Source organism: Paenibacillus sp. DMB20, from assembly GCF_000987955.1.
Taxonomy (GTDB): Bacteria; Bacillota; Bacilli; order Paenibacillales; family Paenibacillaceae; genus Paenibacillus_AQ.
Map to the genome: position 1 here is coordinate 1 of NZ_LAZU01000031.1, position 178,377 is coordinate 178,377.

Genomic DNA, 178,377 nt, shown 5'->3' on the forward strand with positions numbered 1-178,377 from the left:
CCTGCGGAGCGCGGCAGGCAGGGCGAACAGCCGCTCCAGCAGGAAGGCGGCCATGACCGCGCCGAAGGCGTTCGGATATTGGAGAAGGCCGCCGAGCCTCGCGCCTGTCGCGCTGACGGCGAGATCCGCCGTGCGGAGCACCGCATGCGGCAGATCCCACAGCCCGTACACGGCAAGGAACGCGCTGGCGCATAACAACCCTCCGGTCAGATGCCATATGAGTTGGAGCCTTTGACGCCCTTCCCGATCCCTGCCCAATACCCATGCGGCAAATCCGACGGTGCCGTAAAAGCCCCAGCGAATCCATTCATTAAGCGTACCCGCCGTCGAAAGGGGCCCCCGGATGGCGTGCAGGGAGTAGATCAGAAGCATCCAGCCGATACAGGCGAACAGCGGATATGCGGCGCTTCCGCGAAGCTCCGGAGCATGGCGGACAGCGATTCGAAGGAGCCCGGACAGCTGCAGAATGCAGGCTGCCCCCCAGACGGCACATACTATATACAAGTCCTCGTCAAAAAAAGAACCCCGTTTGCAGACAGGCGGTCCCCATCACAAGCAGCAGCATAAAAAAAAACGAAACCCTTTACGGGCGCGGGCGGCATCCGGGGTCCCTCCTTTCCGTAGTTTTTCCGTTTTCCGCCTGCCTGCCGGGAGACAGGGCTTCCTCGGCCTTGAGTCGTTTTTTAACGGAAACATCCACGAATCACGAATATTATTCAGTGTAGACGGTGGGACCCGTTTGTAATCCCTGCCGAACTGTAACACTCAGGTGATTCTGTGCAAAAAATCAGCTATTTGAACGGTATCCTTGAAACATAAAAAAAGCCGGCACCCGAAACCTGTTCCGGGGGCTGGCTCTATAGGACGTTCAAACCGGTTTGACCTTTAATCGTCACACCGGCGGCGCCGCAACTATTTTATTGGATGGACGGAAGCAGGTCGCGGCAGGCATTCTCCAAATACGGCGACGCGCTCAAAAAATCGCGGAAGGCCGAATATTCCTGCCACAGCTTGTCCCTGTCGCCGGCGCTTCCCTTTACCGCCCGGATCAAAATATTTTTCGGGGTGTGCTCCATATCGATAAACTCGAGCAGCTGCGTCCGGTAGCCCATCACATCCAGCAGCTTGGCCCGGATGCCGTCCGTTGCCAGCGCGGAGAAGCGTTCCTTCAGGATGCCATGGGACAGGAGCGGCTCCATCACCGGATTTTTCACCTGGGAGAAGAGCTCATGCTGGCAGCATGGGACCGATAAAATAACCGAGGCTCCCCAGCGAACGGCTTTTTCCAGCGCGGCGTCCGTAGCCGTGTCGCAGGCATGGAGCGTGACGACCATATCCACCTGCTCCAATTCGTCATAATCCGCGATGTCTCCGACAAGAAACCGCAATTGCGAGTAATTCAGCTTTTTCGCCAGCATACTGCAGTGTTCGATCACATCGGCCTTTAGATCCAATCCGACGATATTCAGCTTTCTTCGCGTTTTAACCGCCAAATAGTGATAAAGCGCGAAGGTGAGGTACGATTTGCCGCAGCCGAAATCAACGATCGTCAAGGGACGGCCTTCGGGCAGATGAGGGAGGACGTCTTCGACCATTTCAAGGAAACGGTTAATCTGTTTGAATTTATCGTACTTCCGGGCGTATACCTTGCCCTCGTCATTCATGATGCCGAGCTCCACCAGAAATGGAACCGGCGTCCCTTCTTCAAGGATATACGTTTTTTTGCGGTTATGGGCGAGCATGATGTCGCTCCTGGTTTTCGTCGGGGATTTCGTCAAAATGGAAACCTTATATTTTTTGGAGATCAGCACCTGATAATCCGCTTCGGGAGTGCAGAAAAGCGCCTGCCGGAATGTCTCTTCCAGAAGGGCGGTCAGGAGCGCTCCGGCCTCCTCTGCCGGCACATTCTCATGCGTAACCTTGGTTCCGGAATAATAAGCGAACTGGTAAAACAGCTTGTTTTTGAGCTCCACGGGTTTTATGGTCACTTTGGTGTAAGATGCTCCTTCACGCTTGCGAAGCTGGCTGAGGGAGGCGGTGATCAGGGACGTGTCCTGAATGATCTGGGTAATCAGTTTACGCAGTGCTTCCAAAAGGTACATCTCGCTTTCTTGTTGAATTTTGCAGCGCGGGTAACCACATTCTTTATGATAACACCATGGGTCAATGCTTCCAAAAAAGAGTCCCTGAAGCATGCGGGCCGACATATCGTTCGTGCTTAAAAAACCGGGTCGATTTTGAGCAAAAAAAAACGACTTTGGGGGTCCTCCCTTATCGTATGTCCGCTTGCCCCGGGGTATCCGCGAACCTCCGTTCCAGCTCGGCGATCCCTTCGTGAACCTCGGCAAGAGGAAGCCCGCCGCGTTCCAACTCATCGGGAGGAACATTCAAAAGCCTCTCGTAAAAAAGAGAGCCTTCCCGTAAGTCAAGGACATCCTGTTCCAGGAGACGGAAGAGGCTGTTCTCCGCCTCTGCATATCGGCCGGCCCGCTCGAAGTAAACCAGTAAAAGCCGCTCCGTCTCTTCGGGGAGCCGAAAGGATCGCAAATCCCCCGCCGTGTCGTCAATTCTTCGAGGAAGATCCCATAAATTCGGATTGGCATCGTTCAGGGATGCCGTCAAGTACAGATGGAGCGCCTTGGCCATCAAGATCAGCCCCTCGTCCCTCCGCTCCGAATCGAGGTGGATCCTGGCTTCCTCCTCCATCAGCCTGGCTGCATTTTGAAGTTTGTCGGCCTCCAGCACGCCCGCGGTTCGAAAAAGCCGGACGATATCCGGCGCGGACAAGGAACGGAGCAGCTTGGAATTCAAACCAAATTGCCGGGTCAACAGTTCGTCGATTTCCCATAACGCCTCCGTCACCTTGCGCTGCTGCTTCAATCCGTATACTTTGGCAATGAGCTGCGTCATTTCCTCCACAAGCCGGAGGAGATAATCCTTCCGAAACATTGGCATCCCCCTCTTCAACATTCATCCTGTTCATTCATCTTTTTATAGTAGGTGATCCGGCGATCTTTTTCCAGCAAACGGGGGGGGATGGGCAGTAAGGGCACACGAAAAAAAAACCGGAGGGTACCTCCTCCGGCCGATTTCTAAGCTTCTTTCAAATTAAAGGGGACGCTACGCTTTAAACACGCCCTCCAGGAACGAACGGATCACGCTGCTCAATTCCTCCGGCTCCTCCATCATGCTCATATGGCCTGCGCCTTTAATAACGGACTGCGTGACGTTGGGGTTATCGATTGTAAAAACACGTTCCGGCGGAATGAGACCGTCCTTCTCCCCGGCCACAAGCAGAACAGGCAAAGTCGTGGAGGACAGCACGTCTCGCCGGTCAGGGCGCTCGCGCATGGCCAGCGCCGCTCCGATGGCTCCCTGCGGCGGAGTCAGGTAGCCGATTTCCTTCGCTTTTTGAATGCACTCCGGTTTCCGGTTCTGCGTCTCCGGTGCAAACAATCCCGGAACGAGGCCGTCCACAAAGTCGGTAATCCCCTCTCCCTGAATGGTGCTTACCGCCTTGACTCTTTTCTCCTTCGCTTCCTCCGAATCCGGAAAGCCCGTGGAATGGATCAACCCGAATGCATTCAATCGGGAAGCGTGGCGCTGTACGAAAGACAGCGTAATATATCCGCCGAGGGAATGGCCAAACAGGGATGCTTTCGGTATATTCAGCTCGTCCATAAGAAGAAGCACGTCATCCGCCATTTGCTCAATGGTATAGGGTCCTACAGGCGCATCGGAACGGCCGTGGCCCCGAAGGTCCGGTACAATGACCCGGTAACCGCCCAAATACGGAAGTACCTGCTCCCAATAAGAGGAACTCCCGCAATATCCGTGAAGCAGAAAGACCGGCTCGCCCTGTCCCTGGTCCAGATAACATATCGTATTGCCGTTGCATTGTACTTTTTCCATGACTACCCTTCTTTCTTGAATCAGTGCCGATACCTGCAGGCACATGAGTTTTAGATAACTACTATTAAACCATAAACGGCTGTCGCTGAAACGCCTGTCTCAAGGACTAAGGCCAAAGCCCGATGCGGCCGCTTGCGCGATCCGGGAAGCCATGGTCATGACCAAGTGGAGGGACGTTACCTGCAGCGTCCAATAAGGCTTCGGTCCCAGCACATTGACAACGGCCGCAATGCTGTAATGCCCGACCGCAGGCAACGGTCTGCCCACCGACTGGGCGGGATTCAAGGGACCTTTGGCCGCAAAAAAGGAACCGACGGAGGACGGTTGGCCCAAGCAGGCGTCAATCGCGATAATGAGATGGTCCTCCGGAATCCCTTTCAGCTTGTCTTCCAGACTGATCGCATCGCACGGGTCCGGCAAGGTGCCGATCACATGCGGGAAACCGGCTTCCAGCAACCCCGTTCCGGTCAGAGGACCCAAGGCGTCGCCGGTTGAGCGATCCGTTCCGATACATACAAAGGTAATCTGATCCATCGAATGCAATCGGGAAATATCTGCAAAAAAGATTTTCAACTGCTCTCCGGATAATTTGTTCTTTGCGGCAGGCATTCCCTGCATGCAATCCGTCTCCCGTTTCACGGCCTCCCCCCTTTCAAGCCATGTTTTCGCGGCTGCCCCGTATTCAAACAAGGAACCGGCTGTTCTCCTGATTTTACCCTATCCGGCGCCGTCGTAGCAAAAAGATTGGTCGAGCCGGCGGCAGCATGTTACAATACAGGGACGAGAAAACGCAAACCGAGAAAAGGAGGGTGTCAAACATGGACCTGAATGATAAAACCCAGGAGAATCTGGAGTATATGATCGAGCAGATCAAATTAAAGCTCCGCATGGCTTCCGCAGCCGCGATGCAGGCTTCCGCTTTTTCCAAAGAGCAGTATGACGATATCCGCGACCTGTATGAGATGGTCATGAGCAAAAACACGATGAGCATTTCCGAGGTTGAGGCCATTGCCTCCGAGCTCGGACGACTTCGCGGCAACTAGACGGCTGCCTTAAGTTTTTGGTATACAAACATCTGTGACGTGCTTTTTGCGAAGGCAGACATCTTAAAAAGGCCTCATGCTTCTCTCTTAAGAGAACGCATGGGGCCTTTGTATATATACTCCTGCCGGTAAACCGTATATTAAATTTCAGGGATTGACGGCTTTCCCCAGTCACCATACCAAACTGCCGATCGGGATCACTTCGGCGATGATGCCCATTTCAAGGCAAAAGCCGGCTCGGCATACCCGACTTTTTTGTCCGCCGTCATTATATAGGTCTTTGGTATAGGCTTCCCGCAGCCGTTCGACAAGGGTCCGGTTTTCATAGCCAAGCTGGTCAAGCAGGGACTCCGCGATATACCCCCACTCTTCTTCCGAACCGTCCAAAACTTTAAACGCTATACCGAGGCGTTCCTTTTTCAATCCGAGGCAAAAGACCCCTTTGAAACCTCCCTTGGCGACAATGTTATCGTCCTGGAGCAATAGCGTATCCACTCTGCCGTCACCCCCGACCATGTAAGGATAACGGTTCATCGCCTGCGTAATTTTTGAAACGGCCTGTCTTGTCCGCTCATCGTCAATCCGGTCCGGACACGCCAGCTTCATATACGCCGTCGCCAATGCCCGCAGGGGCAGCGCGAATACCGGAAGCCCGCATCCGTCCGTGCCCAGGCGGATGTCCTCCTTCTTCATGCCGGACATATAGGCTACGGTATCCAGTACCTCCTGCTGCACAGGATGATCCGGATGGTCATAGCCTTCCAATGGGGCCTTCAGCATTTTGCTGTAAGCCAGCAAGCCGATGTGTTTGCCCGAACAATTGTGGAACATTTTTCTTCGTTCTCCTCCGTTGCGGAGCAGGGATTCCTTCGTAGGTTCGTCAAGCGGGTAGCTGGATGCGCACACGAGGCTGCCTTCCCCGATTCCCGTTTTATCCATGAAGCCGTCTAGCGTTTTTTGATGTTCCGCCTCTCCGCGATGGGACGAAGCCATGATCGCGATTTCCTGATCCGTAAGCCGGTAATGGTCCGCCATGTTTGCGCGTAAGGCAGGTATGGCCTGCAGCGGCTTCGCGGAGGAGCGGGTAAAAGCAACATATTCCGGGTCGTCGGCATAAGCTTTTACCTTTCCTAGTTCGTCCACAATGGCGATGTGCCCGCTATGGACACATTCCGTTACGCCTGCGCGGTACTCCTTAATCAGCACGCTGTCCATCAACTTTCTCTCCTTTAAGCAATAGGTTCTATATGATTTCATAGCCCGCTACCGGCAGGCCCGTGGTTTATGCCATGATGCGGCTTACTAAGTATAGTACAAAAACGAATAATCTTCAGCAGGTAAATCCATCATCGGCTAGCCGTCCGGGGCAGTTCGGGAAGCTAAAGAGCATACCGAACTGGCTGTTTCAGGCTAACTTCTGGGGTTTAAATACGAGATAAGCAAGCCCACTCGAAAGTCAAAACTCTGAATAAAGGAGGCGATTTTATGTGGGGAGTCATCATCAGCATCGTAATGGCAATTATTATCGGCATCATCGGTGATGCTTTAGTCGGCCATGACATGCCGGGAGGCATTATCGGCTCCATGATCGCCGGTTTCATCGGCGCTTGGCTCGGACCCTTGATCATGGGATCTTGGGGACCGGAAATCGGCGGTTTTGCCATCGTTCCTGCTATTATCGGTACGGCCGTCTTTGTATTTTTGCTGGGACTTGTATCTAAAATGTTTAGACGCGCGGCTTAATCTGCCAGCTAAATTATTCTATTTAAACTAATCAAAGGAGTGAATGTCATGAATCAATCAGAACAAGAATATCCGGTACAAAGCAGTTCGACGTTTTTTTAAAGGCGTATTTATCGGCGCCCTTGCCGGTGCAGCGGCAGCTCTGCTGTTTGCGCCGAAGCCGGGACGCGAGCTTCGCGGGGACCTGTCGGACAAGCTCACGCTGGTCACGGACAAAACCAAAGAGGTTGCGGGCGTCGTCGGCGAGAAAGCGGCCGAGCTTGCCAAGACGGTAGGCAGCAAAGCCTCGGATGTCATGACGACCGTCAATGAAAGCCGCAGCAATGTGATGTCCAGCGTAAGGCAGGCTTCCATGGACGTGTCCGATGAAGTAGCGAGTGCTTCCGAAGACGTCAAAGACGGGACGAAAAAACGCTTCCGAAGGCGTCAGCAAAGAGATGAAGTCGGCGCAATACTAGGCCGTTAAAGACGGAAATAGCCAGCTGACAGCTGGCTATTTTAATGTCCGTGAGGCTGATTATTATCCGATTGTTAAGCTCAAGCGCTTTATTTCAAGGGGGCCTCACCATGACTTCTGCCAAGAAAGCGGGGATACGAGATGAGCAAAGCCAGTCCTTATGACAGCCGGTCCGAAGGCTTTGACCGTACGAACCGGCATGAGCGTTTTCGGGAACTTGACCGGGAACGCAATCGTTTACGCGATCGTGACCGGGAGCGCGAACGGCACGGCGGCCGCTCCGGGGAAAACATGCCTAAGCAGACCGCGTACGATGTGAATGAGCATCCTTTCGAGCTGAGGCATGAGGTCAAAAGACTGAACGGCCGATTGGATAAAATCGCGGATTCGCTCGAAAGGGCGAATTTCAAAGATATCGTCGAGAATTACATGAGCCCGAAAAAACGGATCATTACGAACTTTACCGCAGGCCTCGCCCGCGGCCTCGGCATGACCGTCGGTACCGTCGTTGTTCTGAGTTTGCTCGGTTATATCCTGAGCCTGTTCGTGGATATGCCGCTTATCGGCGATTACATCGCCGAACTTCAGGGCTATATCGACAAGGCGAGGTAAACGGTGCTACTTCGTTCATCGTTTACCTAAGGCATCAATAAAGACCACTCCGTCCATGCCGGATGTTGTTCTACTCCGTTGTCCCGATAACCGAATGAAACCTCCCGGCAGGGCAGTGCCTGCGGGAGGTTTCTCGGTTCATATATTCTTGTTCTTTGATTTCACCCTCAGCAGGTCGCCCGTCCAGCCCTTCGTGTACATCCAAACGTACATCCCTATCGTCAGAGCGAACGTAAACAGCATGGCTGCGAAAAATCCCCAAGACACCTTGGTGATCGGAAGATTTTCAAAGTTCATGCCCCAAATCGCGCCGACAACCGTTGCCGGCGTAAAAATAACGGTCATGATGGTAAGGGTCTTCATGATTTCGTTGCCCCGGAATCCGGCGATGGCATCATCAATGGTGACAAGCGTATCAATCTCGCGTTCATAGTGCCGGAATAGTTTGTCCATCCGTTCCACGCGGTGCAAAAGCTGCTGATAGAATCTGCTGTTCTCCAGGCTGTCCAAGTAACCTTCTTTGGATGCGGCAATCAACTCCTGAAAAGGGATAAACAGATTGCTCCAATATAGCAGCTCGAAACGCGAAGACAGGATGCGGTCCATCAGGTTCCGCTGATTATGCCTCCTCATGACCGCTTCGACTTCCCGGAGGTTGGCTTCAAATTTATCCATGCCGGCGTGAAAATAGTGAAGAATCGCCCTTGCCAGCACAAACATGCCGTCAATCGGCCTTAAGCATTGGTGCAGCATGGATACCCGGTCCGGCTTTCCCATAATCTTTCGGGTATGGCCGTCCAGATTGAACGTAATCAAGACTTCCCGGTCAATATAAAAATAAAACTGCTCGTTCTCTCGGTCCTCGTCAAGTTCGGAAGCGATCGTGTAAAGGAAAGTGCCTACCAGAACAGGATTCGTCCCGTCGGGAAACCGGACCGACAAATAATTTTTGCCTTTCAATGAAGGAGTCAGCTTAAACCACTCCGATATGTAAGGGTACTGGTTCCGAAGCTTGCCGAATTCAGGATTTTCCCAGTCATCCGTCTCAACATCATGCCACTTCCACCCGCCGGCTAAAGCGTATACGTGCTTGCCCTCTTTTGTTTTTAAGGCGTTCACTTACGGTTCCCTCCTTCTGACATCATTTCTTCTACCAGAAAAGGACACGCACATCCCGGTTCAGGAATAGCGTGCCCTTATGTCGTCCAATCCTTGCACCCGCCGCAGACAAGCTTGTCCATGTCAATAGGAAGAGTTGGACATGATTTGTTTGAGCTTCTCGGTTGCCCGTTTTTGAATGCGTGAGACACTCATCTGGGAAACGCCAAGCTTTTGGGCGATAGCCCTCTGCGACTGCCCCTCCTGGAAAGCAAGAAGAAGAACCTTTTGCTCCTGTTCCTTCAGCTGGCTCAGTGCCTGCTGGAGATCCATCCGTTTTTCCACCGAATCATAGTCATTGACGTCGGAGCTGATCAGCTCGCCCAGGGTGGCGCCGGTTTCCTCTTGCGACAGGGGAGAATCCAATGATACGTAATGATAGCACTCTCTTCCGGCGAGAACCTCCACCGTTTCCTCAACCGTTAAGTCCAGGAACTCCGCAATTTCCTTCACGTCCGGGGAGCGTTCCAGTTTAACCATCAATTCATCGATAGCCTGCTGCACAAGCGCGCCTTTCTCTTTAATCCGACGCGGAACCTGGATATACCACGACTTGTCCCTCAGAAAATTTTTCATGTGCCCGATCATGCTCTTCATGGCATAGGGCTCGAAAGGTATGCCCAGACTGATATCATACTGCTGAAGCAGCCGAATCAAAGCCATTTGGCCGACCTGATACAAATCCTCGTAAAGATCGGGCCGGTTTCGGGCGATTTTACCCGCGGCCATTTTGACCATCGGCTCGTATTTTTGAATCAAGACGGTCGCAATCTCATTATCCTTGGTCTGTTGGTATTCCCGAATCAGACTGATCGCTTCGTCTCTGGACTCAGGGGGAGTCACTTTATCATTCATACCCGCTCCTCGCTTTTCACAAGCCGCTTGGTAAGAATAACCTCGGTTCCCTTTCCCGTCTGGTTGTTCACGCTCACTTCATCCATAAGCGCCTCCATCAAGTAAAAACCTAGACCTCCGATCTGAACATCGTCGAGTTCTTTGTCATGGAGGGTTCCAGGGTTCTCCGTTTTTCCATTACTTTCGAAACTCTCCCCTTCGTCTCGGACCATAATGGATAACGATTCGCTCGTCACCTCAAAAATGACTTCCACCATTCCGCCCTCTTGTCCGTATGCATACAACACGGAGTTATTGCAGGCTTCCGAAACGGCTACCTTCATATCTTCAATCTCTTCGTATGAAAAACCCATCTTGGAGGCAATTCCATACAAATTCAATCTGACAATATCTACATACTCAGCATTGGCAGGCAAGTTAAGCGTAACTCTTTGAACATCAGCATTCATTCTTTTCGATCCTTTCCTAATGGGAATTCTCCTGAGGGGCAAAAAAACTTCGCGATACCCGTCATTTCAAACAGCTTTTGAATTTGCGGAGGTACCTCCTCCACCGCGAATCGGGCCTCCATGCCGTGTCTTGCTTTCAAAATGGACAATAGAATGCCAATGCCTGTGCTATCGATATACGTCATATCCTTCATGTTGACGATCAGGTCCGTTTCCGCATTGCTTACAAGGGGCTCCATCACCAAGCGAAAATCCGGTGCGACGGAAAGGTCCAGCTCACCGCTCAGATAAACCTTGCAAACACCCTCGCTCATATCCGTCGTGGCATTGAACTTATCATTCGTATTTGTATTCATAGACACTCTCTCCCGAAATTTGTTTTCCTTACAAATAACCCGTTATTTCGTATCTTGAAACAACCCAGCAACCAATTCTGCAGTGGTAATATTTCACGATTCACGCATGATGAATTCTCATCGGCTTCGCCTCCCCGGCAACCAAGGCGTGTTCGCCCCATGCAGGAAATGCATATTGCGACAAAACATGTTTGATGCTGCCGACCTTCACCGGTTTACTGATATATTCATTCATCCCCGCTTCAAGGCAGCGGTTTTGGATACCATCCATGACATTCGCTGTCATCGCAATAATAATGGGCTCGGGGCCGGACCGCTTTTTCTCCCGGATGAGACGGGTTGCCTCCAGGCCATCCATGACCGGCATCTGCAAATCCATGAATATCAAGTCATAGCTTTTGTTTTCGGCCATATTTACCGCCTGCCGGCCATCCTCTGCCAAATCCGCGGCAAGCCCTATTTTCTCAAGCATGCTTACCATCAGCTTACGGTTAATCGGATGGTCATCCACGACAAGAATGCCGGGCATCCGGTTTTCTTCCACGTCGTAATCCTCATGCGGTTCATCCAATCCCGCTATCCGGTCGTTTTCCTTATGCTTTTGAACCTGAATGGTAAACACGAAGACCGCGCCTTTCTCTTCGGCCGATTCAACCCGGATTTCTCCGCCCATCAGCTGGACGAGCGATTTGCAGATGGCAAGACCGAGCCCCGTCCCGCCGTATTTGCGGGTCATGGAGGAATCCAGCTGCGAGAAAGGTTGAACAGCCTGTCGATTTTATCCGCCGAAATGCCGATGCCCGTATCCCTGACGGTGAACTCAAGGGTAAGGGTATCTTCCTGATTTGCGGCAAGGGTAACGACGAGGTATACCCCGCCCTGATTCGTGAATTTAACGGCATTGGATACGAGATTCATCAGAACCTGGCGCAAACGCCCCATGTCGCCGTACACCATTTTGGGGATTTTATCCTCGATGAAATAGATCAGTTCAAGGTTTTTCTTGGAGGCTTCGGCCGAAAATAAACCGACAACCTCCTGAACGCAGGATTTGAGCTCAAACGGATGCTCCTCCAGCTCCATTTTTCCGGACTCCATCTTCGTGAAATCCAAAATGTCGTTAATGATCGAAACCAGCGCATCGGCACTGTTCCTTATAATGTCCGCATATTCCCTCTGCTCGTCCTTGAGATCGCTGTCCATTAAAAGATCGATCATCCCGATAACCCCGTTCATCGGCGTCCGGATTTCATGACTCATCATGGCCAGGAACTCGGTCTTTGCTTTGGCTGCAAGTTCAGCCGCCTCTTTGGCCTGCACAAGCTCATGGTTGATCTTCTCGAGCTCCTGGGTTTTCTGATGCAGAAGCATGGATTGGGTCTTCAATCTCTTGTTTGTCAAATACATATCGACAAAGCCCTCGATTTTGGACTTCAAAATCTGCGGAATGAACGGCTTTACCATATAATCGATGGCGCCGGCCGAATATCCGGCAAACAAATGCTCCGCTTCCTTGCTGTTGGCCGAAATAAAAATGATCGGAATATCCTTCGTCTTGTCTCTCGCCTTGATCAGGCGAGCCGTTTCGATTCCGTCCATTCCGGGCATCTGCACATCCAGAACAATCACGGCGAAATCATATTTCAAGAGACATCTTAACGCTTCTTCCCCGGAAGTTGCTTTGACCAGTATATACTGCTCACTGTCGAGAACGGCTTCCAGTGCCAGCAAGTTCTCAGGGCGGTCATCTACCAGCAATATATGAATCGGTTCGTGAAACCCCATGGAATCCTCCTAAAACACTCTATTTGATCTTCCGGTATATCTTCTCCACCCGGTCCAGCGCTTCGTACGAATCACTGAAATTCGTAAAATGAATCGACTCCTTCGCTCCCAGTACAAGTATACCGAAATGGCTTAAGCTCTCATGAAATAATCCGTGCACGTGATTACGAAGATCATCGTTAAAATAGATCATTACATTTCTGCAGAAGATGACATTGAACTCATTAAAAGATCGGTCCGTGGCCAAATTATGCTCAGCAAAAATCATATTTTTTTTTTAAAAACGGATGAAAAATAACCGAATTGTACTTCGCCGTGTAATACTCGGAGAACGAGCCGTTTCCTCCCGCCTCCAGATAATTCTTCGTGTACTGCTTCATCCGTTTGATGTCATAGACGCCTTCCTTGGCCTGCTGAAGCGAACGGGAATTCATGTCGGTCGCATAAATTCGGGCCTTGTCGTAAAGCCCCTCCTCATGCAGCAGAATAGCCATGGAATAGACCTCTTCCCCTGTAGAACAGCCTGCGTGCCAAATCCGGATGTACGGATAAGTTCTCAAGAGAGGAATGACCTTCTGCCTGAAGGTCAGAAATAAATCCGGATCCCTGAACATTTCGGTTACCGGGATCGACAAATTGTATATAAGACGCTCAAAGCACTCCCTGTCGTGAAGAACCTTTTCCTGCAGGGCCGAAATCGTGGACAACCCCTCCGCATGAACATGGTGCCATATTCTTCGCCTTAAGGAAGGGAGGGCATAGTTGCGAAAATCATAACCATAAAACCGGTGGATTCCCGTAAGCAAAAGCTCAATCTCGATCAGCTCCAGTTCCCGGTCGCCGCCAGCTTCCGTCTTCATTTCATTGTCGGTATGGTCGTTAGATGTCATTCTTCGCACCGGCTTTCTCCCATTACGTTGTTCTGTCATTTATTTACCCAATAATGTTATTTACGAATACAACCATACGCGCATGAGAGAGAGCAGCTGTTCCGTCTGAATCGGCTTCTTCATATAATCGGAAGCACCGGCTTCAATGCATTTCGCGCGGTCCTCTTTCATGGCTTTGGCCGTAAGGGCAATGATCGGCACCTTTTCGAACCGAGGCATCTGCCGCAGTCTCCGCATGGCCTCGTATCCGTCCATTTCAGGCATCATCATATCCATCAGGATCAAATCGTAGTTCGGATCGGATTCGAGCAGTTCCAAAGCTTCCCGGCCGTTTTCGGCGAAGGTAACCTCCATGCTGTAGCCTTCCAGCACGCTCGACAGGGCGAACACATTCCGGATATCGTCATCGACAAGCATGATTCTCTTGCCTTCGAAGAGCTGTTCCTTATTGTGCAGCTTCTGCAGGATTTTACGCTTATCCTCAGGCAGGTCCGCTTCCACCCGATGCAGGAACAAGGTGGTTTCATCCAGCAGTCGCTCCGGCGATTTGACGTCTTTAATAATAATCGATTCGGCATATTTGCGCAGGCGTGTCTCTTCCTTCGTATCCAGTTCCTTGCCCGTATAAATAATGATCGGCAGATCGACCAGATTCTCATCCTCGCGGATCCGGTCCAGCAGATCAAAACCGGTCATGTCGGTTAACATCAAATCCAGCACCATGCAGTCATAATGCTGCTTTTTAAGCTCTTCAATGGCTTCCGAACCGGTTGATACCGCTGTAATGGACACGTCATCATGCCCGATCAGCTCAATGATCGAATGCCGCTGAATGTCGTCGTCCTCCACGATCAGCAGGTGCTTCACGGATTTTTCCGCATAGGATTCAATATAGGAGAAAGCATCCTCCAGCGCTTCGCGTGAAGAAGGCTTCTTCAAGTAGGCGATCGCGCCCATCATCAATCCTTGTTTAACCTCATCGACAACCGAGATCACGTGCACGGGGATGTGACGGGTCACGGCCGAACCTTTCAGTTCGCCCAGGACGGACCATCCATCCATCACGGGAAGTTGGATATCCAGGATGATGGCATCCGGCTGATAAGACTGGGCCATTTTCAGGCCGATATCCCCCTGCAGGGCGACCAAACCTTTAAACCCGCGGCCTCTGGCCATATCCAAAAGGATTTTGGCAAACTTGGCGTCGTCCTCTACAATAAGCAGCACCTTGTCCCCTGGACCGATCCGGTCGCGGTCGTCCTCGATCCGGATGGCCGGTTCCGGTTCCTTCGTCCGCTGCCGGCTTGGTGCGGTGTAACCGTTCTTGAGGATCAAGCCGGCTTCGGAAGCCTCCATCGATGCCGCTGCCTCTTGTCCGGAGGAGAAAGATTCTTCCCGGCGCGGGAGATACAGGGTAAAGGTGCTTCCCTCTCCTTCTTCCGTTTCCAAATGGATGCCGCCGCCCAGAAGTCTCGAAAGCTCACGGCTGATAGACAGACCAAGCCCCGTCCCCCCGTACTTCCGGCTTGTCGTTCCGTCCACCTGCTGGAACGCCTCGAAGATCAGATCCGTTTTGTCGGCCGGAATGCCAATCCCCGTATCCTTTACGGAGAAACCGATATAGTTTCCTTTGCGGTCCAGGAACGCCGGAAGTTTGTCAGGTTCCGCCGGGGCAATGCTGACCTCCACCGAGCCCCTGCTCGTAAATTTAAACGCATTCGACAACAGGTTCCGCAGGATCTGCTTCACCCTATGTCCGTCCGTAATCAGGCTCGGCGGCACATGTTCGTCAATCCGTACCTTCAGGTCGATATGCTTTTTGGAAGCTACCGCATCGAAGTTCTGATGAACGAATGCCTCAATGTCTTTCATCGGGACAGATTCCCGGTTGATTTCCATTTTGCCCGCATCCACTTTGGACAGGTCCAGAATTTCATCGATCATTTTGAGCAGATCGGCTCCAGACATATAAATCGTCTGCGCATATTCGATTTGTTTGGGCGTCAAATTCCCGTCCTTATTCTCAAACAAAAGCTGGGATAAAATCAGCAGGCTGTTTAGCGGGGTACGCAGCTCATGCGACATGTTGGCCATAAACTCCGACTTGTATTTGGTCGTTACCGACAGCTGCATAGCCTGCTTTTCGAGCTGTATCCTTGCTTTTTCGATCTCGTCGTTCTTTTCTTCGACTTGCTGCACCTGTTCTTCCAGGGCTCGGGTTTTGGCGACCAGTTCCGTATTGTAATGCTCCAGTTCTTCCTGTTGGCGCTGGAGCAGCTCTTCGGAACGTTTCAGCGCTTCGGTCTGCTCCTCCAGATTTTCATTGGATCGCCGCAGCTCTTCCTGTTGGGTCTGAAGCTCTTCCGACTGGCACTGAAGCTCTTCCGTCAACGCCTGGGATTCCCGCAGCAGTTCCTCTACCCGCAGCCGTCCGGTAATATTGTTGAGTATGATGCCCAGAGATTGCGACAATTGGGATAACAGCTGTTTCTGAAGCGAAGTGAATGGTTCAAATGAAGCCATTTCGACTACGCCCAGAACGGTATTTTCAAACAAAACCGGGTAAATCATAACGGCAGCCGGTTTGGAAGAGCCCCATGCCGATTTTACGTTAAGATAGTCATCTGGCGGACTGTTTAAAATAATGGGCTTCTTGTCTAGCGCTGCCTGTCCGACAAGCCCCTCGCCGACCTGGAAAATCATCTTCGGCTGCTCGCCGCCCTCAAATGCGTAAGTACCCTTCATTTCCAGCTTGTTCGGGCTCTTGTCTTCCTCCCGTGTATACAAGGCACCGTACTGAGCCCCGAGAACCGGCGTAAACTCGCTGACAAACCGCTGGCCGATCTCCGTAAGGGAGCTGACTCCCTGCAGCAATTCCGTCATTCTGGCCATGTTTTGGTTGATCCAGGATTGATCGCGCTGGGCCTCCATATAATTCTGCTCCAGCCGCCGTTTCTCCTCGATGTCCCCGGCCATTTCCTTGAACACCTGGGCAACCTGCCCGATTTCATCCTTCGAGGCGACCCTGATCCGCCTTAACGCTTTAAGCCGGCCCTCCCCGAAGCTCTTGATCATCAAAGATACGATGTTAATGCCGCGCGTAATGCTTGGAACTATCCATAATATGACAATCAGGCCTAAGATCAGGCCTGCCGCCATGAAAATGGTAGTCGTCATGAGTGAACGCTCGTACGCTGATTTGGCATCCGCGATATCCTCGGAAATTTTGTGGTCCTCGTAACTGGACAATGCATTAAGGCTGTCCAGCATCTCCTCCTGAACCGCTTGTCCTGTTGTAATCCGAAAAGAATTGGCGCTGCTTAAATTGCCCTCCCCAAGAAGTTCGAGCGCTCTGTTTTGATAATCGAGATACTGGATGGTCGCCTTTTCGATCCGCTCGAGCAGCTGCAGCTCCTCGGCGGAATTTTGCTGTTTCTTCAATGAACTATAGTAATCAGCCGCAACTTCGGTCATTTGCTCGATCTGTTGCTTCATTTTTGCGGAAGTGGCTGTTTCCTTGCTCAGCATCATGTTGGTAAGCGTGCGCGCCATATCATTGACCTGGCCCCTCATGGCGCTGGAATCCCGAACCTTCTGGTAACGATCGCTATATATAGAATCGAGCTGGCCATTCATAAAGCTGAGACGGTCATAGCCGACAAGTGTCAGAACAAGCATGATCGCAAGCAGCGTAGCAAATCCGATGACCAGCTTGCTTTTTATTTTCACTTTCGTTTCCCCTCTCCCGATTTTAGAGATATCCAGACAAGACATTTATCATCTTCCCGCTCTTTTGCCTGGTCCTCCACAAAAAAACTGCTGTTTCATTTCCTCTTCCCGCCACAGATTGGATCCCCCTAAACGGGATTTCAGAAAATCAAGTTTATCGTCATGGCTGCCCGGAACGATTTCAAGCAGCCCATCGGTGTACATGGCCAAATGGGCTTCTCCTTCATAGGTGAAGCTTCGCGGCTCCATCTCATGAATGCGGTCGAACAGCCCTACCGGACAGCAGCCCTGATCAAGCGTCATCACCGTACCGTCCTGGCTGAAAAACAACGCCGGGGGATGGCCCGCATTAACGTAATCCACGCGTTTCATGCGAGTATCCACCACGACATATATAGCCGTAAAATAATACTGAATAAGCTGGTCTTCAATATGAAGCTGGTTGAACCTCCGGTTCAGTTCCTGTATAACCTTCTCCGGTTCCACATATGTGGTTACGGTATCTTTCAGCACGGAGGCAATGAACATGCAGAATAAGGACGAGGAAATTCCGTGGCCCATCATATCCAGCAAAATAATGCCGTATCGTCCGTCGCCAAGGTCGTACCAGGCATACAGATCGCCGGCCAGCTCGGCGGAAGGCTGATACAGCGCGTGAACCTCAAACCGTTCTTCTTCGATCGGAGAGCTGAGCACCGCATTTTGAACCTTGGCGGCGAGCTTTAGCTCATCATGAATCCGCTGCTCTCTCTCCTTATGCCAGTCTTTCTCGTGCTTCAGCCGGAGGGCAAGCCGAATCCGTGCCATCAGCTCCACTTTATTGATCGGCTTGGTCACATAGTCCACGGCTCCGACATCCAGGGCTTCCGCGAGCTTCTTGGAATCCCCCACGGCAGTTACCATAATGATCGGTATATCTTTTAAATGGTCATACTGCTGCACGATGCGGCAGGCCTCAATGCCATCCATTTCGGGCATCATCATGTCCAGCAGTATCAGGTCAATGTCGATTCGCTTGGGGCGGAGATCCGCCGTTGCGCCCCCGATACCGAGATGCTCCAGCATCTCCAACGCCGAGGGAGCGGTAACGATATCCCTGTATTGCTCTTTCTTTAAGATTTCTCGGATAATTATGACGTTAGTCGGATTGTCATCAACAATTAGTATTCTCATAACCCTCTCCTTAACGTGATTCTTAATGCTCGGAAATCTTTATTCCAAACTATTATACTATAGCAGCAGCTTGCAGACGGCTTTCCGGCAGAAACGGCTGACTCTTCCTGCGGACGTTTGAAGCATCCCCTTTTAAAAACATAGATAAGGAATGAGACAGCCTTTGTCCCATTCCTTATCCATGTTTTAAGCCTTATGATTTCGGCTGTAACGGTTCTTAGCCCAAGATCTTAAGGCTGATCTTTTTTGGCAATCACAAGGACCTTGCCCAAGTCGAGCTGTTTTTCATAAAAATCGGCCTCCGCTTCCGTAAACCCCAGTGAAACGATTTTTGCCCGAAGTTCATCCCCGCGGGACCGAAAAAGATTCGCGATCGAATCAAATATGCCTTCTTCCTTTATGCCGACCTCTTTGGCATCCGAAGCCTGGACAACGCGCTCCGTCTTGTCGGAGTCATGCGCCAGCACAAAAATGTGGTCGGACATATAACCCGCGGTTTTCAAATTTTGGACTTCCTGAACGGCTTGCGTGCCGTTTTCGACGATTTTGGCATAAGCTTTTGCATTCGTAGATTCCATATCGAAAACCTCCTTTGGGATTCCAAGGGTAGAGCCCTAGGTTAATTAACCGGAATTCAAACCTTTGAAACACCTTTTTCAAGATTTTTTATTCTTCGAAAAACAAATCCACGCCGGATATATCGCCCGTGGTCCGGTCCTTAAACACTTTAATGGCCTGGTGGTTCCGCAAGTAAACATCCCCGTCCTCACCTTCATGATAAGGCTCCCCCAGGGCTGAAGACAGTTCCCCGGTTGTCAGCAAGACGGATTGACCGTTCACCCGTATCGATTTTGCCGAAGGCTCGACATGAACATACTCCGTTAACCCGTCACAGAGGCCGACCGTCATATCTGCATAGTGATATTCCGTCGTTCCCAACAATGGTTCATGGGTAACCTTCAGCGGTTCGCCTTTCTTACGGAGCACATCCTCCGTCCGGTCCGTAAGAGCGATGCCGTTCAGCGTCTCAAAGTCTTCGAAAACATTCCCCTGTCCAGCAGGCGAATGCACGGACCATGAGGCATGAACTGCAGGTGCGGTCATACCGGCGGCAGATGCAGGCTCCAGTCCTGCTCCGCCGCTATAGGGCGAAAGCATACCCATCAACAGCAGCACGACATTCCACATGTTTTTCACCCCTTCTATTTCCTTACCGACAAATCCGGAAGCCATTCCCTTTAGTAGCGGGCTTTCTGACGACGAAACTTGCTCCAGAGGCCTACCGCCATATCCACATAACTTAGCCATTTTCCCGGATTGGACGCCTTGGACTCGTTATATACCGAATCATAGGATTGGAACGTCCTTTCCTGTGGAGTCATCGGTTGAGCGGCCTGTTGAATGGGCTGCGGTTTCTTTCTCTCCATCCTCGACTGCTTAAATTTGCTGACAACGCCCGAAGAAACCTCTTTTACCGCATACGTCACTTCGCTTAATGCCTCTCCCAGATTTCTCACGGTATCCATGACCGGATCGATCTGTTTCATCTTGTGCTGAACGTCCACGGTAATGTCATTGGTATGGCGGATCGTTTGTTTCACCTCGTAACTCAGCTCATCGATGGTCTCCTGAACATCCTGCAGGGTCTGTGTAACCTTATCCAAAGAAACGGTCGCCGCTTTCAGGGTTTTGATCAAAAAAAAGGCAAGAACCGCAAAAGCAACGGCGATAATCGCTACACTGATCTGTGTTAGCATGGGCACGACCTCACTTTCCAGTTGGTTTGTCTCGATAGTCATTGTTACCCTCTCCCTTCCGGCACGAAACAAAGCGATATGACCGTTTCCTTCCAGTACGGAAGCCTTGTTTCAAGCAAAAAGGTCCAGGTTAAAGAGAACTACAAGGGGCCGGAAATAACGGGCTTGCCCGTAGAGCCGCGGGAATGACAACTTTATGGAAAGCAGGGTGATGATGATGTTGAGATGGTCGGTCATTTTGCTGGTTATCGCGCTGATCGCCGGGATATTCGGATTCTTCGGAATTGTGGAGGCTGCCGCAAGCATCGCGAAGGTTCTCTTCTTTATCTTCCTCGTTTTGTTCGTGATTTCGCTCTTTACGGGTCGAAGAAGATCATTGTAATGGCCGCACGCAACCATAACCCGAACACATAGACGCAAAAAAGCCATCCGCTTCGGCGGATGGCTTTTTGGTTACCGGTCTAAACGGCTCCATTGCCCATTTTTCTGAATAGAAGAACAGCGTAAAGCCGCTCATTGACCTTTTCTTTTCACCACAATGACGGAAGAGACAGCCAGTCGATCTTGAAGGTCAGCCTCATGCCTTCCCCCAAAAAGTCCACTTTCCTCACCGTTATCATATCCGGGAGGTAATCCTTCATGGAGATTTCAATCGGCTCCAGCTTAAAGATGGAGAGCGGAACGCCAACTCCCCGAATGTGAGTGGAGGTATGTTCCAGATTCAGCAAGCTTCCACTGGCGGTCAACCGGAATTCGAGCTCCGCGCCAAAAGGAATGACCCCCCATTTTCCATTGACATCAGCGGTCATCCTGTCCCCGTTCATACGGAAGTCCGCGCCGGTTATATCCACGCCCAGGTCGTGGGTGCTCATGTATTTGATGAGATTTTTTTTGCTCATTTGCGCGACTTCCTCTTGAGTCAGTGTCATCCGAGGCTCCCGCGTTTCGATCATTTTAAGTATTTTCTCTTTAACATCGATGGAATGATACCTTAAATCGAGGTCCTTCGTCGGCAGAATAAACCAAATCCCCGCTCCGGCAACCAGTAAAATAAAAATAAGCAGGCCGAGCAGTATCCGTCCGCCTTTTCTCTTGGGGCGACTCATTGGGCATTCCCTCCTTTAAAACATATATTCTCAAGCAAATCGCAACGCCCGTCCATCCGGGTGCCCTTTCTACCTTGGGATATCCCGACCGTTACTATCCTTGGACGGGACGGATTTAAGGCCTAGCGTGCTACGTTTCAGTCCGGGCAGCAGCGCAAAGGCGAAGGTCACGAGCGGCGAAAGCCAGAGGAAAAACGCATAGGGCGCATATTCGAGTACCGGCAGGCCGATGGCCCCCGTCATCATCGCGCCGCTGACTCCCCACGGAATTAGCGGATTAACCAGCGTTCCGCAGTCCTCAAGCGTCCGTGACAGCGTCAATCGCGGGATGCTTCGCTTGTCATACTCGTCGGCAAACAGCTGTCCCGGAAGCAATATGGACATGTACTGTTCGCCGGTAATGGCATTCACGCCGATCGAGCTCAAGCCGCTGGCGACCACAAGAGACTCTTTGCTTCGGATCGGGGCGACAAGACGCTCGAACAGCGCCGGAATGACTCCGCCATACTGAAGAAGTCCTCCCATGCCGAAAGCGATAGCGATAAGCGCAATCGTTCCGGCCATCGACTGCAGACCGCCGCGATTCATGATGCGGGCCGTATCCTCTAGGGCAAAACTGCCCGAGAAGCCGTACTGCATAACGCCGATCCATTGGCGGATATCGGACGCATGCTGAAACAACGCCGCTATGGCCAGTCCCGAACCGATGCCGAGCAGCATCGACAGGGCGACAGGAACCCGCTTGAACGCGGCAATGAGCACGACCGCCAGCGGGAGCAGCGCCCACGGCGTAACATGGAAGCTCTGCCCGATATCGCGCTGAAGTGCTTCCAGCGCCTCCATGTCAGGCACGGAAGAAGAGCCGATCAGGGTGAAAGCGGCGCAGGTAAGAAGAAATGCCGGCACCGTCGTCTTCGTCATGTTTCGGATATGGTCCGGAATCGTCACCCGGGTAACGGCGGAGGCGAAGTTGGTCGTATCGGATAACGGGGACATTTTGTCCCCGAAACAGGCACCCGACACGACCGCCCCTGCCGCGATCGCGGGAGACACACCCATGGAAGCTGCCATGCCGACGAGCGCTACCCCGAACGTGCCGACCGTCGTAATAGAGCTGCCGACAAACATCGAGACGATGACCGTAAGCAGTAGCGCGCTCAAGGTAAACCATTGCGGCTGGAACAGGGACGTGCCGTAGTAGAGCAGGGTTGCTACCGTTCCGCTCATCATCCAGACCGCGATGAGAATGCCGATTAGCGTCAGCAGGAGGGCGGGCTGCACCGAAGCCTGCAATCCGCGTACGAAAGCGTGCTCCACCTCATCCCAGGACAAGCCGAACAACAGCAGGAAACCGGCAGCCGCAACGGAAGCGGCGATCAGTGGGATATGCGGCTCTGCGTGCCATCCCAGAATCGGGATAATGAGAATAAGCAAAATGGCAAAGAAAATCGTAACGCTCTGACCGAACCCGAGCCTCTTATGGCCGTCGGCGCTGGTGGATAAACTCATAGTTGACAACTCCTTGAATATAAAAAGAAACCGTAAACGCTCGTCCCAAAGTATATATGAAACCGATCGCCTTGTCACGAAGGCAGGCTGCTTTTGAACTTCAACGCCGCGCCTATTCGTAGTCTCGTAGCAATAGGGCTTGCCTAACGCAAGCAGAAACGGCTAATATAAAATTTAGAAAAAATAACCGGTAAATTGGTTCATTTTACCTTTCCGGTGGTTATATCCATATAGCTAAGTCATTTATCCACTTCAAGGAGGAGTCTATTCATGAAAAAAAACGCTCAGCGTGACAGCCGCACTCGGAATCGCATTATCATTCACTGCGGCAGCATCGGCCGACCCGGTTCAAACCGATGCTGCAACTACTACCACCACCACAACCACCACTCCAGCGGTGGAAGCAACGACGACAACCACTACCACTCCGGCAGTGGAAACAACCTCGACCACAACGCCTATACCGGTAATTGACGGGCCAATCATAAAAGCGGACGAGGTGGTTCTCAACCCGACGAGATTGATTGAGCTTGCGAAAAGCACCTACTTCTACGACATGCCGAACGGAAAACCTCTGGGTACCCTTGGTTCGCAAAAGGTGGATACAACAGGCAATGAGGCCCCGGGGGTTATTGGCGGTCAATGGATCGAAGTTTATACATGGCTTGGAAAGGCATGGATTTACCTCGAAACCGAGTAGAATGGAATTATCGTCCTATCCATGGACAATTTCGCTTTCAATTACGCAGCAAAAAAGGACCGCAGTTATGCGATCCTTTTTTTGTGCATGTATTGACGTCAAGGCTCTTCCTTGGGCTCGACATGGACATGGACATTCATGATATTGTGCTTTTTCACCATCCGCTCCTCGATCGAATCGCTGATCCGGTGCCCTTCGATGATACTCAGCCTCGGATCGACCTCAATCACGACATCCACGAGCACATGATTGCCATGAATGCGAGCTTTCATGTCCTTGATCCCTTCCACGCCCGGCGTACGGGCGATCGTGCTGCGGAAATCGAGTAGGCGTTCCTCATCAAAGCCATCCGTCAGGCTGTGCGTGCTCTCCCTGAATATTTCCCAGGCTGTTCTGCATATAAGCAGGCCGACCGCAAGCGCTGCGACCGTATCCATCCAGGGCAGCCCAAACTGTGAACCAACGATGCCTACGACTGCCCCGACGCTGACGAACGCATCCGACAAATTGTCCTTCGCTGCGGCCATGAGCGCCTGATTGTTGATTCGACGGGCTAATCCCGAGTTATATTTATAAACGCCAAGCATCGCCAAGGCACATACGCCTGCCACACCGGCCGACCATAAATCAGGCGTTTCCTTGCTTCCTTCAAAAAATGAACCGACCGCCTCCACCAGCACCTGAATGCCGACAACCGCCATAATGAATGAGGCGATAAGAGCCGCTACCGTTTCAGCCCGGAAATGCCCGTATGCATGATCCGAATCCGGCGGTTTCCGGGATATTTTAAGCCCGATCAAAACGGCAACCGAAGCCACGATATCGGTCAGGTTGTTGAAACCGTCGGCAAGCAGCGCGCTGGAAGCGAATATGTAGCCGCTGACTAATTTGAACGCAGACAGAACCAGATAAGCCGCAATGCTGATCCAGGCCCCGCGTTCTCCCTTTTTAATATCATCGTATACGTTCACCGAGTACGTCTCTCCTTTGCTGCTGTGCCTCTCTTTCAAGGCCCCATCCAAACTTCTTTTCCTATCCTAGCAAAGGCATACCTTGTGGGTCTAGAGAAACCTTGTGGGTCTAGAGAAACCTTGTGGGTCCTGCGAAATGTTGTGAGTTTGGCGAAAATAAGTTGCTCCGGGTCAAGATGTGGGGCCGGATCGAATATATTTATTGTTACCCTTGCCGCGTGATTTAAAAACGAATAAAATGAGGACAACTGATACTCCGAGGGGGAAGCCGTCATGTCGGAAAATAATGAGCCGCGCAAGGTCAATCTGGCCGATGCCATTCGTCAAAAGCTCGAGCAGAAAAAACAGCAAAACGCATCCGGAAAACCGGGCGCTTTTCAGCCGGGCACCACGCAAAAAATGAAAAGCCAAAACACCAAAAAGCCGAATAACCAGCGCCGCCGTACCGGTGGTTCATAGTACTTCATCACTAAAAATCCGCAACGGGGCGATCAAGAGTTTATCCTTGATCGCCCCGTTTTGGGTTTTAAAGCTTTTATAAATTTATCGTTTCATCATACTTTATCCATAGGTTCTCCAGCTCTGTCAGTTTTCCGCGCGGGACAGCCGCATCTGCTTGTGATAAACGGCTTTGGAAATCGTTACGCTGATCTCATACAGCAGAAACAGCGGCACAATGACGATCAGATCCGACATGATGTCCGGCGGCGTTACGGTGACGGCAATAATGCAGAGCAGGAAATAAGCCATCTTGCGGGCTTTCGCCAGCCGGTTCGGATTGACGATCCCAAGCTTGGTAAGAAATACGATGATCGCCGGCATCTCGAATAAAAATCCGAACGGTACGGTCATGTGAATCATGAACGTGAAATACTTTTGGGCCGTATACATGGTAAGGAATTCGCCTTCGGCCATTTGCTCCATGAACTGCAGAACCATGGGAAACAGCACGAAATAACCGAAGCATATGCCGATGACGAACAGCAGACTGATTACAGGAATGAGCAGCAGCGCGGAGCGGTGTACTCCGCCCGGCAAAGCCGGCTGCACGAACTTCCATGCCTGATAGGCAGCCACGGGAAGCGTTACGGTTACCGCCACGACCCCTGCCAGAATCATGTACACCCACACGACTTCGGAAGGGCCGAGCAGGACAAGCTTTTTGTCCATATCTCGGACAACCCAATGATAAATATCCTCGACATAGATCAATGCAGCCGTCATCGCCACGACGAACGCAATGAGCGTGCGGATGAGGCGCCTCCGCATTTCTTCCAGATGCTCAATCGCGCTCTGATCGTTCGGATCAGCCGTGCTGCTTATTTGCCGAAACAGCAGTTTGCGGAACATCTTCCTTGTTTTCTTTCTCGTCGTCACCGTTCACCAAGCCCCGCGTTGCGCCTTTAAATTCGCTTAACGTCCGACCGAAAGCCCGTCCAAGCTCCGGAAGTTTGGACGGCCCGAAAATAATCAATGCGATAATCAGGATGAGGATTAATCCTCCGATTCCGATGTTGCCAAATGGCATGACCATCGCTCCTTTCCATTTGAGTGTGTTGACCCTATTGACGCTGCTTTGGTTTAGTCCAGCTTGAATCCGCTAATGGCCACGACGGCGCAGCGTGCCATCTTCTCCCCTTTGCGGTGAGGCCAAGTGCTGGTCGGCCGGCTCAAATCTTCGGTATTCTCGCCGGGATGCTGGACCGACAGGAAGAGGGTCTGCTCGTCCGGGGTGAAGAACGGGCCGGTAAGCTCGCTTTCCACCGGACCGGAGGCAAACTGCAGGGCTACTCCCTTCTCAGGCCCGCTCGTCGGGATGACAAACAGTCCGTTATTCATGAACGATTTGTGGACGCCTTTGTTCTGGCTGCTGCTTGAGATGTCGGTTACGACCCAAAGATCGCCGTTTGAATCAAAGGCCAGGTTATCAGGCGAACTGAATCCCGACTGACGGCCGCCTGCAGCGAAAATCTCAAAATCAAACTCCATTGCCCCAAGATCGTTCCCGGCTTCAAAAATACGCGTAATATGCCCGTGAATGTTACCGTGCTTGTCGTTATTGGTATGGCAGACAAATACCGTGTTGTCAAAAGGCGAAATTTCGATATCCTCCGGACGGTCCGTCGGTGTGCCGCCAACCAGCTGAGCGGCTTCTTGGCAGTAGGTTACCACGTCTCCCTGAGACTTGAACTTCGCTTTGAGCTTGGCATCATCCGTTTCCGCCTTGGCAACCTCCTCCAACGTGACCGGCTGCCATTTTCCCGCTTTCAGGTTGGCAACGTACAGGGTCCCCTCTTCAAGCAGGGCCGAGTTGCCGCGGCCTTTCGTTTTGTCGTACTTATTCTTGCTGATGAATTTGTAGACGCATGCGTCCTTCTTGTCATCGCCCATGTATACAACGACGCGTCCGTCCGACGCCAGACCCATCGCCGTATTCTCATGATTGAATCTTCCGAGCGCAGTATGCTTTTTCAGGAAGGATTTATCGAACGGATCGATCTCGACGACCCAGCCGTAATGCGTCTCCGGCAAGCCTGATGCGGCGGCGGTATCTTCAAAGTTCTCTTCGCAGGAGAGAACCGTATCCCATAAGGTAACGCCTCCGGAACAGTTCGCAAACGTGCCCGTGGCCGTGGTTGCTCCTTTCAGGGCAGGGATGCCTTTGGCCGGTCCCGTGATATCGAATTTCGTAAAGCCGTTAATGCGGCGGGCGTAAGATGACCGTGTATCCATTTTCCAAACGCCGTTTTCGTCGCGATAAACTTCGATGACGGACATGCCTTGGTAATACAGGTTTTTTTCAATTTGCTCCGCAGTCATTTTGCCGTCCTTGACGGGACCGATCGAAAATATCGTGGAATATTCGTGATTGTTAACGAGAAGCCCCCGGACATTCGAGCCTTTAAGCGGGAAAAATGCATTGTAATCGGAGCCGGAGCCGAATTTCTCGCCAGCGGAGTTGATCACGTCGTCAAATGCCGCTATGACATCGTATTTAAAATTTTTAGGCAGAATGAGTTGGTCTGCGCTGGAAGGTTCAATCGGGTCAAAATGGCCGCTGACACGGTTCGTTTTGAACCCGAATAAATGATTTGCCGTTCCGGACATCGCCGAAGCTTTGCCGTCCAGAACGCCCAGGCCGGCGGAAGCCGCTGCCAGAGCCGTTGCTCCTGTTCCCAGATAAGAAAGAAACGTCTTGCGATCCATCGTTTTACTCAAACTAACCCACCCCTAATTCAATATTGTCATCAAGGACAGCATAATATTGAATTGTTAAGCAGGTATCATCACCACCGGGCGATTTGTAAAATTAAAGTAATAATGGATCGGAATGTTGTGGAAATTAAAAACTGCCCTTTGGAATATTACATTCCTCATGGGCAGTTTTTCGGTATATCTCTTTTATTTGGCCTCTACCGGATACATGCTTTCCCGGAGGGCTTTGATTTCCTCGCTCTCCAGATACTCATCGTAGCTCATCACGCGGTCGATGATGCCTTTCGGCGTAATTTCGATGATCCGGTTCGCAATCGTCTGGATGAACTGATGGTCATGGGATGTGAACAGAATGGTTCCGTCAAAGTCGATCAGTCCGTTGTTCAGCGCCGTAATGGATTCGAGATCCAAGTGGTTGGTCGGCTCGTCGAAAATGAGCACGTTCGCGCCGTTCAGCATCATTTTGGCCAGCATGCAGCGGACCTTCTCGCCTCCGGACAGCACGCTGGCTTTTTTCAGCGCTTCTTCGCCGGAGAACAGCATGCGTCCCAGGAAGCCGCGCAGGAACGTTTCGTCCTGGTCGTTGGAGTACTGGCGGAGCCAATCCACCAGATTCAGATCCACCCCGTCAAAGTATGCGGAGTTGTCTTTCGGGAAGTAAGCTTGGGTAGTCGTTACGCCCCAGCTGTACTCGCCCGCTTCCGCTTCGGTTTCGCCGGTGATGACCTGGAACAGCGTTGTCTTCGGCAGGCCGTTCGGTCCCACAAACGCAATTTTGTCGCCTTTGTTGACAACGAAGCTCACGTTGTCCAGTACCTTCTCGCCCTCAGTGCTCTTCGTGATGCCGTCAACCGTCAGCAGCTGTTTACCCGCTTCGCGCTCAGGCTTAAAGTTAAGGAACGGATATTTCCGGTTGGAAGGACGAATGTCGTCCAGCGTAATTTTATCGAGCTGCTTCTTACGCGAGGTCGCTTGCTTCGATTTCGAGGCGTTCGCCGAGAAACGCTGGATAAAGGCCTGAAGTTCCTTGATCTTCTCTTCTTTCTTCTTGTTGGACTCCCGCTGCAGCTGGAGTGCCAGCTGGCTGGATTCATACCAGAAATCGTAGTTTCCGACGTACAGCTGGATTTTGCCGAAGTCGATATCCGCGATATGGGTACATACCTTGTTCAGGAAGTGACGGTCATGGGATACGACGATGACGGTGCCTTCGTAATCCATCAGGAAGTTCTCCAGCCATTGAATCGACTCAAGGTCCAAGTGGTTGGTAGGCTCGTCGAGCAGCAGGTTGTGCGGACGGCCGAACAAAGCCTGGGCCAAGAGTACGCGGACTTTTTCGTTGCCGCTCAGTTCCGACATTTTCTTATCGTGAAGTTCGCGCGGAATGCCGAGGCCGATCAGGAGTGCAGCGGCATCCGGTTCGGCATCCCAGCCGTTCAGCTCCGCAAATTCGCCCTCCAGTTCGCCGGCGCGCATGCCGTCTTCCTCGGAAAAATCGCCTTTGGCGTACAAGGCGTCTTTTTCCTTCATAATCTGGTAAAGTCGCGCATGGCCCATAATGACCGTCTCCAGCACGGGATACTGGTCATATTCATAATGGTTCTGCTTCAGCACCGCCATCCGCTCGTTCGGTGTCATGTGAACTTCGCCTTGGTTCGGCTCGATTTCACCGGACAGGATCTTGAGGAATGTCGATTTGCCGGCACCGTTGGCACCGATCAGACCGTAACAGTTACCCGGGGTGAATTTTATATTTACATCTTCAAATAGTGCTCGTTTGCCATAGCGGAGCGTTACGCCGCTTGTACTGATCATTAAGCATTACCATCCTTTTTTAATACTATTAGTTTCAGCACATTATAGCACAATACGCCCTTTTATCGTAGCTTTGAGACCAAAAACGTCAGAACTGCGCATTGGGAGCCCGAAAAGACCGAACATGCGGTTTTCGAATGTTGGGTTTCGTTTTATCGGAAACGCTTCGTACTCGCCGCTGCCGAAAAAATACGCAAAGAAATAACCGGACCAGCAAGAATAGATTCCTTACCGAGTCCGGTTACTGTTTTTACGGGTGATTCGTGTTTACCGGCATAAAAACCGGCGGCGTTCATCTTGGTCAGGACGTCACGCTTCTCCGCTCAGGCTGGACTTTAAAGGTCTCGCCGTACTTGAGAACCCTAATCTGCTCCTCCCCGATCCCGAGCCGTCTGCGCTCGGCCTCCATCCGTTCCAGCGCCTCCTGCGCCGTATCGTCGGCAAGCTTGAACGTTCCGTAATGCATCGGGATCATCGTTTCGGCCTGAACATCGAGGAACGCCTGCAAGGCCTCTTCCGGATTCACGTGCTGCGATGTCATGAACCATTCCGGTTCATAGGCCCCGATCGGCATGAGCGCGACGTGAATATTAAACCGCTTGCCGATATCCTTGAAGCCCGGGAAATAACCGCTGTCTCCCGCAAAATAAAGGTTAGGGGGAAGCAGACGGTCAGAATCGCTCTTCTTCCCGGCTTCATCTCCCTCCTCCCGCTTGATTTCCGGTTCAAGCACAAATCCGCCCCAATGCGAGGTGTTCGTATCAAACGGAGTGCGCCGCGTCCAGTGTTGTGTCGGCACAAACGATATTCTAACGCCTCCGACCGTCGTCGATTCCCACCACTGCAGCTCCGTAACGCGCCGGAAACCCTTCCTGATCATTTTTTTGCGGAGTCCAGCCGGAACGATAATCGTGGTTTCGGTCCGGTAGAGCTTGCGGATCGAAGCGATATGCAGATGGTCGTAGTGGGAGTGGGAGATCAGGATGATATCCAGCGGCGGAATGTCCGTGATCGGAATTCCGGGCTCCCCGAAACGTTTGGAAAACGCCATCCGCTTGGCCCAAACGGGATCCGTTACGATGTTCAAACCTTCGTACTGGATGAAAAACGTGGCATGACCGACCCAGGTAACGGAGGTTTCGTGCCGGTTAGCGTGCAAATAGTCGAGATCAGGGTCCAGATTCGGAATGACGTAGGAGTAGTCCTTTTTCTTTTGCCGCCGTTCCTCACGCCACTGCCTGAACTGTTTCAGCGTTTTATCCGTATTGACATTATCAATGTTGTGATAGCGGACTCTTGGCATTCCCGCGCTCCTCCTTCCATTACCATATACTTTACCCTATTTTTCAATAACCTCTCAAACGGGACAAGGCATTCTCCGTTTTTGGATGAACAATTCATCTTATTCGGAGGGGTCTTTATATTTCATCGTATAAACAACCAAAAAAACAATGGAGGCCGCTACGGCCAGCATCGGCGCAACGAAAATATCGAAATCCTCCAAGCCGTTCACCCCTTTTTGGCAGATTCGCCGCGAACATAACGCGCGTCAAACAGAAAGAGCTTCAAAAGCAGGACAAGCGACGGAACAAGCACAAGCAGGCCGAGAACGAATGCACTGATCATGGCAACCGCCATCGTGTCATTGGTAATGCTTTCGTGGATGCTGATTTGCTTATACAGTACATAGGGCAGATGGGAGCGGCCGTAACCATACCAGGCAAACGCAAATTGCAGGATGACCATGATGAACGACAGCCCAAGCCGCTTTCTTTTCCAGACCAGATATACCGCCGCGAGATAGCATAAGAACGAAGCGATAAACATCCAGGCCATATCCAGCATCGCTTGAAAATGCTCGGGATTCTGCCGGTTGATCTGGAAAAAAGCGAGCAGCGATGCCAGAATCGTCGGACCGCTCCATATAAGCGCATATCCCCGCACAACGCCGAAAGCCGCCTCATCCCCGGCCCGGTTCGCATAATAGGACAGAAACATGGACGAGATATACAGCACGCTGACGAGGGCCAGCAAAATAACGGACCACGTATACGGATTCATGAAGAAACTGCGCCAGTCCAGACCCACTTTCCCGCCGGACACGTATATGATGCCGCCTTCGGAAATCGCCAGGATGGTTGACAGCGCCGCTGGAATTAGAAGCCCCGTCGCGCCGTACAGCGCCATATAGATTTTGTTGTGCTCCTTTTGGCTGCCGTATGTATTATAAGCGTAATAGGCGCCGCGCAGCGCAAGCAGCACGGTTGCAAGACTCCCCGGCACGAGCAGGGCGGTACCGTAATAGAAAGCCGCATCCGGAAAAAAGCCGACCAGCCCCACCACGAAGAAGATAAGAAACACGTTGGTTACTTCCCATACGGGCGATAAATAACGCTGAATGATATTGTGTATCTTGTTCTCATGTCCGGTCAACACGCTGTAAAAGCTGAAAAAGCCGGCACCGAAATCAATGGACGCAACGATTAAATACCCGAACAGGAACGTCCAAAGGACGGATATCGCCACCACCCCGTAACTCATTGACCGCTCCCTCCCTTCCCTTGTAATCCGAGCAGCTTCATCTCTTCCTCGGCGCTTTTGTTGCGGAACAGCCGGCTGAGCACTTTGATCGCCGATACCGACAGCACCAGATATAAAATGATGAACAGCAGCAGCATCCATCCCACGTTCGGAGAGGTTGTCGCCGCTTCGGACACCTTCATGTATCCGCGCACGATCCAGGGCTGGCGGCCGATCTCGGCCAAAAACCATCCCAGCCATATCGCAACCATGGCCGTCGGGCCGAGCGCCAGGATGCAGACGAGCAGCCATTTGGGATAAGGCTTTTTGCCCGGGAGCTTTTTACGGAACATGTACAAAAGCGGAATCAACACCAGCAGAACGCCGTTCGTCACCTTTAAATCGAAAAAATAATGAATCATCAGCGGGGGCCGCTCCTCCTCGGGAAACTCATTCAGTCCGATGACTTCCGTATTGGGACGGTTTCCCGCCAAAATGCTGAGGGCGTAAGGAATTTTAAGCGCATATTTAATGTCGTGGTTCTCATCGATCAATCCGCCGTAAATGAGCGGGGCCTCTCTCATCGTATCGAAATGCCACTCCATGGCAGCCAGCTTTTCCGGCTGGTATTTAGCCAGGAATTTTCCTGAAAAATCCCCAATGGCCACCGTGGTCACGGCGAATACGAATGTGGAGATGACCGTAAGCTTCAACGCCTTTTTGAAATAAACGCTCTTGCTCCCGCGCAGCAAGCTGTAAGCGGCAATGCTGGCCAGAGCCGCCGCGCTCGTGGTATAAGCCGAGGCCAACACATGGCTCACCTTGGTCGGCGTGGCCGGGTTAAACATGGCAACGAACGGGTTGACGTTCGTAAACATCCCGTTAACCAGCTCAAACCCCTGCGGCTGATTCATGAACGCATTCATGCTCGTAATAAAAAAAGCGGAAGCGGAGGCGCCGATCGCCACGGGAATCAAAAGCAGCAAATGGGTGAATTTGTTTTTGAAGCGATCCCAGGTATATAGATATATTCCCAAAAATATGGCCTCCACGAAAAAACGCGAAGGTTTCCATAAACAGCGGGAGTGCGATCGCCTTGCCCGCCACGCGCATGAAGGTCGGCCACAGCAGACTGAGCTGGAGGCCGATCGCCGTTCCCGTCACGACGCCGACCGCTACGGTAATGACGTAACCCCGTGCCCACCTCCGGGCCAACAGGGTATAATGCCCGTCACCCGTATGGACTCCCCGCCATTCGGCCAAAGCCAGCATGACCGGGATGCCGACTCCGATCGTAGCCAGCACAATATGAACGAACAGCGTAACGCCGGTCAATATCCGGCTCATCATTACAGGATCCAGGGAAGACATCCGGTTCACTCCTATCTATCCAAAGTAACGCATGTAACGGATACAAGCCTTAACCGCCGCGTAGAGCATAATCGCCGCCGTAACAAAACAGACAACGGCCAGTTTTTTTTTCCTGTTTTATATACATGCCGTATGGTCTCCTTTGACGTTAACCGATGCAACTTGGAAAAAGGCTTCCGATATCTCATCTACAGTTTGACAATCCCTTCCTCTTTTTATCCGGGATATTGAAAAAAAAACGATCCTTGCTCGATTTCGTGCAGGGGTGGAATTGGATTGGGTTTTTTCCGTCCTGGAAAAGAGGTACAATAGGAAGGAATGACAAGGAGGTTGAGGATGATATATGAAAATAACGTTTATCGAGCCTACCCCGAGTCCTAACACCATGAAGCTTCATCTGGATGAGTCGCTGGAACCCGGGATTCGAAAAACATATACGTTGGATAATGAACGCTCCGCACCGGGATGGATCCGTGAGCTGCTTCATATTCCGGGCGTGAAGAGTTTATTCCATACCCTAGACTTTATCGCACTCGACCGAAAAGGAAACGCCGACTGGCCTTCCATTCTTGGGGAGGTGCAGGAAAAATTCGGACAGGAAGGCCTGAAGACAGGCTTTGACGATAGCGAAAATGACGGAGCCGGATTTGGCGAAGCCCAGGTCTTTGTTCAGCTGTTCCGAGGCATACCGATGCAAATACGCGTAAAAGGCGAAGGCCGCGAGGAACGGATTGCCCTTTCGTCCCGTTTTACCCAGGCGGTAACGGAGGTCGCTTCCACCACCCTGATCAAGGAACGGAAGCTGAAGGATTATGGCGTTCGCTACGGCGAGCTGGAGGAGATCGCCCGCGAGGTCGAGCAGGAGCTGGAAGCGGCGTATCCGCAGGAACGTTTGGATAAGGTCGTGGCCCAGGCGATTGCCCATGGGCAGGACGAGGAAGAATTCGTGGAGCAGCGCCGCAAGCTGACCGACGCGGAAATGCAGGCTGCCATGGAGGATCCGGACTGGCGGGTGCGCTATGCCGCTCTGGACGTGCTGGAGCCATCCGAAGCCCACATTCCTCTTCTGAGGGCTGCGCTGAAGGATCCGAAGATGCAGATCCGCCGCCTGGCGGTGGTGTATCTTGGCGATCTGCGTACGCCGGAAGCCATGGAGCTTCTGTACGAAGCGATGTCCGACGATACGCCGGCCGTACGGCGTACAGCCGGGGATACGCTGTCCGATATCGGCGACGCTGCGGCAACGCCAGTGATGATGGCGTCCCTTAAAGACAGCAGCAAGCTTGTTCGATGGCGCGCTGCCCGCTTCCTCTACGAGGTTGGGACCGAGGAAGCCCGTCCTGCGCTGGAAGAGGCCGCGCAGGATCCGGAGTTCGAAGTGAGCCTTCAGGCCCGGATGGCCCTGGAACGGATTGAATCCGGCGAGCAGGCTGCCGGTACCGTATGGCAGCAGATGGCCAAACGTTCACGAAATTAACATTCAATGTCATAAATAACCATTGATTGTGCCGCGAAAAATGCTATATACTTAGACTCGCTTACAAACCGAATAGTAGTAGCCTCATCATTCCGATGAGGTAGAGGTTGCGAATGTGATCAGTAAACGTGCCGAGGTGAAGAGACACCGATGACGCACGCTGAAAGGCACCTTCGCCGAAGTGGACGGCTGCGCTCTAGCTCCGTCTGCTGGGCCCGTTTTCGAAAGGAACGGGACTGTCACGGGGACGAATCCTTGCGCTTCCCGTGTTGCGCTATCTTCATGAAGGTATGATGCGGTATTTTCAGGGCCGCAGTGTATACTATACTGCGGTCCTTTTGCGTTTACCCCATGAAACGGTTTTATATATTACTTTTCCAGAAAGAAGGAGTGAAAACTTCATGAGCCGCAAAAAAGCACCTGCGACCTCACTCAAACCAAGTTTTAAAGCCCGCCATATGACCATGATCGCCTTGGGAGGCTCCATCGGAACCGGGCTTTTCCTCGCCAGCGGCGGGGCGATTGCCTCGGCCGGACCGGGAGGGGCATTGATCGCATATGCAGCTGTCGGGCTTATGGTATATTTTCTAATGACCAGCTTGGGAGAGCTGGCTACCTATCTTCCCGATTCAGGGTCCTTCAGCACGTATGCAACCCGCTTCGTCAGCCCGGCCTTCGGTTTTGCGGTCGGCTGGAATTTCTGGTACAACTGGGCCGTTACCATTGCCGCCGAGCTAGCCGCAGCGACGGTCATTATTAAATTCTGGTTCCCGGACAGCCCGTCCTTCCTCTGGAGCCTGTTGTTCCTGGGCATCATGTTCGGTCTGAACGTATTGTCGGCCAAAGGTTACGGCGAATCGGAGTACTGGTTTGCCATCATCAAAGTCGTTACCGTCATCATCTTCCTCATTATCGGCGTCCTGATGATTTTCGGCATTCTCGGCGGCGAAGCTGTCGGCTTCTCCAACTTCCACCTGGGCGGCGGATCAATGCACGGCGGATTCTTTGCCCTGGTTGGCGTCTTTATGGCTGCTGGTTTCTCTTTCCAGGGAACCGAGCTGATCGGCGTCGCCGCCGGTGAAAGCGAGAACCCGCGCCAAAACGTGCCTCGTGCCATCCGCCAGGTATTCTGGCGTATCTTGATCTTTTACATTTTTGCGATTCTCGTTATCGGCCTGCTTATCCCGTACACCCACCCAAGCCTGCTGCAATCGGGTGTCGACAATATCGGCGTCAGCCCGTTTACGCTTGTCTTCGAGAAAGCCGGACTTGCCTTCGCCGCTTCCGTGATGAACGCCGTCATCCTAAGTTCGGTACTGTCCGCCGGAAACTCGGGCATGTATGCCTCGACCCGCGTGCTGTATGCCATGGCAAAACAGGGCATGGCCCCAAAATGGCTGAGCCGCTTGAACAGCCGCGGCGTTCCTGTGCCGGCCCTCATCGTAACGGCATCCGTCGGCATGCTTGCTTTCCTGGCTTCCTTCTTTGGGGACGGCGTCGTGTACGTCTGGCTCCTGAACGCCTCCGGCATGTGCGGCTTCATTAACTGGCTCGCCATTGCGGTCAGCCATTACCGTTTCCGCAAAGCGTATGTGGCACAAGGCCGGGATCCGAAGGATCTGCCGTTCCGGGCACGCTGGTTCCCGTTCGGACCGATTTTCGCTTTCCTGCTCTGCATGATAGCCATTATCGGCCAGGGCAATTTCGGCGGGGAAACGGACTGGTATACGATATTTGCAACCTATATCAGCATTCCGCTCTTCCTTGCCATCTGGATCGGGTACCGTTTGGTGAAGAAAAGCCGCATCGTTCCCCTTCTGGAATGCGACCTGAGCACGAATGAAAAGTAGGCGCGGGAAATGATCGTTGCCATGCCGAAAAGCCGGCAGCTCCCCTCATCTATCGGGAGCTGCCGGCTTTTTTTTAGATATAAAGTATAAGCTTCAAAGACGCGGCTTCCGTATATCGCAAGAAAAACTTCCGCTATACGCGGTCTGGCTTCCGAGAAAGTACGTCGATAGACGTTTTTCTTTACATATATGGACGCTCCCACCTGGGTGACACATCTTTTCACGTCCAATGACCCTCGCTAAAGCCTCTTGGTCGCGAAATAACCAAGACATAATTATGATTGCGGAATTTATTGAAATGAATCATTTCTAAAATTAGGGGCATATCATTCGTTCGTCTTTTCCAAATCATGTGATCTGCCCCTTTCCCCCAGTAATCCTTCAGACAGTAATCGGGATCCCCCAATTTCTTCCTCCATATCTTCTGTGCATGCGCATATCCGCTATCCAAGCAAAATTCTTGAATCCCCTTATTTCGCAACGTTAGAAGCATGACATTTAACAGTAAAGTCCCTATACCCTGACCTTGGTAATCCGGATGCACAAATACGGTTCCTATCTCAAACCAACCATCCAATGCCCCGGGAACGCATTTTTTTAATGAGGTCGCTGACAGGGCCATATTCGATCGTTCCGACAATCTTTTGATTGCTTTGATCTTCGGCGATCCAAAAATATCGGTTCTCCCCATGGCTGCCAAAATCAGCTTCCAAATAACGTTTTTTTGCTTTCCGTCTCGCTGTTAATATCATCATGCAGCTCCGCCAAACCTTCGCTGGCAAAAGTATCATGAACGACTTTATAAAAAAAATTGATTCAGCTCCTCCTTGTCCTTTATTTTCGGCCTTTTGATTTCAACATGGTACATCCATCACCACTCCTTAAATAAGGCGATTATAAAAGGGATGCCCCTCGGGTCCATCGACCGCATAGAGGCATCCCTGTACATTTACCATGAAATATGAACCTTGAGATCATCCGTCTCCTCAAAAAGATGGAGATAGTACCGGATGGAACCGATACCCGCTCTGCGCTGCAAATCCTGAAGAACCTTCAACAGGTCGGTTTCCTTCCCGTCAAACCGGAATACCAGTTCCTTCTCCCCTGTCCGGTCGGCTGTCTTTACTTTGGGTTTCAAATCGTCGTAAGTACGGACAACCGCATTGTTTTCGTACAGGTGGTATTCCAGCTCTTTCATCAAAGCCCGGTATACCGCAGTTTTCGACGACTTTTGGGCTGCCAGCGCCTTTAGCGTGGTCCGGTAGGTCGTGTCCGCGGCCGGATAGGATTTGATCCACGTATGATCTTTGCTCATCTGGTCATCGCTTCGGAGGTAGTAAGTATAAGACACCGACCCGTCACGGTTAGGCACCGGATCATTCCATGTGGTATCGAGATGGTACCACTTCCCGTCCAGATGAACCAGATTCCAGGCATGAAGCTGGCCCTGGGGATTGCTCTCGGAGTAGGCGGTTCCTTCCACGATTTTGTTTTGGATTCCGGCCTCTTTCAGCAGCTTGTGCGTCAAAAGCGAATATCCCTGGCAGACCGTGCTTCCCGTACTCAATCCGTCATATGCCGTGTATTTTTGAAGAGACGTATCGTATTTCAGGTTCAGCACGACCCAATCGTTAATGGCCTTAACCCTTTCATGATCATTCATGCCCGGCTTGATTACGGTGCTTAAAATCTCCTTGACCCGATGGTTCACGTAGTCGGTCTGGCTTCCCGTTTCCCGGTATGTCAACCGTACCGTCACATCCGCGTAACTTGTCGTTCCCCGATAATCGTAGCTGTAGCTGGCTATCGTATAGTGAATATAAGGATCGCTGTCCATCGCCTGGTCCAGCGCCTCCTTGAGTTGCGTCTTAAGCGACTTGGTCTGGCCCTGGTATACAAAACGAACGGTCGACTCTCTTTTGTTCATGGCTGCAAGCAGCTTTTGCTGAATCGCCCCGACGGACTTGACGACCGCTTTATCGGTGGTGGCGTAAACATCGCCGGTTTCGACTGATTCGGGAACAGCGGCAATGGTTATGGCCAATGTTCCGAACAGAAGCAGCTTTACAATTACCGCCCGGTTTCGTTTCATGGTACACCCGCCCTTTCTCTTCCTCGTCGTTGCACGTTGCACATTATATTGTATCACATTAGCCCTGTGCCGAAAGCTTCTAGTTTTGTCGACGGGCACGGACAGCGTTAGCGGAAAACAGCCTAAGCTGCGCCGCGGATAAAGGGGGAATCACCAGGAATAGAATTCGTTCATAAACGAGTCGCTTTTTCCGGCCATGGCGGCCAGACGAACCAGAACCTCGGCCCCTTCGGCCCTTGTGACGATATGATCAGGCATGAACTTCCCGTCCACGACCGGCAGCAGGCCCAGCTTTACGGCGATGATGGCGGCGCCTCGGTTGATGACAGCGGACGAGTCGGATGCTCCCGGAACCGAATCAGCCGTTGTGAATGAACGGGCCAGCTTTTCATACTTCAGTATTTTCGTCAGCAGCTGGGACAATTCATCCCGTGTCAGCTTGCGTTCCGTGCTGAAGGAAGCATCGGGTTCATAAGGCAGCCAGTTTTGGGAGATCAGCATTTGAACGGCTTTATAGTATGGATTTTCCGGCTGCAGACTGCCGTACGGTTCCGTATTGTTTGCGGTGTCTTGGTCAAAGTACGGATTGAGCGCGCGGGCCACGAGCATATACCACTCGCCTGCCGCAAGCTCCAGATCCGGATATACCTTGCCGTCCTTATCCGGTACGAGCACGCCGTACTTCACCAGTTTATCCAGCGCTGCCTGCGACTTGTGTCCCTTGGTGTCGCTCGCTGCGGGATTCTCCTTCGCGTAGATTCCGGGGAGCGTTTCCCGCCACTCTCCGGTAACGGCATCCAGCGGCATGGAAACGCCGTAGTGCTCATCCTTGTTTTTACGGACAGGAGAATAGACAAGCTTGGTATAAAACGGCGTTGGTTCATGCTCGGCGGAATAAAAGCCGCCGAATTGCGCGAATTTGAGCTGCAGCTCCGTCTCTTTCAGATAGGCTGCCTTTGCCTCTTCGGCCGAAAGCTTCGGCTTGCTCGTAAGCGGCAGCTTGTTCAGGTCCGCACCGGAGGAATTGTAAAACTCCCGGATCTTGCCGTCCGCGCTAACCGTAACGGATACGGATTCTCCCTGGATCTTGACCCCGCCTGCATACCTCGTGAATCCAAAACCGTAACCCGGACTCGGCGATTTCTTACCCGGCTTGGAAATGCGGGTCAGCTTCCATTCCGCGGATGCGTTCGGTACGAGCCTGGATACGATATCCATCGCGGTTTGCTCCGCTTCCTTCGGCGTTACGGCTTTGACCGGCGGCTTGCTTTCCTTTGGCCCTCCCGGTCCAGGGTACGAATACGTATTATACGAATAAATTTGTCCGGTTTTTGCATTCACTTCAGCTGAGATCTGGTCGCCGGATCCGAATTCCGATTGAGCCGTGCTCCAGGCTATGTTCCATGACTTGGTTTCCTTGTCATTCCACCGCTGGCCCAGGGTTTTGGAATCGGCCTTATATTCCTTCGGAATGGCAAAATAGGATTCGACCCATTTTACCGCCTCATTGCCGCTTGTCAAAGGCTTGGAAGACGGCCGGAACGCTTTATTCGACTCCGGTACCGGAACCGGAGCAATACTCTCTTCTTGGTCGGGCTCACCCGCATAATTGATCTTTTTACCTGTTTCGGCATCCAGGGCAAGCAGGGAATGATCGCTTGGAAGATAAGCAAGGAAGTACGGTCCTTTCGATGTGCCGACTTGGGAGGTCGGCACATAAGCCAGCTCCACCGAAAAGTCTGCTTCATACTTTTCCCTTATCTGTTCAGCCGTGATTTCGGGCTTCGAGGATGCCGGTTTTACACTCATCTGCGTCCGGTTGAACGTGGTCAGATTCCCATAATGATCCAGTGCGACGTTGACCGTGTCCGCATCAGAAGGTACGCCGTCTACCGAAACATTGTAATAAAAATCATAGGAGACCGGACTGAACAACGACTTGATGGCACCCGTATAAAGCGTATTTTCGGTCAGTTCCTCCACCTTGATGCTTTTGACGTTCTGCCTGATCCACTCAAGCCCTTTCTTCCGGGCTTCTTCACGGCTTAATTCGGCTTCTTCCTCGCCCCCGGAGAGGGACAGCAAATGGCGCGGAAGATAAACGGATACGATCTCTCCCGTGACGGCATCGACTTTAGCGTTGAAGCTCGTTCCCATGCTCCCTTTCTGAATACTGAATTGAAGGTCCCAGGCCTTGAAGCCGGACTGCAAATGATCGGCTTCACGGTATTCGGCGCTTACGACCTTTGCCTTATTCAGCGCGGGAAACAGCTTTTTCACGACCTGTTCCGCCTGCTCGGAGGAAATTTTGGCCCCGTTCGGAATCTCCTGGCTTATCGCGGTCCCCATATTCTGAAGATCTCCCGCGGCTTCTGCTGCCTTGGCACCCGAGCGAGATTCTTCCCCCCATACCGGCTGTGCCAGGCAGAGTACCGCCGTAACGGCGCATACCGTAGATTTGACCAACTTTCTGCTCGCTTTGTTCTTCAATCCTTTCTCTCCCTTCACATGGCAGGACCATACCATGCTCTTACCCGCAGGCTGCTGTCGGGTTTGTTGGATATGACTCTGCAGCAAGGACATAACATGTCTCCCGTAAAAGACGCGAACGGCTATTTACCGAACTATCCGCGCCATTTCCATTTCGAATATATCATAAGATGCCTATTTATTCCTTATGCCCCCGGCCATGGAAAGATGCCTCGTCCTTTGCCCGAACGTCTCATAACAAGAAACAAAGCACATTCCCGTCGGCGGCAGGAATGTGCTCCGTGATGCGTACTGCTGTATTGTATTCCCTTATTGTCGAAAATCGGCCAATCGGGCGCTCAGGTCCCTTGTCGCCCCATACACCTCCTGGTATAAGGAAAACAGCCTATCGTACCGCTTTGCGGTTTCCTCATGGGGCGCATAGCGCTGCGCCGGCCGCAGGAACGAGGAAGCGCACGCCTGTAGGCTCGGAAACCAGCCGCAACCGCAGGCGGCCAGCATGGCGGCTCCCATCGCCGGTCCCTGCTCGCTTTCCAGTTTTACGATTTCGGCATTGAAAATATCCGCCTGCATTTGAAGCCAGCTGCCGTTCTTGGCTCCTCCGCCGATGGAGATGACGGTATCGATCGTTTTGCCCGATGCACGAAGAATGTCGATCGACTCCCGCAAGGAGAACGTGATCCCCTCTAGCACGGCCCGCGTAAAATGCGGAAGCCTGTGCCCCGCATCCATGCCGATAAAGCTGCCGCGGATATCCGCGTCCGGGTGGGGCGTGCGCTCGCCCGCAATATACGGCGTAAACAGCAAACCGCCGCTGCCCGCCGGGATATCGTCAATCCCTTCCAGCAGCTCGTCAAAGGTTAAGCCGGGTGCGAACGTCTTCTTGAACCAGTCCAAGCTGTACCCGGCCGCGAGCGTGACGCCCATAATGTAGTACGCGCCTTTCTGACCGTGATTGAAGAAGTGGACCTTCCCTTCAAAATCCGCCTCTTTGCGTTCCTCATAGGAGAGCACCACGCCGGAAGTCCCGATGCTGCACATCGTCCGGCCTTCGTCGAGAATGCCTGCCCCTATGGCTCCGCAGGCATTGTCCGCTCCGCCCGCAAATACCTTCGTTTCCGGCAGCAGGCCGGACAACTCCGCGATTTCGGGTAGCAGCGTACCGCACAGCTCATATGATTCCACCAGCGGAGGGCATAACGAGCAAGAGAGATTGAATGCAGCCAATATGTCCTTGCTCCACGTCTTCCCGGCCACATCCAGCAAAAGCGTGCCCGCCGCATCCGAATAGTCCGTAGCATACTCGCCGGTTAACCGGAAGCGGACGTAATCCTTGGGAAGCAGGAACTTGGCGGCCTGTTCCATGATCTCCGGCTCATTCTCCTGTACCCACAGTATTTTCGGCAGGGTAAAGCCTTCCAGGGCACGATTGCGGGCAATTTTAAGCAATTTGTCCCCCATCGCCTCCTCAATCCGTCGGCACTGATCGGTCGTCCGGGTATCGTTCCACAGCATGGCCGGACGCAGGGCGGCCCCTTCCGGATCGACGAGAACCAGACCGTGCATCTGTCCGGAGAAGCTTAAGCCCTCGATCTTTTCCGGCTCGACTCCCGACTTCTCCACAAGAAGTTTAAGGGCTTTTACGGTTTTGTCTACCCAATCCTCGGGACGCTGTTCGCTGAAGCCCGGCTTCGGCTGGCTCAATGGGTAGCCTTCCGAATGCTCTGCAACGACGTTACCGCCCCGGTCGACCAAGACTGTCTTCACGGCGCTGGTTCCCAGATCGACGCCGATTACATAGCTCATCTTTTGTTCCTCCAATTCGGATTTACCTTGCAGGGCAACGAATTTAATTAGCTGTGAACGATTGTTGCAACTGATCGTAATCGAGCGGCTTACGTCTTAGTCTGCAAGGATGTACTGGTTCAGGACCGCCTTCAGCATTTCCTGGCGTCCCGATTCGTTTTTGCGAGGATTTTCGTTGTTTAGGGCATATTCCGCAAGGGAAGACAGCGTCGCCCTGCCAGCTACGACATCCGCGCCGATTCCTTCGGTAAAGCTGCTGTAACGTTTTGCGATGAAGTCTTCGAAGACGCGGTCTTCGATCAGCTTCGCGGCGACTTTCAGCCCTTTAGCGTAGGTGTCCATCCCTGCAATATGGGCCAGGAACAGATCCTCAGGCTCGAAGGACGGACGGCGAACCTTGGCGTCAAAGTTTACGCCCCCGCGGCCGAGGCCGCCGTTCATGAGCACTTCATACAGTGTCAGCGTCGCATCGTAAATGTTCACCGGAAACTCGTCGGTATCCCAGCCGATCAGCATGTCGCCCTGGTTCGCATCGAGCGATCCGAGCATGCCGTTCAGGCGGGCTACGCGAAGCTCATGCTCAAAGGTGTGTCCTGCCAGGGTGGCATGGTTTGCTTCCAGGTTCAACTTGAAGTGCTTGTCGAGGCCGTATTTTTGAAGGAAGGCGATGGTTGTTGCCGCATCAAAGTCATATTGGTGCTTCGTAGGCTCTTTCGGCTTCGGCTCGATCAGGAATTGGGCGTCAAAGCCGATTTCCTTCGCATAGTCGACAGCCATTTGGAAGAAGCGGGCCAGGTTGTCGAGCTCCAGACCCATGTCCGTGTTCAGCAGGGTTTCGTAGCCTTCGCGTCCGCCCCAGAACACATAGTTCTCCGCGCCGAGGCGTTTGCCGACCTCAAGGCCCTTCTTCACTTGGGCCGCAGCATGCGCATATACATCCGCATTGCAGGTTGTGGCCGCTCCATGCATGTAACGCCGATTCGTGAACATGTTCGCCGTGTTCCAGAGCAGCTTTTTGTCAGTGGATTTCATGTACTGTTCAATCATGTCGACAATCGTGTCAATGTTTCCGTAGAACTCGCGCAGGCTATTGCCTTCGGGAGCGATGTCTACATCGTGGAAGCAGAAATACGGAAGGTTCATTTTTTCCATAAACTCAAAACCGGCCTCCACGCGGGCTTTCGCAAGGTCCATGCCGGAATATCCGGCCCAAGGACGAACCGCCGTTTCTGCCCCAAACGGGTCGGAGCCCCCGGCGGTCAACGTATGCCAATAGGCCATGGCAAAACGAAGATGCTCCTCCATTGTCTTGCCGGCCACCATTTCAGCAGGGTTATAAAATTTAAACGCATAAGGATTCGTGGATTGGCTGCCTTCGAATTCGATGTTGCCAATGTTGTTAAAGTAGGCCATGAGAACATCCTCCCTGTTCCTGATTTAAAAATGCGGTTATCGCTTACAAAGCTATCCTAGCACACCCCCCTAACTTTGTCTATTGGTTAAACAAAGTGTGCGGGACTGGCTTTCGTCACGTTTGTTTTCACGGTAAGTCGCCTGAAACGAGAAAGGTCCTCTTTGTTGCATTTTCCGTTTTTTACGCCTAGACTATGGGAGATATCTCCCAATTGAATCCCACTTTTGAAGGATGATTAATATGACTGCGATTACCGGTGATCAAGCGCTGGTTAAAAAAATAAATACGTCGATTATCTTGAACACGATTATCCGCTATGGGCCTCTTTCCCGTGCGAGGGTATCCGAACTGACCGGACTCAACAAAGCAACGGTCTCCAATCTGGTGCAGGAGCTGTGCGACCATCATCTGCTAGAGGAAATCGGCCCCGGCGAATCGAGCGGCGGCCGCAAGCCGCGGCTTCTGCTGTTTAACGGCAAAGCCGGTTGTGCCGTAGGCGTCGAGCTTCGAATCACGCAACTGGTGGCGGTGCTCACGGATCTGGAAGGAAAGATTATGGCCGAAGAGGAGCTTCAGCTGGACAAGCATGACGTGCCTTATGTGCTCGAGGCCTTGGTGCGAGCCGTGAACAGCTTGATGAGGCTTGCCCCTCCATCGCCATACGGCGTCGTGGGCGTCGGCGTCGGGGTTCCCGGCATGGTCGACGAGAACGGGACCGTCTTGTTCGCTCCGAACCTGGGCTGGGACATGGTCCCGCTGCGCCAGCTTCTTCAAGATGAGGTCGGCGTGCCCGTAACGGTCGACAATGAGGCAAATGCGGGTGCGCAGGGCGAGCTGCGCTTCGGGGCAGGGCGCGACGCGCGGCACCTGCTGTACATCAGCGCCGGAAGCGGCATCGGCTCCGGCATCATTATAAACGGCGAGCTGTATAAAGGCGCACGCGGATACGCAGGAGAAACCGGCCATATGACGATCGAGGCGGACGGCAAGGAGTGCTCCTGCGGCAACCGCGGATGCTGGGAGCTTTACGCCTCCGAAAAGATGCATGACCTTGCCGGGGATAGCCTTCCTTCCCGCCGTACGTCCGAGCTTATACGGCATGCGGAGCAAGGCGATGCCTCCGTGATCGGGCATTTTTCGGAGATGGGCCGTTACCTTGGCATCGGCATCACGAATTTGGTCAATGGCTTTAACCCCCAGCTTGTCGTCATCGGGGGGCCGCTTTCGGATGCCCGGGAGTGGATCGGGGGCACGATGGGGCAGGTCGTTTCCAAGCGGACGCTGCCTTATCACCGGGAGCGGATGGAGATCCGGTTTGCCGGGCTTGGCAGCCGCTCAACCGTGATTGGCGCGGCCTATTCCGCCGTATCCCAGTTCCTTGGGCCGGTTCGTGTCTCCGCCTTGTAAACTGACGTAATTTCGCCTTATTTTTTTGGGACAGATTAAGGAAAATCCGGAGGGGTTCCGCTATAATAAATGTCATAATGTGATCTATATCACTGTGGAATGCATGCAAATTCCTGAGACAGGGAGAGAAACGTTTCATGACTTATGTCGATACCTCGGATATTTCGGCACAGATGTTTGTCACCGTGCTGCTGTTCCTCTTGGTCATTGCGCCGTTGTTCAGCCTCGCGATTCTTCGTCTTTTTCAAGGAAAGAAAAAAGCCGGTTTTCTGCTTATCCTTGCAGGAATTCTCGTCTATGCGATATTCCAGCTTATAATGTTTATCTTCTTTTGACGACAATCCTACGCAGAACCCTTGCGGCTGATCTGCCTAATCCAAACAAGAAAGCACAAAAAAAAGCTCCTCCCCGAAAGGGAAGAGCTTTTTCTATTTGGAGTGCTATAAGCGTTTCACAACCGGGAAATTAACCTTCGGCTGGAGCCAGAGCTTTGTTAAACTGGGTTTTGTTCATGCCCAAAATACGATGCTCCCCGATGATGGTCAGCGGAACGGCACGGACGCCCATGTCCCAAACCTGCTGCGCATACTCGTCGTTGGTTTCGATGTTGCGCTCTTCATAGGCAATGCCCTGCTCGGACAGAAAGCTTTTGACCTGTTTGCAGTGAGGGCAATTGTTGGATGTGTAAACGATAACGTTTTCCATGTTGAATTCACCTCTACTTAAAAATTTGTACCATCTATCTTTTTAACCCGTCTCACCCAGTTTACAGCACTACCTTGCTGTGTTCCAGGCTTTCGATATATTTTTCGCAGTCCATGGCCGCCATGCAGCCGCTTCCGGCTGCCGTAATGGCCTGTCTGTAACGCGTGTCCTGCACGTCGCCGCAAGCGAATACGCCCGGTACGTTGGTCTCCGAGGTTCCCGGATTCGTTACGATATAACCGTTCGGATCGGTCGTGATCTGTCCGCCGAGGAAACCGGTGTTCGGATGATGGCCGATCGCCACAAAAACGCCGCTGGCCTCAATCGTTTCTTCTTCGCCGGTCACATTGTTCGTAACCTTGATGCCTTTTACGCCGCGTTCGTCAGCAACGATTTCAACCGGAGTGCGGTTCAACGCCCATTGAATTTTTTCGTTCGCGCGGGCACGGTCCTGCATGATTTTCGATGCACGAAGTTCATCGCGGCGGTGAACCAGCGTCACTTTGGACGCGAAGCGGGTCAGGAAGTTTGCTTCCTCCAACGCGGAATCTCCGCCCCCCACGACAACAATTTCTTTGTTGCGGAAGAAAAAGCCGTCGCAGGTCGCGCACGTGCTAACGCCACGGCCGACATTGTCCTGTTCTCCCGGTATTCCGAGATATTTGGCCGTTGCCCCTGTCGAAATGATCAGCGTTTCGGCAACGATCTCGCCCAGCCCTTCCACGTTCAGCTTGAACGGGCGCTCGCTCATATCCACGCCGTTCACCCAGCCGGTGTGGAATTCCGCGCCGAAACGCTCCGCCTGCTTGCGCATGTTATCCATCAGCTCGGGGCCTTGAATGCCGTCCACAAAGCCCGGGAAGTTCTCTACCTCGGTGGTTGTCGTGAGTTGCCCTCCCGGCTGAGGGCCTTCGATGATAAGCGGGTTCATATTGGCTCGGGCGAGGTAAATCGCAGCGGTCAGGCCGGCCGGTCCGGTGCCGATAATAACGGATTTATACATATATGATCTCCTCCTCTATGTAATGGTTTCTCTTAATTATAATAATTATAAATTAATATTTATTATGATTATTTTGGGCCCTTCTGTCAATACGTCCATGAATGCCTTCGTGAATATCCTGTGAAAATCAGATGAAAGATTGAAATTATCTCGCTGTTTCCCTGCATCTTCGGCAGCCCCTTCTATTCACGCTCCATAAACGGATTTTTGCCAAAATCAATCTGCTCCAATCGGGGCATCCGATGAAGGAATGCCGGTTCTTTAACCAGCCAATTGTTGTTGAAAACCAATGAACGCAGGTTCTGCAACGAAACCATTTCTTCCGGAAGTTCGGTAATCGTGGTGTAACTAATATGCAAATGCTCCAGTTTCTTGAGTTGGCTGATTTCAGGCGGCAGTTGGTTCAGCATGATCTCTTCCTTCGCCAGCACCCGCATTCCATCTTTCATATCGTGGTAACATCCGCATAGGATCGTTAAACTTCTCAGGTTGACGAGTTTTCCGATTTCAGCAGGAATTTCCTCCAACTCAGCGGTATAGACCGTTAGGAATTCAAGCTCCGTCAAATCAAACAGGGCCGGCGGCAACCGGCGGATTTCCTGTTCAAAAATGAACAGCTCTTTTAAGCCCCGAAGCTCTGAAATACGATCAGGGATTTCCGTGATTCCGTACATTTCGATTTTAAGCTTGGATGCCTGGTGATAAATGGCATCGTCCAATAATCGGTTAAACTCTCGGTCTATTTTCGCGAAATGAAAAAATAATCCGGGGTAGGATTCCGCTAAAGCAGCCGCTTCCGTTTCTTCCACGTTCATTCCAGCCATTTCTTCATGCGCGACATTGTACAGAAAGTCGTTTTCCTGCTCATCCCAAAAGCACAAATCCTCCGGAAGAAGGGGATGCTGCCAAGCAAACAGGCTATCGGCCGCTTCCTTCAAAATTTCTGATGCTTCTTTGCTGTTTCTGTATATATAGTAGGTACCTTTGCTGTATGTAATAGCGTTTCGGGGCAAATAGTCGGCCATATTCTCAACTTCATCCATACGGCGCGTTTCTATTAAAAAGGGCTTAAGGGCATCCAGCACTTGCTGTCCCTCTGAGATAAGCATCAAGCTGTGCCGTTTCGCCAGCACGAATGCGGCCGACCGTTCCATGCAATAATCGATCAAACCGCGATAAGCGTCTCCCCGAACATCCCCGTAAAAAGGTATCATGGTTATCGTTCCCCTCGTTTTGATCACTGCTGCCAAGATTATACGGTACACCCAAATCAAAGTAAAATAAAGCCAAGTTGAATTTCTAACCCAAAGGGGCGCCTTACCTTTTTCGGTAAAGCGCCCCCTTTTTTTATTTGGCGCGCAGCAGCCGAAGTCCGTTCAGGATGACCAGGATCGTGCTTCCCTCGTGCCCGACGACGCCCAGAGGAAGCGCAACGCCCTCAATGAAGTTGGCGGCGATCAGCGTTAAAATGACAGTGACCGCAAACGTCATATTCTGCTTGACGATCCGCTGCGCCCGGCGGGCCACCCGGACGGTCGCTGCAATCTCTTCGATGTTATCGTTCATCAGCACGGCATCCGCCACTTCCAGCGCCGTACCGCTGCCCGTCACCCCCATGCCGATGCCGACCGTGGCCGTTGCCAATGCCGGCGCGTCATTGACGCCGTCGCCGACCATCACGACATGGCCATGCCGCTCCCGAAGCTCCTTCACATGTTTCACTTTGTCCTCCGGCAGCAGGTCGGAGAACACCATGTCCACGCCTGCTTCTCTAGCTATGACCTCCGCGGTCGCCTTTCGGTCCCCCGTCAGCATGGCAACCTTGATTCCCAACTCCTGAAGCCGCTTCACGGCGGCTGCCGCCTGCGGGCGAACCGCATCCTGAAGAGCAATCATGCCGGTTATCCGTTCCCCCTCCAGCACCACCGATACGGTTTTGCCTTCGGACTCCAGCTTCGAACGGAGAGCATGCCAATCGGGATCATCCGCATTTTTTACGGAATCCGCTGCCTGATCTCCTTGTTCCTTCCGGTCCAGCACATCGCTCTTTCCGATTTTCCACAGCTTTCCTTGAACCTCGGCCTGCATTCCCCAGCCGGTAATCGATTGCGCATTCTCAGCCGGCAAAACCTCAATCCGCTCCTCCTTCGCCTTGCGTACAACCGCTTGAGCCAACGGATGCTTGGACATGCTTTCCACCGAGGCGCAAATGCCGAGCAGTTCCACATACGTCATTCCGCCGCCTGCGATGAAATCAGTCACTTGCGGCGATCCCAGCGTCAGCGTGCCCGTTTTGTCAAAAGCTACGACGGCCGTCCGGGCCATGTTTTCGACATGGGCCCCTCCTTTGAACAGAACGCCCTTGCGGGCACGGTTCGAAATGGCGGACAGCATCGCGGGCATAATGGATGACACAAGCGCACAGGGAGAAGCGACGACCAAAAACACCATTGCTTTATAAAAAGATGTATCCCAATCCCAGCCGAGCAGCGGCGCCGCCGCAATCAACCCGACCGTAACTCCGACCACGATGCGTGCATAGATGGCTTCAAAACGTTTGATAAACCGTTCGGACTCCGGCACCTCGTTCTCGGCTTCCGCCACCAGCTTCACGATTTTTGCAAACAGAGTCGATTCGGCAGATTTCGTTACTTCTATATATAGAACGCCTTCCCCGTTTAATGTACCTGCAAATACCTCATCGCCGACTTCCTTGTCTACAGGCACCGATTCACCGGTGATAGAGGATTGATTGACCGACGATCCGCCCCGATAGACCTTGCCGTCGGCCGGGATCAATTCGCCGGGCTTCACGAGAATCAGATCGCCGATCTCCAGCTTGCCGATGGATACCGATACCATCTCCCCTCCTTCAAGGCGCAGAGCCGTTTCCGGCTGCAGTTCCATCAGGGAGGAAATGTCCTTGCGGCTTCGTTCCATTGTGTAGCTCTCCAGTGCGCCGCTCATCGCAAAGATAAAGATCAGCATGGCTCCTTCATTCCAATAGCCGATCGAAGCGGCACCCATGGCAGCAGCGATCATCAGCAAATTGACATCCAGGTCCCGCTCCTTGATCAGCGTTTCTACGCCCTCTTTAGCCTTAATCCACCCTCCGACCGTATACGAGACGACATACAGGATAACGGAGACCAGCTCCGACCAGGAGCTCGCGGCCCAAGCGGCGAGCATCAATACGCCGCTGCCCAGCGCAGCCAGTACTTCCGGGTTGCTGAGCAGGCTCCGGAGATCCCATTTGCCGGGATGACGCGGCTGTTTCGGATCCAGTCCATTCTCAATCGACGAGATTTTGCCCAACGCTCTATTGTGTGTCCATTCCATCATAATCCACCCTCCTGTTTGATAATGAGACCCATTCTTACTACCCCTAAAATGGCACATGCTGCCCCGGCTAAGCCGGAGCAGCATGCTAAATGAGAATGAGAATCGTTTTTGACTTACTACAATTTATTTTCCTATGGGAAACTTTATATTTTTATCATACCCACAATAATCGGGTTTGTAAACAGACTTTCACCCATAAATAATAATTATTTTAATTTAGAACCGGCAGCAGGCTCGTCCGAAGGCATCTCGTATCATGCGCATAAAATGCTTGAAAAAAAGCCCGAGCGGTTGTATTACCGTCCGAGCCCGATCCTATAGTCTCCCCTTTGCTTTTTCGACCATTCTTCTTGGCCCCCGGATATGCTCAGGCCTCCTCCGCTGACGAATACCGGCCCTCGACCATCTCCAAACGAAGTCCGGTCAAGCGAACGGCCGCTAAATCTTCGGGCGCACAGCAGACTTCCGTCATTCCAAGGCGGTATACCGTTCTCAAATCTCCTGCCTTAATCTGCCCTCCGGCCCGAATCCTGATTTCCGGCTTCACCCGCCGAATTTTCAGGATGGTTTCTTCCAATCGCGGGTATAACAGAGCCGGGCTGGCCCATTCCTGAACAGGCTCGCTCATATTCATTCTTGCGGGGCCTTCCAAAGGATTCCGCTCGTCCACCAGATGAAATTTCGAAGCGCATTCCGTATCGATCACAATGACATCCGCCAATCGGGTGACATCCCCAGCGTCCGACGGAAGCACATCGGGATGAAGCAATGCGCCGATCTTTAAATTCGTCCCGTGCCTTAAAGCTCCCATCATTTGCTGCCCTACCTCTTCAACGAAATCGTGAGCGGCCGTGAAATCGGCTGCGTCCATCGGCCAAAGGGCCAGCACCTCGAGCCTGCACTCCGTCCCTTCCTCCTGACACCTGGCTGCGGCTCTAAACAGCGACTCCAGTTGAATATCCTGCAGTTCGAGCCTTTCCTCAGGACCGCCGTCCTCCAATACGTCCCAAGCAAGACTTACGGCGCAGGGCGCGCCTTTGGCTGCTTGTAATATCTTTGTCCACTCTTCCGTCCATAAGGAGACGAGACGGAAGCGCATATGCTGCCGCTTTTCTTCGTCCCTGTTTTTTATCCAATCGGCATATACCTCAAGCAAGCGGTCCCCTGACCGCAATAATGCCTCGCCCCTGATCAGCCCGATCCCTTGAGCCCCTTCCCTCATGCCCGCCGCAGCCTTTACGGGATCATCCGCGCGGGCCAATACTTTAAGCTTCCTTTTTTCATCGCTCCAGGACAGCAGACGCTGCAATGAAGCAGACTCTTTGCCGGACGAATCTTTTTTCCGCATCACTTCCTCTATGTCATCGGGCGTTGCCAACAGCAGCAATGCTTCCTCATGGGTCATTCCGCCTTTCGCAGCCAGATCGTTCAACACTTGAATATCGCCCCATTTCTCCGCCGGACGGTCACGATCCGTTCTGTTAAAAATGTCGTAAAAGCGCTTCCCGATCTCTGCGCCGTTTGCCCGTTTCCCTTCCGTCATGAGTTTGCTCCACCTCTTTTTCGCTTGATAGGGTCTTTCTTGCCTTCCCTAAAGATTATTATCGAGGAACTTGAAATATACGATGACAAACGGTTTTCTCCGGCAATCAAAAAGAACACTTTCCGGAGGGGAAAGTGCCCTTTTCGTAAAACTTAAAGGATGGATGCAATGATTACTTCTGGCTGGCAGCCAGTGCCTGTTCCAAATCGTAAAGAATATCGTCTATCGATTCCGTACCGACCGAAATGCGAAGCAGCTCCGGATTGACCCCGGCAGCCACCTGTTCCTCTGCCGTCAGCTGCTGATGCGTCGTGCTCGCTGGATGAATGATGAGCGACTTGGAATCTCCGACATTGGCAAGATGGGAGAACAGCTTCACATTCTCGATTACCTTGCGCCCGGCTTCTGCTCCTCCTTTAATGCCAAAGGTAAGAATGGCTCCCTGACCCTTCGGCAAATACTTCCGTGCAAGTTCATATGAAGAATGGCTAGGCAGACCCGCGTAACTGACCCACTCGACCGAGTCGTGGCTTTCCAGGTACTCCGCTACCTTCAAAGCGTTTTGGCTGTGACGCTCCATCCGCAGATGCAGGGTTTCAAGACCTTGAAGCAGCATCCAGGAGTTGAACGGGGAAATCGAAGCACCGATATCGCGCAGCAGCTGAACTCTGGCTTTGATGATGTATGCCAAAGGTCCGACGGCATCCGTGTAAACAACCCCGTGGTAGCTAGGATCCGGCTCGGTCAGTCCCGGGAATTTGCCGCTTTCCGCCCAGTTGAAATTCCCCCCGTCCACGATGACGCCGCCGATGGATGTGCCGTGTCCGCCGATGAATTTCGTCGCCGAATGAACGACGATGTTCGCGCCATGCTCGATCGGGCGAAGCAAATACGGGCTTGGGAACGTATTGTCCACGATGAGCGGAATGCCGTTCTCATGGGCGATTGCCGCCACGGCTTCCACATCCAGCACATTCCCCTGCGGGTTGCCGATGGTTTCGGCGAATAAGGCTTTGGTCTTGTCATTAATGTATTTGCGGAAGTTGTCCGGATCAGTCGAATCCACGAAATGCACCTTGATGCCCAGCTTCGCCAGCGTCGTGGAGAACAGATTATATGTACCGCCGTACAGGCTGGAGGAGGAAACAATCTCGTCGCCCGCACCGGCAATGTTCAGAATGGCGAACGTAATGGCAGCCTGCCCTGAAGCGGTAGCCAATGCGCCTGCTCCGCCTTCCAATGCGGCGATGCGCTGTTCAAACACGTCCGTTGTCGGATTCATGATCCGTGTGTAGATATTGCCGAATTCTTTCAAAGAAAACAGGTTTGCAGCATGCTCGCTGTCGCGGAATCCGTAAGATGTTGTTTGGTAAAGCGGAACCGCCCGGGACAGCGTTGTCGGATCGATCTCCTGACCTGCGTGTACGGCCAACGTTTCGATAGCCAATTTGCGTTGCTCTGACATAGATAGTTCCTCCCTTTTCTCCAACTGGAAAGTTTTATTATACGAAAGATTTCTCCCATTCTCTCACACTTTCCAACGTTTGAAAAGAGGTAAAACCCATTAAATTTATCGGAATTGAATTAAAGGGCCGACCGGATCAGGCGAACCCCTTAAATCATGAGTCCGATCCCCAAGAAAGATGGAGTTTATCCGAGAAACAAGGTTAAGCCTTACGCAAAAAAGCAGCAGGCCTCCCGGGATTCCCCCCTCAGCCTGCTGCTTTTATTATGCAGTGCATGATTTTATCTGTCCTTCTACAGTTTTCGTTCCAAAGCATCCATGTGAAGAAAAAAAGTATCCTCCAGCGTAGGCTCCCGTTCAGCATACTGCAGGCCGGGGGGAATGCTGCCCATCCGGCGAACGAGCACACCCTGGTCGGTCATTTGGAAGTGAATTAATTCGCGCTCCGGAATTTGCTCGAACTCTTCCAGCGTCACGTCTCCCTCCCATACCCTCGAAGGAACGGCAAGCTTCCACGTACGGGGAGGCCCGTTATAACGGATTCGCCCGCGGTGGATCCAGATCACGCAATCCGCCGCATCTTCCCATTCGTTCAGTTCATGGGCGGCTACCGCCACCATCCTGCCTTTGGCATACCGGGTCAGATAAGCGATCAAGAATTTCCGTTCTTCGGCGTCCATCCCGTTTAAAGGCTCATCCAGAAACAGAAAGGACGGAGAAGCCAGCAGCGCCTGCACGACCGCAATCCGCCGCTGCACTCCTTGGGACAGGCGTTTCACCTTGCTGCGCTGGTGTTCCTTCAGCCGGAAGTCAGCCATGAGCCGGTCGACCGCTTCCGGCGAATAAATTCCCTTTAGCTCGGCCAGGTATGTGAGCAGCTTCCCTACCTTCATATCTCCGTACAGTTCGATATCGGAAGGAACGTAGCCGATCTGGCTCCGGACGAGCGGAAGATGATTCGAAGCCTTCCGCCCTTTGTACAATATGGTTCCCGCATCAGGGGCTTGGAGCGTGGTCAGCATTTCCATCAATGTGGTTTTGCCCGCTCCGTTCGCACCGACGATCAAATTCAGTCCCTGCTGAAGCGTTGCCTGCTCAATCTCAAGCCGGTACGTCCCCGCCTGACGCTCCAATCCCTCAATGCTAATCATGGGCGGTTTCCCCCGGAAGCAAACGGTTCCGTCGGCTGTATCCGTAAGATGATACCAACAGCGCCGCCCCGAAAAGAAGGATGATGGCATCTATGGGCATTTTCATGCCGCTCGTCACGCCGGAACCGCTCATCTGTCCCTGTAGAACGATCCAGATGCCATAGGCCAATATGGCCGAGAGCATGGAGGCTGCCATGCCTTTTCGGAACATCATATACATGGCGGCGCCTCCCGTCAGCAGCAAAACGCCCATCCATTCAAGTACAAAGGGCCCGAACAAAAAAATGCGAAGATTCCGCGTACATGGCCCGGATTCCAAGAACCGCCGTACTGATCAACGCCATCCCCACAACGATGCCGGTCACCATCAAGAGACGGCTGTACAGGACCAGGGCCGGCGGATAAGGCATTATCGTCTCGACCGCCCGCATGCCTCGATCCCAGGTTCGGCTGCTGAACAGCATGGACGCAATCAGAAGCAGCGGCGTGATGAGCGGAAAGATGCCTCCGGGAATCCCGCCGATCTGCTCAAGCGGATATTCAGGATCGATCAAAAGGACAAGCATGAAGAACACCGCGGCGCTGGCCAGCAAAATCGCTTTCTGGTTGAGACGGAGTTGACTTCGCAAAAGCTGTCCCAAGGAAGGGGGATCTACCTGCGGGTTAAAATCCAGCTTGGGAGGTGCAGCCTCCTGCTTAAGCAGATCGAATTCCCCTTGAAGCATTGAAATCAACCGGGCGGTTTCGTTTGGAGAGGGCGGCGGAAGAACCGCATGGGTCAGCGGCCCCCTAAGCTCCTCCTCAAGCCCCCTTAATTCGTTATCGGTAGGATGATCCATGGGAAAACACCTCACTTTCTTTGGATTTGACCGGCCTGTCGGCCGTATCGCCGGAGCGGCTGCGGACTCCGCCAGGCGGTCCCTGCGAACGGGCCGAAACAGCCGGAGCGTAGGAATCCTGGGCAGTCATCACTTTTTTTCAGCTTCCTAAGCCCATTGTAAAGGTGAGTCTTGACCGTGCTCAGGGGGAGATCCAGCAGCTCCGATATCTCCTGCAGCTTCAGGTCGTGAAAAAAAACGCAAGGATACGATATTCCGCTGAACTTCGGGCAGGGTTCCCAAAGACACGGCGATTTCCATCGACGTTTCTTGCTGTTCGAACAGTTCTTCGGCACCGGCCGACGGATCGGACCGTTCCGGAAATTCTTCCCCGGCGAGACCTTCCGACTTGTAAGCCGAGCTTTTCCAATAGTCCTTGCATAAATTCAGCGCCACACGGTATAGCCAGGACCTAACATGCTCCAGTGCGCCGTGCTGCCTGAGATGGCGGATCAGCCGGAGGAACGTTTCCTGGACGATATCCTGCGCCTTCTGGCGGTCCTGCAGCTGATTGGATGTATAGCTGAGCAGCGGCCCGTGGTACCGCGTCACCAGCATTTCAAAGGCGTCCTGGTCTCCCGCCGCCATTCGTTCGGACAGCACCTGATCGGATATCAAGCTTCACTCCCCCCCCTCTCCGCGTTATCTATATATCATTAACCCCGAGGATCGCTTTCCATGACCTCTTTCCATTTCTCAAGCCATTCTTTATATGGAATAGGCCGCTCCTTGACATAAACATTTTCTTCTTCCCGCGGCTGTTTCAGTCCGATGTTATAAAAAATGGAGCAGCACCTCCTGAACCTGGCGTTCCTTTCCCTTCCTCAAAGCCCTGGAAACCTGTTTGGCCATCTTTCGGCCAATTCCGTTCGGATCATAATCGTTGTCCTTGAAGAGAAGCAGTTGAACCGATCTTGTCCAATAGTACCCATTCACTAACTCCTTATCGCTTAACCCGGACTCCTGGCGGTAATACACATACCAGAACAGGCTGCTGATCCGGCTGCGTACGTCCGTTTCGGGGTGCTGATCGCTTGAATACATATAGAGCCCGTTTTGGCTTCCGAACAGCATGAAATTCATCCATTCGCCGGGCAAAGAGTCAACCACATTGTTGTAATAAGAGTTGTCACTGGATATGATCATCGCATTCTCCATGCCGCCATTGATGCGATCGTAGCTGTACCGGCCCCCACCCCAGTACAAAATATGGAAGTCCCGCTTCGCCAATTCAGGGATCCAGGATGAAAAATAATCGTACTTCTTTTTCAAATCCTTCATCTGGTTCTCGACATACTCTTGGTCATAAGGTGCGGCAACCATGGTCACCGGCAAACCTTCATGCCAGATTTCGGTCCAGTCCCTGCTGCCAAAAAGGGAGAGACCCGTGACGCCGTCTCCTTCAAACCGCTGATATCCGGTTTTCCTTTCCTTTTCCGGTATGCCCGCATAAAGAGGGACCTTGTAACCCTCCACCGTCAGCTTCATCTTTGCGGGAGGATAATGCAGAGGTCTGAATGAGATCCCGGTGGACAGTTCATTCGGAGGCTCATCCTTAAAGTAGATGTCCTGATGCCCGATTAAGGGATACCAGGCCATATACCTGGGCAGATTGACCTCCGAGCCAACGCTGAAGGCGGCGTATCTCTCGCTGCCATAGCGGGGTGAAAAATCCATGATTTTCCCGCCGTACACGATTTCGATCTGCAGATCATCCTGCATACCTTGCGGCAGTTCGGCATCAATGAAGTCGCCCTGCCGCCGGTACTGAGCATCCGCTCCCTGAACCAGCACCTTGTTTACCTGAAAAGACCGGTGCAGCGTAAGCGGTAGCGCCGTTCTTCCCTTCCTGCTTTCGACAGGCACCGTAAGCTTTGCCGTCATAAGAAGGGTATCGTCCTTCTGTCTCTGTAACGAAATGTCGTATTGGGATACCTTAAGCCTGCCATCCCAAGGACGGGGATCGCTGTTAACCCAACTCACGGAAGGATCACCGATTCTCTCCGCTACGCTGGCGTAGCGGGTCTGCCACAATGATGCATACGGGGCAAATGCGGCCGCGGCCAGGATCAGGGCGCCTACCGCCAGCAGCCACCACCGTTTCATGGACATCGTCGGCCGGGAACGGTTCAGAAGCAGCAGAATGACGATCAGCATCAGCAGCGTAAAGGCCAGGACAAACCGGCGGGACATTCCGATTTCGTGCTTGAACAGCTCATATCCCCAACTCTCGCCGGCCAGCACGGTATTGCCCACAAAGAACTGACTTAAATGAAAGGTTTTGAGGTATGACAGCCCCATCTGCTGGATGAGAAAAAATGTCCATGAAAAAGGTGCCGAACATCCAAGCGCAAAACCCGATCAAATATACCATCCTGTTCTGCAAACAGACGCCTAGCAGCATGGCCAGCGCAAAAGTAACCAGATAAGAAATCTCGTACTGGAGCGCCAGGTTCAAGGCATGCCGCAAAGCTACGCTTTGATCGATGCTCTGCGCGACCGAAACCGCGTAAAAGGTGACCGCCGCAGGTATGGTAAACAAGATCATATAAACCTGGCCGACGGCATATTTTGCCGACAGCAGCATGTGGAAGGAAACCGGAAGGCTCCGGTTCCATTCAAAGGAGGGCCTACGGATGTCGCGCCGGACCGTCAGGATGCCCAGCCACATGGCCGGACCCAGCGTCAATGTATGGGCAAACGCGTTGAACTCGTACATTTGCGAATACACATCGGGCTCCGGGGAGCCGGCGATATTCAGCATGACCCCCAGATAGATGCCGGCATAAAGAACCGGAAGCGCCGCAAGGAAAACATTGCCGAGCACGAGACGCAGCTCCAGCAAACAATGTTTCTGCCATCTGCTCATGATCGATCCCTCCGCAGCAGCGCAATATAGCCATCCTCAATCGTCGGCTCGACCTGAACGGCTTCCGGCAGCGGCTGCTTCTCCCCGATCATCCGACATAGAGTCCCATCCGGTAAAGTACGGACCGACACAATGGATGACGGATCGGCCGCCGCAAACTGCGAAGGACTTAAGAGCGCTTCCCAGGCATATCCCCGACCGCAAGCCTGAAGTTCCTTCAGATCCCCGTCCATGACAAGACATCCCTTGTTCATGACGGCCACTCTCCGGCAATTGCTCTCGATATCGGCTACGATATGCGTCGACAACAGTACGGTCCGATTTAAGCTGAACCGGGTCAGCAGGTTGCGGAAGCGGACCCGCTCCTGCGGGTCGAGTCCCGCCGTCGGCTCATCCACAATAAGCACTTCGGGCGAGCCCATAAGCGCCTGGGCAATGCCGATTCGCTGCTTCATTCCCCCGGAGTACGTCCGGACTTTCTTGTCCGCCTTCTCCTGCATGTTGACCATCTCCAAAAGCCTCGAAATTTCCTTGCGGCGGGCCGCTTTGTCGCCGATTCCTTTCATGACACCTACATAATCCAGATAATCGCGTCCGGTCATCTGCGGATAAATATGAAAATGCTGGGGGAGATAGCCGATTTTCTTCCGGATCTCTTCCGACCGGGACAGCGGTATGCCGTTAATGGTCACCTGTCCCGAGGTCGGCGAAAGCAGGGCAGCCAAAATGCGCATCAGTGTCGTTTTGCCAGCCCCGTTCGGTCCCAGCAATCCCGTCATTCCCTTATCGAAAGTAAGTGAAACGTCCAGAAGCGCCCAAGCGCCTTTCCGGTAGGTTTTGGATAAATGCTCAATCGTAATCATGAAAGATTCCCTTCTGTTCCTTCTTGAAAAAAGAAAAAATAAGTCCGCGCGGATCTTACTCTGAGAACGAAGGGGACGGTCAAAAAGTTTGCCTTTTCGATAAACCAGTAGTCATGTATTTTTCCCTTCGCCCAAAACAAGCCCGAAATGCCGTTTACCGGCACCGGGCGAAATGGCTTCAGCCTATAATTCATCAATGTTCGACCTGATATAGGTCTTGCAGTCGTCAGTATATCCCGGGGCCGGAGGAATATCAATGAATTTTTCGGAATTCACGCCGACTTCATTCGTGCATCAGGGAAAAACGCCAAACAAAAAACAAGGAAGCGGATCCTAGGAACCCGCTTCCCAATCTTTTATTTATGGCGGACAGAGAGAACGCATTTCTTCATTCTTCGGGCTTTTTCCCTTTATCACTCACGATCCCCGTCCCGTTTTTTTCGGCTGCCGGAACGCCGACCATACCGTTTTGACGATACTCGCTGGGCGTCACGCCGTACTTTTTGCGAAACAACTGGGAGAAATGCCGCATGTCCTGGTAGCCGATCCGTTCCGCGATTTCCGCCAGTTTCAGCTTTGGATTTTGCAGCAGCTGCTTGGCCTGTTCCAGCCTTAACTGAATTACGTACTCCTTAAAGCCGCAGCCTGTTTTTTTGTTTAAACAGCTGGCTGAAGTAAACCGGATTCAAATAAACGACGGACGCGACCTTATCCAGCGATAAATCCGCATGATAATGCGTTCTGATATATTGCATGGCCACTTCCACCGCCTGATCCCCTCCGCTGGCATAATGCTCGTAAACCTGTGTCGAGGACGCCTTCCACATGCGCTGGACTTCTCCGGGCACCTGGTTGAAATCGCTTATCCGCTCCGTACTCATGATTTGGAAGGGCACCTTCAAATACTTGATCAAATGTCCCCTCAGCTGTTCGATCAGGCCTGGAAGGCCGGCGCTTTCGTTCAAGGTAACGAGCCCCACGAGGCTTTTGCTGTCCAAAATGCTGACAAAACCGCTCCCACTCTGATGGATCAGTTCCTCCAGCACGTTTTCGATAATGAAATGCTCCAGCCGCACGACTTTATCCGTCTCCATCCTGACCATCAAAAGGTGGAAATCCGGATGGCTCTCCATAAAAGGGCGTATGTCGATGCGTCCGATATCCAATCCAGATGCCCAGCGCTTAAAGACGGCCTCCCGCAAATATTTGCGGTTCGCTTCGAGCAGCTGCGTCTCCTTCGTCAACCGGTTTTCCCGCTCGATCTCCTCGCTCAGCTTATCGATCATCTGGATCAGCACATCCTTGCCGATCGGCTTGAGGAGATAATCCTTGGCCCCTAAACGGACGGCTTCCTGGGCATAGGCAAACTCGGAATAAGCGGAAATGACCACCCATTTCATGTACGGATATCTTTTGCCCGCGATATTCATCAGCTCAAGACCCGTCATGCCGGGCATGAGGATATCCGTCAGCACAACCTGGATCCTGTGGTTGCGCAGGACAATCAACGCCTCTTCCGGGTTGGACGCCAAATAGGCGCGAAATTCAGGAAAGCGCTGCCGCAAAGTCCGCTGAATGCCCTCCCGAATGACCGTTTCGTCATCGACTATGAGAATGTCCATTCCTCTCCACCTTTCCCGGACAGGGGCATAACGATCGTAACCGTTGTCCCTATTCCTATTCGGCTCTCCATTCTTAACCCGTAATTATCGCCAAACATGAGTTTTATCCGCCGGTGCACATTCGGCAGACCGATGCCGCGTCTTGCGGGTCGTGCCGAGAGTTCGGCATTCTTTACGCCAGAATCGGGACCGTTTCCTCCCTCGTCCTTGCTCCGGTTCGTCCCGCTGTCCGCAAGCGACTCCCTGATATGCTGCAGCATCCGTTCGTCCATGCCTACGCCGTTATCGGCAATAACGATATGCAGCTCCCGTCCATCAACTTCCGCATACACGCGTAGCATACCCGGACGGTCCAGAGGTTCCAGGCCGCTTTTGACCGCATTCTCGATAATCGGCTGAATGGTCATTTTCGGCAGCGTAACATTCAGCCAGCGGCTATCGACTTGAATGTCGGCGTGGACCCTGCCTTCCAAACGGCTCTCAATAATCGTCATATAATGCCGCATCTGATCGAGCTCCTGCGCAAGCGTCGTCCGGGAGGCTTCCTGCCAGTCACTGCTGTATCGGAACATATGCGACAATGCCAAGACGACGCGTCCCAGCCTGTCATTCTCCCGCTCGTCCAGCATCCAATAGATCATATCGAGCGTGTTGTACAAAAAATGGGGATTCACCTGGGATTGCAGCGCCTGCAGCTGTGCATTCTTCTCGCTGATGGATGCGCTCGTAATCCCTTCTATCAAGTCATCCATCCGGTTTACCATCCGGTTGAAGGACGACACCAGGCTGTTAATCTCCTCAAAGGACTTTACGTTCACGGAGCCTCTGAAATTCCCCATCTCCACCTGTTTCATCTCCCGGATCAACAGTTTTAGCGGCGAAGCGATATTACGGGATATCAAGGTGGCCAGGGCAGTGGAAATCAGGACCAGGATCAGGATGACATAGAAAAGATACTGCCTTGTCTTATCCACTTCGGCGCTGATGTCTCCCTTGGGCGTCAATCCGTACACGGTCCATTCGGCCATCGCCGCGTTGGCCGCCACGATCAGTTGATCGCTACGGTTGTCGACAAGGACTTGACCGTTCCGGGGACGGGGCAGCTGGCCGAAATGGAGGGTCTGTACCTTGTTATCATCCGTGGATGCGATGACCCGGCTGTTTTTATCCACGATGTAAACCTGACTGTTCGGGCTGATGGTCACATTGGATAGGGCGGACAGGATGGGCCCGGGCTTGGTTTCGATCAGAACGACTCCCTGTTCTTTTTGACTCGTTAAATCAAACAGCTTGCGGCCAAACACAAAGACAGGCTCCTTCTGAAAGCTGTTGATGACGGAATTTCGGAACAGGCCCATCCAAACCATCTCTCCATCCGAGGCCTGAAGCTTCCGGTACCATTCGGACGAAGAATAATCGACATCCACCACGCCCGCATACCTGGGTTCATAATGATAGCTCTTTCCCGCCCTGCTGATGACGTGAATCCCGATGATATCATCCCGCGAAAAATAAATGGCGCCAATGATATTGGTGATCGTCCGTTCGTCGATGACGCTATGCGAAGGATTATGGTTCCTGTCCCTTTCCTGGAGCAGCCTTAACAACTCATAGTTGCTGTTCAGCGATTTGGTAACGCTGTTATATCCCTCAAGGAGCAGATTGAACAGCCCGGCCGTCTGGGAGATGTTCTTCTCCGCCATGTCGCTGATTTTTCCGTGGATAATATCCGTTATCCTCTGATAATACAGAAAGCTTCCGATCAATAAGAGAGCCGTCATACTTGAAAGAAAAAGCAGAAACAAACGATTGTGAATGGTATGCTTGCTGCGGCCCACGATAGTTCTTCTCCTTTCAAATATGCGCTCTAAAATCCTTACTTTACCATAAGAGTCGCAGGTATATATCCATATACGGAAAAAGGAGGATGAAAGTTAACCTTTCACCGCTCCTGCAACCATACCTTTTGTAATTTTATCCGCAAGCAAGAAGTAAATCAGGATGACGGGCACGGCCCCAAGCACGAGGAAAGCGCCGATGGCCCCGTAATTTACCGAGTATTGGCTGACAAAGCTGTTTACTCCGAACGGAAGCGTCTTTAGCTTTTCGGCGGAGATAAACGTTGCCGCCAAAATGTACTCGTTCCAGATATTAATGAAGGTAAGAATGCTGACCGTCATCATCGGCGGAACCGAGATCGGCAGGATAATGCTTCGGAATATCCGGAAAATCCCCGCTCCGTCAATGACCGCGGATTCCTCAATCTCGTGCGGTATGGACTTCATAAAACCGCTAAGGATGAACACGGCAATCGGGGTCTGGAAAGCAATGTAAGGAAGTATGATCGAAAGATGCGTGTTCAGAATGCCAAGATTCTTGAAAATAATCATAAGCGGCAGCAGGGTAGCTTGAAGCGGAATCATCATCCCGATCAGAAAAACCAGCAGCACCATCTGACCGTATTTCCAACGAAACCTGCTGATGGCAAAGGATGCAAGCGAACTCAGCAGCAGCACGCCCGCCATGGTGATCGAAGTCACGAAAAAACTGTTCCACAGGTACCTGAAGTAGTTGCCGGAATTCACGGCATCGGTAAAGTTATTCCACTGCGGCACGGCCGGCAGCGAGAAAAAGCTTCCCGACAGGATTTCCTCATTCGTCTTCAACGAGTAGATCAGAAGCCAAAGCAGCGGATACAGCTGCGTTACAAGCAGAACGGAAAGGAATAGCAGAACAAACCCCTTGGCAACGGATATCTTTTTCTTTTTTTTCTGCAGTCAGCGGTTTGCTTGAAAACGCTGGAACGGTCTGACTCATGGCAGCATTCCCTCCTTCACGTATATTTGCGCTCCAGCCGGGAGAACAGGAAGTTAATGATGACGGTTGCCGCCAGGCAAAGCACGACAAGGAATGCCGCGATGGAGCTTCCGTACCCGTACTTCATCGATAAGAAGGACATGTTGTACATATGGGTGGAAATCACGTCCGTCGCGTGTGCCGGTCCGCCGCCCGTCATGACCATGATCATGTCAAACGCCTGCAGGGACCCGATAAAAGCAAGCACGATCGATATTTTAAAGATCGGAATATTCATCGGAAACGTAATGTACCAATCGGCCTTCAAGCCATCGGCCCCATCGATTTTTGCCGCTTCAATAACATCAGAAGGGATATTTTGGATCCCGGTAAACTGAATGAGCGTATGGTACCCCAGATACTGCCATAAGGCGACGAAATACAGCGAATACATCGCTACATCCGGGTCTGTCAGCCAAGCTCTCGTCCAATCGTTTAGTTGAAGGGTTTCGAGCACCTGGTTCAGCATGCCGCCCATGGAAGCGGGATTATAGATCGTTTTCCACAGCTGGCCGATAATGACGACGGACAAAATCACCGGAAGAAAGTAACTGGATACGAGAAAATTCGGTTTTTTGATAAAGCGGTTCAGCAATATGGCGACAAACAATGCCACCGGGATTTCCAGCATGGAAAACACGGCAAACATCAGGGTACGTTTAACGGAAGGCCAGAAAACCGGATCGTCAAACAAAAGCTTTTTAAAATTGTCCAGACCGATAAAACGGGATTCGCCAATGCCGTTCCAGTCGAGCAATCCGCTGTACATCGATACGAGAATCGGGACAAATACAAGACACACATAGAGCAGCAAACACGGCAGCACGAAAACGGCTATCGTCCATTTGGAGACTCTTAATACATTCACGTTAAGGCTCGCCTCCCCATCAATCCAAATACAAGAGCCGAATGCACACATAAGATCCGGTATGGAGGGATCTTCGAAAAGACCCCTTCATGCCGACGGTTACGTTTTTGTTTAGAGATAAGAAAGTACAAACTTCAGAGGTTTGTCATCCTTATCTCGCAAGAAAAAACTTCCGCTATACGCGGTCTGTCTTCTTGAGAAAGTACGTCGATAGACGTTTTTTCTTATTTATTGCTTTCAAAAGCGGCTTGATGCTCTTTCGCCACTTCGGCGGGATCCTTTTGCTGCACGAACAAATTCTGGATGCTCGTCAAGTGTGCCTGGGAAGTGCCCGGGTTCATCGTGTTGTCAAAAGAGATATCCCCGCCTTTCACTTGTTTGAACATCTCCAGGACCTCCATCGACATATCCGAATAACCGGCAGCTTTAAAGTCGCCTTCCACTTTTTGCCCTAGGCCGATGGCCCCTTTGACCTCAAACGCTCTTTTCGGGAATTCCAGCATAAAATAGTTAAGGAATTCCTTGGTTTCCTCCAGGTGCTCGCTGTTTGCGGATATCGCAAACGCGCTTCCCGGCGCCAGCATGAACTCGTCAGGATTGCCTTTGCCGTTCACCGTCGGAAATTTGAAGACGCCGACTTTGCCGTTTACGGAGGAGGTTTCTATGCCGCCCGTCGCCCAGCTGCCCATATAATACATCGCAGCCTTGCCGGTCTTGAACAGATTCTCGCCGGCGTTGTAATCAAAGGACGTGACCCCTTCCTGGAAGGCTCCGGCCTGAATCAGGTCCTGCATGCTTTTCACCGCTTCCGTGAATGCGGGATCCTCGAACGTTTTCTTGCCGTCCGCCACATCCTTCAGAAATCCTGGTCCGTCGTTGGTGCGAAGCAGAATGTTCATGAACAGGAAGGAACCGGTCCAGGTGTCCTTTTCCCCGATCGCCATCGGCTGAATGCCCTTCGCCTTCAGCTGCTTTACGACGTCCACCATTTCTTCAAAGGTCGTCGGCACTTTCACGCCGGCTTGATCGAACAGCTCCTTGTTGTAGTAGACCAGCCCGATATTGTTGCCGTCGGGAAGCGCATACAGATTGCCGTCAAAGGTATACCAATCCAGCAGCCCCTCCTGGAACGTGTCCTTCAGCCCGTTCTTTTCGACGACATCATTGAGCGGAGCTAACAGCTTGGCGTCGACAAACGGTTTCATTTGTGCGGATGGATTGACAACCGTGATGTCCGGTACCTCTTTGGAGGCCGCTTGGGTTTTCAGCTTGAGCTTTTGCTGGTCGGTATTCAGGGAGTCGAGCTCAATCTTGATGTTCGGATTTTTAGCCTCGTAATCAGCCACGATCCGCTTCAGCATGGCGTCCTTGGGATCGGTGGGGTCCGTAAAGATATTTTGGAACGTAATCGTAACTTTCTCCCCGGTTCCCCCCGTATCGTTGGAAGCCGTGCTTGATCCGACCCCGTCTTTGGATGTGGATCCTCCACCGCCGCATGCCGTTAAGCTGACAGCCAGGATGCCCGCCATCACTAAGGAAAGAACGTTCGACTTCTTTAGCATTCGTAATCCCCCCTGTTTATTTGGATAGCTCCATTATCGCCTGCCCATGACGGCCCTTACAATGCGTGAACTTAAGATATGATGTTTGCTTTCTTTAGATTTTGAAGATTTCCGACAGGAAAAAACCGTCCGGGACAACCCCGGACGGTTCGTATAAGAGAAGCTTATGTTTTCAGTGCCATGATGCCGTTTTAGCGGTGCTGCTCATAACGGTTGGCCCGGCTGATTGCCTGAATGTCCTGAATTTCCTGAGGGGTCAGCGGGTTCGCGTCCGCGGCTGCCGCATTGCGAAGCAGCTGGTCCTTGGAGCTGGCTCCCGGAATGACGCAGGCTACGGCAGGATGGGAAAGCGCGTAGCGGATGGCCGTATGGGACAGGTCACGGCGGGAATCAAGCCTGCTTTTCAACTGCTCCGTCAGTTCCAGCAGCTCGTTTTTCGCATAATCGAGATAGCCCTTCTCCGCTTTTTCCTCTGCCCGATCGGTCAGAATGCCTTTAGCCACCGGTCCGCGCGCGATAACCGATATCCCCTTTTCCGCAAGCAAAGGAAGGACTTCTTCTTCCGGGCGGCGGTCCAGGATGCTGTATTGGGTCAATACGCTGACGATTCCGGATCGATTCGCATACTCACGGATGACGTTCGGCCGGATCGAGGAAATCCCGTAGCAGCGTATCCAGCCTTCATGCTTCAGTTCTTCAAACGCTTCGATCGTCTCGTCGATCGGGTCATCAAGCGTGCCGCCATGCAGTTGGTACAAATCGATATAGTCGGTGCCGAGGCGGCGGAGGCTGTCTTTGACGGCCGATTTGATGTACTCCTTGGACGGATCCCACACCCAGCCCTCCTGGCCGGGGATTCTCCGGTTTCCAACCTTCGTGGCGATAACGGCGTCCGCGCGGCGTCCCTTTAGGGCCTTTCCGACCAGTTCCTCGTTTACCCCCGCATCATATAGATCGGCCGTGTCCAACAGATTGATGCCCTGCTCCAGCGCCTCATGAATCAGGCTAATCGCGCCCTTCTCTTCCGTTCCGAGCGACATGCATCCCAAGCCGATTTCACCGACGATCAATTCCGACGATCCCAAACGGTTTTTTCTCAACCTGCTCTCCTCCTTATCTACAATTCTCATTTACAACCATAACGGCAGCGTTCGCTACCGTAAAATATCGATCCATATTTTCACTGCGGTTAACGCAATCAGCAGAACCAACGCATAGCGGAGAAGCCTTACATTCAGCCTGCGGCTGAGATAGGTTCCAAGCGGAGCGCCCAGAAGACTCCCGATGATCGCAAACACCGCCGGCCAGAACGGTATCCCCCCTGCGGCTATTTTTCCGATGGCACCTCCGACCGCGGACAGAAATACAATAGCCAGTGAGGATGAAATCGTGATTCTGGTCGGTATCTTCAGCACGGTCAGCATGATCGGAATCAAAATAAATGCTCCCCCCGCCCCGACGATGCCGGATACGCAGCCGACAAGAAATGCCGAGACGACGGCAAGCATGACGTTATACGCGACTTCCGTTACGGGTTTGTTCTCGGCGGTGGCTTTGGCGGGAACGATCATCATGATAACGGCAATGACCGCCAAAAAGCCGTAAACGATATTGATGGCTTCACTTTTTAAGTATAAGGAGGAAACGCTGCCGATCAAGCTGCCGATCAGGGTCGATACCCCCATCTGAAGGACCAGCCGTTTGTGAACGAGGGAAGGGCCTCCCTTGGAGCTTAGCCGATTGGAGAGCATGCCCGACAGGGATGCAAAGAATACCTGCAGCATGCTTATCGACGCTACCTCCTTCGCCGTAAAGCCTTCAAGGCCGAGCCATCCGGGCACATAGAGGAGAAGCGGAAAATTGATGATGGCGCCCCCGATGCCGAGCAATCCCGAAAAAAAAAGATCCGACCAGACCGATTAAAACCATTGCCAAATGCTGCATAAACACGATGACAGAACCCCATTCGTTGTTGTTATTGGATGTATGGGAAACAAACAGGAAACAATATGACTGTACGAACCGGAAATCATGATTTATAATAAAACCTAGTAATTACATCGGAAAACAGGAGGTGGTAATTTCATGTTCAGCAAGCTCAAATCCCTGCTTCAAGACCGCTGCCCTGATTGCGATAAAAAAACTTGTATCGCGCCATGACCACCTGTCGCTGACCAAGCACTGCCCCGATTACCATTATACCGAGGAAACTTACAGCCAGCTTGGCGTAACCATCGTATATAAATCCGGCCAGCCGGAGAGCTGGAACCAAAAACATTCTTAAACCGCCGCTTGCAAGAACGCCGCGTCTATATGCGCGGCATGCCTTCTTTGCAGTACCTCGATGTTTATATGTTATCACAAATTCAACCGTTGCAGCTTGGGAATCCTGTCCCGAAACCGCGCCGGATCCATAGAAAAACGAACCTCTGTCAACGTGCTCACCGCAGACGGAAGGCGGCAAACGGTTCCCTAGAAAATTTTGAAATAAGCCTGACCGTTTTGGGTAATGACTACAAGGACGACTATTTTGCATGGTTAGGAAGGTGTAGAAAATGAAGCATCCGCTGGAAGACGTGTCGATGTGGTTACAGTCTCACGCAAATCAAAACATCATGATTCGGAAACACGAGTTAAATGACCTTGACCAGGCTCGCATCATGCTGGAATTTGTCGGATACAGCGACGGCAATAACTGTTCCGTAGACGACTATGCCGCATGCAAAGCTCTCCTGCTCCATGGTGCCGGGGTTATCATAACCGACAGCGAGGAGGCTCCCCTTCCGGACGGCACATTTACGATTCCGGTCGACAACCTCTCCCGCACCGAGGTCAGAAACGACCGGGTTACGCTGGAAAACGGGCGAGGGGTATACACCCTGTCGGTTCAATAGAGACTGCTGCGTCTGCTGCGGGACCCGGAACATAAGAAAAACGCCTATCGTCGTACGTATCTATAAAAAATCCGACATCGCCAGGGATGTCGGATTCTTATATTTATAGAAAAAATTATAATTTCGGCAATACGGGGATGGTTTGGCTGCAGTTGCCCTTCAACGGCAGATTGCTGCACACATATTGTCCGGCACTGTTCTCGGTTGCGGCTCCGGCTGGAGCCGGCTGGTGAACGCGCTGCTTCCACAACTGCCATAACATAAACCCGTCATTTCCTCTTCCTTTGTTCTTTATATAATTGACGAGCGTTTCCACATTGTAATATTTCGTGGCCATGTTGTTCTGGCCCGTCAGCATTTCGGCATCATACACCGTTCCGGGCTCGGCCTGGAGCTTCAGCACGGCGCTGCCGGAACCCTCCGGCGCGATCTGCATGCCCATGTTGATCGGCCCGCCGTAAATGGCGCGATAGGATTCGTATCCTTCCCGAGGGTCATAATATTCCCCGCCGTCATAAGACATCAGGTTAATAAAATCGATTTTGTTCCCATGATCCTTCACTGCCCGGTACATCGTGCCGCCAAAAGGCGATCCCCACTGCACCTTGCCTTCTTCAAACGGCGTTCCCTTAACGTAGTAAGCCCCCGTTGACCATCCGGCTATCGAAATCTGCAAGTCGGCATTCCGTGCCTGAATTTCATGATGCAAACTTGTAATGATACCGGCAATTTCTCCGTCCTTGGTACAGCTGAACTGTCCCGCCGTTTGCTTGTTGCAGTTGCTGCCGCTGGATTCCCAGTCGATGTCCACGCCCGCGGCGCCGAGATCTTGGGCCAGATCGACGATGTTCTTGGCGTTGAAGTGGGACCACTGGGTTCCCTGGCTGTAAGACCAGCCGCCGACGGACAGGAACACCTTCGTTCCGCGCGCCTTTAAGGCCGCAATGCTGCTTCGCAGATCCAGAGACTGCTGAGGGGTGAATTTCCTCTGGCCGTTTGGCGTAGCCGCCCCCTCGACAAACTCAAATCCGGCGACTTCCTGATCGAATGCGTAGGAGCCTTTGACATAAGCGGTATCCGGTCTTACAAACGCTAAATTCAGGTTTGTGATGTAATCGGGAATATTGGACGTTGTCAGATCGTAAATGCTTGTGTTCCACGTGCTTGCATATGCAACGTACATACGGTCACCCGGTTCCGAAACCACCGGGGGATCTACCGGAGGCTCTACAGGCGGCTCTATCGGCGTCGTGCCCGAATCGCAGGCGCCCAAGTCCTCCCATGCCCCCCATGGTCCCGCAGAGCCGGGCGCTTCACCCTGCGTCCACCACTTGGCTTTCCACGTATGACCGTTGTAGGAAACCAGATAGCCTTCTGCATAAACGCCCGTACTGCTCCAAGCGGGCTCGGTACAGGCCGGAGACTCCGCTGACGCGGATGCCGGAAATACACTGAGCACGAGCGCAACGGCCAGTCCAAGAATAAGCGCTTTCATTTTTGTTGTCTTAAGTATCGTCATTCAAACTCTCCTTTGCACATGTAAATTTCAGCGGCGTTTGGCCGCGTTTTTTCAACTTAATAACTACCACACCCCCCTCCAAAAATGTTAAACTGGAATAAGATCAATTTCAGTGTAACCCGGAAATTTTTGGATCAACAAGGATAAGATTTGCTAAATCAGGGGCAAAATTATATATATCACTTTCTTTTTGGAACATGGTTGTTCATGATATAAACCAATTGCATGTTCGATGGACCTCTTACTTTTATGGGGTTGAGGATCCCGATCACATAACTTTCTTCCATTCTTAAAAGAAAAGCACCGTCCCTTAAGGGAACGGTGCCTTGAACTTGATACATCGTCTTTACATACTCTTGCCGGACGGATTATGTGCTTCCCTCCTTTCGGTCATTTCGCCTGAATGGACACGTTGGCAGGGAGTCCAGGCTGTCACGTATAAAATATTGTTTCCACTCGTAGTTGTCTTCCGCGCCGTACAGCTTTAAATCCGGATGAGCCGTGACCTGGTCATAGGCCTCAAGCCTTCTCCGGATCGCCTTCTTGGTTTTTTCCGCCTGGACAGGCACAGCCCCGAATTCTTGAAGAACCCAGCGGGGCGTAAAAGCCAGAAGCATGCAAGAGAAGCTGCGGCTGCGGCGCAAGCTGTGTGCGGGCGTACCGCAATAAACAAAATACGGCTCGCCGTCAAAGCAAAATTCCCAAAGGCAATCAGCCGGATTTTCCGGTAGATGAGCAGGCCAGGGCGCGCTGTCCAGCGCCGTTGTCCGGCTCAGCAGCGACCAGAACAGCCGCTCATAATATTCGACGCCACCCTGCCGGTTCGGAAGCCCCGCCTCATCCTTTATAAAAACGACAAGCGAGGTATAGGTTCCGAATTCTTTAGACTGCCGTCCATAACTTCGAAGCAGTTCAGCCAGTTCCTCTGCCGCTCCCGCTTCACGGGCCATCCGGACAAATCCGTACCGCAGATGATTCAAGGCGAATCCCTGTACAGCCGGAATGCAGGGGAATTTCGATGTGCGGTCTGTTAATTTTTCCGTCCATTTACCGACAGCATCCAGCTGCCAGGCACTGTAGCATTCAGGAGTTCGTGTAATGTCTTCAAGCTTCAATGGTCTAATCATGCGGGACGCCCCTCCTTCTTACAGACTATAAAAAAGAAGGGCATGGGTGACTGTCCCATCCATTTTTTTGACAATCAAATCCGCGGCTCCGTCCGTTCGGCCATCCTTTTCGTTTGGTGAAGTTTTCGGAAATACATTTCAATAAGTCTTAACTTTCTGATATCTTAATTAGAGATGCTTCCCGGCGACTTAGGTTTTAATTGTCTAAATCGTGAAATTCAACCGGGTATACGCCCTTAATTACCATAGAGAGGAATTCTTTCACATTATGTCTAAACCCCTTCTAACAGAAAAGATTCAAGCGGCTCCTTCCAAGAAGCCCAAGCCATCATCGCCGCCCGTACGCATTTTCGCGCTCGGCGGATTAGGCGAAATCGGAAAAAATATGTATGCCGTCGAGTTCAGAAACGAAATTATTGTCATCGATGCCGGTCTGAAGTTCCCGGACGCCGATATGAGCGGCGTGGATTATATCATTCCCGATATCCGTTATCTGATCGAGAACAAAAGCAAAATCAAAGGCCTGTTTCTTACGCACGGTCACGAGGACCATATCGGCGCCATACCTTACGTGCTGCGGCAAATACAAATGCCGATTTACGGCGGACCGCTGACCATCGGTCTGGTCCGCGCGAAGCTTGAAGAACACCGGCTGCTGGATCAAAGCGATCTGCGTGTGTTTCATGAAAGCGAAATCATCTCTTTCAAGCATCTTTCGGTTCATTTTTTCCGTACGACGCACAGCATTCCGGATGCTTTCGGCGTCGTTGTCGAGACGCCCTACGGTCCCGTCGTCCATACGGGCGATTTCAAGTTCGATTTTACCCCTGAGGATAAACCCGCGGACCTTCATAAAATTTTGAGCATTGGCCAAAGAGGCGTACTCGCTCTTCTCGCCGACAGCACCAACAGTGAACGCGAAGGCTTCACGCCATCGGAGCGGACCGTCGGCAATTCGATCCTGAAGCAGTTTCAGGAATGCCACGGACGGATCCTGTTCGCGACCTTTGCCTCCAACGTTCACCGGCTGCAGCAGGTGGTTGAGGCGGCCATCCGTACAGGCCGCAAAATCGCCATTGTCGGACGCAGCATGGAAAAGGTGTTTGTCATCGGACAGGAGCTCGGTTACATTCGCATACCCGACGGCATGATGATCGACGTGAAAGCCGTGAACCGCTACCGTGACGATCAGGTCCTCATCATCTGCACCGGCAGCCAGGGAGAACCGAATGCCGCTCTTACCCGGATTGCCTCCGGAGCGCACAGATCCATTCAAATTCATCCGGATGATACGGTGATTTTCTCGTCCTCGCCGATTCCGGGCAACACGCAGAACGTGAACCGCAGCATTGACCTTCTGATGCGTGCCGGGGCGGACGTTCGCTACGGATCCATTCTCGATATCCATACCTCCGGTCACGGCTGCCGGGAAGATTTGAAGCTTATGCTCAGCAGCCTTCGTCCCAAATATTTCGTTCCGATTCACGGCGAATACCGGATGCTGCTGAATCACCGCGCCCTGGCGGTACAGGTCGGAATACCGGAGAATCACGTTTACCTGCTGAATATCGGGAACACGCTGTCCCTGTTCAGAAACGGCGCCCGAAAGGGCCGGAACATTCCATCCGGGGATATATACATCAACAACGGCGAGCTTCGAGCCCATGAAAAGGAACTTCTTGAAGAGCGCGTCCAGCTGGCACACGACGGTGTCGTCATTGTAGCTATAACGATTAACCGCGAGACCCGCAAGCTTCTGGCGGGGCCGGAGTTGATTACCCGTGGCTTTGTGTACATGCAGGATTCCAAGCCGCTGCTGCGCCGGGCCGAAGCCATACTCCGCAAGCATCTCAACAAGACGGGGGAACAGCGGGAATACGACCGAGCCGCATGGGAGCATATCACAACCACGACGCTGACTCGGTATTTCAAAAGAGAACTCGGACGCAGTCCGTACATCATGCCTTCCATTATGGAGGTTTAGCAGAATAGAACAAGCGAAAAACGCCATCTCCCTTTCAAAGGTTGATGGCGTTTTTTTGCAAAATAGGCAGCGGTTCAGGCATTTCACCTGCGCCGCTGCCTATTTCAACCTGCTGCCCTTAATCCGCGAGCTCCCGGCCCTTGGTCTCCCGACCCAGAATCAAGACGGCAAAGGCGCCCACCAAAATGGTTACAAAGAATAAAACAAATATCGATTCGATGCCGGTGCCCCGTTCTTTCAGCACGCCGACAAGCAGCGGCGCAATGACTCCGCCGATCCGCCCGAAGGACGTAGCGAGGCCAACGCCCGTCGAACGCACCCGGGTCGGATACAGCTCGGGGCTGTAGGCGTACAGACCGCCCCATGCGCCCAGGTTAAAGAACGACAGACAGATGCCCGCCGCCAGCAGTGCGCCGACGGAATCGGCATAACCGAACCAGATCGCGCTTAATGCCGTGAACAGCAGGTACGTCACGAGCACAAATTTTCGGCCGAATTTTTCAATGAAATAAGCGGCCGTGAAATAACCCGGCAGCTGCGCAAGGGTCATGATCAGCACGTACTGAAAACTTTTCACCAGGCTGAAGCCTTTGTCCAGCATAACCGTAGGCAGCCACAGAAACATGCCGTAATAGGAAAAAACCACGGTAAACCACAACACCCACAGCATGATCGTCGTCCGGCGATGCTCCTTGGACCAGACGGATTTCACCCGTTCCGCAAAGGTCAGCCGGCGGGCTTTCTTCTGCTGGACATATCTGGGCGAATCCTCAATGGCACGCCGCAGATACAGGGCATACAGCGCCGGGAGCGCTCCGATCACGAATGCGGCACGCCAGCCGTAATCCGGTATGATGAAAAAAGCGATCAACGCCGACAGAATCCATCCTGCGGCCCAAAAGCTTTCCAGCAATACGACCGCCCTGCCCCGGTCTTCCACCGGCATGCTCTCGGATACAAGCGTCGAAGCAACCGGCAGCTCTCCCCCCCAAGCCAAACCCTCCGATGAACCTGAAAATGCAAAGCATCGCAAAGCCGGTCGCAAGGGCAGACAACCCGCTGGCCGCCGAGAATAGGAGCAGCGTCCACAGCAATATATTTTTTCGGCCGTACTTGTCCGCCATAAACCCTGCCAATGCCGCCCCGAACACCATGCCGATGGACGTGGTGCTGGTCAGAACGCCCACCTGTTGTGAGCTCAGCGACCATTCCTTGGCTAACGCAGCCACAACAAAAGAGATCATTCCGACGTCCATCGCATCAAACATCCAGCTCAGACCGGCGCTGAACAGCAATTTTCTCCGTTTCGGATCGTTCATTAAATGAGTCCGGCTCATGAACAGCCCTCCTTCCACCTATATATCTTTCTATTATTTAAGGACAAGGATGCATCCGGTCAAGCATTTTATCGATTTTCGCGGCCATCTTTTTTTTCCTGCTAAACCATAGCGCCTGTTTTCTTGATTCCCGGAAAGCGAAGCTTCATTCCCGCAACTCTAACTGAAATGAAAAATAATGGTTTTTTTTTAGCTTGAACAGCAAGCTTTTTTTCGTTTATTGTGGAAGTAGCAAGCATATATATAATTTTGTAGTACATGTATGGACCGTTAAAAGGAGTTTGCGAGTATGTATACGGAACAAGATATTTGGATCGTGCTTACAGGCACGGGCACCTGGTTCAGCAGGATGATCCAATGCTTCACGAACGCCCCGCTGAATCACGCATCTATCGCGTTTGATCCCGAACTGCGCGAGGTTTACAGCTTCGGACGTAAACAAGCGAACAATCCGTTCAACGGCGGTCTGGTCCGTGAAAATTTACGGGCACCGTTCTTCTGTTCCTCGGAATCCGCCATTTACCGCTGCCGCGTCAGCTCCGAGGATTATCAGCGAATGTACAATCTGGTTAAGGAAATGATGCGCGACCAGGATCGCTACAAGTACAATCTGCTAGGTCTGCTCGGCATTCTGTTCAGAGTCCATATCGACCGCGCCGACGCTTACTTCTGTTCCCACTTCGTAGCTACCGTGTTCGAACGCGCCGGACTGCGTCCGGTGAACAAGCCACCGCATCTGGTCACACCCGAGGACTTCTCCAATTCACCGCAGCTGCACGAAATATACCGAGGACCCCTTCACGGTTATTTGACGGATATCACAAGCTCGACATTGACCCCTTCCTCTTTTAGTCCGGTCGTAACGGACGCGAAAGACAGAGGAAAGTTTTTCAGATTCGGCAGAACGGGCTAACATGATTTGCATGCGGAGCGACCGTAAATGCCGCCCAATACGAACGTAATATGCAAAAAGGCAGCCGGATAAAAATCCGGCTGCTTTTTCATATATAAACATGTGTTTTATTCTTGCTGCTTAAGCGGACGGCGTTTGCTGATCGGGCATGCTTTCCAGGACGGGCTGTTCGGCGGCAGCCTGGACCGCTTCGCTCCGCTTGCGCTTACGTCTTCTGTTCAGATATACGCCGATCAGGAGCAAAGGCACGGCTATGATGAAAATATAAAGCGAAAACGTTTTTTCACCATGCCTTCCGCGCTTCTTCCATACAAGTAAAACAAGGCGCCTACGACATAAAATTTGGTCGCTCTCCCAACCGCCGCATAAGCCATAAGCCTCCACAGCGGAAAATTCAGGCAGCCGGACAAAATCGTAAACACCTTAAAAGGAATCGGTGTAAACGATCCTACCAGGATTGCTGCCTCGCCGTTTTTCTGAAACCTTTCGGTAGCCGCGTCGATCCACTCTTTTTTTAAAATCTTGTACAGCACCGACTTGCCCAGCAGCTTGCCGATCAAGTAGCCGACAGGCGTTCCGAGCAAACAGCCGATAAAACCGGCCGTTGCCAGCCAAAGAGCGGACGACGGATGAAGAATGCTTAAAGAAACTTGAAGGAAAAAAGCGGGAATCGGAAAGATAACGGCGTCAAAAAATGAATGAATAAACAAACCCCATGGTCCAAACTCCATTAAAAAAATCCAGTATGCCCTGAAACATATCTCAACCCCTAAACATTTTCTAATGCCTCTATAAAAGACCTTTGTGTAAAGTATATCACAATATGGTGAATGAAGGCGCCTAACATCTGGAATTCGATGAATCGTGCGCGCGGACCCTTCTACTCTATTATAAATATGCAGAAACCTCGTAAAAAATAAACGTCAACCGACGTACTTTAAACGATGGCAAGCCTTATTTAGTTTTTGTGTTTTTCTATGGATAAAAGAATATTTCAGCTTCGCTTAAAACTCATGCATTTCTTTGATTAAAAGTAAAAAAAGCCTTTCAATACAGAAAGGCTTTTGTGGAGTTTGTTTTTCATTTTCCAGAGGTTTCAGGCTACAGGTTCGCCCGATGCGCGGAATGACGCGTAGGACCGACAAAATCGTTCAGCCGGAATCCGTTTGCTATGGCCTGCGTAATGAATTGTTTAGCCTGCTGTACCGACTCGCGGACCGTGAAACCTTTCGCCAAACCGGCCGTTACGGCAGCGGAGGACGTGCAGCCGGCCCCGTGCGTGAATTGGGTCGGAACCGAATCCGCCTCAAACCATTCAAATGTTTTGCCGTCAAACAGCAAGTCCATCGCCTTTCCTTCCTGTATTCTGCCCCTGTCCTTGATCAGGACGTTTTTTCGCGCCCTTGCCGTGAATGATTGCCGCGGCCTCCTGCATCTCTTCCGGCGTCTTGATCGGGCCTGTTCTCGCAAGCTGGGAGGCTTCAAACAGGTTCGGCGTAACCAAATCGGCTCGAGGCAGCAGAAACTCGATCATCGCTTCGGTATTTTCCGGCTGCAGTACTTCATCGGTGCCTTTGCATACCATGACCGGGTCTATGACAACCCGCTTCAGGTTATAGCGGTCGATATATTGGGAAACAAGTTCAATAATTTCAACGGACCCGAGCATGCCCGTTTTCATGGCATCCATTCCGATCCCTTCGATAACGGTCTTCAGCTGGGTTTCCACAATTTCAAGCGCGACCGGAAATACCTGATGATTCCAGGTACCGGGCTCCATGCAAACAATGGTCGTCAATGCCGTCATGCCGTATACGTCAAGCTCTTGAAAAGTCTTTAGGTCCGCTTGAATGCCGGCGCCGCCGCTTGTGTCGGACCCGGCAATCGTCAATGCTTTCTTGATCGTCATGATGATCCCCTATCCCTTCCTGCCAAATGAGGTCTATACTTCTTATATATTAAAAAATTTAACCTTCGAAATCCATAGAAAAAAAATCTACCGGGGATCCTGCTCCGTAAGAATAAGCGGACCGTCCTTCGTGATGGCAATGGTATGCTCATATTGGGCCGACCATTTTCCGTCCTTGGTCCGGGCGGTCCAACCGTCATCGTCGATCTTGCAGGCGTAGGTTCCGATGTTCAGCATCGGTTCAATCGTGATAACCATCCCTTCTTTCAGGCGCGGTCCGCGATGCGGCGGTCCGTAATGCGGCACCTGCGGCTCCTCATGCATTTCCTCGCCGATGGCATGACCGACGAAATGGCGGACGACAGACAGGTTTTCGGATTCGGCGTACTTCTGGATGGCATGGGAAATATCGCCGATCCGGTTGCCGACCACCGCCTGTTCGATACCGAGATAAAGCGATTTTTTCGTTACATCCAGCAGATGACGGGCTTCGTCCGAAATATCTCCTACCGCATACGACCATGCGGAGTCCGCAAGCCAACCGTCAAGTCTGACAACCATATCAATCGTCACGATATCCCCGTTTTTCAGAGGGGTTTCGTTCGGAAACCCATGGCAGATCACATCATTGACCGAAGCGCAGGTGGCATAGGGATACCCGTTATACCCTTTTTGCTCCGGGGAAGCGCCGTGTTCCTCCAAAAATTTTTCCACGAACCGGTCAATCTCCATCGTCGTGACGCCAGGTTTAATCATTCCGGCAATTTGCCGGTGGCATTCTGCAAGAAGCTCACCCGCTTTTTTCATTTTCGCAATTTGTTCTTCCGTTTTGATGATGATCATCCAAGCACTCCCTTTGAGAAAAAATTCTTATAAACGCCCAAAAAGCCTTAACGGCCGATATCATTGGACAGGCGGCGAAAGGCCTCCCGTTCATTTCGGCCCGTAAGGCTGGTTCCTTCCTACGGCTTAACCTCGTATACACCGTCGTTGTAAGGGAAAAATAATAATGCCTCTAATAATATTATTCTACTCCTGTATGACGGCAACCACAATAAGCCGGGTATTTAAAAAAAACTTCTCAGTCGGCGCACCCTTTTTCTTAAAATAATTCCCCGCCTTGTTTATGGTTATACCCGGTACTGCGGTCGAGCTCTTCAGGGATCATTTCATAGAGTTCCTCCACCCGGCAGCCGACCGTATCCCCAATGGACAGAGCGACCTTCAGAGGCATCACTCTTTTTATTTTCGATGTAGTCGGACACACGCTCGGGCTTATACTTCAGCTTGCGGGAAAGCTCCGCAGCCGTCATTCCGGCCTCGTCCAGCCGTTCGTGAAGGAGACAGCGCCCCAAATCGAATTTCATACTGTCATTCACCGCCTCTAATGCTTAGATAAACTTATTATTAACGCTCCCTCTGTCCCTTAATCCTGAGGGTTTAGCGCATGTATGCTTAATATTTTGAATACTCCGAGAAGCACGGGACACGAATAGGCTGAATTTCTTCATCGTTTCCCAAATATCGACATAACAGATTTCGACGTGGCCAAAAATAAAACAGCCCTCCTATCCGCAAGCGTGCGGATAGAAGGGCTGTTGCTATGATGCCTTCGATATCTTATTTAAACGCCGGCAGCCAGCTGCCGTGCGCCTCAATCAGGTCGTCGCACAGCGCCGTAATGTCATCCAGGGACAGTTCGGCGGACGTATGCGGGTCCAGCATGGCCGCATGGTAGATATGCTCCTTTTTGCCGGTCAGGGCAGCTTCGATCGTAAGGAGCTGGGTATTGATGTTAGTGCGATTCAGCGCCGCCAGCTGCGGCGGCAAATCTCCCACGTAGGTCGGGGTTACGCCGGACGCATCGACAAGGCAAGGCACTTCCACGCATGCCTCTTTCGGCAGGTTGGTTATCAGACCGGTATTCATGACGTTGCCGCCGATTTTGAACGGTACGTTGGTTTCCATGGCCTCCATAATATAAGAGGCATATTCATTGGATCGGTTGTGCTCGATGCTCTGGCTTTCGAACAGCTTCTCCCGCATTTGCTTCCAACCGTTAATCTGATTGACGCACCGGCGCGGATACTCATCCAGCGGAATGTTGTACTTCTCGATCAGCTCGGGATAGCTGCGCTTGATGAAATACGGATGGTATTCGGCGTTATGCTCCGAAGACTCGGTTACATAATAACCGAATCGCAGCATGAGCTCGAAACGCACCATGTCATGATGCTTTTCCTTTTGCTTTTCCGCCGCGCGGCGCTTGATTTCCGGATATAGGTCGATCCCGTCCTTCTTGACCTCAAGCAGCCAGGCCATATGGTTGATGCCCGCAATCTTGGACTCTACGCCGGCCGTATCCATTTCAAGCGATCCGAACAGGCTGGGTACGCACACCTGGACGCTGTGGCACAGCCCTACCGTTTTGACCCCGCCTGCCGTATTCATGACATTGGTCAGCACCGCCATCGGGTTCGTGTAATTCAAGAACCAGGCATCCGGGCATACTTCCTGGATATCGCGCGCAAAATCCAGCATGACGGGAATGGTGCGCAAATTGCGGAAAATGCCGCCGATGCCGATGGTATCCGCTATCGTCTGCCGCAGGCCGTATTTTTTCGGGATTTCAAAATCCGTAATCGTACACGGATCATAGCCGCCCACTTGAATGGCATTGATGACATATTTGGCTCCTCTGAGCGCCTCTTTCCGGTCGGAATACGATTTGATCACGCATGTGCTTCCGATGGTCGCCTTAATGCTGTTCAACAGGCGCTCCGAATCCCGAAGACGCTCCGGATCAATATCGAACAATGCGAGTTCAAAGCCCTGCAGCGCAGGCGTAGACATGACGTCACCGAGGACGTTTTTGGCGAAAACGGTGCTTCCCGCGCCCATAAACGTAATTTTGGACATGAATGATTCCCTCCTATGGTTTCTCGCCTAAAGCTTGAATTAACTATAACCGCTAAACTCTGCGAAAAACATGGAGAAACCCCAGCAATACATGTCATAATCCCATTTTTGTATCCGCTTACGAAGTTTTGATTCCCCGGTTACGGTAAAGCCAGCTTTCCCATCACCGTTGAACGCCGCGCGCCTGTCGCAGCCGGAACATTATTCGGAATCCCGTGCATAAAATCGTTCCCGAGCAGGGCAAAAATGACCGCTTCCTTCGCATCGTCATGAAAACCGAGCTCACCCGACGTTATGACCTTCCGATCCGGAAGCAGCTCTGCCAGCATTCGAAGCAGCTCACGGTTATGGGCCCCTCCCCCGGAAACGATGACTTCGTCTATGCGGTAGTCCGGAAACACGAAATGACGGTAGCTGTCCGCGATCGAATGAGCCGTAAAAGCCGTAGCCGTGGCCATAATATCGGCATCGGCAAGATTTTTGGCTCTGGCCGCGTTCAGAAATTCCGCGGCATACGATTTTCCGAACAGCTCCCTGCCCGTAGATTTCGGGGGCGGCATCCGGAAATACGGGTGGGACATCATCTCGACCACCAGCGCCAGATCCGCTTTTCCCTGCGCGGCCCATTGCCCTCCATTATCATAGGTCACACGGCCGTCGGATAAGATAAGCGCCACTTCATCCATGATCATGTTCCCCGGACCGGTATCGAACGCCAAAATGTCCGAAGCTTCTCCTCCTGCGGGGATGGCCGTGCAGTTTCCGATCCCGCCGATGTTCTGAAGCAGCCTTCCCTTTTCCCCGTGGCGGAATAATATGATATCTCCGTAGGGAACAAGCGGCGCACCTTGGCCGCCGACCGCCATGTCCGCCGGTCTGAAATCACCCACCACGCATTTTCCCGCATGCTTGGCGATAACGGACAAATCCCCGATTTGCAGGGTGGATGGGACGGTATAAGAGTCTTCCGGGTCATGCTCGGGAATATGCCAAACGGTCTGGCCATGGGAGCTGATGAGATCCACCTCATGCATCTCCAGTCGGGCTCCCTCCGCAGCCCTCAATGCCGCCTCTGCAAATTTCGTTCCCAAATAAGCATTCATGGCACATACTCCTGCACTGTTTGAATGCTCCATGCTGCAAAGTTCTTTCAACTTCTCCCTCAGCGTCGAATCATAAGGCGTGCTTTCGTAATGGAGCAGCTCAACGCGCGAATTCAATCCGCTACCCGTAATTCGGACCACCGCGGCGTCAATGCCGTCCAGCGAGGTCCCCGACATCAGTCCGATCACGATGGACGCCGATTTTTTTGTCCCACCCCAGCAGCATGAATCCGTCCCCCCTAATTTTGCAATCATCGTATAAGAATAACATCTATCGACGTACTTTCTCAGTAGACAGACCGCATTTGCCTTTATAAAAAGAGCGACAACAAAATGATATCGCTTACAACTCCCGATAGAGTTTATTATAGGATTTCTGAAATATTATTTCAACAAATTATAGAATTATTAAAATTTTATTTTACAATGTTATGCAATTCCCCTATACTAAAAGGGTAAATGGAGTGATAACTATGAACATTTTTTATAGGTGTTGACGGAGGCGGCACGAAAACGGAAGCCGCCGCAATAGACAGCCAAGGCAATGTATTGTCGCGTTATACGGGCAGCTCCACCAACCCGTATGTCGTCACTTTTGACGGAGCGATGAAGGAATTGGCGCGCGTGCTTGATTCTCTGCTGGAGCCGCTCTGCCTGTCCGAGACGTCATGCAGCGGGGCATGCTTCGGCATGTCGGGAATCAGCTCGGAAGCCGAACAGGAGAACGTGATCTCTTTTCTACGTTCCTATCAGAAGGAGCGCGAGATTCCTTTTCCGCTGACGCTCACGACCGAGGCGGAAATATCGTTAATGGCCTCTTTGGAGCAGGAACACGGAATTCTGGTCATCTCCGGCACGGGATCCAACACTTACGGGATCACGAGGAGCGGCGAACGTTACCGGGCCGGCGGCTGGGGCCATATTCTCGGCGACGAAGGCAGCGGCTACCAGATCGCGCTTCTCAGCCTGAAGTCTATCATCAAGAGCCATGAAGGCATCCTGCCTCCCACAATCATGTCTGAGCGAATCATGAATGCTTACGGATTTAAAGAAATGACGGATCTGAAGGCCTACGTCTATCGTCCTGCCATCGGAAAAAGCGAAATCGCCTCCTTTGCCCGTTTCTGCATCGAGGCCGCCAAGGACGGCGATCCTGCGGCGCTCGGAATCCTGCGGGAGCAGGCTATAGAGATTGCCGAAACCGCGTCCGCGCTGATTCGGAGACATCCTGAATTGGAAGAGACCGATGTCGTATGCACCGGCTCGATCTTCAAGCATTCCGGCGTATTTCTGGAGACGTTCCGTGAAGCGTTGGCGAACCGGTTCCCCCGACTCTCTTTCCCTGAGGCAAAGCATGATTATACTCCGGCCCACGGGGCGTCGCTTCTGGCAAAGAAACGTTATTCGGATACAGCCTGTACCTGATCGGCAACCCTTGCGCAGGCTTTTCGCTCCTATTATCCATGCACAGAAGGAGACGATTGGAATGAACTTGCTCAGTCAGTTGACAACAGAACAACCGAATGAATATACCCGTAACATTGATCAATTGAATTCGGAACAGATCATGTATTTAATTAATGACGAGGATAGCTCCATTACGGATAAAATCCGTAATATTATTCCCGTTATAGCCAAGGCTGCCGATTATATCGTCGATGCCTTTCGCGCCGGCGGCAGACTCTTTTACGTCGGTGCCGGAACCAGCGGACGAATCGGCATCCTGGACGCTTCGGAATGTCCTCCAACGTACGGAACCGATCCTTCCATGGTTCAGGGGATCATCGCGGGAGGGTTCAGGGCCGTCAAAGAACCGATAGAAGGCGCGGAGGACAGCGAGGAATTGGGAGCGGAAGACATCGATAAGCACGGCATTACCGATAAGGATGTGGTGGTCGGCATCGCGGCAAGCGGACGAACTCCTTACGTGCTCGGAGCCATGAAACGGGCCCGTGAACACGGTGCCGTCGTCATTGGCCTGTGCAACAATACCGGTTCCCTGATGCATCAGCACGGAGATCTGGTCATTGAAGCGGAGGTCGGCCCGGAAGTCGTTATGGGCTCTACCCGCATGAAAGCCGGAACCGCCCAAAAACTGATTCTTAATATGCTCACCACGACCGCGATGATCAGGATCGGCAAAGTGTATCAAAATCTTATGGTGGACCTCAACCCGTCCAACCATAAACTCGTGTTTCGCGCCAAACGGATCATCTCCCTTGCAACGGGTGCTCCCGACCATGCCGTCGAAAGGGCCTATGCCGAAGCAAACGCCCATGTTAAAACGGCTATCGTCATGCTGCTGGCCGATGTCAGCGCCGAGGAAGCCGCGAGGCTGCTCGAAGGCAGCGGCGGGTTTGTCCACAAGGCCGTGACACCGGAATCCTAAACACGAAACAGGCATTAGAGGCTGCCAGTATGCTGCCGCTAATGCCTGTTTTTTTTAGTGCCATCGTGACTCGGGCTTATCAAGCATCTATATTTTTATATTTCAAGGACTAGAAAGATATCAAATTCATAGGGGTTTTGGTCGATAAGAGTTAAAATATATATATTTTGGACGAAAAATATGTATATACCAACCGATAAGGAGGGCAGCAGTTCGAAACGACCTAATTATTTCATGTTCGAGAGGTAGATCATACATATGAATGCTTTGAAGATAAGCCGAATCATTTTTAAGGAAAATGCAAGCAAGTTTTTGTTGTCGCTCCTGGTTTGTGTTGTTGTGGCAATCGGCGCGTTGGACCCTGCCGTCGAAATCATGGGTACGGAACTTGGATGGCTTGGCGTGAAGGAGCCCGTTCATACCATCGAAGATCTGGAAAAGAACCATCGGAATAAGCGAACGCGCATGGTCACGTTTACGGCAAAAGAGGTATATGATACGAAGCTCAAGCTGTTTGAACGGGGAAGCGTTGCTGCAGAGGAGCTTCAACATTCCGGTCCAGCCAAATCAGCTTATGCCTTGGCTTCCTTCGGGGATCGCCAGTATGTCGTCGTTGAGGTGCCTTTGGATTTCTTTGCCCAATATAAAGGTTCGGAACCGCATACGTTTACCGGATTTGTTACGGACCTAAGACCATCTACGCTGACGGTATCCGCACATGTAGACCGTCCGCCATTGAGCAGCCAAGAGATGTCCGGATTGATCGTTCCGTACGGCATCCAAACGAATACCTCCTCCCAACTCATTCCAGGGCTCATTGCCCAACTATTCATGGTCGTAGCCCTCTTCATCACCCTTAGCAGGTTATTCTATCTTCTCTTTCCAAGCAAAAGCAAGCTTGGACGCACGCTCGCCATGTATGGTGACTATGAAGATGTAAAAAATGCCGTAGAGGACGAACTCCGGGACGGGGTTGCATTTACCATTGGCGGATTATTCATCACCCGTTCATGGCTCGTTAACACAACCACCAAACTTCATCCGGCCATTATTCCTTTGAACGCCATCATTTGGATTTATGAAGGAACCGAGCGCGTGATCGTGAACGGCATACCGGTCGGCAAAAGAAGCTACATCAGCGTACATACTACCTTGAAAAAAACCTATCCCGTAGAATTGGCGAGCAAGCAAGAAGTTAAACAGGCTATCGAATACCTGCTTCGGCAATATCCGTATATCCTGTTTGACCACGACAAAGGGTTGGTGAAGCAGTGGAAGAAAAATCCCGGCGTGCTTATCGAACAGGCCCTTTCCCAAAAGTCGGGTACCTCTATCTAAAACAGCCATGTTATCCGAAAGAAGGACTTCCTTAAGGTCTTTGACCAGAGGCAGTCCTTCTTTGATCACTTCATTTGTTTTGAAACGCTGCATAGGATTCCCCCGCCTATACCGTTGAGGACTTAAACCTGGAGATAGCTCAATGCCTGGCGAATCAAAAAACCAGGCTGCTCTTATTTGAGCAGCCTGGTTAAAAAAGCCTTATCCGGTTAAACCCCTGAACCATTCATAGCCAAAATAATCGCAGTGAGTCCGAAACACAAATTCAGCAAACACAGAAACACAAGCGTCTGCTTCTGGTTCAACCCGGTAGCCAGCAAGCGGTAATGGGCCTGCGAAGCATCTGCCTGATAAATCGGCTTCGATTGGAGAAGCCTGCGGATGACGACAATAATATTGTCGAAAATCGGCACGCCCAGCGCAAAGATCGGCACGAACAGCGAAGCCAGAGTCGCCCCTTTAAAAGCTCCGTCGAGCGCGATAATGCCCAGAATGAAACCGAGGAACGTCGCTCCCGCATCCCCCATAAACACCCTCGCCGGGGGTTTGTTATACCGCAAATAACCGAGTGCGGCACCGACAAGGATAACGGCCAGCAAAGCCGACTCCCCCCGTCCGAGCGTCAGGGCAACGACAAACAGCGTTCCGCCGGAGATCGCCGAGAGCCCGCCGGCCAAACCGTCGATCCCGTCCGAAAAATTAATGACTGTCGTCACGCCGAAAATCCAAAAAATCGTCAGCACCAGCTGCAGCCATTCCGGCAGGTTGATATATTGACCGGTAAACGGATTGTTGAAACCTTCAAAAGCAATGCCGGAGCTGAATACGACAACGGCGGCCGACACCTGGACAATCAGTTTCGGCAAGGAGGCCAGCTCTTTGCCGCGCGTCTTATACCAATCGTCCACCAGGCCGATGGTCAAAATCAAAATGCTGCCGACGAATATTCCAACGGTCTCGCGGTTGATCGTTCCGGTAAACGCAAAATATGTAACAAAAAAAGCCGATGAATATGGCGATGCCTGCGGTAAGCGGAATCGGTTCCCTGTGAATCTTTCGCTCACTGTCGGGCCGGGGCTTATCCACGAAGTCAATGTTTATGGCAAGTTTTCGAAACGGCGGAATAAGCAAAAGAACAAGCAGCATGGATATGACAAACGCGCCTACATAAAGCATAAATTCCTCCCGGATATTGATGAAGTGTAGAGAACATTGTAATCCCAGTATATGACTTTAGAAGGAATCTAGCAACATGATAGTAGAGTTCAGGCTTTCCCTATTCCTTGCACAACGACAAAAAGAGGGGCGCTGCCGCCCCTTTCCGGACCTGCCTTTAGGATTTCCCCTTGTTCATCACAAGCCCGATGATCATAACGATAAGTGCCAGCAAAGCAATCAGCTGATCGATCGTCATGCCGCCCGCCCCCCTTTGCTTCAAGGATGGCTCTTGCCCGGCGGCCTCTCTTTCCCATGAATCAGCCTTACTTTCCCCATTAGCACTATATGACCGTAAATAAAAGGATATGACGGTAAAAAACCGTACCCATTTACGCAGGGTACGGTCCGCTGTTTGATTTCGGGTTATTCGGTTACGATATCATGGACAAGCACAGGCGCATCGGCATGATCCGAAATGCGAATGCTTGCGTACAGCTTATCCTTGACGTCATCCACATTTTCGCGGTTTGCGTGGATCGTTACGAGGGAATCGCCCTTTTTCACGGTGTCGCCGATCTTCTTGTTCAGCATCAGGCCGACCGCGAGATCAATTTCGGATTCCTTCGTCGCGCGTCCCGCGCCCAGCAACATCGCCGCCGTGCCGATTTCGTCGGCCACCAGCTCGGCAACCACGCCGTCTTCCATGGCGGGAAGCTCGATTTTTAAACTTCGCTTGAGGGAGCTTTTCGGGATGGTCCACAACGGATGGATCTCCGCCCTGGTTCGCGATGAATTCCTTGAATTTCTCGAGCGCCTTGCCGTTACGCATAACCTCTCTCAGCTTCTCTTCGGCATCCTCCAGCGAATCCGCTTTGTTTGCCAGGAACACCATTTGTCTGCCGAGGGCAAGACACAGCTCTTCCAAGTCCTTCGGTCCTTCGCCGCGAAGCGTATCGATCGCCTCCTGAACCTCCAAGGAGTTGCCGATCGCCACGCCGAGCGGCTGGCTCATGTCGGAAATCACGGCCATCGTTTTGCGGCCGACGTTGTTGCCGATGCTGACCATGGCATGGGCCAGTTCCTTTGCGTCCTCGACGGTCTTCATAAATGCGCCTGCGCCGGTTTTAACGTCGAGCACGATGGCGTCGGATCCTGCCGCAATCTTCTTGCTCATGATGGAGCTTGCAATCAGCGGGATCGAATCCACGGTTGCGGTGACGTCGCGCAAAGCGTAGAGCTTCTTGTCGGCAGGCGTAAGGTTTCCGGTCTGGCCGATGACGGCGATTTTATGCTTGTTTACGAGATTCACGAACTCGTCCTTGCTGATTTCCACATGGAAGCCTTCGATCGACTCCAGCTTATCGATGGTTCCGCCGGTATGTCCCAGACCCCGTCCGGACATTTTGGCCACCGGTATATCCAGTGCGGCTACAAGCGGAGCCAGGACAAGCGTAGTCGTATCCCCTACGCCGCCGGTGGAGTGCTTGTCGACCTTAATGCCCTCGATGGCGGACAGATCGATCGTCTCACCGGAATTCACCATGGCCATGGTCAAATCGGCCCGTTCGCGGTCGGTCATATCCTTGAAGAAAATGGCCATGGCCATCGCGCTGACCTGGTAATCCGGAATGTCGCCTTTGGTATAACCGCTGATCATGAAGTTGATCTCTTCCGTGGTCAGTTCCTTGCCGTCGCGCTTTTTCGCAATCAAGTCAACCATTCTCATCGTACATTCTCCTCACTGTTCATGCTTTATTTATGTCTGTCTCATGGGGTATCGCGCATAGTCGTCAGGTTCATTAATTTACAGGGAGGTCGCCGTATCCAAAGCCACTTCCATCATCTCGTTGAACGTCGTTTGACGCTCTTCCGCGGTCGTTTCTTCGCCCGTCAGCAAATGGTCGCTTACCGTTAAAATCGTCAAGGCGTTGACGCCTTTTCTTGCTGCGATCGTATACAGAGCCGTGGTCTCCATTTCCACGCCCAGCACGCCGTGATCCATCAGCTTTTGCACGGCGCTTTTATCTTCGCGGTAGAACACGTCGGACGTGAAAACATTGCCCACATGCAGGTTCAGGCCTTTCTCCACGCCGCGCTCGTAAGCTGCCTTCAACAGCGGGAAGCTGGCGATCGGCGAGAAGTCGTATCCTTGGAAATGGTGGCGGTTCATCCCGGAATCCGTGCAGGCCGCTTGGGCCAAAATCACGTCACGAACATGCACATGTTTCTGCATGGCACCGCAGGTACCGACCCGGAACAGGTTTTTCACGCCGTACTCGGAAATCAGCTCGTTGACGTAAATGCCGATGGACGGCACGCCCATGCCCGATCCCTGCACGGATACGCGCTTGCCTTTGTAAGTCCCGGTAAACCCGAGCATGCCGCGCACTTCGTTATAGCAGGTTACATTCTCCAAATACGTTTCGGCAATAAACTTCGCGCGAAGCGGATCGCCAGGGAGCAGGATGGATTCCGCAATATCTCCCGGTTTAGCCCCAATGTGTGTACTCATGTTCCATTCCTCCGTATGCGATTTATTTTAAATCCCCCAAAAAGCTGGTGCCGTGCTCAGGCATCGTTACCCCAAAGTTCTCGGCCACCGTAGCCCCGATATCCGCAAAAGTCTTGCGAAGCGGAAGCTCCTTGGCTTCCTTGAAGCGAGGGGAATATACAAGCAGCGGCACGAATTCACGGGTATGGTCGGTCCCTTTATACGTAGGGTCGTTGCCGTGGTCGGCCGTGATGATCAATAGATCATCGGAAGTCATCTTGCCGAACACCTCCGGCAGACGAGCATCATATTCCTCCAGCGCCTGGCCGTATCCCTTCGGATCCCGGCGGTGTCCGTACACGGCGTCAAAGTCGACAAGGTTAACGAAGCTGAGGCCTTTGAAATCCTTGTCCATCGTTGCCGACAATTTATCCATGCCGTCCATGTTGGATACCGTTCTGACCGCTTCCGTTATCCCTTCGCCATCGTAAATGTCCGAAATTTTGCCGAGTGCGATCACGTCGAATCCCGCATCCTTCAACTCATTCATCGTTGTCCGGCCAAACGGCTTGAGCGCATAATCATGACGGTTCGCCGTCCGTTTGAATTCGCCCGGGCTCCCCACGAACGGACGTGCAATGATGCGGCCCAGCATGTAAGGATCCTCAAGGGTGATTTCGCGGCAGAATTCGCAGATTTCATAAAGCTCTTTCAGCGGAATGACCTCTTCATGCGCCGCAATCTGCAGAACCGAATCTGCGGAGGTATACACGATGAGGGCTCCGGTCTTCATATGCTCTTCGCCGAGCTCCGCGATGATCTCCGTGCCGCTGGCCGGCTTGTTGCCAATCACCTTGCGGCCGGTTTTTTTCTTCAATGCGGGTGATCAGCTCATCCGGAAAACCGTCCGGAAACACGCGGAACGGAGTGTCGATATACAGCCCCATGATTTCCCAGTGGCCGGTCATCGTATCTTTGCCGTTGGAAGCCTCCTGCATCTTGGTAAAATATGCACGGGGCTTATCGGCCTTCGGCACCCCCTGAATCTCGCGGATGTTGGACAAACCGAGCGCCGCCATATTCGGCATATGCAAGCCGCCGCACTCACGGGCGATATGTCCAAGCGTATCGGATCCGACATCGTCGAAGGCTGCCGCATCGGGCGCCTCCCCAATGCCTACCGAGTCGAGCACGATCAGGTGAATACGTTTAAACTGTTCCATCCCTTGTTCCCCCGTTTCTGATTTACTATTTACGTCTATCGACGTACTCTCAAAGAAGGCAGGCCGCTTTTAACTGTTTTTCTTTCGATAGCAGGCTGCGTTTTCCTCTGAGTATATATTTTCGCACTACAGGAACAAGCCTGCAATCGTTGCGGACAGAACGCTGACCAAAGTAGCGCCGTAGAGCAGTTTCAGTCCGAAGCGCGCCACCACGTTCCCCTGCTTTTCGTTCAAGCCTTTCACCGCGCCGGCAATGATGCCGATCGAGGAGAAGTTCGCAAAAGATACAAGGAATACGGACACAATGCCGATCGTACGAGCCGAAAGATTCGTGAAATTCCCAAGGGCGAGCATGGCCACAAACTCGTTGGAGACCAGCTTCGTTGCCATGATGCTGCCGGCATCGACAGCCTCTTTCCAAGGCACGCCCATCACGAACGCAAACGGAGCGAAAATGTATCCGAGAATCTCCTGGAACGAGATGCCGAAAATGCCGTCGAAAATACCGTTGATCAAAGCAATCAATGCGACAAAACCGAGCAGCATGGCCGCTACCGTAATCGCAACCTTAAAGCCGTCCATAATGTATTCTCCGAGCATTTCGAAGAAAGACTGCTTTTCTTCCTCCTGAACTTCAAGAATGTCTTCTTCCTTCGGCACTTCATAAGGATTGACGATCGAAGAGATAATAAAACCGCCAAACAGGTTGAGCACCAGCGCGGTTACGACATATCTAGGCTCAATCATCCTCATGTAAGCCCCCACGATGGACATGGATACGGTAGACATGGCGGACGCGCACAGCGTATACATCCGGTGTCTCGGAAGCAGGGCAATCTGCTTTTTAACCGAGATGAATACCTCGGACTGGCCAAGGATCGCCGAAGCCACGGCATTGTAGGATTCCAGTTTACCCATCCCGTTGACTTTACTCAAGACGATACCGATATACTTCACAATGATCGGCAATACCTTAATGTATTGCAAAATACCGATCAGTGCCGAAATGAACACGATCGGGAGAAGCACATTCAGGAAGAACGGCCCTGCTCCTTCGTTGGCGATTCCGCCGAATACAAACTCTATGCCGGCACCGGCGTAATCAAGGAGGGATTCAAACGTTTTCGCAACCCCTTTGACCAGATATTCGCCAACATTGGTGTTCAGAAGTATAAAACCCAGAATGAGCTGCAAAACGATCATTACCGCCAGCGGGCGATAACGGATATTCTTTTTATCGTTGCTGACCAGAAAAGCCATTCCAAAAACGACAAGGACGCCCAAGATGGCAATTAAATATTTCATGATTGTCGGTCCCCCAAAGTTTAAGTATGAAATTCTATGTTGTTGGCTATTCCGGCAATTTTTCATTAAGCGCTTACAAACCGCTAAAAAAAAGAGATGGGCGCTGCAATCCGAGCCTAAAGGCCAGGAGTTGGATGCATTCGAGAAGGAATAGGATCACTTATCCAAATCCTTCGCTGAAAAGGCTCCCGGGAGCAGTTGGGCCATCGTCCATTCCTCGGTATTTCCATGGAGGTTGCTCAAGTAAATTTTGGTGTCGCTGTCGCAAAATTCGGCTAATACCTGACGGCAGGCTCCGCAAGGGGAAACCGGTCCTTCCGTATCCGCCACGACCGCGATGGCTTCGATTTTGCGGTGACCTTCCGATACCGCCTTAAACACGGCTGTCCGTTCCGCGCAGTTGGTAAGACCGTAGGATGCATTCTCGACATTGCATCCCCGGTATACCTTCCCGCCGGTTCGGATGGCTGCTCCGACCTGAAACCCGGAGTATGGAACGTAGGCCTGTTTTCGGGCCTCCAATGCTTCTCGAACCAAATCTTCTTTCATAAGTGACTCCTCCTTCACCGGCAGGGGTGATTAATATGATGACTCGGACTGGCCGCCTTCCATAATTTTAACGCCTGAGCTTGCGCCGATGCGGTTTGCCCCAGCCTCAATCATGGCATTCATGTCTTCCAGGCTGCGAACGCCTCCGGATGCTTTTACGCCGGCTTTATCGCCAACCGTTTTGCGCATCAACGCGACATCTTCGGGCGTTGCGCCGCCTGTGGAAAAGCCTGTGGAAGTTTTTACGAAATCCGCACCGGCTTGAACAGCGAGCTCGCATGCCCGTACCTTTTCTTCATCCGTCAGCAGGCAGGTTTCGATAATTACTTTAACGAGCGCTTTTTCGCCGGCAGCTTCGACAACAGCCTTAATATCGCTTAATACCAGATCATTCTGCTTGTCCTTCAGAGCGCCGATATTAATAACCATATCTACCTCGGTTGCCCCGTTTGCAATCGCATCTTTCGTTTCGAAAGCCTTAACGGCGGATGTGGAAGCCCCGAGCGGAAAACCGATTACGGTACATACTTTAACGTTTGTTCCTGCAAGCTGCCCTGCAGCGTATTTTACCCAAGTCGGGTTAACGCAAACGGAAGCAAACTCATATTTCTTCGCTTCTTCCGTCAGCTTCGTGAGTTCCTCTTTCAAAGCGTTTGCCTTCAGAAGCGTATGATCGATCATTCCGGCTATATTCATCCCAATACCACTCCTTGTTCATTGGTTGTTACAAACGTTTTCAAGCCGCTCTACCGGCTTAACGAGACCATCATACCACAGCTCTGAACATATGTAAAACATATAATGAAATTATGTTCACAGTTGTTTTTCGCAATGACATTTATCATTTTACGCCTCATGTTTAAGGCCCATTCAGGTATAAATTGGCTGAGGCAAAAGCCCGTTATATTCGTCTATACCCGATCTGCCGCACCTTAAACAGACGAAGGAAATAAACCCGCATTTTCAATCCTGATCAGGAACCTGAAATTAACCTTAATGAAAAAAAGACATCACATAAAGAGAATGCGGGATATGCTCCCCTCTTCCCATAGCGATGCCTAAAAGCAAATTGTTAAAGCGGTTTTATAATTATCAATTCAGCAAAGCTTGTGCCGTATATTGATCGGTTACCAAAATATTGGCATATCTGCCGATCAAAGCCGCCCTGATCGCATCCGTCTTCCGCTGGCCGCCGGCGACCAGAATCGATTTATCCTTGCGCCGGAGATCCTCCAATTCGATCCCGATGGTCCGGTTGTTGATTTCTTCGCTGCATATATTCCCTTGAGCGTCAAAAAAACGGGAGCAAATGTCGCCCGCCCCGGTGCTTTGCAGAAGCTTTTGTTCACTCTCGCTAAAATAGCCCAGCCTGAACAGCAGCGCATCCTCCTTGACCGTTCCCACCGTAAAAACGGCGATATTCGCCTGCTTGCCAAGCTGGATGATCCGCTGGATGTGGCGGTCCTCCTCCACCATTTTTTTTCAGCTCAATGCTGTCGAAAATAACCGGAAGGGGAAGATATCTCGCGATCGTATGGTAAGCGCCTGCAAACAGATTAACGGTTTCCGCCGCATAGGTGTTAACATGCGAGTGGCTGACGCCGCCTTTCAACTGGACGACCTCCACCCCTTTTACCGGTTTCTGCTGAAGCTGGAGCGCAACGGCATGCATCGTCGTACCCCAGGTTACGCCGATAATGTCCGCATCCTGAACGATTTGGTGCAAATATTCCGCAGCCGCCCTGCTGATATGCTTCTGGATTTCCCGATATTCATTCAAGGGACTGTAAGATACCAGAACCTGATCGAGATTGTAGCGCTGTTTGACCTGCTCGCCGAGCGCATCCAAGTCCTCTAACGGATCAACGATGCTGATCCGCACGTATCCTTGTTCCTTGGCATGATGAAGGAGCCGGGAAACGGTTGGGCGGGAGACGCCGAGTCTTGCCGCGATATCCTGCTGACTGAAATCCGACATGTAATAAAGCCTTGCCGCTTCTATGCTTAAGCGCTGTTTTTCGTTATCCATCTATAAACCCTTCTTTATCATTTAAGAATTGGGTCTATTATACAAGGTTCCCGGTTAAATATCGATAGGGATAAGAAAAACGTCTATCGATGTACTTTCTCAGAAGACAGACCGCATTTAGCGGAAGTTTTTCTTGCGATATAAGGAAGCCGCGTCTCCGAAGCTTTTCTTATATCTTAAAAAACGGGGAGCCTTGGTTATTCGGGCTCCCCGTTTTTTATTGCAAATTCACGAAGCGTTTTTTTTCTCACAGGCTATGCATAACTATGGGGATAACCCTAAATTCGAATGGTTTAAACTGAAAGTTATCCTCCGTTTTTCCACACTTGTTCACAATCTCTGTATAACTCGGGCCGTTTATGTGCAAAAACTCCTTGCCAATCCATTGTTATGTTCATAACTTGGGGAAAAGCAAGGACATGTTCCGAACTATTCACAGGCCCACCGTCCTTTTTTATTTTTCGTCCGTAATCCGCTTTGATCTCTCCCCAGCTTTTGGTCTGCCATTTCAGTACTTTATTCGGGTAGGTATTATTACGCAGCCAGCTCTCCGCGCGGTCCACAAGATCCCAGATTTCCCGGGTTGAGGCATCGCGCGGCAGCGTGGATGCCACCTTTTTTCTGCTTCACCCACTTCAGCGCGTTAGCCGAGTCACTGTATACGGTTTTGCAACTTCCTATTTTTTTCAAATAGGCCAAAGCGTGGACGATGGCCAAAAACTCTCCCAGGTTGTTTGTTCCCTTTTGAATCGGGCCGCAAGAGAAAATAACATCGCCGGTTTGCGTGTCCACTCCTTTATATTCAACGGGACCGGGGTTTCCGCGGGTGCCGACGTCAACCGATATGCTGTCATAATCGATTTCGCCCGCCTCCTCGGGAGCAGCATTTCGCTTGGCTGTCCGGGATGCTGCCGGGGTGCCGCCGCTCCGCGTTTGCTGGCCCCAGTATCCCTTCCACCCTTGGGCATAGGCCTTTTCCGCCTCCGCCTGCGACTCGAAAGCTTTGTATTTCGCGCCATGATAGTGGTTTACCTGCTGCTGGCATTCGCCCCAGCTTGCATAAATTCCGGGCTGGTTCCCGACCCACACGACATAATATTTTTGTTTCGCCATAAAGACCTCCATCATGCAACTATTCCTTTAGCGTACTATAAAAATTTCCAACAAAAAAAGCGCCATCGTCTCCGATCCGCTTTTTATGCTTAACCTTTTGCAATTGTTCCTGCTTGTTTGGTTTTACCCGTACATGCTGGGACAGCTCCCCGTAATCTTTATTCGTTTTCCGCATGCTTGCCTGACACCATATTCCTGCACGCTCCGCTTTCCGGAGGGCTTTCTGCGTCTTGGTACGCGCCATACTGCTTCACTCTCCTGTCATATTCTCTACCAATTGTACGAAATACGGACAATAAAGGAAACGAATTCGGAGAAAAATATAATTCCGTTCACTAAATTCGTCGCCCCTCGGTTAATTTGACCCAGAAACCGCCCTTAAAGTTTTTCGGTTCATGGGAAATGATAAAGGCATGCGGGGATAACCGCTTTAATGTTTCCATTAACCGCTTTTCGTTCTTCCGTTTTACAAGCACCTGAAGCACCAGACGTTTGCCGTCTTTCCCGTCAGCCTGCCACGAAGTAACCCCGTAGCCCTTTTCGCGCAGCTTGACCGGCAGCTCCGTCTCAAGAGAATCGACGATAACCTGGACAACAAGATATCCGAGAGCCAAATATTCCTCAATCCGGCTGCCCATATACACTCCGAGGCCGAATCCTAAACAGTAGGCGGCCATATTCCATGGATTATCCACATTTTGCAAAACAAGGTTCAACCCCATGAGGTAAACAAATACCTCGATCATGGCCAGAAATGATGCCAGCCCTCTTCTTCCCTTGATCATCAATATTAATCGAAGCGTAAAAATCGATACATAGACGACATTAATGCCGATTATGGAACCGATCAACGAAAGTGAAATATCCACATCTTCATCTCCTTATGTACAAAACGCCGGATTTACCGTCAGCGGCATGTTTTTTCCTTGGCCGCCGTTCTATTCCCTTCTCTATTACCCTGTGACCGTCCTTTCTTATCCTTTCCTTTAAAAGTGCCCCAATAAACCAATCATCTCCCCGCTTTATGAACACGCAAAAAAACCGTCCAGAGGCTTCTGGACGGTTTTAAATAATATGTAGATTATCGCGCAGCTCCGACAGCCTGCTGCTGATTCATCCATTTCACGAAGTTATCCACAACCGAATCGAGGAAAATTTCCGTGGCCTCATGGTTCAGATTGCCTGCTTCATCGATTTTTTCATGAACCAGGCCTACATATACCTCGTTGCCTGGAAGCAAAGGGGAAGAAACGCCAGGCGAGAACAGGATATCGCGCAAATGTTCCTGTGCACGAACGGATCCCAGATTGCCCATGGATACTCCCATAATCCAAGATGGCTTGCCTACAAGCACGCGCTCAACGCGGGAGAGCCAATCGATGACGTTTTTCAAGACGCCGGGAATGGAATAGTTATACTCCGGGGTTACCCACAATACGCCGTCCGCTTCCTTCACTTTGCTCACCAGTTCTTTTACGGAAGCGGGAGCATCCGTTTCATTATCCTGGTTATAAAAAGGAATATCCTTTATGCTCAGAATTTCCAAATCCAGTTGATCTTTATATTTTTTTTTGTATGTATTGGGCAAGTTTCATGCTGTATGAATGGTTACGGATGCTGCCGACCAAAGCAACGATTTTCATCTGTTTTTCCTCCAATTTGTAAGAGTTTCTAGGTTACTTTATTATCATCCGATATTAAGTTACTTTTGTCAAGCGAGTGTGATAAAGTAACTTTTGTTCGCAGCGGCATTATTTTTTCCGCAGAACAAACACCATATTGTGACTATCGGTTGTTAAAGGTCGCTCCTTCCAATCCCCATAGCCATTCAACACTTCAAAGCCGGTCTCCCCGAACAACCGCTCCAGCTCGCGGGGAAACGAGAAACGGAGCGATATATCCGACGTTTGCTCTTTCAATACCCGCCCGCTGCCGTCCTTCGTCCGCCGGATCGTGGTGCAGTGTTGTATTTGGGTCAACGCCTCATACCGGCAAACGGTGTACACATCCACCCGGTTACCCTCCGGAAGCGTATAGGAGCGCCAATATTCCTCCTCCGGCGGCATAAGGAGCTCCGACGCATTCGGAAAGCGCGTTCCGAAAATAAATTCCCCTCCCGGCTCCAAATGGCGGTTTACCGAAGCAAGCAGATCGGTTTGGGATTCGTTGGTCAAAAAATGCTGAAAGGAATTGCCGACCATATAGACTAGCCGGCTCCTTTCTTCAAGCACGAACCGCGAGCAGTCCTGCTTCTCCCACCGGACGGCCAATCCGAGGCCTTCCGTCTTATCCCGGGCCCGCCTCAGCATTCCTTCATGCAGGTCCACCCCGATGACGGCATGTCCTTGTTCGGCAAGCGGAATGGTTGCCCGGCCCGTGCCGCAGCATAAATCGATGATCGGTCCGGTTAGATTTTCCGCCCGCCTCCGAAGAAATTCCACGTCGTCCAGATAGGGATCGTTCTCCAGATCATAGGCTGCCGGATCCCTGTATTCATCAAAATTCGTTTCAAATAAGTTCATACGCTTAAATCCTCCCCTGCTTTAAATTCTTCCTGAACATCGTCGACGGATTGCCAAAAACAAGCCTGGACATCATCAGGGAAACCTCCTCCGGCGTCTCTTTCATCCCCGTATCCAGCCAATGCTGGATAACTCCGAGCTGGGCGGATATCGCATAAGCGGAAAGGTATCCGAGCGGCACGATTAGATCGTCCTCATTCAGGTGGCTCAAAATTCCCTGCGCCATGGAACTGCGCATCACTTCCTTCAGCTTCACTTGAAAACCCGGATCTCCTTTCGGACCCAGGATCACCGTCATGAAATCCGCGTTCTCCTTCAAATATTCAAACAACTCCGTGACGAAGGGAAGCGGTTCGTTCATGTAATCAAAATTCGGGAGGTCCTCCCTTTTTAGATGTTGCTTTTTGCTGCGGATATTTTTGATGCCTTCAATAATATCCTCCTCGCTCTGCTCCAGCAGATCGTACTTATCCTTATAATGCAAGTAAAACGTGCCTCGGTTGATATCCGCACGGACGGATAAATCGCTGACCGTGATTTCATCGAATGTTTTTTCTTTCATTAACACCGTTAATGCGTCTCTTAACGCTTTTTTGGTCCGGATGATTCTTCTGTCCAACGCAGGCCCCTTCATCTCATAACCCACCCTCATATGTAAAAATTTAAATATTAGACAACTTACCGTTTTCATGTTCATAAAATGACATTTAACGGTAAATTGTTGATTGCAATGCATTATAAGTGTATTATAATAGACTTCACGATTATTAATAAACATGATGTTTATTAAAAAGATACTTTCTTGAATCTTATATGGGTATAACATGGATAAGGCAATTGATTAAGGAGGGGGCAAGAGAGCGCCTTCCATCTTGTATGCCATTTTCTAAACATCGCAATAACAGCTACTGGAGGGAAACCTATGGAAAATACAGTCGGGCGATCCAATAACACAAAAGCGCCATATGGAATTATATTTATACTGTTAACGGGGGCGTTTGTGTCCCTGCTGAGCAACACCCTGCTAAACATAGCATTGCCATCGATCATGGAGCATTTTCATATCACCAGTCCGTCAACCGTTCAATGGCTGACGACCGGCTACATGCTTGTCAACGGAATTATGATCCCTTCCACCGCGTTTTTGATTCAGCGGTTTTCCGTTAGAAGACTGTTTCTGACGGCTATGAGCTTGTTCACCTTAGGTACCATATTGGGGGGATTCGCTCCTTCCTTTGCCGTGCTTCTTATCGGACGCATGGTACAGGCTTCCGGCTCGGCCATCATGATGCCGCTTCTGATGAACGTCATGCTCACCAGCTTTCCCGTTGAGAAACGCGGCGGCGCCATGGGGATGTTCGGCCTGGTCATGATTTTTGCGCCGGCCATCGGTCCCACGCTTTCAGGATGGATCATCGAGCATTATAAGTGGAACATGCTGTTCCATATCATCTGGCCGATTGCTCTTCTTGTGATTGTGATCGGTTTGTTCAAACTGAGAGACAAGAAAGATAAAATCGCCATCCAACTGGATGTTCTTTCGATTATCCTGTCCAGCATCGGCTTCGGCGGAATTTTATACGGCTTTAGCGCTGCGGGCAACACCGATAAAGGGGGCTGGAGCAGCCCCGAGGTTTATATTACCCTGACCGCCGGCTTGATTGCCCTGGTGTTCTTTATCCTGCGTCAGTTCAAATTGAAACAGCCCATGCTGGATTTCCGGGTTTATAAATATCCGATGTTTGCCTTGGCATCCATGATATCCGTCGTTCTGAACATGGCAATGTTCTCCGCTATGCTGCTCATGCCGATATATTTGCAATCCATTCGCCATATCTCGCCGCTGCATTCCGGTTTGCTGCTGCTGCCGGGGGCGATCGTGATGGGGATCATGTCCCCGATTACGGGGAAGCTGTTCGACAAATTCGGCGCCAAGGCACTTGCCCTGATCGGTTTGACGATAACCGCCGTGACCAGCTATACCTTCAGCCAATTGACGCTTGATACGTCGTACACCACGCTGATCCTGATGTACACGGCACGGATGTTCGGCATGTCCATGATTATGATGCCGGTCATGACTAACGGATTGAACCAGCTTCCTCTTCGGTACACCCCGCACGGTACGGCGATGAACAGCACGCTGGCTCAGGTTTCCGGAGCTATCGGTACAGCTATGCTGATCACAGTCATGACCAACCGCACCAATCTCACATTGAGACCATGATGCAAAAAGCCATGGCGGGCTTGACCTCGAAGCCGTCCGCGGATGAGCTGAATACGCTAAAACAGCAGGTTATCGCTCAGGGAACGGTTGAAGGGATCAACGATTCATTCCTCGTATCCGTCGGCATCATCATCGTGGCACTCGTGCTCGCTTTGTTTATCAAACGGGCGAAGCCGGCTGCCGATAAGGATCCGGAAACCGCCCCCCAGGCAGCTAAGGCTTAACTAGTGATATATCGCTTTTGATGCAAAAACTATATAGCTTAACCGAAAAAGACGATCCCTCCCGGTAAGAACCGGTTCGAGGGATCGTCTTTTTTAGAGATAAGAAAGCATAAATTTCATAGGTTTACCTTCTGATATCGCAAGAAAAATTTCCGCTATATGCGGTCTGTCTTCTGAGAAAGTACTTCGATAGACGTTTTTTCTTTTGGGTATTTAGGCCGCTGTTTCGGACTCCCCTTGTTTTTCTTTCCATGCAACGGAGAACACCCAGGCAACAAGAAGCATGAATGCGGAAAACGCATAAGGGTAATTGATGTTCCAATCAAACAGGAACCCGCCGAAGAGCGGCCCCATGATATTGCCAAAGCTTGTATACGTGGAGTTCATGCCGGCCACGAAGCCCTGGTCTTCGCCCGCCATTCTGGACAGGAGCGTGGTTAGTGCCGGCCGCAGCAGGTCGAAGGCGAGAAACATGACAAAGGTAACGGCAAGAATCAGCCAATAATTGCTGACGAAAATCGAAAGGAACAAGAACACAACCGAAACCACCAAAAAGATCTGAATCAGCCTTCTCTCGCCAAACTTCTCCACCAGCTTTCCAAACAGGAAAATTTGGGCGACGGTTCCCAATATCGCACTTACGATAAGGATCGTTGCTATATCCGTCGGAGTGAAACCGAATTTCGCATCGACGAACAGGCCGAACACGGTATCAAAGGCGGACAAACCGAACGACAGGGCGAAAATAATGATAAACGGTATAAAATAAAGCGAATGCGTTGATTTTTTCAGTTCCTGGAAGATGTTGATTTTCACCTTCTGCTTGGCGTTGAGCTTCAGTTGCTCCCGGGAGAGCGGCTCCTTCAGCATGAACAGCGAGAAAACGGCGGATAACAGGGCGATGCCCGCGGCCAGGAAAAAAGGCACCCGGATACCGAACCCGGCGGCATAACCGCCGATCCCCGGTCCGATGATGAAACCGATGCTGATGGAGGCCGAAACATACCCGAGCGCTTTAGGCCTCTCCTCCAGCGATGTAATGTCCGCCACGAACGCGGTAACCGCCGGCATCACAAGGGCAGCGCTGATTCCTCCCAGTATCCTGGACAGGTAAAGAATCCACACATTGCTGCCGACGGCGAAAATAAGCTCGGATACGGCTAGAACAAACATCCCGATCACAATCATTTTTTTTTCGGCCGAACCGGTCGACCCAGATGCCCGCGATCGGAGACATGAGCAGCTGGGAAATGGCAAACAGCGAAATCAAATAGCCCATGACTTCTCCGGAAAAATGCAGCTCCCGCATCAAGGTCGGCATAATCGGAATAACGAGACTCATGCCCAGAAAGGCAATAAACAAATTCGACAACAGTAAAAATAAGGGTGCATTGCGTTTTATGCTCATAAAAATAACCTCGTTCTTAAGTATAGACAGATAGACACTTCAGAAAACGTAAAGGCATGCCGGAAAGAGGCTGCTTCTATGCGAAATCTAGGTCTCGCCGGGCCTGATCATTTGAGAGGAAATCCCTCTCCAATAAATTTTCCATGAAACCTGCAGCACTCTGTCAAAAGCTTCCGGCGTATCGTAAAACAGCTGAACCACGACGCCGTCCATAAATGTAACAAAGGACAAGGCAGCGTCTTCGGGAGGCAGGACAATGTCATCTCTATGCTCGTAAAAGACCCGCTCAAGCAGCAGCTCCAGATGGGAATAATAGCTGCGGAAGCTTGGCTGGAACACCTGACATAAATGGGCTGGGGGCATAAAAGCCATCAGCAGCATGAACGACAAATTATCATGGGTCAGGTACCGCTGCTTGTAATCGTTCAAAAAGGCCAGCAGGACCTCATCCAGCGGTTTTCCCGACGTTTTCCTGAAATATATTTTCAAAAATTCAATTTCATCCTCGATGGCTTCCTCATTCATCTTCAGCACGAGCTCGTCCTTGCTCTTGAAATAGTGATACAGGGACTGCTTCTTGATCCCCGCTTCTTCCGCAATCTTCGCAAGCTTCGTTCCTTCGTACCCGTATAAAATAAAATGCTTTTTCGCTATTTCCTTGATCCGTCCTTCATTCATATGTGCCACCACCGCCATTCGGATAACAAGCGTTATATCCGGAATTTGATTCCTTACAGCTTATCAGGAGATTATCCAGAAATCAAATTTTTCTTTACCCCTAGTCAGTCTATTCGTTTATTTTCTTTTAAATTCACATAGTATATATGATTTATTTAAACTGACTACAGTCAGGTAAATCCTTGTATCCGATCGTTGTCTTCCTTTAACCGTCCCTCCTTACGGCAATGGAAAAAGACCTGCAAAGGGATGTTCCCCGCCGGCCTCTGATCGGTCGTAAGAAAAACGTCTATCGACGTACTCTCAAAGAAGACAGACCGCATATAGCGGATGTTTTTCTTGCGAGATAAGGATCGCAAACCTCTGAAGTTTATACTTTCTATCTCTTAAAAAAAGCCGGGCGAAAATCAGGATATCCTCCCGATCTCGCCCGGCTCTCGCTATTAAAGAATAACTATGATTACAGCGCTTTGTCGTCCACGCTGTTCAGCCAGTTCTCGATATCGCCGACCACGGAAGCGACGCAGCCGTCTTCAAACGGCGATTTGAGACCCGCATACTTGACCAGCTCCACAAACGACTTGCTCCCGCCGACCTGGCACAGTCTAAGGTAGTCGGCCCATGCCGCTTCATAGTTCTCATGCAGGCGCACCCAGAACTGGAAGGCGCAAATTTGGGCAAGCGTGTAGTCGATATAATAGAACGGGGATCTGAAAATATGCCCCTGCTTGTGCCAAAAGCCGCCATTCTCCAAATACTCGTTGCCCGCAAAATTACGGTGCGGCAGGTATTTGCGCTCGATTTCGCGCCATGCGGCTTTACGCTCGGCCGGGGTTGCATCCGGATTGGCGTATACGAAATGCTGGAACTCATCCACCGACACGCCGTAAGGGATAAACTCCAATCCTTGCGCCAAATGGCTGAATTTGTACTTCTCGGTGTCCTCTTTGAAGAACAGCTCCATCCAAGGCCATGTAAAAAACTCCATGCTCATGGAATGGATTTCACAGGCTTCGTAGGTCGGGAAATTGTATTCCGGCACCTCGAAACCGCGGCTTTCATATACCTGGAAGGCATGCCCCGCTTCATGGGTCAACACGTCGATATCCCCGGAGGTGCCGTTAAAGTTGGAGAAAATAAACGGTGCCTTATAGTTCGGAATAAAGGTACAGTAACCGCCGGCTTGCTTGCCTTTTTTGCTGACCAGGTCCATCAGGTCGTTCTCGACCATAAAGGTGAAGAATTCGTTCATTTCCGGGGCCAGTTCGCTGTACATCTTTTTGCCGTTTTCCACGATCCATTCCGGATCTCCCTTCGGCGTTGCGTTGCCGGATTTGAAGGTGAAGCCCTCATCGTAGAACAGCAACTCATCAACGCCGATGCGGCTGCGTTGGCGCTCCTTCAGCTTGGTAGCCATCGGCACGATGTAATCCAGTACCTGCTGTCTGAAGTTCACAACCATCTCCGCATTATAATCCGTACGCGCCATGCGGGCGTAGCCCAGTTCCACGAAGTTGTTGTAACCCAGCTTCTTGGCGATTCTCGTCCGCACCTTTACCAGGTCGTCATAGATTCGGTCAAAATCGGCCTCATGCTCAGCCATAAACTTATAACGCGCATCAAAGGCACGCTGGCGGACATCCCGGTCCGTAGACAGTTCATAAGGGGTCAATTGGGAAAGCGTAAGCTCCTCGCCGTCAAAAGGAATCTTGGCCGATGCGATGAGCTGGGCGTATTCGGTCGACAACTTGTTCTCGAGCTGAAGATCCTCAATGACTTCGGGACTGAACGTTTTCAGCGACAATTCGGCCAAAGCAAACAGTTGACGTCCCCACTTGGCTTCCAGCTCGCTGCGGAACTTGGAACCTACCAACGCTCGGTAATAATCGGTTATGTATTCCTGGAACACCGGTTCCGCTTCGTCCATAAAATCCTGCTCCGCTTTATAAAAGGAATCGGTTGTATCAATGGAATGACGGATGCTGACCAGCGTGGATTGCGTGTCCATGTTATGGCGAAGCTTGTTGATCGCCGCCATCGCCTGGTCCTGCTCTTCGAAGGTGGACGCTTCGTTGAATTGTTTCAGCAGTTCTTTAAACCGCTGTTCAATTTCTTTAATGTCGGGACGCTTATACGGATACTCCGTAAACTTCATTGTTTAACCCTTCCCTTCTGATTATAAGTACATTCATTATACTAAAATTTGAAAGAAAGAATACCATAAATTTCAATTCCATAGAACCGTAAAAAAGAAAGATGCGGCTTTCTGCCGTCCAGAAAGCACGCATCCGACTTGTTTGGTTTCGTAGTTATTCCAGCAATAAATACCAATATATAGCAATTTCATTGGTGTCACGATCAATGCCTCTATATAGATGCAGGTCGAAGCCGCCGATGGCAAAGCCATAGCTTTCATAAAATCTGCACGCTCCGACATTGTTGTTTTGCGTCTCCAGCATGATGCCGGTCAGCCCCTTCCTGCGAGCCCATTGCTGGACCTCGTCCATGAGCATGCGGCCGATGCCATGCCGTCTGTACGCGTTGTCCACCTTGATGTCATCCACGTAGGCGTATTGATTCCAGTTTCGCTTGACGACGACCAGACCTGCGATAGTCCCTTCTACATCCGCCAAGTAAATGACCTGATCCGGGTGATCCAGGTATTCTTCCAAATCCAGTTGATCGTCCGGTTCCTTCGGATACCGCTTCTCATAAGCCGGAATCGCCTTGATCGAATATCGGATCGAGTTGTCCTCCGTATACAGGGAGAGTACCGAATCCACTGTAAAGCGATCATCAATAAGGATGGGGTGGTCCAGATCCTCAGCCGTCAATTCCCTAATCGTCACTTTCTTCATGTTACCCGCTCCTTTTTCGATAAAAGTTGGATGATGATAACCTAAGCAGGAGCGGGGGACCACGGACTTAACGGTGGACCTTATCTGCTGTCATATGAATCGGCACCTTCCTTGTTATTTTTTTGTTCTATCGCAAGTGGAATTATCACGAAGCCACTCTCGCCATCCTATACCATGGCTTCCGTCCAAACCCTCTGCCAAAGCTGCTCCACCGTCGCCTCGGCAGACTGATTCGATGTGTCCATCCATAAGCCAATGTTTGGCGTTTCTTCGTGCAATCGGCGGTCCAGTTCGGCAACCGTCCACAATCCGTAACCTTTCTTCGGCCGGGCCGCTTCCCTACATGCCACCGATTCCGGACTCGGCGCCAGCACGATGACGTATAAAGGGCGGTTTCGGATAAACTCCACCGTTTCCTGAAGCATGTTTCCGATAATAACGTCCTGCATCACGACACTGAAACCGGCCTCAAAATAAGCATCTGCCGCCGCAGCGGAAATTTGATGGCGTAAACGCAGCTGTCTGACCGCTTCTCCCTCGGAGTCCGGCAGCATTTCCTCTCTCCCGCTGACGATCATTCGCCTGAAAGCATCACCGCGCAAATGAACGCCTCTATCAAATTTCTCCGCAAGAAGTTGTGCAACGGTCGATTTTCCCGAGGCCATTATTCCCGTGATCAGAAAAATCCCCCTATTTTCGTTGGTTAGCATGGATGGGCCACCTTTCTTCAACATCGAACACATAATTTTGTTTATAAAAATGGACGACGTTTCAATGGTCCGAACGCCATTTATCTCATTTGCCTTTTTAACAGATCCTCAAAGATGCCCGCAACATAGGCCGGTCCCTTCTTCAGATCATTGTGCTCCAGAATCAGCCGGCTCTGGCGTTCATCCATATCGAACGAGCGCTCCAGCCAACCGGATAATCCTTTGCCTTTGCGGTCCACCTCCACCAGAACCGTCAGACGATCGGATTCCAGGTACATAATCAGCTCCAGCTCCCTGATTCCTCCGGCAAATTCGGGTCCCGGGTAAAACTCGATTTCCTGAACAAAAGGAATTCCGCGGCCCAAGCGGGGATGATGCTCGCAGGTCGCCGTTTTGAAACGGAACCCGAGCTGCGATACCGCATCCAGCACAACCGAAGCATAAGGGTGGGGCGTAACTTCGATGAAATCCCGGTCCTTCGGATCGATCGCATATTCGATATCCAGACCCGTATGCAGCCAAACCGGCTGTCTGGACAAGGTTAGCGGCGTTTCCAGCGGCAGCGGAAATTCGAAAGGAATCTGCAGCTTATCTCCCTGCTTTACCACGAGACTGTCCGATACTTTAATTTTGGCGATCGTGTAGTCTTCCGAGAACTTCTTATCGTCATGCTCCCTGATGTACTCGGTCATCAACTTAACATAAATCCGGTCCACGTTTTGATCCGCGTTTCCGCCTTTTATGTGGATCATCCCTCTTACATCCTCACCCGGATAATACGAGGATTTCTCCAGATGCGTGTTCACCTCAACCGCTCCGATTCCTACGCTGGCCAACATTTTGTTAAAAAAAAGACATGTTTGCGCCCCCCCTATTCATTTGGATAATACGGATATACGCGTTAGAAAAAGGAAGGTTTCTTTTTAACGGATCCGCCATTCGTCATCGTAAGTCCTTTTTGATTTCCCGAATAGGTTCCATCCGGCTTTACGACTTTTTTTCAGCGGAGGCAGGATTCCACATATCTTCTCGTCAAAAATTTAGGTATGCTTAATATGATGTGGGCATTGATTTATTCCGTCCACGATATCGTTTTATAGTTCGCCCATCATGCCAACTCTTTTCAGACGGTTGCTCTTGTCAAAGGGGGCATGATCGGTCGATTAAGGGGTGATCAAACATGAGCCGGGATATTCGGCTTAAAGTAATGTCTTACAATATCCGCCATGGTCGGGGAATGGACGAACGGTATGATCTGCAGCGGATTGCCGGGGTGCTGCGGGATTCGTCAGCGGATATTATCGGTTTGCAAGAGGTGGACCGGCACTACGCGGACCGAAGCAGGTATGAGGATACCATATCGGAGTTAGCTCAGAATCTGGGCATGTTTTACCGATACGGAGCCAACGTCGTGTTGCCTCCCGAGGAAGGAAGAACAAAACAGCGGGAATACGGGATAGCTGTCCTCAGCAAATATCCTATCGTCTCTTCCGGTTATCATCCGCTGAACAGCTTTGATGACGAGCAGCGCGGTTTGCTCTCGGCGGAGATCGTCGTAAACGGCGCCAGCCTCCATTTTCACTGTGTTCACCTGGCGCTGGAGGAGCATCACCGGATCGCTCAGGTGGAGGAAATGGCAGGGATAGCCGACGCGAAGGACGGCCCCTGCGTCATCGTCGGAGATTTCAATGCCCACCCGGAAGGGCCGGAAATTGAAAGGATGGAGCAGAGATGCACGAATGTTTTTAGCGGCGCACATGCGGCCTATACTTTTCCTTCCGATGATCCGGCAGAAACGCTTGACTATATCTTCATCCATCATGGGCTGGAATACCGCGGCGAACGTGAAATTATTCAGTCTGCCGCTTCCGATCATTGCCCGATTGCTGCTTACGTGTACCTAAACGGAAGATAACTGTTTTTATCCGAAACAAAATGCTCTTATCCCCTTTCATCGCAGAGGCGAAGGGGATGAATCAGGATTAAAGGAGGCTTTTCCATGAATCCCGATGTTCGCAATATTCCATACGGCAGCCATGAAAGACAAGTGCTTGACATTTATTCGGCTTCAGCGAATGAGCCCGGTCCCGTTCTGATCTTCTTGCACGGAGGAGGTTACATAGGCGGAGACAAATCCGACATTCAAAGTTTCCCTCTTCTATCCATATGTTTAGACGCCGGGATCACGGTCATTTCGGCGAATTACCGTTTTATTACGTCTCACCCGTTTCCTGCTCCCATGGAAGACGGAACGCGGGTGATTCAATGGGTGCGTCACCATGCGGGAGATTATGGCTGGGACCCTGCGAAAATCGCTCTCTCCGGTTCCTCCGCCGGCGCCCACATTTCGCTATGGAACGCCATGAAAGGAGATCTGTCCAAACCGGATTCGGAGGACCCTGTGGAAAGATGCCCAAGCACGGTGTCTGCCGTCATTTCTTACGACGGTCAAGTCACAAAAGACCAGCATTTTTATAAAAAATACGACCTGGGAAACCGCCTGCAGCCCAATCTGCTGCTGTTCTACGGCATCGTGAGCGAGGAAGAGCTGGAGCATCCCGACATTCGGAAGCTTTCTTACGAAGCTTCGGCCATCAACTTTGTCAGTGCCGAGGCTCCGCCTGTTCTGACGATTTACGGTCTTGATTTCGGGCCCGTTCCCTTTCTGGAAGATACGCCGGTGTCCGAGATCATCCATCATCCGCTCCATGGCTCTTTCCTTAAAGAAGAGATGGCCAAATACGGCCGGACCTGCCTGCTCCGCCATGCAGGCGATCCTGTGTGCGAAGGGGAGCTGCTTCAGTTCCTACGGGAGGCGTTTCAACGGGTTTAGGAGTACCGGAGAATATCCGTCACTTTACCTGACAGCCGCGCACAGACTGAATAAAACCAATCATATGTCCATAAGGACCTTTGCGCCAAAGAGCCCAGGCATTGCTGCCTGGGCTTTTGGGCCGGATCGCTTTAGCGGAAAAACGGCACTTCTTTGACGCCAACCATACGCGCATAGATGAAAAGCTGGCCTTTATGATGAATCTCGTGATCATGCATCGCGGAAAGATAGTTTCTCTTGGGTCCCTGAAGCTTCGGATGCGACGAACTGTTCTGAGCCTCCAATTCCGCGTCCGTAATCGACTCATACGCGGCCTTTGTTTTTGCGGTAAAGTTCTTTACGGCTTGGCGCACGTCTGCCATCGTCACGCATTCGGGGAAGTCCGGCTTTGCCAATGTCTCCGTCTTGACCATGGAAACAAATGCGTCGTTCCACCCTGCAACATGCAGCGCGAGTTCGCTAAGCGACATGGCATCGTCGTGCGGCTTGAAATCCATATGCTCGTCCCCAATCGACTCCAGCAATTCCTCCAGTATATGGCGATGCTGCAGCCATTCGTTCATCATCTGCCCGGCTTGACTCAAATGAATTCCTCCCTCTTAAAATTGAAAATCATGATTGCGTCTCTGTTATATTTTATGATAATGATTCCATTTCATCCACTTCGCATAAATACTTCAAGGGAGCCAATGATGGGCATGGTCGGCTAATTCCTGCAGATTCTCCATAAACCTGCCGGCATGATATCCGTCGCAAACCGCATGATGCACCTGCAAGGAAACGGGAAGCAGCGTTTTTCCATCCTGATTGAAAAACTTCCCGCCTGTAATAATGGGCAGCAAAAAGTCGTACCCATTGTTTATGTTCAAATTAAACCCGGTAAAACCGACCCAAGGAATACTCGATATAGGAAAGGTATTTAGGGGGATGTCGTCTTTGGTAAACAGCCCCTTAACGTCGGCGTATTGCTTTAGGTCCTTCTGATAATTTTCATGAAAAACATGAAAATTATCGGAATACGCGGTCCAGATGCTTGAGAACGATTGGTCATCACGGTGAAAAATCGTATAGCTTGGCGTCATCTGTTCCCAATACCCCAGCCTCCCCTCATCGTTAAAGCAGGTTCGGAACTCCGGATGGGCGTTTACGGCTCTGCTGACCATATAAATAAAAGCGGGGTATAGCTTGATCCCTTTGCTCCGGAGCTGTTCCATAAGTGTCGTGACGTCTATGTTTGCCGTTATGCTGAATGTACACTTTTGGTTCAAGTAATGCTCGAAATACGGGCGTCTGGCCCACTTTTCCCGATCCATGAAATGAAACTTCATTTTTTGCGCCTCCTAAAATTTTATTTGAATTTATAGGAGGCCCGAATCCACTGATTTCACCAAGTTCCTCACTCCTTGCTGCTTAGACATGTCCGCCAGAGTTGCCGGTCTTCATTGAGAAGGGCACATCCCCACCGATCCCGAGCGTTTTTTTCAAATTCTAGGGAAACTTAAAGTTCAATTCCTACCTCACCGTTCCCGCCTTCTTCATTCGTTCTTGGAGAATGGCTGGAATGATCAAATACAAAGCGTAGGCAAACGACATCCAACAAGCAAACGCAATGATTTGCGATTCGCTGAGCCGGGGGAAAACATGGTGGTGATTGGCTAAAGAAAACGCGTCCAATATAAGCCCCACCATGGTACCCACGATTCCGAATTTCAATGCTGCGTTCCCCGATTTGTCGAATCGGAGATACAGCCGTGTAACCGCCAGCAATACAATGGCTGTTGCAGCTACGAGCACGAATATGCTCATGATAAAGGATGGCGTACCGGGATTAAATAAAAACCTGTTTTCCGAAAAGGACAAAAAACAAGGTAGCGCCAAACCATACAAGCAGCCCCCATAAAACCGTCACCCCATATCCCTTCATGTGACTTCCTCCTGATCGGTCATATGGCTTAATGATCCAAACAACAGCTCAAGCGCCTCATACATCCGATCCACAGGGAAATCCTTGATCATAAGAGCCTGCAGGGCCAAACCGTCCACAATGGCATTCAGCAGTACTCCCCAAGTCTCCAAGGGAATCCCCTTTACGGGCGGACGGGACCAGATTCGGGTCAGGTTATCGGCCAGCGCCTTGTTTTCCTTCTGCAATAAATCACCGATCTGCTCCCGAACCTTTTCATGATTTAATCCGGCAACCATTAACGTAAAAAAGAGCGTGTGATAAAACGATTCCCCGCTGCAGCGGCTTTTTGCCGTATCCAAAGCATGCTTCACCACGTTATCGCGGCTCCCTGACAATTCGTCCCAAGAACGTTCGCATATATCCTTTACCATGTCCAGCAATAATTGTTCCTTCGTTCTGAAATGGTAATAAACGGTTCCTTGCGTTACACCCGCCCTGTCCGCAACGGCCCTCAGCGTAAACCTCTCAATCCCTTGATCAGCCAAACACGCTTTGGCAAATGCGATGAGATCTCCTTTCGTGATCATGTTTGGTTTTGCCATTTCCCCACCTCGACTTAGTTATTCAACCGACTAACTTTGTTGATGTAAATATTACCATTAGGACTTGATGAAATCAACGTTTATATTTCAAATCCCGAAACAAACCTACTCTCATACTCAGCCAGGCTTGCTTCGGGACCTATACATTATTTTCCAGACACCTTTAAGAGCTTACATAATATTCGTACAGGCTGGGGTACTAGGGATTCACCTGCTCATAAAGCTCTTCCCACCGTTTTTCAAGCTCCTCCTTTTCCGCATATAATTGCTGCAAACGCTCCAGTTCCTGAATCTCTTCCAGCTTTTTCTCCAGCTCCGAAATCCTCTGCTCGATGACATCCAACTCCTGCTCCAGCCTGTCTTGGCTGAACCGCTTAGGCTTCTCTTTTTCCATTTCCCTTGACGGTGGCGCCATTTTGGTTTGACTAGTTGTTCCCGGCTGCCGCTCCGTTCTGCCCTGCTTTAGCTCAGCCATTTTTTCCTTGGCCCAATTGTAGTTGCCGTCAAAACGATGAATTTCCCGCGATTCAATCCAATAAATCTTTTCAAACAGCTTGTTGAGAAAATAACGGTCGTGCGAAACGGCCACAATCGTTCCGTTATAATCTTCAAGCGTATCTTCCAGAACCTCCCGGGATTCGATGTCCAGATGGTTCGTCGGCTCATCCAGTATGAGCAGGTTGATGTCTTGGTACATCAGCTGGGCCAAACGAAGCCGCATTTTTTCGCCCCCGCTGAGCTGGGAAACTTTTCGGAAGACCATGGGACCGTAAAATAAGAATTTCGCAAGAATTTGTCTCGCTTCGCCCTCCGCTGCCGGTACCTCGTTGCGAAATGCCTCAAGCACGGTCTCATTGTCCGTTTCGGAAAAAATATGCTGGGACAAATATCCGATTTTCACGCCGCTCCCCAGTTTTATCCCGCCTTCATCCGGATTCATCTGCTGAATGATTAATTGGATTAACGTGGACTTCCCGGTTCCATTCTCGCCCACGATAGCTACCCGCTGTTGATAGGTCACATGCATGTTGACGTTTTTGAATAACAGCTGCTCTCCAAAGCGCTTGGATACCCCCTGAAGCTGAACCACGTCCTTCCCGCTGCGGTGGGAAGCTTCCATCTCAAGATTCATTTTCCTGCGGTTCAGAACGGGGCGATCCAGCTTTTCCATTCTCTCCAAGGCTCTTTCCATATTTCTTGCTCTTTTGTGGAGGCCTTCATTAGGCGGATTGGCCCGGTTGGCCCATTCCCGAAGCCGCTTAATGGCCTCCTTCATTTTTTTTGATCTTCTTTTGCTGCTCTTCATAAGCCTGGAACTCCCTCAGCAGCCGCTCTTCTTTTTCCTTCGCGTAACCTGAAAAGTTCGTGTGGTAACACTCGATCTCCCCGTCCTCCAGGTCCAAAATCTTATTTGCGACCTCATCGAGAAAATAACGGTCATGGGAAACGACAACGACCGTTCCGTTATAATCCCGCAAAAATCCGCCCAACCATTCCACCGCCATTAAATCCAGATGATTCGTCGGTTCGTCAAGCAGCAGAAAATCCGGATGCTTCAGGAGGATGAGCGCCAGCCCGACCTTTGTTTTTTCGCCGCCGCTCAAAGCGGAAAACGGCTTATCCTGAAGATCGTTCATGTTCAGGCCGTGAACGACTTTTTTCGATATTGGCCTCGATTTCATATCCGCCTTTTACCGTGAACAAATCCAGAGTATCCCCGTATTCGTTCATTAAGGCCTCCAGCTTTCCCTGGTCCGTTTCCCTGCTCATTTCCGCCTCAAGCCGCTTCATCTTATCCTCCATCTGCAGAAGCTCCGAGAACGCCGTTCTCAATACATCCCTGACGGTTGAGCGGTTCTGCAGGTCCGGAATTTGGGCAAGATAACCGATCTGCGATCCCTTTTTCCAATGGATTTGCCCGGCATCGGGCGGCTCCTCGCCTGCCAGAAGCCGAAACAGCGTGGTCTTTCCGCTTCCGTTCCGGCCCACCAGACCAACCCGGTCCCTTTCCTTGATTTCAAACGAAATATTCTCAAAAATGGAGCTGCCCCCATACATCTTGGTTACTTGATGAACACTGCAAGCGATCATGTGTTTATTCCTCCTTTTGATTTAAACGCAAAAAAGCCATGGAGAATACAGCACTCCCCATGGCTGGCGGACACAAGCAGAATCGTTTCCTTCGTCCTTCTCAAAGGGCGATGGAATTTCTGCGAGAAGCATAAGCGAAGCATGATGGAACTTTATGCTTAGCCTATACAAAAAAAGGAGAGCATGAAAAGCTCCCCTTCAACCGTCCGTATTTAATGTGGGTTTAGAGATGTTTTCACCGTTTTAGACTTGCTATGAGGTTGTTAAAAAAGGACATACGTATCCCGTTAACAACCGCAACGGCAAATTTCGCACGGCAAAAGTATAAAAAATTCAGTCCAATAACCGCGCGCTAAAACAGAATGATTAAACATCTCTCCCCACCTCCGTTTCTTAACATAGTTGATACCATTTTATTCGTTATCGCATGATTTTTCAAGTTTTTGGATGGATTCGATGCCCAAATATCGCTATCATTAGAGAATAAAGGTTCATGGAATCGTCAAATCTTGAGTTTCTGTCTTGTTTACCTTGACGGGTTGGGGGCTGACGGGAGGCGCGAAAGGCGAAAGACTATCGGCAAGACTTCAAATGAAAAGAACGGAGCTGAGTCATGATGAACTTAACGACAAAGTTATGCGAAACGCTGAGCATCGCGTATCCGATCGTGCAAGCCGGCATGGCCGGAGGAGCGACCACCGTGGATTTGGTGGCGGGCGTATCCGGGGCCGGGGCCCTGGGAACGCTGGGTGCCGCTTATATGGTGCCGGACGATATCCGGACCGCGATTCGGCATATTCGCAAGCAAACCGATAAGCCGTTTGCGGTGAATCTGTTCGCGGCCGACATGACGGACGACGCGACACGCATCGGCGAAGTGAATGAAGTGCTGCGCGGCATGCGTTCCCGGTTCGGACTTGGTGAGCCTGCCTCCGAGGTTCATACTCCGGACCGGTTCGAGCAGCAGATTCAGGTGCTGTTTGACGAGGAGGTTCCCGTCATCAGCACCGCATTCGGCATTCTCCCCGCCCCGTTTATGGAAAAAGCGAAACGCCGGGGCATCCGGGTCACGACGATGGTGACGACCGTCCGCGAAGCGATCGAGGCAGAGCAGGCAGGCAGCGACGTTATTGTGGCCCAGGGCAGCGACGCCGGGGGACACCGCGGCACGTTTGACGTCGGGCTACACCCGAACGGCGCCAATATCGGAACGTTCTCCCTCGTTCCGCAAATCACGGACCAGGTTCGGGTCCCGGTTGTGGCGGCCGGCGGGGTGATGGACGGACGCGGCCTGGTCGCGGCCTTGGCCCTTGGGGCAAGCGGCGTTCAGCTCGGGACAAGGTTCCTGACCGCCGCCGAGTCGGGAGCACATCCTGCTTACAAGCGGGCCCTGTTGGACAGTACCGAAGAGAGCACCGTCATTACACGTGCATTCTCGGGCCGTCCGGCGCGGGGAATCCGTAACGCGTTTATCCGGACATTCGAAGAAAGCGGAGTTGAACCGCTGCCGTTTCCGACGCAAAATTCGGCAACGAATGAGATCCGCAAGGCTGCGGCGGCCATGAATAAGGTGGACTATATGTCCTTATGGGCCGGTCAGGCCACTCGCCTGTTGACCGATGGGGACACCGCCTCCGCCATCGTGCAAGGGCTGATGGATGAGGCAAGCCGGCTGCTGGGCCGCCTTCAAGGATTGAGCCGGGAATAATCTTAATAGGGGCGGAATCAACGGTGTATTCGAATATGCCGAAGTCTTGGCCTTTAGGCATAATCAAATTCATCCGGAGGAAATGGAAGCGACGAGTCAAAAAAAAAGAAAAAGCAGGAGCGCGGTTCCTGCTTTTTCTCGGCTTGAGACAAACTTTTTGAGTGCTATCCAAAAAATCACCTTAAGGGGTGGTTTTATCCACTGTTTTTCGCCCCACCAGCAGGAGCATGAAGAAGGAGATGATAATCATCATACATGTCCAAGCCCATGCCATCGGAGCGTTGCCCGCATCCACCGCAATATAAATCGCAGTCGGTATGGTTTGCGTTTTCCCCGGGATATTTCCGGCAATCATCAAGGTTGCCCCGAATTCGCCAAGGCTGCGGGCGAAGCCGAGTACATAGGCAGTTATGAACGATGGAAAAGTTAGAGGAAATGTGATATACCGAAACACTTGCCATTCGCTTGCTCCGATTGAACGGCCCGCATCCTCCAATTCCCGGTCAACGGATCCAAATCCCGCCTTCATCGTCTGATAGACGAGAGGAAAGGCTACGACGACCGATGCGATAACGGCAGCCGACCACGAAAACACGATCGGCGCGTTGAATAAAGACTCGATAAATCGTCCAAACGAACTTTTTCGGCCAAGCAGTACCAAGAGCAAAAAACCAACGACCGTCGGAGGAAGTACAAGAGGCAGCATAAACACCGTTTCAACGAACGTTTTCCCTCTAAACGACCCCAGACGCGACATCCACCAAGCGGCAATCAGACCCAAGATAACAACCAATACGCTCGATAATAACGCGACTTGCAAAGATAGCTTGACAGGGGGCCAAAACTCATCCCAATGGATATTTGTCATCATCACTTCGGTATCGAAAATCCGTATTTCGCAAATACATCCAAGGATTCCTGGGATTGAAGGTATGCATAAAAGTCCTCGGCCTCTTTGCTATGCTTCGTAGCTTTAACAATTCCGATGGGATACTCAACAGGCGCATAGGATTGGGGATCGATCGCAAAGGCGATTTTTACCGCCTGCGAAGTCAAAGCATCCGTCTTGTACACGAACCCGGCATCGGCATTTCCGGTTTCCACGTATTGAAGGACTTGTCTGACGTCTTTCCCTTGCACGATTTTGGCTTGCAGGTCATCCCATAGTTCGGCGTTCGTGAGTGCTTCTTTGGCATAACTGCCGGCAGGCACGCTTTCAGGGATGCCGATGGCTATGTTCTTGATCCCCGCTTTAGTCAATTCGTTCATGCTGCCAATCGTCGTTTCAGCATCCTTAGGAATAACTACGACCAGTTCGTTGGTCAACAGTGTTTTTTGTTTGTCTTTATCGATCAATTCTTGATCCACGAGCGCCTTCATATTCTTGGTTGCCGCAGAAAGGAATAAATCCGCCGGTGCTCCTTGTTCAATCTGCTGCTGCAAAGCGCCGGATGCGCCGAAGCTAAAATTCAGTTTTACGGTTTCCGCCTTGGATTCATATGCCTTCTGGATTTCTTTAAGGGCATCGGTTAGGCTTGCGGCTGCTGAAATGGTTAATTCTACGGTTTCATTTGAGGATGGAGCAGTACTGCCGTTATGTAATGCCGATTCTTGTTTCGCGCCACATCCGGAAACCAACAAAACCATGGCGAAGGCTAAAATCAAAGCTGTACTACTTTTAAAGAATTTATTCATCGTCCGCCTCCAAATTATATTTAGATATAATTAAATATGTTTAGTTATAATTATATATATATCATGATCATATTGTAAACCTGATTCGCCATGCTCTTATGTCTAATTGTGATAAAATAAAGATTATTCACAACTGCGGCCAATTGCTTAGAACGGGGGAAGTTAACCAATGTCTAGTGATATATCCTATACGACTGAAGAAATCGCTAAACTTTTAAAAAATATCCAAGCTCACGGTTTACGATTTGATTAAAAAGGGAGAACTGCTATCCTATCGGGTCGGTAAACAAATGCGCATAGACGCAGCCGACCTTGAAGCATATAAACAACGAGCCAAGGGGATTGCAAATGGCCAAAGGTTAGCAGAAGCGGAGCCTCCATTGACATCCCCCGCTCCAATCCAATCGTATGGTATCCGCCCTCTGGTCATTACCGGCCAGGACGTCAGCCTGGATATTCTGGCGAAGCATATCGAGAAAAACATATCAGGGGTAAGACCGCTCCGTTCTTATGTCGGCAGCCTGGATAGTCTCATTTCCATGTACAAAGGTGAATCCGATATCGTCAGCACTCATCTTTTAGATGGCGATACCGGAGAGTACAATCTCCCCTATATTCAAAGAATTCTCGTCGGTTCATCTTATCTTGTTGTGAATTTGCTCTCAAGGCGGGCCGGTCTTTATGTTCAGCAAGGCAATCCATACCAGCTTTGCAATTGGAACGATTTGAAAAAAAACGGATTACGGCTTGTTAACCGCGAAAAAGGTTCAGGAGCCCGGGTTCTGCTCGATGAGCAGCTGCGTCTGCACGGCATTCATCCGGGCCAAATCGAAGGCTATGATTCGGAAGAATCCAATCATCTAGGGGTAGCCGGGAAAGTAGCGTCCGGCGATGCGGATGTGGGGATCGGAATCGAGAAAGCGGCTTCGATTGTTGGCAACATCGAATTCATCCCATTAATTCAAGAACGTTACGACCTTGTATTCATTAAAAAAGCGGAAAACCTTTCTTGGATTGATTCCATCATTCGCATTTTAAAATCTGAAGTTTTCCAAAATGAACTTCGCGCGATTCCCGGTTACGATTTGTCATTGACGGGTCAAGTCCTGTACGAGACCTGACCATGCAATCTAGGTCGTCTGACGCTCTCCCCTCTTCCAATAATCCCTTTTCCTCCCAAGAAAAAAAGCCGATGAAAACCAGGCGGGATTCCTGAGTTTCGTTCGGCTTTTAAATTAACGGGGGGGGGGGGTTGCTCTACGGCTGCGTGTTCAACCGGCTGAATCCGCCAAACAAATGGGTGCCCCCTGATGGGACACCCTATGGTTGTCATATCCTCGTCAATTGACGGCCGCCCTCGGCTGCAGTTGGTGCTTTTTGGGGCGTGATCATCAGTAACGATCGGTTTTAACGGACCTTGCGGTATTTTCTCGTACGTTCATCGTCAATGATCCCGTTCCAGTTCAATCCAAAAGCAAAATCATACGCATGATTCTCCGAATCCACATGGCATTCCATGTCAAACGCAACGTCCTCAAACTGCTCTTCAACCGTTCTCATATGGGCCGGCATTTGCATCGGCAGGAGACCGGACGGTTCCGCCTCGCCCGTCAGCATTTCCATGATTGCCTGATCCTGAACGCCAAAGTGCGCCATAATCGCATCCACTTCCGCTTCAAACTCCCCGACAACGGTCGGATTTGTCAGCAGCATGGAGACGATAACCGGTTTTCCCTTCATCATTTCCTTCGTCTCAAGCACCATGTTCAAATCGGTTGTATTCTGGGGCGTAACGGTCTTCCCTTTGTATGAACGGTTCAGTGGGCCGTTTTCGCACGGTTCCCCGGCAAGGCTGACTTCACGCGCATGCTCCGCCGTATACGGCTTATATTGAAGGCTGAGCGGCACATAGCCGTTTCCGCCCCGTTCCTCGTCCTGTTGGCTGTAGCCGGTTCCCGACTTCGGCGTGGAGATAAACGCCAGCCCGAAATCCGCTTCATCCGGATTGTCGACGACTTCAAAATATTTTGAAACGACGGCCAAATTCACCGGATGCTCCAAACGTTCCGGCGTCGGATTGCCGAACCAATCCTTGCCGGCAGCCATAAACCGTTTCGGAATGTAGACTTTGCTCATCCGCTCCCGCGGAAGCACCCCGTTTTTATTTTTCAGCATAACGATCGATTTAAGCTGCGCTTCATAGCCTTCCTGCATGAATTCCGGATTCCCCACGATTTGCGCGCTTTTCTCCGGATCGAGATACGGATTTTCAAACAGGCCGAGGCGGAACATGTTTTTCAGCAATCGAACGGCGGATTGTTCAAAACGCTCACGCATAAAAGCTTCCCCATGTTCCCGAACACCCATCCGATACGCTTCCAGTACGGGCTCGATCTCGTTATTGCCGCCGAATTGGTCTACACCGGCCATCAGCAGTTTGTAATGCCGCTCCGCAATCGTCAAGCTCTCAACGCCCCACGGCTTTCCGCTAAGGAACGAATCCCGGGCGCCGGAAACGTCCGCCGTAATCCCCCCAATCCGTGCAGACCACGCCGTCGTAACCGTATTTTCCCCGAAGCAAATCCTTAATCAAATAGGAGCTGTACGAGTTGCCGACATTCTCGCCGTTCATAGTGTCCTGATCCAGGGAAATCGTGTAATAAGGCATGACCGCGGAAGCCCTTCCCGTTTTTCCGTCCAGCTTGAAAGCACCGTCCACAAACGGGATTAAATGCTCGTCAAAATTGTTGCCCGGATATACCGCATACTTCCCGCAGCTATAGTGGGCATCCCTTCCGCCTTCGCCTGATCCACCTCCCGGCCAGTGCTTTACCATCGCATTGACGCTGTCATATCCCCAGCCTTCGGCTATCTCCTCGTCTCCGTCCGACGTTTGGAGCCCATCGACATAGGCACGCGCCATATCCGCTGCAAGCTTGGAATCCTCGCCAAAAGTACCGTTAAACCGGAACCAGCGCGGATCCGTGGCGATATCGATTTGCGGAGAGAGCGCCGTCGCCAGGCCGAGCGCACGGTATTCCCTGGAAGCAATCTCGGCGAATTTTTTCGTGATCGCGGGATCGAAGGTAGCGGCTAAACCCAGCGTCTCCGGCCACATCGAAATATGTCCGCCTGACCCTGCATTGAACTCCGAGCTGGCATCCGTGGCATGACGGGGATCGGAACTGTTGTTGGCCGGAATGCCAAGCCCGGAGCCTTCGGCAAACGCCTGTACTTTATTGTTCCAACGTGCCGCCGTTTCCGGACTTTCCACGGTGGTTACGAGTACGTGCCTCAGGTCATTGGCCAGAAAAGCGATCTGCTCATCCGTCAGCTCCCACGGCTTCGCTCCGCTCTCCTCATACGGTTTGCCTTCATAAGTACCCGGAAACCAGCCGCTGCTTGCAGCCGGGATCGATTGGTGCCGGCTGTAAAGCATGAGTCCCGCGATTTGCTTGATCGTCATTTTCGTAGCCAAGTCTTTGGCCCGTTCTTCAGAAGACAGCCGCCAGTCCTCATATTTATCCAGCTTGCCGTCACGGTTCAAATCCTTGAAAAACAATCCGTCTTTCTCTATGATTCCGACGCCTGAACCGGGGAAAATCCCCAGTGCTGGGCCACCCGGATTTTTTACGTACCGTATGGTGCCTTCTGTCTCTTTGATGTTATGACTGCTCATTCCGGTTTCCCTCCACCTCTATTTCTTTCGAATATCACGCCGCAATCAACGCGTGTGCATTCGCTCGGCCAACAAATTCCATCGGAATCACTGAAGTCCAAGCTTTTCGTTAAGGTCATCGATCAGTGCCGCCAGCTGATCTTCCGACATTCCGCCAATCATGCCTCCGAGGGAACGAAGGCCATCGTACTTCTTCCACTGCACGACGGCATCAAACAGCTCCGACAATCCGCTGTCCATGCTTTCGGCAAACATGGCTCCCATCTGCTTGATTCGTTCCATGCTCAGCTCCATGATCTCCGCCGCCATCGGGGCGGTTTCAGGAATCGCAAGCAGTTCGAAAAACTTGGTGTTCCGGGTCACCTTCTTGAACGGAACGCCTGTCGAGATCAGTTGGATCGAAGCGGCGAGCGGCGTTTCCGCGGAAGACGGACCGACCAATATCTCATAGGCTCCGGTTTCGGCGAACCAGTCCTGAATTTCCGTGTTGTAGTAAGCAAACGAACGTTTATCAAGCTTGAAGCTTACCGTTTTGGCTTCCCCCGGTTCCAAATGAATCTTTTCGAAGCCTTTCAGCTCCTTCACGGGTCTGACCACGGAACTGTCGATTGGCTTTACATACAGCTGCACAACTTCCTTGCCGGCCACTTGCCCCGTATTCCGAACCGTAACCGTAACGACCGCCGTATCCGTATCCGTATCCCTCATCCGTTCCCTGTCCACCGAGATCTTTTCATAATGGAACGTCGTATAGCTTAGGCCATAGCCGAAAGGAAACAACGGCTCTTCCTTTTTGGCCTCGTAATAACGGTACCCTACAAACAGCCCCTCGCCATAGAATACCTCGCTCTTGCCTCCCGGGAAGTTCAAGTAGGCCGGCGTTTGCTCCAGCGCTGCCGGAAACGTCTCAGCGAGTTTTCCGCTCGGATTCACTTTGCCGTAGAGAATATCGGCCGCTGCGGTACCTGTTGCCTGACCGGCAAGATACCCTTCCAGAACGGCCTTAACATCGGACAGCCATGGCATGGCGACAGGCGATCCGTTAGAGAGTACGACTACGGTGTTCGGCTGTGCAGCCGCTACCTGCCGAATAAGCTCGATCTGGGACGACGGCATATTCAGATGCGTACGGTCGATCCCTTCCGATTCAAAAGAGTCCGGCAGCCCTGCAAAAATGACGGCCACCTCTTTGCTTGACGCCAGTTTCACGGCTTCGGCAATCAAGTCTTGGTTCACCGTATCGCCTTTCAGGCTGTAACCTGCCGCATAGGCAACCTCGCCGTCCGCGGCCTCAACGATAGCATCGTAAGCGGCATCAAGACGCGTAGGGGCAATGTGGGAACTGCCGCCCCCCTGATAGCGCGGATGCTTGGCGAATGCGCCAATCACGGCCACCGATTGCTCGGGCTTTAGCGGAAGAATGCTGCTTTCATTCTTCAGCAGCACCATGCACTCCGCCGCGGTACGGCGAGCGAGCCCGTGATGCTCTTCTTTGTCATAGGCAAAACCCGGTTTCTTATGGTCATAAGCTTTGAAAATAACCGTTAACAGTCGCTCTACAGCAGTGTCTAACACATGTTCATCCAATTCACCGGACTTCACGGCATCTATAATCATCTGATCGTGCTCCGGCCCAACGTACGGCATTTCCAGTTCGAGACCAGCCCTCAATCCCTTAACGCGCTCATTGATGGCTCCCCAATCCGTCATGACCAGGCCGTTATGGCCCCATTTCTTTTTGAGCACCTCCGTGAGCAGGTATTCATTCTCGGAACAAAACTCCCCGTTCACCAGATTGTACGCGCACATCACGGTCCATGCGTCGCCGGCCGTGACCGGTCCTTCAAAGCTGCGGAGGTAAATTTCGTGCAGCGTCCGTTCATCGACCACCGCATTGATGGAGTTGCGAAGGGTTTCCTGGTTATTGGCGGCAAAATGCTTCACCGAAGTCCCTACGCCTTCCCGCTGCACACCGTATACGTGAAACGTTCCCATCTCCGAGGAGAGGTACGGATCCTCGGAGAAGTATTCGAAGTTCCGTCCGCAAAGGGGAGAACGTTTAATATTAACGGCCGGGCCGAGTATGATCTGCACATCCTCAGCTTGGCATTCCTCGCCGATCGCCTTGCCGACTTCCCGGATCAATTGCCGATCCCATGAAGAAGCGAGTCCGGCACCGCTTGGGAAACATGTGGACGGAACCGTTTTGCTGGACATGTCTCCGAGGTTGCCCTGCTTCCGCAGTCCATGCGGGCCGTCCGTCATCGAAATCGACGGGATTCCTAGCCGCTCTACCGGCTTCGTCTGCCACATGTTCAGTCCGGAACACAAGCTTGCCTTCTCTTCGATGGTCATTGATTTAATGATCTCTTTTATATTTCTGCTCATGGGTAAGCTCCCTTCTTACGTATGATGCATGCCTGGTGTCGTAATGTCTGGAATGCCGGTTTCCGCACCGCCTTCGGTGGCTACAGGCTCTCCTATTTCCGGCAATGGCTTGATGCTGATCATGCCAAGGACCATAAATGCCGCAAGGGCCAGGTAGAAGAACGTCCAACTGCCGATCCCCGTCATCGTTCCTGAGCTAAGGAGAAACGGCGCAATGGCCGGCACAATCGATTGAGGCAGCGCGTTAGCCACGTTCATGATGCCGAAGTCCTTGGCCGAATCCTCTTTTCGGGGAAGAATCCGGGCTACCAGTGCCATATCGACGGCAGAGAAGCAGCCGAATCCGAGCCCCAGAACGGCGGAAGCGATGACAAAGGCGTAGTAATTCGGAATAAACGCGAATACCAGCGTAGCCAGAACCATAATCAATGCAGACATATACAAAAACGGTTTTTGCTTGCGGAACTTATCGGACAGCATGCCGCCAAAGATACTTGTAACCGCCATCGCAATCATGGAAATGATATTGACGGTAGCCACGCTTGCCGTAGCCTGCGCTTCCGTGTATCCCATCCGGTTCACGAGCATGACGGTAAGATACAAGCTGCTGCAGTATCCCATCATCAGCAGAAACTTGGATACGACCGCCCAAGTGAATGCCGGGAAGCGGCGCGGGCTGGGGTATATTTTGCTGAGCTTTTCGCTAAACGGAATCGCTTCTTTTTTCTTCCGGACGATTTCCACTTTGCCGTCCTGGATCAGAAACAAGCTGAGAATCGGACCCACGATCCCAATCGCCGAAATCAAGGCCCATTTCGTTAACGATGAAGCGTCCGTCATAAAAGTCATGATGACCATGCCGACCGCAATCGCAACGGGCATTACCAATCCCAGCATGCCGGATACGGTACCTTGTCTTTCTTCCTTAACCTGGTCGGGTATAAGCGCGGTATATGCGGCCATTCCGAAGTTGAAGAACAGCTGCGCGACGGCCCAGCCGATCATGATCAGCCAGATCGAAGACGTCATGCCGATCAATAAAAGAGCAGCACACCCGATGAAAGGCCCGATCAGTATCCACGTCCGCCGGCGGCCGAATGATATATTGGTCCGGTCGCTGATGGCGCCACCCAAAGGATTGCCGATCAATGCGAAGAACGCCCCGACGCCGGCAACCAAACCGTAAGAGGATGTATAACCGTTCGGATCAATCTCGATCATCTTGAATGTCAGCAACAGCGTTGCCGGTGTCATCAGTGCCAGCATCATGCAGCCGTAGCCTACCATGATGCCGAAAGTCAGCCGGCCCAAAGGCGTGCGAACCGGATCTTTCCCCTTAACTCCAGCCATTTTCATGCCCCCCCTCGTCTTTTGAAAACGATTACAGCCAAATTATAAACAAAACCGCCTTCTTCAAGACAGGCGGCTTGTTATAGTCTTATGGGGCTATTTTTAATCTGTTTTTTGTAAACGCTTTATCAATTTTGACCGGGGGGCATAAAAATGAACATAATTTCTTAATGCACCGGCGAAAGCTCGATCAACTGCACCTCGTGCGGTCCCAATTGGGAACCGATGGATGTCCCGTTCTCGATGTCCAGCACCTGCACATGCCTTCTAGGTTCAGAGCTTCCTTTAAGGTAAGCGATGTCCTCGCCGGTCAAGGATGCCGGGGCCCCCATCTCCACCCATGCATCATAGCTGCTGCCATGCTTGCGGCTAATGGTGCGGGTGACCATTTTATACGATCCTTTCGGCAGGCCGGCAAGTATGATGTCCATTTTTAAGGTCTTCTCATTTTTGAACCCGTTGTACCTGTGCGTCTCATCAATAAATGAAATGTCCCCCTGTGCATATAGATCATCATAATGACAGTAATTGTAGGTCAAGATCTGATACCCGCTGTTATTGGCCGTTACGACATAACCGTCCCCTTTGGCGATCAGACGGTCACCCAGCTTGGAGAGCAGCCGGTATGCATTCATTGCCGCTTTAGGAATGCCGTATTGTGCGATGAGGCCGAGGCCGCCGTGAAATAATTGAGGGGACGGAAACGTCTCCTCGATGTTGTCGCTCAGCACCCAGTAACCGAAACCGTGGATGGCATCCAGGTTATCCAGGATATTTTTGGCGATATAGGCCGCTTTATACAAGGTGTCATTGGTTAATTCGCGGTGATAAGCGGTCGAGTTCCATTCCGTCAGATAAATCTCGCGTCCCGAAAGACCCTGCTCGGCAAGCATTTCCAGCTCTTCCCCAAGCTTGTCTTTCAGAAAATCTGGATTTGACGATATTCCTCCAAACTCCTCCTGCAGCTTTCGATAAACACCGGGATCCAAAGTGAGATCCATATGCTCCGTATTCACTACGTTCCCGATCTCATCATGCGGATAAAAATGAAGAGGGATAAAGTCGGGAAGGCAGTGATTCTCCCGGCAGAAATCAAAAAAACGGAGGGTAACGGACCGCGAATTTGCAGTGATGATCCGTCCGGGGGCGCCGATTTGCAGGGCTTCGGAAATTCCTTTTACCGTCCGGTAGGTTCTTAAATACAGCTCATGATATTCCTCTTCCGCGGCAGGCCAGAACACTTTGAACTCGGGCTCGTTCCAAAACTCGAACTTCCAGCCGGCGACCTCGGCCGCACCGTAACGGTTCATGCAGTGGCGGACAAACTCACCGACCAGAGCGCACCACTTATCCAGGGATTTGGGCGGACTGGTGTAACTGGCCCTGTAGAACACCCTCTTATCCGGATCGGCTGCCAGGGCGGAGGGCATAAAACCAAGCTCCACGAACGGCTTCAGCCTAATGGACAGCAAAAAATCGAACAACTGGTCCACCAACCTGAAGTTATGGCGGGGCTCTCCCGTTTCATCCTCGTCGTATACCATCATCCCGTCGTCAAAAATCCCGTGAAAGCGCAAGTACCGGAACGAACAGTTTTGCTGGACATATTTCAGCTGCTGCTGCACGTCCGCATGGAGTCCTTCTTTCGCCTTCCCGATCGTGATCAGGTTCCTCCATGTATGTTTGAGCGCTTTCCCTGCAGCCGCCGCGTCGATCTCATAAACCCTGGTCTCGATGGCTTGAATCGGTACGTCCTGGGCCGATTGGCTACGCTGCAAATACTGACGGATGATGCCGAGCGCGCTGGATTGATTGAAATGAAGGTAATTCGAAGAGATGTCTTTCTGTCTGCGCTCCATTCCCTTATCCGGACGGTACTGCTTTCGGTATTCATGAGGGGTCATATGGTAGCGGTTCTTGAAGGCGGCGTAAAAGGATTTGGCATTCGGGAATCCATGGCTTAAAGCTAAATCGGTAATGGGCAGATCTTCATAATGGAGCAGATCCTCCACCGCATTTTTCAGGCGTATGCTTGTCAAATAGGATTGAAAGTTCAACCCTATGTTTTCGCTGAAAAACTTGGACAGGTACGGCATGGATAAAAATTCGCGTTCGGCAATGGTTTGAAGGGAAAGCGGTTCTTTGTAATGCTCGTCAATATAGTTGATGATGCGCAGCATCCGTTCCATATATTTCTCGTTGATGGCGCCGCCGGAATCGGAGGTTTTGAACCGCTTCATCAGAATGGAGAACACGGCCAGCATGCGTATGCCCATATCAAGCTCGTAGGCCTCCCCCATCTTATGCTTGAGATGCACCATTTCCGCCAGCAGCTGGCGAATCTGATCCAACGCTCCTTTCTGCCCAGGTTCGGCTGTATGGGATTCGCAGATGAAGTTGATATCCTCGATTCCTTTGATATTTTCTTTCAGATAGGACATGGGAATCAAAAACGTAGCGATAATATTCATGTCCAACCCAATAACCTCATGAACGTGGCTTGAATTGATCAAGAACACGTCTCCCTCGGTCAGCGTGTGCCGCTCATTGCCCACGGTCGCTTCCAAAGTGCCGCGCAGCACAAAAATAATCTCCACGCTGTTATGCCAATGGCTCGGCACATAATTCACGCGATGCAGAGATACATCAAACGGCAAGTGGTCCCCGGTCTCCACCAATTCGAATATGGAAGATTTCAAGCCGATCCCCCCCCTATCTCTATTGTTCTAAAAGCTCGTGCCATACGGGACAATACGTCTAATCCTCAATAATGTATTGTGTTTATCGAGACATTATCCCCCTCTTTTTGGCAGGCATGCTCCTTATTCCTATATCATAAGGTTTGGGTTCCTCCACTTTCAAATGGAAGAAAACCGAGCAAAGGCAAGGGTGAGTTCCTGCTTATCGCTCGGCTTGAGACAAATTCATTGATAGGTATGTAATATATTTTGGCACCAGTTAATCAAAATAGAGTAACATTGATCAATTTCTATGTTACTTTTACAGGCCAGCATTTTGCGGTTGTTTGAAAGATCAATGATCTCCTTATCCAGTCCACTGAGCTTGGTTGATAACTCAGTTCTGCTTTTTACATAGTTGCCTGTTTCTAATCGATGCTTCGCTTGCAGGATATAAAAAGTTCCTTTTAGTAATTTCATTAAAGATAAAGCATTGTTATTACCATAAATATAACTATGGGATATGGCATGGTATAAATTTGCAGCACCGATTGTCACGCTCTGTTTTATATATTCATTGTTGATTTCGGGTATGAAATGACTCATTTCTTTATATAACGGTTTTGTATCATGGTAAAGTTGGAAAAGATCGTGTTTCGGCCAATTCATTAATTCGTTTTTCCCGCATATGAAACCGCAAGCTTTATCATGAAACGGCATGGCTGCAATCAATTTCTTGTATAACAGCATATCGGCCAAATCAATTGTATCCAGAATTAAAACAATATCAATATCGCTTTCGGCCGTGGCCTCTCCACGTTGATAGCTGCCCTGCAGGCCAATAAACTGTACCCTGTCCGAAAACGTATCGAATATTTTTTTCGGTCAGTCCGTCCGTCCAGTTTTCTATATCGAAATTCTTGTTCACTTTATACGCCTCTTTTATAAATTTTATTTAATTACGAAATTCTCAGTTAGTAGAGTATACTATCATTTCACGTTGAATCATATAAAAAAAGCCGAGGATACACAGAAGTCATTTTCTGCGTTTTCGCTCGGCTGGCAGTCTAACATTTTAAACATAACTCGCAGTCTTGAATCGGGAAGGACACAAATGGATTCCTCCATATCCCTAATTTGGCTAAGTAAAATCGGAATAGGGAATCACGGGCATTCCCCTGCCCAAAATCCATCGGCTGTACTTACTCGCTCAGCATCGAAAGGATTACGCTTATCGATTCTGCACGGGTAGCATGGTCATTTGGCGCAAACGCGCCTCCGCCTCTTCCTTGAACAAGTTTGGCTTCCAATGCCGCAGCCAAATACGGTTTGGCCCAGGCAGGAATTTGTTCAGCATCCTTAAAGGAAACCTTGGCTTGCGAATCCAGAGGAAGATCCTTCGCCCTGGCGATCATCACAGCCATTTCAAGCCGGGTGACTTTTTGTGCCGGACGGAAGCTGTGATCGGAATACCCCGTAATGATTCCGGCTTCTATGGCCCCAGCAATAAATGGTCTGGCCCACGAAGGAATCCGGTCGTTATCTTTTAAATTTTACGTTCTCCTGCCGTTCCAATTTTAAAGCCCGCCCTAATAAAACCGCGAACTCGGCACGGGAAATTTTCGCATCGGGACGGAAGGTCCCGTCTTTGTAGCCTTGTACCCATCCAAGTTCAACCGCTTCCCGGATCGCCTTTTCGGCCCAGTGTCCTTTAACATCCGTGAGCTCTGCGTTTGGCTTCGTCGGTTTTGGCTGTCCAGCGTCTGCCTGGCCGCCTTCTTCCGCTGGCTTCGTTGGCTTGGTTTTCTCCGGATCCTCTGTCTTAGGAACGGATGGAGCCGGAACATAGGTCGATGACCCGCCGCCGGAACCACCCGAGCCGGATGTAACCCCATCGGTTTTAACCCTTGCACTTGGCCCATCGCTGCTCCAGTGATCGTGCTCATTACCGGCTTCAACCTTGAACGTGTACGATGTATCAGGATTCAATCCGGTCACATCATATCGGTAAACAGATCCGGTGACGGTTGCGATCTCCATGCCGTCACGATAGATTTTGTAATCCTTCACTTGGTTCGCGATGACCTCGCCGGACCAGGTTAAAGTGATGCTCGATGTAGATGCTTGATCTGCCTTAAGTTTGCCATGCTTCCAGGTAGGTGCCGTACGATCCGGATTCATGCTGGATTTGAATTCGGCTACGGCTGCATTCAAAGCGAGGACAGCAGCATGAATGTCATTTTGCGCAACGTCCTCACCGTTCCAAACGTCCTCTGCCTTCTCTATGGCCACAAACAGCCTCAGCATTGCTTCGGACGGATATTGGCCGGGCTCCGTTCCTTCAACGGCTTCGGCGTAAACCGCTTTTGCTGCGGTGATCGCTTCATTCAATTTGCTTTTATCCACAGGCGCCCCCGGATTAACGATCACCGAGGCTTGAAATAGGGACACCGCTTCCTGAAGCGCAGCCACAGCCGCATCGACTTCCGCCTGAGATGCCTTTTCCTTGCCCAAAACCTCCCTGGCCCTTTCAATTGCATCAAACAGGAGAGCTTTTGATCCCGCGGGATATTGCCCCGGTTCATTGCCTTCCACGGCCGGTTCATATACGCTTTGCGCCGCGGTTATCGTCTGCTCCAACACCGTCTTATCGATTTTATGCCGAACGGGAAGGGTAAGCTTTGCCGCCTGCTTCGTTACCTTCTCATCCGTTGACGCATATTTGACGTTGTCAAAAGCAAAGGTGCGCCCATTCGCGGCATCCCACAGAAACCCAAGGACAATCCGGTCAAAGTCTTTGATCGCGGTCGTCGTTTTGACCAACTGACCGTCGATATACATTTTCAAATCGACTCCGGAAGTGTAATCCCACTTCAGTTCATGCCAGCCTTTGCTCCGCTTGACCGGCGTTTCTTCCCATGCGCTGGATACATTGCTTGCCCGGACCGAATAATAATCCAAGGAGCCGTAGCTGCTCCCATCGTATAGCAAGCCCATTCCCGCCAGCAGCGTGCTTCTTGCATTCCCGACATGGGCAACGACCCTCGTTTTCGCCGATTTGGACCCGTCGTCGTACATCATCATGGTTACGATTCCCTGCTGTTTCGATCCGAACAGTTTCTGAATCGCGTTGCTCCCGTTTCCGGTAACGAATAAGGCGCTTTTGTTGCCTTGGTAAGCAACGGCATCGGAGATGGCCCCGGTCTGGATCTCGGTCCCGGTCTCCGGCATAAAGTCTCCCCATCCCGCTTCAAAGCTTTGAGTGTATAGCAGGTCCTTGTATTCTTCCACATCCGCCGATACTTCGATTTCATCTGTGCCGGAGAGATCTCCGACTGCCTTCAGTACTCCCGTCTCCTGATCGATCGTCACCTGATCATGGTTCGCCTTATATCGAACGTGAGTGTAAGGCGCATGCTCCATGACCAAGCCGTCCTCCGTGACTCCGTCTATCCGCAGCCGAACCTGGGGTCCAGCCTCGGATAACTCATTATGGTCCGACGCTACCTGATAGGATACGACCTCGGATGCTTCATGAACCGTAACGTGCGCCTCGGCATAAACCGAAGGATTCACGGTGCTTTCAGCCCGGATGGTCGCCTCCCCCGGTTTCATCGGCATCACGAATCCGCTCGAATTCACGGCGGCCACCTGCGCATCGCTGCTCGACCATTTGACTCCTTTAAACCAGGCATCCTGCGGTTCAAATGCTGCAGCTAACGTTTTCCCCGCTTGCTGAGCGTACAAGTCCAGCTTGTCATGGCTTAGTTTTATCGACGATGGAAGCACTTCAGGTGACTGATTCCCCGGTTCATCGTTCGAATATTCATGAGCGCCGATATCGATTTTTTCATCTATTATTGGATTGTTGAAAAAATCCTTATCCGCTGCGCCCCACACCGAAGGCGTTTTCGCCCGGATATCGAGCCCTGCATTAATCGCCGGCGAACCCGGCAGGAGTTTGTATCCGTTCAATTGTTCGACATCGAAGAAGCCGGAATCAGCATGAACGATATCTTTAGGCTCTTCCCCGGGTCTTGCGAATTTGGGGCTTTGGAAAATATTGTTCTCTACCGCAGCGCCCGGAAAGACGGTATCCTTGATGCCGGTGCCGGGGTAAAAAAATATTGTTTTGAATCTCCCCGCCGGAAAACGAGCTTGCTCCCATGGGCGTATCCGCTTTGGAGTAGAAGATGTTGTTATACAATTTGGCGTATTTGCCTGAGGCGTTAAAGATTTTGGTGGAAATATTCGAATCCGTAAAGAACGTATTATTATGAATGATCGGCGCATATCTCTCTTGCGTCGGCAAATAATGCAGCAGGTATCTGCCGTCCCCGTCATTCACGCTCACGTTATACCGGGCCACGGAATTGGTGGAGCCGTCCATGAAGAGCATAAAGCCCCCGCGATTGCTGTGGCTATAGTTGTATTGATACAGCGTGCCCTCGCAGAACATGTCCACGTCAAAAGCTTGTCCGTCGTTATATCCGTAGATCCCCCCATATACCTCGTTGAACTGCATGGTCATATCCTTCACGCCGATAACCCATAAACCGGCGTAATTGACGTTTCCGACATCCTTGGCGGAATGCTTGACGACCGTGTTGTATTCCATCCTGCCGTTCGTGCCCACATTGCTCATCACAAAGCCGTCGCCTTGAACCTCTTCCACGTAGTTGTTGTTGAATATAATATTCTTTAGCACTCTCGGGAAGTTGGCATTGATATCTCCCTCTTTATAGAGCCCTGCATTGCGGATTCCTTCGATATCCACCCGCTTCACGATATTGCCCTCAACCAAAACATCCGAAATGTTGCCGAGGATCAGGATCCCCCCGCTTCCTATTTTCCAACCTTTCGGATTTCCGTTCACATCGTGTATATAGTTATTCTTGATCACAATGCCCATGTGGGGATTGGCTTCCCATTCCGTGACGGTGGTTGAAGCCGTGCGGATATTGATTCCTGCCCGTTGGGAAATCACGTCCGGGTTATAGTTTGTCAGCTCAAAATTGGAGAACTCCAGATAGCTTCCTTCCACCACGTCGATGGTTGCCGACATCGTCTTATCAACCACGCCTTTATAATTCTCAACGATGGCAGACCTCTCGGTCGTCGTTGTCCCGTTTCCGTTGATGACAGGGCGGCCATTCTTCTCGATGTCGTCGTAGCTGCTAAATACGATGGGAGCTTCTTTCGTCCCGGAAACACCTCTAAGCTTGAGCGAGCCGTTCCATACATCCCCTGCTTTAAATAAAATGCGATCGCTCGGCCCAAACTTGGTGCCGTTCACTTTATCCAGAGTTGCCCAGGCCTGATCCACGGACCTCCCGTCGTTCGAATCATCTCCGTCATTGCTTACGTAATAAATATTTCCCGTTTCCGTCCCGGCCGGTACCGCGTTCTCATTGAAACCCGTCCCTGCAGCAGCGGCGATCTCCTGGTTGCCGGGCAGCATAGGAATGGCCAGCGTTACTCCTAAGGCAACGCAAAGGCATGCAGATAAAAACTTTTGAATAGATCGGTTCCTGCGATGGTTCATTTCACTAACCTCCTACATTGTCGTGTAATGACTGTTACGAGAACGAAATTTGCTCCAGCACCTCCTGATTCATACGAATTTGTGTTTCACGCAGACGCTCATCCATCTGCTGCTCTAGCTGCTGCTCCATATAGATTTGGACCAAGGCGGATTTAACCTGATCATAGGGTGCATAGCCTTTGCTCTTGGCCTCAAGAAGCCTGTACATGATTACTCCATCATCATCCTGCGCCATATCCGTAAAATCGCCGGGCCGCATGGACATCAACATCTTCTGCAAGTTATATGCTGCGGCGTCATCCTTGGATTTAACGTCTAGATCCAACGTTTCCCGTTGATATTCAATGCCTTGAGCATGCTTTAAACGTCCGATGGCTTCCTGAACGCCCATATTTTCCGTAAGCACATACTTCTGAAGGCTCTTTAACCGGTTAGAAGCATCGATACCTTTGGTAATGCGGATTTTCTCATATTCAAACACATAGCCCTGGTGAAAATAATCGCTTTTGACTCTTTCATAGAACGGCTTAAGCTCGGCATCGGTAAGGAGCTTCCCCTTCTCCTTGGCCAAGGTATCGATGAAGTGCTGCAAATTCATGCTGTGCGTGTATGAGTAAAATTCTTCGGCTTCATATTCCCGAGGACCGTAAATGGGCTGATCATTACGGAGTTTCCGCTGCCGATCGTTGTTTTCCGAAGCCAGCTTTTTCAAAAAGGTTTTGTAGGAAATGTCTTGCAGGATGCCATGCTCTTTCATCAGGATTTGTTCGACTTTGATTTTTTTCAAATCCTCAATCGTTTTTTTGTTTCGCGTATTCCAGTGGGCGTTCTCCCTGATAGGTAGTGGTCCAGAAGTTGTTGCTGGGATCGGCATTGTATTTGCGCTTGAAGTAACTCGCCGTCAAGGCCTTGTTCTGTCGCAAAAAAACACGGAATTCCTGAACGGTGACAGGATAATCATCAATGGTAAGCACAACCGCGTCCTCCGAGATGAAGGCTGTACTTCTCCACACCGCAGCGGCTGCAAGAATGATCGCCACCGTCACGATGAGACTGAATAGCAGGAGCCTGATTGTCCGGACAGAATATTTTCCCCTTAACATGATCCTCTCCCCTCTCGTTTAAAAGCGCTTTCATTACGTCCTATTATAGGCAAGCTTGAAATCCGGGCAGAATGAATAAATTAGACGGATGCCAGACGATTTTTACCTCTTATACTATGCCTGATTGTTCGAAGAGCAAAAAAGCTGAAGCTGTCAGAGAGCAAAAGATCCATGGCATTATTCTAAACGGGAGCGTGAGCTTCCTGATCACCGGATACCAAAAAAAGCCGAGCACATCTCGGGAAAGTCGTCCCGGGAGTGCTCGGCTTCGATCGCTGGTAGGTTAAATCACCGTGAAATTAACTCCATAAAATGATAATGCTAATTTTCTCGCCACATTTTGAGATGCAAGGTTGTCCCATAAAGTACTGTATAACGGAATGCTTCCCAACTTACGCACCGAAATTGCCCATCCAGCAACAACTGCTGCGGCATATCCCCTACCACGAAACGCTGTTAAGGTCTCTAGTCCTGCTTCGTGTGCCTTGGATGTGATGCGAACGCTGCGGCAGATCGAGATGACCCGGTTTTCGAGCACTAACGCTATGCAGGGTTGCGCGTATTCTATTTCTGAAGTTATCCATTCGAAACCGTCAAGCAAGTATCCCCCGATATTTTCCCTTGTGATGCTTACCACCTGCATTTTCGGCGCGGCTTCGCTGGGAATTAGAAAACAAGGCCCCATCGTAAACCGTTCCCCCTGAAGGAGGTTCATATATGTCTCGAAATGTTTTGGTTTTGCCTGGAAATCCCTAACGAATGGTTCATCGGCACACAACTCTTCCAACTGTTCGATAAGCATTGCCGAGACATCATACCGAAACCGACAAAGGGCTGTTCCCTCTATAGTCCGTCCTAAGAAAAACCGAGGTGCAGGTGCCACTCCTGGCCAAGGTTCGTTTATCGTACGAAGCCGCATGTTCTGGTCATGCGAAAACAGTGCCTCGACATGAAACCCCATCAGAGTGGTTGGTTTCATTTCTTCCTGATCACTCATGCTTCCGTCCCTCCAATCCATTAAAATGAGTTACCCAATTCCTTAATATTATTCCAAGTATGGCAAAGGAAAGGGAGAGTAAACGAAGGTATCGCCATCTTCATCCAGCTTTAGGATCATGACAAAGTCGGCCCCGTGACTGCTGTCTCCTCGAGGCATGGGAAAGATCATGGGAGGACAACGCAATTCCGTATACGGTGAATACTTTTTGAAATCATTCATCGCAAAATTCAGAATACCGTCGATTTTATCGTATAAAATATGTAGGCCTCCTATAACAGCGTCGCAATAGGGTTTGGACTGCTCGTACTTTTTGGCTAAGATTTGTTTGTATTCTTCAACCGTCAAAAAACAAACTTCCCAATCTAACGGAAATCCCCCCAAATGATAAGTATGTATATTCAAGTTTCCGCTCCTCTTCTCTCTAAAAAAATTGATCATGCTGTCTTGCTTTCCATTCGAAATGATTTTGACGTACATTCCTTCTTCGGATTTTCTTTTGGCCGTTTCGTTCATCCTCTTAATGTCTTCTAATAATTCAGAAGATCGTACGAGTTCGTTTTCATAAAACACGGATGGATCAATGAGTCTCACTTTATTCTTGCGATGCAAATCATATTCGTTTTTGTCTTCCTTTACCTTTACATGGGGATGGATTTGATCCAACAGATTCCTTACATCGCTGTCATCGGATGAACGCAACAAATCCAGTACTTCTTGATCCGTGCCGAGCAGCGTATCCAGGCTGATTATCTTTTTGTCCAAGGCTAATTTCAACGTCTTGGCCAGGAAGTCATTGCCGTAAATATTCAGAGGCTCCATAAAGAAATCGATAACCTCTTTGTAATAGGTTTTTGCAAACCATTCGGCCGTTGCGACATTTTTTAAGATATATTTTCCCATCGATGATGATTAAATGGTCCAAAAAATGGCGAACTTCTTCTAAGGAGATGACTCCATATTGGTGCATATCCCGCAACGTGTAATCGATTCTGTCAGCGCAGAGCTCAGGGGCTGGTTGTTCAAGCAACTTCCATTGGGAGTGATCTAACAGTATGTTTTCATAATCATACCCATACTTTTCAAGGATCGAGGGGATTTCGGAATCGGTAATGATTTGGCGATAGATTTTTTTCGTGGTAATCTTCGTCTTTATTTTCAAGCACGAAATCAATAACGTGTGAAAATGCCGTATGGGATATATCATGGAGCAGCCCTGCTATTTGTTCTTCCAAGGAACCATTCAGTTTTTTTGATCAACAGCATGACGCCTAGGGAGTGTTCATATCTGGTTACATTCCATTTCTCATTCACTAAATGACTGGCCCCGCCTTGGTAAACGCCTTTTAACCGTTGCACCGGACAGCTGAGAACGAGTTCCTCGAGAATTCCATCGACGGTAAACTCCCCATACATTTTATCTGTTATTTTCAATTCCAATCCCCCTTTTGCAACGATATATTCATTCGACCAAGATCCGATCGCCCTTGCTTGTCGGTTGGGAAATGACCAAAAATTCGATTTCATGATCTGACTTGTTGAACATTTGATGAGGAACCAAGGGAGAAACCTCGATCCCCTCCTGCGGATTTAGGACAATCTCTTTACCATCGATCTCCAAGGTCGCAATCCCTGATAAGACAAAGAAAAATTGACGTGATTGTTGATGATAATGCTTGACTTCCGAAGTGTTTGCCGGCATTCTTTCATGAATGATGCTTAAATCCTGATTTTTTACCAAATGCCAACCATCGCAATTTTCACCCCAAATATAATGCTCTGCACTGTGTTTGCTTATTTTCATTCAGCAACTCCCCTTAAGTATCAAAGCTTACAGAACGGCCATACTCTCTTATATACGTCAAAATCATCGATAATACAAACAATAAAGTGACATATTAAATCCCTACAATCCATTTCTTTCGAAGTTTAAAACCTAATCGATTAATATGTTCCTCATTTTTCACCAGGAAGTTACATGTTTCCAGTATCTAATGTGTTATATAGTGATAGGCAAGCTGATTCGAAACAAGGTAGAATACCGCTGATCCTGTTCCAGTTCAATTGTGCCTTCATGCAGTGTAATAATTTTTTTGCAAATCGCAAGACCTAAGCCCGTGCTGTCTTTGATTGGACCATCCCCGCGTATGAATTCTTCAAAAACATGTTCCCTGATCGGCTCCTGAACGCCAATTCCGTTATCTCCGATCCACAGAATGACGTTTTCTTCTTCTCGTTCGCATGACACATAGAGAACGGTTCCAGCTGGATTATATCGCAGTGCATTGCTAATCAAGTTGGTAATGACGCGGCTCATATGGATCTTGTCCATCTTTGCAAAGAGTGGTTCTTCCGGAATATGTGCTTCAAGTTCGAATCCCTTCTCTTCTATTTCCGGGTAAAATTCCACTACAAGTTGCTGAAACCACTTCGTAATGTTCTCTTTTTCTCTATTCAATGCCGTATGCTTGTCATCCAGCTTCGCCAGTTCGAATAAGTCTTTAATCAAGTTGGACATATAAGAAGACTTATCGTAAATGTATTGAATATATTTGCGGGTATCCTTATCTGTTAATGTCTGATTATCCAACAGAAGCTGCGAATATCCATATATCGACGTAATGGGCGTTTTCAAGTCATGCGACAGATGCAGCAGCATGTTCCTCTTATTATTCTCGGCCATTTCCTTCTCGGCGGATGTATGCTGCAAACGTTCGGCCATGTCGTTAAACGCCTCCTGTATTTCCGCGAATTCCTGTTCGGCTGAGTAATGAAGCCGCTTCGTATAATTGAAACGTTCCATCTCTTTGATGCCCTCAACGATTTGCTCTAGTGGTTTTTTAACTTGTTTGACGGAATAGCGGGCATAAAAATAAAGCGCGATGAACAAAAAAACAGCAAACAATGCAGCAAAGATAGATGTTACAGTTGATAACTTCAAATATCGCTCAGGGATTTTCCACAGTAATACATAGGACTCCCTGTGTGGACCCTCTACATGATAGGCATGATAGGAGATCGAATCATCGTTTCGTTCCACATCCATTTTGGCATACATCTGACCATCTTCGTAACGGACGATATCGTCTTCTTTGTTTCCTTTGACATAAATGATCTCGCCCGACTCATTTACAATCTCGAACCAACCGCCGTACTTGTCCAGCAAATGTCTGCTGATGTTATCAAAAGGGTAGCGGTATATATCTGAGCCATGAATTTGAGTGACATCCAGCTTATAGATAAACCTGCTCATAAACAGGTCTGTACCAAAGAGCGCTACGACGATGGCCACGATCATCAGAGCGCTAATAACTGCATAATTTCGGATGAATACCTTTTTCAATGGACGTTTGCCGGAGTGGTTATTTGCTTTTTTCAAAGCGGTAGCCCAACCCCCTAATCGTAATAAGATGAACCGGCTTTCTCGGGTTGTCCTCAATCTTCTCACGGATTTTGCTTATGTACACCATAATTAAGTTTTCATCTCCGATGTATTCCTCGCCCCATACCTGCTCGTAAATATGCGCTTTCGTCAACACTCTGCCTGCCTGTCCCATGAGCAGCTCCAAAATCCTGAATTCGTACGATGTCAATTCTTTTTCTATTCCGGACTTGTATAGTTGGCAGCTCTTTAAATCCAGCTTCACATCTCCAATTTCGATAAACTCCTGCTCCTGCTTATCTGGTTTCGCAAAAGAGTCGATTCGTCTGAACAACGCTTGAACACGGCTAACGACTTCAAGCGGGTTGAAGGGCTTGCCCACGTAATCATCTGCTCCAAGCTGCAAGCCATAAATTTTGTCCATGTCGTCTGACTTCGCGGAAATAAAGAGGAACGGAATCTGAGAGCTTTGTCGCGTCTTCTTAAGTAATTCCAATCCATCCATCTGAGGCATCATAATATCGGCTATAACCATATCGATGGGCTTCTTCTGCAGTACAGCTAATGCTTCCATACCATTCTCAGCTGTAGCTGTAGCGTAACCTTGGTTGGTCAAATAGATGGTCAGCAATTCCCGAATTTCGGCTTCATCATCGATGATAAGTATGGTTTTCATTTATTGTTTCACCTCTATGCATGCAACAATAACTCCCGTTCACTTGCGGCTTAGCGCAGGTTGATCGGGAGTTGTGCTGTATTAGAATAAATTGTCGGCGAACTTAGACAGCATTGCTGCAGCTTCTTGCTTCAGCATCGGCTGCTTGGATCCATAATTGAACGTGCCGTCTTTCCCTTTGACAATTTCAGGCCCATATAATTGCTTGGCGATGACGAACTGAACGCCATCCAGCGCCCAGGAAGCGGTGTGATCCCGAAGTGAAACTTTTTTCGGCGTTGCTCCTAAATGTTCGACTGCCATACGCCATATAATAGTTGCTGCTTCCTGGCGGGTCAACAATTCCTGCGGATGAAATTTGCCGTTCTCTGGCTTCTGAATGACGCCAAACTCATACGCAGCTTGTATTTCTTTAGCAAACGCACTGTCGGATATATCTATGAAAGCAGGCTTGCTCTTGGATGGAGACACTCCAAGCCATCGGATAAACCAACCGATAAACTGTTCCCGGGTAATTGCTTGTTCAGGCTGAAAGCGGTTGTCGCCGCTTCTGTCATCGATGACTTTCAATTGGCGCAAGTGATGGATAAACGAAGCATACGGATGATCGTCACTAACATCCTGATAATGCTGCGGCTCTGCCAGTTTTTCAGCCCAGCTATCTATTTTCTGATCGTAATACAATGCTTGCACATCGCCGCTGTCATTTAACTTGAATGCAGCTTTTACGCCTTGTTCATCTTGGAAGAGCAGGGGCTCGATTTCGCGGAGCACATGCTTTCCTAGCGGATCTTTCACGATAAGCTTGCCGTCCTCAGCACGAACGCGGGAGGTCCACATTCGATTACGTAAGTCGCTGTACACACCTTCAAATTTTTCCAACGATTGTTTCGCTTGCTCATGAGGAGCCTGGTCGCCATCTTTCTCCGGGTAGTAATGATCCATGAATGCTTCCAATAATTCCTTGCGGAACTCAACATCTTTATTTACAGTAACGAAAAAGCCGACCTTTTCATCGGGAATCAACCACATATTGCTGTGATACCCAGCCATGTCCCCGGATTTTTCAATCAAATAACGTCCGTTGGAAAGCTGCCGATTGGCGTATTCGAAGCCGTATGCCATGTTCGGCAGCTTCTCATGCACGGCAAGCTGAGGCTTATGCATTTCCGCCGCCGATTCTTTTTTCAAGATCGTTGCATCTCCCAGCTTGCCGCTGTTCAGATGGGCTAGCATGAATTTGGACATATCAGCGCCAGTAGAAAGCATGCCGCCCCCTGGATACTCTGTCGGAACCGTTGCGTAGGCGGGAATTGTTTCTCCCATCACGTTATATGGAACGGCCAGGTGTTTCGTGATATCCGAGGTTAAGCGGAAATCGCTGTTTGTCATGCCTAGCGGTTTAAAAATATGCTCCTGCACGTATGCACCAAATGGCTGTTTGCTCACTTGCTCTACGATGTAACCTTGCATTGTAAAGCCTAGATTGTCATAGCGGTAGTACTCGCCTGGCTTGCGGATCACCGCAGGCGTATTGTCCGACACATATTGCTTGATAGATATTTCTCGAGTTAAGTCGTACGTAGATGATTCTGAGCCGTCCCCGAATTCGAATCCGGTAGAATTCGTCATTAAATGCTTGGCGGTTATGGGAGAGCCGGTCTTATTAGGAATTTTAATATCTCCCAGATATGCTGACAAATCTTTGTCCAAATCGATTTTCCCTTGCTCGGCTAATTGCATCACGGCCGTAGCGGTGATCACTTTGGAAATCGAAGCGACACGGAATACGGTTCGATCCGGGTCGACGGGCAGCTTCTTATCCACATCTGCATAGCCGTATCCTTTCTTCAACAGCACCTTATCGTCTTTAACAACGACAAAAGCAGCCCCAGCCATACCTTCCTTAATCTCCGGACGGCTAAAAAATTCATCGGCAAATTGCTCGACCTCCTTTGGATCTTGCGGACCTATGTTCACGGGCGTTGCCGATACTTTCGATAATGTACCCGCACCGCTTAGCAAGGTGGTTGCTACCGTGAAGGTCAGTGCAGTGGCCGCGACGCGCTTTAAAAAACATGTTCATTCTTTGCCCTCTCCTCTGTTTTCATTTCTTGTGTCACCAGAATACATGAGCAATCTTAACCACAATTCTATGTAATCTTAATCTAATGTGAAATTTTCGAGAAAGGAAAAGAAGGCAACAAAAAAAACGGCATTTCTGCCGTTTCCGTTTCATCCCGAGAAGTTTAGGAAGAAATGCACATGCACATAATAATATCCATTCTTGGATATAACACTAATTATTAAAGGAGGTTTCCCATGGATAATAACCATCCGAAAGCAACTTCTCCGCAATTTGCCGATGTAGCTGTTCAATTTCACTATCTAGCCGACAAAATCAGGAATGTATTGTCTTCCATGGACCAAGAGGAGATAGATGTCTTAAGAAACCTAAAGTTGCTATCGAAAGTATGTACCGATACAGAAAAATTGGTTTCAGCTTACCATTTAAACCGGCTTCTTACTCCTTATACCAGTCAATGTAATGAGATCTTTAAGGCAATCAAGTTATTAAGCGATCAACGTAAAGGGGCTCTTATTGTCGTTGAGAGAGAGGATAATGTAAACGATAGGATCACTACGGGCACTCCTTTATACGCGAAGATTTCAAGCACGCTGTTGGATTCCATTTTTCATGTTGGAAGCCCGTTGCACGACGGCGCCGTATTAATTCAAAAGGACACCATCGTTTCTGCTGCAAACGTTCTTCCGTTAACCCGAAAATCGTTTAAAACCAAGTTAGGCACCCGCCATCGTGCAGGCATTGGTTTATCAGAGAGTACGGATGCGTTGACCTTCATCGTATCAGAGGAAACAGGCAAAAAATCTTTCGCATTTAACGGCTCACTTTATGGTTTTGAGATCCCAAATTGATAAAACAATGATTTGGAGTGAACATTATGAATAACAACGACTGCAATAGCGATCTTTCCGAACTCCGAAATGAAACCATAAAAAAAATTAACGAACATTGAAAAAAAAAGTTAACGACAATATTAGCAAACTGGATCAACATGATATCCACATCATAGATAGAGTACAAAAGATATCCAGAGAACTGCTCGAAATAGAAATGACAGCGTCTACTTACTTACTCAATCGTCTCTTATCTAAGTATACGAAATCTAACAATGAGTTATCTCTTGCCATTCATAAGCTCAGCTCGCACCGTCATGGAGCACTTATGGTTATTGAGGCAAATGACCCTGTTTCCCCTTTAATTAAAGAAGGAATTCCTATAAATGCGGTTATAACCAGCCAATTATTAGAGTCCATTTTCCATCCTGGCAGCACATTGCGTAACGGAGCCGTATTGATTGTAGACGACTTCATTGCATCCGCATCCAATGTTCTCCCTCTGACAGAAAAAATATTTTGGGATAGAACAGCTGATATTCGGGAATTATCAGCCATAGGTTTGTCAGAACTAAGCGATGCATTAATCATATTAATCACTGACAATGGATCAACATACTTCTCATTAGCAGGAAATCTTTTTCCATTCCGCAACAGTAACCGTGCGCTTCGCTTGATGATGGGGATTTGGGGCTGATGTCATGGCACTTACCACTTTATTGATCAGTTTTCCATGAAACCAGAGCTTTCCTTCTTCCGAAGCCAACTCCGGGATTCTCAAAACCTTCACTTCCGCCCCTTGTTCTCTTCCCCCTTCAGAAGCCCACTCCGCTAAACGGTAATTTGTTCCCGTCATACTGGAGAATAACAGCCAGTTTAACTTTGACCATTCTTTTACTCCTATACTTGTTGGTTAGATGATTAAGTGACTCAGATCGGCAAGCCATACTAAACTAAACTTCACCTATTTTTTTCATGGTGCATACTGTTATTGTTTTTTTGAAAAAATCCATCAGCGCACCTGGATTAACCGACCATCCCGAAAGCCAGGATGATGAGTTTCGGCCTTGAAGTTATACTTTCTGATACTTAAAAAAGCACACCGGGACAGAGCCTCGGTGTGCTTATAAATACGTATGGACATTTCTCATGCGGACGGCAGCAACGCTCGAGGCGGCGCCTTCCAACAACAAAGCAGCCGCCTTATGCCACTTTCACTATTTTTGCAGATTGCCGCCGAATCGCAATGTCTTCGCAATGTTGCGGGCCGTGCGCTCCATGTTGGCAGCGGCTAGTCGCATCGCTTCCTCCAGGCTGCATACGCCAGGCACGATCGTGAACACCATATCGATGCCGTGCTCATGCACCACTTCATGCCCGTCCGCCAATGAGCCCGCGATGCCGATGACCGGCACGCCATAACGCTTGGCCGTTTTGGCTACGCCTATTGGCGTCTTGCCGTAAATCGTCTGGCTATCGATGCGGCCTTCTCCCGTAATGACGAGATCCGCATCCTCGACATGCGAAGCGAGCCCGGTCGCTTCAATGACGATATCGACGCCCCGCTTCAGCTCGGCGTCCAAAAAAGCCAGCACGCCCGCGCCGAGCCCACCGGCTGCGCCCGCGCCGGGAATCCCGGCCACATCCCGGCCCAAGCAGGCCTTAATCATCGACGCAAAATGGGCGAGATTGCCGTCGAGCAGCCGCACCATGTCCGGCCCGGCGCCTTTCTGAGGGCCGAATACGGCCGAGGCCCCCCCGCTCGCCGGTCAGCGGATTATCCACATCGCAGGCGGCCACGAAGGCCACCTCCTTCAACCGCGGATCGGCTCCGCTCACGTCGATGCGGGCTAAGCGGTGAAGTTCACCGCCGCCATGGCCGATTTCCGCGCCGTCGTCGTCAAGCAGCCGCACGCCCAGCGCCTGCGCCATGCCTGCGCCGCCGTCGTTCGTGGCGCTGCCGCCCAGGCCGAGAATAATCGTGCCGACGCCTTCATCCAGCGCAGACTGAATCAACTCGCCGGTGCCTCGCGTCGTCGTCGCGAGCGGGTTGCGCTGCGTAGGCGGCACGAGCGCAAGACCCGAGGCGGCCGCCATCTCGATGACCGCCGTCTTCCCGTCGCCAAGCAAGCCGTAGAACGCGGCCACGGGCGTCCCGAGCGGTCCCGTCACTTCGCGGTGGATCAATCGTCCGCCCGTGGCATCGACCAAGGACCGGACCGTGCCTTCTCCGCCGTCAGCCATCGGCACGTGAACGATCTCCGCTTCAGGGTAAACCTGGCGCCATCCTTTCTCTATCGCATGGCATGCCTCCATGGCGGACAAGCTCTCTTTAAATGAGTCCGGAGCAATGACAACCTTCATTTCTCTCCACTCCCTCTCCATCAAACCTTAGACTATGACTAACTGCTGTCCCCGTTGCAATCCCGGGTTACAGGAACCAACCGAATACGCCGAACACCAATGTCGAAACGATCGCCAGCACGAGACCGATCGCCGTCTCATACGGAATGATGCGCAGCCGCTCCTTCATCCCCATGTTAACGCTTCCGCCCGTCGCGTGGAAGAAGCTGCCGTGCGGCATATGGTCGAAGACGGTCGCACCGGCATGAATCATGGCCGCCGCACCCAGGGAAGCGACGCCAAGCTCCATAATCGTCGGGCCGAACACCGAGCTTGCGACTGCCGTGCCTGCCGTCGTCGAGGCAGTGGCCAAGGACATGAACGCGCCGCTAATCGGGGCAAGCAGGTAAGCCGGCAGGCCGGAAGAGGCCAGGCTGTCGATGATGACATCTTTCAATTTCGAGTTCGATATGATGCCTGCCAACGTCCCCGTCCCGAGCAGCATAACGGCTACGCCTGTCATTTTGCCCAGGCCCGATATCGCGTATTGGTTGATATGCTTGATGCGGCCCATGCACAAGGCGCCAACGAAACCGCCGACGGGCAAAGCGATAATCGGATCGATGACGATGCCGGCCAGCGGGCGCAGCGCCAGCAGCACAATTGCCGTGAGCGGCGCCATCATCGCCGCCAGGAAGCTGGGAAGCTGCAGCTCGCCATTGTCAACGCTTTCTTCAGCGGCAATCATCGTGCCCTTCTTCGTCAGCCGCTTCGCGATGAGATAGGTGACAACCAGCCCAACCAAAGCCGGGATGATGCCCGCCATCATCATCGATGTCAGCGGGATGTTGAAGGCTTCCGCCGCCGAGATGGCGTTCGGATTCGGCGACATGATGTTGCCGGCCTTGCCGCCGCCGATCATGGCGAGCAGGATCGCCATGCGGGACAAGCCGGCTCGCTGCGCGATCGCGAGCGCAATCGGCGCCACCGTGATGACCGCGACGTCGATGAAGACGCCGACCGCCGTCAGCACCATCGTCGCGAACGCCAGAGCGAACAGGGCGCGCGTTTCGCCGACCTTGCGAACCAGCGTCTCGGCAATCGTCTTGGCTCCGCCCGATTCAATCAGGACGCCCGCCAGTACGCCGGCCGCCAGGATACGCAGTACGGCCGGGACCATGCCCTTGGCGCCATCCATCATCAGGTTCACGGAATCGACCAGACCGATGCCGCCGACGATCCCGCCGGCCAGCGCGCCAATCATCATGCCGTACGCTGGCGGAACTTTTCTCAATATCAACACAATGGCTACGACCAATGCCGTCAAAGCACCGAGCACCGTTACAGATACGTCCATAGTGAACTCCCCCTAAGGTGTTATATCAAATCCTTGTACTATTACTGTACCTGTAACTTGTAAGCGCTTCATCATGCATAAAAATGAAATTTAGCGCTTTATTCAGCATGTTTTTTGTTCAAATGCACAATGGATGCCAAGCCGCTCAGACACTGCTCTCGTTCTCTTTGTCCCCTAAGGCGCTTAACCATCGGGCGGTCATCAGCGTATATAAGTCGCGAAAATGCTTCGGGTCCTTGCCGGTCGCTTCATGAATGCGCTGCAGACGGTAACGAAGCGTGTTGCGGTGAATGGCCAACCGCTCCGCGATGTGCTGCTGTTCGCCGTTCTCCTCATAATAAGCCTGCAGCGTCTGCTGAAGCTCCCCGTTTTTGTCCTCTAGCGCAAACCGCTGCCATAGCCGCCGCAGTTCTTCCCCTATCCATGATGGCTTGACATTGGCCGCAGCTGTCTCATTCGGCATATCTTCGCTATAATATACCGTCTGCTCAGGAAAAATGGCCAGGCCCGCCCGCATTGTATCTTGTGCGGAACGATAGGACGCGATCAAGCCGCCGATGCCGGAATACGCCTTTCCGACGGCAATGCGGAGCGGCGCGATCCGTTTCTCTTCCAGCAGCCTGCGGATGCGGGCGATGCCTTCGCATATATCGGCTCCGGGCTCGCGGGGATGCAGATGCGGCTTGAACAGCACGATTTGGCGCGTATTGCGGATAGCGATCAGGTCGATGGCGGGCCGCCCCTCCAGCAGCTCGACCACCCGCTTGAGCGTAGACAGCGCATCCGTGCTCTCTGTTCCGGTAAGTTCCATAATGCATGCAACGCGCGTCCGGTCCGGATTGAAACCGATCCGTTCCGCCTGAAGCCGCAGCATATCGTTATCTTTGCCGTCCGCGTGAATGACGGACAACAGGAAATCCTCCTTCATTCGCTTGTCCCATTGGGCTTTTTCCATCAGATCGGCTTGCTCCAGGTACATTTCCGCGGTCATTTTCACCAGCTCGCCGTATTTGGTCACCTCGTTCGGATCTCCGGTAATGCCGATGACGCCCACGACTTCGCCCTGGAACTGAATCGCCAGATTGGTGCCTGGCTGCACCCCTTGCAGCTTTCGTGCGCTCTCCTCGTCGATCTCGAAGCGCCCCTTCCGCTCAATTGCAATGAGTGCCCCTTCATGCTTTTGATTTAAGCGCGAGCGGTCTCCGGAACCGATAATCCGTCCGCGTTCATCCATGACGTTCACGTTATAGTGGATGACTTGCATCGTCCGCGTCACAATGTCCTGCGCCAATTCTTTGGTCAGTCTGCTCATCTTTCGTCTACCACCTGCTCATCTCATGCGATATGAAAAAAACGCCCTCCATCCGGCTGATAATCGCGGCTCACCGCGCTCTTGGCAGGACAGGGGCATTCAGTTCCAGCATAATGCATTATATACCCTTACTAGAAAGGTTGTTCAAAACAAAATCTTTTAAAAACCCATTTTCCGAGAAAGCCGTTCTTTCGGCTTAGTAAGCTTGACGATATGGGCCTCGGATCGGTCGAGCCCGCCGGACACATGCATGATGTTGCCGGAAAAGAAATCCGACCGCTCCTCTTACAAAAAACGAATGACCCGAGTTACATCCTGCGTGCTTCTAAACACTCCAAAAACAAAAAAACGGCATTTCTGCCGTTTGGATTACATATCTGATGGGTTCTGAGGGGGTCGAACCCTCGACCTGATGATTAAGAGTCAACTGCTCTGCCAACTGAGCTAAGAACCCATATACTGGGTTCAAGGGGGATGCATCATCCCGATTGAACGAAGTTTAATTAATACTCTTACATTCTAGTCCTTATCGGCAGAGTTGTAAACTATGAATTACAGCTAATTATGGTTGATCCTGGCTGCTTATATATAAGTTGTTAATCGAAGTGAACGGACATAGCCTAAACCACCTTGAAAAATCCGTATTTGATACATTAATCTCGACTAATTCTTTAGATCCATATCCTTTATCAGCTGAAACCTCATGATTGATGAAATAAAAAAACAATATCACCAAGATAAAGCATAGTACATTAAAAATAATTAGAGTCAATGGCATCCACACGAAAACCATATGAAAAGAATAATCTATTATATATGGCCATACAGCCAGCATGATCATAAAAGAAAGTCCGATCAGCAATTTTACAACCAACAAAAAATTTTTCCTTTTTTTAAGCACACTCTCACTTTTTAAATGAATACGTCTTTTCATCGTCCTAATTAAAACTATTGCCAGGAAAATTAATGTAATCAATGCGATTATGCCTATGCTAAAAATTTTATCTAAAAGCCCTTGACTATAGGTAATACCCACTAATGGTTCATCATTCAGATGCTTCATAATATTTTGCGAAATATTGATTGTCTGGCTTCCTGGACTGTTAGACTGTACGCCAATCGCTATTTCTTTTTTCGGGAGGATGATGATATTTGAGGTAAAGCTTGGATTTTCTCCACTGTGAGTAATATATGCCCCATCTTCTGATACAATCCACCCATATGAATAATATAATGGTTTTCCCTCAAATTCCCCTGCCACTATATCATTATCGATCGCGTGGGATTTTTTAATAAGGCGTGCCAGTTGTTCAGGAAAATCCCCTCTCCCTAATTGTGCATTTAACCAAATTCCCATATCTTTTGAAGAAGTGATGAGGTAACCATCCGCTAAAGAACCTTGATACCTGGGTGCATCATATTCAACTGCTCTGTTGAAGAATGGTGAATATCCTTGAGCCATATTTCCAGTTTTTTTGGCTTCATCCAAGTCAAAATAACTACTATGCATTCCCAACGGCAGTAATATTTTTTCTTCAACAAAATCTTCATATTTTTTCTTCGTCACCACTTCAAGAATGTATGCAAGTAAATCATATCCAATATTAGCATATTCAAAATCCGTTCCCGGGTAAAAATTCAATGGAATTCCATCTGTCAGCCGAACTGTTTTTTCAAGGAGATCATGAGAAGTTCCCTCTGGAAAATGGTTTATTGTTTTTTCGGGAAGACCGCTTGAATGGTGTATCAATTGCTCAATCGTAATTTCTACATTTTTTCCGTTATAGTTCACATTAAACCACGGTACATATTTTGATATACGATCTTCAAGAGATATGACTCCTTCGTCATCAAGTATCAGCATGGCCAATGCGGTAAATGCTTTTGTGGTCGAACCCAGCTCAAATAATGTATCTTTCGTGATTGGAGTCTTTTTCCTTACATTGCTGAATCCATACTGTTCATGTACTACCTTTTCCCCATTAGCAACCGTTATTGCAGATCCTGGAGACTGATTCCCTTTCATGGATTCGAGAATAATATTCTGTATTTCTTCTGATTTAAGCGTATGACTAATTTCTTTTTCCGAGTATGCATATGTTGAAGCAGCCTCATAGTCGAAGAATATGATCAATGCCAGTATACAGGCAATGATTCTTCTAATTTGAACCGTAGTAGTCACGATCTGATCATTCCTTTCTCATGTCTTTATCAATGAACCATCCTCCTAATAAAAACAATAAACCCTTGAGTAACTCAAGGGTCAATACATCCGCTCTTTTTAACTGAATAATAATATCTCTACGAAATATTCATTATCTGCAAAATTTTTATGAAGAAGGCAGAATTCATAATTGACTAACACTTCAACATTCTCTTTATCAGCATGAAAATATGAAACTAGTTTATGCAGGTACTCTTCCAACTCTGCTTTAGTTCCATAGAATTTTGCTTTTACGCATTGTCCACTACAATGTCTGGCTTCTAAATTGGTTACGGTTACTTGTTCTATAAGATTTTTTTCTTCTGAATAAATGGAAAATAATAAACAATCTTTGTTTTCCATTATTTTACCTGCTGCATTTCTGTAAAAGGGAACATAATTCTCTACTTTATAAGGGCTCAATTCAGATTTAAGCTTCATAAAATGCTCAATCAATTCGGGTAACCGAATGTAATATAAAGTAAAATTAACATTTTCTATCAACAATTCACTGAAATCATCTCTCCTTTTTAAAATCGGAAATTTCACAGATCATTTTTTTTTAATTGATTGATATATTTCTTCATTCGTTGAAGCTGTTGAATTTTTCCCTCTATCATTTCTTCTTGTTTTTCAATCAAACTTGTATATTGATTGATGTCCTCTTGCTGAAATACATTTTTCATTTTTTTTGAGAGGAATTTCTAAATACTTTCCCACTAATATGTGTTCAAGCAAATCCAAATGCTCCAATGAGTAGTAACGATATCCGTTTGTTTCATCTACAATGGGTTTTAAAATTCCGATTTTATCGTAATGTCGTAACGTATCTAAGCTTATTCCATACATCTTGCTAACTTTTCCTATGCTAATTCTGAAGTCCATTAGTGCTTGAATTTCACCTCTACTTTGAAGAGTCGTTCGATAGAAAACAAAATATTCTTTTTAACCGCTTTTCAACTTAAGATGTTCTAGTTTTTTTTGGACATAAAAACACCCCTTTAGACAAATATAATCTAAAGGGGTAAAACGATGAAACTTTTTAACAACCGCATGACTTTATTTAAAACGGAACAGCGTGAAAACAAGAAGTCGGAAAAGATGTTTTCCGAGTGTTGTATACTCGTTGATAGTTGAATCTATAACTTATTGTGTTACAATACATTAGGAAGGCCGAGTGCAGGTAACACTCGGCCTTTACAATTGGCTTGGATGGGGTGCCGGATGCGATAGTTTTCCTTCGTCATATATATCGTTTTGTAGGGCAATCCATCTTGTGTTTCATTTTTTTCCCTTTACGGTATTTATTAAATATCGGGTCCTGATCCGAACAGAAAATAACTTTAGACCCGATCGAAAATGACGGAGCCCATACGTTCAAATTTTATAACCTCACTGATCGGTTCCTTTGAATGATCACGCGCTACAAAAATACATACTTATTCATTGGCAATTCCATTACTGGCGGCCGCTCCACCTCGTTTGCGCGGTTTCCGGTTCAACTTTAGACTCCCCTTTTCAAGATGACGAATGTAAATTTCGTCTGCCTCGGCAACGCCTTCCAAAGACTAATCCTTGATCTGAAAAAGCCATGAGGAATTATGTGTCGCCATGTAAAGGTTGTTGGTACGGAAATGCCTGCTCGTTTAGTACATTTGCGAATGGTGAGTCCTTGTTCCATAGCTGCCAAATAGTTTACCCATTGATCTGGGTAATGGGTTCGATGAATAGGGGTATTTGTTAAATCATTAAAGATTCGCTTGCAAGATTGGCAAAGAAAGCCCTGTCTTCCCTTGTACGTTCCGTTTATCTTAAATGGTGCCCGTGCCTCACAGTAGGGGCAGCACAGTTCGTCCCGAAGCCGAGATTCACGAATGTCATCCAAGTCGTTAATTTTCTAGTGCTCTGCTGCAATTCATTGGCAGAAGACTCTTGCAGGATCTGCACCAATAATTGCTTTTGAGCTTTATTAACTTCAGTCAGAGCATCAACAATATCATTAAACGGAATGTAAGACAAACTCAACACTACCCAAAGTACTTATTACAAACTTGTATTTATAGGTCTCACTCAACTAAAGTTTTCGATTTGCTAATCCAATTTTGGCAATTAGATTTGTCAGATTTGTATAACTAGTTGACACGCATCCCATCGGATCCGTCCGGCACATGTCCTGCTCCACCACATACCATTCCACGCCGAAGGCTTCTCCCCATTTCAAAATCGGGACAAAATCAATCACTCCCGTGCTGATTTCCGCAAAGGTCTGCTCTTCGTCGTCTGTCATATCCTTCAGATGGACTATCGGCATCCGACCTGCATACGGCTGGATGAATTCAAACGGATCAAGCCCCGCCTTCTGAATCCAATACACGTCGATTTCCGCGAGGATGCGATTATCGGAAGCAGGATCCAACATGTAGGCCAGTGCAGATTGGCCATTAATCATCGTTTCAAGTTCGAAGGCATGATTATGGTAGCTGATTCGAAATCCTTCGTCCTTCCATTGATTTGCAACTCGATTCAGCTGTTGTTTGATCTCCACATACCCTTCTTTATGTCGCAGAGGCGGCTTAATAAAAGGACAAACGATATCTGACGTGCCGAACAAACGTGCGTCCGATACCACCTTGTCCGTGTGATGCACGATATCGTCCAAACTGACGTGAAGCCCCGCAGTCTTCAATCCCGTTTCTCGCAGAACAGCCTTCAGCTCCATCGGATCGTAATCGTAAAATCCAGCGAACTGTACACCCGCCCACCCCTGCCTCTTTAATTCTCTCAGAACGCCCGGGAAATCTGCTTGGCAAGCCTCTCTCAGCGTGTATAGTTGTACGGCAAGCTTATGATTCACACCACATGTCCCCTTTATGATCGCCTCTTTTTCATTGCTGCGATTATTTCAAATTTATTATATTGGCGGCGGTTACGACGGATTAACAATCCTTCTAATAAATTGACAGATCTTACTTATTTCGTATCGTGGAGGAACGGATTTTCCACATTATTGAATGTTCTTCCTACGCATCAAATAGTTTCCCAATATAGGTTTGATTACAATCTGACTTCCGCACCCAGTTCGGCGGATCGGTACAGCGCAGTTAATATTTTTATCATATCGACGCCGTACTGAGGAATCAAAATCGGCTCCTCCCGACCCTGTATGACTTGGACAAAATGTTTGATATGTTCGCCGTGCGCATCAACTCTGCGATTTCCCATTATCGGCTGGATATTGACGAGCTGGCCAGCCGTTTCCCCGAACAGTTTTAGCTCCCCCTTCACAATGCTTGCTCCGGCCCTGGTGCCACGCAGCTCGAGGAATGTCCCTTCTTCCTGCACGTTCGAGGCCCAACTGAATTCAATCTGCAAGGTCACGTTATTGTCAAAGCGGATGAACCTGATCGCCAAGTCTTCGACATTGAACGTGCCTTCCTCCTTCTTCTCCCCAAATTGGCTATTCTCGGAATCGGACAAGTCCGTTCCCGCAAACTTGCAGTAAGTGGCTCCGGAGACGGCGACCGGCTTCGGGTTCCCCATCATCCACAAAGCAAGGTCGATATAGTGAACGCCGAGATCGATCAGCGGACCGCCGCCGGACAGCTCCTTGGTCGTGAACCAGCCGCCCTTGCCGGAATGCCTCGGCGGCGAAGCCACCCGCAACGGCCGGTATAAATTTCACCCATATGGCCTTCATTGATGTATCGTTTCAAATACTGGGAAGCCGGCGTGAAACGATTATTCCGCATCGTCATTAGTACTTTGCCGCTAGCCGCAGCTGCATCAGCCATTTCTTCTGCTTTCTCTGGATTGACGGCATCCGGCTTTTCGCAGAACACGTGTATACCAGCCTTAAGGGCCGCCACCGCCACCTCCGAATGGTAATGATTCGGCGTACAAATATCAACAGCATCAATGTCCCCATGTCGCAGCAGTTCCCGATAATTCGTATACACGAGGGCGATGCCGTGTTCGTCAGCAAGCTTTTGCGCCCGCTCCTGTACAACGTCGCACAGGGCGACGACCTCAATTTCTGGATGCTCCAACCAGGCAGGCAAGTGCGCTGACCTGAAAATGTTACCTGTTCCAACAACGCCAAGCTTCAATTTACGCGACATTCCGAGTGCTCTCCTTTTTTCCATAGTCTCCGAAAAAATCTTTCAATTGATTAGTGAACCCACTCGAACCTAACAGCGTCGGCAATCGTGAAGCCATCGTCGGCTCCACTGACTTTCACATAGTTCCCACTTCCCGGCATCAAGTGATAAGTTCCGATTAAATTCCACGTCCCGCCACCAACCTTCTGATTCACGGTCTGGCCGGTGTCCGTGCTGGCACCGTATTGAATAATCAATGGAGCGGCATCCGCCCTGTTCGGTCCGGAGGGCCACCACATATAAAGCTTGTAATCCCCTTCAAGCGGAATGTCGGGCGTCCACATGGCCCAGCTCTTCAGGTCTTTCGAAGTAGATTTGTGATGAGCATAATCCGTTCCATAATACCCTTTCGGCTTGTCGCTCGTAGACCATCTTGAATGGAAGGTAGCTCCACTGTCGGTATTGTCTACGATAATATCTTGATCCACGCTCAACTTGGTTAGCTTGACATAGTCCAACAGTAACGTGTATCCCGAGCTGTTGGCATTCTTGCCGACAATCTGGAATTTGAATTCCTTATTGCCCGCCGTACCGAAATAGTAGTTACCGAGATCCGTCTCCGTAGAAAGAGTAGAAGACCGGTATTCATCCTGCCTACTTCCGACACTCATTCCATCGATCACGAGTTGGTACGTGCCTCGATCGCTAAAACGTATGGATTTTACTTTGATGTCGTAAGCGCCCGGCTGTGGGATATAAACTGCATAAGTAACGTAGTCATCCACTGCATTCGCACTCAGCTTATCGGCGCCGGTTCCGCTGTAGCTGCCCGCCGTTCCCGTAATCAGAGTATGGCTGTCTCCGGATGAAACGGTAGTCGGCAAGCCTTCTACTTCAGCTGTGGTCACCGTCCCTGTTGATACATTTGGAACGACACGGGTGACATTCCCTTTGATATATTGAACATTTTGGGTTAATGTCAATTGGATAATACCGTTAACAGGCGTACGCTTGCTCGAATTCCCCATGATATCGGTAACCATAATCGAACTGTTGGTGTGAAGAGACACACCTTGCGCCGTACCATCGGTCGTCCACATCGTCCTAATCGTTTCGGCGCCCTTCGTAAAAGTGTAACTAGCGATCGAAGAGTTGCTGAGTTTGTCTGCACTGCTAAAAGTCGTATTCGACAACTGTCTCGTTAATGCGGCATACGTAGAGAAAGCCTTCTTCGGCGCATATGCGCCTTTCGGATCTTTCGGATTTCTCACGAGACCGCGACTATTATCCACGTTCGTCGGATCATATATTTTGTCTTGCAGATTATAGGAACTCATCAGGTTCAGACCGTTCGCGTAGCCGAGAATCGTTTTCTGAGCTTGCCGGTATGCTTGGAATTCTTCGGAGAAATTTGCCGTAGATATGCCATACTCTGTCATATTCATGGGAATGGTCACGTTGTTATTGTAAAAATTGATACGATTATTGAAATCAGTTATGTCGCCCGCTAGAATATTGGGGTCCGTATTATAGTTGTGAAACGAGAACTGATCCATGTAACTCAGCCCGCCTAAGCTGAATAAGGTATTCGGGAATGATGCATTAGCCTGGTATGTACTTGCAACTACGCCGCCTATAATAGGAAGAGTTGGAGCTGCATTCTTAACGACGGGATAAGTCGCTTTCAACAGCTCGAAGTACGCTCCTGGCCGCTGTTCCGGTGTCAGTCCCATTGTGTAGGTTTTAATGTCTGGCTCATTCCATACTTCCATCCATTTGATTTGACTCGGAAACCTTTGAACAGCCGTTTTGGCGTAATTGGCGTAAGCTGCAAGTGCTTCCGTACTTGTTGGGAAATTGCCATTATCATACAAAGGATTATTCAATGCAGCCGTAAAGATCATAGACAGATTATTTGCGGTAAGCGTATTCATAAAATTATTGTGAAACGATTTGAAGTTATAGATTCCTTTGGTCGTATCTTCAATATCGGACCATCGGAAAGAGTCTCTGACATATTTAACCCCTAGTTTCTTCGCAATAGGCAGCAAAACGGAAGCATCTTGAGCGATTCCATCGGTCCGGGCTGCATGTGTCTGCACGGAGAAATGGGAGCTAGTCACTTGATTAAGATCGAAGTTCGATACGACGGCGAAAGAGGTTTCCGTCTGAAGGAGTGCGGCGCCGCTGCTGTCTTTTGCTTTGACGAGCAGCTGAAACCAGCCGTACTTGTTCGGATTTACTGTAATGATAGCGGATCCGGAACTGACTAGCGTGGTTCCACTTTCCACTGTGGTACCCCAATAATCTGTGTACGACCAATCGACTGAGGCTCCGTCTGTTTGCACATTAAATGTCTTCGCATCATTTTCATAGAATATATTGCCCATCACGCTCTGCACAATCGTCAACGAAGCCGCTTTCACAGGACTGACTCCCATGAAGGAAGCTGCAATTACTGTCATCGCAACAACTAGACAGCATACCAATTTTGCACTTTTCAACATCATATACACCCCTTGTATTTGATATTTGCCCATTTGACCAAGCTTAGCCGACGCTAAGTGACTGACTAAGCTTGGACGCCAAGGGTTGCGTGACTTACTTGATCAACTCCAGTTCCTTAGCTCGCTTCTGAGCTTCGTCTTGCAATAATTTGTATTTGAAAGTAGTATCCAGCGTATTGAGGAATTCTGGATATTCGGCGAGCGAGCGCTTGCTATAAAGGAATTTGATTAGCTCCTCGTTTGCGAAACGACCAGCATCAGCAGCGTTGTGGCCTGCAGGAGGCAAGACCGAACTCCCGAAGCTTTTGATTCGTGCGAGCGATAATGAGAATTTGATCATCGGCTCCTCATTCGGAAACTTAGTCTTCAAGTACTCTTCGTTCGGACGACCAGTAAACTGATAATAATGGAAATAGTTACCTTCCTTGGCCATCAGTTCTGTCAGCATGATTTTTCCATTCTCTACCTTGTAGTGTCTGTCTTGAATGCCGTACATAACCAGTTGATTGCCTTCTTTGGTGGATACATAATTCAGTAGATCGAATAGTTTTTGCAGCTTCTCCGGCTGCTTCTCGAGCGACTTCGGAATCGCGAGCAGACGAGACGGCTTTTCGGAATCGAAGGAGTTATCGAATTGACCTCCAGGACCCTTCGGCGGAGAGATCTGAATCCACTCGGCTTTCGCATTGATTGTCTTGTACTGATTAATGAATTCCTGCTTGCCCATATCCGTCCAACTGGAATAAACTATACCCGCTTTGCCTTGGAACGCTTGATCCCGGCCCATGGTTCCCTTGTTTGTCATAATCTGCGGGTCAACGTAGTTGGATGAAATCAGCTTCTGAATGTAGCCGAGCGCATCCTTCATTGACGGGTCGTGATAAGAGTCGACAACTTTCCCGTCCTTGATGTAAAACGCTCCTGGCAAACCTACGCCATATGCACCGAAGATGGGTGAGAAGGCGGAGAAATCCATCCCATTGCCGGTCATCGCAAACGTATCTTTTTTGCCGTTGCCGTCCGGGTCGTTCTCCGTAAACGATTTGGACACGGCCATCAAATCGTCCAGTGTTTGTGGAACCTGCAGCTTCAGGTTGTCCAGCCAATCCTTGCGAATCCAATAAGAACCAAATGGAACGTCAGCGATCCGGGTGATGGCGTAATTTTTCCCGTTGATTACGCCTTTCTTTAGAAGAGAAGGGCCCATGAAATCTTTAGCTTGCTTCAGCTTATTGTCCAAATACGGAGTCAGGTCGAGCAGCATCCCTTTCTGCGAAAAATCATTCAGCGTCGTTAAGTCGAGCAGCATCATATCCGGATAATCGCCTGCCGCAACCCGCACCTTGAGCTGATTCAAGTATTCCGTTATGCCCTGCGTATACGACATATCCACATCGATGCCAAGCTTTTTGTCAAGCTCCTTCTTGATAATGTCGTTCTCCGGACTAGGTACGCCCGAGCCTTCCTGCATAATTTTCAATTTCACTGGGGCCGTATTGGCCGGTACTTTTTCTTTGCTTGCCACGCTCCCATCTCTTCCCGTGCTGCAACCAGTCGCGACTAGTGACATGGCAAGAACGGCTGCCGCTGCTGGCATAACCCATTTGATTCTCATAGATGATTCCCCTTTCCCTTTTTACATTATGGATGTATTGTACCGGTTTTACCCAGAATCAACCTTTCACAGACCCCAGCAGCATGCCTCGGGTAAAATGCTTCTGCAAGAACGGATAAACGGCGATGATCGGAGCGCTGGCAACAACGATGGCAGCCATCTGCATGGTAACAGTCGGTACAAGCTCATCCGGGTTATCAAGCGGCTTCTGCGTCTGCATCAGAAGATCCCTCACCACCACCTGCAGAGGCCGGAGATTTCGATCTGAGATATACATAATGGCCGAGAAGAATTGATTCCAATGACCAACCGCATAGAATAAACCGACAGTCATAATCGAAGGAATCGCGAGCGGAATGACTATGCTGACCAGCAAGCGAAGTTCCTTTGCACCGTCCATTCGGGCCGCTTCAAACAACTCTTCCGGCAATTGTTCGAAGAAGCTCTTCATAATGAGTACGTTAAAGCTCCAGACAGCTGATGGCAGAATGAGCGCCCATACGGAATTGAGCAAACCCGTTGCCTTGACGATTAGATAGGTCGGAATCGTTCCGCCGCTGAACAACATCGTGAAAACAATCATCAACAGAAACCAATTGCGATATGGCATCCCCTTGCGGCTAAGCGGATAAGCAAGCAGCAGGGTCAGGATCAAGTTGATTGCGGTACCAACGATCGTAACAAATACTGTGATTTGCAGGGAGCGGAGAATGCCGGCCGTCTCCCAAATTTTCAAGTAGGCAGTAAAGGTGAACTGCTTCGGGAAGAGGATATATCCGCCATTCTTCAGCACTTCCACATAAGGCGTTACGGAGACAGAGACGACATAGAGTAATGGGACTATACATAAAAGGCCTACGATCGCAAGCAGCAGGACGACGAAAGTGTTGAATATACGATCATTGCGACTCGTTACCATATGCCCTGTCCCCATTTCTTCGCAAGTGCGTTGGAGCCAAGTACGAGAATGAGACATATGGCCGATTTGAACAGGCCGACTGCAGAGGCAAGGCTGAAATTCAACTGCTCAAGCCCCGTCCGGAACACCCAAGTATCGAGAATATCAGCGACAGGGTATACTTGAACGTTATAGAAAATGTAAATTTGCTCGAATCCCGCATCCAGAACGGAGCCCAGCTTCAGAATGAGCAGCAGAACAATCACGTTCCGAATGCCCGGCAACGTAATGTGCCAAATCATACGCAGCCGGGATGCCCCGTCGACCCGGGCAGCTTCATAAAGCGTCGGATCGATGCCGGCCATAGCTGCTAGGTAGATGATTGCGCTCCAGCCTGTATTCTGCCATATTTCCGAGCCTACCAGCACGCTGCGGAACCACTCCGTCGAAGTAAGGAAAGGTATCGACTGACCGCCGGATTCAACGATCCAGCGGTTAAGAATCCCTGAATTCTCTGACAACAGCATTAAGCAGATGCCATAAATAATAACCCACGATAAGAAGTGCGGCATGTAGCTGATCGTCTGGACGGCCGACTTGAACCAGCGCACCCGGCACTCATTGAGCAGAATCGCCAACACAAGCGGTGGGAACATGCCGAATATAAGCTTGTAGACGCTGATCAGGAATGTATTGACGAGCAGTTGACTGAAGTAAGGCGATTCGTAAAACATCTGAAAATGCTTGTACCAAGGATCCGCCCATGGACTGTTTACAATCCCCTCTAGGATATTGTAATCCTTGAAGGCGATAACAACACCGTACATAGGTACATACCGATAAACGATGTAGTAGATAATTGCGGGCAGCATCATGAGATAGAGTGTTTTGTAAGAACGTAGCACTCGAAAATGACGGGCTCTCTTGTTCTTGCCTGTTATTTTCGAAACTGCTGAAGGAATTGAATGGATAGGTAACTGGTTCATTGGTCGCCTCCTTTGCATAGAAAGTTTGTTTGGCCTGCTTTCACTGTATCACGCAAGACTTAAGCGACCTATGAACAAATCCCACTTCTCAATGCACAATTCCCACTATAATAAAATAGCCCTGTTCTCCAAAGGGGGAGACAAGGCATCTTGTGTTCTCACATCTCATCATTTCAATCTCCGCGACGGTAATCGTTGGGTGTCTGATGGGTCCACTTTTTGAACGTACGGAAGAAATAGTTCGGATTCAAGAAGCCGACGAGTTCCCCGATCTCATTCACAGGTACCTCCGTAAACCGCAGCATCTCCTTCGCTTTCTCGACACGGATGCGCTGTACGTATTGAATCAGCGATTTTCCGGTCTTTTTATGGAATAAACCGCTCAAATACTTCTCGTCCAACTGGACCATCTCGGCCATCGCCTTAACAGTGATGTTATGGTCGTAGTGATCTTGAATAAATACCATAATCCGATTCACCTCGGGATGATTGGTCTCACCTTTGCGGCTTAACGAAAGGTTGTGCAGCGAATCGACCGCCGCCTCCATGGTACGTAAGCATTGCGCATGCGAGGAAGCCCGAGTCACTTGGCTTTTATGATAAGCAAGCGCCTCACCGCGACCATCCGCGATAATATCCAATGCGCGCAGAGCAAACGTCTTTACGCCGTACCACGAGATACGGTCTCTTTCCATATCTGTCCAAGCCTCCTGCAAGAGCGGCATCATGCCGGAAGGACCACACCGGCCAAGTTGACGCAGCCGTTCGGATTCGCCACGCCAGAAGGCGTTCGGCAATGCGTCCTCGGCACCTGGTATGACGCGGAACCATCCCGGTTTGGCCGAATACCAACTGGTGTCAAGCCGCCGGAGTACGAGTTGCCAATCGCGTTTAAACGCAGCATACGCGCCTTTCTCTAAACATGAAACAGCGAATGGTATCTGTCCGGGTCGAGGGATGCCGCCTACCCATCTTGGAGGCTTGGAACTCCAAAGAAATATCGACGTCATGCCGAGTGCGCCAAATTGATGCACAAGCGGCGGAGTGTGCCAATCCATAAGCCTCCAAGAATCGAGCAGCTTAGCATCAAAGCCCTCGCCTCCATCCAGCGCCGTACAAATGATGACATGCCCCCAAGCATCTTCCATAGGCTCCTGCTTTGCCGGGGATTCTGATACAACTAGACTACTTTCTCGCGGGTTGCCGTTCAAAATCGCTTCCCACTCTTTCGGATAAGCCTTGTACAGCTCGGCGTACGAGCGTTCTTGAGTCTGCTTCGTCAGTTGCTTGCTTACTTTGTCGAGGGTCATTTGCAGCGACTCGGGACTCATCGATAACTTGAGTAAGTAGCCTGTCGCCCCGAACTCAAGTGCCTGCTGAACATATTCAAATTCATTCATGGCGGTGAGCATAATGAATAACCCGTCGAAGTTCCTTTCCTTTGCTAGACGCAACAGCTCTAGTCCGTTCAAGTTTGGCATCACGATATCGCTGATGACGAGGTCCGGATGGTGACGCTCCATCTCCTTCAATGCCCGCTCCCCATCCTCCGCTTCGGCGACGACTCGGAAACCAAACGCTTCCCAATCAATGATACCAATAATCGAACGACGTACGATCGCTTCATCCTCAACGACCAAGACTTTCCACATCTTCAGCCCTCCCTTGTCGATTCCGTGCTCCCGTAAGGACGAGAAACAAGCAGCGGCATTGTCATCTGCGCCAACGTCCCGGACTCCATCGGGAGTAGCTCCAAAGCCGCTTCCTGCCGAAACAAAAGCTTGAGCCGATCCTGCAAATTATGTATGCCGATCGGCTTGCGCTTGCGCGGTACAGTCTGGACCGCCTTCGCCATCTCCAAACCAACGCCGTTGTCCTCCACCTCAAGAACGAGTTGCCCAGACTTCACATACACCCGGATCACAATGCGACCATCTTCGACGGTCTTCGAGAAACCGTGCTGGATCGCGTTCTCTACCAGCGGCTGTAGCGACAACTTAGGCACGAGAGCGTACTGCAGTTCTGGGTCGTACCGGTCCAGCTCCAGTTCGTAGTGGAAGGCAAACCGACCTTCGTGTCTTACCTGCTGGATATGTGCGTAAGCCTTCGCCATGTCGAGCTCGTTGTGCAAATGAATGAGTTCGCTATCGGAATTCAGGCTAGCCTCAAGCAGCGTTCCGAGCGACATGCAGATCTCAGCTGTTTCCCGATCCCCCTTGGCCAATACGTTCCACTTAATCGTATTCAGCGTATTGAGCAGAAAATGGGGATTCATCTGCTGCAAGAGCATCTGGAAGCGGATCGCTTCTTTCTGCCGCTCCTCCAGTTTCAGCCGTTCGATCAGTACGTTAATATCCCCCGTCATCGTGTTGAATGTCTGAGCGAACTCCAAGATCTCTCCTTCGTATTTGTCTGTCGGAATTGAGACCCGAAACTGCTTGTCAATCATTTCGGACATTTTCATGCGCAGCAGCTGCAGTGGGCGGGTCACTCGCGCTAAAAGCGCGAATGTGATCAGGATAAACAAGACGGTAAACAAGAAGAAGGAGGCGAAAAACTGCCGCTTCAACGCCTCGATGTCACCAAATAGCAGATCCAAAGGAAACTGGCCGACCAAATACAAGCCTACGGAAGGTATCGAGCTTGTATTTAATATATGGGTCCGATTACGATCCACATAGTAAGGCTCTTTGCCATCGTCTAAGGAGTGGATGATCCTTAAAATGTCACTAGGCACGTACGTATCCGTACGACTTTGAAAAACAACTTTACCCTGACTGTCAACAATGAAATACTCTTGCTGAATCAGGAATTGACTGACGCTCGAGCGGAGCCATGATTGATAATCAAACTGTACCGCCACAATTCCTTCCGGCCGTCCCGTCTCGTCGGTCAGCGTCATATAGAATGCCAACTTCGGTTGCTTACGCGGGGTCGGCTGCGGTTGCCCTCCATCTTTGCTCTCGGTCTCGGTTTCCCACACATAGGACGCCTCCCCATTCAAAAGAGACCGCACAATTACAGGATTCAGCACAGCATCGGTAGATGGGCTATTCGTATCGACATATTTTCGCCCGGATAGATCAGACAACGTATAGTTCACATAAAGGCTTGCCAATCCAAAGTCGTTCTTTAACGATTGCAAGGTCAGCATGATCGGATCGATGGTCGACGAAGCTGTCGTCGGGTTGGTTTGCATTAAAGACGGATTGCGAAGCCATTCACGAATCGAGGGCTCCTTCTCCAACCGAAGCGAGCTGTAGAACATCAACGATCGAAGGCGTTCGAAATTGTCCTTCACCTGATCGAGCTGGTATTGATTCTGTTCGCTGATTCTCTTAACGTATACGCTTTCAATCGTCGAGTAGCTGCGAAGCTGCAGAAAAGAGAAGGGAATTAGGATGAGAATGAGAAACGACAAAAACAATTTATTCTTTATCGTCTTGGGAAACAGCTTCCGCCATGTGAATCGCATATCTATCCTCCTATCCCGCCATTCCTAACCTTCAAAGTGTTTCAATGGCAATACGGTATTCCCAGTGTAAAAGGCCCCCTGTACAAAGGTATGCTCATAAGGCTTGGATGGATTGGCGAGGCGCCATAGCATCCGCTCAGCTGCACGGGCTCCAGCCTCCCGGACAACAAGAAAGGGTCGGGTCAAGCCGGGCAGAAGTTCGTTCCGGTCATCCTCCAAACTGATAAGCGAGCAGTCACCGGGAATGCTTCGCTCTGCGAGACTACAGGCATAATAGATCCAGGCCAAGTCGTATTGAACAGCGCATAAGATTGCCGTCGGCTTCGTCCGCTTCAGCTTTTCCACCACTTCCGCAATCCATTGCTCTTTATCGCTGATCGCGCCAGTGACATGATCTTCCGAATTTACATTTTGCCCTGCCTCCTCCATTGCTTCCTTGAAAGCACGCCAACGAATGGAGAACCCCCGGTGCCTTACCGTATCACCAATGTACAAAATACGGGAATGCTTCATCGATGCCAAATAGCGAACGGACTGCCAGATAGCGGTTCCAACGTCCCAGATGACGCTGTCCACCTTTTCGGCGGGCATTGGGAAATTAATCATGACACGGGGAATCTTCAAAGAAAGCAGCAACCGCTCCAACCCCGGCTTGATCGCTGGAGGAATGAAGACTCCATTCCAGTAAGCAACGTTCTGCTGTTCCAACCACTCCTCGATGACTCCTGCTTCATCGCTCTCAGGAGCGATTAACGTTTGAACCGTATGTCCGAATTCCTGCAGCTTTTCCTGCAGCCCCTGCAGAATCAATTGATGCAGCTTGGAAATGTTACCGTTTATGATAAATTTGAACACCCGCGGATTCGCCGAGAAGATCGGGATTTGTTCGACAGCGAAGCCACGTTCCTGTTCCTTGGTGCGGTAACCTAATCTTCTCGCCGCTTCCAGAACAGCCCTTCTTGTTTCTTCGGACATGCCAGGAAGTCCCCGCAGCGATTTAGACACGGTATGGATCGTTAAATTTAACTCCGAGGCAATGTCATGGAGCGTTACTTTCTTCTTGATCGGCATTAGACTCCCCCCAACATCAATGATTTCAATCAAAAGTGTAAATAAAAATGTAACTAAAATGAAACTATGAATTAAAGCTTTTTTATAAATATACTGAAACCAAGGCAATTCCACAACTACAAAGAGGTGATCGATATGTTAGATTTTAACAAAATAAAGTACTACGAGCCTTTGGCGTCATCGTCCGATGCGGCCTACAAGACCGATCTATGCATCTACGGCGGTAGCTCAGCCGGAGTAGCAGCAGCGGTACAAGCCAAACGCATGGGGTTAAACGTTGTGCTCGCAGAATTCGGACACAAGCTGGGAGGCTTGTCCTCCGGCGGTCTTGGCCAAACCGATATCGGCAACAAAGCCGCGATTGGAGGCATCTCACGTGAGTTTTACCAAGCAATGGGGCGTCACTACGCTAGTATCGAAGGAGACGGCACACAATGGAACTTCGAACCTCACGTAGCAGATCATATTTTCCAGGAGTGGGTCGAACAAGATGGGATCACAGTACTGTATGGCCAACGCTTGTCGACTGTTCGCAAGTCGCAAGGCAAGATCAACAGCATCGTGATGGAGAGCGGCGTTCAGATTGAAGCCGACATGTTTATCGACGCCACTTACGAGGGGGATTTGTTAGCTGCAGCCGGAGTCTCGTATCATGTAGGCCGTGAAGCGAATTCGGTGTACAAGGAAACGTTGAACGGCGTTCATTTCGGCCATCCGAATCATAATTTCAAAGCATGGGTCGATCCCTTTGTTATTCAGGGCAAGCCGGACAGCGGCTTGCTGCACGGTGTATCCGACGCGGCTCCGGGCTATCAGGGCCAAGGGGATCACTGTGTTCAAGCCTACAACTTCCGCATCTGCCTGACGAATGATCCTAGCAACCGCCTGCCGTTTCCGGAACCTCCGAACTACGATCCCGGAATGTTTACCCTGCTGGCTCGTTATATCGATGCAGGTGTATGGGACTCCCTTCGTCTTCACTCATCGATGCCGAAGAGCAAGACAGATCTGAACAACTTCGGCGGGGTGTCGACCGACTATATCGGAATGAACTATGAATGGGCTGAAGGCAGCTACGCCCGACGCGAGCAAATATTCCAAGACCATTTGACTTATAATCTGGGCATGCTGTATTTCCTTTGTAACGACAGCCGCGTACCTGAGGCCATCCGCAAAGAAGCACGACAATGGGGGTTGCCGGCTGATGAATATACGGAATTCGGAGGCTGGTCTCCACAACTTTACATTCGCGAAGCGCGAAGAATGATTTCGGACCTGGTGATGACCGAGGACGACTGTCGTGGCTATCGCAAAGTGTCCGATTCCGTAGGACTCGCCGCTTATCAGATGGACTCTCACAACTGCCGGCGCATCGTCATTGATGGCCGTTGTATCAATGAAGGCAACGTTGAGGTTCGGCCTTCCGGCCCCTACCCCATTTCGTACCGATCCATCATTCCTAAGGGTGAAGAGTGCCTCAACTTACTGGTGCCTATCTGCCTCTCCTCCTCCCATATCGCGTACGGCTCGATCCGGATGGAGCCGGTGTTCATGACCCTAGGACAATCGGCTGCTACCGCAGCGGCGTTAGCCATCCAGTACGGCACATCGGTTCAAGATGTCGATTACGCCGAATTGCGCAATCGCCTGTTAGAGGACCGACAAGTATTGGAAAGCTAATTGCGGCTTGAACGAAAAGAAAAGAGGCTATACCAACAGCAGTATGATCTGCTTTTGGTATAGCCCTTTTTGTATTCTACAAGCGTTCACCCAATGGAGTGAACGGTAATAACAATATCGCCATATATATAATTTTCCTTACTTCAAAACTTTATTTGTTGCTTCAAAACTATATTGTCTACTTCAAAACATATTTGTCAGCCGATAACTTTTTTTATCACTTGACACAATCGCCCCGCTTACTCTACCGTCACGCTCTTCGCCAGGTTCCGCGGTTTATCCACGTCATGCCCCAACGCAAGGGATGCGTAGTAGGCAAGCAGCTGCAGCGGCACTACGGACAGCGCCGCTGTAAGAATCGGCAGCGTCTTCGGAATCGCAAAAGCCTGATCCACGGACTTCAGCAGGCTCACGACATGTTCTTCATGCGTGATGACCATGACGTCGGCCCCGCGAGCCTTTACTTCCTTGATGTTGCTCACGGTTTTCTCAAGCACGTCCTCCTGTGTTGCCAGGGCGATCACAGGAATGCCTTCCTCGATCAAAGCCAGCGTACCGTGCTTCAGTTCGCCTGCAGCATAAGCTTCAGAGTGAATATAAGAGATTTCTTTCAGTTTAAGCGAGCCTTCCTGGGCAACGGCGTAATCTTGGCCGCGTCCGATGAAGAACAAATGCTCATGCTTGGAAATTTGTTCTGCATAGTCTTTAATCGCTTCGGTATTAGCCAGCATCGACTCCACCTGCTCCGGCAGAGCTTCCATCGCCGCAAGCATCTCGGCTGCGGCATCTTCCGTGACCGTACCGCGAACTTGTGCGAGATACAGACCGAGCAGATAGAACGCGATTAACTGAGAAGTGTAAGCCTTCGTCGAGGCGACGGCAATTTCCGGACCGGCCAGCGTACCCAGCACATCGTCCGCCTCGCGGGCAATCGAGCTGCCCACTACGTTGGTGATGGCCAGGACATGAGCTCCGTTGCGCTTCGCTTCGCGCAGCGCAGCCAGAGTATCCGCCGTTTCGCCGGATTGGCTGACCACGATCACCAGCGTTTCGGGAGTAACAATCGGCGAACGGTAGCGGTATTCGGAAGCCACGTCATTTTCAACCGGAATGCGGACCAGCTGTTCAATCACGCTGCGACCAATCAAACCGGCATGATAAGCTGTACCGCAGGCAACGATCTGTACGTTGCGGATATTGGCGATTTGCTCTTTCGTAAGCTTCAGCTCCGGAAGAACGACCTTACGTCCGCTCTCATCTACGCGGCCCAGCATCGTATCCCGATAAGCCTTGGGCTGTTCATGAATCTCCTTCAGCATGAAATGGTCAAAACCGCCTTTTTCCGCAGTCACCGCATCCCAATCGACAGAAATCATTTCCCGAGAAATAAAGTTCCCCTCGATTGTCATCAGTTCGACAGCATCAGCGGTAAGCAATGCCATCTCACCGTCATTCAAAATGTATACGTTACGCGTATATTTCAAAATCGCCGGAATATCAGAACCGATGAAATTCTCACCTTCGCCGAGACCGATAATCAGGGGGCTGGCTTGACGCACAGCGACCAGCTTATCAGGCTCGTATTCAGTCAGGACGCCGAGGGCAAAAGCGCCTCTCATGTAAGAAATAGCTTTCTGCACCGCTTTTACGATATCTCCGTCATACTCGCGAGCGATCAGGTGGGAAATAACTTCCGTATCCGTCTCGGACACAAAATGATGCCCCTGACCGATCAGCTCTTCCTTTAATTCCAGGTAGTTTTCGACAATTCCGTTGTGCACTACCGAGAACTTCTGGCTTTCGTCCGTATGCGGGTGGGAATTCACATCCGATGGTTTACCGTGCGTTGCCCAGCGGGTATGCCCAATCCCGGCTGTACCGACAAGCGGAGCGTCCTCCAGCTTGGATTCCAGGTTGGCCAGACGTCCCTTCGCTTTGGCGACGCGAAGTCCTTCGTTCGTAAAAACGGCGATTCCCGCGGAGTCGTAACCGCGATACTCCAACTTTTTCAATCCCTCGATCAGCACCGACTGCGTCTTCTGATTTCCAATATATCCGACAATACCACACATAGTATGATTCCTCCGTTCAATTTCCATAACGAAGCGTGCAAATAGAAACGACTCCATCGTCCTTTCAAGGACGATCGGAAAAAGAACGCGGCGCACATGTGCGGCATCTTCGGAAGAAAAATGAATTATTCAATTATCAACGTTCAACAAAATCAGACATGATGATGACCGATTGAACCGTCATGAATGCACTCTTCTTCCGCCGCATGAAGCCGCGTCTTCGCACACTCATGGTTTAAGTTAGTATGATGGCACCTGCCGGCACGTTGTATGAACGGTCGCCCATTCATTTTCCGATCCGGCTTACGGCTGGTGCATACTGCCGGGAGGTCCCCGCCGAACATTTCGAACACCCCCACCTCGTCAGCTTGCTCTGCCGATGGCACGCTGCCTGATAGGTTCTTGCTGCCGACTGTAATCATACAGGTATCTGGCAGTAATCCTTCTATCCGGGCATCCGGCCGTTCCCGCGCAGCATCAAGCTCTGGCGCTTGTGAATCCTTATAACCTCACGATCCTCGCTTTCTATCTTTGAATGACATTTCTTAATTATATTCATGCGGCACAGGTTTGGCAACTGGACTTGCCACCCATCCAAACCGGTCCCCTTCTCTTCTGAAACCTAATCTAAGAAAAATGTCTTATCGCTATACTCCTATGGACACTGACCGCAATTGGCGTTTATTTTCCTGCGCTATTAAAGAAATTGTACCCCTTTGGGATTCACAATTCTTGATATGAATAGGCCGGTGAAACCTTTTAAAATAGTCCCACCGGCCCAATCACGGCTTAGCCCCATTTGCCTTTAAAATTGTAACCAGAGCCTTAAACCGAGCCTCGAAACTTCTTAGGCCAGTTCCCGCTTCACCACATCGGCAATTTGGTTCACATAACGGTCCAGCTCATCCTTATCCGGTCCTTCGGCCATCACGCGAATCAGGGATTCCGTGCCCGACGGGCGAACCAGTACGCGTCCGTTGTCTCCCAGCAGCTTCTCCACTTCAGTAATGGCGGACTCAATACCGGCATTTCCTTCATATTTGCTCTTGTCGCCTACGCGAACGTTCACAAGCACTTGCGGATACTTGCGCATGGTGTTTCTAAGCTCGCTGAGCGATTTTCCGGAGGCAACGATCGTATCCACCAACTGGATGCCTGTCAAAATACCGTCTCCGGTTGTATTGTAATCGAGGAAAATTACGTGGCCAGACTGCTCTCCGCCCAGGTTAAAGCCTCCGCGGCGCATCTCTTCCATCACGTAGCGGTCGCCTACAGCCGTTTTAGCGGTTTTCAACTTCAGCGTTTCGCAAGCCTTATAAAAGCCGATGTTGCTCATGACGGTCGACACGATGGTGCCTGCCTTCAATTTGCCCGCGCGGTTCATCGCATCGCCGCAAATGCAAAGGATAAAGTCGCCGTCCACTTCTTCCCCGGCAGGGTCGATGGCAATCAGCCGGTCGGCGTCCCCGTCAAAAGCCAGACCCAAATCGGCGCCACGGCGAACCACTTCCTCTTTCAGCTTTTCCGGATGGGTGGATCCGCAATGATCGTTAATGTTCAGACCGTTCGGCTCCGCACCGATGGTTATCACATCCGCCCCAAGATCGCGGAACAACTTTGGCGCAAGCTCATAGGCGGCTCCATTGGCGCAATCCAGTACGATTTTCAAGCCGTCGAAACGGTTGCTGATCGTGGTTTTCAAATACTCCAAGTATTTATATTTGGATTCATTGTCTACAATAACCTCGCCCAGGTCTTTACCGATGGGACGTGGCAGCTCGTCTGTTTCCGCATCCATCAATTCTTCGATCTTCAATTCGGTTTCATCCGACAGCTTAAAACCGTCTCCGCCGAAAAATTTAATGCCGTTGTCCTCCACCGGATTATGCGATGCCGAGATCATGACACCCGCATCGGCTTTTAGCAATCTTGTAATATACGCAACCGCAGGCGTAGATACGATCCCTAAACGGATGACATGCGCGCCGATGGATAACAGGCCGGCTACCAGCGATGACTCCAGCATCGCTCCCGATACGCGCGTATCCATTCCGATGACGATGGTCGGTTTCTCTTTATCGCTGGTGAGAACGTATCCTCCGCAGCGTCCGATGCTGTATGCTAATTCCGCGGTTAATTCCTTATTGGCAACCCCTCTGACCCCATCTGTTCCAAAATATTTCCCCATGTTTCTTTATCTCCTTTTTATCGACTCTTCGTATTATGTTTTACTCAGTTGGCGGATCGGTGCTGATATCAGGCGGCGTTCCTTCATCGCTCCCGTCACCCTCCGGAGGCGTTGTGCCGGTATGATCCGTTCCGTCAGTGCCGTTCTGATTTTGATTTTGATCCTCTCCATGACCGGTGTCGCTTCCGTTATCGGTTTCCGGCTTATCCACCGATTCGGGAGGCTTTTCCTTCCCTCCGCCCTGGTCGGGTTTAGGGTCCGGCTTGCCCGTCACCGGTACGTCCTTCTCCCTAAGCTCAACCTTAACGGCAAGCCGATTCTGATCTACCCGGTTAATAAATGGGGGCAGGGTAACCTGAAGTTGGATTTCATGCACTCCAGCCTTCAAGCCGGCCATGTTGGCGGTCAAGCCGATGTCCGATGGCTGCAGACTGTTAAGCAGATCCGGTGCTCCCGTCAGCGTCATCGACATCGATTGAGTTTTAGGCTCCGTAATGACGGCTTCCATATCGGACGATACGCCTTTTAAGGATATCGGTATTCCGTTGATCACGCGTTCGCCGTAAGAAACAGCCGTTACTTCCACCTCTATGGAACTCGGCTCGATTTTCTCAAAACCTTCGGGCGGCGTCAAGTCGGCCGTAAGCACCGTTGTGCCCGATTTTGTTACATTTTCCAGATGAACGGTAGCTCCTGTATAGGACTTTGCTCCTGCGAGCGCCTCCTTGCTGCCATACAGCCTTACTTCCGTCACCTTCGGAGTCACTTTGGACAAGACCAGCCCTTCCGGAAGGCGCCCGGTATACTCCATTTCCAAAGGAACCGTTACGAAGGCGGCTTCGACAGGGACTTCAACGGCTACGGATTCAGGCATAATCAGGGCATCTTCCATAACGTTTCCTTCTTTATCATATGCGGCCAGTTTGACCCGTTTCTCAACAAAGTTCGTATCGGCCCCATCCAGATCGACGGTTCCCCTGACTTGAGACAAGCGAGCCAGCTCAGATTCAGGAAGGGTAACTTCCACGGTACCTGGTTCTATTTTCACAGGTGATCCCAGGCGATAGCCCGGCGAAAGCTTCCCTTTCGTGCCAATACTTACCGGTACGGCTTTCGACATTCGTTCTTCCACGGTCACCGTAACCATCGTCGGGTCCATTGAGACAAGTTCAACTCCTCTTGGCAAGGAGTACGTTAGCGGAAGCGTATGGGTTCCCGGCTGCTTCACGCTGCTCAAATCAAGCTTTACTTTATACTCCTCTGCAAAAATCGTGGTAATGTCGGACCTTCGGCCCTTTACCTGCAAGGTAACCCGGTCCGTACTAATGCCCGTCAAAGCATAATGGCTGTCATCAAAGCCATATGTCTGAATTTTGACTTCGATGGATTTGGTATTGTAACTGGTCGTCGGCGGAGCCGGTGTCCCGCTGTCGATGTGTACCATTGCCCAGAGCAGTATGCTGACAGCCAAAGCCATGAACTTGGTAGCTGTGTTGTTCTTGATCCACTTATCCATTCTCGCCGTCTCCCTTCCGTTTCCAGAAGAACGAACGTTTCTCCTTAATGGGTGTGGCAGGACGCAATTCTTCGTACAGCTTGGAAATGAGGGATTCTTCCTTAATGTCCCGGACGACCTGCCCGTTTATCGCCAGGGATACTTGTCCGGTTTCCTCGGATACAACGACTGAAATCGCATCTCCCACCTCGCTGATCCCGATCGCTGCCCGGTGGCGAGTTCCCAGCTCCTTGCTGATGAATGGATTTTCCGATAAAGGCAAGTAGCAGCCTGCCGCGGCGATTTGTCCGTTCTGGACGATAACCGCTCCGTCATGCAGCGGCGTGTTCGGAATAAAAATGTTAATGATCAGCTCCGAGCTGATCATCGAGTGCATCGGAATGCCCGACTCGACGAATTCATTCAAACCTGTCGTCCGCTCGAAAACAATCAGCGCCCCGATCTTCCGCCGTGATAAATAATTCACGGCCTTAATGGTTTCCCCGATTAATTTATTGGTCTCTTCATCCATGTCCGCTGACCTTCCGAACAGCTTGCCTCGCCCGAGCTGCTCAAGGCCGCGTCTGACCTCTGGCTGAAAGATAATAAAGATTGCCACCACACCAAAGGTAAAAATCTGGTTCATCAGCCACTTCAGCGTGTACAAATCAAACCAGGTGCTGAGCGCCCAGATCAGCACAAGAACCAATATCCCTTTCAGCAGCTGTACCGCGCGGGTACCGCGAACCAGGAGGATCAGATGGTAAATAATATAGGTAACGATAAGAATATCGATAATATCTTTAATGGACTCTTTCCAGGTTAAGTCCGTAAAATACTCCATACAGTAACCCCCGTCATTCCTTAATCACGCTTACGGCTATAAATGTAGTATGTGCTTTATACTATCTAGGTTATAACGTTAAACCTTCCGATGCAAGTCGCGGGCGCCTGCAAATGACAAAATATTGTAAAGTACGCAAATAAGGCGCCGTCTTTTCGAAGAAAAGACGGCGCCGGTATTCATTAAGGTGCAAAACTCATCCTATCGGTAAGCGACATCCGTAAACAGATTGGAAATTTTATACCATATCCAGTCCATTGCCTTATCGATATCCTTTACTTGTCCGGATATATGGGCCGTGGAGGCTTGAAAGAGCTCTCCGTCGATGACGGTCAAATTGCCGTTGACCTTTCCATAGACCTGGGCCTTTCCGTTCTCTACCGTTAGATCCCCCGCTATGGTCTGATCGGGTGGAATAATAACCGTCTGTCCTTCAATGACGAGCTTGTCGAGTTCGCTGCCCTTCACAACAAGCTGATTCTCCTGGTTCCAGAAACTGACGGTGCTGAAGAGCATAACCACCAGGAATAGAGCCGCTGCCGTTATCGCAGGGTGATTCTTCACCCATGTGATCCATACCTTCTGTTTCTTTTGCTTTGGCAGCATCCCCATGATCCGGTCTGTCAGATCGTCGGAGGGCCCTGTGGAATGATGAGTCAAGGAAAACAGGAGCATATCCGTTTTTTCCAGTTCCTCAAACCTGTTCCGGCAGTCAACACATTGCAGCAGGTGAGTTTTGAGCTCGAGCTGCTGGTGTTGGGACAAGTCATTATCCAGATAATCGTGCATCAAAGAGACGGCCAATTTGCAATCCATATGAGCCAGTCCTTTCGTTCAATCTCTTTGCTGGGTCCATCCCCCTTAAGGGGCATAAGACTTGCTTAATGTTCATACGCGCCGGAGTCCGGATTGTTTCATTTATTTTTTAGATCCTACAATTTAAACTCCAGCTTCTTCCGCAAAAATTCCCGCCCGCGGTGAACCCTTGTCTTGATGGTCGTTACGGGCAAGTCCAGTACTTCGCTAATCTCCTGAAGCGATAAATCCTGGATGTAACGCAACAGCATAATCGTTTTATATTTTGCCGGAAGCGATTCAATGGAATCGTGGATAATCCGCTGCGTTTCGGACAACAGCATCTCTGTCTCCGGTGAGCGGTCGTCGCTCGGAATCATCGAATAACCGTCCATCCCTTCCTGATCGTTCATATCCGCGTCAAGAGAATAGGATGGTTTTCGTTTGCGAAGCCTGTCTATACAGAGGTTGGTTCCGATCCGGTAAATCCATGTCGAGAATTTCTGATTCTCGTCATAACGATCAAGGTTCTTGTACACCCGCAAAAAGGTTTCCTGAACGATATCCTCCGCCTCGTGCCGATTATTCAGCATCCGATAGGCCAAATGAAAAATTTTATCTTTGTAAAGCTCAACAATTTCGGCAAAAGCTCTCTGATCCCCTTTTCGGGCAAGCTTCGCCAGTCTTACATCCAAATTGTCCACCATAATTCCCCCAGAATGGTCTGATGGGTAACGTCTTAAAAGCACCATTAAAATCGTAATTCATCGCTTTCCAAATTGCAACACAAATCGGAAAACAACGCTGCTGCAACAAACAGAAACGACTTCGTCTTCCTTCCTTTATGAAAGGAAGAGGGCTATTCAAGAAACAGGTCAAGCTAAAAAATGAAGCTTTCTTTATCTTAGCAAAAAGGCGGGATTCCCACAGGGAACCTCGCCTTTGACCATCCCTAAATCTATGCGTTTTGTGATCCGTATCAGCCTGTGTTGCGAAGGCCCGCAGCGATACCATTAATGGTCAGAAGCACCTCGCGGAGCAGATCCGGGTCGTCTTCGCCCTTTTCGCGGAGATCGCGAAGCTCATTCAGGAGCTGTACCTGCAGGTAACTCAGAGGATCCACGTAAGGATTGCGAAGACGTATGGATTCCTGAAGCACCGGCTGGTTATCCAATATATCCTGCTGGCCTGTAATTTTGAGGACCATTTGTTTGGTGAGTTCGAATTCTTCTTTGATCAGACCAAAAATACGCTGACGGGCAACATCATTCTTCGTCATGAGCGAATATTCTTTCGCGATGATTAAGTCGGCTTTAGCCATGGCCATCTGCAAAGTATCGATCAGGGAAGTAAAGAACGGGTAATTGACATACATGTCCTGAAGAGTCTTCATGTTCTCTTCCTTGCCTTGATAGAAGCTCTGTAAGCCCGTACCGGCCGCGTACCATGCCGGAAGCAGATATCGGCTCTGCGTCCAGGCAAACACCCAAGGAATGGCGCGCAGGTCCTCGAAACGGTCGCTGTTCTTCCGCTTGGAAGGCCGCGAGCCGATATTCAGCTCCCCAACCTCAGGAAGCGGCGTAGATTCCTTAAAGAAAGACAGGAAGTCCGGATCGCGGAAGATCAAATCCTGATATTTCTTTTGGGAAACGGAAGATATTTGTGCGGAAATCCGTTCCCATTCCTTCTCATGTTCATTCTCTTCAGGGCTGCGGGCATTGATGGAAGCCCGAATCAATGCCGAAGTCGCCTGCTCCAAACTACGGTAAGCAATTCCCTTCAAGGAGTAACGGGAAGAAATGACCTCGCCTTGCTCCGTAATTTTGATGCCTCCGGCAATCGTGTGGGCCGGCTGTGCCAGGATACTCCGGTTCAGAGGCATTCCGCCGCGGCCCAAGGAGCCGCCCCGGCCATGGAAATACTTCAGCTTGACGCCAAACTCATTGCCAACTGCAGTAATGTCCTTCATGGCCACTTGAAGCTCCCAGTTTGCGGTAACGGCTCCGCCGTCTTTGTTGCTATCCGAGTAGCCGAGCATGATTTCCTGAAGGTCGTTCATGGCTTTCAAGCCTTCGCGGTATATCGGCAGGTTAAACAGCGTACGCATAATATCCGGAGCCGCATGCAGATCCTCAATCGTCTCGAACAGAGGGACGGCCTGAAGGGTAGCCGATACGGTTCCGTCGTTATCCTTGCGGAACAGTCCGACCTCCTTCGCAAAAACCATGACCTCCATAATGTCGCTTGCGCCTTCGGCCATACTGATCAGGTAACTGGAAATACAGTTTACGCCAAACTCTTTTTGCGCCCGGTAAATGGTCCGATAAACTTCAAGGCACTCCTCCGTGCTGTCGCTGTAATCCTGATAAGGCGTGGTCAGCGGACGGGGATCGTTAAGCAGCTGGTTCAGCAGCTCGATTTTCTCCTCTTCGGACAGTGCGGAGTAGTCTTCGACCACATTCATTTTCGCCAAAATTTCAGTCATTGCATTCTCATGCTCTTTACTGTGCTGACGAATGTCCAACGTGGCCGTATGGAAACCGAACAGCTCCACTTGCCGGATAATTTGTTTAATATAAGTATCAGCCACATAATCCGCATAATGATGACGTAGGCTGCGGTCGATAATTTGAAGGTCCTCGATAAATTCCTCAGGCGTCTGGTACCGTTCCGCTCCCGTCATGACCGGATCCAGGACATGTCCCATCTTGGCAAGCATGTAGGCAAGCTTGATTCGGTACGGCTCTTTCTCATTGTGCCAAATTTCCATCTTTTTCAGCGTTACATTCTCGCGGTCCTTACAGATGGACTCCTTCAGCTCATCGGTTACGTTAATAATCGTGGCGCTGAAGCTGAGATTTTTCATGAGTCCCGTCAGGATGCGCTGATATTCGCGAATAGCCAGCTTGCGCTGCATTTCGAGCGTTTTCCAAGTCACGTCCGCAGTTACCGAAGGGTTGCCGTCACGGTCTCCACCGATCCAGGAACCAAAACGTAGATACGTCGGCACATGCCAGTCATACCCTGGATAATACTTGTTCAGGCAGCGTTCCAGCTCTTGATAAACCTCTGGCAAAATGTGAAACAGGGTTTCGTGAAAATAATACATTCCGTTGCGGACTTCATCCAGAACTGTCGGTTTACGGTCACGGAGTTCATCGGTCTGCCAAAGGGTAATGACTTCGTTCAGGAGCTTCTCGCGAAGCTGCTCTCTCTCACGGAATGTAAGGGTCGGGTTATCAAGGAGCATTACATCTTCCGATATTCTTTTATGGATATCGAGAATGGCCCGGCGCATCGCTTCGGTAGGATGTGCCGTCATAACGAGCTCCAAAGAGAGACCTTCAAGCATGTTTTGGACTTCTTCATACGTAAAGCTTCGCTCTTTCAAATCCTGGACTGCACTTTCAATGGAACCCGGCTGGACGCTTTCGCCAGCGGAGCGTTCATAATCACGCTTCCGGCGGATCCGGTGATTCTGCTCAGCGATATTAACCAGCTGAAAATAAATGGCGAACGCCCGGATCACCTGATGTCGAATGTCCGGATTGAGTGTGCTGACGATCCTTTTAAAATCTGCAAACAACTCAGGCAAAAATACGGAACGCAACGATTTGCTCGTCTCGCGAATTTTCTCAACTATATCTAAAAGCTCATTGCCCCCCTGGTGGACAAGAACTTCACCGAGAATATTCCCCAGGAACCGTACATCCCGCCGAAGCAGATTATTGGAATTGCTTTTTGCGGTTACAGTAAGTTCAGTCATGCTACTCCTCCCATCTAAACCCGTGTCAACAGTTTATCTTGTCTTTTTATGCTTCCTAATATCATACAATAAATACGCCTGAAAATCTTTACTTTCGAGCCGAAAAAAATTCGCCAGATCGACAAAATAACGCCTTTAGGGCATGACAATATTTTCATATCGATTTCTGGAGATACTTTCGACGGTTCATGGCGACAAACCAACAACACTTTAACACACTGACACTTTGCAGGACCACGGTGTGAATATGTAAAAAAAAACATCACGCGCGGTGATGTCCTGCTTTATGTATGGAGCGGGTGATGGGAATCGAACCCACGCTACCAGCTTGGAAGGCTGGAGTTCTACCATTGAACTACACCCGCAGATGTAACAATCGGGACGACACGATTTGAACATGCGACCCCCTGGTCCCAAACCAGGTGCTCTACCAAGCTGAGCTACGTCCCGTTACATATATATTGACTTATAATGGCGTGCCCTGAGAGATTCGAACTCCCGACCTTTTGATTCGTAGTCAAACGCTCTATCCAGCTGAGCTAAGGGCACATGGAGCGGACGACGGGAATCGAACCCGCGACCCTCGCCTTGGCAAGGCGATGCTCTACCGCTGAGCCACGTCCGCAAAACATGGTGCGCGTGGAGGGACTTGAACCCCCACGTCAAAGACGCTAGATCCTAAGTCTAGTGCGTCTGCCAATTCCGCCACACGCGCACAAGTAAAACTAATGGTGAGCCATGAAGGACTCGAACCTTCGACACCCTGATTAAAAGTCAGGTGCTCTACCAACTGAGCTAATGGCTCAAACATGGCTGGGGATATAGGATTCGAACCTATGCATGACGGAGTCAAAGTCCGTTGCCTTACCGCTTGGCTAATCCCCAACATGAAAGCATTTCTTCTAGTCTGTCCCAATAATGATCAGGACATGTAATGTATATGGTGGAGGCTGAGGGGATCGAACCCCCGACCCTCTGCTTGTAAGGCAGATGCTCTCCCAGCTGAGCTAAGCCTCCATATGTAAGTTCTTCGAAGCAAATTAAGTAAATGGTGACCCGTAGGGGATTCGAACCCCTGTTACCTCCGTGAAAGGGAGGTGTCTTAACCCCTTGACCAACGGGCCATATGAAGAATGGAGCTTCCAACCGGGATCGAACCGGTGACCTCATCCTTACCATGGATGCACTCTACCTACTGAGCTATGGAAGCAAATGGCTCCCCGAACAGGACTCGAACCTGTGACAACTCGATTAACAGTCGAGTGCTCTACCAACTGAGCTATCAGGGAATATGCCGCTTGGCGACGTCCTACTCTCCCGGGACCCTTCGGTCCAAGTACCATCGGCGCTGGAAGGCTTAACGGTCGTGTTCGGGATGGGTACGCGTGGAACCCTTCCGCTATCGCCACCAAACGTGATTTTTCGAAGCATCCGCTTCTCAAAATCGCTGCGAGAAAATATCAGCCCTTAGAAAGGACTATGCAGCTTATGGTTCAGATGTTTTAATCACCTGAAAACTAGATACGAAACGTTTTGCGTTTTAACCACTTTTCAGTGTTTTTTAGGATAAGCCCTCGACCGATTAGTATTGGTCAGCTCCATGCATTGCTGCACTTCCACCTCCAACCTATCTACCTCGTCGTCTTCAAGGGGTCTTACGAATTGGGAAATCTCATCTTGAGGGGGGCTTCACGCTTAGATGCTTTCAGCGCTTATCCCTTCCGTACTTAGCTACCCAGCCGTGCTCCTGGCGGAACAACTGGTGCACCAGCGGTACGTCCATCCCGGTCCTCTCGTACTAAGG

The 178,377-nt window shown here is 50.6% G+C and carries 135 protein-coding genes, 12 tRNA genes, 2 rRNA genes, 26 pseudogenes and 1 riboswitch; of the genes and pseudogenes, 25 read left to right on the forward strand and 150 right to left on the reverse strand.

The window, feature by feature from the left end:
- The 5 genes and pseudogenes from XI25_RS15000 to yyaC form a co-directional block, all read right to left on the reverse strand.
- A pseudogene (locus XI25_RS15000) lies at positions 1-504 on the reverse strand (O-antigen ligase family protein); the annotation flags it as partial.
- A gap of 413 nt (positions 505-917) precedes the next feature.
- A complete protein-coding gene (locus XI25_RS15005; RefSeq protein ID WP_046679417.1) occupies positions 918-2,102 on the reverse strand; it encodes a class I SAM-dependent methyltransferase in 1,185 nt (394 codons plus the stop codon).
- Positions 2,103-2,271: 169 nt separating this feature from the next.
- Positions 2,272-2,949: a DUF6483 family protein gene (locus XI25_RS15010; protein ID WP_046679315.1), complete on the reverse strand. Its 678-nt coding sequence runs from the start codon at positions 2,947-2,949 to the stop codon at positions 2,272-2,274.
- A gap of 171 nt (positions 2,950-3,120) precedes the next feature.
- Positions 3,121-3,912, reverse strand: coding sequence for an alpha/beta fold hydrolase (locus tag XI25_RS15015; protein ID WP_046679316.1), 792 nt, complete (start codon positions 3,910-3,912; stop codon positions 3,121-3,123).
- 99 nt (positions 3,913-4,011) lie between these two features.
- Positions 4,012-4,530, reverse strand: a complete 519-nt coding sequence (gene yyaC / locus XI25_RS15020) for a spore protease YyaC (RefSeq protein ID WP_046679418.1) — start codon at positions 4,528-4,530, stop codon at positions 4,012-4,014.
- A 200-nt stretch (positions 4,531-4,730) separates the two neighbouring features.
- Between yyaC and XI25_RS15025 the strand changes: the two genes are divergently transcribed.
- Positions 4,731-4,955 carry a DUF1128 domain-containing protein gene (locus tag XI25_RS15025; RefSeq protein WP_046679317.1) on the forward strand — a complete coding sequence of 75 codons (225 nt, stop codon included), beginning with the start codon at positions 4,731-4,733 and terminating at the stop codon, positions 4,953-4,955.
- A gap of 171 nt (positions 4,956-5,126) precedes the next feature.
- Here XI25_RS15025 and XI25_RS15030 read toward each other — a convergent pair whose 3' ends face one another.
- Complete coding sequence (locus XI25_RS15030) at positions 5,127-6,170, reverse strand: asparaginase (protein WP_082112378.1); 1,044 nt, start codon at positions 6,168-6,170, stop codon at positions 5,127-5,129.
- 270 nt (positions 6,171-6,440) lie between these two features.
- On the opposite strand from XI25_RS15030, the gene XI25_RS15035 reads away from it, so the two are divergent.
- The 3 genes from XI25_RS15035 (at position 6,441) to XI25_RS15045 (ending at position 7,767) form a co-directional block, all read left to right on the forward strand.
- Complete coding sequence (locus XI25_RS15035) at positions 6,441-6,698, forward strand: GlsB/YeaQ/YmgE family stress response membrane protein (protein ID WP_046679319.1); 258 nt, start codon at positions 6,441-6,443, stop codon at positions 6,696-6,698.
- Between the two features lie 145 nt (positions 6,699-6,843).
- Positions 6,844-7,164, forward strand: coding sequence for a YtxH domain-containing protein (locus tag XI25_RS32190; RefSeq protein WP_442950401.1), 321 nt, complete (start codon positions 6,844-6,846; stop codon positions 7,162-7,164).
- A 132-nt stretch (positions 7,165-7,296) separates the two neighbouring features.
- On the forward strand, positions 7,297-7,767 hold the full coding sequence (locus tag XI25_RS15045; protein WP_235439897.1) for a DUF5665 domain-containing protein: 471 nt from the start codon (positions 7,297-7,299) through the stop codon (positions 7,765-7,767).
- A 138-nt stretch (positions 7,768-7,905) separates the two neighbouring features.
- On the opposite strand, the gene XI25_RS15050 is transcribed toward XI25_RS15045, so the two are convergent.
- The 11 genes and pseudogenes from XI25_RS15050 to XI25_RS15100 form a co-directional block, all read right to left on the reverse strand.
- A complete protein-coding gene (locus XI25_RS15050) occupies positions 7,906-8,886 on the reverse strand; it encodes a magnesium transporter CorA family protein (protein WP_046679321.1) in 981 nt (326 codons plus the stop codon).
- Positions 8,887-9,009: 123 nt separating this feature from the next.
- Positions 9,010-9,780 (reverse strand): sigma-70 family RNA polymerase sigma factor, encoded by a 771-nt coding sequence (locus XI25_RS15055; protein WP_046679322.1) that lies wholly within the window; start codon positions 9,778-9,780, stop codon positions 9,010-9,012.
- Positions 9,777-10,229 (reverse strand): anti-sigma B factor RsbW, encoded by a 453-nt coding sequence (rsbW, locus tag XI25_RS15060; RefSeq protein ID WP_046679323.1) that lies wholly within the window; start codon positions 10,227-10,229, stop codon positions 9,777-9,779. Before rsbW ends, XI25_RS15055 begins: the two co-directional genes overlap by 4 nt.
- Before the next feature lie 16 nt (positions 10,230-10,245).
- Positions 10,246-10,585, reverse strand: a pseudogene (locus XI25_RS15065) (STAS domain-containing protein).
- 100 nt (positions 10,586-10,685) lie between these two features.
- Positions 10,686-12,370: pseudogene (locus XI25_RS15070) on the reverse strand (response regulator).
- 19 nt (positions 12,371-12,389) lie between these two features.
- Positions 12,390-13,260, reverse strand: a pseudogene (locus XI25_RS15075) (CheR family methyltransferase).
- Positions 13,261-13,320: 60 nt separating this feature from the next.
- Positions 13,321-16,989 carry a response regulator gene (locus tag XI25_RS15080; protein WP_046679325.1) on the reverse strand — a complete coding sequence of 1,223 codons (3,669 nt, stop codon included), beginning with the start codon at positions 16,987-16,989 and terminating at the stop codon, positions 13,321-13,323.
- Positions 16,986-18,162: pseudogene (locus XI25_RS15085) on the reverse strand (PP2C family protein-serine/threonine phosphatase). Before XI25_RS15085 ends, XI25_RS15080 begins: the two are co-directional and overlap by 4 nt.
- A 230-nt stretch (positions 18,163-18,392) precedes the next feature.
- On the reverse strand, positions 18,393-18,740 hold the full coding sequence (locus tag XI25_RS15090; RefSeq protein WP_046679326.1) for a general stress protein: 348 nt from the start codon (positions 18,738-18,740) through the stop codon (positions 18,393-18,395).
- 88 nt (positions 18,741-18,828) lie between these two features.
- A complete protein-coding gene (locus XI25_RS15095) occupies positions 18,829-19,350 on the reverse strand; it encodes a hypothetical protein (RefSeq protein ID WP_046679420.1) in 522 nt (173 codons plus the stop codon).
- A 50-nt stretch (positions 19,351-19,400) separates the two neighbouring features.
- Positions 19,401-19,919, reverse strand: a complete 519-nt coding sequence (locus XI25_RS15100) for a DUF948 domain-containing protein (protein ID WP_046679421.1) — start codon at positions 19,917-19,919, stop codon at positions 19,401-19,403.
- A gap of 217 nt (positions 19,920-20,136) precedes the next feature.
- Here XI25_RS15100 and XI25_RS15105 point away from each other — a divergent pair, with 217 nt between their 5' ends.
- Complete coding sequence (locus XI25_RS15105; protein WP_046679422.1) at positions 20,137-20,301, forward strand: DUF1328 domain-containing protein; 165 nt, start codon at positions 20,137-20,139, stop codon at positions 20,299-20,301.
- 148 nt (positions 20,302-20,449) lie between these two features.
- Here XI25_RS15105 and XI25_RS15110 read toward each other — a convergent pair whose 3' ends face one another.
- Together XI25_RS15110 and nhaC are read right to left on the reverse strand one after the other, a co-directional pair.
- Positions 20,450-21,025, reverse strand: a complete 576-nt coding sequence (locus XI25_RS15110; RefSeq protein WP_046679327.1) for a hypothetical protein — start codon at positions 21,023-21,025, stop codon at positions 20,450-20,452.
- Between the two features lie 69 nt (positions 21,026-21,094).
- A complete protein-coding gene (nhaC, locus tag XI25_RS15115; RefSeq protein WP_046679328.1) occupies positions 21,095-22,534 on the reverse strand; it encodes a Na+/H+ antiporter NhaC in 1,440 nt (479 codons plus the stop codon).
- 289 nt (positions 22,535-22,823) lie between these two features.
- On the opposite strand from nhaC, the gene XI25_RS15120 reads away from it, so the two are divergent.
- Positions 22,824-23,234, forward strand: a complete 411-nt coding sequence (locus XI25_RS15120; protein ID WP_046679329.1) for a hypothetical protein — start codon at positions 22,824-22,826, stop codon at positions 23,232-23,234.
- 98 nt (positions 23,235-23,332) lie between these two features.
- On the opposite strand, the gene XI25_RS15125 is transcribed toward XI25_RS15120, so the two are convergent.
- Positions 23,333-24,205 carry a cation diffusion facilitator family transporter gene (locus tag XI25_RS15125; protein ID WP_046679423.1) on the reverse strand — a complete coding sequence of 291 codons (873 nt, stop codon included), beginning with the start codon at positions 24,203-24,205 and terminating at the stop codon, positions 23,333-23,335.
- Between the two features lie 273 nt (positions 24,206-24,478).
- Here XI25_RS15125 and XI25_RS15130 point away from each other — a divergent pair, with 273 nt between their 5' ends.
- Entirely contained in the window at positions 24,479-24,664 is a 186-nt protein-coding gene (locus XI25_RS15130; RefSeq protein ID WP_046679330.1) for a hypothetical protein, read from the forward strand.
- 126 nt (positions 24,665-24,790) lie between these two features.
- Here the strand turns inward: XI25_RS15130 and tatC are convergent, their stop codons facing one another.
- From tatC to XI25_RS34695, 9 genes are all read right to left on the reverse strand, one after another.
- Positions 24,791-25,555: a twin-arginine translocase subunit TatC gene (gene tatC / locus XI25_RS15135; RefSeq protein ID WP_082112379.1), complete on the reverse strand. Its 765-nt coding sequence runs from the start codon at positions 25,553-25,555 to the stop codon at positions 24,791-24,793.
- Positions 25,512-25,733, reverse strand: a complete 222-nt coding sequence (tatA, locus tag XI25_RS15140) for a twin-arginine translocase TatA/TatE family subunit (protein ID WP_046679331.1) — start codon at positions 25,731-25,733, stop codon at positions 25,512-25,514. The genes tatC and tatA overlap by 44 nt, the downstream gene beginning before the upstream one ends.
- Before the next feature lie 53 nt (positions 25,734-25,786).
- On the reverse strand, positions 25,787-27,412 hold the full coding sequence (locus tag XI25_RS15145) for a PhoX family protein (protein ID WP_046679425.1): 1,626 nt from the start codon (positions 27,410-27,412) through the stop codon (positions 25,787-25,789).
- Between the two features lie 195 nt (positions 27,413-27,607).
- Entirely contained in the window at positions 27,608-29,236 is a 1,629-nt protein-coding gene (locus XI25_RS15150) for an ABC-F family ATP-binding cassette domain-containing protein (RefSeq protein WP_046679332.1), read from the reverse strand.
- Between the two features lie 301 nt (positions 29,237-29,537).
- Positions 29,538-30,539: an MBL fold metallo-hydrolase gene (locus XI25_RS15155; protein ID WP_046679333.1), complete on the reverse strand. Its 1,002-nt coding sequence runs from the start codon at positions 30,537-30,539 to the stop codon at positions 29,538-29,540.
- Positions 30,540-30,638: 99 nt separating this feature from the next.
- Positions 30,639-30,749, reverse strand: a complete 111-nt coding sequence (gene cydS, locus XI25_RS36905) for a cytochrome bd oxidase small subunit CydS (protein ID WP_442950397.1) — start codon at positions 30,747-30,749, stop codon at positions 30,639-30,641.
- On the reverse strand, positions 30,746-31,777 hold the full coding sequence (locus tag XI25_RS15160; protein WP_046679334.1) for a cytochrome d ubiquinol oxidase subunit II: 1,032 nt from the start codon (positions 31,775-31,777) through the stop codon (positions 30,746-30,748). Before XI25_RS15160 ends, cydS begins: the two co-directional genes overlap by 4 nt.
- Positions 31,774-32,682 carry a cytochrome ubiquinol oxidase subunit I gene (locus XI25_RS15165; protein ID WP_442950402.1) on the reverse strand — a complete coding sequence of 303 codons (909 nt, stop codon included), beginning with the start codon at positions 32,680-32,682 and terminating at the stop codon, positions 31,774-31,776. The genes XI25_RS15160 and XI25_RS15165 overlap by 4 nt, the downstream gene beginning before the upstream one ends.
- A complete protein-coding gene (locus XI25_RS34695) occupies positions 32,648-33,127 on the reverse strand; it encodes a cytochrome ubiquinol oxidase subunit I (protein WP_442950398.1) in 480 nt (159 codons plus the stop codon). The genes XI25_RS15165 and XI25_RS34695 overlap by 35 nt, the downstream gene beginning before the upstream one ends.
- 343 nt (positions 33,128-33,470) lie before the next feature.
- Here XI25_RS34695 and XI25_RS15170 point away from each other — a divergent pair, with 343 nt between their 5' ends.
- The gene (locus tag XI25_RS15170) at positions 33,471-34,604 is read left to right on the forward strand and encodes a virulence factor (protein ID WP_046679335.1); all 1,134 of its coding nucleotides are present in this window, start codon (positions 33,471-33,473) and stop codon (positions 34,602-34,604) included.
- Between the two features lie 93 nt (positions 34,605-34,697).
- Positions 34,698-34,889: riboswitch (Lysine riboswitch) on the forward strand.
- A gap of 116 nt (positions 34,890-35,005) precedes the next feature.
- Positions 35,006-36,454 carry an amino acid permease gene (locus tag XI25_RS15175; protein ID WP_046679336.1) on the forward strand — a complete coding sequence of 483 codons (1,449 nt, stop codon included), beginning with the start codon at positions 35,006-35,008 and terminating at the stop codon, positions 36,452-36,454.
- 313 nt (positions 36,455-36,767) lie between these two features.
- On the opposite strand, the pseudogene XI25_RS15180 reads toward XI25_RS15175, so the two are convergent.
- From XI25_RS15180 to xylA, 5 genes and pseudogenes are all read right to left on the reverse strand, one after another.
- A pseudogene (locus XI25_RS15180) lies at positions 36,768-37,322 on the reverse strand (GNAT family N-acetyltransferase); the annotation flags it as partial.
- Between the two features lie 81 nt (positions 37,323-37,403).
- Positions 37,404-38,546: a transglutaminase domain-containing protein gene (locus XI25_RS15185; protein ID WP_046679337.1), complete on the reverse strand. Its 1,143-nt coding sequence runs from the start codon at positions 38,544-38,546 to the stop codon at positions 37,404-37,406.
- Between the two features lie 150 nt (positions 38,547-38,696).
- Entirely contained in the window at positions 38,697-41,129 is a 2,433-nt protein-coding gene (locus XI25_RS15190) for a PepSY domain-containing protein (protein WP_052759617.1), read from the reverse strand.
- A 216-nt stretch (positions 41,130-41,345) separates the two neighbouring features.
- Positions 41,346-42,842: a xylulokinase gene (xylB, locus tag XI25_RS15195; RefSeq protein WP_046679338.1), complete on the reverse strand. Its 1,497-nt coding sequence runs from the start codon at positions 42,840-42,842 to the stop codon at positions 41,346-41,348.
- Positions 42,843-42,938: 96 nt separating this feature from the next.
- Positions 42,939-44,255, reverse strand: coding sequence for a xylose isomerase (gene xylA / locus XI25_RS15200; RefSeq protein WP_046679339.1), 1,317 nt, complete (start codon positions 44,253-44,255; stop codon positions 42,939-42,941).
- A 241-nt stretch (positions 44,256-44,496) separates the two neighbouring features.
- On the opposite strand from xylA, the gene XI25_RS15205 reads away from it, so the two are divergent.
- Together XI25_RS15205 and XI25_RS15210 are read left to right on the forward strand one after the other, a co-directional pair.
- Entirely contained in the window at positions 44,497-45,663 is a 1,167-nt protein-coding gene (locus XI25_RS15205; protein ID WP_046679340.1) for an ROK family transcriptional regulator, read from the forward strand.
- A gap of 137 nt (positions 45,664-45,800) precedes the next feature.
- Complete coding sequence (locus XI25_RS15210; protein WP_046679341.1) at positions 45,801-45,998, forward strand: hypothetical protein; 198 nt, start codon at positions 45,801-45,803, stop codon at positions 45,996-45,998.
- A gap of 130 nt (positions 45,999-46,128) precedes the next feature.
- On the opposite strand, the gene XI25_RS15215 is transcribed toward XI25_RS15210, so the two are convergent.
- From XI25_RS15215 to XI25_RS33385, 23 genes and pseudogenes are all read right to left on the reverse strand, one after another.
- The gene (locus XI25_RS15215; protein WP_046679342.1) at positions 46,129-46,368 is read right to left on the reverse strand and encodes a glutaredoxin family protein; all 240 of its coding nucleotides are present in this window, start codon (positions 46,366-46,368) and stop codon (positions 46,129-46,131) included.
- A gap of 61 nt (positions 46,369-46,429) precedes the next feature.
- On the reverse strand, positions 46,430-47,371 hold the full coding sequence (gene trxB / locus XI25_RS15220; protein ID WP_046679343.1) for a thioredoxin-disulfide reductase: 942 nt from the start codon (positions 47,369-47,371) through the stop codon (positions 46,430-46,432).
- A 182-nt stretch (positions 47,372-47,553) separates the two neighbouring features.
- Positions 47,554-48,585, reverse strand: a complete 1,032-nt coding sequence (locus tag XI25_RS15225) for a leucine-rich repeat domain-containing protein (RefSeq protein ID WP_046679344.1) — start codon at positions 48,583-48,585, stop codon at positions 47,554-47,556.
- 133 nt (positions 48,586-48,718) lie between these two features.
- Positions 48,719-50,710, reverse strand: a complete 1,992-nt coding sequence (locus XI25_RS15230) for a heavy metal translocating P-type ATPase (protein ID WP_046679427.1) — start codon at positions 50,708-50,710, stop codon at positions 48,719-48,721.
- A gap of 370 nt (positions 50,711-51,080) precedes the next feature.
- Complete coding sequence (locus XI25_RS15235; protein ID WP_046679345.1) at positions 51,081-52,256, reverse strand: putative PEP-binding protein; 1,176 nt, start codon at positions 52,254-52,256, stop codon at positions 51,081-51,083.
- Positions 52,257-52,428: 172 nt separating this feature from the next.
- Entirely contained in the window at positions 52,429-53,721 is a 1,293-nt protein-coding gene (locus tag XI25_RS15240; RefSeq protein WP_046679346.1) for a homocysteine synthase, read from the reverse strand.
- Positions 53,722-54,014: 293 nt separating this feature from the next.
- Positions 54,015-54,872, reverse strand: coding sequence for an ATP-binding cassette domain-containing protein (locus XI25_RS15245; RefSeq protein ID WP_046679347.1), 858 nt, complete (start codon positions 54,870-54,872; stop codon positions 54,015-54,017).
- Complete coding sequence (locus XI25_RS34700; protein WP_235439899.1) at positions 54,865-55,092, reverse strand: hypothetical protein; 228 nt, start codon at positions 55,090-55,092, stop codon at positions 54,865-54,867. The genes XI25_RS15245 and XI25_RS34700 overlap by 8 nt, the downstream gene beginning before the upstream one ends.
- A 37-nt stretch (positions 55,093-55,129) precedes the next feature.
- Positions 55,130-55,711: a hypothetical protein gene (locus XI25_RS15250; protein ID WP_235439900.1), complete on the reverse strand. Its 582-nt coding sequence runs from the start codon at positions 55,709-55,711 to the stop codon at positions 55,130-55,132.
- 11 nt (positions 55,712-55,722) lie between these two features.
- Positions 55,723-55,965: a sigma factor-like helix-turn-helix DNA-binding protein gene (locus XI25_RS34705; RefSeq protein ID WP_235439910.1), complete on the reverse strand. Its 243-nt coding sequence runs from the start codon at positions 55,963-55,965 to the stop codon at positions 55,723-55,725.
- Positions 55,859-56,368: an RNA polymerase sigma factor gene (locus XI25_RS15255; protein WP_235439901.1), complete on the reverse strand. Its 510-nt coding sequence runs from the start codon at positions 56,366-56,368 to the stop codon at positions 55,859-55,861. The genes XI25_RS34705 and XI25_RS15255 overlap by 107 nt, the downstream gene beginning before the upstream one ends.
- A 156-nt stretch (positions 56,369-56,524) precedes the next feature.
- A complete protein-coding gene (locus XI25_RS15260; protein ID WP_235439902.1) occupies positions 56,525-58,006 on the reverse strand; it encodes a hypothetical protein in 1,482 nt (493 codons plus the stop codon).
- Positions 57,966-58,619, reverse strand: a complete 654-nt coding sequence (locus XI25_RS34710) for a hypothetical protein (RefSeq protein ID WP_052759619.1) — start codon at positions 58,617-58,619, stop codon at positions 57,966-57,968. Before XI25_RS34710 ends, XI25_RS15260 begins: the two co-directional genes overlap by 41 nt.
- On the reverse strand, positions 58,616-59,482 hold the full coding sequence (locus XI25_RS15265) for an ABC transporter ATP-binding protein (protein WP_046679348.1): 867 nt from the start codon (positions 59,480-59,482) through the stop codon (positions 58,616-58,618). The genes XI25_RS34710 and XI25_RS15265 overlap by 4 nt, the downstream gene beginning before the upstream one ends.
- A 388-nt stretch (positions 59,483-59,870) precedes the next feature.
- Positions 59,871-61,104: pseudogene (locus XI25_RS15275) on the reverse strand (response regulator transcription factor).
- A complete protein-coding gene (locus XI25_RS15280; RefSeq protein ID WP_046679350.1) occupies positions 61,089-62,942 on the reverse strand; it encodes a cache domain-containing sensor histidine kinase in 1,854 nt (617 codons plus the stop codon). The pseudogene XI25_RS15275 and the gene XI25_RS15280 overlap by 16 nt, the downstream one beginning before the upstream one ends.
- 96 nt (positions 62,943-63,038) lie before the next feature.
- A complete protein-coding gene (locus XI25_RS15285; protein ID WP_235439911.1) occupies positions 63,039-63,836 on the reverse strand; it encodes a carbohydrate ABC transporter permease in 798 nt (265 codons plus the stop codon).
- Positions 63,757-63,921 carry a hypothetical protein gene (locus XI25_RS34715; protein WP_235439903.1) on the reverse strand — a complete coding sequence of 55 codons (165 nt, stop codon included), beginning with the start codon at positions 63,919-63,921 and terminating at the stop codon, positions 63,757-63,759. Before XI25_RS34715 ends, XI25_RS15285 begins: the two co-directional genes overlap by 80 nt.
- Positions 63,922-63,937: 16 nt before the next feature.
- On the reverse strand, positions 63,938-64,828 hold the full coding sequence (locus XI25_RS15290) for a carbohydrate ABC transporter permease (protein ID WP_046679352.1): 891 nt from the start codon (positions 64,826-64,828) through the stop codon (positions 63,938-63,940).
- A 224-nt stretch (positions 64,829-65,052) separates the two neighbouring features.
- The gene (locus tag XI25_RS15295) at positions 65,053-66,390 is read right to left on the reverse strand and encodes an extracellular solute-binding protein (protein ID WP_046679353.1); all 1,338 of its coding nucleotides are present in this window, start codon (positions 66,388-66,390) and stop codon (positions 65,053-65,055) included.
- 191 nt (positions 66,391-66,581) lie between these two features.
- Positions 66,582-67,490 carry an aldo/keto reductase gene (locus XI25_RS15300; RefSeq protein ID WP_046679354.1) on the reverse strand — a complete coding sequence of 303 codons (909 nt, stop codon included), beginning with the start codon at positions 67,488-67,490 and terminating at the stop codon, positions 66,582-66,584.
- A 54-nt stretch (positions 67,491-67,544) separates the two neighbouring features.
- Positions 67,545-68,334 (reverse strand): annotated as a pseudogene (locus XI25_RS15305) (sulfite exporter TauE/SafE family protein).
- A gap of 154 nt (positions 68,335-68,488) precedes the next feature.
- Positions 68,489-68,668, reverse strand: coding sequence for a hypothetical protein (locus tag XI25_RS33385; RefSeq protein WP_046679355.1), 180 nt, complete (start codon positions 68,666-68,668; stop codon positions 68,489-68,491).
- A gap of 277 nt (positions 68,669-68,945) precedes the next feature.
- Here XI25_RS33385 and XI25_RS15315 point away from each other — a divergent pair, with 277 nt between their 5' ends.
- The gene (locus XI25_RS15315; RefSeq protein WP_046679356.1) at positions 68,946-69,284 is read left to right on the forward strand and encodes a hypothetical protein; all 339 of its coding nucleotides are present in this window, start codon (positions 68,946-68,948) and stop codon (positions 69,282-69,284) included.
- Between the two features lie 115 nt (positions 69,285-69,399).
- On the opposite strand, the gene XI25_RS15320 is transcribed toward XI25_RS15315, so the two are convergent.
- Both XI25_RS15320 and XI25_RS15325 read right to left on the reverse strand, forming a co-directional pair.
- On the reverse strand, positions 69,400-70,803 hold the full coding sequence (locus XI25_RS15320; RefSeq protein ID WP_082112381.1) for a glycosyl hydrolase family 18 protein: 1,404 nt from the start codon (positions 70,801-70,803) through the stop codon (positions 69,400-69,402).
- A gap of 368 nt (positions 70,804-71,171) precedes the next feature.
- Positions 71,172-71,930: a YqcI/YcgG family protein gene (locus XI25_RS15325; RefSeq protein ID WP_046679357.1), complete on the reverse strand. Its 759-nt coding sequence runs from the start codon at positions 71,928-71,930 to the stop codon at positions 71,172-71,174.
- Between the two features lie 268 nt (positions 71,931-72,198).
- Here XI25_RS15325 and rnjA point away from each other — a divergent pair, with 268 nt between their 5' ends.
- The gene (rnjA, locus tag XI25_RS15330; RefSeq protein ID WP_046679358.1) at positions 72,199-73,914 is read left to right on the forward strand and encodes a ribonuclease J1; all 1,716 of its coding nucleotides are present in this window, start codon (positions 72,199-72,201) and stop codon (positions 73,912-73,914) included.
- A gap of 118 nt (positions 73,915-74,032) precedes the next feature.
- On the opposite strand, the pseudogene XI25_RS15335 reads toward rnjA, so the two are convergent.
- Positions 74,033-75,233 (reverse strand): annotated as a pseudogene (locus tag XI25_RS15335) (MFS transporter).
- A 307-nt stretch (positions 75,234-75,540) separates the two neighbouring features.
- Here XI25_RS15335 and XI25_RS15340 point away from each other — a divergent pair.
- Entirely contained in the window at positions 75,541-76,164 is a 624-nt protein-coding gene (locus tag XI25_RS15340; protein WP_046679359.1) for a hypothetical protein, read from the forward strand.
- Between the two features lie 120 nt (positions 76,165-76,284).
- On the opposite strand, the pseudogene XI25_RS15345 reads toward XI25_RS15340, so the two are convergent.
- The 6 genes and pseudogenes from XI25_RS15345 to XI25_RS15370 all read right to left on the reverse strand — a co-directional run bounded on the left by XI25_RS15345 (position 76,285) and on the right by XI25_RS15370 (position 82,350).
- Positions 76,285-76,923, reverse strand: a pseudogene (locus XI25_RS15345) (YqaA family protein).
- Between the two features lie 342 nt (positions 76,924-77,265).
- Positions 77,266-78,073: pseudogene (gene pdxK, locus XI25_RS15350) on the reverse strand (pyridoxine/pyridoxal/pyridoxamine kinase).
- A gap of 87 nt (positions 78,074-78,160) precedes the next feature.
- Positions 78,161-78,916, reverse strand: coding sequence for a type I methionyl aminopeptidase (gene map / locus XI25_RS15355; RefSeq protein WP_046679360.1), 756 nt, complete (start codon positions 78,914-78,916; stop codon positions 78,161-78,163).
- A 326-nt stretch (positions 78,917-79,242) separates the two neighbouring features.
- Positions 79,243-79,440, reverse strand: a complete 198-nt coding sequence (locus XI25_RS15360) for a hypothetical protein (RefSeq protein WP_327204791.1) — start codon at positions 79,438-79,440, stop codon at positions 79,243-79,245.
- Positions 79,441-79,693: 253 nt separating this feature from the next.
- A complete protein-coding gene (locus XI25_RS15365) occupies positions 79,694-80,992 on the reverse strand; it encodes an alpha-glucosidase/alpha-galactosidase (RefSeq protein ID WP_046679361.1) in 1,299 nt (432 codons plus the stop codon).
- Positions 80,993-81,132: 140 nt separating this feature from the next.
- Complete coding sequence (locus XI25_RS15370; RefSeq protein WP_082112382.1) at positions 81,133-82,350, reverse strand: anhydro-N-acetylmuramic acid kinase; 1,218 nt, start codon at positions 82,348-82,350, stop codon at positions 81,133-81,135.
- 231 nt (positions 82,351-82,581) lie between these two features.
- Between XI25_RS15370 and XI25_RS15375 the strand changes: the two genes are divergently transcribed.
- The 3 genes from XI25_RS15375 to XI25_RS15385 all read left to right on the forward strand — a co-directional run bounded on the left by XI25_RS15375 (position 82,582) and on the right by XI25_RS15385 (position 85,822).
- Positions 82,582-83,520, forward strand: a complete 939-nt coding sequence (locus XI25_RS15375) for a BadF/BadG/BcrA/BcrD ATPase family protein (protein ID WP_046679362.1) — start codon at positions 82,582-82,584, stop codon at positions 83,518-83,520.
- A gap of 61 nt (positions 83,521-83,581) precedes the next feature.
- On the forward strand, positions 83,582-84,484 hold the full coding sequence (gene murQ, locus XI25_RS15380; RefSeq protein ID WP_046679363.1) for an N-acetylmuramic acid 6-phosphate etherase: 903 nt from the start codon (positions 83,582-83,584) through the stop codon (positions 84,482-84,484).
- 258 nt (positions 84,485-84,742) lie between these two features.
- Positions 84,743-85,822 (forward strand): DUF6709 family protein, encoded by a 1,080-nt coding sequence (locus XI25_RS15385; protein ID WP_046679364.1) that lies wholly within the window; start codon positions 84,743-84,745, stop codon positions 85,820-85,822.
- Positions 85,823-86,031: 209 nt separating this feature from the next.
- On the opposite strand, the pseudogene XI25_RS15390 reads toward XI25_RS15385, so the two are convergent.
- The 14 genes and pseudogenes from XI25_RS15390 to XI25_RS15455 all read right to left on the reverse strand — a co-directional run bounded on the left by XI25_RS15390 (position 86,032) and on the right by XI25_RS15455 (position 98,846).
- A pseudogene (locus XI25_RS15390) lies at positions 86,032-86,998 on the reverse strand (MraY family glycosyltransferase).
- Between the two features lie 405 nt (positions 86,999-87,403).
- Positions 87,404-88,706: pseudogene (locus XI25_RS15395) on the reverse strand (pyrimidine-nucleoside phosphorylase).
- A 78-nt stretch (positions 88,707-88,784) separates the two neighbouring features.
- The gene (gene deoD, locus XI25_RS15400; RefSeq protein ID WP_046679365.1) at positions 88,785-89,492 is read right to left on the reverse strand and encodes a purine-nucleoside phosphorylase; all 708 of its coding nucleotides are present in this window, start codon (positions 89,490-89,492) and stop codon (positions 88,785-88,787) included.
- 22 nt (positions 89,493-89,514) lie between these two features.
- Positions 89,515-90,694 (reverse strand): annotated as a pseudogene (deoB, locus tag XI25_RS15405) (phosphopentomutase).
- A 126-nt stretch (positions 90,695-90,820) separates the two neighbouring features.
- Complete coding sequence (locus XI25_RS15410; protein WP_046679366.1) at positions 90,821-91,999, reverse strand: NupC/NupG family nucleoside CNT transporter; 1,179 nt, start codon at positions 91,997-91,999, stop codon at positions 90,821-90,823.
- A 156-nt stretch (positions 92,000-92,155) separates the two neighbouring features.
- The gene (locus tag XI25_RS15415; protein ID WP_046679367.1) at positions 92,156-92,548 is read right to left on the reverse strand and encodes a cytidine deaminase; all 393 of its coding nucleotides are present in this window, start codon (positions 92,546-92,548) and stop codon (positions 92,156-92,158) included.
- Positions 92,549-92,578: 30 nt separating this feature from the next.
- Positions 92,579-93,244 (reverse strand): deoxyribose-phosphate aldolase, encoded by a 666-nt coding sequence (gene deoC, locus XI25_RS15420; protein ID WP_046679368.1) that lies wholly within the window; start codon positions 93,242-93,244, stop codon positions 92,579-92,581.
- A 396-nt stretch (positions 93,245-93,640) separates the two neighbouring features.
- Positions 93,641-94,577: pseudogene (locus tag XI25_RS15425) on the reverse strand (sugar-binding transcriptional regulator).
- A gap of 458 nt (positions 94,578-95,035) precedes the next feature.
- A pseudogene (gene rnhA, locus XI25_RS15430) lies at positions 95,036-95,690 on the reverse strand (ribonuclease H); the annotation flags it as partial.
- Positions 95,691-95,709: 19 nt separating this feature from the next.
- The gene (locus XI25_RS15435; protein WP_046679369.1) at positions 95,710-95,934 is read right to left on the reverse strand and encodes a hypothetical protein; all 225 of its coding nucleotides are present in this window, start codon (positions 95,932-95,934) and stop codon (positions 95,710-95,712) included.
- A 91-nt stretch (positions 95,935-96,025) separates the two neighbouring features.
- The gene (locus tag XI25_RS15440; protein ID WP_442950399.1) at positions 96,026-96,559 is read right to left on the reverse strand and encodes a DUF2179 domain-containing protein; all 534 of its coding nucleotides are present in this window, start codon (positions 96,557-96,559) and stop codon (positions 96,026-96,028) included.
- Between the two features lie 212 nt (positions 96,560-96,771).
- Positions 96,772-97,333, reverse strand: a pseudogene (locus XI25_RS15445) (NADPH-dependent FMN reductase).
- A gap of 108 nt (positions 97,334-97,441) precedes the next feature.
- The gene (locus tag XI25_RS15450) at positions 97,442-98,212 is read right to left on the reverse strand and encodes a class I SAM-dependent methyltransferase (RefSeq protein ID WP_046679370.1); all 771 of its coding nucleotides are present in this window, start codon (positions 98,210-98,212) and stop codon (positions 97,442-97,444) included.
- 4 nt (positions 98,213-98,216) lie between these two features.
- Entirely contained in the window at positions 98,217-98,846 is a 630-nt protein-coding gene (locus XI25_RS15455; RefSeq protein WP_046679371.1) for a TetR/AcrR family transcriptional regulator, read from the reverse strand.
- 288 nt (positions 98,847-99,134) lie between these two features.
- Here XI25_RS15455 and XI25_RS15460 point away from each other — a divergent pair.
- Positions 99,135-100,663: pseudogene (locus XI25_RS15460) on the forward strand (DHA2 family efflux MFS transporter permease subunit).
- Positions 100,664-100,876: 213 nt separating this feature from the next.
- Here XI25_RS15460 and XI25_RS15465 read toward each other — a convergent pair.
- The 6 genes and pseudogenes from XI25_RS15465 to XI25_RS15490 all read right to left on the reverse strand — a co-directional run bounded on the left by XI25_RS15465 (position 100,877) and on the right by XI25_RS15490 (position 107,156).
- Positions 100,877-102,071 (reverse strand): annotated as a pseudogene (locus XI25_RS15465) (MFS transporter).
- 87 nt (positions 102,072-102,158) lie between these two features.
- On the reverse strand, positions 102,159-102,749 hold the full coding sequence (locus XI25_RS15470) for a TetR/AcrR family transcriptional regulator (protein ID WP_046679372.1): 591 nt from the start codon (positions 102,747-102,749) through the stop codon (positions 102,159-102,161).
- Between the two features lie 460 nt (positions 102,750-103,209).
- A complete protein-coding gene (locus tag XI25_RS15475) occupies positions 103,210-104,904 on the reverse strand; it encodes a M3 family oligoendopeptidase (protein ID WP_046679373.1) in 1,695 nt (564 codons plus the stop codon).
- 154 nt (positions 104,905-105,058) lie between these two features.
- The gene (locus XI25_RS15480) at positions 105,059-105,607 is read right to left on the reverse strand and encodes a GNAT family N-acetyltransferase (protein WP_046679374.1); all 549 of its coding nucleotides are present in this window, start codon (positions 105,605-105,607) and stop codon (positions 105,059-105,061) included.
- Positions 105,608-105,774: 167 nt separating this feature from the next.
- Positions 105,775-106,317, reverse strand: coding sequence for a phosphotransferase-like protein (locus tag XI25_RS15485; RefSeq protein ID WP_046679375.1), 543 nt, complete (start codon positions 106,315-106,317; stop codon positions 105,775-105,777).
- Between the two features lie 80 nt (positions 106,318-106,397).
- Complete coding sequence (locus XI25_RS15490) at positions 106,398-107,156, reverse strand: sporulation protein (protein WP_046679376.1); 759 nt, start codon at positions 107,154-107,156, stop codon at positions 106,398-106,400.
- A gap of 341 nt (positions 107,157-107,497) precedes the next feature.
- Between XI25_RS15490 and XI25_RS15495 the strand changes: the two genes are divergently transcribed.
- Both XI25_RS15495 and XI25_RS15500 read left to right on the forward strand, forming a co-directional pair.
- Entirely contained in the window at positions 107,498-108,232 is a 735-nt protein-coding gene (locus XI25_RS15495) for an endonuclease/exonuclease/phosphatase family protein (RefSeq protein WP_046679377.1), read from the forward strand.
- A gap of 84 nt (positions 108,233-108,316) precedes the next feature.
- The gene (locus tag XI25_RS15500) at positions 108,317-109,150 is read left to right on the forward strand and encodes an alpha/beta hydrolase (RefSeq protein ID WP_046679378.1); all 834 of its coding nucleotides are present in this window, start codon (positions 108,317-108,319) and stop codon (positions 109,148-109,150) included.
- Positions 109,151-109,281: 131 nt separating this feature from the next.
- Here the strand turns inward: XI25_RS15500 and XI25_RS15505 are convergent, their stop codons facing one another.
- The 6 genes and pseudogenes from XI25_RS15505 to XI25_RS36310 form a co-directional block, all read right to left on the reverse strand.
- Positions 109,282-109,734 carry a DinB family protein gene (locus tag XI25_RS15505; RefSeq protein WP_046679379.1) on the reverse strand — a complete coding sequence of 151 codons (453 nt, stop codon included), beginning with the start codon at positions 109,732-109,734 and terminating at the stop codon, positions 109,282-109,284.
- 93 nt (positions 109,735-109,827) lie between these two features.
- A complete protein-coding gene (gene catA, locus XI25_RS15510; protein ID WP_046679380.1) occupies positions 109,828-110,478 on the reverse strand; it encodes a type A chloramphenicol O-acetyltransferase in 651 nt (216 codons plus the stop codon).
- 184 nt (positions 110,479-110,662) lie between these two features.
- Positions 110,663-110,944, reverse strand: a complete 282-nt coding sequence (locus XI25_RS15515; RefSeq protein ID WP_235439905.1) for a DUF5367 family protein — start codon at positions 110,942-110,944, stop codon at positions 110,663-110,665.
- A 126-nt stretch (positions 110,945-111,070) separates the two neighbouring features.
- A complete protein-coding gene (locus tag XI25_RS15520) occupies positions 111,071-111,658 on the reverse strand; it encodes a TetR/AcrR family transcriptional regulator (RefSeq protein ID WP_046679381.1) in 588 nt (195 codons plus the stop codon).
- Positions 111,659-111,857: 199 nt separating this feature from the next.
- Positions 111,858-113,749, reverse strand: a pseudogene (abc-f, locus tag XI25_RS15525) (ribosomal protection-like ABC-F family protein).
- Between the two features lie 235 nt (positions 113,750-113,984).
- Positions 113,985-114,092: an RAxF-45 family protein gene (locus XI25_RS36310; protein ID WP_442950403.1), complete on the reverse strand. Its 108-nt coding sequence runs from the start codon at positions 114,090-114,092 to the stop codon at positions 113,985-113,987.
- Positions 114,093-114,362: 270 nt separating this feature from the next.
- On the opposite strand from XI25_RS36310, the gene XI25_RS15530 reads away from it, so the two are divergent.
- The gene (locus XI25_RS15530) at positions 114,363-115,457 is read left to right on the forward strand and encodes an NAD(P)H-dependent flavin oxidoreductase (protein ID WP_046679382.1); all 1,095 of its coding nucleotides are present in this window, start codon (positions 114,363-114,365) and stop codon (positions 115,455-115,457) included.
- A 181-nt stretch (positions 115,458-115,638) separates the two neighbouring features.
- Here XI25_RS15530 and modB read toward each other — a convergent pair whose 3' ends face one another.
- The gene (gene modB / locus XI25_RS15535; RefSeq protein ID WP_152669147.1) at positions 115,639-116,325 is read right to left on the reverse strand and encodes a molybdate ABC transporter permease subunit; all 687 of its coding nucleotides are present in this window, start codon (positions 116,323-116,325) and stop codon (positions 115,639-115,641) included.
- A gap of 2 nt (positions 116,326-116,327) precedes the next feature.
- A complete protein-coding gene (modA, locus tag XI25_RS15540; protein WP_046679384.1) occupies positions 116,328-117,152 on the reverse strand; it encodes a molybdate ABC transporter substrate-binding protein in 825 nt (274 codons plus the stop codon).
- Positions 117,153-117,321: 169 nt separating this feature from the next.
- Between modA and XI25_RS15545 the strand changes: the two are divergent.
- A pseudogene (locus XI25_RS15545) lies at positions 117,322-118,273 on the forward strand (substrate-binding domain-containing protein).
- 286 nt (positions 118,274-118,559) lie between these two features.
- Here the strand turns inward: XI25_RS15545 and XI25_RS15550 are convergent.
- From XI25_RS15550 to XI25_RS15625, 18 genes and pseudogenes are all read right to left on the reverse strand, one after another.
- Positions 118,560-120,831, reverse strand: a pseudogene (locus XI25_RS15550) (glycoside hydrolase family 3 N-terminal domain-containing protein).
- 87 nt (positions 120,832-120,918) lie between these two features.
- Complete coding sequence (locus XI25_RS15555; protein WP_046679385.1) at positions 120,919-123,219, reverse strand: beta-glucosidase family protein; 2,301 nt, start codon at positions 123,217-123,219, stop codon at positions 120,919-120,921.
- Positions 123,220-123,234: 15 nt separating this feature from the next.
- Complete coding sequence (locus XI25_RS15560) at positions 123,235-124,569, reverse strand: MFS transporter (protein WP_046679386.1); 1,335 nt, start codon at positions 124,567-124,569, stop codon at positions 123,235-123,237.
- Positions 124,570-124,736: 167 nt separating this feature from the next.
- Positions 124,737-127,268: a GH39 family glycosyl hydrolase gene (locus XI25_RS15565; RefSeq protein WP_046679387.1), complete on the reverse strand. Its 2,532-nt coding sequence runs from the start codon at positions 127,266-127,268 to the stop codon at positions 124,737-124,739.
- Positions 127,269-127,493: 225 nt separating this feature from the next.
- Positions 127,494-128,006, reverse strand: coding sequence for a hypothetical protein (locus XI25_RS15570; RefSeq protein WP_052759620.1), 513 nt, complete (start codon positions 128,004-128,006; stop codon positions 127,494-127,496).
- 21 nt (positions 128,007-128,027) lie between these two features.
- Positions 128,028-128,123, reverse strand: a pseudogene (locus tag XI25_RS36910) (nucleotidyltransferase domain-containing protein); the annotation flags it as partial.
- A 326-nt stretch (positions 128,124-128,449) separates the two neighbouring features.
- Positions 128,450-128,671, reverse strand: a complete 222-nt coding sequence (locus tag XI25_RS15575) for an S-layer homology domain-containing protein (RefSeq protein ID WP_082112384.1) — start codon at positions 128,669-128,671, stop codon at positions 128,450-128,452.
- A 54-nt stretch (positions 128,672-128,725) separates the two neighbouring features.
- Positions 128,726-128,779 (reverse strand): annotated as a pseudogene (locus XI25_RS36915) (hypothetical protein); the annotation flags it as partial.
- A 7-nt stretch (positions 128,780-128,786) separates the two neighbouring features.
- The gene (locus XI25_RS15580) at positions 128,787-131,222 is read right to left on the reverse strand and encodes an S-layer homology domain-containing protein (RefSeq protein ID WP_046679389.1); all 2,436 of its coding nucleotides are present in this window, start codon (positions 131,220-131,222) and stop codon (positions 128,787-128,789) included.
- 43 nt (positions 131,223-131,265) lie between these two features.
- The gene (locus XI25_RS33390; RefSeq protein WP_046679390.1) at positions 131,266-132,792 is read right to left on the reverse strand and encodes a right-handed parallel beta-helix repeat-containing protein; all 1,527 of its coding nucleotides are present in this window, start codon (positions 132,790-132,792) and stop codon (positions 131,266-131,268) included.
- 34 nt (positions 132,793-132,826) lie between these two features.
- Positions 132,827-133,579 (reverse strand): peptidyl-prolyl cis-trans isomerase, encoded by a 753-nt coding sequence (locus XI25_RS15590; RefSeq protein WP_046679391.1) that lies wholly within the window; start codon positions 133,577-133,579, stop codon positions 132,827-132,829.
- A gap of 4 nt (positions 133,580-133,583) precedes the next feature.
- Positions 133,584-133,895: a hypothetical protein gene (locus XI25_RS15595; protein WP_046679392.1), complete on the reverse strand. Its 312-nt coding sequence runs from the start codon at positions 133,893-133,895 to the stop codon at positions 133,584-133,586.
- Between the two features lie 283 nt (positions 133,896-134,178).
- Positions 134,179-134,892, reverse strand: a complete 714-nt coding sequence (gene aac(2')-IIb / locus XI25_RS15600; RefSeq protein WP_046679393.1) for a kasugamycin N-acetyltransferase AAC(2')-IIb — start codon at positions 134,890-134,892, stop codon at positions 134,179-134,181.
- A gap of 456 nt (positions 134,893-135,348) precedes the next feature.
- Positions 135,349-136,326, reverse strand: a pseudogene (locus XI25_RS15605) (HD domain-containing protein); the annotation flags it as partial.
- A 28-nt stretch (positions 136,327-136,354) separates the two neighbouring features.
- Positions 136,355-136,696 (reverse strand): cupin domain-containing protein, encoded by a 342-nt coding sequence (locus XI25_RS15610; RefSeq protein WP_046679394.1) that lies wholly within the window; start codon positions 136,694-136,696, stop codon positions 136,355-136,357.
- Positions 136,697-136,891: 195 nt separating this feature from the next.
- Positions 136,892-138,271, reverse strand: a complete 1,380-nt coding sequence (locus tag XI25_RS15615) for a HAMP domain-containing sensor histidine kinase (protein WP_046679395.1) — start codon at positions 138,269-138,271, stop codon at positions 136,892-136,894.
- Positions 138,255-138,950 (reverse strand): response regulator transcription factor, encoded by a 696-nt coding sequence (locus XI25_RS15620; protein WP_046679396.1) that lies wholly within the window; start codon positions 138,948-138,950, stop codon positions 138,255-138,257. Before XI25_RS15620 ends, XI25_RS15615 begins: the two co-directional genes overlap by 17 nt.
- Before the next feature lie 81 nt (positions 138,951-139,031).
- Entirely contained in the window at positions 139,032-140,975 is a 1,944-nt protein-coding gene (locus XI25_RS15625; protein ID WP_235439906.1) for a serine hydrolase, read from the reverse strand.
- Positions 140,976-141,272: 297 nt separating this feature from the next.
- Here XI25_RS15625 and XI25_RS15630 point away from each other — a divergent pair, with 297 nt between their 5' ends.
- Positions 141,273-141,887: a diadenylate cyclase gene (locus XI25_RS15630; protein WP_046679398.1), complete on the forward strand. Its 615-nt coding sequence runs from the start codon at positions 141,273-141,275 to the stop codon at positions 141,885-141,887.
- A gap of 97 nt (positions 141,888-141,984) precedes the next feature.
- Entirely contained in the window at positions 141,985-142,566 is a 582-nt protein-coding gene (locus XI25_RS15635; protein WP_046679399.1) for a DNA integrity scanning protein DisA nucleotide-binding domain protein, read from the forward strand.
- Between the two features lie 520 nt (positions 142,567-143,086).
- On the opposite strand, the pseudogene XI25_RS15640 reads toward XI25_RS15635, so the two are convergent.
- From XI25_RS15640 to XI25_RS15715, 18 genes and pseudogenes are all read right to left on the reverse strand, one after another.
- Positions 143,087-144,233: pseudogene (locus tag XI25_RS15640) on the reverse strand (glycerate kinase).
- Positions 144,234-144,300: 67 nt separating this feature from the next.
- Positions 144,301-145,569: a GntP family permease gene (locus XI25_RS15645; RefSeq protein ID WP_046679400.1), complete on the reverse strand. Its 1,269-nt coding sequence runs from the start codon at positions 145,567-145,569 to the stop codon at positions 144,301-144,303.
- A gap of 145 nt (positions 145,570-145,714) precedes the next feature.
- On the reverse strand, positions 145,715-146,881 hold the full coding sequence (locus tag XI25_RS15650; protein ID WP_046679401.1) for a sugar diacid recognition domain-containing protein: 1,167 nt from the start codon (positions 146,879-146,881) through the stop codon (positions 145,715-145,717).
- Between the two features lie 381 nt (positions 146,882-147,262).
- Positions 147,263-147,335: transfer RNA gene (locus XI25_RS15655), tRNA-Lys, on the reverse strand.
- A 108-nt stretch (positions 147,336-147,443) separates the two neighbouring features.
- Positions 147,444-149,063 (reverse strand): class A beta-lactamase-related serine hydrolase, encoded by a 1,620-nt coding sequence (locus tag XI25_RS15660; protein ID WP_235439907.1) that lies wholly within the window; start codon positions 149,061-149,063, stop codon positions 147,444-147,446.
- A gap of 99 nt (positions 149,064-149,162) precedes the next feature.
- Positions 149,163-149,447, reverse strand: coding sequence for a hypothetical protein (locus XI25_RS15665; protein WP_152669145.1), 285 nt, complete (start codon positions 149,445-149,447; stop codon positions 149,163-149,165).
- A gap of 270 nt (positions 149,448-149,717) precedes the next feature.
- Positions 149,718-149,969 (reverse strand): MerR family DNA-binding transcriptional regulator, encoded by a 252-nt coding sequence (locus XI25_RS32210; protein WP_082112386.1) that lies wholly within the window; start codon positions 149,967-149,969, stop codon positions 149,718-149,720.
- A 619-nt stretch (positions 149,970-150,588) separates the two neighbouring features.
- Positions 150,589-150,969 carry a transposase gene (locus XI25_RS36920; RefSeq protein ID WP_442950400.1) on the reverse strand — a complete coding sequence of 127 codons (381 nt, stop codon included), beginning with the start codon at positions 150,967-150,969 and terminating at the stop codon, positions 150,589-150,591.
- 189 nt (positions 150,970-151,158) lie between these two features.
- Positions 151,159-151,938 (reverse strand): sugar phosphate isomerase/epimerase family protein, encoded by a 780-nt coding sequence (locus XI25_RS15670; protein WP_046679403.1) that lies wholly within the window; start codon positions 151,936-151,938, stop codon positions 151,159-151,161.
- Between the two features lie 200 nt (positions 151,939-152,138).
- On the reverse strand, positions 152,139-152,741 hold the full coding sequence (locus XI25_RS34725) for a Gfo/Idh/MocA family protein (RefSeq protein ID WP_235439908.1): 603 nt from the start codon (positions 152,739-152,741) through the stop codon (positions 152,139-152,141).
- On the reverse strand, positions 152,666-153,202 hold the full coding sequence (locus tag XI25_RS34730) for a Gfo/Idh/MocA family protein (RefSeq protein ID WP_235439909.1): 537 nt from the start codon (positions 153,200-153,202) through the stop codon (positions 152,666-152,668). Before XI25_RS34730 ends, XI25_RS34725 begins: the two co-directional genes overlap by 76 nt.
- A 50-nt stretch (positions 153,203-153,252) precedes the next feature.
- A complete protein-coding gene (locus XI25_RS15680; RefSeq protein WP_160308924.1) occupies positions 153,253-155,607 on the reverse strand; it encodes a family 1 glycosylhydrolase in 2,355 nt (784 codons plus the stop codon).
- A 175-nt stretch (positions 155,608-155,782) separates the two neighbouring features.
- Complete coding sequence (locus XI25_RS15685; protein WP_046679405.1) at positions 155,783-157,303, reverse strand: extracellular solute-binding protein; 1,521 nt, start codon at positions 157,301-157,303, stop codon at positions 155,783-155,785.
- Positions 157,304-157,361: 58 nt separating this feature from the next.
- Positions 157,362-158,222: a carbohydrate ABC transporter permease gene (locus XI25_RS15690; RefSeq protein WP_046679406.1), complete on the reverse strand. Its 861-nt coding sequence runs from the start codon at positions 158,220-158,222 to the stop codon at positions 157,362-157,364.
- Positions 158,216-159,076: an ABC transporter permease gene (locus XI25_RS15695; RefSeq protein WP_235439914.1), complete on the reverse strand. Its 861-nt coding sequence runs from the start codon at positions 159,074-159,076 to the stop codon at positions 158,216-158,218. The genes XI25_RS15690 and XI25_RS15695 overlap by 7 nt, the downstream gene beginning before the upstream one ends.
- A 284-nt stretch (positions 159,077-159,360) precedes the next feature.
- Positions 159,361-160,839, reverse strand: coding sequence for a response regulator transcription factor (locus XI25_RS31355; RefSeq protein WP_052759622.1), 1,479 nt, complete (start codon positions 160,837-160,839; stop codon positions 159,361-159,363).
- Between the two features lie 2 nt (positions 160,840-160,841).
- On the reverse strand, positions 160,842-162,662 hold the full coding sequence (locus XI25_RS15710) for a cache domain-containing sensor histidine kinase (protein WP_046679407.1): 1,821 nt from the start codon (positions 162,660-162,662) through the stop codon (positions 160,842-160,844).
- 24 nt (positions 162,663-162,686) lie between these two features.
- Positions 162,687-163,733 carry a LacI family DNA-binding transcriptional regulator gene (locus tag XI25_RS15715; protein ID WP_046679408.1) on the reverse strand — a complete coding sequence of 349 codons (1,047 nt, stop codon included), beginning with the start codon at positions 163,731-163,733 and terminating at the stop codon, positions 162,687-162,689.
- A gap of 135 nt (positions 163,734-163,868) precedes the next feature.
- On the opposite strand from XI25_RS15715, the gene XI25_RS15720 reads away from it, so the two are divergent.
- Positions 163,869-165,413, forward strand: a complete 1,545-nt coding sequence (locus tag XI25_RS15720) for an FAD-dependent oxidoreductase (RefSeq protein ID WP_046679409.1) — start codon at positions 163,869-163,871, stop codon at positions 165,411-165,413.
- 239 nt (positions 165,414-165,652) lie between these two features.
- Here the strand turns inward: XI25_RS15720 and glmS are convergent, their stop codons facing one another.
- The 20 genes from glmS to XI25_RS15820 form a co-directional block, all read right to left on the reverse strand.
- Positions 165,653-167,485, reverse strand: coding sequence for a glutamine--fructose-6-phosphate transaminase (isomerizing) (glmS, locus tag XI25_RS15725; protein ID WP_046679410.1), 1,833 nt, complete (start codon positions 167,483-167,485; stop codon positions 165,653-165,655).
- An 847-nt stretch (positions 167,486-168,332) separates the two neighbouring features.
- Positions 168,333-169,673: a phosphoglucosamine mutase gene (gene glmM, locus XI25_RS15730; protein WP_046679411.1), complete on the reverse strand. Its 1,341-nt coding sequence runs from the start codon at positions 169,671-169,673 to the stop codon at positions 168,333-168,335.
- A gap of 40 nt (positions 169,674-169,713) precedes the next feature.
- Complete coding sequence (locus XI25_RS15735; protein ID WP_046679412.1) at positions 169,714-171,189, reverse strand: CdaR family protein; 1,476 nt, start codon at positions 171,187-171,189, stop codon at positions 169,714-169,716.
- On the reverse strand, positions 171,182-172,012 hold the full coding sequence (gene cdaA / locus XI25_RS15740; RefSeq protein ID WP_046679413.1) for a diadenylate cyclase CdaA: 831 nt from the start codon (positions 172,010-172,012) through the stop codon (positions 171,182-171,184). Before cdaA ends, XI25_RS15735 begins: the two co-directional genes overlap by 8 nt.
- A 201-nt stretch (positions 172,013-172,213) precedes the next feature.
- Positions 172,214-172,828, reverse strand: a complete 615-nt coding sequence (locus XI25_RS15745; protein ID WP_046679414.1) for a zf-HC2 domain-containing protein — start codon at positions 172,826-172,828, stop codon at positions 172,214-172,216.
- Between the two features lie 116 nt (positions 172,829-172,944).
- Complete coding sequence (gene sigW, locus XI25_RS15750; RefSeq protein WP_046679415.1) at positions 172,945-173,514, reverse strand: RNA polymerase sigma factor SigW; 570 nt, start codon at positions 173,512-173,514, stop codon at positions 172,945-172,947.
- Positions 173,515-173,786: 272 nt separating this feature from the next.
- The gene (gene ppc / locus XI25_RS15755; RefSeq protein ID WP_046679416.1) at positions 173,787-176,573 is read right to left on the reverse strand and encodes a phosphoenolpyruvate carboxylase; all 2,787 of its coding nucleotides are present in this window, start codon (positions 176,571-176,573) and stop codon (positions 173,787-173,789) included.
- Positions 176,574-176,864: 291 nt separating this feature from the next.
- Positions 176,865-176,938, reverse strand: a tRNA-Gly gene (locus XI25_RS15760).
- Positions 176,939-176,949: 11 nt separating this feature from the next.
- Positions 176,950-177,023 (reverse strand) — tRNA-Pro (locus XI25_RS15765).
- Between the two features lie 22 nt (positions 177,024-177,045).
- Positions 177,046-177,122 (reverse strand) — tRNA-Arg (locus XI25_RS15770).
- 1 nt (position 177,123) lies between these two features.
- Positions 177,124-177,198, reverse strand: a tRNA-Gly gene (locus XI25_RS15775).
- Between the two features lie 6 nt (positions 177,199-177,204).
- Positions 177,205-177,288: transfer RNA gene (locus XI25_RS15780), tRNA-Leu, on the reverse strand.
- A gap of 14 nt (positions 177,289-177,302) precedes the next feature.
- Positions 177,303-177,378, reverse strand: a tRNA-Lys gene (locus XI25_RS15785).
- Between the two features lie 5 nt (positions 177,379-177,383).
- A tRNA-Gln gene (locus tag XI25_RS15790) sits at positions 177,384-177,458 on the reverse strand.
- 56 nt (positions 177,459-177,514) lie between these two features.
- Positions 177,515-177,590: transfer RNA gene (locus tag XI25_RS15795), tRNA-Val, on the reverse strand.
- A 32-nt stretch (positions 177,591-177,622) separates the two neighbouring features.
- Positions 177,623-177,697, reverse strand: a tRNA-Glu gene (locus XI25_RS15800).
- Between the two features lie 10 nt (positions 177,698-177,707).
- Positions 177,708-177,783: transfer RNA gene (locus XI25_RS15805), tRNA-Thr, on the reverse strand.
- Between the two features lie 3 nt (positions 177,784-177,786).
- A tRNA-Asn gene (locus XI25_RS15810) sits at positions 177,787-177,862 on the reverse strand.
- Positions 177,863-177,869: 7 nt separating this feature from the next.
- Positions 177,870-177,986: ribosomal RNA gene (gene rrf / locus XI25_RS15815) — 5S ribosomal RNA — on the reverse strand.
- A 149-nt stretch (positions 177,987-178,135) separates the two neighbouring features.
- Positions 178,136-178,377, reverse strand: a 23S ribosomal RNA gene (locus tag XI25_RS15820); the annotation flags it as partial.

Coding starts and splice junctions, on each gene's coding strand:
- XI25_RS15035 (WP_046679319.1), top strand. CDS start 6,441: ATGTGGGGAGTCATCATCAGCATCGTAATGGCAATTATTATCGGCATC.
- XI25_RS15190 (WP_052759617.1), bottom strand. CDS start 41,129: ATGTCCTTGCTGCAGAGTCATATCCAACAAACCCGACAGCAGCCTGCG.
- XI25_RS15225 (WP_046679344.1), bottom strand. CDS start 48,585: ATGATACCTTTTTACGGGGATGTTCGGGGAGACGCTTATCGCGGTTTG.
- glmM (WP_046679411.1), bottom strand. CDS start 169,673: ATGGGGAAATATTTTGGAACAGATGGGGTCAGAGGGGTTGCCAATAAG.
- XI25_RS15690 (WP_046679406.1), bottom strand. CDS start 158,222: ATGGTAACGAGTCGCAATGATCGTATATTCAACACTTTCGTCGTCCTG.
- XI25_RS15455 (WP_046679371.1), bottom strand. CDS start 98,846: ATGAAGGGGCCTGCGTTGGACAGAAGAATCATCCGGACCAAAAAAGCG.
- XI25_RS15415 (WP_046679367.1), bottom strand. CDS start 92,548: ATGAAAGAAGATTTGGTTCGAGAAGCATTGGAGGCCCGAAAACAGGCC.
- XI25_RS15470 (WP_046679372.1), bottom strand. CDS start 102,749: ATGAATGAAGGACGGATCAAGGAAATAGCGAAAAAGCATTTTATTTTA.
- XI25_RS15745 (WP_046679414.1), bottom strand. CDS start 172,828: ATGGATTGCAAATTGGCCGTCTCTTTGATGCACGATTATCTGGATAAT.
- tatA (WP_046679331.1), bottom strand. CDS start 25,733: ATGCCATTTGGCAACATCGGAATCGGAGGATTAATCCTCATCCTGATT.
- XI25_RS15385 (WP_046679364.1), top strand. CDS start 84,743: ATGAATGCTTTGAAGATAAGCCGAATCATTTTTAAGGAAAATGCAAGC.
- modA (WP_046679384.1), bottom strand. CDS start 117,152: ATGAATAAATTCTTTAAAAGTAGTACAGCTTTGATTTTAGCCTTCGCC.
- XI25_RS15205 (WP_046679340.1), top strand. CDS start 44,497: ATGACTGCGATTACCGGTGATCAAGCGCTGGTTAAAAAAATAAATACG.
- XI25_RS33390 (WP_046679390.1), bottom strand. CDS start 132,792: ATGAACCATCGCAGGAACCGATCTATTCAAAAGTTTTTATCTGCATGC.
- XI25_RS15265 (WP_046679348.1), bottom strand. CDS start 59,482: ATGATTACGATTGAGCATTTATCCAAAACCTACCGGAAAGGCGCTTGG.
- XI25_RS15720 (WP_046679409.1), top strand. CDS start 163,869: ATGTTAGATTTTAACAAAATAAAGTACTACGAGCCTTTGGCGTCATCG.
- XI25_RS15230 (WP_046679427.1), bottom strand. CDS start 50,710: ATGGAATGGACACACAATAGAGCGTTGGGCAAAATCTCGTCGATTGAG.
- xylA (WP_046679339.1), bottom strand. CDS start 44,255: ATGGCCTACTTTAACAACATTGGCAACATCGAATTCGAAGGCAGCCAA.
- XI25_RS15170 (WP_046679335.1), top strand. CDS start 33,471: ATGAAAATAACGTTTATCGAGCCTACCCCGAGTCCTAACACCATGAAG.
- XI25_RS15710 (WP_046679407.1), bottom strand. CDS start 162,662: ATGCGATTCACATGGCGGAAGCTGTTTCCCAAGACGATAAAGAATAAA.
- XI25_RS15630 (WP_046679398.1), top strand. CDS start 141,273: ATGGATAATAACCATCCGAAAGCAACTTCTCCGCAATTTGCCGATGTA.
- cdaA (WP_046679413.1), bottom strand. CDS start 172,012: ATGGAGTATTTTACGGACTTAACCTGGAAAGAGTCCATTAAAGATATT.
- XI25_RS15150 (WP_046679332.1), bottom strand. CDS start 29,236: ATGATCAGTACAAGCGGCGTAACGCTCCGCTATGGCAAACGAGCACTA.
- deoC (WP_046679368.1), bottom strand. CDS start 93,244: ATGAATATAGCCGGAATGATCGATCATACGCTTCTGAAGGCAAACGCT.
- XI25_RS15250 (WP_235439900.1), bottom strand. CDS start 55,711: ATGGATCATCCTACCGATAACGAATTAAGGGGGCTTGAGGAGGAGCTT.
- XI25_RS15450 (WP_046679370.1), bottom strand. CDS start 98,212: ATGAACTTATTTGAAACGAATTTTGATGAATACAGGGATCCGGCAGCC.
- XI25_RS15495 (WP_046679377.1), top strand. CDS start 107,498: ATGAGCCGGGATATTCGGCTTAAAGTAATGTCTTACAATATCCGCCAT.
- sigW (WP_046679415.1), bottom strand. CDS start 173,514: ATGGTGGACAATTTGGATGTAAGACTGGCGAAGCTTGCCCGAAAAGGG.
- glmS (WP_046679410.1), bottom strand. CDS start 167,485: ATGTGTGGTATTGTCGGATATATTGGAAATCAGAAGACGCAGTCGGTG.
- XI25_RS15320 (WP_082112381.1), bottom strand. CDS start 70,803: ATGACGATACTTAAGACAACAAAAATGAAAGCGCTTATTCTTGGACTG.
- XI25_RS15410 (WP_046679366.1), bottom strand. CDS start 91,999: ATGAAATATTTAATTGCCATCTTGGGCGTCCTTGTCGTTTTTGGAATG.
- XI25_RS15610 (WP_046679394.1), bottom strand. CDS start 136,696: ATGAAAATAAGCAAACACAGTGCAGAGCATTATATTTGGGGTGAAAAT.
- XI25_RS15210 (WP_046679341.1), top strand. CDS start 45,801: ATGACTTATGTCGATACCTCGGATATTTCGGCACAGATGTTTGTCACC.
- XI25_RS15095 (WP_046679420.1), bottom strand. CDS start 19,350: ATGTGGAATGTCGTGCTGCTGTTGATGGGTATGCTTTCGCCCTATAGC.
- map (WP_046679360.1), bottom strand. CDS start 78,916: ATGATCATCATCAAAACGGAAGAACAAATTGCGAAAATGAAAAAAGCG.
- XI25_RS34710 (WP_052759619.1), bottom strand. CDS start 58,619: ATGAGCAGATGGCAGAAACATTGTTTGCTGGAGCTGCGTCTCGTGCTC.
- XI25_RS34695 (WP_442950398.1), bottom strand. CDS start 33,127: ATGTCTTCCCTGGATCCTGTAATGATGAGCCGGATATTGACCGGCGTT.
- XI25_RS15520 (WP_046679381.1), bottom strand. CDS start 111,658: ATGGCAAAACCAAACATGATCACGAAAGGAGATCTCATCGCATTTGCC.
- XI25_RS15555 (WP_046679385.1), bottom strand. CDS start 123,219: ATGAGCAGAAATATAAAAGAGATCATTAAATCAATGACCATCGAAGAG.
- catA (WP_046679380.1), bottom strand. CDS start 110,478: ATGAAGTTTCATTTCATGGATCGGGAAAAGTGGGCCAGACGCCCGTAT.
- tatC (WP_082112379.1), bottom strand. CDS start 25,555: ATGTTCCGCAAACTGCTGTTTCGGCAAATAAGCAGCACGGCTGATCCG.
- XI25_RS15735 (WP_046679412.1), bottom strand. CDS start 171,189: ATGGATAAGTGGATCAAGAACAACACAGCTACCAAGTTCATGGCTTTG.
- XI25_RS15130 (WP_046679330.1), top strand. CDS start 24,479: ATGTCGGAAAATAATGAGCCGCGCAAGGTCAATCTGGCCGATGCCATT.
- XI25_RS15185 (WP_046679337.1), bottom strand. CDS start 38,546: ATGAAACGAAACCGGGCGGTAATTGTAAAGCTGCTTCTGTTCGGAACA.
- XI25_RS15155 (WP_046679333.1), bottom strand. CDS start 30,539: ATGCCAAGAGTCCGCTATCACAACATTGATAATGTCAATACGGATAAA.
- XI25_RS15485 (WP_046679375.1), bottom strand. CDS start 106,317: ATGCTAACCAACGAAAATAGGGGGATTTTTCTGATCACGGGAATAATG.
- XI25_RS15595 (WP_046679392.1), bottom strand. CDS start 133,895: ATGTTAAGGGGAAAATATTCTGTCCGGACAATCAGGCTCCTGCTATTC.
- XI25_RS15500 (WP_046679378.1), top strand. CDS start 108,317: ATGAATCCCGATGTTCGCAATATTCCATACGGCAGCCATGAAAGACAA.
- yyaC (WP_046679418.1), bottom strand. CDS start 4,530: ATGCAGGGAATGCCTGCCGCAAAGAACAAATTATCCGGAGAGCAGTTG.
- XI25_RS15105 (WP_046679422.1), top strand. CDS start 20,137: ATGTTGAGATGGTCGGTCATTTTGCTGGTTATCGCGCTGATCGCCGGG.
- XI25_RS15175 (WP_046679336.1), top strand. CDS start 35,006: ATGAGCCGCAAAAAAGCACCTGCGACCTCACTCAAACCAAGTTTTAAA.
- XI25_RS15100 (WP_046679421.1), bottom strand. CDS start 19,919: ATGCTAACACAGATCAGTGTAGCGATTATCGCCGTTGCTTTTGCGGTT.
- XI25_RS15620 (WP_046679396.1), bottom strand. CDS start 138,950: ATGAAAACCATACTTATCATCGATGATGAAGCCGAAATTCGGGAATTG.
- XI25_RS34715 (WP_235439903.1), bottom strand. CDS start 63,921: ATGAGTCAGACCGTTCCAGCGTTTTCAAGCAAACCGCTGACTGCAGAA.
- XI25_RS15235 (WP_046679345.1), bottom strand. CDS start 52,256: ATGACGGAAGGGAAACGGGCAAACGGCGCAGAGATCGGGAAGCGCTTT.
- XI25_RS15435 (WP_046679369.1), bottom strand. CDS start 95,934: ATGGCGCGTACCAAGACGCAGAAAGCCCTCCGGAAAGCGGAGCGTGCA.
- XI25_RS15475 (WP_046679373.1), bottom strand. CDS start 104,904: ATGAAGTTTACGGAGTATCCGTATAAGCGTCCCGACATTAAAGAAATT.
- XI25_RS15650 (WP_046679401.1), bottom strand. CDS start 146,881: ATGAGCAGACTGACCAAAGAATTGGCGCAGGACATTGTGACGCGGACG.
- XI25_RS15645 (WP_046679400.1), bottom strand. CDS start 145,569: ATGGACGTATCTGTAACGGTGCTCGGTGCTTTGACGGCATTGGTCGTA.
- XI25_RS15215 (WP_046679342.1), bottom strand. CDS start 46,368: ATGGAAAACGTTATCGTTTACACATCCAACAATTGCCCTCACTGCAAA.
- XI25_RS15030 (WP_082112378.1), bottom strand. CDS start 6,170: ATGGACAGCGTGCTGATTAAGGAGTACCGCGCAGGCGTAACGGAATGT.
- XI25_RS15010 (WP_046679315.1), bottom strand. CDS start 2,949: ATGTTTCGGAAGGATTATCTCCTCCGGCTTGTGGAGGAAATGACGCAG.
- XI25_RS15325 (WP_046679357.1), bottom strand. CDS start 71,930: ATGATTAGACCATTGAAGCTTGAAGACATTACACGAACTCCTGAATGC.
- nhaC (WP_046679328.1), bottom strand. CDS start 22,534: ATGAGTTTATCCACCAGCGCCGACGGCCATAAGAGGCTCGGGTTCGGT.
- XI25_RS15360 (WP_327204791.1), bottom strand. CDS start 79,440: ATGAAATTCGATTTGGGGCGCTGTCTCCTTCACGAACGGCTGGACGAG.
- XI25_RS15160 (WP_046679334.1), bottom strand. CDS start 31,777: ATGAGTTACGGGGTGGTGGCGATATCCGTCCTTTGGACGTTCCTGTTC.
- XI25_RS15110 (WP_046679327.1), bottom strand. CDS start 21,025: ATGAGTCGCCCCAAGAGAAAAGGCGGACGGATACTGCTCGGCCTGCTT.
- XI25_RS15695 (WP_235439914.1), bottom strand. CDS start 159,076: ATGATGCTGCCCGCAATTATCTACTACATCGTTTATCGGTATGTACCT.
- XI25_RS34700 (WP_235439899.1), bottom strand. CDS start 55,092: ATGTATATGATGTTCCGAAAAGGCATGGCAGCCTCCATGCTCTCGGCC.
- rnjA (WP_046679358.1), top strand. CDS start 72,199: ATGTCTAAACCCCTTCTAACAGAAAAGATTCAAGCGGCTCCTTCCAAG.
- XI25_RS15370 (WP_082112382.1), bottom strand. CDS start 82,350: ATGATTGCAAAATTAGGGGGGACGGATTCATGCTGCTGGGGTGGGACA.
- XI25_RS15315 (WP_046679356.1), top strand. CDS start 68,946: ATGAAGCATCCGCTGGAAGACGTGTCGATGTGGTTACAGTCTCACGCA.
- XI25_RS15480 (WP_046679374.1), bottom strand. CDS start 105,607: ATGAAGAAAGTGACGATTAGGGAATTGACGGCTGAGGATCTGGACCAC.
- XI25_RS15055 (WP_046679322.1), bottom strand. CDS start 9,780: ATGAATGATAAAGTGACTCCCCCTGAGTCCAGAGACGAAGCGATCAGT.
- XI25_RS15365 (WP_046679361.1), bottom strand. CDS start 80,992: ATGTCCAAAATTACGTTTATGGGCGCGGGAAGCACCGTTTTCGCCAAA.
- XI25_RS15005 (WP_046679417.1), bottom strand. CDS start 2,102: ATGTACCTTTTGGAAGCACTGCGTAAACTGATTACCCAGATCATTCAG.
- XI25_RS15025 (WP_046679317.1), top strand. CDS start 4,731: ATGGACCTGAATGATAAAACCCAGGAGAATCTGGAGTATATGATCGAG.
- XI25_RS32210 (WP_082112386.1), bottom strand. CDS start 149,969: ATGGACTTCAGAATTAGCATAGGAAAAGTTAGCAAGATGTATGGAATA.
- XI25_RS15575 (WP_082112384.1), bottom strand. CDS start 128,671: ATGGCTGTGATGATCGCCAGGGCGAAGGATCTTCCTCTGGATTCGCAA.
- XI25_RS15245 (WP_046679347.1), bottom strand. CDS start 54,872: ATGATTAGCATTGAGGGATTGGAGCGTCAGGCGGGGACGTACCGGCTT.
- trxB (WP_046679343.1), bottom strand. CDS start 47,371: ATGTATAAATCCGTTATTATCGGCACCGGACCGGCCGGCCTGACCGCT.
- XI25_RS15145 (WP_046679425.1), bottom strand. CDS start 27,412: ATGGATCGCAAGACGTTTCTTTCTTATCTGGGAACAGGAGCAACGGCT.
- XI25_RS33385 (WP_046679355.1), bottom strand. CDS start 68,668: ATGTTTTTGGTTCCAGCTCTCCGGCTGGCCGGATTTATATACGATGGT.
- XI25_RS15045 (WP_235439897.1), top strand. CDS start 7,297: ATGAGCAAAGCCAGTCCTTATGACAGCCGGTCCGAAGGCTTTGACCGT.
- XI25_RS15530 (WP_046679382.1), top strand. CDS start 114,363: ATGATGAACTTAACGACAAAGTTATGCGAAACGCTGAGCATCGCGTAT.
- XI25_RS15665 (WP_152669145.1), bottom strand. CDS start 149,447: ATGGAAAACAAAGATTGTTTATTATTTTCCATTTATTCAGAAGAAAAA.
- XI25_RS15685 (WP_046679405.1), bottom strand. CDS start 157,303: ATGAGAATCAAATGGGTTATGCCAGCAGCGGCAGCCGTTCTTGCCATG.
- deoD (WP_046679365.1), bottom strand. CDS start 89,492: ATGAGTACACACATTGGGGCTAAACCGGGAGATATTGCGGAATCCATC.
- XI25_RS15165 (WP_442950402.1), bottom strand. CDS start 32,682: ATGAATGCGTTCATGAATCAGCCGCAGGGGTTTGAGCTGGTTAACGGG.
- XI25_RS31355 (WP_052759622.1), bottom strand. CDS start 160,839: ATGTGGAAAGTCTTGGTCGTTGAGGATGAAGCGATCGTACGTCGTTCG.
- XI25_RS15340 (WP_046679359.1), top strand. CDS start 75,541: ATGTATACGGAACAAGATATTTGGATCGTGCTTACAGGCACGGGCACC.
- XI25_RS15090 (WP_046679326.1), bottom strand. CDS start 18,740: ATGGAATCTACGAATGCAAAAGCTTATGCCAAAATCGTCGAAAACGGC.
- XI25_RS15715 (WP_046679408.1), bottom strand. CDS start 163,733: ATGCCGATCAAGAAGAAAGTAACGCTCCATGACATTGCCTCGGAGTTA.
- rsbW (WP_046679323.1), bottom strand. CDS start 10,229: ATGAATGCTGATGTTCAAAGAGTTACGCTTAACTTGCCTGCCAATGCT.
- XI25_RS15240 (WP_046679346.1), bottom strand. CDS start 53,721: ATGTCAGAGCAACGCAAATTGGCTATCGAAACGTTGGCCGTACACGCA.
- ppc (WP_046679416.1), bottom strand. CDS start 176,573: ATGACTGAACTTACTGTAACCGCAAAAAGCAATTCCAATAATCTGCTT.
- murQ (WP_046679363.1), top strand. CDS start 83,582: ATGAACTTGCTCAGTCAGTTGACAACAGAACAACCGAATGAATATACC.
- XI25_RS34730 (WP_235439909.1), bottom strand. CDS start 153,202: ATGTCGCGTAAATTGAAGCTTGGCGTTGTTGGAACAGGTAACATTTTC.
- xylB (WP_046679338.1), bottom strand. CDS start 42,842: ATGAGCTATGTAATCGGCGTCGATCTGGGAACCAGCGCCGTGAAGACA.
- modB (WP_152669147.1), bottom strand. CDS start 116,325: ATGACAAATATCCATTGGGATGAGTTTTGGCCCCCTGTCAAGCTATCT.
- XI25_RS15015 (WP_046679316.1), bottom strand. CDS start 3,912: ATGGAAAAAGTACAATGCAACGGCAATACGATATGTTATCTGGACCAG.
- XI25_RS15490 (WP_046679376.1), bottom strand. CDS start 107,156: ATGTTGGCCAGCGTAGGAATCGGAGCGGTTGAGGTGAACACGCATCTG.
- XI25_RS15560 (WP_046679386.1), bottom strand. CDS start 124,569: ATGGCTGGAGTTAAGGGGAAAGATCCGGTTCGCACGCCTTTGGGCCGG.
- XI25_RS15295 (WP_046679353.1), bottom strand. CDS start 66,390: ATGCTAAAGAAGTCGAACGTTCTTTCCTTAGTGATGGCGGGCATCCTG.